216 protein-coding genes, 7 pseudogenes and 2 riboswitches (1 of these 225 cut by a window edge) are annotated in these 230686 nt (G+C 50.0%); of the genes and pseudogenes, 142 read left to right on the top strand and 81 right to left on the bottom strand.

Going from position 1 to position 230686, the window contains the following annotated elements:
* Positions 1–93: 93 nt before the first annotated feature.
* Positions 94–762, top strand: a complete 669-nt coding sequence (locus P4D80_RS24945; protein ID WP_421656745.1) for an SDR family oxidoreductase — start codon at positions 94–96, stop codon at positions 760–762.
* Here P4D80_RS24945 and P4D80_RS24940 read toward each other — a convergent pair.
* Complete coding sequence (locus P4D80_RS24940; protein ID WP_421656744.1) at positions 749–1198, bottom strand: hypothetical protein; 450 nt, start codon at positions 1196–1198, stop codon at positions 749–751. The genes P4D80_RS24945 and P4D80_RS24940 overlap by 14 nt on opposite strands.
* An 84-nt stretch (positions 1199–1282) precedes the next feature.
* Here P4D80_RS24940 and petN point away from each other — a divergent pair, with 84 nt between their 5' ends.
* From petN to P4D80_RS24870, 14 genes are all read left to right on the top strand, one after another.
* Positions 1283–1372 (top strand): cytochrome b6-f complex subunit PetN, encoded by a 90-nt coding sequence (petN, locus tag P4D80_RS24935; RefSeq protein WP_421656743.1) that lies wholly within the window; start codon positions 1283–1285, stop codon positions 1370–1372.
* Positions 1373–1374: 2 nt separating this feature from the next.
* A complete protein-coding gene (locus tag P4D80_RS24930) occupies positions 1375–1548 on the top strand; it encodes a hypothetical protein (protein WP_421656742.1) in 174 nt (57 codons plus the stop codon).
* A gap of 141 nt (positions 1549–1689) precedes the next feature.
* Positions 1690–2160, top strand: coding sequence for a hypothetical protein (locus tag P4D80_RS24925; protein WP_421656741.1), 471 nt, complete (start codon positions 1690–1692; stop codon positions 2158–2160).
* A gap of 159 nt (positions 2161–2319) precedes the next feature.
* Positions 2320–2805: a hypothetical protein gene (locus P4D80_RS24920; RefSeq protein ID WP_421656740.1), complete on the top strand. Its 486-nt coding sequence runs from the start codon at positions 2320–2322 to the stop codon at positions 2803–2805.
* A gap of 128 nt (positions 2806–2933) precedes the next feature.
* Positions 2934–3488, top strand: coding sequence for a hypothetical protein (locus P4D80_RS24915; protein ID WP_421656739.1), 555 nt, complete (start codon positions 2934–2936; stop codon positions 3486–3488).
* Between the two features lie 124 nt (positions 3489–3612).
* Complete coding sequence (locus P4D80_RS24910; protein ID WP_421656738.1) at positions 3613–5262, top strand: S8 family peptidase; 1650 nt, start codon at positions 3613–3615, stop codon at positions 5260–5262.
* A gap of 599 nt (positions 5263–5861) precedes the next feature.
* Complete coding sequence (locus P4D80_RS24905; RefSeq protein WP_421656737.1) at positions 5862–6323, top strand: hypothetical protein; 462 nt, start codon at positions 5862–5864, stop codon at positions 6321–6323.
* Positions 6324–6830: 507 nt separating this feature from the next.
* Positions 6831–7403, top strand: coding sequence for a Uma2 family endonuclease (locus P4D80_RS24900; protein ID WP_421656736.1), 573 nt, complete (start codon positions 6831–6833; stop codon positions 7401–7403).
* On the top strand, positions 7390–7665 hold the full coding sequence (locus tag P4D80_RS24895; RefSeq protein ID WP_421656735.1) for a hypothetical protein: 276 nt from the start codon (positions 7390–7392) through the stop codon (positions 7663–7665). Before P4D80_RS24900 ends, P4D80_RS24895 begins: the two co-directional genes overlap by 14 nt.
* A 243-nt stretch (positions 7666–7908) precedes the next feature.
* Positions 7909–8826 carry an ABC transporter permease gene (locus P4D80_RS24890; RefSeq protein WP_421656734.1) on the top strand — a complete coding sequence of 306 codons (918 nt, stop codon included), beginning with the start codon at positions 7909–7911 and terminating at the stop codon, positions 8824–8826.
* Positions 8827–9108: 282 nt separating this feature from the next.
* Positions 9109–10407: an ABC transporter ATP-binding protein gene (locus tag P4D80_RS24885; protein WP_421656733.1), complete on the top strand. Its 1299-nt coding sequence runs from the start codon at positions 9109–9111 to the stop codon at positions 10405–10407.
* A gap of 63 nt (positions 10408–10470) precedes the next feature.
* The gene (locus P4D80_RS24880; RefSeq protein ID WP_421656732.1) at positions 10471–11769 is read left to right on the top strand and encodes a polysaccharide pyruvyl transferase family protein; all 1299 of its coding nucleotides are present in this window, start codon (positions 10471–10473) and stop codon (positions 11767–11769) included.
* On the top strand, positions 11766–12440 hold the full coding sequence (locus P4D80_RS24875; RefSeq protein ID WP_421656731.1) for a cytidylyltransferase domain-containing protein: 675 nt from the start codon (positions 11766–11768) through the stop codon (positions 12438–12440). Before P4D80_RS24880 ends, P4D80_RS24875 begins: the two co-directional genes overlap by 4 nt.
* A gap of 5 nt (positions 12441–12445) precedes the next feature.
* A complete protein-coding gene (locus tag P4D80_RS24870; protein ID WP_421656730.1) occupies positions 12446–14692 on the top strand; it encodes an N-acetylneuraminate synthase family protein in 2247 nt (748 codons plus the stop codon).
* Here the strand turns inward: P4D80_RS24870 and P4D80_RS24865 are convergent.
* On the bottom strand, positions 14689–14790 hold the full coding sequence (locus P4D80_RS24865; RefSeq protein ID WP_421656729.1) for a DUF4351 domain-containing protein: 102 nt from the start codon (positions 14788–14790) through the stop codon (positions 14689–14691). The two genes, P4D80_RS24870 and P4D80_RS24865, sit on opposite strands and share 4 nt — an antisense overlap.
* A gap of 277 nt (positions 14791–15067) precedes the next feature.
* Here P4D80_RS24865 and P4D80_RS24860 point away from each other — a divergent pair, with 277 nt between their 5' ends.
* The 13 genes and pseudogenes from P4D80_RS24860 to P4D80_RS24800 all read left to right on the top strand — a co-directional run.
* Positions 15068–16204, top strand: a complete 1137-nt coding sequence (locus P4D80_RS24860) for an alpha-2,8-polysialyltransferase family protein (RefSeq protein WP_421656728.1) — start codon at positions 15068–15070, stop codon at positions 16202–16204.
* The gene (locus P4D80_RS24855) at positions 16204–17250 is read left to right on the top strand and encodes a glycosyltransferase family 2 protein (RefSeq protein ID WP_421656727.1); all 1047 of its coding nucleotides are present in this window, start codon (positions 16204–16206) and stop codon (positions 17248–17250) included. Before P4D80_RS24860 ends, P4D80_RS24855 begins: the two co-directional genes overlap by 1 nt.
* A 26-nt stretch (positions 17251–17276) precedes the next feature.
* On the top strand, positions 17277–18260 hold the full coding sequence (locus P4D80_RS24850) for a polysaccharide pyruvyl transferase family protein (protein WP_421656726.1): 984 nt from the start codon (positions 17277–17279) through the stop codon (positions 18258–18260).
* A 68-nt stretch (positions 18261–18328) separates the two neighbouring features.
* Positions 18329–19318, top strand: a complete 990-nt coding sequence (locus tag P4D80_RS24845) for a polysaccharide pyruvyl transferase family protein (RefSeq protein ID WP_421656725.1) — start codon at positions 18329–18331, stop codon at positions 19316–19318.
* Positions 19319–19330: 12 nt separating this feature from the next.
* Complete coding sequence (locus tag P4D80_RS24840; RefSeq protein WP_421656724.1) at positions 19331–20041, top strand: TylF/MycF/NovP-related O-methyltransferase; 711 nt, start codon at positions 19331–19333, stop codon at positions 20039–20041.
* A gap of 51 nt (positions 20042–20092) precedes the next feature.
* Positions 20093–21328, top strand: a complete 1236-nt coding sequence (locus P4D80_RS24835) for a glycosyltransferase family 4 protein (RefSeq protein ID WP_421656723.1) — start codon at positions 20093–20095, stop codon at positions 21326–21328.
* A 3-nt stretch (positions 21329–21331) separates the two neighbouring features.
* Complete coding sequence (locus P4D80_RS24830; protein ID WP_421656722.1) at positions 21332–22330, top strand: glycosyltransferase family 2 protein; 999 nt, start codon at positions 21332–21334, stop codon at positions 22328–22330.
* A 13-nt stretch (positions 22331–22343) separates the two neighbouring features.
* Positions 22344–23243 carry a hypothetical protein gene (locus tag P4D80_RS24825; protein WP_421656721.1) on the top strand — a complete coding sequence of 300 codons (900 nt, stop codon included), beginning with the start codon at positions 22344–22346 and terminating at the stop codon, positions 23241–23243.
* Complete coding sequence (locus tag P4D80_RS24820; protein ID WP_421656720.1) at positions 23243–24358, top strand: glycosyltransferase; 1116 nt, start codon at positions 23243–23245, stop codon at positions 24356–24358. Before P4D80_RS24825 ends, P4D80_RS24820 begins: the two co-directional genes overlap by 1 nt.
* On the top strand, positions 24355–25398 hold the full coding sequence (locus P4D80_RS24815; RefSeq protein WP_421656719.1) for an exostosin domain-containing protein: 1044 nt from the start codon (positions 24355–24357) through the stop codon (positions 25396–25398). The genes P4D80_RS24820 and P4D80_RS24815 overlap by 4 nt, the downstream gene beginning before the upstream one ends.
* The gene (locus P4D80_RS24810) at positions 25388–26374 is read left to right on the top strand and encodes a glycosyltransferase (protein ID WP_421656718.1); all 987 of its coding nucleotides are present in this window, start codon (positions 25388–25390) and stop codon (positions 26372–26374) included. Before P4D80_RS24815 ends, P4D80_RS24810 begins: the two co-directional genes overlap by 11 nt.
* Before the next feature lie 4 nt (positions 26375–26378).
* Entirely contained in the window at positions 26379–27329 is a 951-nt protein-coding gene (locus tag P4D80_RS24805) for a glycosyltransferase family 2 protein (RefSeq protein ID WP_421656717.1), read from the top strand.
* A gap of 194 nt (positions 27330–27523) precedes the next feature.
* Positions 27524–28022, top strand: a pseudogene (locus tag P4D80_RS24800) (IS1 family transposase); the annotation flags it as partial.
* Positions 28023–28079: 57 nt separating this feature from the next.
* Here the strand turns inward: P4D80_RS24800 and P4D80_RS24795 are convergent.
* From P4D80_RS24795 to P4D80_RS24780, 4 genes and pseudogenes are all read right to left on the bottom strand, one after another.
* Positions 28080–28208: pseudogene (locus P4D80_RS24795) on the bottom strand (IS1 family transposase); the annotation flags it as partial.
* Positions 28209–28393: 185 nt separating this feature from the next.
* Positions 28394–29656, bottom strand: coding sequence for a rod shape-determining protein RodA (gene rodA, locus P4D80_RS24790; protein WP_421656716.1), 1263 nt, complete (start codon positions 29654–29656; stop codon positions 28394–28396).
* A gap of 24 nt (positions 29657–29680) precedes the next feature.
* Positions 29681–30751 carry an Mrp/NBP35 family ATP-binding protein gene (locus P4D80_RS24785; protein ID WP_421656715.1) on the bottom strand — a complete coding sequence of 357 codons (1071 nt, stop codon included), beginning with the start codon at positions 30749–30751 and terminating at the stop codon, positions 29681–29683.
* An 80-nt stretch (positions 30752–30831) separates the two neighbouring features.
* Positions 30832–31344 (bottom strand): SRPBCC family protein, encoded by a 513-nt coding sequence (locus tag P4D80_RS24780; RefSeq protein ID WP_421656714.1) that lies wholly within the window; start codon positions 31342–31344, stop codon positions 30832–30834.
* Positions 31345–31738: 394 nt separating this feature from the next.
* Between P4D80_RS24780 and hemF the strand changes: the two genes are divergently transcribed.
* Positions 31739–32767, top strand: coding sequence for an oxygen-dependent coproporphyrinogen oxidase (gene hemF, locus P4D80_RS24775; protein WP_421656713.1), 1029 nt, complete (start codon positions 31739–31741; stop codon positions 32765–32767).
* Between the two features lie 563 nt (positions 32768–33330).
* Positions 33331–33711: an STAS domain-containing protein gene (locus P4D80_RS24770; RefSeq protein ID WP_421656712.1), complete on the top strand. Its 381-nt coding sequence runs from the start codon at positions 33331–33333 to the stop codon at positions 33709–33711.
* Positions 33712–33744: 33 nt separating this feature from the next.
* On the opposite strand, the gene P4D80_RS24765 is transcribed toward P4D80_RS24770, so the two are convergent.
* The 3 genes from P4D80_RS24765 to P4D80_RS24755 all read right to left on the bottom strand — a co-directional run bounded on the left by P4D80_RS24765 (position 33745) and on the right by P4D80_RS24755 (position 34987).
* The gene (locus tag P4D80_RS24765; RefSeq protein ID WP_421659601.1) at positions 33745–34116 is read right to left on the bottom strand and encodes a hypothetical protein; all 372 of its coding nucleotides are present in this window, start codon (positions 34114–34116) and stop codon (positions 33745–33747) included.
* A 77-nt stretch (positions 34117–34193) separates the two neighbouring features.
* On the bottom strand, positions 34194–34373 hold the full coding sequence (locus P4D80_RS24760) for a hypothetical protein (RefSeq protein WP_421656711.1): 180 nt from the start codon (positions 34371–34373) through the stop codon (positions 34194–34196).
* A 215-nt stretch (positions 34374–34588) separates the two neighbouring features.
* Positions 34589–34987: a hypothetical protein gene (locus P4D80_RS24755; protein WP_421656710.1), complete on the bottom strand. Its 399-nt coding sequence runs from the start codon at positions 34985–34987 to the stop codon at positions 34589–34591.
* A gap of 128 nt (positions 34988–35115) precedes the next feature.
* On the opposite strand from P4D80_RS24755, the gene P4D80_RS24750 reads away from it, so the two are divergent.
* Genes P4D80_RS24750 through P4D80_RS24735 form a run of 4 tightly spaced genes read left to right on the top strand, consistent with a single transcriptional unit; the run spans position 35116 to position 39855 of the window.
* Positions 35116–35778, top strand: coding sequence for a class I SAM-dependent methyltransferase (locus tag P4D80_RS24750; RefSeq protein WP_421656709.1), 663 nt, complete (start codon positions 35116–35118; stop codon positions 35776–35778).
* A gap of 19 nt (positions 35779–35797) precedes the next feature.
* Positions 35798–36724, top strand: a complete 927-nt coding sequence (locus P4D80_RS24745; RefSeq protein ID WP_421656708.1) for a hypothetical protein — start codon at positions 35798–35800, stop codon at positions 36722–36724.
* Entirely contained in the window at positions 36687–37007 is a 321-nt protein-coding gene (locus P4D80_RS24740) for a hypothetical protein (protein WP_421656707.1), read from the top strand. Before P4D80_RS24745 ends, P4D80_RS24740 begins: the two co-directional genes overlap by 38 nt.
* Positions 36931–39855, top strand: coding sequence for a hypothetical protein (locus P4D80_RS24735; RefSeq protein WP_421656706.1), 2925 nt, complete (start codon positions 36931–36933; stop codon positions 39853–39855). The genes P4D80_RS24740 and P4D80_RS24735 overlap by 77 nt, the downstream gene beginning before the upstream one ends.
* Positions 39856–40070: 215 nt before the next feature.
* Here the strand turns inward: P4D80_RS24735 and P4D80_RS24730 are convergent, their stop codons facing one another.
* Positions 40071–40439, bottom strand: coding sequence for a DUF1830 domain-containing protein (locus P4D80_RS24730; protein ID WP_421656705.1), 369 nt, complete (start codon positions 40437–40439; stop codon positions 40071–40073).
* Between the two features lie 207 nt (positions 40440–40646).
* Here P4D80_RS24730 and P4D80_RS24725 point away from each other — a divergent pair, with 207 nt between their 5' ends.
* The 6 genes from P4D80_RS24725 (at position 40647) to P4D80_RS24700 (ending at position 46728) form a co-directional block, all read left to right on the top strand.
* Entirely contained in the window at positions 40647–42221 is a 1575-nt protein-coding gene (locus tag P4D80_RS24725) for a photosystem II high light acclimation radical SAM protein (RefSeq protein ID WP_421656704.1), read from the top strand.
* 111 nt (positions 42222–42332) lie between these two features.
* The gene (locus P4D80_RS24720) at positions 42333–43118 is read left to right on the top strand and encodes an alpha/beta hydrolase (protein ID WP_421656703.1); all 786 of its coding nucleotides are present in this window, start codon (positions 42333–42335) and stop codon (positions 43116–43118) included.
* A gap of 102 nt (positions 43119–43220) precedes the next feature.
* Positions 43221–43454 (top strand): hypothetical protein, encoded by a 234-nt coding sequence (locus tag P4D80_RS24715; RefSeq protein WP_421656702.1) that lies wholly within the window; start codon positions 43221–43223, stop codon positions 43452–43454.
* A 294-nt stretch (positions 43455–43748) separates the two neighbouring features.
* Complete coding sequence (locus tag P4D80_RS24710; RefSeq protein WP_421656701.1) at positions 43749–45188, top strand: DICT sensory domain-containing protein; 1440 nt, start codon at positions 43749–43751, stop codon at positions 45186–45188.
* A gap of 122 nt (positions 45189–45310) precedes the next feature.
* A complete protein-coding gene (locus tag P4D80_RS24705; protein WP_421656700.1) occupies positions 45311–45946 on the top strand; it encodes a pentapeptide repeat-containing protein in 636 nt (211 codons plus the stop codon).
* A 32-nt stretch (positions 45947–45978) separates the two neighbouring features.
* The gene (locus P4D80_RS24700; protein WP_421656699.1) at positions 45979–46728 is read left to right on the top strand and encodes an ATP-binding cassette domain-containing protein; all 750 of its coding nucleotides are present in this window, start codon (positions 45979–45981) and stop codon (positions 46726–46728) included.
* 187 nt (positions 46729–46915) lie between these two features.
* Here P4D80_RS24700 and P4D80_RS24695 read toward each other — a convergent pair whose 3' ends face one another.
* The 9 genes from P4D80_RS24695 to P4D80_RS24655 form a co-directional block, all read right to left on the bottom strand.
* Positions 46916–48427: a hypothetical protein gene (locus tag P4D80_RS24695; RefSeq protein ID WP_421656698.1), complete on the bottom strand. Its 1512-nt coding sequence runs from the start codon at positions 48425–48427 to the stop codon at positions 46916–46918.
* 64 nt (positions 48428–48491) lie between these two features.
* Positions 48492–49004, bottom strand: a complete 513-nt coding sequence (locus P4D80_RS24690; protein WP_421656697.1) for a hypothetical protein — start codon at positions 49002–49004, stop codon at positions 48492–48494.
* Positions 49005–49169: 165 nt separating this feature from the next.
* A complete protein-coding gene (locus P4D80_RS24685; RefSeq protein ID WP_421656696.1) occupies positions 49170–49976 on the bottom strand; it encodes a DEAD/DEAH box helicase family protein in 807 nt (268 codons plus the stop codon).
* 112 nt (positions 49977–50088) lie between these two features.
* Entirely contained in the window at positions 50089–50670 is a 582-nt protein-coding gene (locus P4D80_RS24680) for a Uma2 family endonuclease (RefSeq protein WP_421656695.1), read from the bottom strand.
* A gap of 80 nt (positions 50671–50750) precedes the next feature.
* Complete coding sequence (locus P4D80_RS24675; protein WP_421656694.1) at positions 50751–50936, bottom strand: DUF2283 domain-containing protein; 186 nt, start codon at positions 50934–50936, stop codon at positions 50751–50753.
* Complete coding sequence (locus P4D80_RS24670; protein ID WP_421656693.1) at positions 50921–51232, bottom strand: hypothetical protein; 312 nt, start codon at positions 51230–51232, stop codon at positions 50921–50923. The genes P4D80_RS24675 and P4D80_RS24670 overlap by 16 nt, the downstream gene beginning before the upstream one ends.
* Positions 51233–51236: 4 nt before the next feature.
* Positions 51237–52607, bottom strand: coding sequence for a DNA methyltransferase (locus P4D80_RS24665; protein WP_421656692.1), 1371 nt, complete (start codon positions 52605–52607; stop codon positions 51237–51239).
* The gene (locus tag P4D80_RS24660) at positions 52604–53011 is read right to left on the bottom strand and encodes a DNA methyltransferase (protein WP_421656691.1); all 408 of its coding nucleotides are present in this window, start codon (positions 53009–53011) and stop codon (positions 52604–52606) included. Before P4D80_RS24660 ends, P4D80_RS24665 begins: the two co-directional genes overlap by 4 nt.
* Positions 53012–53163: 152 nt before the next feature.
* Positions 53164–54480 (bottom strand): HEAT repeat domain-containing protein, encoded by a 1317-nt coding sequence (locus tag P4D80_RS24655; RefSeq protein WP_421656690.1) that lies wholly within the window; start codon positions 54478–54480, stop codon positions 53164–53166.
* 447 nt (positions 54481–54927) lie between these two features.
* On the opposite strand from P4D80_RS24655, the gene P4D80_RS24650 reads away from it, so the two are divergent.
* The 9 genes and pseudogenes from P4D80_RS24650 (at position 54928) to P4D80_RS24610 (ending at position 65804) form a co-directional block, all read left to right on the top strand.
* Positions 54928–55062, top strand: coding sequence for a hypothetical protein (locus P4D80_RS24650; RefSeq protein ID WP_421656689.1), 135 nt, complete (start codon positions 54928–54930; stop codon positions 55060–55062).
* A 55-nt stretch (positions 55063–55117) separates the two neighbouring features.
* Positions 55118–55321, top strand: a complete 204-nt coding sequence (locus P4D80_RS24645) for a globin domain-containing protein (RefSeq protein ID WP_421656688.1) — start codon at positions 55118–55120, stop codon at positions 55319–55321.
* Between the two features lie 397 nt (positions 55322–55718).
* Positions 55719–57665 (top strand): ferredoxin--nitrite reductase, encoded by a 1947-nt coding sequence (locus tag P4D80_RS24640; protein WP_421656687.1) that lies wholly within the window; start codon positions 55719–55721, stop codon positions 57663–57665.
* A 182-nt stretch (positions 57666–57847) separates the two neighbouring features.
* Positions 57848–59164, top strand: coding sequence for a CmpA/NrtA family ABC transporter substrate-binding protein (locus P4D80_RS24635; RefSeq protein WP_421656686.1), 1317 nt, complete (start codon positions 57848–57850; stop codon positions 59162–59164).
* 102 nt (positions 59165–59266) lie between these two features.
* Positions 59267–60100 (top strand): nitrate ABC transporter permease, encoded by an 834-nt coding sequence (gene ntrB / locus P4D80_RS24630; RefSeq protein ID WP_421656685.1) that lies wholly within the window; start codon positions 59267–59269, stop codon positions 60098–60100.
* A 190-nt stretch (positions 60101–60290) separates the two neighbouring features.
* Positions 60291–62297, top strand: coding sequence for a nitrate ABC transporter ATP-binding protein (locus tag P4D80_RS24625; RefSeq protein ID WP_421656684.1), 2007 nt, complete (start codon positions 60291–60293; stop codon positions 62295–62297).
* A 119-nt stretch (positions 62298–62416) separates the two neighbouring features.
* Positions 62417–63244, top strand: coding sequence for a nitrate ABC transporter ATP-binding protein (locus P4D80_RS24620; RefSeq protein ID WP_421656683.1), 828 nt, complete (start codon positions 62417–62419; stop codon positions 63242–63244).
* A 14-nt stretch (positions 63245–63258) separates the two neighbouring features.
* Positions 63259–63444, top strand: a pseudogene (locus P4D80_RS24615) (DUF1830 domain-containing protein); the annotation flags it as partial.
* Positions 63445–63566: 122 nt separating this feature from the next.
* Positions 63567–65804, top strand: a complete 2238-nt coding sequence (locus P4D80_RS24610; RefSeq protein WP_421656682.1) for a molybdopterin oxidoreductase family protein — start codon at positions 63567–63569, stop codon at positions 65802–65804.
* Positions 65805–66066: 262 nt separating this feature from the next.
* Here the strand turns inward: P4D80_RS24610 and P4D80_RS24605 are convergent, their stop codons facing one another.
* Together P4D80_RS24605 and P4D80_RS24600 are read right to left on the bottom strand one after the other, a co-directional pair.
* On the bottom strand, positions 66067–68001 hold the full coding sequence (locus tag P4D80_RS24605) for a sensor histidine kinase (protein ID WP_421656681.1): 1935 nt from the start codon (positions 67999–68001) through the stop codon (positions 66067–66069).
* A gap of 237 nt (positions 68002–68238) precedes the next feature.
* A complete protein-coding gene (locus P4D80_RS24600; protein ID WP_421656680.1) occupies positions 68239–69120 on the bottom strand; it encodes a transporter substrate-binding domain-containing protein in 882 nt (293 codons plus the stop codon).
* A 756-nt stretch (positions 69121–69876) separates the two neighbouring features.
* Between P4D80_RS24600 and P4D80_RS24595 the strand changes: the two genes are divergently transcribed.
* Positions 69877–71136 carry a two-component system sensor histidine kinase NtrB gene (locus P4D80_RS24595; protein ID WP_421656679.1) on the top strand — a complete coding sequence of 420 codons (1260 nt, stop codon included), beginning with the start codon at positions 69877–69879 and terminating at the stop codon, positions 71134–71136.
* A gap of 141 nt (positions 71137–71277) precedes the next feature.
* Positions 71278–71517 carry a hypothetical protein gene (locus P4D80_RS24590; protein ID WP_421656678.1) on the top strand — a complete coding sequence of 80 codons (240 nt, stop codon included), beginning with the start codon at positions 71278–71280 and terminating at the stop codon, positions 71515–71517.
* Positions 71518–71555: 38 nt separating this feature from the next.
* Here P4D80_RS24590 and P4D80_RS24585 read toward each other — a convergent pair whose 3' ends face one another.
* Positions 71556–72512 (bottom strand): pentapeptide repeat-containing protein, encoded by a 957-nt coding sequence (locus P4D80_RS24585; protein WP_421656677.1) that lies wholly within the window; start codon positions 72510–72512, stop codon positions 71556–71558.
* A gap of 779 nt (positions 72513–73291) precedes the next feature.
* On the opposite strand from P4D80_RS24585, the gene P4D80_RS24580 reads away from it, so the two are divergent.
* From P4D80_RS24580 to P4D80_RS24560, 5 genes are all read left to right on the top strand, one after another.
* Positions 73292–73948 (top strand): vWA domain-containing protein, encoded by a 657-nt coding sequence (locus P4D80_RS24580; protein WP_421656676.1) that lies wholly within the window; start codon positions 73292–73294, stop codon positions 73946–73948.
* 9 nt (positions 73949–73957) lie between these two features.
* The gene (locus P4D80_RS24575) at positions 73958–74740 is read left to right on the top strand and encodes a PP2C family serine/threonine-protein phosphatase (protein WP_421656675.1); all 783 of its coding nucleotides are present in this window, start codon (positions 73958–73960) and stop codon (positions 74738–74740) included.
* 3 nt (positions 74741–74743) lie between these two features.
* Positions 74744–76393, top strand: coding sequence for an ABC transporter substrate-binding protein (locus tag P4D80_RS24570; RefSeq protein WP_421656674.1), 1650 nt, complete (start codon positions 74744–74746; stop codon positions 76391–76393).
* A 137-nt stretch (positions 76394–76530) separates the two neighbouring features.
* Positions 76531–77664, top strand: a complete 1134-nt coding sequence (locus P4D80_RS24565; RefSeq protein WP_421659600.1) for a DUF1565 domain-containing protein — start codon at positions 76531–76533, stop codon at positions 77662–77664.
* On the top strand, positions 77661–78161 hold the full coding sequence (locus P4D80_RS24560; protein WP_421656673.1) for a hypothetical protein: 501 nt from the start codon (positions 77661–77663) through the stop codon (positions 78159–78161). Before P4D80_RS24565 ends, P4D80_RS24560 begins: the two co-directional genes overlap by 4 nt.
* On the opposite strand, the gene P4D80_RS24555 is transcribed toward P4D80_RS24560, so the two are convergent.
* Positions 78132–78488 carry a hypothetical protein gene (locus P4D80_RS24555; protein WP_421656672.1) on the bottom strand — a complete coding sequence of 119 codons (357 nt, stop codon included), beginning with the start codon at positions 78486–78488 and terminating at the stop codon, positions 78132–78134. The genes P4D80_RS24560 and P4D80_RS24555 overlap by 30 nt on opposite strands.
* On the bottom strand, positions 78489–78746 hold the full coding sequence (locus tag P4D80_RS24550) for a hypothetical protein (RefSeq protein ID WP_421656671.1): 258 nt from the start codon (positions 78744–78746) through the stop codon (positions 78489–78491).
* On the opposite strand from P4D80_RS24550, the gene P4D80_RS24545 reads away from it, so the two are divergent.
* On the top strand, positions 78733–79044 hold the full coding sequence (locus P4D80_RS24545) for an SPOR domain-containing protein (protein ID WP_421656670.1): 312 nt from the start codon (positions 78733–78735) through the stop codon (positions 79042–79044). The two genes, P4D80_RS24550 and P4D80_RS24545, sit on opposite strands and share 14 nt — an antisense overlap.
* Before the next feature lie 59 nt (positions 79045–79103).
* Here the strand turns inward: P4D80_RS24545 and P4D80_RS24540 are convergent, their stop codons facing one another.
* The 8 genes from P4D80_RS24540 to P4D80_RS24505 form a co-directional block, all read right to left on the bottom strand.
* On the bottom strand, positions 79104–81653 hold the full coding sequence (locus P4D80_RS24540) for a CHAT domain-containing protein (protein WP_421656669.1): 2550 nt from the start codon (positions 81651–81653) through the stop codon (positions 79104–79106).
* Between the two features lie 189 nt (positions 81654–81842).
* Complete coding sequence (locus P4D80_RS24535) at positions 81843–84281, bottom strand: CHAT domain-containing protein (protein ID WP_421656668.1); 2439 nt, start codon at positions 84279–84281, stop codon at positions 81843–81845.
* A gap of 232 nt (positions 84282–84513) precedes the next feature.
* Positions 84514–85023 (bottom strand): hypothetical protein, encoded by a 510-nt coding sequence (locus P4D80_RS24530; RefSeq protein ID WP_421656667.1) that lies wholly within the window; start codon positions 85021–85023, stop codon positions 84514–84516.
* A 417-nt stretch (positions 85024–85440) separates the two neighbouring features.
* Complete coding sequence (locus P4D80_RS24525; protein ID WP_421656666.1) at positions 85441–86166, bottom strand: hypothetical protein; 726 nt, start codon at positions 86164–86166, stop codon at positions 85441–85443.
* Positions 86159–88597 carry a CHASE2 domain-containing protein gene (locus P4D80_RS24520; protein ID WP_421656665.1) on the bottom strand — a complete coding sequence of 813 codons (2439 nt, stop codon included), beginning with the start codon at positions 88595–88597 and terminating at the stop codon, positions 86159–86161. The genes P4D80_RS24525 and P4D80_RS24520 overlap by 8 nt, the downstream gene beginning before the upstream one ends.
* Before the next feature lie 147 nt (positions 88598–88744).
* Positions 88745–89917: a DUF1822 family protein gene (locus P4D80_RS24515; protein ID WP_421656664.1), complete on the bottom strand. Its 1173-nt coding sequence runs from the start codon at positions 89915–89917 to the stop codon at positions 88745–88747.
* 271 nt (positions 89918–90188) lie between these two features.
* On the bottom strand, positions 90189–91586 hold the full coding sequence (locus P4D80_RS24510; protein WP_421656663.1) for a hypothetical protein: 1398 nt from the start codon (positions 91584–91586) through the stop codon (positions 90189–90191).
* A gap of 73 nt (positions 91587–91659) precedes the next feature.
* Entirely contained in the window at positions 91660–92370 is a 711-nt protein-coding gene (locus tag P4D80_RS24505; RefSeq protein WP_421656662.1) for an HD-GYP domain-containing protein, read from the bottom strand.
* A 227-nt stretch (positions 92371–92597) separates the two neighbouring features.
* Between P4D80_RS24505 and P4D80_RS24500 the strand changes: the two are divergent.
* Positions 92598–92967 (top strand): annotated as a pseudogene (locus P4D80_RS24500) (transposase); the annotation flags it as partial.
* A 537-nt stretch (positions 92968–93504) separates the two neighbouring features.
* Positions 93505–94536, top strand: coding sequence for a DMT family transporter (locus P4D80_RS24495; protein ID WP_421656661.1), 1032 nt, complete (start codon positions 93505–93507; stop codon positions 94534–94536).
* An 849-nt stretch (positions 94537–95385) separates the two neighbouring features.
* Here the strand turns inward: P4D80_RS24495 and hppD are convergent.
* Positions 95386–96471: a 4-hydroxyphenylpyruvate dioxygenase gene (gene hppD, locus P4D80_RS24490; protein WP_421656660.1), complete on the bottom strand. Its 1086-nt coding sequence runs from the start codon at positions 96469–96471 to the stop codon at positions 95386–95388.
* Positions 96472–97535: 1064 nt separating this feature from the next.
* Positions 97536–99593, bottom strand: coding sequence for a magnesium chelatase ATPase subunit D (bchD, locus tag P4D80_RS24485; protein WP_421656659.1), 2058 nt, complete (start codon positions 99591–99593; stop codon positions 97536–97538).
* A gap of 169 nt (positions 99594–99762) precedes the next feature.
* A riboswitch (cyclic di-AMP (ydaO/yuaA leader) is annotated at positions 99763–99937 on the top strand.
* Between the two features lie 172 nt (positions 99938–100109).
* On the opposite strand from bchD, the gene P4D80_RS24480 reads away from it, so the two are divergent.
* The 14 genes from P4D80_RS24480 to P4D80_RS24415 all read left to right on the top strand — a co-directional run bounded on the left by P4D80_RS24480 (position 100110) and on the right by P4D80_RS24415 (position 114004).
* A complete protein-coding gene (locus P4D80_RS24480; protein WP_421656658.1) occupies positions 100110–100526 on the top strand; it encodes a hypothetical protein in 417 nt (138 codons plus the stop codon).
* Positions 100433–100870 carry an ABC transporter permease subunit gene (locus tag P4D80_RS24475; protein ID WP_421659599.1) on the top strand — a complete coding sequence of 146 codons (438 nt, stop codon included), beginning with the start codon at positions 100433–100435 and terminating at the stop codon, positions 100868–100870. The genes P4D80_RS24480 and P4D80_RS24475 overlap by 94 nt, the downstream gene beginning before the upstream one ends.
* A gap of 121 nt (positions 100871–100991) precedes the next feature.
* The gene (locus tag P4D80_RS24470; protein ID WP_421656657.1) at positions 100992–101828 is read left to right on the top strand and encodes an ABC transporter substrate-binding protein; all 837 of its coding nucleotides are present in this window, start codon (positions 100992–100994) and stop codon (positions 101826–101828) included.
* Positions 101828–102433, top strand: coding sequence for an ABC transporter substrate-binding protein (locus P4D80_RS24465; RefSeq protein ID WP_421656656.1), 606 nt, complete (start codon positions 101828–101830; stop codon positions 102431–102433). Before P4D80_RS24470 ends, P4D80_RS24465 begins: the two co-directional genes overlap by 1 nt.
* Before the next feature lie 87 nt (positions 102434–102520).
* Positions 102521–103363, top strand: a complete 843-nt coding sequence (locus tag P4D80_RS24460) for an ABC transporter ATP-binding protein (protein WP_421656655.1) — start codon at positions 102521–102523, stop codon at positions 103361–103363.
* Between the two features lie 184 nt (positions 103364–103547).
* On the top strand, positions 103548–104153 hold the full coding sequence (locus P4D80_RS24455) for an exopolysaccharide biosynthesis protein (RefSeq protein WP_421656654.1): 606 nt from the start codon (positions 103548–103550) through the stop codon (positions 104151–104153).
* A 174-nt stretch (positions 104154–104327) separates the two neighbouring features.
* Complete coding sequence (menD, locus tag P4D80_RS24450; protein WP_421656653.1) at positions 104328–106073, top strand: 2-succinyl-5-enolpyruvyl-6-hydroxy-3-cyclohexene-1-carboxylic-acid synthase; 1746 nt, start codon at positions 104328–104330, stop codon at positions 106071–106073.
* Between the two features lie 428 nt (positions 106074–106501).
* Complete coding sequence (gene menB / locus P4D80_RS24445; protein ID WP_421656652.1) at positions 106502–107335, top strand: 1,4-dihydroxy-2-naphthoyl-CoA synthase; 834 nt, start codon at positions 106502–106504, stop codon at positions 107333–107335.
* A gap of 868 nt (positions 107336–108203) precedes the next feature.
* Positions 108204–108971 (top strand): hypothetical protein, encoded by a 768-nt coding sequence (locus P4D80_RS24440; RefSeq protein ID WP_421656651.1) that lies wholly within the window; start codon positions 108204–108206, stop codon positions 108969–108971.
* Positions 108972–109075: 104 nt separating this feature from the next.
* Entirely contained in the window at positions 109076–109396 is a 321-nt protein-coding gene (locus P4D80_RS24435; protein ID WP_421656650.1) for a hypothetical protein, read from the top strand.
* A gap of 28 nt (positions 109397–109424) precedes the next feature.
* Entirely contained in the window at positions 109425–110621 is a 1197-nt protein-coding gene (locus tag P4D80_RS24430; RefSeq protein WP_421656649.1) for a murein transglycosylase A, read from the top strand.
* 157 nt (positions 110622–110778) lie between these two features.
* Positions 110779–110961 carry a hypothetical protein gene (locus tag P4D80_RS24425; protein WP_421656648.1) on the top strand — a complete coding sequence of 61 codons (183 nt, stop codon included), beginning with the start codon at positions 110779–110781 and terminating at the stop codon, positions 110959–110961.
* A 206-nt stretch (positions 110962–111167) separates the two neighbouring features.
* On the top strand, positions 111168–111395 hold the full coding sequence (locus P4D80_RS24420; RefSeq protein ID WP_421656647.1) for a tetratricopeptide repeat protein: 228 nt from the start codon (positions 111168–111170) through the stop codon (positions 111393–111395).
* Positions 111396–112081: 686 nt separating this feature from the next.
* Positions 112082–114004 (top strand): cation:proton antiporter, encoded by a 1923-nt coding sequence (locus P4D80_RS24415; RefSeq protein WP_421656646.1) that lies wholly within the window; start codon positions 112082–112084, stop codon positions 114002–114004.
* On the opposite strand, the gene P4D80_RS24410 is transcribed toward P4D80_RS24415, so the two are convergent.
* Positions 113964–114632, bottom strand: a complete 669-nt coding sequence (locus P4D80_RS24410; protein WP_421656645.1) for a cytochrome b N-terminal domain-containing protein — start codon at positions 114630–114632, stop codon at positions 113964–113966. The two genes, P4D80_RS24415 and P4D80_RS24410, sit on opposite strands and share 41 nt — an antisense overlap.
* 564 nt (positions 114633–115196) lie before the next feature.
* Between P4D80_RS24410 and P4D80_RS24405 the strand changes: the two genes are divergently transcribed.
* The 3 genes from P4D80_RS24405 to P4D80_RS24395 are packed head-to-tail and all read left to right on the top strand — an operon-like array spanning position 115197 to position 117207.
* Positions 115197–116171 (top strand): sodium-dependent bicarbonate transport family permease, encoded by a 975-nt coding sequence (locus P4D80_RS24405; RefSeq protein ID WP_421656644.1) that lies wholly within the window; start codon positions 115197–115199, stop codon positions 116169–116171.
* Positions 116172–116175: 4 nt separating this feature from the next.
* Complete coding sequence (locus P4D80_RS24400; protein ID WP_421656643.1) at positions 116176–116490, top strand: P-II family nitrogen regulator; 315 nt, start codon at positions 116176–116178, stop codon at positions 116488–116490.
* Between the two features lie 15 nt (positions 116491–116505).
* Entirely contained in the window at positions 116506–117207 is a 702-nt protein-coding gene (locus P4D80_RS24395; RefSeq protein WP_421656642.1) for a carbonic anhydrase, read from the top strand.
* 279 nt (positions 117208–117486) lie between these two features.
* Here the strand turns inward: P4D80_RS24395 and P4D80_RS24390 are convergent, their stop codons facing one another.
* Complete coding sequence (locus tag P4D80_RS24390) at positions 117487–118200, bottom strand: lipase family alpha/beta hydrolase (RefSeq protein WP_421656641.1); 714 nt, start codon at positions 118198–118200, stop codon at positions 117487–117489.
* Positions 118201–118543: 343 nt separating this feature from the next.
* On the opposite strand from P4D80_RS24390, the gene P4D80_RS24385 reads away from it, so the two are divergent.
* From P4D80_RS24385 to P4D80_RS24355, 7 genes are all read left to right on the top strand, one after another.
* Positions 118544–119263 (top strand): precorrin-2 C(20)-methyltransferase, encoded by a 720-nt coding sequence (locus tag P4D80_RS24385; RefSeq protein ID WP_421656640.1) that lies wholly within the window; start codon positions 118544–118546, stop codon positions 119261–119263.
* Positions 119264–120125: 862 nt separating this feature from the next.
* Positions 120126–121184: a metal ABC transporter solute-binding protein, Zn/Mn family gene (locus P4D80_RS24380; RefSeq protein ID WP_421656639.1), complete on the top strand. Its 1059-nt coding sequence runs from the start codon at positions 120126–120128 to the stop codon at positions 121182–121184.
* 1 nt (position 121185) lies between these two features.
* The gene (locus P4D80_RS24375; RefSeq protein WP_421656638.1) at positions 121186–122016 is read left to right on the top strand and encodes a metal ABC transporter ATP-binding protein; all 831 of its coding nucleotides are present in this window, start codon (positions 121186–121188) and stop codon (positions 122014–122016) included.
* Positions 122017–122185: 169 nt separating this feature from the next.
* On the top strand, positions 122186–123022 hold the full coding sequence (locus P4D80_RS24370; RefSeq protein WP_421656637.1) for a metal ABC transporter permease: 837 nt from the start codon (positions 122186–122188) through the stop codon (positions 123020–123022).
* A 321-nt stretch (positions 123023–123343) separates the two neighbouring features.
* Entirely contained in the window at positions 123344–124543 is a 1200-nt protein-coding gene (locus tag P4D80_RS24365) for a glycosyltransferase (protein ID WP_421656636.1), read from the top strand.
* A gap of 122 nt (positions 124544–124665) precedes the next feature.
* Positions 124666–125370 (top strand): sugar transferase, encoded by a 705-nt coding sequence (locus tag P4D80_RS24360; RefSeq protein ID WP_421656635.1) that lies wholly within the window; start codon positions 124666–124668, stop codon positions 125368–125370.
* Between the two features lie 128 nt (positions 125371–125498).
* Positions 125499–128159 (top strand): chloride channel protein, encoded by a 2661-nt coding sequence (locus P4D80_RS24355; RefSeq protein WP_421656634.1) that lies wholly within the window; start codon positions 125499–125501, stop codon positions 128157–128159.
* 143 nt (positions 128160–128302) lie between these two features.
* Here P4D80_RS24355 and P4D80_RS24350 read toward each other — a convergent pair whose 3' ends face one another.
* Positions 128303–128692: a nuclear transport factor 2 family protein gene (locus P4D80_RS24350; RefSeq protein ID WP_421656633.1), complete on the bottom strand. Its 390-nt coding sequence runs from the start codon at positions 128690–128692 to the stop codon at positions 128303–128305.
* Between the two features lie 372 nt (positions 128693–129064).
* Between P4D80_RS24350 and hemB the strand changes: the two genes are divergently transcribed.
* The gene (hemB, locus tag P4D80_RS24345) at positions 129065–130048 is read left to right on the top strand and encodes a porphobilinogen synthase (protein WP_421656632.1); all 984 of its coding nucleotides are present in this window, start codon (positions 129065–129067) and stop codon (positions 130046–130048) included.
* Positions 130049–130362: 314 nt separating this feature from the next.
* On the opposite strand, the gene P4D80_RS24340 is transcribed toward hemB, so the two are convergent.
* Positions 130363–131379 (bottom strand): sulfate/molybdate ABC transporter ATP-binding protein, encoded by a 1017-nt coding sequence (locus tag P4D80_RS24340; RefSeq protein WP_421656631.1) that lies wholly within the window; start codon positions 131377–131379, stop codon positions 130363–130365.
* A 154-nt stretch (positions 131380–131533) separates the two neighbouring features.
* On the opposite strand from P4D80_RS24340, the gene rpmF reads away from it, so the two are divergent.
* Entirely contained in the window at positions 131534–131704 is a 171-nt protein-coding gene (rpmF, locus tag P4D80_RS24335; protein ID WP_421659598.1) for a 50S ribosomal protein L32, read from the top strand.
* Positions 131705–131785: 81 nt separating this feature from the next.
* Positions 131786–132385: a sulfite oxidase-like oxidoreductase gene (locus tag P4D80_RS24330; protein ID WP_421656630.1), complete on the top strand. Its 600-nt coding sequence runs from the start codon at positions 131786–131788 to the stop codon at positions 132383–132385.
* 146 nt (positions 132386–132531) lie between these two features.
* On the opposite strand, the gene P4D80_RS24325 is transcribed toward P4D80_RS24330, so the two are convergent.
* Entirely contained in the window at positions 132532–133662 is a 1131-nt protein-coding gene (locus P4D80_RS24325) for a sensor histidine kinase (RefSeq protein ID WP_421656629.1), read from the bottom strand.
* Between the two features lie 462 nt (positions 133663–134124).
* Between P4D80_RS24325 and P4D80_RS24320 the strand changes: the two genes are divergently transcribed.
* From P4D80_RS24320 to P4D80_RS24310, 3 genes are all read left to right on the top strand, one after another.
* Positions 134125–134511 (top strand): Mini-ribonuclease 3, encoded by a 387-nt coding sequence (locus P4D80_RS24320; RefSeq protein ID WP_421656628.1) that lies wholly within the window; start codon positions 134125–134127, stop codon positions 134509–134511.
* 5 nt (positions 134512–134516) lie between these two features.
* Positions 134517–135500, top strand: coding sequence for a 23S rRNA (guanosine(2251)-2'-O)-methyltransferase RlmB (rlmB, locus tag P4D80_RS24315; RefSeq protein ID WP_421656627.1), 984 nt, complete (start codon positions 134517–134519; stop codon positions 135498–135500).
* A 186-nt stretch (positions 135501–135686) separates the two neighbouring features.
* Positions 135687–135971, top strand: a complete 285-nt coding sequence (locus P4D80_RS24310; protein WP_421656626.1) for a DUF1816 domain-containing protein — start codon at positions 135687–135689, stop codon at positions 135969–135971.
* A 5-nt stretch (positions 135972–135976) separates the two neighbouring features.
* Here P4D80_RS24310 and P4D80_RS24305 read toward each other — a convergent pair whose 3' ends face one another.
* The gene (locus P4D80_RS24305) at positions 135977–137785 is read right to left on the bottom strand and encodes an FAD-dependent oxidoreductase (RefSeq protein WP_421656625.1); all 1809 of its coding nucleotides are present in this window, start codon (positions 137783–137785) and stop codon (positions 135977–135979) included.
* A gap of 209 nt (positions 137786–137994) precedes the next feature.
* Between P4D80_RS24305 and P4D80_RS24300 the strand changes: the two genes are divergently transcribed.
* Both P4D80_RS24300 and P4D80_RS24295 read left to right on the top strand, forming a co-directional pair.
* Positions 137995–138429, top strand: a complete 435-nt coding sequence (locus P4D80_RS24300; protein WP_421656624.1) for a Spy/CpxP family protein refolding chaperone — start codon at positions 137995–137997, stop codon at positions 138427–138429.
* Positions 138430–139320: 891 nt separating this feature from the next.
* On the top strand, positions 139321–139716 hold the full coding sequence (locus P4D80_RS24295; RefSeq protein ID WP_421656623.1) for an AbrB family transcriptional regulator: 396 nt from the start codon (positions 139321–139323) through the stop codon (positions 139714–139716).
* Between the two features lie 34 nt (positions 139717–139750).
* On the opposite strand, the gene P4D80_RS24290 is transcribed toward P4D80_RS24295, so the two are convergent.
* Entirely contained in the window at positions 139751–141667 is a 1917-nt protein-coding gene (locus P4D80_RS24290) for a chloride channel protein (protein WP_421656622.1), read from the bottom strand.
* Positions 141668–142346: 679 nt separating this feature from the next.
* Here P4D80_RS24290 and P4D80_RS24285 point away from each other — a divergent pair.
* Positions 142347–142724, top strand: a complete 378-nt coding sequence (locus tag P4D80_RS24285) for a hypothetical protein (RefSeq protein ID WP_421656621.1) — start codon at positions 142347–142349, stop codon at positions 142722–142724.
* A 432-nt stretch (positions 142725–143156) separates the two neighbouring features.
* Here P4D80_RS24285 and P4D80_RS24280 read toward each other — a convergent pair whose 3' ends face one another.
* From P4D80_RS24280 to P4D80_RS24255, 6 genes are all read right to left on the bottom strand, one after another.
* On the bottom strand, positions 143157–144524 hold the full coding sequence (locus tag P4D80_RS24280) for an FAD-binding oxidoreductase (RefSeq protein WP_421656620.1): 1368 nt from the start codon (positions 144522–144524) through the stop codon (positions 143157–143159).
* Positions 144521–145867 (bottom strand): cytosine deaminase, encoded by a 1347-nt coding sequence (locus P4D80_RS24275; protein WP_421656619.1) that lies wholly within the window; start codon positions 145865–145867, stop codon positions 144521–144523. Before P4D80_RS24275 ends, P4D80_RS24280 begins: the two co-directional genes overlap by 4 nt.
* 233 nt (positions 145868–146100) lie before the next feature.
* Positions 146101–147066, bottom strand: a complete 966-nt coding sequence (locus P4D80_RS24270; protein ID WP_421656618.1) for an acetamidase/formamidase family protein — start codon at positions 147064–147066, stop codon at positions 146101–146103.
* Between the two features lie 221 nt (positions 147067–147287).
* The gene (cysE, locus tag P4D80_RS24265; RefSeq protein WP_421656617.1) at positions 147288–148094 is read right to left on the bottom strand and encodes a serine O-acetyltransferase; all 807 of its coding nucleotides are present in this window, start codon (positions 148092–148094) and stop codon (positions 147288–147290) included.
* Positions 148095–148386: 292 nt separating this feature from the next.
* Positions 148387–148656, bottom strand: coding sequence for a hypothetical protein (locus P4D80_RS24260; protein WP_421656616.1), 270 nt, complete (start codon positions 148654–148656; stop codon positions 148387–148389).
* The gene (locus P4D80_RS24255; RefSeq protein WP_421656615.1) at positions 148631–148888 is read right to left on the bottom strand and encodes a hypothetical protein; all 258 of its coding nucleotides are present in this window, start codon (positions 148886–148888) and stop codon (positions 148631–148633) included. The genes P4D80_RS24260 and P4D80_RS24255 overlap by 26 nt, the downstream gene beginning before the upstream one ends.
* A 342-nt stretch (positions 148889–149230) precedes the next feature.
* On the opposite strand from P4D80_RS24255, the gene P4D80_RS24250 reads away from it, so the two are divergent.
* The 3 genes from P4D80_RS24250 to P4D80_RS24240 all read left to right on the top strand — a co-directional run bounded on the left by P4D80_RS24250 (position 149231) and on the right by P4D80_RS24240 (position 153109).
* Positions 149231–149386, top strand: coding sequence for a hypothetical protein (locus tag P4D80_RS24250; RefSeq protein ID WP_421656614.1), 156 nt, complete (start codon positions 149231–149233; stop codon positions 149384–149386).
* 86 nt (positions 149387–149472) lie between these two features.
* Positions 149473–150810, top strand: coding sequence for a PAS domain S-box protein (locus tag P4D80_RS24245; RefSeq protein WP_421656613.1), 1338 nt, complete (start codon positions 149473–149475; stop codon positions 150808–150810).
* Between the two features lie 16 nt (positions 150811–150826).
* Positions 150827–153109 (top strand): response regulator, encoded by a 2283-nt coding sequence (locus P4D80_RS24240; protein WP_421656612.1) that lies wholly within the window; start codon positions 150827–150829, stop codon positions 153107–153109.
* Positions 153110–153580: 471 nt separating this feature from the next.
* Here the strand turns inward: P4D80_RS24240 and P4D80_RS24235 are convergent.
* From P4D80_RS24235 to P4D80_RS24220, 4 genes and pseudogenes are all read right to left on the bottom strand, one after another.
* Positions 153581–153760, bottom strand: a pseudogene (locus P4D80_RS24235) (transposase); the annotation flags it as partial.
* Between the two features lie 261 nt (positions 153761–154021).
* Complete coding sequence (locus P4D80_RS24230; protein WP_421656611.1) at positions 154022–156250, bottom strand: DEAD/DEAH box helicase; 2229 nt, start codon at positions 156248–156250, stop codon at positions 154022–154024.
* Positions 156240–156563, bottom strand: coding sequence for a hypothetical protein (locus P4D80_RS24225; protein ID WP_421656610.1), 324 nt, complete (start codon positions 156561–156563; stop codon positions 156240–156242). The genes P4D80_RS24230 and P4D80_RS24225 overlap by 11 nt, the downstream gene beginning before the upstream one ends.
* Positions 156544–157875 (bottom strand): ATP-binding protein, encoded by a 1332-nt coding sequence (locus P4D80_RS24220; RefSeq protein WP_421656609.1) that lies wholly within the window; start codon positions 157873–157875, stop codon positions 156544–156546. The genes P4D80_RS24225 and P4D80_RS24220 overlap by 20 nt, the downstream gene beginning before the upstream one ends.
* Positions 157876–158535: 660 nt before the next feature.
* Here P4D80_RS24220 and P4D80_RS24215 point away from each other — a divergent pair.
* Positions 158536–160659: an ATP-binding protein gene (locus P4D80_RS24215; RefSeq protein ID WP_421656608.1), complete on the top strand. Its 2124-nt coding sequence runs from the start codon at positions 158536–158538 to the stop codon at positions 160657–160659.
* On the opposite strand, the gene P4D80_RS24210 is transcribed toward P4D80_RS24215, so the two are convergent.
* From P4D80_RS24210 to P4D80_RS24195, 4 genes are all read right to left on the bottom strand, one after another.
* On the bottom strand, positions 160656–161204 hold the full coding sequence (locus tag P4D80_RS24210; RefSeq protein ID WP_421656607.1) for a DUF1802 family protein: 549 nt from the start codon (positions 161202–161204) through the stop codon (positions 160656–160658). The genes P4D80_RS24215 and P4D80_RS24210 overlap by 4 nt on opposite strands.
* 43 nt (positions 161205–161247) lie before the next feature.
* Positions 161248–161673 (bottom strand): hypothetical protein, encoded by a 426-nt coding sequence (locus P4D80_RS24205; protein WP_421656606.1) that lies wholly within the window; start codon positions 161671–161673, stop codon positions 161248–161250.
* Positions 161674–161749: 76 nt separating this feature from the next.
* Positions 161750–162166, bottom strand: coding sequence for a 2OG-Fe(II) oxygenase family protein (locus P4D80_RS24200; RefSeq protein WP_421656605.1), 417 nt, complete (start codon positions 162164–162166; stop codon positions 161750–161752).
* A complete protein-coding gene (locus tag P4D80_RS24195) occupies positions 162144–162338 on the bottom strand; it encodes a 2-oxoglutarate and iron-dependent oxygenase domain-containing protein (RefSeq protein WP_421656604.1) in 195 nt (64 codons plus the stop codon). Before P4D80_RS24195 ends, P4D80_RS24200 begins: the two co-directional genes overlap by 23 nt.
* Positions 162339–162988: 650 nt before the next feature.
* Here P4D80_RS24195 and P4D80_RS24190 point away from each other — a divergent pair.
* Entirely contained in the window at positions 162989–163234 is a 246-nt protein-coding gene (locus P4D80_RS24190; RefSeq protein WP_421656603.1) for a hypothetical protein, read from the top strand.
* Positions 163235–163237: 3 nt separating this feature from the next.
* Positions 163238–163570, top strand: coding sequence for a TMEM14 family protein (locus P4D80_RS24185; protein WP_421656602.1), 333 nt, complete (start codon positions 163238–163240; stop codon positions 163568–163570).
* Between the two features lie 138 nt (positions 163571–163708).
* On the opposite strand, the gene larE is transcribed toward P4D80_RS24185, so the two are convergent.
* Positions 163709–164536: an ATP-dependent sacrificial sulfur transferase LarE gene (gene larE, locus P4D80_RS24180; protein ID WP_421656601.1), complete on the bottom strand. Its 828-nt coding sequence runs from the start codon at positions 164534–164536 to the stop codon at positions 163709–163711.
* A 722-nt stretch (positions 164537–165258) separates the two neighbouring features.
* Between larE and P4D80_RS24175 the strand changes: the two genes are divergently transcribed.
* A complete protein-coding gene (locus P4D80_RS24175) occupies positions 165259–166725 on the top strand; it encodes an AMIN domain-containing protein (RefSeq protein ID WP_421656600.1) in 1467 nt (488 codons plus the stop codon).
* Between the two features lie 388 nt (positions 166726–167113).
* On the opposite strand, the gene P4D80_RS24170 is transcribed toward P4D80_RS24175, so the two are convergent.
* Together P4D80_RS24170 and P4D80_RS24165 are read right to left on the bottom strand one after the other, a co-directional pair.
* On the bottom strand, positions 167114–167695 hold the full coding sequence (locus tag P4D80_RS24170; RefSeq protein WP_421656599.1) for a DUF3172 domain-containing protein: 582 nt from the start codon (positions 167693–167695) through the stop codon (positions 167114–167116).
* Positions 167696–168209: 514 nt separating this feature from the next.
* Positions 168210–168947 (bottom strand): hypothetical protein, encoded by a 738-nt coding sequence (locus tag P4D80_RS24165; RefSeq protein ID WP_421656598.1) that lies wholly within the window; start codon positions 168945–168947, stop codon positions 168210–168212.
* A gap of 978 nt (positions 168948–169925) precedes the next feature.
* Between P4D80_RS24165 and P4D80_RS24160 the strand changes: the two genes are divergently transcribed.
* Complete coding sequence (locus tag P4D80_RS24160; protein WP_421656597.1) at positions 169926–170744, top strand: ABC transporter permease; 819 nt, start codon at positions 169926–169928, stop codon at positions 170742–170744.
* On the opposite strand, the gene P4D80_RS24155 is transcribed toward P4D80_RS24160, so the two are convergent.
* From P4D80_RS24155 to P4D80_RS24145, 3 genes are all read right to left on the bottom strand, one after another.
* On the bottom strand, positions 170741–171160 hold the full coding sequence (locus P4D80_RS24155; protein WP_421656596.1) for a GNAT family N-acetyltransferase: 420 nt from the start codon (positions 171158–171160) through the stop codon (positions 170741–170743). The genes P4D80_RS24160 and P4D80_RS24155 overlap by 4 nt on opposite strands.
* 250 nt (positions 171161–171410) lie before the next feature.
* Positions 171411–172502, bottom strand: a complete 1092-nt coding sequence (gene ychF, locus P4D80_RS24150) for a redox-regulated ATPase YchF (protein WP_421656595.1) — start codon at positions 172500–172502, stop codon at positions 171411–171413.
* Between the two features lie 588 nt (positions 172503–173090).
* The gene (locus P4D80_RS24145; RefSeq protein ID WP_421656594.1) at positions 173091–173465 is read right to left on the bottom strand and encodes a hypothetical protein; all 375 of its coding nucleotides are present in this window, start codon (positions 173463–173465) and stop codon (positions 173091–173093) included.
* A gap of 199 nt (positions 173466–173664) precedes the next feature.
* Between P4D80_RS24145 and P4D80_RS24140 the strand changes: the two genes are divergently transcribed.
* The 4 genes from P4D80_RS24140 to P4D80_RS24125 all read left to right on the top strand — a co-directional run bounded on the left by P4D80_RS24140 (position 173665) and on the right by P4D80_RS24125 (position 175592).
* Positions 173665–175056: an aminotransferase class I/II-fold pyridoxal phosphate-dependent enzyme gene (locus tag P4D80_RS24140; protein WP_421656593.1), complete on the top strand. Its 1392-nt coding sequence runs from the start codon at positions 173665–173667 to the stop codon at positions 175054–175056.
* Positions 174998–175150, top strand: coding sequence for a hypothetical protein (locus P4D80_RS24135; protein ID WP_421656592.1), 153 nt, complete (start codon positions 174998–175000; stop codon positions 175148–175150). The genes P4D80_RS24140 and P4D80_RS24135 overlap by 59 nt, the downstream gene beginning before the upstream one ends.
* A gap of 64 nt (positions 175151–175214) precedes the next feature.
* Positions 175215–175346: a hypothetical protein gene (locus P4D80_RS24130; RefSeq protein WP_421656591.1), complete on the top strand. Its 132-nt coding sequence runs from the start codon at positions 175215–175217 to the stop codon at positions 175344–175346.
* A gap of 45 nt (positions 175347–175391) precedes the next feature.
* Positions 175392–175592, top strand: a complete 201-nt coding sequence (locus P4D80_RS24125; protein WP_421659597.1) for a TPR end-of-group domain-containing protein — start codon at positions 175392–175394, stop codon at positions 175590–175592.
* A gap of 321 nt (positions 175593–175913) precedes the next feature.
* Here the strand turns inward: P4D80_RS24125 and P4D80_RS24120 are convergent, their stop codons facing one another.
* A complete protein-coding gene (locus P4D80_RS24120; protein WP_421656590.1) occupies positions 175914–177149 on the bottom strand; it encodes a DUF4912 domain-containing protein in 1236 nt (411 codons plus the stop codon).
* 413 nt (positions 177150–177562) lie between these two features.
* On the opposite strand from P4D80_RS24120, the gene P4D80_RS24115 reads away from it, so the two are divergent.
* Entirely contained in the window at positions 177563–178390 is an 828-nt protein-coding gene (locus P4D80_RS24115) for a DUF2993 domain-containing protein (RefSeq protein ID WP_421656589.1), read from the top strand.
* Between the two features lie 74 nt (positions 178391–178464).
* Here the strand turns inward: P4D80_RS24115 and P4D80_RS24110 are convergent, their stop codons facing one another.
* From P4D80_RS24110 to P4D80_RS24100, 3 genes are all read right to left on the bottom strand, one after another.
* Positions 178465–179334 carry a phosphatidate cytidylyltransferase gene (locus P4D80_RS24110; protein ID WP_421656588.1) on the bottom strand — a complete coding sequence of 290 codons (870 nt, stop codon included), beginning with the start codon at positions 179332–179334 and terminating at the stop codon, positions 178465–178467.
* A 510-nt stretch (positions 179335–179844) separates the two neighbouring features.
* Positions 179845–180447 (bottom strand): precorrin-6Y C5,15-methyltransferase subunit CbiT, encoded by a 603-nt coding sequence (gene cbiT, locus P4D80_RS24105; RefSeq protein WP_421656587.1) that lies wholly within the window; start codon positions 180445–180447, stop codon positions 179845–179847.
* A gap of 444 nt (positions 180448–180891) precedes the next feature.
* The gene (locus P4D80_RS24100; protein ID WP_421656586.1) at positions 180892–182097 is read right to left on the bottom strand and encodes a class I SAM-dependent methyltransferase; all 1206 of its coding nucleotides are present in this window, start codon (positions 182095–182097) and stop codon (positions 180892–180894) included.
* Positions 182098–182217: 120 nt separating this feature from the next.
* Here P4D80_RS24100 and P4D80_RS24095 point away from each other — a divergent pair, with 120 nt between their 5' ends.
* From P4D80_RS24095 to mfd, 3 genes are all read left to right on the top strand, one after another.
* Positions 182218–182607, top strand: a complete 390-nt coding sequence (locus P4D80_RS24095; RefSeq protein WP_421656585.1) for a DUF2358 domain-containing protein — start codon at positions 182218–182220, stop codon at positions 182605–182607.
* A 361-nt stretch (positions 182608–182968) separates the two neighbouring features.
* Positions 182969–184159, top strand: coding sequence for a TRC40/GET3/ArsA family transport-energizing ATPase (locus P4D80_RS24090; RefSeq protein ID WP_421656584.1), 1191 nt, complete (start codon positions 182969–182971; stop codon positions 184157–184159).
* Between the two features lie 236 nt (positions 184160–184395).
* Positions 184396–187941 (top strand): transcription-repair coupling factor, encoded by a 3546-nt coding sequence (mfd, locus tag P4D80_RS24085; RefSeq protein ID WP_421656583.1) that lies wholly within the window; start codon positions 184396–184398, stop codon positions 187939–187941.
* Between the two features lie 307 nt (positions 187942–188248).
* Here mfd and P4D80_RS24080 read toward each other — a convergent pair whose 3' ends face one another.
* Positions 188249–188329 carry a 4Fe-4S binding protein gene (locus P4D80_RS24080; RefSeq protein ID WP_421659596.1) on the bottom strand — a complete coding sequence of 27 codons (81 nt, stop codon included), beginning with the start codon at positions 188327–188329 and terminating at the stop codon, positions 188249–188251.
* Between the two features lie 262 nt (positions 188330–188591).
* Positions 188592–189125, bottom strand: a complete 534-nt coding sequence (gene petC / locus P4D80_RS24075; RefSeq protein ID WP_421656582.1) for a cytochrome b6-f complex iron-sulfur subunit — start codon at positions 189123–189125, stop codon at positions 188592–188594.
* 333 nt (positions 189126–189458) lie between these two features.
* On the opposite strand from petC, the gene P4D80_RS24070 reads away from it, so the two are divergent.
* The 8 genes from P4D80_RS24070 to P4D80_RS24035 all read left to right on the top strand — a co-directional run bounded on the left by P4D80_RS24070 (position 189459) and on the right by P4D80_RS24035 (position 192147).
* Positions 189459–189803: an ArsR/SmtB family transcription factor gene (locus tag P4D80_RS24070; protein WP_421656581.1), complete on the top strand. Its 345-nt coding sequence runs from the start codon at positions 189459–189461 to the stop codon at positions 189801–189803.
* Positions 189804–189826: 23 nt separating this feature from the next.
* Complete coding sequence (locus P4D80_RS24065) at positions 189827–190045, top strand: hypothetical protein (RefSeq protein ID WP_421656580.1); 219 nt, start codon at positions 189827–189829, stop codon at positions 190043–190045.
* Positions 190046–190057: 12 nt separating this feature from the next.
* Positions 190058–190390, top strand: coding sequence for a hypothetical protein (locus tag P4D80_RS24060; protein WP_421656579.1), 333 nt, complete (start codon positions 190058–190060; stop codon positions 190388–190390).
* Complete coding sequence (locus tag P4D80_RS24055) at positions 190354–190611, top strand: hypothetical protein (protein WP_421656578.1); 258 nt, start codon at positions 190354–190356, stop codon at positions 190609–190611. The genes P4D80_RS24060 and P4D80_RS24055 overlap by 37 nt, the downstream gene beginning before the upstream one ends.
* 26 nt (positions 190612–190637) lie before the next feature.
* The gene (locus P4D80_RS24050; protein ID WP_421656577.1) at positions 190638–190964 is read left to right on the top strand and encodes a hypothetical protein; all 327 of its coding nucleotides are present in this window, start codon (positions 190638–190640) and stop codon (positions 190962–190964) included.
* Positions 190965–190973: 9 nt separating this feature from the next.
* Entirely contained in the window at positions 190974–191129 is a 156-nt protein-coding gene (locus tag P4D80_RS24045; protein WP_421656576.1) for a hypothetical protein, read from the top strand.
* Between the two features lie 25 nt (positions 191130–191154).
* On the top strand, positions 191155–191397 hold the full coding sequence (locus tag P4D80_RS24040; protein ID WP_421656575.1) for a hypothetical protein: 243 nt from the start codon (positions 191155–191157) through the stop codon (positions 191395–191397).
* 123 nt (positions 191398–191520) lie between these two features.
* Positions 191521–192147, top strand: a complete 627-nt coding sequence (locus P4D80_RS24035; protein WP_421656574.1) for a 4Fe-4S single cluster domain-containing protein — start codon at positions 191521–191523, stop codon at positions 192145–192147.
* Positions 192148–192317: 170 nt separating this feature from the next.
* Here the strand turns inward: P4D80_RS24035 and P4D80_RS24030 are convergent, their stop codons facing one another.
* A complete protein-coding gene (locus P4D80_RS24030) occupies positions 192318–192782 on the bottom strand; it encodes a hypothetical protein (protein WP_421656573.1) in 465 nt (154 codons plus the stop codon).
* A 503-nt stretch (positions 192783–193285) separates the two neighbouring features.
* Complete coding sequence (locus P4D80_RS24025; RefSeq protein ID WP_421656572.1) at positions 193286–196054, bottom strand: valine--tRNA ligase; 2769 nt, start codon at positions 196052–196054, stop codon at positions 193286–193288.
* 243 nt (positions 196055–196297) lie between these two features.
* On the opposite strand from P4D80_RS24025, the gene P4D80_RS24020 reads away from it, so the two are divergent.
* From P4D80_RS24020 to P4D80_RS24010, 3 genes are all read left to right on the top strand, one after another.
* A complete protein-coding gene (locus P4D80_RS24020; protein ID WP_421656571.1) occupies positions 196298–196918 on the top strand; it encodes a DedA family protein in 621 nt (206 codons plus the stop codon).
* Between the two features lie 1038 nt (positions 196919–197956).
* On the top strand, positions 197957–199684 hold the full coding sequence (locus P4D80_RS24015) for an ABC transporter ATP-binding protein (protein ID WP_421656570.1): 1728 nt from the start codon (positions 197957–197959) through the stop codon (positions 199682–199684).
* Between the two features lie 455 nt (positions 199685–200139).
* Complete coding sequence (locus P4D80_RS24010; RefSeq protein WP_421656569.1) at positions 200140–200946, top strand: SPFH domain-containing protein; 807 nt, start codon at positions 200140–200142, stop codon at positions 200944–200946.
* A 341-nt stretch (positions 200947–201287) separates the two neighbouring features.
* On the opposite strand, the gene P4D80_RS24005 is transcribed toward P4D80_RS24010, so the two are convergent.
* Both P4D80_RS24005 and P4D80_RS24000 read right to left on the bottom strand, forming a co-directional pair.
* Positions 201288–202028, bottom strand: a complete 741-nt coding sequence (locus tag P4D80_RS24005; protein ID WP_421656568.1) for a DUF6816 family protein — start codon at positions 202026–202028, stop codon at positions 201288–201290.
* Between the two features lie 38 nt (positions 202029–202066).
* Positions 202067–202486, bottom strand: a complete 420-nt coding sequence (locus P4D80_RS24000) for a ChuX/HutX family heme-like substrate-binding protein (RefSeq protein WP_421656567.1) — start codon at positions 202484–202486, stop codon at positions 202067–202069.
* 251 nt (positions 202487–202737) lie between these two features.
* Between P4D80_RS24000 and P4D80_RS23995 the strand changes: the two genes are divergently transcribed.
* Both P4D80_RS23995 and P4D80_RS23990 read left to right on the top strand, forming a co-directional pair.
* Complete coding sequence (locus P4D80_RS23995) at positions 202738–204051, top strand: hypothetical protein (protein WP_421656566.1); 1314 nt, start codon at positions 202738–202740, stop codon at positions 204049–204051.
* Between the two features lie 623 nt (positions 204052–204674).
* Positions 204675–204962 carry an HU family DNA-binding protein gene (locus P4D80_RS23990; RefSeq protein WP_421656565.1) on the top strand — a complete coding sequence of 96 codons (288 nt, stop codon included), beginning with the start codon at positions 204675–204677 and terminating at the stop codon, positions 204960–204962.
* A 182-nt stretch (positions 204963–205144) separates the two neighbouring features.
* On the opposite strand, the gene P4D80_RS23985 is transcribed toward P4D80_RS23990, so the two are convergent.
* The 3 genes from P4D80_RS23985 to P4D80_RS23975 form a co-directional block, all read right to left on the bottom strand.
* Entirely contained in the window at positions 205145–206062 is a 918-nt protein-coding gene (locus P4D80_RS23985; protein WP_421656564.1) for a RodZ domain-containing protein, read from the bottom strand.
* Between the two features lie 272 nt (positions 206063–206334).
* Positions 206335–206973: a CPP1-like family protein gene (locus P4D80_RS23980; protein WP_421656563.1), complete on the bottom strand. Its 639-nt coding sequence runs from the start codon at positions 206971–206973 to the stop codon at positions 206335–206337.
* A gap of 153 nt (positions 206974–207126) precedes the next feature.
* Complete coding sequence (locus P4D80_RS23975; RefSeq protein ID WP_421656562.1) at positions 207127–207249, bottom strand: hypothetical protein; 123 nt, start codon at positions 207247–207249, stop codon at positions 207127–207129.
* Positions 207250–207325: 76 nt separating this feature from the next.
* On the opposite strand from P4D80_RS23975, the gene P4D80_RS23970 reads away from it, so the two are divergent.
* On the top strand, positions 207326–208066 hold the full coding sequence (locus P4D80_RS23970; protein WP_421656561.1) for a response regulator transcription factor: 741 nt from the start codon (positions 207326–207328) through the stop codon (positions 208064–208066).
* A 7-nt stretch (positions 208067–208073) separates the two neighbouring features.
* A complete protein-coding gene (locus tag P4D80_RS23965) occupies positions 208074–208793 on the top strand; it encodes a response regulator transcription factor (RefSeq protein ID WP_421656560.1) in 720 nt (239 codons plus the stop codon).
* Between the two features lie 242 nt (positions 208794–209035).
* Here the strand turns inward: P4D80_RS23965 and P4D80_RS23960 are convergent, their stop codons facing one another.
* From P4D80_RS23960 to P4D80_RS23950, 3 genes are all read right to left on the bottom strand, one after another.
* On the bottom strand, positions 209036–209275 hold the full coding sequence (locus P4D80_RS23960; RefSeq protein ID WP_421656559.1) for a 2Fe-2S iron-sulfur cluster-binding protein: 240 nt from the start codon (positions 209273–209275) through the stop codon (positions 209036–209038).
* A 254-nt stretch (positions 209276–209529) separates the two neighbouring features.
* Positions 209530–211005: a cobyric acid synthase CobQ gene (gene cobQ, locus P4D80_RS23955; protein WP_421656558.1), complete on the bottom strand. Its 1476-nt coding sequence runs from the start codon at positions 211003–211005 to the stop codon at positions 209530–209532.
* 55 nt (positions 211006–211060) lie between these two features.
* The gene (locus P4D80_RS23950) at positions 211061–211471 is read right to left on the bottom strand and encodes an Npun_F0494 family protein (protein WP_421656557.1); all 411 of its coding nucleotides are present in this window, start codon (positions 211469–211471) and stop codon (positions 211061–211063) included.
* A gap of 216 nt (positions 211472–211687) precedes the next feature.
* Positions 211688–211815: riboswitch (guanidine-I (ykkC/yxkD leader) on the top strand.
* A gap of 189 nt (positions 211816–212004) precedes the next feature.
* Here P4D80_RS23950 and P4D80_RS23945 point away from each other — a divergent pair.
* The 11 genes and pseudogenes from P4D80_RS23945 (at position 212005) to P4D80_RS23895 (ending at position 219082) form a co-directional block, all read left to right on the top strand.
* Positions 212005–213083, top strand: a pseudogene (locus P4D80_RS23945) (agmatinase family protein).
* Between the two features lie 210 nt (positions 213084–213293).
* Positions 213294–213674 carry a hydrogenase maturation nickel metallochaperone HypA gene (gene hypA / locus P4D80_RS23940; protein ID WP_421656556.1) on the top strand — a complete coding sequence of 127 codons (381 nt, stop codon included), beginning with the start codon at positions 213294–213296 and terminating at the stop codon, positions 213672–213674.
* A 91-nt stretch (positions 213675–213765) separates the two neighbouring features.
* Positions 213766–214215 (top strand): hydrogenase nickel incorporation protein HypB, encoded by a 450-nt coding sequence (hypB, locus tag P4D80_RS23935; protein ID WP_421656555.1) that lies wholly within the window; start codon positions 213766–213768, stop codon positions 214213–214215.
* On the top strand, positions 214185–214478 hold the full coding sequence (locus P4D80_RS23930; RefSeq protein WP_421656554.1) for a GTP-binding protein: 294 nt from the start codon (positions 214185–214187) through the stop codon (positions 214476–214478). Before hypB ends, P4D80_RS23930 begins: the two co-directional genes overlap by 31 nt.
* Positions 214479–214547: 69 nt before the next feature.
* Entirely contained in the window at positions 214548–215594 is a 1047-nt protein-coding gene (locus P4D80_RS23925; protein ID WP_421656553.1) for an ABC transporter substrate-binding protein, read from the top strand.
* 520 nt (positions 215595–216114) lie between these two features.
* Positions 216115–216615 carry an ABC transporter permease gene (locus tag P4D80_RS23920; protein ID WP_421656552.1) on the top strand — a complete coding sequence of 167 codons (501 nt, stop codon included), beginning with the start codon at positions 216115–216117 and terminating at the stop codon, positions 216613–216615.
* 43 nt (positions 216616–216658) lie between these two features.
* Positions 216659–216841, top strand: a complete 183-nt coding sequence (locus P4D80_RS23915; RefSeq protein WP_421656551.1) for a hypothetical protein — start codon at positions 216659–216661, stop codon at positions 216839–216841.
* A 148-nt stretch (positions 216842–216989) separates the two neighbouring features.
* Positions 216990–217772, top strand: coding sequence for an ABC transporter ATP-binding protein (locus P4D80_RS23910; protein WP_421656550.1), 783 nt, complete (start codon positions 216990–216992; stop codon positions 217770–217772).
* A gap of 206 nt (positions 217773–217978) precedes the next feature.
* The gene (locus P4D80_RS23905) at positions 217979–218422 is read left to right on the top strand and encodes a bis(5'-nucleosyl)-tetraphosphatase (RefSeq protein WP_421656549.1); all 444 of its coding nucleotides are present in this window, start codon (positions 217979–217981) and stop codon (positions 218420–218422) included.
* 89 nt (positions 218423–218511) lie between these two features.
* Entirely contained in the window at positions 218512–218643 is a 132-nt protein-coding gene (locus P4D80_RS23900; protein WP_421656548.1) for a hypothetical protein, read from the top strand.
* Between the two features lie 283 nt (positions 218644–218926).
* Entirely contained in the window at positions 218927–219082 is a 156-nt protein-coding gene (locus P4D80_RS23895; RefSeq protein ID WP_421655799.1) for a hypothetical protein, read from the top strand.
* 391 nt (positions 219083–219473) lie between these two features.
* On the opposite strand, the gene P4D80_RS23890 is transcribed toward P4D80_RS23895, so the two are convergent.
* Positions 219474–219713, bottom strand: a complete 240-nt coding sequence (locus P4D80_RS23890) for a hypothetical protein (RefSeq protein ID WP_421656547.1) — start codon at positions 219711–219713, stop codon at positions 219474–219476.
* Positions 219714–220097: 384 nt separating this feature from the next.
* Between P4D80_RS23890 and P4D80_RS23885 the strand changes: the two are divergent.
* Positions 220098–220670, top strand: a pseudogene (locus P4D80_RS23885) (cation:proton antiporter); the annotation flags it as partial.
* Positions 220671–220688: 18 nt separating this feature from the next.
* On the opposite strand, the gene P4D80_RS23880 reads toward P4D80_RS23885, so the two are convergent.
* Together P4D80_RS23880 and P4D80_RS23875 are read right to left on the bottom strand one after the other, a co-directional pair.
* The gene (locus P4D80_RS23880) at positions 220689–221516 is read right to left on the bottom strand and encodes an inositol monophosphatase family protein (protein ID WP_421656546.1); all 828 of its coding nucleotides are present in this window, start codon (positions 221514–221516) and stop codon (positions 220689–220691) included.
* A 367-nt stretch (positions 221517–221883) separates the two neighbouring features.
* Complete coding sequence (locus P4D80_RS23875; RefSeq protein WP_421656545.1) at positions 221884–223239, bottom strand: BCD family MFS transporter; 1356 nt, start codon at positions 223237–223239, stop codon at positions 221884–221886.
* A 235-nt stretch (positions 223240–223474) separates the two neighbouring features.
* On the opposite strand from P4D80_RS23875, the gene P4D80_RS23870 reads away from it, so the two are divergent.
* The 5 genes from P4D80_RS23870 (at position 223475) to P4D80_RS23850 (ending at position 227976) form a co-directional block, all read left to right on the top strand.
* A complete protein-coding gene (locus P4D80_RS23870) occupies positions 223475–224437 on the top strand; it encodes an aldo/keto reductase (protein ID WP_421656544.1) in 963 nt (320 codons plus the stop codon).
* A gap of 461 nt (positions 224438–224898) precedes the next feature.
* Positions 224899–225273, top strand: a complete 375-nt coding sequence (locus P4D80_RS23865; protein WP_421656543.1) for a response regulator — start codon at positions 224899–224901, stop codon at positions 225271–225273.
* A gap of 5 nt (positions 225274–225278) precedes the next feature.
* Complete coding sequence (locus P4D80_RS23860) at positions 225279–226916, top strand: FAD-binding domain-containing protein (RefSeq protein ID WP_421656542.1); 1638 nt, start codon at positions 225279–225281, stop codon at positions 226914–226916.
* 140 nt (positions 226917–227056) lie between these two features.
* The gene (locus P4D80_RS23855; RefSeq protein WP_421656541.1) at positions 227057–227332 is read left to right on the top strand and encodes an acylphosphatase; all 276 of its coding nucleotides are present in this window, start codon (positions 227057–227059) and stop codon (positions 227330–227332) included.
* A 254-nt stretch (positions 227333–227586) separates the two neighbouring features.
* Entirely contained in the window at positions 227587–227976 is a 390-nt protein-coding gene (locus P4D80_RS23850; protein WP_421656540.1) for a Mo-dependent nitrogenase C-terminal domain-containing protein, read from the top strand.
* Here the strand turns inward: P4D80_RS23850 and P4D80_RS23845 are convergent.
* On the bottom strand, positions 227952–228761 hold the full coding sequence (locus tag P4D80_RS23845; RefSeq protein ID WP_421656539.1) for a TIGR01548 family HAD-type hydrolase: 810 nt from the start codon (positions 228759–228761) through the stop codon (positions 227952–227954). The genes P4D80_RS23850 and P4D80_RS23845 overlap by 25 nt on opposite strands.
* Before the next feature lie 308 nt (positions 228762–229069).
* Between P4D80_RS23845 and P4D80_RS23840 the strand changes: the two genes are divergently transcribed.
* Together P4D80_RS23840 and glgB are read left to right on the top strand one after the other, a co-directional pair.
* Complete coding sequence (locus P4D80_RS23840; RefSeq protein WP_421659595.1) at positions 229070–229381, top strand: 30S ribosomal protein PSRP-3; 312 nt, start codon at positions 229070–229072, stop codon at positions 229379–229381.
* Between the two features lie 678 nt (positions 229382–230059).
* Positions 230060–230686, top strand: the start of a protein-coding gene (glgB, locus tag P4D80_RS23835) for a 1,4-alpha-glucan branching enzyme (protein WP_421656538.1). Its footprint extends 1677 nt past the window's final position; the window shows 627 of its 2304 coding nt (coding positions 1–627); its start codon is at positions 230060–230062; its stop codon lies off the right edge, out of view.

Genomic DNA, 230686 nt, shown 5'->3' with positions numbered 1-230686 from the left:
GTACCAGGATGATTGCGATCGCGTCATATCTGCTAGAACAGATAGAGATTACGGACTCCTGTAGAATTTAGCCAGTAGGAAAATCATAATCACATGACTGGTGCCATCTTTCTAGCTGGAGCAAGCCGTGGAGTTGGGCGGGAAATTGCCCGACTTTTAGCAGCTCAAAATCAGAAGGTCATCGCTCTTCTGCGTTCCGATGTGGCCCGTGAAGACCTGGAAGCAATCGGCATTTCCATCAGGATGGGAGATGCTTTGAATGCTGAGGCCGTAGAACAGGCGATGCTGAGCAAACCTGTTGAAACGGTAATCAGCACAATCGGGGGGAAACCAACCGATGGTGAACGCTCAGACTTCAAAGGGAATCGTAACTTGATTGATGCAGCGGTGAAAGCTGGAGTTAAGAAATTTATTTTGGTGACTTCCATCGGTACGGGTGATAGTGCGCCTGCGCTTCCTCTCCAGGCAATGGAAACGCTGGGTCCCGTTCTGGCAGAGAAGGAACAAGCCGAAAATCATCTACTTGAAAGCGGGCTGACCTACACCATCATTCGACCAGGGGGGCTGAGGTCTGAGCCCCCGAAAGGGGAAGGTATTTTGACTGAAAACCCGCTCATTGCAGGCACGATTCACCGGGCGGATGTGGCAGAACTGGTCTGTCGGTGTCTGACGGCTGAACAAACAAATAATAAGATTTTGTCAGCAGTGGGACGAACAACGATCTTCGGCAGTCCCCAGTTTGAGGAATTTAACTTGACTTGAAGGTTTGCAACCAACCTTTTGCCAGTGCCCAATCTAGAAAAAACCGGGCGATCACAAACAGCAGAATGCTTTCGACAGTCAACACTATAAACGGTAGCAGGGTTTTCCACAGATTCAAGCCTACCTCTACCTGGGCCAATCCTCGCACCAGCCCAAAGGCCAGAACTGCCCCTGATTTCAGGTGTGGATTGTTATCTTGACGAATAATGTAGCGGTAGGTAGCCCCAAACAGGAATCCAGAGAGAACGGCAATTCCGGTACTCAGGATGAGGTTGACAAGGATTGTAGACGATGGCAGGTCGGCGAACAAGACAAATGGCAGCGATCGCAGCCAACTTGTGGCCAGCATTAAGCCAGCAAATGCAAACCCGGTTGCCAGAGCTCCCAATAATCCCGCTTTCAGCGACTCTAATCGTTCAGTTAAGCTCGTTTCCACCTCACCCAATCCCTTCATTCTGTGCCAACTTTGAATTATGATTGATTTTGAACTAATGTTGTAACGATTGTTTTACATACGCTCATGGATATTTTGACACTCGGTTGGGTTGGGCTTCTGGTAGTGTTTACCTTCTCTATTGCACTGGTCGTTTGGGGTCGCAACGGTTTCTAACGGTGGAATCCACAGCATTAAGTGTTCTTGCTCTGATTGCGTTTGGCTTACTGGTAGCCGTGACTGGCGGGATTGTTTACCTGACACTGGCAGACTGGCGCGATCGCCGTCGTCGCGATCAGGCTACCCGTGGGGATCGCCCTACCCGCCGCAGCCACAGTAAGGCAAAACGGTAAAGCTTGTAAAAATCTACCCGGCCACTATTTCGTAAGGCACATGACCTGTGCTTAAATCTTCCTTAACATTCAGGGCATTATTATAGGCATCTCTAAATCGCCAGTCGTTCTAGCCGCCAGTTATGGTTAAGGAGAGATTTTATGCTAGAGGGAATTCAGGAGCCAATCTTTTTAAATGGGTTTGCGGTGGGGGAGCTGACCGGACGCCTCAAGCATCAGGCTCCAAAACAAATCAAAGAGTGGATTTCTCTGAGTAGGCTCAACGATTTTAAGGGAACTTTGAGAAAGTACAATTACACCATCACTGGAGTCACAGCTCATCCCTCCGATCCATCTCAGGTATTCATGGTTGCTGAGAAAACGGCAGAGGGGAAGAACCCGAATCTGGTTCAGGCATTTACCCAGAGCGATCGCTTCATGGATGGCTGGGAGGCTGGTTGTCTTCACAGCCAGTTGCACTACGAACAGCCTGCTCAGATTGAACAGTGGGTTAAGGTTAACAACCTTGATGCGATTCAGCAGGTACTGGATCAGCATGGATATACCATCATCTCCATGCGCATTCATCCCCAGGATAAGCGCTGGACCATGCTGAATGCTCGCAAGGGTTAATCCCCATGAGTATTGGATCGTAGTGAATTAGGAAGAGTACCCTTGCTGGGTACTGCCGCATTCTTGGTTAGTCAGTCACTATAGATTTGTTCGAGCAAGGCAAAACCCAAGTTTGAACAAATCAAAAAACAAAACATTGACTAACAGGAACGCAAAACTATGTCTGAATCTATTCTACCTCTGACAACCATCCGTCCCGACAAAGGACAGATTAAAGGAACTGCAGAGTCTGAGATGGAACTGTGCTGCCATCCGACCTATGTGAAGGTTAACTCCTTGACTATAGAGTCTGATGAATGCGGTGTTGACACCGTTTTCGACGCTAACAAGCCTTTCCGTGTGAACTCCGAAATCGAGTTCTACGGTTCGGGTGCATTGGCATTGATGGCGCTGAACGTACCCATTCAAGTTACCTACACCGCTGAATCTTATGGTCCTGGCACCGAGGCTGTTATCGCAGAGGTTAAGTTCAATACCTCCGCCGGTAAGCTGGTTTACACCGCAGCCGCTACTGTTCCTGCTGGCACACTGGATGGAGACAAACTCTATCGCATCAGCATGCTGTTCCGCATGGGTGCTGAAGGTCCTCGCCTCTCCATCGCTAACGGGTTCATCTCTGGCATCCTGGTTCAAGCTTACGAATAACTCGGTTTTTGACCCAAGGATTGGGAAGTCTGCCAACAACCTAGACCTCCCCCAGTAACCTGACCAGACTGGCGGGTGCCTCCTCCGGTGCCTGCCAGTTTTGACAAAAGCGAACCGAGGATATCCCCATGAATGACTCCCAAACTTTTTCGGCTGACTTGCAATGTACTCTTTCAAACCTGCAGGCACTCAGTATTCAAAATCCGACAACCACCCAACTGGAAAACTGTGAGCCGTTTCAACTGAGTGTCACCATCACCTTTAGCGACACAGCCAGTGGACATTTGATCAATCTACTTTTGCCCTTAGGACTGGCAATCCGGGTTAATTTCAGTGCTCGCTCCTTTAGTGGCCCCGGTCCTGAAATTGATCTGGGTTATGCAACGCTTACAACTGAGGCAGGAGTGCTGTCCTACACTCCAACATTGAAGATTGAGGGTGGACCAGAATCAGTCGGACTCGACTCCAATACGATTTACCAGATTAAGGCGATCGCCCGCGTGGGCCATGCCCCTTTCTCAATCCCTGCTTTGGGACGAGGCTTTATCAATGGTTTGGATCTACCTGTCGGTACACCTGAAGTTGTAACCGAACTTGCTGAAGAACCCAAAGCGGAGCCTGAAGCCACCAAAACTCCGACAACAAGTCGGACCAGGAAGTCAGGAGCCAGGAGCCAGAAGTGAGTAGGGAAGTGAGAGAGTGGATGGGTGGATGAATAGATGAGTTTGAGTTTTCACCTTACACCTCACTTAACTAACAACTAACAACCAACAACTAACTGTCCTCTCACAAAGGCAGGAATTCACCATGGCTGAGCAATCAACACCTCCTAAAGCGGAACATCCGGGCAACTACCTCTGGCGGAATGGGCAGCGAATTGAATTGGAGAAAGAGGGCGATCGCTTCACCCTGGTTATTCCTGACTCCAAACAGGTGGAGCAACTCCACAAAATGACTGGGATTCAGGAAATTAAATCAATTTCGCGTAAACAGTTACGGCTTAAAACAAGCCCTGAATTCCTTGAAGGCACAATGGCAGCATTGCGGTCTGAGCCTGCATTTTCTGGTGCGATCGCCCACCATGCCTACCATCCCAAGGATTCCGAAGGCACCATCTATTACATCACCGATAAAATCATCGTGCGGTTCAGGGAAGAAACAACTCCTGCAGAAATCGACGCAATTCTAAATACCTATCACCTGACTAAACTCAAACATTACGATTGGCTTTCCAATACTTACCTGGTGCAAGTCACCTCTGCCAGTGGCGAAAATCCAATTAAAATCGCTAATAGACTAATGCAGGAAGTAAAAATTGTCTCCGCTGAACCCAGCCTGATCAACCGCTTTCTACCCGCCAATCTGCCCGGCGATGAACTTTTTGGCAAACAGTGGAATCTGCAATCGGTCAAAGCGCCCAAAGCCTGGGAAATGACTCGCGGCGATCGCAGCATCGTTGTTGCCATCATTGACGATGGATTTGACTTGAGCCACCCGGACTTACAGGGTAATGGCAAGATAGTGTCTCCAATAGACTATGCTGATGAAGACGATTATCCCTTTCCCGAAGCAGGAAATTTTCACGGTACACCCTGTGCTGGCATTGCGATCGCAGAATGGAACGGAGTAGGCATTGTGGGAGCGGCTCCCGATTGCGCTTTTATGCCAGTACGATTCCAGTTCCCCAACCGGGGCGAAGACCATCGCCTGATTGAAATTTTCAAGGAAGTGGGCGATCGCAGTGATGTCATCTCTTGCAGTTGGGGTCCCCCTCCCGTTGACTGGCCCCTTTCAGAAGCCCTATCCGCAACGTTAGACCATGTGGCAACAGCAGGAGGGCGACGGGGTAAAGGCTGTGTTATCTGCTTTGCGGCTGGAAACTACAACGCACCCATCAATGCTTCCCAGGTTGAAAATTTTCGCTGGCTCCATCCGGAAGCAGGCGAACAGAGAACCACCGGGCGAATCTTGAATGGATTTGCCACCCATCCCCAGGTGATTTCAGCGGCAGCTTCCACCAGTTTTGACCAGCACGCTGCCTACAGCAATTGGGGAGCCGAAATCAGTGTCTGTGCCCCTAGCAATAATTCTCACCCAACTAAGCCCAATCGGCGACTCCCTGGCGAACCGATCTGGACCATCGATAACGAGCCATCTGGCAATGGCTTTTCTCCCAATAGCCGCTACACTAATCAGTTTGGAGGAACCTCCAGTGCGGCCCCTTTAGTGGCGGGAATTGCCGCTCTCGTTCTGTCTGCCAACCCGGAATTGAGGGCTGCCGATGTGAAGGAGATTTTGCAAACCACTGCCGATAAGATTACAGACATCAGTCCAGACATAGCCGGAATAAACCGGGGAGTCTATGGACTGAACGGTCGCTGTGATTGGTTTGGCTTTGGTAAAGTCAATGCCGCCAGAGCGGTAGCAGAGGCTCTGCGACGGAGAAACTCCCACTAATGGGAAGCTGCCTGCATGAGCACCCAAGCCAATATCACTTCCCTGACCTGCCAACTCACCCCTCTGGTTGCTCTTAGCATCCACTCTGTTCCGCTTCCACTGCTTGAGCGATGATCTAGCCAACGCCTTTACGAACCAGTTCAGTCAGAGCCTCGTTAAACGATGCGGATGATTCTGGAGGCTACCATGCAGGATGATTGTCGTTACTCATGGTGTATAGCGGTAGTCATTATGGTTAGGACGGGGTGCAGGGGTGGAACCCCTGGCTGGGGGCGAAGCCCCCACTCCCTCTCTAATTCCAATGTCCTAACGCACCTGCGTAGAGCTATATCCTCGGCTGGTCTTTGCTTATCCAGCAGGATACGCCCTTTTTTCTTCTCTGACCATACACCACTTCTGAGCATAGCTCTTGAGAGGTTTGAGTGATTCAAGTTGTTGACCAATGAGAATTCATTTATCCGGATATGCTTCTTAACAGACGGAAAAATGAAATGACTCACTGGTTTGATTTCTACCTATCCGTCTGGAGTTGGGCTTTGATGGTCGTTTGATCTCAGTCCCTCCACTGTAACCTTCTTCCGTCTAAAGCCATATTAAGAATGGGGGAGGCCGTATTGCAGAAGAGGTGTGCCCGAAATCGAAAGCGATCGCAGCGGCGATCGATTTTTTGTCCGATTCATGGTTGTTATCTCGACAGTGTGAGTCAGAAGTATCCCCTCTTTGCTGACCAGGCTGGACAACTACAACAGCGGGGCATGAACCGACGAAATGCATTGCTACTGGTGCGGTCAGAAACTGCTGTGCCACTGGTTGGCGAATGGCTGGAGGCATTCTGGTGTTCAGAGTGCCAGAAAACGAAGTGGTATCACATCCGTAAGCACGAAAGCACAGATTCTTCTAAAGCAGCGACCTATGATGTGGCAGTCGCGCCGACTGAACTCTGGCAACAGGCAACGGGGATGATTCACCCCAACGGCAATCCTTCAGTAGGAGAGTTTACCCGTCGCCATGCGCGGATGGTTGGGCATCGGGGTATTCAAGATTTTGTGTTTATAGGTTGATATAGCTGTCGCCAGATTGCTTAGGACATTGGCTTTATGCACCCTGTTCTAAGCCTGGTGGCTATAGCGATAGAGTGCAATCGAATATAGTGATTTTTGTTCGTGTGAAGACCCCCTCCGTTTTAATGGGCTATGGTGCATACATAAATGGATTGTTATTCAAAACTTGCTCAAACCGAACCCCCAACCCCTTTCCTCGTATAGCGGTTTTCATTTGAATGAGGTACGGGAGTGTGAGGTACAGTGGGGTGCAGGGCACTCTCACGGTACCTCACACCCTTGAAAAGAGCTATAGAGAAGAGGAGCTGGATTCAAAGCTCCTCTCCGACTCGGAGAGGGGTTTGGGGAGAGGTCAAAGGATTGTATGCACACGCCAGGTCTTAATGGGATATCCTTCACTTGAATGAGAATTGCTATACACTCAGGTTAAGCCGCAGTTACGGTTCAAAGCCCTGAGTTATGTACCAGACTAACCCCCCTCGTCCACTGCAAGAACCCCTCCCAACTATGTATGATCTTCCCAGCGAAGATCCGGAGGAACCTGGCTTGCCCGACGAGTTTCATCTGATTCAGCCTCGTTTGCTGGACGAAACCTGCCGCCCACCTAATTACGCACCGGATGCTATCTTTACGGCCAGTGATCTGAACCTTTACTATGACAGCCGCCATACGTTGTGGTACAAGCGCCCTGATTGGTTTTTAGTACTGGGAGTTGCGCGTGCTCAGCAGCAGGAGGAAATGCGCCTGAGCTATCTCATCTGGCAGGAAGGAGTTCCCCCCTTTCTGGTAATTGAGCTACTATCACCCGGTACAGAATCGGAGGATCTGGGAAAAAGCCTACGAGAAGTGAACCAGCCACCGACGAAATGGCAGGTATACGAGCAGATTTTGCGAGTTCCCTATTATGTGGTGTTCGATCGATATGTGAACCAATTGCAAGTATTTCAACTGGTTGCCACCCGCTACCAGGAAATTGCACTACCTGAGCAGCGGTTCTGGTTTGAGGAGATTGAATTAGGACTGGGGGGTATGGCAGGGGCGTTATCAGAATGCAGATGGGCTATGGTTGCGCTGGTATGATGCGGAGGGCAACTGGCTCCCTACAGCAGAGGAGCGATCGCAACAGGAACGACAACGGGCCGAACAGGAACAGCAACGGGCCGAACAGGAGCAGCAACGGGCTGAACAGGAACGGCAACGAGCCGAACAGGAACGGCAACGGGCCGAACAGGAACGGCAACGGGCCGAACAGGAACGACAACGGGCCGAACAGGAACGACAACGGGCAGAGATGTTAGCAGCTCGCTTGCGTGAGTTGGGCCTCGACCCAGAGCAACCGTAAGCAAATAGGACTGAACGCGAGTTTGGTTCTCCGGAATCCTAAAGACTCCGGAGAATTTAGGGTGGTGATTTAAACATCTTTCACCTCTGGCACCTGACCGCTGCTATACAAATCTTAAAGAATCTAAGAAGAAAGGGAATTTGTATTGGGATTCTCTCCTGATAGCCGATTTGGCAGACGTATAGGTTTAGAGGAATCACACCTCATGTATTTTCTAGAAACGTCACTGCTCAGGGGCAACTGATGAACGATCACAAACCGCAGCGAACGAATTCATCGGCGATCGCACATTCACCCATCTCTCCATCAGGTCGCCCCCATCAGGTTACTTATACCTCTGCAAGCTGGTTTCGGCAACCGGGACTCCCTATCTGGAAAAAGATGTGGAGAGACTTGCTGGCATCACGGGAACTGGCATGGCGATTGATGATTAAAGACCTGAGTGCACAATATCGTCAATCGGTATTTGGAATTGCCTGGGCATTTATTCCACCGATTATTCTGGCAGTGGGTTTTACGTTTGCTACTAATTCAAAAGTGATTAACATTGGCAAAACCGACATCCCCTATCCTGCCTATGTCATGCTTGGCACGATGTTGTGGCAGACATTTGTTGAAGCACTCAACGCTCCCATTCAAGCAGTCACGACTTCAAAGGGATTGCTGGCGAAGATTAATTTTCCCCGTGAGGCAATCATTCTAGCAAAGCTGGGGCAAGTCTTTTTCAACTTTGGCATCAAGATCATTCTGATTGCGGGTGTGTTTCTCTGGTTTCGGATTCCGGTGCCCTGGACGATCGTGATCGCACCAGTTGCTCTGCTTCATCTGATCTGGTTAGGGACTTTCATCGGGTTACTCCTAGCTCCCCTGGCAGGGTTATACAACGATGTGTCAAAGGCACTTCCATTGATTGTAGGTCCCTGGTTATTCTTGACACCAGTAGTGTTTCCAGTACCGAACGGTGGCACATTTGCCACGGTGGTAAGGCTCAACCCGGTGACTCCTTTGCTGGTGACAACACGGGAACTTGCCACAATAGGGGTTATTTCAGATCCTCAGGGATTCTGGATTGTCAGCGGGGTATCTATCGGCGGCCTGCTGGTTGCCTGGATTCTTTACCGGGTTGCAATGCCCTATGTCATTGAGCGAGTGAGTTCTTAAGCAAATATAGCTCTACGCAGGTGCGTTAGGACATTGGAATTAAAGAGGGAGTGGGGGCTTCGCCCCCAGCCAGGGATTCCACCCCTGCACCCCGTCCTAACCACAATGACTACCGCTATAAATTACAGCGTTTTTCATTTGAGTTTCTACACTTTGATAGGGATTAGGGACTGGAGGCCAGGAGCTAAAGTGTGGCTTAGACATTTGAAAATAGCTGTAAGTGGAACAAATTAGCACTGTCCTCGTTCCAAATAATGCAAGTGAGTTAGGGATCGATCCGTCATGGTTAAAACATTAAACCAGAATGACCAGGAGCAAATTTTGACAGCCGCTGATGACATCGTTTTGTCAGTGAATGGGGTGTCAAAAAAGTTTTGTCGAGATTTGAAGCGATCGCTGCTCTACGGTGTGCAGGATATTACCGCTGATCTGGTTGGGCTGCGAAAGGAAAGCGACCGTTTGCGCCCCAAGGAGTTTTGGGCGTTACAGAATGTCAGTTTTCAATTGCGCCGGGGAGAAGCCCTCGGTCTGGTGGGCAAAAATGGCAGCGGAAAGTCAACTCTACTGCGAGTAATTGCCGGTTTGATTAAGCCAGATACCGGATCAGTGGATGTGTATGGACGAATTGCACCACTGATCGCATTAAGTGCAGGGTTTAACCCAATTTTGACGGGGCGAGAAAACATTTATGCCAATATGTCAATTCTGGGCTTGTCTCAGCAAGAAATTGATGAGCGGTTTGATCAGGTTGTGGAGTTTGCTGAGATTGGGGACGCGATCGATGCTCCTGTACAGACTTACAGTTCTGGAATGACTGCCCGTCTTGGATTTGCCTGTGCAATCCATACTGAACCAGATATCTTGCTGATTGATGAAGTTCTGGCCGTTGGAGATGCAAAGTTTAGAAGCAAATGTACTCGTAAACTGGCTGAATTACGTGCAAAAGGTACCTCTTTTATATTTGTTAGCCATAACTCAATGGCAATTATGGCAGTATCTAATTCTGCAATATACTTGCAAAAAGGAGCATTAATTGCCTCTGGCTCACCTGAAAAGATTATTGAAATGTATGAGGAGGATTTATTCCTGAATAGTGTCAAGGTGATTCAAGGTGTAATGCATATTCCTGAAAAATCATCTACTAAAAGTTCTGGTATTGATATCACTTCTGTATATTTTCGAGATCAAAAAGGAAATATTCTCAACTCACTAAGAAGTGGTGAATCAGCAATTTTTTGCACCAGATTTAAAGCTCATCAAGGATTTAAGAATGTGAGTTTAAGAGTGGAAGTTCATGAGGTTAGTGGTGAGAATGAAACAGTTCTTTTCTTAAGCGGTTGGTTAGATCAGCAACTATTCGATGTTGTTCAAGGCACTCATGAGATTCAGATGCAGATGCCATATATTGGCTTCAAGCCAGGTGTTTATACTGCCAGTATCAATCTAAGAAAAGATTCCAACTATATTTTTGACACTATTGAGTCTTTTAACTTTGTGGTTAAAGGTGATTCGAGCATGAGTAAATGTAAATTTTATCAACCGAGGTCATGGGATTTGGTTTCAAACCTTGAAGAAGTATGATTATTATTAAATGCTTGAGATAAAGGCTCTGTTTACAACTCCTTACAAGGAATCCTAGTTGTGATGAAAGTTTTCTTTGTCAACGATACGTCAGATTCAAAAAACTGGGGTTGTAGGGCAACAACAGGTGCTCTACGGAGGATGGTAAATGAAACTGGAATAGTTGATATTACTCATACGCTATATCTCAAGCGGATGTCTCTTTCTGAAAGATACATCAGTTCAAACTTTAAAGAGATTGAGGATATTTTCACATCAATTTTTGAGCATCTCCCAACAGGGAAAAGCCTTACACGATATGTCCAGCAAAGGTGGATTGGACCTCGCTGGAATCGAATAGCTGGTGCAAGAGATGTGATACCAAATTTCTTTGAAGAATTTCCTATTTTTGCTCAGAAAATGCTTTCAGGTGAAATTCTTCAACTTGAGAGAAAAGCACTTGAAGAATGCGATTTGGTTTTCATCAATGGGGAAGGAAGTATTTACGATCGCCAACGAAAAGGGCGCATGATGTTATTTATTGCCTACCTGGCAAAAGTTCATTTTGGCAAACCGTGCGTATTAGCGAATCACACGGCTGATGTTCATGATCCAATCATGGCTGAAATGGTGGCGCAGGTTTATCCCCTACTGGATGATGTAATATTCCGCGAGCCATTGTCAGCAGAAGCCTGTCAAGCATTTGTAAGAGAAGATAATTCAGCATTAGCTGCTGATGCAGCATTTACCTATCAACCAGTTGAAAAAACATTGTTGGCTTCTTTAGGATCACGTGATGGCTATTTCAGCATTCATCCTGATTCGGCATCGGGGTTTAATCCATCTCAACCCTACATCTGTGTTGGTGGCAGTTCAATTTATCTCAGGCGCGATCGCCCAAGCTATGATCCAATTCCGGGTTTCAAAATTCTTTGTGAAAAGTTGCGACAATATGTTGCGCCTGTAGTGCTCACTGCACCTGACCCAGTCGATGAAAAAATCTTTCGTCCGATTGCACAAGAGTTGAATCTACCCCTAATTTCACTAACAACCCCTACCCAGCAGGCGGTAGACATTTTGGGAAATGCAGATGTTTATATCAGTGGTAGATGGCATCCAAGTATTCTGGCCTTAACAGGTGGAACGCCCATTGTCACATTCACTGCAAATACATATAAAACTCAAGCACTGGTTCAACAGATGGGGCTTGATGCTCCGACCTTCGATGCACTCAATTTGCACAAAGAAGCAGGAGATGTTGTCGATCTCGCCAAGTTCTATCTGGACCAGGGAGAAAGCCTGCGCAGCAAAATCCGTAGTCAGGCTGAAATGATGGCTCAACTGGCCCAGAAGAATGTTCGTTATTTGAAGAATCAACTGTGAGCATTATCGCCCTTATTCCTGCCCGTGGAGGATCCAAAGGTGTTCCTGGTAAGAACATCCGTATGTTAGCGGGTAAACCCCTGATTGCCCATTCCATTCTGGATTGCAAAGAATCTCAATTAATCGATCGCGTCTATGTCTCCACCGATGACCCCGAAATTGCTGAAGTCTCCTTAGCGTATGGAGCCAAGATCATCGACCGTCCAGCCGAACTGGCAAGCGATACAGCCTCTTCCGAATCTGCTCTCCTGCATGCACTGACCACCATTGAAACTACAGGGATTACTCCTGAACTGGTAGTGTTCTTGCAATGCACCTCTCCCTTGAGGAGTGGCACCGACATTGACCGGGCAATTACTCAACTGCGCCAGGAAAATGCCGACTCATTGCTGTCCGTATCCCCCAACCATCGCTTTCTGTGGGAACAAGTGGATGGTGTTGCCAGGTCAATCAACTATGACTATCGCAACCGTCTACGCCGCCAGGATATGAATCCTCAATTTATGGAAAATGGCTCGATCTATGTCTTTAAACCCTGGGTGCTGAAAGAGTTAGGAAACCGTCTCGGTGGCAAAATTTCCCTGTTTGAAATGACCGAAGAACAGAGTTGGGAAATTGACTCAATTGCTGACTTTGAGTACATCGAATTTCTACTGAACAGACAGCCTTAACCTGTATGATCATCGAAAAGAATCTTGCTAAATATATCGTCTTTGCTGAAGACAATATCATCAACGCACTCAAAAAAATTAGCGACAACAAAAGTCGGATCATCTTTTCCGTTACTGAGTCCGGTGAATTGGAAGGGATTGTAACCGATGGTGACTTTCGCCGCTGGTTAGTGCAGCAAGACACCATTAATCTGAATCAGCCCGTTTCCCGAATTAGTAACAAAAACTACAAGTTTGCCCACCATACAGATAACCCGGAAAAGATTCAATCCTACTTTTCTAATGAGATTGAGTTTATTCCACTACTCGATCACAATCGACACCTGGTTGCGATCGCCCGTCGCAGATCCGATGGAATTCGTATTGGCAACTTCACGATTGATGCCCACTCTCCAGCATTCATTATTGCTGAAATTGGTAATAACCACAATGGTAACCTCGATTTAGCCAGGCAATTGATTGATGCAGCGATCGCTGCTGGAGCAGACTGCGCCAAGTTTCAGATGCGGGATTTGAAATCACTCTATCGCAATGCAGGTAACGCCAACGATGCCAGCGAGGATCTGGGTTCCCAATATACCCTCGATTTACTGTCCCGGTTTCAACTCACACCAGAAGAAATGTTTACCGCGTTCGACTATTGCAAAGCGCAAAACATTCTGCCTCTGTGTACCCCCTGGGACTTAGAAAGCCTTGCCATGCTAGAAGACTATGGCATGGAGGCCTATAAAGTCGCCTCGGCTGACCTGACCAACCACGAATTGCTTACCGCTCTGGCAAAGACTGGCAAACCAATTCTTTGCTCAACTGGAATGTCCACCGAAGCAGAAATTGCTGAAACTGTTCGACTGTTACAGCGCCTGGGAGCTATGTACGTTTTGCTGCACTGTAACTCCACCTATCCCGCACCGTTTAAAGATGTCAATCTCAACTACCTGGATCGGTTGAAGGAAATTGGCGACTGTCCCGTGGGTTACTCTGGCCATGAGCGGGGCATTTATGTGGCGATCGCTGCTGTCGCTAGAGGTGCCAAAGTAATTGAAAAACACTTTACCCTCGACAAATCGATGGAGGGCAACGATCATAAAGTTAGCCTGCTGCCCGATGAATTTCGCTCGATGGTGGAAGGTATTCGTCAGGTTGAACAGTCCATGGGGACGGGGGCGGAACGGCGACTCAGCCAGGGCGAACTGATGAACCGGGAAACTCTGGCAAAAAGTTTAGTGATTAACTGCGATCTACAACTGGGACAGATCATCACAGCGGATATGATCGAGATTAAAAGTCCTGGACAGGGCTTACAACCCAATCGCAAACAGGAGTTGATTGGTAAACGGGCTCGTCGCACCTTCAAGGCGGGCGACTTCTTCTTCCCCAGTGACCTGGAAGAGTCAAAAGTAGAAGCCCGTCCCTACCGATTCAAACGTCCCTGGGGAGTGCCTGTCCGCTACCATGACTTCAAAGCACTACTGACAAAGACCAGCCCTGATTTGCTGGAATTTCACCTCAGTTACAAGGATTTAGAACAAGACATTCACCAATACTTTGATCAGTCCTACAATCTGGACTTTGTTATTCACAGCCCAGAACTGTTTGCAGGTGATCATCTTTTAGACCTGTGTTCACCCGATGAAGCCTACCGTCAACATTCGATCGCTGAACTACAACGAGTCATTAACCTGACCCGGCAGCTAATTCCTTTCTTCAAAAAAGCTGGCCGCCCCTGTATTGTCACTAACGTGGGTGGATTTACGGTCGATGCTCCGCTCCCTCTTTCCGAACGGGGCAGGCTCTACAATCTGCTGCTGGATAGCCTGTCACAACTGAATATGGATGGTGTAGAAATCATTCCTCAAACGATGCCACCCTTCCCCTGGCACTTTGGTGGACAACGCTACCACAATCTATTTGTCGATCCCCAAGACACGGCAAAATTCTGTCAAGAGAACGGATACCGCATTTGTCTCGATGTCTCCCACTCTAAACTGGCGTGTACCCACCACAAGTGGTCATTCAAACAATTTGTGGAACAGGTGGGTCCCTACGTCGCCCACCTGCACATTGCCGATGCCCAAGGAATTGATGGGGAGGGGCTACAAATTGGGGAAGGTGAAATCGATTTCCCGGCTCTGGCAGAAGATCTGGACAAAACCGCTCCCCAGGCGTCGTTTATTCCTGAAATTTGGCAGGGACACAAAAATGATGGAGAAGGGTTCTGGTTAGCTCTGGAACGGTTGGAAACCCTATTTTAAGGATGTGCCAGCAGCCATTCCTCCAAGTCAGCCAGACTGAAAAAATCGAGGAGAGCTTCGCCTACAGCTTTCAGTCGGGGGAAGAATAGCAGAAGCACACCATCCAGTCATCCTACCACTGTAATCTCCAGAAAAAATTTTTGGGAGAGTCAGTTGTTGCCGGGATTTGTAACCTTAAAGAACACATAATTCTTCACGGTTTGTCCTGAAAGAGTGAGACAAAGACAGAAGAGAAGGATAGGTTTTGCCCTTAAACCAAACTACCAGGCCATGTTAGTTAATATCCATTTTTCTTCTTTACAAAAGAGACAAGACTGGCAAGGAAACTAGGTTTACCGGGGTGTCCTTTACCATGTTCTACCATCTTCTGAAGTTATGAGGATCCGGTTTGCGTTTGTCAACGGCATCTGGCAGCTATGTATGGTAGTTGCAGCCTTTCAACAGGAACAGAAAAACAATCCTGGCATTGCTTACAGGGATTATTTAATTCTCTACAGTCGTAAAACGGCGAATTTAGAACTGATTCAATTCGTAGAAACTATTAGTGGTCTATCTTGGCATTGGCATGGCACTATTTGGGTCAATTGGACAAGTACCGATTGGAATCGAAACGTTGCTAAGGAACAGCATTCGTCTGTTCATCAGATACTGACTGCTTTCAACCTTACTCATACTTCTCAGGTTGATGAGATCTGGTTGTGCAAAATCCAATTTTTAGATGAGCGACTATGTGCTGACATATTTTCTAAAGCAACTATTTATCTATATGAAGATGGGCTACATACCTATGCGCCAACAAAGTATCTAGTTGAATTTCCCCCTGTTAACCTGTTGAATCTAAGAGCAACGCTAATCAACTACAAACACCTCCTTCAGAAATGGCTTTCAAATCAGCTTGACTGGCAGCATGAGGGTGTAAAACGCAGCCATATTCGGAGAATTAAAACATTTTACTCAGTCATAGGGAAACAACTTCCAATTCCTCTTGTTCTTCAAAATACTGACCTGAAAGTTGTAGAGCCTTCCCTATTACAAACCTTCTTTTCAGGTCTGTATTACCGGCTGCAATGCCAGTTTGCGCTAGAATCGGCTTCTGGAAAAAAGAATGCTCTTTTGCTGGGATCTAACCTCAGTCATCTCCACTCCTTTCCAAGACAGCATGAGGTTGCTGCCTTCGCAACCGTGATCCAAAAACTGACTGAGCAGGGATACATCATCTACTGGAAAGAACATCCTCGCAACCGAAAACCTCTCTTTGATGACCTCCAGGGAATGGTGTCTTCTGATAATCTGGTGTACCTGTCAGGAGAGCAGAAGATCCCTATCGAAGTTCTGGTTTCTGAAAATAAGGTTGACCTGTGTTGTTCTACACTTAGCAGTTCCCTGTTCTACTTGAAACAAATCTATGGCATTAAAACAGTGACCTGTGTAAGACCTTTACTGCCTTACCTCAAGGGCGACTTTCTCAAGCTATCGGAGCTAACTCTGGCAAATATTGAGGAGGCTGGCTAATGAATTGGAACCTTCGCGATCGCCCCCTCATCTCGGTCTTGCTTCCTTTCTATAACAGTGAAAAGTATTTGGAAACGGCGATAGAAAGTATTTTGAACCAGACCTGTCGCCAGTTTGAGCTATTGCTACTGGATGATGGCTCTACTGATTGCAGTTTCGTGATTGCCCAAAAATATGTTCTACGCGATCCGAGAGTTCAGTTTTATCATCATCCAAACATGGGTTTATGCAGGACGTTGCAGAAGGGGGTCGGTTTGGCAAAGGGTAAGTACATTGCCAGAATGGACGGGGATGATATTGCTGAACCCAAACGATTTGAATTACAGATAGAGTATCTGGAACAACACCCTGATTGTGTTGCTTTAGGGACTGCTCTAACAGTGATTGATCCAGATGGTGATGTACTGTGTACACCCCCTATCACTCAGGAGCATGATCGGATTGTTCGAGAACTCCTGGAATGGAAGGGAGCACGTATTTGCCACCCGACGGTGATGATGCGAACAGATGCGGTGAGAAAAGCAGGAGGTTATACACAGGAATATCATTTTGAGGATGTTGATCTATTTCTGAAGCTGGCAAAATATGGCAAGCTAGCAAATTTGCCAGAACGACTCCTCCAATATCGTTGGCACATTGGTAGCATTTCCCATACCCGCGATCAGTTAAGAATCCAGGAGATTAAGCAACAGATTTATCAGCGGGCGATCGCAAATCTTCAACTATCCTCTGACGATGATGTAGATGTAAAAGACTTCTCATCTCTGAATTCTAAAGAACCTGTACAACTCAATGCTTCTCCAGCCTGCGATCCGCAGTATGAAGCCTACTGCCGATGGTGTTTAACTGCCCGTAAATCTGGTTTCTACAACACCAGTTTCAAATATCTGTCAAAACTCTTAAAGAATTACCCGATGGCTCCCAAAACCTACTGGACTGCGCTGAATTTTGCTCTGGGAGAACAGCAGGGAGCTGTCATCTGGAACTCATTAATTTCAGCTAAACAAAAACTTCTATATGTCCGACAACTCATGTCCAGAGCTTAGTGTTTCTACCTGTTTCAGGCTTACAAATGAAAATTGCAGTTTTTGGCTACTATCATCAATTAAATTATGGGGATGACCGTTTGGGGCAAGCGCTTGTTCACGCCTTGTATCCTCACAAAGTTGTACTATTTCCTCACCATGAAGAACCCCCGTCAATGGACTGGTTTGATTTTATCTTAATTGGTGGTGGTGGTTTAGTCTGGGCAAGAACAGGAATCTGGTCAGATATAACCCGATGGTTAGGGAAGAGTAAGAAACCGTTTGGTGTTGTAGGTCTGGGAATCAATGAATTAAATGCTGACTTAAAGCCGGATCTTCTATGGATGGTTGAACACTCCAAACTATTTATTGTTCGGGATCAAAAGAGTCATCAACTATTGGACTATCACCCTAAAGTAAAAGTTCTGCCCGATTTGACCTGGATGATTCCTTATCCACCAAGGGCAGAAGTTCCTCAAAATGATGCGATCGCGGTCAGTCTAGCATCCAGGCATCCTCAAGGATATGACCCAACAGCCTGGGGGAAACTGATTCAAAATATGGGCGAGGTAGTCCCTTTTCCACTCAGATTTGCTCCCTATTGTGAGTCAGATATTTTTCAGAAACTTGGTTTTGAGAAGGTTCCTCAAGAGTTTTCAATTAAGCCCCTTTATGAGTGTCCATATTTGATTGGAACAAGATTCCATTCAGTGATATTTGCTCTACAGATTGGAACCCCTTTCATTGCTATTCTTTATGATGACAAAGTGAGAAGACTTTTGGATGACAATGATCTTCTAGATTTAGGTATAGGAATATTTGATTTTGATAAGTTGTCATTTAAGTTGGATTATCTCAAAGAAAATATTCACCATATTTCAGAACGTGTTGAAAAAGTCGGTAACCAGCTTAGAGATGATGGAACAAAGTTACGTGAAATATTGAATTCAACTATTCAGGAAGTTAGTCAATCAGTTTCCGTTCAAAAACAAGGTTTTCTACAAAGAATAAGAAGGTCATTACGAACATAGCTGTTATTTCTACTTGATTAGTGAATTGCATCAATAGATTTACTTGCTCTCGACCAGGAGGAGGATACATGAAGATTTGTTTGTTTGACCCAGGAATTGAAAGTCACGATGGTTCTTATAGTTCAAATCTTGGTGATCTAATTATCCAGGAGGCTGTCAATCGAGAGTTGAATGAGATTTTTAGAAATCAGGAAATTATTCGGTTTTCAACTCATTCCTTCCTGGAACCAGAACACCTTAAAACAATCCGTGCTTGTCCACTCATTATTGTAGGAGGTACAAACTTACTTTCATCTAACATGGATGCGTACAGGCAGTGGAGACTTTCCCTTCGACATGCATTTAGAATTCGGAGAGCTATTTTATTCGGTGTTGGCTGGTGGCAGTACCAGGAAGATCCTAACCTATACACAAGGTTTTTCCTAAAAACAGTTTTATCCGGAAAATTGAATCATTCTGTCAGGGATCGCTATACGCTGAAAAAGCTGCAAGCGATTGGAATCAACAATGTTATAAACACAGGTTGCCCTACTATGTGGCCTCTTGCGGGCATTCGTTCTGAAGAATTTCCGCGTGAAAAATCTAGTAATGTACTGGTAATGCTAACTGATTACAAGAAAAAGCCTGATTTAGATAGAAGGCTGTTAGAGTTGTTGCTTGCCAAATACACCAATGTATATGTCTGGCCCCAGGGTAGGGGAGATAAGCAATATATTTCAGATCTGAACGTTCCAGTCACTTTATTGGAACATTCTTTGTTATCTCTAGATCAGTTTATTCATTCTGGTATTGCATTTGATTACATTGGCACGCGACTTCATGGGGGGGTGCGCTGTCTTTGTGCCAGAAAGCGATCGCTAATTTTAGAGGTTGATAATCGAGCAAAAGAAATTGCTCAAGATACTGACCTGCCAACTGTTGAGAGAGATAATTTTGACTATATTAGTCAGTGGATTGATGGCAGTTCAACGCCTGAAATCAAGTTAAATATGGAAGCTATCCAACAATGGAAGAGTCAGTTCATCCAGGTAGTTGACAAAGCTAGAAGTGCAGCTTAAATTAGGAATTTTATGCTCAAAACTATTAAAGCGTCCATACGTCAGCTTATCAATAGGCGGGATCGAGAACTTCTTGATATTGCACAAAAAGTTACTGATAGTCGCCTTAGTTACTTAGGAATCAGTGCGCTTTATGATCTGGCAGAAGTTGCTAGAAAAAACGAGCGAAAAAATATCAAAGGTGCCATTGTTGAGACTGGATGCGCTCTTGGAGGTTCTTCAATTGTGCTTGCCTATTCAAAAGCACAACAAAGAGAGCTTTTTGTGTATGACATTTTTGGTATGATACCTCCTCCTTCAAATAAAGATGGTCAGGATGTTCATAACCGCTATGAGGTTATTTCCAGCGGAAAGTCGTCTGGAATTGATGGTGATCAGTATTATGGCTACATCGAAAATTTATATGAAAAAGTCATCAATAACTTCGCCTCCTATAATTTTGATTTGACCAGAGATAGAATTCATCTGGTTAAAGGTCTTTATGAAGAAACACTGAAAATCAGCTTTTCCATTTCTCTCGCCCATATTGATTGTGATTGGTTTGATTCTGTTCTACTATCATTGCAAAGAATCGAACCCAACTTAGTTTCGGGTAGAACATTAGTAATCGATGATTACTACACCTATTCTGGGTGTAGAGATGCTGTAGACAAATACTTTAAAGATAGGAAAGATCAGTTTATATTTACTCAAAAAAGCAGGTTACACATTGTTAAAAAGTAAATGCTATGAGCGAAAAATACCTTCCAGAAATATTTAATTTAAGCCCTTGCTATGAACGTTCTACAAATTAATCAATTTGATTTTTTGGGTGGAGCTGCGATCGCAGCTTATCGACTCCATCAGGGCTTAATTGCTAAAGGCTTTAGCTCAAAGCTACTGGTTGGCGCCGCTAAGACGGGAAGTCGTGCGGTAGCTGTCATTCCTCGAAAATACCGTCTGGAAAACCAACTGTCCCGACTGACATCCCCTTTGGGTCTCAACAATGTTAACCTCCTGGGCGCTTTTGATATCCCAAAGCATCCCTATTACCAGGAAGCGGATGTGCTCAATTTTCATAACTTACACAATGGTTACTTCAACTATTTAGCGCTTCCTTCCCTAACAAAAAACAAACCCGCTATTATCACCCTCCACGACATGTGGAGCTTTACAGGTCACTGTGCTTACAGCTTTGGCTGCGATCGCTGGAAAACGGGTTGTGGAAAATGTCCCCATCTTGATGCCTATCCATCCATTTCAAAAGATTGTTCTCACCTGGAGTGGAAGTTAAAAGACTGGGTCTACAGCCGTTCTCGTTTAACGGTTGTCACTCCAAGCAAATGGATGGCTGAACAGGCAAAACAAAGTATGTTGAAGCGCTTTCCAATTCATCACATTCCCAACGGAGTTGATACAGAAGCTTATCAACCTCTCGATCCAGAAGTATGTCGGGCAGCACTTGGGATTCCAGGTAACAAAAAAGTTCTCATCTTTGGTGCACAACGCTTGACCGATTCTCGTAAAGGCGGAAATTCTTTACTGGAAGCCCTGCAAAAACTGCCTGATTCCATCAAAGCTGAAATCGTTTTGCTCACCTTGGGAGATGGTAGTGAGGGAATTTCAACGATGATAGGAATGCCAATTTTCAACCTGGGCTACGTCAGTAGCGATCGCCTTAAAACGGTTGCATACTCCGCTGCCGATTTATTGGTTTTCCCAACCCGTGCTGATAACTTGCCCATCGTTTTGCAAGAGAGTATGGCCTGTGGCACTCCCGCAGTTTCTTGCAAAGTTGGTGGGGTCCCTGAATTAATTCGTCCTGGTGTGACCGGATATCTGGCGGAACCAGGCAATCCTGCTGATTTATGCAAGGGCATCCTGGAACTACTGGAAGATCATGCCCTTCGCGATCGCCTGGGTCAGCACTGTCGTGAGATTGCCGTTCAGGAGTATTCTTTAGAGCTTCAAGTGAAGCGCTACACAGACTTATACCAGCAAGCGATAGGACAGTTCTCCGGATGCTCTTGAGGAATGATGATGCAAATTGATCCAGCACTCCTACCAAAGAATGTGACCAATCCACTACTGAATGAAATTAGCCAAAGGTGGTTAGACTACAGCCAATCCCTGGTAGACAAACCAGCAGATGCTAGTAAATATCCTCGCATTAGCATCGTCACCCCTAGCTACAACCAGGGGCAATTTCTTGAACAAACGATTCTATCTGTGCTTTGGCAGGGTTATCCTAACCTTGAATACGTCATTATCGATGGAGGCAGTACTGATAATTCGGTCGAAATCATCAAGAAATACCAGAGCTACTTAACCTACTGGGTCAGTGAGCCAGATCGAGGGCAAAGCCAGGCGATTAACAAGGGCTTTGCTCGCTGTACCGGCGAGATTATGGCATGGCTGAATAGTGATGATTTATATCTCCCTGGCGCTCTGTATCATGTTGCTGCTCTATTCACGAGGAAAAAAGTAGACATTGTTACAGGAGCATGGATTTCTTATAAACACGAGACTGAGGAATTCTTAGGAACACGTGCCTGTGGAGTGGGGGTCCATCCAACAATGGCCGTGATGCTGGCTCATCAAGCTTACCTGGGTCAGCATTCAACATTCTGGTGTAGAAAAGTTTGGGAGACTGCAGGACCACTTGAAGAAGACTTACACTTTGCCATGGATCACGACTTCTTTTTGAAGTGTTGTGACCACCATTTCAACTTTAAACTCACCCCCTTCCAACTAGCAGCCTTTCGCCGATATGCCGACCAGAAAACAGGAGCGTGGCAAAAATATACCGCTGAAAGCGAAGCCAGGATTCAGTTGTACACGCAACGCCCGGAGTGGCAAAGCCTTACTGGAAAATTAAAGCTACAAATTGCAAAAAAGTTGGTTTCATGGGCACACCATCGTAATAAGCATCCTCGTTTGGGTCTGGTTCCCCAGTATGACAAGGAATTGATCGGGAAATGGCTGGCTGACCTGCGTAAGGTCTGTAAGAAGAACACAGTTGTTGAGCAATAAGGAACATCGATCTATGTCACTGGGTTCTCTGGTGCTCAAGCTTCGGCAGAAATATCAACACGGTCTACACACCGCCTACTATCGAGACACGGTAAGAAACCGTATTTTAAAGACAAAACCTATCACGAGTACCACAGATAAAACCTGTGAGATCCATGTTTTTACATGTTCTCAAGATTGGCTAAATCTAATCTGGGCACTCAAATCCTTTTATCATTACTCCCAGCGTCGCTATGCTCTCTGCATTCATGATGATGGCACGCTGACCTCAGGCGATCGCGCCATTCTGGAATACCATTTTCCTGATGCCCGCCTGATTGAGCGAGAGCAAGCCGATCGCCGCGTTCTGGCAACGCTACAAAACTATCCTCGTTGTCTGGAGTTCCGCAAAACCAATCATCTGTCACCCAAGGTATTTGACTTTCGCGAGTATCTGGAGAGCGATCGCATGTTGCTGCTTGACAGCGACGTTCTCTTCTTTGCAGAGCCAACAGTACTCCTGCACCGCATTGAAGATCCCAACTACCATTTCAATACCGTAAATGGCGATGTTGCCAGTGCTTACACCGTAGAACCCGAAGTAGTCAAAGCTCAATTGGGGTTTGAAGTCATTGACCGGTTTAATTCGGGTCTCGGTTTGATTCACAAACAATCCATGCAACTCGACTGGATCGAAGAATTCCTCAGTTTGCCCAACATCATTGGTCATTTCTGGCGAATTGAGCAGACCCTTTACGCACTTTTCAGTTCCAAATACGGCGTAGAACTATTGCCTCCTGAATACGACGTACATCTGGATGGCACCATCAACGGTTCACCCAGTCGCCACTATGTTGGTAAAATTCGGCACCTGATGTATCGCGAAGGTATCCAACATTTGGTTAAAACTGGCTTTTTTAGGGAGCTACAGTGATGGCTACTGCCTGTATTGGTGCTCCAACAATGCACATATTGATGATGCCCGACTATCGCATTGATAATCCCTATCAAACTCTGCTGGCAAAAGCACTGGAGGCAGAAGGCGTACATATTCAATTTCCAGTGGGTTATCGGCGTGTATTTCCCATTTTTCGAGCAGTAAAATCCAGTCCAGTTCCAATTGATGTCTTACACCTGCACTGGCTGAATCCTTATCTGAAAGGAAAGAATTGGCTGGTTCGCTTGATTTATACCCTCAAGTTTTTATTAGATGTCCTGATTACGAAATTGTCAGGTGTAAGAGTGGTATGGACTGTTCACAATGCTCGCTCTCACGAAGCTCTCTTTCCAGCACTGGAACTGTGGGCACAGCAAGCCCTTGCCAGACTGTCAGACAGGCTAATTGTTCATCACAATGCTGCCGTAGATGAAATTGTTCCCATGTATCGATTCTCGCCTGCTAAAGTGAGCGTCATCCCTCATGGCCACTACCGCAACAATTACGGTCCAGCCGTTGATCCACAATTTGCAAGAGAAATACTAGAGCTTCCCACAACTGGGCGAATTTATCTGAATTTAGGAATGCTTCGTCCTTATAAGGGCGTTGAAAATCTGCTAAACCTCTGGCAAACCCATGCAGACCTGGTGGCGGGACATACCCTGTTGATTGCAGGAAAACCGCTTGATGAAGCCTACAAACAACGTTTAACAGAACAGGCTAGCCAGACCCAGGGAGTATTACTCCGCGCTGTATTTGTTGAAGATAGCCAAATCCCGCTTTATTTTAGTGCCGCAGATGTTGTTGTGCTGCCATTCGAGCGAATTTTGACCTCTGGTAGTTTACTGTTGGCTATGTCCTATGGCAAACCCATTATTGCTCCTCGCACGAACGGCATTGCCGAAACTCTAGGAAAAGCAGATAAGCTACTTTACGAACCAACTGACGAACAGGGTCTTTTGCATGCGTTTAAACGAAGTATGCAGACAGACTTGAATGAATTAAGTGAACTGGTTAACAAAGAGTGCGATCGCCTGGACTGGACCGCGATCGCACATAAAACTCATCAACTGTACCAGGATATCCTGACGCCAGGAGGAGGAGCATCATGACTCAACAGGTGGGTATTTGGGCAGCCAGTGTCGAGTTTCAAACTTATACCATTGCGAGGGCAGCGGCATCTTGCGGTTGTCCAGTTTTTGTAATTACAGCCCCAAAAGATAACGTTGCCCATTTAGGTCATTCGTTGTACTACGACAAACTCGAAAAACTTCCACATGTCAAAGTTTTAAATAGTTGGGAGGGTCTCCATCTGGATTGGCTTTACATTCAGGTCAGTTCTGATTTACCAAAAAGTGAATTAGCAGAAGCCATTAAACATTCCCAACATATTGGATTGTTTTCTAGTTGTGGTAAAACTTCTTTAATTAAAACGCTACTGAGCCAGGTTAAAGAGATTATCAAATACTTTCCCATCACCCTTAAAGCAGAGCGAGTATTTCTGGCGGATGGCTTCTATCCGATCGATCTATATAGTATCTGGGCAAAACGCTATTTGATGGGAATCGATGTTCATTCCAATTTTTTGGATAATCCTGATTTATTACTCAAAATGTTTGCATTTGAGTGGAAACCTGAAACCACTCGAAAATATCAATTGAACTTTATTGGAAACCGAAAACCTCAATTTAGGACTGAGCTAATTAACAACATCAAATCCTATCTTATTAGTCAAAATCTATGGAATTCATCTGAGCATCTCTGGATTGAGTACGGTGACGATCCAGGCGAGAAGCGTGGCGTTCCTCCTGCTGAATTTATTCACTACCTGACAGAATCTGATTTCACATTGTGCCCTCCTGGTTATGCAAAATTAACCCATCGAGTGATAGAAGCTCTAGTTAGAGGCAGCATCCCCGTTCTTCATGCTGAAGAACTGGAACTATATGACAGTCACCTGCAGGACCAGATCAACTGCCTTGCGGTCCATCATGGCAATTGGGTAAAGGCAATTGACCAACTCATCCATATGCCTGAGTCCCAAATTGTTCAAATTCGTTCTAACATTCTGGCCATGAAGGAAGACATTCTTTCTAACGAAGCATTCTCCAGAAAACTAAGCACCAAGATGGGACTTGTCTATGAACCCTAAAGTCAGTATTCTTATTCCCTGTTACAACGCTGATCGCTGGATTGCTAAAGCGATTGAAAGTGCATTGAACCAGACATATCCCTACAAAGAAGTTATCGTTGTCGAAAATGGTTCAACCGATCGCAGCCTGGAGGTCATCCAGGGCTTTGGCGATACTATTCGCTGGGAAACCGGACCCAATAAAGGGGGAAATGCTGCCCGCAATCGTTTGCTAGAGCTGAGTACTGGTGAATGGTTGCAATACCTGGATGCTGACGATTATTTGCTTCCTGACAAAGTTGAGAATCAGGTTCGTTTTTTGTCCCAATTGCCCTATGCAGATGTTGTCTATAGCCCCAGTATTTTCGAGTATTGGACTGGTGACAGTGCACGACAAGAAATCCTGCCGATTCCTCAACCCCACGACCCGTGGATACTCCTGGCCCGCTGGTACTTACCCCAAACTGGCAGCCCTCTCTGGCGAAAGCAGGCAATTGTTGATGTGGGTGGATGGAACGTTGATCAACCCTGCTGTCAGGAGCATGAGTTATATCTTCGCTTGTTGAAAGCTCAAAAACAATTTGAATACTTCAGCAACCCTGGCTCTGTTTACCGTCAGTGGAGTGAATCAACCGTTTGCAAGCGGGATAAATCAGAAACTTATCGCCAGCGGTTAGCCATTCTTGATCGTGCAGAACAGCATTTGCAGGAGATTAACAAACTGACGCATCCCCGGCAGAATGCAATTAATCAGGCCCGGTTTGAGTGTGCTCGAATTATCTGGTTGTCGAATCCAACCTGGGCAGACCAGATTATTACCAAGATTCATGCAACCGAAAAGAATTTTGTTCCGGGTGGTCATGCAGCTCCAGCTAACTACCGTTTAACCTATCGACTATTTGGGTTTGGTGTGGCTGAAGCGATCGCCAAAGCCAAACGAGATTTTCAGAACGCGATCGCCCATCTCAAAACGAAACCTTTCCTAAAGCAGGCTTAAGCGAATGGTTCAACCCCTCCCCATCTCTGCCCTGGTCCCAACTCGTCACCGTCCTGCAGCCTTCGCCCGAACACTGCACAGCCTTGCTCAACAATCGGTTCAACCCGTTGAAATGATTGTTGTGGATGGTTCTGAGGATGACCAGACTAAAACGCTCTGCCATAGTCAGATTCCTGGATTACTCACCCAGATCCAATACTATCGAGCAACCGAAATTGGTGCTGCAACTCAGCGCAATCAGGCGATCGCTCGTGCGACTCAGGATGTTATCTGGCTGATGGATGACGATATTTTGCTGGAACCAGACTGCCTAAAACGTCTCTGGGAAGCCTTACAGAGCGATCCCCGAATGGGTGGGGTCAATGCCATGATCACCAATCAACGCTATCTGCCCCCTGGACGCATCAGTCGTGTTTTATTCCAATTTTTACATGGTCAATCCGAAGCCAGCTACGCCGGAAAGTGCATCGGCCCGGCCCTTAACCTTCTACCCGAAGACGACCCCAATTTGCCAGAAGTAGTGCTCGTGGAATGGCTAAACACAACCTGCACTCTCTATCGTCGGGAAGCACTGCCACAACCGTTGTTTTCGTCCCACTTTACGGGCTATTCCCTGATGGAAGACGTAACCTTATCCCTTATGGTCGGTAAGCAATGGAAACTGGCAAACGCCCGCACTGCCAAAATCTTTCATGACAGCCAGCCGGGAGATCATAAGAATAACTCCGGGGTTCTGGCAGCGATGAGCCTGGTTAATCGCCACTATGTTATGACTCAAATTTTGGAGAGGCGATCGCCCAGCGACTATATCAAACTCATTGTGCTGCAACTCTTTGAAGTGGCAGCATTGCTGCAATCTATACAAGGATGGCGATCTCTGCCCGCTGTTGTTGCCGGGAAAGCTCAGGCAGTCGCTCAGATTATGGCTTCAAAATCCCTCAGCAGTAACAATTAATCCGGCGTTGCATGATGAGAATATGAAGTCAGGGTGAGACCGATGTAATGTCCTGAATGTGGCTCAACCAGTATCAGTAAGAATGGCAAGTAAAGAGGTAAACAAAATTAGGTAGACCTCAAGAGGTAATGATGAGCGGCGCTGACCGCCATCATTTCAAACTGAAAAATCATTATGATTTGAGCACTACCCCAAATTACCTTTGTAAAGCCTGTCGTCGTCAATTTATTGAAACCTATGACCCACCTTCTCCGTATTCTGATGAATTCAAGCGTGAATGTCTCAAAATGCATGTCAATGGCATGGGATTTCGAGGCATTGAACGAGTGAAAGGCGTTCACCATACCACTGTCACTACTTGGGTTAAATTGGTGAATTGTTACCCGATGCGTATGATTTAGATGTTCCACCTGAAGTTGGTGAATTGGATGAACTGGAGACATTTGTTGGCTCCCCAAAAACAAAATCTGGTTCTGGACTGCTGTTGACCACTTCCGAAAAGGGATCTTAGGGTGGGTTCTAGGCGACCATAGGGCGGAGACATTTCGACCATTGTGGGCGATCGTTTCGACTTGGCAATACTATTTTTATGTCACTGATGGTTGGACTGTTTATCTGGCTTACATTCCAGACGGAGACCAACTTGTGAGCAAGACCTACATGACGCCAGTTGAGGGAGAAAACAGGCACTGGGCTTCTAATGAATGACTGAGGCAAGGCCTCTCTGGGTGAAGAGTTCTTGCACTGATAAAGGACGATTGCAAATAAAGGACGATTGCAAAACCCCATTGCGATTGCTGGAGTAGGGCCCTTGTCCAACCCCCAATGAGGGCGCACCCAGTTATGAAGCAATCACTGCACATCTAATACCCGTTGTATAGCTCTACACAGGTGCGTTAGAACATTGCCACGAAAACTGGGCAAGAGTTCCTCAAATGCTTTGAATTAAGGCCTGTTGTTGCCCACAAAAGGCGGTTATTCTGGAGAATGCCTTCTAAGTTCAGCATCGTTAGAGCATCTTGAAACTGCCAAACATGATCTCTTATTTCCCAATAGGTCTAATTCTAATCTCGAAAACTGAGACGCTGGCGGAAATTGGCAACTGATTGCACCAATCCGATCGCCAGAAAATTCATCAGCAGTGCAGAACGCCCGTAGCTCATCCAGGGCAAAGGAATCCCCGTCACTGGCGAAAGCCCAATCGTCATCCCAACATTCACCACCGTCTGGAACACCACCATCGACAAAACACCAATCGCAGTCAGAGACCCAAAATTATCCCTAGCATTTTGGGCAATAATCACTAACCGCAAACAAATCAGCCAAAACGCCAGCAACACTAGAAAACATCCTACAAACCCCAACTCTTCACCAACGGCGGCAAAGATAAAATCAGTATGCTGTTCGGGAATAAAATTCAATTGGGTTTGGGTTCCCTGGTGGAGCCCCCTGCCCCACAGCCCCCCCGCACCGATCGCAATGCGGGACTGAATCAGGTGATAGCCTCCCCCCAGCGGATCCTGATCCGGGTTCAAAAACATGGTCAAACGCTGCTTCTGGTAATCTTTCAGCAGTCCCCACAGAAAATGCCCCAGCGCTCCCGAAACCAGGTTAGTAACCACTGCGATAAACGTCCCCACCCGATACCAGGGCAGACTCCGCCAGGCAATAATCCCCACTACCACCACCCAGATAAACCAGGCAGGTAAAAAGATACTGAACAGGATGGCCGACAAAAAGGGGGACAGCATCAAGATTAACCAGCCCGGATTCGCATTTCCCCAGTAGAGCATCCCCATCGTGATCGCCCCAAACACAAGCGAGGTGCCTAGGTTGGGTTCTAGAAAGATCAGAATCCAGGGAACTGCCGTGACTCCCAGGGTTTTCAGGAAAACTGGAATGGTTGAAGCGGGGCGTTCGCTTAGCAGAGCGGCAATGGTAATGATGATGCCAAGCTTAGCAAACTCTGAGGGTTGCAGATTGAAGCCAAGTATTGGAATCCAGCGCTGGGCTCCCAGTTCTTCCCGGCCAAAAAACATCACCGCCAGCAAAGACAGGTTAGTAATGCCATAGATAATCCACCGCCAGCGCAGCAACTGATCATACCGCCAGCGAGCGATCGCCAGCGCCATCACCAGCCCAACGGCTCCCGTAATCCAATGCTGTCGCCAATCCGTCCAGCCCTGGTTTAGCTCCACACTGCGGATCATTACCCCGCCTAAAATAGTCAACCCAATCGGCAGCAAAAACAACCACCAGTCCACGTTTTGCCAGGGCTGGACGAAAGACTTCCAGCGAATTTGTTTGAAGGACTTTTGCAGCAACATGTGATAACAATTTCTGACGGATGACTAGGCCAACGCCGCCACTGAAACTTTAGCAGCAATCTGCTGGGCAATTTGAGTCAGGGCTCTGGCTGAGGCTGATTCAGGTTCAGCCAGGACAATGGGCAAACCGCGATCGCCCCCCTGTCGCAGAGAAATCTCCAAGGGCACACAACCCAGTAGAGGCACCTGTAACTCCTGCGCTGCCTTTTCTCCCCCATTGGAACCAAAGATGTCGTACTGCTTCTCTGGCATGTCAGGGGGAATGAAATAACTCATGTTCTCCACAATGCCCAGGACTGGAACGTCCAGTTGTTGAAACATCTTTAAACCCCGACGAGAATCGAGCAGGGCAACGGTCTGGGGTGTGGTAACAATAACGGCGCCCGCCATCGGTACGGCCTGGGTCATGGTTAGCTGAGCATCGCCGGTACCGGGCGGCATATCCACTACCAGATAATCGAGTTTGCCCCAGTTCACCTGGTAAAGAAACTGCCGGATAATTCCGTTTAGCATTGGTCCACGCCAGATCACAGGCTGATCAGGGTCAATCAGAAAGCCCATCGAAACCAGCTTGACGCCGTGATTAAAGGCTGGTTCCAGAATTTCCCCCTGGGGACCCTGCTGCACCGTTACCTTTACGTCTGCCAGTCCCAGCATGGTCGGCGCATTGGGACCATAAATATCCGCATCGAGTAAACCAACTCTAGCTCCAGCTTGAGCCAGCGCAACCGCCACATTCACAGCAACCGTGCTCTTGCCCACACCTCCCTTACCACTGGAGACGGCGATGATATTTTTGATGCCGGGTACTCCAGTACGATCCGGTACGGACTTCTGCTGTGGAGTCTCAGCCGTGACATCGACAACCACTTTTTCAACTCCCGGTAGGGTCTTCACCGCCCGCTCACAGTCCTCCACAATGAACTGTCGCAGGGGGCAGGCGGGTGTGGTCAACACCAGCGTAAAACTGACGCGATCACCATCCACTCGAACATTCCGAATCATGTTCAACTCCACCAGACTCTTGCGGAGTTCGGGGTCTTGAACAGGTTTCAAGACTTCAAGGACCGATGTGGTGTCAAGAACTTGGGGCATGGTTAACAACCCTGGCTATGGCTAGGGACTTTTAAGGGTTCTTTTGCAATCTTACCGCTAGCCTGAGTAGGATATCATACCTAGAAATCAAGACAACCTGGCTTTGTTGGTTTCAAATTTCCGGCAACTGCCTGTTCCGTCGCCTGCACCAGTTCCGAAGCGACCCGCGCCGCAAAAGGATGAATGATGGACCAAAGCAGCGGCGACAACCATCCCCTCAGGTTAACCGAGTAAGACACACAGGCCCCACAAACCGTGGACTTAATTTGATAAGTGACCTGTTCTTCCAACCCTGGAAAAACCAGAACTCTCACACTCAGCAACTCTCCCGGTCGCACCCGCTCCACAAAAATTTGAATTGGAATTGGGATCATGCGAGTCACCGCCTGGTAGATCAATCCCGGCTTAACCACCAGTCCTCTCGGAACGTTTGTACTCTCTAGAATAGGATGCCAGGACACATCCGCCAAATTGACTAGCGTTCTCCACAGGTCATCGACTGATGCAGAACTTAATGTCTGGTAAGTTCTAGCCAGAGAACGCTCAAACCAGCGGCGCTTGAGGCGAATGAATCGGGAGGAAAAGCCAAACACTTCCTTAACCTCTCACATTGAACCTGAACAGGGATCTCCTGATCGTACCCGGATTTCACTAGTTTGTTGACCCCCTTTTTGAAACATCTGGCTCAGCAGTTGTTAGTTACTAGAGAGGGGGTAGATAGGTGGATGAGTGATGAAGTGATGGAGTGGATGAGTGGATGGGTAGATGAGCTTTGAGTTCTAAGCTCTAAGTTTTGAGTTCTGAGCTATCCCAATACCAGATCCCTAGCCCCTTGCTCCCAGTCCCTAGTCTCTGCCTCCTGGCTTCTGGCTCCTGCCTCCTGATTTACATAAACAAAAGTTAACAAGAAGCGACTTGTGGTTGTGGCGGTTCCAATTCACGATAGGCTATGAAAGCGTTGAATCTGTTTAACCTGATACCACGACTATGACTGCGTTTTCTCCTTCTGAAGCGATCGCGTCCAACTCCCTCCCCCCAGTTGATTCCCGTCAGCGTGCCAGTCAGTTTCTTAAAAACCTGCAAGATGACATTTGTCAGGCGCTAGAGCAGGCAGATGGTGGAGCCCAGTTTCGGGAAGACTCCTGGGATCGACCAGAAGGCGGAGGTGGGCGATCGCGCGTCATCCGAGAAGGCAATGTTTTTGAACAGGGGGGCGTCAATTTTTCAGAAGTGTGGGGCGAAACTCTACCTCCTTCGATTCTGGTACAGCGCCCGGAAGCCGCAGGTCATGGTTTCTACGCAACGGGCACTTCAATGGTGCTGCACCCCCGCAACCCCTACATTCCTACCGTTCACCTCAACTATCGCTACTTCGAAGCTGGTCCCGTCTGGTGGTTTGGAGGCGGTATCGACCTTACCCCCTACTATCCCTTCGTCGAAGATGTAGTTCATTTCCACCGCACCCTGAAGCAAGCCTGTGATGCTCACCACGCAGAGTATTACCCCACCTTTAAACTCTGGTGCGATGAATATTTCTACCTCAAACACCGACAGGAAACTCGAGGAGTCGGAGGTATTTTCTTCGACTATCAGGATAGTCGTGGAGCGCTCTACCATGGTCCCGATACTACGGGTGCTGCCGCTCTCTATAGTAACCAGATCGGTAATATTGGCCCCCGCACCTGGGAGCAACTATTTGCCTTTGTTAAAGACTGCGGCAATGCATTTCTACCTGCCTATCTGCCTATCATTGAGCGGCGGCGATCGCTGGAATATGGCGATCGGGAACGCAACTTCCAGCTCTATCGCCGGGGTCGCTACGTCGAGTTCAATCTGGTCTATGACCGGGGTACCATCTTTGGTCTGCAAACTAACGGACGCACCGAATCAATCCTCATGTCTCTGCCCCCCCTGGTGCGCTGGGAATACGGTTATCAGCCGGAACCCAACACCCGTGAAGCTGAACTCTACGAAACCTTCCTCAAACCCCAGGATTGGGTGAACTGGTCTCTATAGAATTAGTGGTGCTGAATAGGAGGATGAGTTGAAAGGTTCAATTCATCCAACCTGGAATTTATAGCTGTCACCAGGTTGCTTAGGTCATTAAGTCTAACAAGGAGATGGGCCCCATTCAGGGTTTCCCTCCTCCCCCTCCTCAGTTTAGTGGCTAAGATTATGCTGTGGAATCAGCAACACCCCGTAGGGTAGACTACTCAGAAACAGATGGTTTTTGAGCAATGTTGAAATTTTTCAAATTCTGTCAAAACTAGATTGAGTTATAGCTGTCGCCAGGTTACTTAAGACATTGGTTTTAAGGGGGGTTGGGGGCTGCGCCCCCAACCCAGGATTCCACCCCCTGCACCCCGTCCTAAGCCTGGTAGCTATAGCTACAAGATCTGCGCTACCGGGCAGGGTCTACTCAGTCATGCTGGTTAGAGCCTTTGAGACCCAATCTGGATAACTGGGCGCTTTTGTAAAGAGTTGCCCAAATTAGCTGACATGATTGAGTCGCATTGCGAATCTATGTTTAGAATCACCCCAAGCATCCACAGTTTTTAGGAGAGGGTAAGGCAATCCCTATGGAGCAGAAATCAATTCACATGGAGCAAAGAACCTATACGACCCAGGATGGGAAGACAGTCATTGTGCTGACTCCCACTGGCCGTTTGGATATCACCACAGCCTGGCAGTTTCGACTGAAGCTCCAAGAGTGTATTTCCAAACTCAGTCACCACGTTGTTGTTAACCTGGGACAAGTCAACTTCATTGATAGTTCTGGCTTGACTTCCCTCGTGGCCGGAATGCGCGATGCCGACAAAGTTCGTGGCAGTTTCCGAATTTGCAATGTTCACCCCGAAGCGAGATTGGTGTTTGAAGTTACGATGATGGATTCCGTCTTCGAGATCTTTGAAACCGAAGAAGAGGCCCTGGAAGGGGTACCTCGTGGGATTGCCAGTTAAAACACTAAAGTTAAAACACTAAAAAGAAGCCGCCTAACGCCTGTTCTTGAAGTAGGGAATTCCCAGAGCAGTTGGGGCTTCTCTTCGTTTCGTTTGGCACAATAATACCAGCAACGTCAGTCCGTAAGGCAACATCGACAAAAACTCGTAAGGGATGTTTTCGGAACCGAGCGCCTGAATCCGATACTGAAAGGCATCGGCCACACCAAACAGCAACGCTCCCCACAAAGCACCTGCAGGATACCAGCGCGAGAAAAACACCAGTACCACCGCAATCCAGCCTCGTCCCGCCGTTACCCCCTCCTGAAACAGGTGAGGTTGAACAACCGTCAACACGGCTCCTCCCAACCCCGCCAGTGCAGCACCCACCAGAATGGCTCCATCGCAAGTGAGCGCTACATTAATGCCGGAGGCATCGGCAGCAGCAGGATTCTCCCCCCGCCCGAATTTGCAGTCCCTAGGTCATGCGAAACAGCAGGACACTAATGTAAACCATTACATTGTGTGAACAGTACCTTACCCAGCACCGGAATTTTAGAAACCAGTGGGATGGGGTCATCCGAAAGCCCAGTTACCCGTGCTGTCATGGATCCAAACTGCTGACAATAAAGGTAGGTCGTTAATCCCTGACCAAACAGTACAAGCGTTATAGCGGTAGTCATTATGGTTAGGGGTGCAGGGGTTCCACCCCTGCACCCTGTCCTAAGCCTGGTGACTATAGCTATAACAAGGAATGGTGGGCTGTGCAGTCGCCATTGCTAACAACTCAAAAATCATGACGATTTGGGCACTGCCGCAAGAACAATACAGGATACCTTATCAGTCTGCCCCAGCACTTTGTGTAACAAGCTACACCTCTAAATAACAAGCTACACTTCTAAAAAGTAATTCGCTGAGTGACCCAGATGGGTTCTCCCTCTTCTCCTGTTTGGGGCTTTGCCAGCCGCCAGGTTTTGCCCTCTTTCTGGCGCTGCAAATAGACCTCAAATGGATTTTGTTGCTGAGTCACCTTACGGCTGGGTAACTGAATCGTGTAGTCATAGGTGCCCCGAACCCGGTATACCCGTAAATCGTCAATCGTGAGCGGAGTTTTTTCGGTAATGACCACCCGATTGATCTGAATATTTTGGGGCTGGGATGGAAGTCGCAACTGTTGACTGAGTAACTGTTGGGTTTGACTGAGCTGAAGGGCGATCGCCCGCTCCACCCATTGCTGGCCTGGCCCTCCGCCAATCCCGCCACAGGCGGTCAGTACAAACATCAGCGCGATTGTCACCAGTACCTGTAGTATGGACTTCCCTATCTTCATAACATTTCAACCAGGCCATTTTTTGCTGGAGCCAGCATCCTTCCAGGGTTAGTATAAAGCTGAACGGGCTTCGATTCTGAAGCGGAAATGGAACCATGGGAAACAAAAACCTTAATCTGAGCGATCGCCTCTACGATTACTTGCTCTCAGTCTCGCTGCGGGAACCTGAAGTTCTGGCCGAGTTACGCCAGGAAACGGCTCAACTGCCCATGAGCATTATGCAGATTGCTCCAGAACAGGGACAGTTTATGGCTCTGCTGATCCAGTTAATAGGAGCAAAAAAAGCATTGGAGGTTGGCGTTTTTACGGGTTACAGTTCCCTCTGTGTTGCTCTAGCAATGCCACCAGAGGGCAAATTAGTGGCCTGCGACATCAGTGAGGAATATACGGCGATCGCAAAGCGCTACTGGCAAAAAGCAGGGGTTGCCAACAAGATTGACCTGCGGATTGCGCCTGCCCTCGAAACGCTGGATCACCTGCTGGCATCTGGACAGGCTAATACCTTTGACTTTGCTTTTATTGATGCCGATAAGAAAAATTATCCGAACTATTACGAACAAGCCCTGCAACTGGTTCGCCCCGGTGGGTTGATTGCAATTGATAATGTCCTCTGGTCAGGGAGAGTTGCCGATCCAGCCGACCAGGACAGTAGCACTACTGCGATTCGGGCTTTCAATCAGAAGTTGCATCAGGATGAGCGCGTCCGGATCAGCCTGTTACCAATTGCAGATGGGCTGACGCTGGCAATGAAAGTATGAAGCACCAAATGAACCCCTGATGGCTTCTTCTCCTGAGCGTCCAATTATTCTAGAACTGGTGGTGCGATCGGCCCATCCGTCTCTCCTGGAAGGTCTGGATGTCTGGTTGCAGTTAGGGCTGCTATCAGATGAGGTGGTTCGACAGATTTGCCAGGAGCAGTTGAGCTGCCCTTTGCGCCAATCGGTAGCTATCACTGTGGAGCCAGAGGAAGCATTCATCGATCCTTTCTCAGAACCCGCCTCTCCTCCCCTAGAAGAGCCAGCAGTAGTTCGGCCCAACAGTTGGCTAACCCAGATGATGCAGTCTTTCATGGCCGAGATCAGCGTTGTATGGCTGCTGTTCCTGGGCGTATTCATGGTGGTAGTGTCATCTGGAGTCCTGGCGGCTACCCAATGGCGCAATTTCTCTTCCATCGGGCAATATTTAATTTTGCTGAGCTATACGCTGGCCTTTTGGGTAGCCAGTATCCTGACCAGGCGGCGATCGGCTCTGCACCTGACCAGCCGCATGTTGCAGATTACAACCCTGCTGATTATTCCAGTGAACTTCTGGATGATGGATGGGTTCCGGTTATTGAGTAGCCCTCTGGGTTTGGTCGTGGCCGCGATCGCCGCCTTCAGCCTCACCGCCATTACCCTCCACCTGCTCACACCCACTTCCTCCGAATCCGGCAATACGTGGTTGACGGCGGGAACGGCGATCGCCCTGAGTTGGCTGCACTGGGGTTGGGGTTGGGCAAGTTTTCCCCCTGGTTGCAACCTACCTGGGGACCGTGGGAGCAGCGCTGGTGCTGGTGTATCAGGACTGGGAGAGAGTTGGGGGAGTTGGGAGGCAGGGGACAGAGGGCAGAAGTCAGGAATCGGGAGTCGGGAGTCAGGAATCGGGAGTCGGGAGTCAGGAGTCGGGGGTGAGGGGGCAGGAGGTAATTCAGAACTCAGAACTTAGAACTCAAAACTCTCCCGCCCCCTCACCCCCTCACCCCCTCACCTCCGGCTTCATTGCGGTTGCCTTTAGCGCACTACTGCTGATTGCTAGAGCGGTTTTCGTTGCCCAGGTACCCATTACACGGCTGGGTTTGGCGGTGGGAATTGGTGGTTGGGTGCTGGGCTGGTTGTCGCGAAAAAGAGGCGAGTCGGGCAGGCTGGGCAAGCGTGGGAACGGGACTGCTGGCTGTGGGATGGCTGGTTGCGGTGACGGTCACTCCTCCCTGGCAGGCGATCGCCATTAGCGGTTTGGGACTGTGGCTTCTGGCAGATTACCTGTGGTGTTCTGGCGAGGGGCAGTACCTGATAGCGGGTTTTCTGGTGGGACTACAAATGGTCTGGCTGTTGTGGCGTGTTGTTCCACCCGACTGGCAGCAGTGGATCATTAATGGCTGCATCCAACTGGCTGGATCAGAGGCCATGCCCATCTCTCTGTCTGGACTCTGGTTTTTCCCCTATCTGCTGCTAACTATTTTTCTGGCAGTTTATTTCCGGCACCGGCAACAACCCGATCTGGCAAAGCAGACAGAGGTACTGGCGCTCGGTCTTGGGTTGGTGCTGGCGGCAGTGAGTGGAGGCAATTCCCTGGTGCGCTTGCTCAACCTGACTCTGTCTACCGTCACCTTGGTGGCAGTTCTCCGCCAGCGCAGACAGCCAGAGGCACCTCTGGTGTACCTAACCCACGGAACCGGGTTAGCTGCGATCGCCGCAGGCATCTACTATCTCTTTCCCAACCTCAGCCTCAACAACTCGGCAGTCATTCTGATTGTTGGAATGTTACTGGAGTGGATATTTGCAGGATCAGGCGACAAAAGTACCTGGCACTTCGGTCTTGTTCTTGCCGCCATTAGCTACCTCTTTCTGCGTGAGATGGCCTGGCAGGAGGAGAGCAATGACTGGGGAATTGTCTGGTTAGTAACACCGCTGGCACTGACTGGTCTGGCTTTTCGGAGAACGTTTTCTCCAGCGAGTTTGGCAGCCTGGTTAAGTGTGCTAGCTCTTGTTATGGTTCAACCACTGACGTTTGGCTCCAGTGGGGAACGGTTGGCCGGTTTGGGAATCGCCACGGTACTGATGCTGCTGAATACTCAGAGGTTGCAGCACTTAATCGCCGCTTTATTGACCGTTGGTTTTGGGCTGGCGTTTGCAGCCGCGACCGTTTGGGAGGTGTTTGGCGAACATTTAAGGCTTGAATCGGCGGTGAATTTGCTGGCGATCGCCATCCTGCTTCTCTGGCTACTGCGAGGGGCATTATTACGCCGCAGAACGTTGCTGGCAGAGCAATATCGAAAGGCAACGGATGGTTGGGCGATCGCGCTTACCCTCTTCACCCTCTTTCTATTGACCTTGATCAATCTGGCCCTTTATGGAGAGTTTGATTCTGCGAAATGGCTGTATGTTTCAGCCGCTGCCCTCCTGGTTGCAGCGACTGGCATGCGACTTTGGCAGTCCATTTACAAAGGCGGTTTTTATCTCCTGGCCTGGAGCCTGGAACTATTTCTACTGGGAGCCGTTGCCCTCACTGGGCGATCGCTCGATACTCTGGCAACTCTCAACCTCGCTCTAGGTCTGGGGACTCAATTCCTGGGCGACTGGTGGATGGCAAAGGCTAGAATCAGAAACCCGCAAACCGCAGTTGAGGAAAACGCTGTCAACCCTCAAAACCCAGAACCGAACTCTCAAACCCCATCCGCTACCCTTTCTCCTTCCCACTCCCTCCTCCCCACTTCTTCCTCCCTCCACTTCATTCCCCTCCTCTACGCCGCTTTGGGCCTTTTCTTACAGCATCGCAGCTTTACAGCGTCTACCGGATTCTATACCCTCGCCGCTTCACTAGTTGGAATTGGTATCGGTCGTCGGCAAGTTGCCTTCAAACCACTGACCTACCTCTCACTTTTTGGAATTTCCTGGGGAGCCTACGAATTGTTGCTCTACCAGCTATCCCAGGCAAAGGGGGATCACCGTGGGGATGCCCTGGTATTGATGGCGGCATTAGCGGCATTCCTGGCGATCGCTCTCCGTTTCCTCCTGCCCTGGCTGATTCCCTATCTCCGCCTCACCCCACCAGAAATCCGAATCATTGCCCATCTCCACTGGGCGCTGGGTAGCCTTCTGTTGCTGGGCGCGATCGCCCTTTCCCTCAGTCCCCAGGGAGAGTGGTGGTGGGTTGGTGTGTCAGCCATTCTCACTGCCTACGCTCTGGCAACCGCCCATCACTCCCCCCTCCGCTCCCCTCCGCCCCTGACTCCTTCTGCTCCCCCCTCCTTCTGGACCTACGCCGGAATCATCCAGAGTCTCATCACCCTCGCTTACTTACTCCACCTGCTCCTGCCCAACGAGGTCCTGTTCGATTGGGCCGGGGCGATCGCCACCCTGATTGCTGGTCTCCTCTATTGGACACCCTGGCATCGCTGGGGCTGGCAGCGTCATCCCTGGCGCAGGTCGGCGATGGTTTTACCGGGTATCGTACTCCTGCTCTTTGGCGGCAGTGGAACGATTCAGAGTTTGCTGATTGGGGCAGCGTTCTATGCCTGGTTAGCAAAGGCAGAGCAACGGGTGCGCCTCAGCTACATCAGCATTCTGCTGGCAAATTGGACTGTGATGAGGTTATTTGACCAGTATGGAACCACAGAACTGCTGTGGTATGCGGCTTTACTGAGTGCTTCCCTGTTGTACGTCGCTCAAATTGACCCTGGGCTGCGATCGCCCAGCGAACGAGACAAACGCCATCTCCTCCGCTGTCTCGCAACGGCCCTGGTTTGTCTGACCGCCCTTTACCAGTCTGAAGTTGGAATCGCAGGAATCCTACCCATTTTGGTGAGCATGATCAGTATCGGGATTGCGATCGGTTTCGTGATGGCAGGCATTCTGTTACAAGTTCGAGCATTCCTCTACATCGGGACTCTGGCATTTATCATCCAGGTGCTGAGGCAATTGTGGCTGTTTATCAACGACTACTCTCTGCTGCTGTGGGCAATGGGTGTTGCGTTAGGGCTGGTCCTGATTTGGATTGCTGCAACCTTCGAAACCCGGCGCACTCAAATTTCGAATCTCGTACAGTACTGGACTTTTGAACTGAGCGAGTGGGAATAAGTAGCTAGGCACAATTAAATTAAGGATAATTTTCGGGGGTAGAGGGGGTGAAACCCTCTGCCTGGGGGCGCAGCCTCCACCCCCGCTTTACCAATTAATTATGACTACCTACTTAACTGCAAACAAAAGGGCAATCAAACGTCCAGATGAAAGCAAACCTTGTTATGAAAAATAGGGAACCACTTAAACCGTTATCTCAACTAAGCTAGCCGTTATTACTGGATGGTCACCACAGGTTCAACCAGAGCCTGATTTTCTAGGGTTTTTCTCTCGTTTTTTTCCTCCAGTTTCTGCTGCTCATTCGGGTCAAAAGTTGGTATGACTTCATCATGGATTTTCAAACGTGAACAGGGAATGGTATCAGACAGAATTGCACTTGCCATCATGCCACAGTGAATTTCCAACATCGCTTCAGCGACAGCCTCAAATACCAAACGCTGTCCTGGAAAGACCACCCGTTCGAAGTACCACCCAGGAATATTGGTAATCCGAGCAACCTGAATTCGGCTGGTGACGTTTACATAGCAGCAGATAATCTTTCTACTGGCACTATCTGAAGGTAGCGGGTCAAAAATCTGAGCCATAAGAGGAGCTTATCCCAATTCGATAAAAGACCCTATCAAGCTAACACCCTGCGATCCCATGCGCTGTAAATCCGATTACCAACCGACTGGCTAGAAGGATGAGGATGAAGGGTGAGGAGGAAGGGGGTTGATCTCGCAATCAGGAGACAGTGCTATCGTAAAGATATATGAAATTAATTTTCAGAATTTTCGGTGGGAGTAGGACCCGTGGCTAACCGAATTCTCTACGTTCGTCTCCCTTGCAACCCCATTTTTCCGATTGGTGTTGTTTATTTGGCAGACCATGTTCATAAGGTATTTCCCACTGTCGAGCAGCGCATTTTTGACCTGGGTACGGTGCCGCCTCTGGACTATGCATCTGCATTGGATGCCTGTATTGATGAGTTTCGCCCAACCTTGTTAATCTTCTCCTGGCGGGATATCCAAATCTACGCTCCGGTGGGTGGACGGGGAGGAAATCCACTTCAACATACATTTGAATTTTTCTACGCCCGTAATCCGCTGGTGAAATTGCGGGGTGCATTGGGGCTGCTGCGAGTCGCTAAGGGCTACTATGGGGAACTTTGGCGCAACCTTGGTTTGATTAAGCGAGGTATGAAGCGGGCGAAGCGATATAACCCCGATGTGTGTTCGGTTGTTGGCGGGGGAGCGGTTAGTGTCTTTTATGAGCAGTTGGGAAAGAGCCTGCCCGCAGGAACCATTATTTCGGTTGGAGAAGGGGAAGCGCTTTTAGAAAAGCTTTTGCAAGGGAAGAATTTTCTGGATGAGCGGTGCTATATCGTGGGACAAACGAAGCCGCGCGATCGCATGATCCACGAAACACCAACTCCCATTGAAAAAACAGCCTGCAACTACGATTACATCGAAGCCATCTGGCCAGAATTTGACTATTACCTGCAAGCCCAGGATTTCTACGTTGGGGTTCAAACCAAGCGCGGCTGTCCCCACAATTGTTGCTACTGCATCTACACCGTGATTGAGGGTAAACAGGTACGGGTTAATCCCGCGGATGAGGTGGTTGCCGAAATGCGCCAGCTTTACGATCGGGGCGTTCGTAACTTCTGGTTTACCGATGCTCAACTGATTCCGGCTCGTAAGTATATGGATGACGTGGTGGAGTTGCTGCAAAAGATCCTGGACGCTGGCATGGACGATATTCACTGGGCCGCCTACATCCGGGCAGACAATCTCACGCCAGAGATGTGTGACCTGATGGTCAGAACGGGTATGAATTACTTTGAAATCGGGATTACCAGTGGTTCCCAGGAGCTGGTTCGCAAGATGCGGATGGGGTATAACCTGCGTACCGTGCTGCAAAACTGCCAGGATCTCAAAGCGGCTGGCTTCAATGACCTGGTTTCTGTCAACTATTCCTTTAACGTTATTGACGAAACCTTCGATACCATTCGCCAAACCATCGCCTACCACCGGGAACTGGAACACATTTTTGGAGCTGATAAGGTTGAACCAGCCATATTCTTTATTGGTCTGCAACCCCACACCCATCTGGAAAAATACGCCTTTGACCAGAATATTCTCAAGCCAGGGTATGACCCGATGAACATTACCCCCTGGACTGTGAACAAACTTCTGTGGAACCCGGAACCGCTTGGGTCCTTCTTCGGTGAGGTCTGCCTGCAAGCCTGGAGACAGAACCCAAATGACTTTGGGCGCGAGGTGATGAATATTCTGGAGCAGCGGTTAGGACGGGCGGATTTGGAAGAGGCGCTGTCAGCTCCAATTGCGGAACCGAAAGCCAGAGAGTTAACGGCTGTTTCCTGAATGCAGTAGCAGGAAGTGAATCTATACTGGGGCGATCGCAACTAATCGCGATCGTCTTCGTGTTTCCTGAAACGCCCCCTTCACGAAAACACCTACTCAATCAGAGGCAATATGGGTCACATTCACATCCTGCGCGACTTCTACTCTCCCGTTGAGAGAACCAACCGCACGATTCGCATTTATACCCCCGACGCTTACGACCACAACCCCGACCAGCGGTTTCCAGTCCTGTACATGTTTGATGGACAGAATGTTTTTGCCCATCCCGAATCCGCCGTCTACGATACCTGGTGCGCCAACTGGGCGATGGATAAACTCGCCTCCGAAGGCCGCATTCCTCCCTGGATTATCGTAGCGATTGACCATACGAGCGATCGCTTCACCGAATACTCGCCCTGGATCGGTGGACGCGCTGAACACACGGCTAAATTCCTGGTAGACAGCCTCAAACCCTACATCGACAAAACCTACCGCACTCGCCCAGAACAGCCGTGGACGGGCGTGATGGGAGCCAGCATGGGCGGCCTGATTACCCTTTACATTGGCAAAACCTATCCTCACATTTTTGGGCGTATTGGTAGCCTCTCTGCAACCCTAATGTGGGGCAGAGGCTTGTTTGGTAGAGGGCAGATGTTTGGACTGTGGGACCGCAAGACAGACTACTGGTCAAAGATTTATATCTACGTGGGTGGCGGCGAACAGTACTCCTTCAATGGCATCTGGTTGGATTACCCCCCCATTAATCGCGACTTTTACGAACACCTGAAAAAGCTTGGCTACCGCGATCACGAACTACACTTTGAACTGGCGGAAGGTGAGCCCCACCACGAAACCGCATGGCAGCGGCAATTACCTGATATCATGCGCTGGCTGCTGGAAGATGCTCAGGGAGTTTAGTTGATAAGCTGAGGGCGATCGCTCTGGTCTGCAATCGCCCCTATAGCCATTGAAATACTTTAAACCAGTAGGAGAGGCCCAGTTTTATCCCATTCGACTCCCATGGTCAAAATTCCTTCTCAGCGTTGGCAGTTCCGCCCCTGGAAAATGGCGATCGCCTCAACCGTTAACGAGTTCGAGCGTCGTTACAACACGATGCTAAACCTGAAAAAAGCCGAACTGATCGAAGGAATTGTCTACATACCCACGGCCTTAAGATTCAAAAGTCACGGCGAACCACAGGGTTTGCAACCCTTCAAAATCTGCTTGGCAGACTACTCGTGTTGCAAACACTAAATTTTGCAACATGGGAGTTTGGGGGCTCCGCCCTCAAGCAGGGGTGGAACCCTGCACCCCCCAAAAAACTTTCGTTTTGCCGTACTAGGTAGCCATTGTGAACGACAACAGCACCACGAATGGAAAAAGGGAGTCAGGAGAATCGAGGGGTTTATTTTCCAAGTCAGTGGGATGCTATCTCTCCCATTGCAAATCTCCCACTTCCAGAAATTAGCTGGTAAACTTCTGTTAAGAAGATGAGGAGAGTAAACCGCTCATCCTCTAAGTGCAGCTTTAAACGCCAGATTTATTTCCATGTTAGAAGGCTCGATACTTTATCTGTTAAAAACGGCCCATCAACCCGGTCAGATTGGCAAGCGATCACTCAATTTTGGCGTTTATTACAAAAACACACTGGTTGCCCTTTGCCATGCGTTAGAGGATTGTATCCTGACGGCGGGCAGCAAGCCGCTGGTAGTTACAGCCTTTCAACGAGGCAAATGGTATTTGCAAGAAGCTGATCGCTATGCTGACCTGGCAGAGAAATCAGAACATGTGGTAATCATGGCGGCACCGGATGCGGGTTTTGCAGAGCATCCCACCAGCCAGCGAGCCAATGTCACTCTGGTCAACTTAGAACCCTCCGATCCGGTTGCGCAGGAATGGCACCTGATGATTCTGGCTCCCACCTATTCAGCCATGGTGCTGTGTCAGGAGCTTTCAGCGGAAGATTACGGCAAAAACGGATTGCCAGAGCATGATTTAGAACGGAAGTTTTACGGATTCTGGACCTTTGAAGCGAACTTGGTGCAGGAGACAGTGGAACTGGCGATCGCCCACGTTCGCCGCTACGACCCCTCTCTGGCAGAGGCGCTCACGGCTCAAGTGCAGGCAATTGTTTCCGCCCAAACCCATGAACGAGACGATTTGGGAGCCGTTGTTTCCCGTGTTGTGAGTTACCTTCAGGCAGGGCAGGCAGACCTGAACCATATAAATCAAAGCGATCGTCCTCTCGTACATCAAGACATTCTGGACAGCAACCTGCTATCAAACGAAGTACAGGCATTTCTGCGGATGGCACAATTGACTGATCAGGCAGATGAAGTCAATCCCAATGCTGCAGCAGAAGTGGCAGCCCTGGCAGAAGCCATGGGTCAACTGCTCGATCTCCCCTCCTGGCAATTGAATCGATTGAAACTGGCAGGTTTGTTGCACCGCCTGGCTCCTTTGCAGCGCACAGAAACCATTCTCGGCCCAGGCGGGTTTCGCTATTCCGAAGATGCCAGTATTGCCCCCAGTTGCCCCCTAATACCGGGAGCACAGGTAGTACGAACTATGCCACGCATGAGGGCGATCGCTACCATCATCACCCACCAAACGGAACACTGGGATGGCAGCGGACAACCCGCCGGACTTGCCGGAGATGATATTCCATTGGAATCCCGCATTTTAGGGTTGGTAACGGAATTTCAGAAACGAGTTGCGTTCCTGCAAACCGAAACTCGCAACCGGGGAGAATCGCTCACAACAGCGGAATGTATGGCAAAAGCACTGGCTGAGTGTCAGCAAGAACAGAGCAAACGTTGGGATCCAAAACTGGTGGATACACTGTCCCTTCTAGTTTGCGGCTTGCAGCAAGGGCTGAGCCTGTCTGTCAACATGCCCAAAATTTCAGCCGGACTCTGGTTGCTCGATTCTCACTGTGGAGATGATTTGTTTGGAAAAGATTTGGAGGAATTCGAAGCCAGGGGCTAAGAGGATTGTAGTTGTTAGTAGAAGGGTGAGTGAGTAGAGAGGTGATGGAGAATCCCCCTATTCCCCCCTACTCTATTGCCCGTCACCTTTGCTAGAACTCAAAACTCAAATTCAATCTGTCTATGAATCTCAAAACCACCGATTCCATTGCCGCTAAACTTCTTCCCGGTGCAGATTTGGAAGACGAAGACTTGTCAGGACAAAACCTCCAGGGGGTGAATCTGGCTGGTGCGAAGCTGACTGGGGCAAACCTGAGCCGGGCGGTACTGAGTGGGGCATCGCTGGAAGGGGCGAATTTGATTGGTTCACAACTGATGGGGGCCGATCTGCGAGCCAGTTTGATGGGGGCCAACCTAATGCAGGCTGATTTAACCGAAGCCGATCTGCGGGGAGGCAATTTGCGGGGTGCGAATTTGATGCGATCGCGCCTCAGCAAAGCCACTTTTGCCGGAGCATTTCTCAGCGGCGCAAATTTAATGGGAGTGAACTTGCAGGGGGTTGATTTGCGGGGTACTGACTTGCGCGGTGCCAACCTGAGCAATGCCAACCTGCACGGTGCCAATTTGCGGCAGGCAGACCTTCAGGGCGCATTGCTCAACGAAGCCAATCTGGAAGAAGCCGATTTGCAAGGAGCTAACTTAGCCGGAGCTAATCTGGCAGGAGCAAACTTGCTGTGTGCCGAGTTAGAGAATGTCAATTTTAACGGGGCAAACTTCACTGGAGCCTGTGTGGTAGGAACCGTTTTGGATAAAGGATAATGCATTCATAGTTTATAAATGGAAATTCTCAGGTGAGGAGTGGTGCGATCGCCGTTCAGTTCGATCAGGTTGGGTTTGCCATTCAAGGGCGAACCCTGCTTTCTGAACTGAACTTCACCATTCCCAAAGGAGAATTTTTAGTGCTTCTGGGACGCAGTGGCTCTGGCAAAACCACAACCATGAAGCTAATTAACCAGCTCATCCTACCAACGAGTGGTGAAGTTCAGGTTCAGGGAAAAGCAACCATAGATTGGGATCCCATTCAACTCAGACGACAAATCGGTTACGTCATTCAAGAGATTGGGTTATTTCCCCATTTCACCATCGAACGCAACGTAGGTTTGGTGCCTGCCCTGGAAGGATGGAAACCACTACAACTCAAGTCACGGGCCCAGGAATTGTTACATCTAGTGGGGTTAGATCCTGCCCAGTTTGCGAATCGCTATCCCCACCAGCTTTCTGGAGGGCAGCGGCAGCGAGTGGGGGTTGCCCGTGCTCTGGCCGCGGATCCGCCCATTCTGCTGATGGATGAACCATTTGGTGCCCTCGACCCCATTACCCGCCTGGATCTGCAACAGGAGTTCAAACGATTACAGCAGGAATTGGGCAAGACAGTGGTGTTCGTGACCCATGACATTCAGGAAGCATTTGTGCTGGCATCCCGCATCGGCCTGATGTGTGAGGGCAAACTGGTATTTCTGGGTACATCGGAGGAGTTTTTGAACTCCACCCATCCAGAAGCTCAAACTTTTCTAAAAACCCTGCAAACGAGGCTCTCCTGAGAGTTCAGTGATATAGCTCTATGCGGGTGCGTTAGGACGTTGGAATTAGAGAGGGAGTGGGGGCGAAGCCCCCAGCCAGGGGTGGAACCCCTGCACCCCGTCCTAACCATAATGACTACCGCTATAACCTTTTAGCGGTCGGCTCCATCGATTTGTTGTTTTGCTTGACAAGCACATTTTGTTTCGTTTACTTTCCAATCATGTGCAATGCCTCTATCCAAATCTTGAGTTCCTGCTTAGCCAGGTTTTTATCAGTCAACTCCTGTTCCTGGTGGGCAATATAGGTGTTTCGAAAGTCATTGATGCGAGTCACGGTTTCTAAAAGCTTGCGCCCGCCCTGAAATCGCAACTGAGTCTTTAAGGCTTGAAACACACCGCCGATTTTCGTGGTGTCATTGAGAGCATAGTCTAAACACGATCGCAGCAAGCCAATGAGCGACAAGCCATTATTGAATACCAACGTCCGTTTCAGATTTTGTGCCAATTTGCGGTAGTAGTCCTCTGATTTACGGTCAACGCCACCCAGACAAGGATCAAACCAGGCTTTTTGGTCATCTACGGTGGCAGGCATCTCTGATTGCAGTCGCCGTATTAACAAGCCTTTTGCAACTTCATCAATTGAACCGAGTAGCGCGGTGAAAACAGAAGCATAATTCATGCCCTCTTTGTTCTCGAAGAAACGATAGAGCATAACGGCTTGATCAGCGGCACGACGATAGCGAGAAGGCAGAGCATTGAGAATTGCTGGATCAATCAGGCTCTCGACAGCAGAGGTTTCTTCATCCATTTGCCCCAAATTTACAAACAGAGGCAAGTCTTGAAATTCCTCAGCTTGGAGCAGGTTTTGCAGGGCTGGGGCACAGGCGTGAGCCAATTCAGCAACGGTATCGCCTGCCATGCGCTCAAACACCCCTTGGGGAATGTAGAGATAGTGCCATTGAATGCCCTCCCCCCCAGCCTCTCGTCCCTCTTCTCTCGCTCTGGGAGAAGGGGTTAGGGAATGAGGGCTCGAAGCAGCTTCACACCAGGCGATCGCCGCTTTGGCTTTCAACGGCACATCCCGATCTTCTCGCCCCTTAGTTTCGATCAGGTAGTAGTGACCATCAATCGTGCGGACAAAGAAATCAGGCGTGTAAAAGGCAAGGCGATCGCCATGAGTCAGGTAATCAATGCGCAAACACTGCGGCCCAGCATTCTTAGCAAAGGCAGCGACATCAGGGGCGCGATCGCAAAACCTCGCCACTGCCACCTCTAATTCGCGATTACACGTCACCAGATTGAAGAGAGTCTTTGCCGCTTCTAAAGCAGGACAGCGTTCGCTGAGGGTGACTTGAAAGGGTTTCCAGTCCTTAAGGGATTTAGGTGGTTCAACCATTAACCGTTCTTCGGTAGTAATGGTGCGGCCGCGAATCAGGGGGACAAACACAGCCCGCAGGTGTTCGCCTACATCGGAGTCGGCTAACCGAGCCACTAAAGCCGGATCGAACAAGGTAGTTTTCTGTTCAAACAGTATCTCTTCCAGGAAGGTCTGAATTAGGGGGGCGAGGATGGGATGGAGTCCCCGCAGTTTACAAATCGTTTCCAATTGCTTGACGTAGTAGGAAACTGCGCCAATGCCTGACTCTAGCAGTGGCAAACTCAACTGCATTTTTTCGACGACTTCTCCCGTAAACAAGTGTCGTCCCTCATACTCAATCATGTGATTCCCCTCACCCCCAGCCCCTCTCTCATGTGGGGAGAGGGGAGCCGAACCGCTGTCTGGGTCATAGTCTGCTCCCTCTTCTCCCGCTCTGGGAGAGGGGGGGTGGGGGGATGAGGGCGGCAACGGCAAGGGTTTGTAAGGTTGGAACGCTTTTTTCACATCCTGAATCGTCAAGCCTTCCAGCTTGGGCACAATGCGAAATCCCGCAGACAGGGTGGGAATCTGGATGTTCAGGGCATTCACATTCATACCGCGCCGCCTTGCCCTGTCCGACTTTCTTCAACCTGCCCTTGAGGTTGGTGTGCAAGTTAATGGTTTTGCCGTTGAGTTGCTCAAACAGTGGGTCGGTATTGAGGCGTTGAGTAATTTGATCCGCTGCATCGGTGTCATGGCACATGATGAACAGCAGGGCCTTTTTGCCGCTCGCTGACCATTCATCCCGACTGGCTTTCCAGCGTTCGTAGCCCAACAGGAGATGCTGTTCCCAGCGATAGGCGGCGTTGTCATCGGCTTGTTCGACTAAATTGCGGCTGGCTTGTCCAATCAGGGGTGTTTTGACAATGCCTGCATCCACCGCTTCTCCCAGGGGCGTATCGCAGACGATGTGCTTGAACAGTAGTCCTCTGTTGTCCTTAGGTGTAGCGGAAAAATCCAGTTACGCCACTAGCTTGTAACCACTCCGAGCCAGAATCGTTTCATGGAGGGTGCGGATGGCTTCGTTCCAGGCAGAGCCGGAATCTCAGACGTGGTGGGCTTCGTCGTTGAGTACCATAACCCGACGGTGGGCGGTGATGCGATCGCGCAATGCCGCCCCAGTATCTAGGGCTTTGGATTTTGAGACAGCCGGCCCCATCCAGGCGTAGGTCTCTTCCTCGGCGTTCTTTTTGCGCTTGGCGGGATCGTAGAGGCGGTGAATATTGGTGAGGTAAAGCGTTCCGCCCGTAGCAGCACCGCTCGCCTCATCCTGTAGCACCACCGACAGATTCCAGTCACCGCGCCATTCGGGAGGAATCAGCGGGTCGTCATCAAACACGCGCCCATTGCCAAAGTCGTCTTTCAAGCGTTCGTAGACCGTCAGGTTAGGAGCAATGACGACAAAATGCCGCGCCATTTCGGAATCGGATTCCCGCAGAGCATGGAAGTAGCTCCAGACGATGCACAGGCTCATGACCTTCGTTTTGCCTGCCCCCGTTGCCAGTTTGAAAGCATAGCGGCTCCAGGCATCTTCGTCTTCAGTGATACCCAAGGCTTGCAATTCCGCATTCGCACCGCCAAACTCAGCAATGATTTGGGATAGGCACTCAATCCGCCGCACCTCCTTGAGGTAGATCAGAGTTTCGATCGCTTCTCGCTGGCAGAAGTAATAACGAAACTCAAATTCTTCACCATCGGGGGTGGTTTTGCGATGAGCGCGGTTGAACCAGTGGTTGAGGAGTTGAATGGTGGTGTCGCTGGCTCCAATGTAAAACGCTTCTCGCCACTCCCGCACCGCTACCCGTAGATTATTGACCACCTCGATTGGCGAGGCTCTGCGTCCCTGTTTCACCACAGCGGGGTCGCCGGATTTTTCTGCCTGGACGCGATGGGCGTTGGGTTCTTGCCAAGGGGCAAAAGGGGTTCGAGAAGGGTGGGATTGAGAGTGGAGGAGGTCATGAAAGTTAGAATGAGAGCTTTTGGAATAGATCAGCCACGGGGAACGTAAATCCGGGAATCACCTCTTCTCCATCCAGAGAATCAACAGATTTCAGCAGGCGGTCGGGTTCTTGGGCACAGCGGTAGACGAGGACATAGTGTTCGCTAGGGTGAATAATCCAGGCTAGACGAGTACCATTCTCGAAGTATTCCACCAATTTGTCGTGAATTTCCTCTACGGTATTACCGGGAGAGAGTACTTCAACCGCCAGATCGGGCGCACCCTCTAAAAATCCTGTGGGCAGTTCGGTCAATCCTTGCAAACGTTCTTTAGCAAAGAAAGAAATATTAGGGGAACGGCGATCGCCATTTTTCATCTTGAAGGCAGTGCTGGAGTCTAAAATAACCCCAAGCTTTTTAGGCAAGACATAGCTGGCTAAGGCTGCTGCTAGCAAGATACAGACATAGCCATGCAATGCTCCTAAATTTCCCATGTCAATCAATTCCCCGTTCACGATCTCATAGCGATGCCCATCGTTGGGCAATGCCATAAACTCTTCGTCTGTCCAAAGCTTTTTATCTGTTTTTAGCTCAATTGCTGTAGACACGAATTACCTCCTTAATACGAACTTGTCGCATGGTGTGATCTCCTAAGCCGCATTTCCTTTTCCTGAAAGCAACTCAGCCATCATGGTTTTGATTTGGCAAGCTGACTAACCGCCAGAATGGAGAAGCCGAGCAGGTTGCCTTCTAAATCCACTCGCTCCATAAGGGCATCGTTTTCGGTTTCCCGCATATAGCCCGGAGCATCCGAGAAAACCACCTCTAGAAAATCGGCTTCCGGGTCAAACCAAACCTTTACTCGCTCTGCCATAGGGTTTCTCCTCTTTTCGATTTATCAGTGAAATACGCGGTGACAACAAAGGCATCATCGGGGAGATATTTCACCACCACACAAAGCCATCTATACCCAATCGCCGTTTGGGTATAGAACTGATAAAGCAGTGCTACGCTTTCATCACTGCGAGACTGATGTACCAATTTTGGCTGCTTCAGGGTGTCAGCAGTTTGAGCTTCCATGCCGACCATCTCAGGGTGGTCGAGAATATGCGCTAACCATTCTTCGGTCAAACGCACTTCTCGGTTCTGATAGTCAAGCAGGATAGGCATTGAGCTACACCTCCACCTCTAGGGTAATTGAGGTATCGCAGCCGAAGGTATCAACGACTTTGACGCAGGCGGTGTATTTGCCCGGAGCGGGGTAGATGTAGCCGGCATCGCTGATGGTTTTGAGGGAGCGATCTTTGCGGGTGCGGTAGTCTTGCCAGTCGTGGGTGAAGGGTTTGCCCGGTTGCCAGTTGAAATCTACGGCCCAAAAGTCAATAAAGTCAAAGCCGCTTTTAATCGCCCGTTCTTTAATCGCTTCCAGTTCTTTGGTGGGCACTTCGGCGAGGAAGGGGAGGAATTTGGTGAGTTTGATGTCCACTGCCCGGAGTCCCTCACCCCCAGCCCCTCTCCCAGAAGGGGAGAGGGGAGAAACAGCCTCTTGTCCCCCTTCTCCCTGCTTGGGAGAAGGGGTTAGGGGATGAGGGCTACGATACACCACCTCCGCTTCCAACACTGCTACTTCCAAAAAGGGCGGCGGCGACTTGCGGTTTTTCTCCATGATTTCGCGGGGAATCTGCACCAGCTTCAGCTTCACGCCCAACTCCTGCACCAAGGCATTCACCAGCAGATGCAAATCCATCTCAAACTCCCAGGCGAGGCAATAGCACTCGCGCCCGCCCGCCTGTGCCGTCGCCCGCGCCACCAGTTTCGCTTCTTCGCGGGTAAATATAGAGTCGATGCCATCCACATGACAAAAGGCCCCCGCTTTGCGCCCATGCAACAGGGGCGAGGGCGGATTGGTCAGCACTTCGGCCTTGAAAAACTCCAGAATCACCCGCCGATGTTCCTCATCCGCCCCCTGCAACCGATCCTTTTGCCACCACTGCCGCTCATAGCGCCCCAGGTTATAGACATCAAAAGCGCGATAGGGCTTGCCCTCACGGTGCAGCTTGCGCTGAAGCTCAATCATCCGCTTGCGGGAGGTGTGGATGGCAAACCGCCCCAAGTCACACATAATCCACCTGCGCCCCAAGCGCTCCGCCACCGCCCCCGTTGTCCCCGATCCACAGAATGTATCCATGACTAAATCGCCTTCGTTGGAGGAGGCTTGGATAATGCGTTCTAAGAGTGCTTCGGGTTTTTGAGTAGCATACAAGGTATCTTCAATTGCTTGTGAGTTTACAGGGGCAATATCCGTCCAGATATTATCAATTACTACCCCTTTCCCCTCATGAAGATAGTTTTTTATTCTAGGCTTAGCATTGGGGTTATCAGGGAAACGAACTCTATCTTCAGCAATCAACTGATTTAACCGTTCCTGAGAATAGGTTCCAATATTATCCCAGTAATAAACTCCTCTTTCATCCTTTTGAGTAAATCGTTTTTTATACTCCTCTGAATAAGGTTGATATTGAGGCTCATACTTGCTCCCACTCATTCGATAAATACATCATCAACAAATAGCCACTTATTTGATTTTGCTTTTCGCCCGCTTTGCATTCTCTTCCAAACAATCTGACACATAAAACAATCACGCCCAAAAACGTCGTCTGCTAAAGATTTCAAGTAATGGAGCATTCTGGCATCACAATGAATGTATACGCTCCCTTCGGGATGAATCATCTCTTTGATAAGAACAAATCTTTCCGACATCATATGCAGATAAGAATCTGTTCCTTTACCCCACATATCTCGATAAGCAACCATTTCTAAAGTGGATTGATCTTTTCCAATTTCTTCTTTTTCATCTCCAATCTGAACCTGCATTGAAAAATCCGCACCCACATCAAAGGTTGGGTCAATATAAATCAGATCCACCTTGCCCTTAAACTCTTGCAACAACCCTCACCTCCGGCCCTTCTCCCAGAACGGGAGAGGGGAGAAGCAGCCTCTTGTTTCCCTAGCATGGTCACAGGTAAAGAAACACCCCGTTACCTATCACTCCTTCACCCCTTACTGAACTAACCACTAACCACTGCCTTTTACCTATCCACTCATCCACCCATTTCCCCTTTCCACTCCTGCAACGCGATCGCGACTCCCCGTTTCATTGCTTCGGATAAGTTGTTTTGCCGGGCAAGGGTTTTCAGGTGTTGCAGGGAGGTTTGAAAATCAAGGGATTTAAGGGCCGCGATCGCGTGTAGTTGAACTCCGATATCCTCGTCTGCCAGCAGTTGAGACAGGGGCTCAATTGCCACCAGTTGTCCTAAATGCCCAAGACTGAGGGCGATTGTTTGTTTAATTTTGGGATGAGTGGTGATGGGGTGGGTGGAATTCACCAGGTTGATCAGAATGGCCGCTGCATGAGGTTTAAGGTTCGGGTTTGACCAGCGACCCAGAATCGTCACCATCTCCTGAAACACTTCCACGGGGGTGTGTGATGGGTCTAAGGTGATTAGCGACTGTTGCAGGCATTCCAGAGCTTTTTCAGTTTCAGCCCAGCCCAGTGCCCGGATCGTCTCAATCTGGAGGGGAAGGGGCGTGTGGGGAGAAGTCAGCACCCGGAATAAGCGGTCAATGGCCGCGTCTGTGCCAATTCGTCCAAGGGCGATCGCCGTCTGCTGGCAAACGTCTAAGTTCAAATCCCATAAGCGATCAGACAGGGGGGAAACCAGATCCAGTTCGTTGATCAGATCCGAACGAACTCCTAGACTAGCAACGGCATTTCGCCGGACGATGGCGGCAGGATCGGTGAGCGCTTGTAACAGCAGCGGTGGAATGCGGGGATCATGAAAACTACCCAGGGCATCGATCGCCATTGCCCGAATCCCCGGTTGAGGGTCATTAACCACGCTTAACAGGGGCGCAATCGTTTCGGAGCGGCGAATTTGAGAAAGAGACTGGACTGCCAGAAAGCGAGTATCTTCGTTGGCCAGCAGAGAGGTGAGGGCGCAGATCGCCGAAGCACCTAAATTTGCCAAAGCTTCGGCTGCTATCATACTCAGTTCTTCGTCCTCCGCATTTTGCAAAATGGCAATCAATGCCTGGACGGTGTCAGGGTTATCAAACTCACCCAAAATTCGGGCAGCAAACCAGCGGCTTTCCAGATCCGCTTCGTCATCTTGCAACAAATCAATCAGGGGAGCGATCGCCGCTTCCCCCAATGCCGGAAATACTTTGGCAACATCCCATCGGGCTTGAAAATCGCCCGTTTCCAAAACCATAAGCGCCAGTGCCAGCCCTTGTCTGGTGTCCGCTTCCAACAACGGAACATTGGGTTCTGTCAATAACCACTGCTGCAAAAACTGGCTGAGTCGCAACCAGTCGCCCTGTTGTGCTGCTTTCTGAGCCTGCTCTAAAAAATTTGACATTGTGAATACAGACTCGATGACATTGTGAATACAGACTCAATTAGTTAACCTGCCTAACCTGACAAGAAACAGTCTTCGCCCAAATTTAGCAGAGGTAGGTGACAGGTGACAGGCAAAATTTCAAGCTTCAGTTATCTTCAATGTCTCTAAAGCACCCATTGCCAATCGTCTCGGTTGTCCTAGTTGTCCTAATTATTACTATCTGATACCGTCATTCCATTACTCCTTCTGGCTCCTGGCTTCTTACCCCTCACCTCTCTTTGAACAACGAACAACCCAACCACTCACAACTAACCCTCACCTCACCTCTCGCACCTTACCCCCTCACTTCCCTTGAACCCTGCCCTCTGCACTATCAGTTTTCCGATTCGACCAATTTATGGAGCAACTTAACGATGTCTCTCAATGTTGAACTTTTAGAACAAAGTTTCGAGCAAATCAAACCCGATGCAAACGAGTTTGTATCCACTTTCTACACTACTCTTTTTTGAAAATTATCCCGATGCTGCACTCCTATTTGCCAACACCGACATGGCAGGGCAAAAGAAAAAGTTGCTGAATGCCTTAGTGTTGGTGATTTAGAACCTGCGGAAGCCAGAGGTGCTGACCTCTGCTCTGAAGGGACTGGGAGCACAGCATGTTCAGTACGGAGCATTCCCGAACATTACCCGAACATTACCCACTGGTGGGTATCACCCTGATCAAAACATTTGAATTCTATCTGGGAAAGGACTGGACACCTGAAGTCCAACAAGCCTGGGCTGATGCCTACGATGCTATTGCCGCCCTGATGCTGGAAGGAGCCAGCTACTCAGAAGACACCGTCAAACTAACTCTGTAAAAGGACTAACTCTGTAAAAAGTTTAAAGCAATGGGGGAGCGACTGCTTATCCCATTGAACTCGCTGGCTATCGCACAAAAAACGCACAAAAATCCCTAAAAGGCTTGGAGTAGTGGAGTGGGCGACTGCAAATGCCAGCAGATTCAACGCAATCCCACTAAAAACTGATGCTATCAACAGCAACTTCATGCTTGAACCGCATCAGAATTATGCAAAAACTTCATATTTAGAAATAATTTGTAACGAGAGATACGAATTCAACCGCTCTATCCGCTTACCTTAACTTCAACGACTCACTGAGAGAACAGTTTCAACGGGAAGCGAAATATTTCTTAATCAGTTCGCAGAAACAAGGACCAATACTGACCCGCTCAGCTTTAGAGAAAAAGGGAAATCTATGACGAGCACAGTCCCAGCGGCAGCCAGTCAGAATAAGTTTGAAAAGTTTAAGGCAGAAAAAGATGGTTTAGTTGTTAAGGCAGAACTGGAGCACTTCGCCCAAATTGGTTGGGAAGCGATGGATGAAACCGATCGCGACCATCGCCTCAAATGGATGGGGCTTTTCTTCCGCCAGTCTACCCCTGGCAAGTTCATGCTCCGGATGCGTATTCCCAATGGGGTGCTGACCAGCGGGCAAATGCGAGTTCTGGCAGAAGTGGTGCAGCGATACGGCGAAGACGGCGTGGCAGATATCACTACCCGGCAAAACATTCAGCTACGGGGTGTGCGGATTGAGGATGTGCCGGATATTTTCCGTCGATTTGAAGGGGCCGGGTTGACCAGTATTCAATCTGGGATGGATAACGTCCGCAACATTACTGGCTCTCCCGTAGCAGGCATTGATGCGGATGAGTTGATTGACACCCGTGGTCTGTGCCGTAAAGTGCAGGACATGATTACCAATAACGGGGAGGGAAATCCCTCGTTTACCAACCTGCCGCGCAAATTCAACATTGCGATTGCCGGTTGCCGCGACAACTCTGTCCATGCTGAAATCAACGACATTGCCTTCATTCCCGCCTACAAAAACGGCAACCTGGGCTTCAATGTACTGGTGGGTGGGTTCTTTTCTGCCAAGCGGTGTGAAGCTGCCATTCCCCTCGATGCCTGGGTAAACCCCCGCGATGTGGTCGCTCTGTGCGAAGCAATTCTCATCGTTTACCGCAATCACGGCCTGCGAGCCAATCGTCAGAAAGCTCGTCTTATGTGGTTGATTGACGAGTGGGGCATTGAGAAGTTTCGGGCAGAGGTGGAAAAGCAACTGGGCTTTCCCCTGCAAACCGCCGCCGCCAAGGATGAGATTTTGTGGAATAAACGTGACCACATTGGTGTTCATGCCCAAAAGCAACCGAGTTTGAACTATGTAGGTTTGCACGTCCCCGTCGGTCGCCTCTATGCCCAGGACATGTTTGACCTGGCTAGACTGGCAGAGGTCTATGGCAGTGGTGAACTGCGACTGACGGTTGAGCAAAACGTGATTATTCCCGATGTGCCCGATTCTCGCATTGCCCCATTGCTGAAGGAACCGCTTTTAGAACGGTTCTCGGTTAACCCCAGCCCCCTGGAACGAGCATTAGTCTCCTGCACGGGCAATCAGTTTTGCAACTTCGCCCTGATTGAAACCAAAAATCGCGCCCTTGCCCTGATGCAAGAACTGGATGCGGAACTCTATTGTCCCAATTCTGTGCGGATTCACTGGACGGGTTGCCCCAACTCCTGTGGTCAACCCCAGGTCGCTGACATCGGTTTGATGGGAACCAAAGTCCGCAAGGACGGGCAAACCGTGGAAGGGGTTGATATTTATACGGGTGGCAAGGTCGGCAAACATGCCCAACTTGGCACCTGCACGATGAAAGGGATTCCCTGCGATGACCTGAAGCCCATTCTGCGCCAGATGCTGATCCAGGACTTTGGCGCGAAGGAGCGGGCAGAGATGCCACCAGAGTTGATGGTTCAGCGATCGCAGCTAATTGTTGAAACAACCGATCTCAAGAAGACAAACAGTTCGGCAACAGCTCAAGTCGCCGTGGCTACTCCACCCCCCGTAACTGCCGCCCCGCCACCTGCCGTCTCAGCCCCTCCAGCAACGGTTTGTTTCGCCAACTCTGGCAAGGAAGTTGCTTGCACAGAAGCAGACCTCATCCTGGAAGTAGCGGAGCAATCTGGAGTGGCCATTGAAAGCAGTTGCCGGTCAGGCACCTGTGGCACCTGCAAACACAAACTTCTGGAAGGCAACGTGAAATACGAGGGAGATCCCAATGCTCTCGATGACCAGGAGTGCGCCGAGGGATACATCCTCACCTGTATTGCTCACCCGGTTGGTCGAGTGCTGATTGATGCCTAGTGTTGCAAACACTAAATTTTGCAACATGGGGGTTTGGGGGCTTCGCCCCTAACCAGGGGTTCCACCCCTGCCCCCCAATCAAACTTTCGTTTTGCTGTACTGGTTCGCTGGCACCCGCTTCCACAACCGATGCTCAAGCAGAAATCAACATTTCCATTACTTGAAGATCAGGAAACTTAGTTATGTCACAACTATCGAGACGGAAGTTTATCATCACAGCCAGTGCAACCGCTGCTGGCACTTTGTTCGCCCATGGGTGCAGTTCTCCTCAATCTGCATCAAATGGTTCAAACTCACCTACTGCTGCTCCAGCCGCGAACGTGAGTTCAGCCGATGCACCGGAAGTGACCAGTGCAAAGCTAGGATTTATCGCTCTAACGGATGCGTCGCCCTTGATTATTGCGAAGGAAAAGGGCTTTTTTGCAAAGTATGGCATGAAGGATGTTGAGGTGCTGAAACAGGCTTCCTGGGGGGCCACACGAGATAATATCGTATTGGGTTCTGAGGGGGGTGGAATCGATGGCGCGCACATTCTGACCCCAATGCCCTATTTGATATCAACAGGCAAAGTAACAGATGGCAAAAAAGTGCCAATGTATATCCTGGCAAGATTGAATTTGAATGGTCAGGGAATTCAGCTTTCAAATACTTATCGGGATTTGAAAGTTGATACAGACAGTTCTCCCCTGGAGGATGCTTTTTCAAAAGCCAAAGCTAATAAAGAAGTCAAGGTTGCTATGACCTTTCCAGGAGGCACCCATGATTTGTGGATTCGCTACTGGTTAGCCGCGGGAGGCATTGATCCTGACAAGGATGTCTCAACAATTGTCGTTCCACCGCCACAAATGGTTGCCAATGTTAAAACAGGTACGATGGAAGCTTTCTGCGTTGGAGAGCCATGGCCTCTGCAAACGGTGAACCAGGATGTTGGCTACAACGCACTGACGACTGGAGAACTCTGGCAAAACCATCCTGAAAAAGCCTTTGCGATGCGAGCAGATTGGGTCGATAAGTATCCGAAGGCAGCAAAAGCACTACTGATGGCGGTACAGGAAGCCCAGATTTGGTGCGACAAGGATGAGAACAAAGAGGAAATGTGCAAAATCGTTTCTAAGCGTGAGTGGTTCAAGGTTCCCTTCAAAGACATTATTGACCGCTCCATGGGGAAGTACAACATGGGGGTTCGTCAGTTTGAAAGCAAGGAGTTGATGCAAAAATACTGGCGTGATAATGCCTCCTATCCCTACAAGAGTCACGATCTATGGTTCTTGACGGAAGACATTCGCTGGGGTTACCTGCCTCCTGACACCGATACGAAGAAACTGGTAGATGCGGTCAACCGGGAAGATCTCTGGAAGGAAGCAGCCAAAGTGATTGGTCAGGAGGCCATGATTCCAGCCAGTACTTCTCGTGGGGTTGAAACCTTCTTCGATGGGGTCAAGTTTGACCCGGAGAAGCCGGAAGAGTATTTGAAGGACCTCAAGATTAAGAAAGTTTAGCTATTGATGAAGCACGGGATCAGGAGTTCATGGTTTTCTCTTGTTCCCCAATTCTCTCCTTTGCCTTACATCTGTTCACCTAATCTATCTCAAAGGGCTTCTATGGCTGTCAGTTCCTCTAGGCTTCCTCGCCAATTTCTCGCAAATCTGTTACCAGGTCTGAAGAAGAATGTCAGAAAGGTCACGATTTCAGCGATCGCAATTCTGGTTTTGCTAGGAATCTGGCAGATTCTATGTTCAGGTCCCAATCCTCCGATTCCTGCGCCAATCACGGTTTTGCAAGATACGTGGGAATTGATTGTCGATCCTTTCTTTGATAATGGTGGCACTGACAAAGGTTTGTTCTGGCACCTTGCAGCCAGTTTGCAGCGGGTTGCAATTGGATTTACGCTAGCAGCGATTATGGGCGTCTTATTGGGAATTTTGATTGGCACGAATGCTCTGATTTATGATGCGCTGGATTTTGTGTTTCAAGTGCTGCGGACGGTGCCTCCCCTGGCCTGGTTACCCCTTTCCCTGGCCCTGTTTCGCGATAACCAGCCTTCTGCAATTTTTGTCATTTTTATTACTGCCATCTGGCCAGTCATTATTAATACAGCCGTTGGAGTACAGCAGGTGCCTCAGGATTATCGTAACGTCGCTCGCGTCTTGCGGCTTTCGCGGGTTGAATATTTCTTCAACATTCTGTTACCGGCAACCGTTCCCTATGTATTTACTGGTTTACGAATTGGAATCGGTCTTTCCTGGCTGGCAATTGTGGCCGCAGAAATGTTGATTGGTGGTGTTGGAATTGGTTTCTTTATCTGGGATGCATGGAATAGCTCACTGATTAGCGAAATTATTCTGGCATTGATTTATGTCGGTATTGTTGGTTTCATTCTGGACAAATTGATTGCATCAATTGCCAGGTTTGTCATGCCAGAAGAAAGCCGGTAATCGGTTTAACCTCAGAAATCAAGTGCGGAAAATGCATAGTCTGACTGGATAGACCTCAAGAGGTAATGATGAGCGGCACTAGCCGCCATCATTTCAAACTGAAAAATCATTATGATTTGGGCACTCCCGTCTGACTGACTGAATAGCAAATTAATTGAATTGCGTGCCAACCCATTCCTCCTCAGAACTTATGTCAGCTTTTGTAGATATTGACCACGTTGATAAGGTTTTTCCACTTTCCGGTGGAAGATATTACGTTGCCCTGAAAGGGATTGACCTGACGATTCAGCAGGGTGAGTTCGTTAGTTTGATTGGTCACTCCGGATGTGGCAAATCGACGTTGCTGAATATGATTGCAGGGCTTGAACGCCCATCGCAGGGTGGGGTCGTTCTGGAAGGGCGGGAAGTAAGCCGTCCGGGTCCTGATCGGATGGTGGTATTTCAGAACTACTCATTGCTGCCCTGGTTTACTGTTCATCAAAACATCTCGCTGGCGGTGAATCGAGTTTTTAAGCGGTTGCCAAAGGGCGAACGACGTGGAATTGTTGAGCATCACATTGATTTAGTCGGACTGCGCCATGCTGCTCACAAAAAACCCGCGGAACTGTCCGGTGGGATGAAACAGCGGGTAGCGATCGCCCGTGCCCTGGCCATTCGCCCCAAAGTGTTACTGCTGGATGAACCGTTTGGTGCACTGGATGCCCTCACCCGTGGCAATTTGCAGGAGCAGTTGATGACCATCTGTGAGGAAAGCCAGATGACCTGTGTCATGGTGACTCACGATGTGGATGAGGCATTGCTGCTTTCAGACCGAGTGGTGATGATGACCAATGGTCCGGAGGCCCACATTGGGCAAATTCTGGAAGTCCCCATTCCCCGCCCGCGGCACCGGATGGAAGTGGTGAACCACCCCAGCTACTATGCACTGCGAAGTGAAATTGTTTACTTCCTGAACCAGCAAAAGCGCGAGAAGAAGCGAAAGAGTGTCCAGAAGGTGGCGATCGCTCGTCACAGCCTGGAGAAAATCAACCTGGATATTGGCTTTGTCCCCCTTACCGACTGCGCTCCGCTGGTGGTTGCCAAGGAGAAGGGCTTCTTTGTCAGGCATGGACTGGAAGAGGTGAACCTTTGCCGCGAACCAAGTTGGAAAGCGATCGCTGAAGGAGTTGCAACCAGTCGCCTGGATGGAGCCATGATGGTGGCCGGAATGCCCCTGGCAATGACATTAGGCTTTGGCAACAATGTTCCCTTACCGATGACGACGGCGATCGTCCTCAGCCGGAACGGCAATGCCATTACCCTGGATGACCATCTGTATGAAGCAGGCGTGCGAAATCTGGATGACCTGAAGGCGGCGATCGATCACGCTCCTGATAAAGTCCATACCCTGGGAGTCGTGCATCCGACCTCCATGCACAACCTGATGCTGCGCTACTGGCTAGCAACCAGCAGCATCGACCCCGACCAGGACGTCAGTCTGGCAGTCATTCCCCCGGCTCAGATGGTTGCCAACCTGATTGCGGATAATATCGACGGCTACTGTGCCGGTGAACCCTGGAACTCCCGTGCCGTTCACGAAAACCTGGGCTTTGTAATTGCAACCGATCTGGATATCTGGCCAGGACACCCCGAAAAGGTGTTGGGTGTACGGGAAGAGTGGGCCAACGAATATCCTGAGACCCATCTCGCCCTCGTCAAGGCCCTCCTGGAAGCCTGTGAATACTGCGACGATCGCCGTAACCGCGAAGAGATCCTGGAACTGTTATGCCAGCCCCAGTACGTGGGTTCCGCACCCGAATATACCCGCCCTGGCTTTATCGACCCCTACACCTACGTCAACGGAGAAGAACCCAGAATGCTGCTCCGGTTCAACCAGTTCTACGTTGACCAAACCAACTGTCCGCGTCAGGCTGAAAGCCTCTGGATTTTGACCCAACTGGCCCGCTGGGGCATCACCCCCTTCCCTAGAAACTGGGTCGAAGTGCTGGAACGCACCCACCGACTCGACATTTATCGGGAAGCCACCCGCCAGCTTGGTTTACCCACCGCTGAACCTGATCGCACCCCCTTCCACCTCTTCGATGGCAAAATCTTCAAACCCGATGACCCCATCGGTTACCTCAACAGTTTCGAAATCCATCGACCGATCAAAATCGAAGAAATTATCCTCGATGTCAACGAAAAAGCCAACGTTTAATCCACTACAAAGTTCTGAGTTCTGAACCTTTAAACTGGGAATTCAAACTTAAATTGAGAACTCAAACCTCAAACCTCAAATCTGCCTCCTGACCATCTATCACTTCACACTGGAATTCTATGCAAACTCTCACCAGCCCCAAAACCACTTCCCAAACCCACCATGACTCTTTCCTGGTGATTGACAATGTCACCAAGTCTTACCCCACTCCAAACGGTTCCTATGTTGTTTTGGATGGAATTGATTTGACCGTTTCTGAAGGTGAATTCATTTGTGTCATTGGTCACTCTGGTTGTGGTAAAACCACGTTGTTAGACACGGTTTCGGGCTTCCGCAAACCCACCAGTGGCGAGGTTCGAGTACAGGGTCAGCGAGTCACCCGACCCGGCCCTGATCGCATGGTGGTGTTCCAGAACTACGCTCTGTTGCCCTGGAAAACCGCATTTGAGAATGTTTATATCGCTGTGAATGCAGTCTATCCCCAAAAATCCAGGAAAGAGAAAACTGAGATTGTACGGGAGCACCTGGCAATGGTGGGCTTAGAAGAGGCCATGCACAAAAAACCGGGGCAACTTTCGGGTGGAATGAAGCAGCGGGTTTCCATTGCCCGTGCCCTGTCCATCTATCCCCAGGTGCTGATTTTGGATGAACCGTTTGGTGCCCTGGATGCCATCACCAAAGAAGAACTTCAGGAAGAACTGCTGCAAATCTGGAGCAAGCATCGGGTAACGGTCATGATGATTACCCACGACATTGATGAAGCATTGTTCCTGGCGAATCGGATTGTGATGATGACCAACGGTCCCCACGCGAAAATTGGCGAGATCATGGAGATTCCCTTCCCCCGCCCCCGCAACCGCACCCAGATTATGGAAGACCCGCAATATTACACCCTCCGCAACCATGCGCTCGACTTTCTGTTTAGCCGCTACGCCCTGGCCCATTAAACCCAACAACTGCCATGGTTCAAAGCTTCACCTCGTTACCCAACGATTGGTCTGATCGCATTCTTTGCTATTACGAGAACGCAACCAGCCAGGTTCAGCTTGCCCGCATTGCCAATATTCCCAACTGGCTCTACGAGCGGGTCGTTTTTCCAGGACAGCGGCTTTTGTTTGAAGCGTTGCCGGACGCACTGCTGGAGGTTCATGTCTGTACGCCGAATATGACTTTGCTAGAGTGCATTCCCTGTCCTCAATTACGCGTCAGAGAAACGGTTCAACCATCCTCAGAAGCATCTAACCCTAGCGATTTAATGAATTAAGCGGAATGACAACATCCAGTTCCACCAAAACTCTTTGTCCTTACTGCGGTGTTGGCTGCGGGTTAGAAGTTACCCCTGCAGGCAAGGCATTGGGAGAAGAGGCCGGGGTGAGTCAGTGTCAGGTTCGGGGCGATCGCACCCATCCTTCCAGCCAGGGCATGGTCTGTGTCAAGGGTGCAACGGTGCTGGAATCGCTGGATAAGGACCGGCTCCTATACCCCATGCTGCGGGATTCGCTGGATCAACCCTTTCGGCGGTGCAGTTGGGAGGAGGCACTGGAGCGGGTGTGCGATCGCATCCAGAACGTGCGGGCTGAATATGGAGCCGATGCCCTTTGTATGTACGGTTCCGGGCAATTTCAAACGGAAGAGTACTACGTGGCTCAGAAGCTCATGAAAGGCTGCCTGGGCACAAACAATTTTGATGCCAACTCTCGTCTGTGCATGTCTTCAGCCGTTGCAGGTTATGTCCAGAGTCTTGGTTCCGACGGCCCTCCCTGCTGTTACGACGATCTGGATCTAACTGACTGTGCCTTTTTAATTGGTACTAATACAGCAGAATGTCATCCCATCATCTTTAACCGTCTGCGCAAGCACCACAAGAAAACCCCCAACGTTAAGCTGATTGTGGTCGATCCACGTCGCACAACAACAGCAGAAGCGGCAGACCTGCATCTCGCCATTCGCCCCGGTACCGATATTGACCTGCTAAATGGCATTGCTCACCTGCTGCTGCGTTGGGGGTTGATCGATCAGCCCTTCATTGATGTCCATACCAACGGATTTGAAGCATTTGTTGAAGTTGTTCGCCACTACCCGCCGGAAAGGGTGGCTGAGTGTTGCCAGATTTCAGCAGCAGAGGTGGAAACTGCTGCCCGTTATTGGGGCGAGTCCCAGCGGGTGCTTTCCCTGTGGTCGATGGGAATTAACCAGTCCTCCGAAGGAACCGCTAAGGTACGCAGTATCATCAACCTGCACCTGATGACAGGCATGATTGGTAAACCGGGTGCAGGTCCCTTTTCCCTCACCGGGCAACCCAACGCCATGGGCGGACGAGAAGCGGGGGGGCTTTCCTACCTGCTGCCGGGGTACCGCTCCGTTACTGACCCCCAACACCGAACTGAGGTGGAAAACCATTGGCAGCTTCCCACTGGAACCATTCAACCCACCCCCGGACGTACTGCCTGGGAAATGATTACCGGGCTGGAATCGGGAGATGTCCAGTTTCTCTGGATTGCAGCCACCAATCCCGTGGTTAGCCTGCCCGACCTGGAGCGCACCAAAGCAGCCCTGCGGCGATCGCCCTTTACTGTTTATCAGGACTGCTATTACCCTACAGAAACCTCTGCCTACGCCCATATACTGCTGCCAGCCTCCCAATGGGGCGAAGAAACCGGCACCATGACCAACTCTGAACGGCGAGTCACCCTCTGTCGCAAGTTTCGTAATCCGCCGGGTGAGTCCCGTTCCGATTGGGAAATTTTTGCTGAAGTGGGTCGCCGTCTTGGTTTTACGCAACAATTTGCCTTCCAAACTGCGGCTGACGTATTTGCTGAGTTTGTTCAACTCACCCGTGGACGCCCCTGCGACATGTCTGGCTTAAGCCACGAACGCTTAGTTGCCGAAGGCCCTTTACATTGGCCCTGCCCTATCTCAACCCTCGATTCTGAATCAGAAAACCCGACCATAGAAGAAGGGGAAAGGCAAAAAGGGAAAAACTCCTCCCGCCTCTACACTGATCTTCACTTTCCCACACCTGACGGTCGTGCCCGCTTTGCCGCCCACCACTCCCGTGGACTGGCAGAACCACCGAATGAGGCGTATCCCTTCATCCTGACAACGGGCAGGCTGTATGGGCACTGGCACACCCAGACCCGCACGGGACGGATTCAAAAAACCAGCGAAATGTATGACAGTCCGTTTATTGAAATTCACCCCTGTGATGCTAAGCAGTTGGGAATTCGAGAAGGTGACATGGTTGAGGTGCGATCGCGACGGGGAATGGCTCGCTTTCCGGCAACCGTGACAAAGGCGATCGCACCGGGCACTGTTTTTGTCCCCATGCACTGGGGGGCGATGTGGGCAGACTTTGCCGAAGCCAATGCCCTCACCCATCATCACGCCTGCCCCGACTCCGGCCAACCAGAACTGAAAGCCTGCGCTGTGCAGCTTGCCCCCGTCAAACCCAACGATTCTCAATCACTGCTGCAAACGAGCATGATGACATCTCCAATTTCTGTGTAACGGTGAATTTGTGCGGCAGCAGATCACCTTGAACACTCACAGATCACCTTGAACACTCACTAAATAATACAGCGGTAGTCATTATGGTTAGGACGGGGTGCAGGGGTGGAACCCCTGGCTGGGGGCGAAGCCTCCACTCCCTCTCTAATTCCAATGTCCTAACGCACCCGCGTAGAGCTATAAATGCTACAAAATTAAGGATTTGAGAAGCCAGAAGTCATAAGTAAGGTTTATTCTGACTCCTGGCTTTTGGCTTCCTTCATCAGGCATCGGGCGAAGCTCCCACACCCCCCTTAAACCCATGTCCTGAGCAACCTGGCAACTGCGATAATTCAATCGGAATCTCAATCCAGAAGGTAGTTCCCTCACCGGGCACCGACTCGCACCAGAGGGAGCCGTGATGTTTTTCGGTGATGATTTGATAACTGATGGACATTCCCATCCCAGTGCCCTTGCCGACAGGCTTGGTCGTAAAAAATGGGTCAAAAATTCGCTGCTGAACTTCCCTGGGCATTCCCAGGCCATTGTCGGCCATGCTGATTCTAATTCGGTCTTTACCATAGCGCTGGGTTGAGATCCGAATGGTAGCAGGGGCTTGATCGGACGCCAAATGACAACATTGGGCTTCTCGCTCATCCAAAGCATCCAGGGCATTGCTCAAAATATTCATGAATACCTGGTTGAGTTGCCCAGCATAGCACTCTACCAATGGCAGGTCGCCATAGTCCTTAATCACCTGCACACCAGGGCGATCAGTGGTCTGCTTGAGGCGATGTTGCAGGATTAGTAAGGTACTATCAATGCCTTCGTGGATGTCAACGGGCTTAATTTCTGCCTGATCAAGCCGCGAGAAATTTCGCAACGAAAGGACAATCTGGCGGATACGATCAGCACCCATACGTATAGAAGACAGGGTTTTTGGTAAATCCTCTGCTAAAAACTCAACATCGATCGCATCTGCGTATGCTTCAACCTCTCTATGGGGTTTGGGATAGTGTTTCTGATAAAGCTGAAGCAGGTTTAGCAAGTCTTCAGTATATTCGTTGGCATGGGCGATGTTGCCATAGATGAAATTGACTGGATTGTTAATTTCGTGGGCAACCCCAGCCACCAAACTCCCCAGGGCAGACATCTTCTCGCTTTGAATCAGCCGCAGTTGGGACTGTTGCAGTTGTTCCAGTGTTGTTGATAACTCAGCCGTGCGCTCTTTAATCCGCTGCTCCAGGAGTTCGTTCGATTTCTTGAGTTGTCTCTGCTCAAACGCCTGCACCCGCCAGAGGACAAGAATCATGGTGACTGCCAGTCCAGCAACCACAAATGCAATGATATCCAGTGCGCGCAGTTGAGACTCAATATTTTCACACGGAATGATGAGGGCAACGGACCAGTTCGCCTCCTTCAACGGAAGGTATGCCACATATTTTTGGGTGCCATCGATTGGAAATAATTCAATTCCTCGCTGCCGATTTACCATTCGCAGTGCGATCGCAGCCAGATTTTCATCCTTTGACTGCAACAGGCTGGGAGCTGGCTTGTTCGCCTTCAACAATAAATCTGGATTGGGGTAGGCGATCGCTTCCCCCTTTGAGCTCAGGGCAAACGCATAACTGTTGTCGCCATACTTCAGACTGTCCACAACCTGCGCAATCCGGTCTAACCGCACCAGAGTGTGAATCTCACCCTTTGGAGAACTGGTCGTGTCAAATGCTTTCCAAATGGGGGTTGCAACAACAATGGTTGGCACCTGAGTCGCATGACTAATAAGCGGATCGCTCACATTGGTTTTTCCGGCCATTGCCGCTTGAAAATAGACGTGATCGCTAATATTGGCAGGTGGACTACCCGTTATATTTCGCCAGCCATTTGGTTTTGCCATTGCCAGCGCATAGGCATCACTAAAGCGCAAAACTTCTGCTTTCAGGTAGGGCTCAGCCATGGCCCAATTGAGCGATCGCACAGTGTCTGTATTTGCCAGCGTTTCCAGATGGACTTTGAGACTGGCAAGCCAGCGATCAATGGCATCTCCTCCCTGCTGGACTTCTAAGAATGCATTTTTCTTCAAACTTTCCAGCATCACACTGCGGACAACCTGATAGCTGTGGTACGCTCCTAAACTGACGATCAGCGTTATACCACCAATCAGCAGCCGCATCAGGAAATTGCGTTGGGATTTGGATACCTCTTTAAATGATTTCATTACCTGACATAAATTAGAACAAGGGAACCCAGTCAAAAATATGGAATTTGCCAACCACTTGTGGTAGCAGCTAGCAGCGGTTCAGCACCTAAAGTTTCTTGAGTTTTGATATATAGCGGTAGTCATTATGGTTAGGATGGGGTGCAGGGGTGGAACCCCTGGCTGGGGGCGAAGCCCTTACTCTCTCTCTAATTCCAATGTCCTCATGCAACCGCGGAGAGCTATAAAAGAAAACTTTTACCGAATTGGGCGATCGCCCGGCAGCAGTGGCTGAGGGGAGAGATCGTCGAACGTAATCCTGAACCACTTCGCCTGTAGCTGTTTTAGCTCCCCACTTATACGCATATTGCTCAGAAACTGATTCAGCAGATTGAGTAGCTCCTGATTTCCCTTCTTCACCGCCCAGGCTGCATAGGATTTCCGACTGACCCGTTCCCCCAGTTCAAAAATGGCAGGCTTTTCGTTCACCAACACCGAAAGCGAAACAATGTTATGTAACACCGCATCCAGGCGTTGATTGATTAAATCCTGATAAGCTTCAGCAAAACCTCGATACTGCTTGACCGGGCCGAGAGTGCCCCCCTGCTTCTTAAGTTCGGCAGCAAGGTCAGGAACGGCGGCAAAGGAAACGCCTCCCTGCTGGGCACCCAACACCTTATCAGACAGATCGCGCAAGGATTGGATCGTGGCGTCGTCTTTTCGTTTGACGTAGGCAATGGTGGATTCTGCAATGGGCATAGTAAAGTCGAGGAATTGCGATCGCTCATCCGTAATTCCCACAGCCGTCAGTGCCACGTCATACTTCCCTTCTCTCACACCGGGAAGAATTCCCTGCCAAGGTACAATTTCCTGACGAATCTCAAAGGGAACCATCTTTCTCAAGCGCTCTAATAGCTCATGGTCAAACCCGGTAGGCTTGCCGTTAACCAGAAACTCAAAGGGAGGATAGTCATCTTCAGTCGCGACCAGTAAGTATCCCCGTTTTTTGATCTGGCTTAACAGGCTGTCGTTAATTTTGAACGTTGAGCTACTTTCGGGAGGTTTCGTACAACCGTGGGCGATCATAGCCAGGAGCGCTCCCGCTCCCGTTTGAAGAACAAAACGTCTACTGAGGGTCATCGCTTTAAGAATTAAGACTAAACAAAAGTTCTCTGGTTAAAGAATTCCCCAGTTACGTTTATCACACACATCATTTTTCTGGCTTCTAAGTAGCTATAGCGTTCACAAATAGTTTGTGAACAAGGGGGGTGGGAGCGCAGCCCCCACTCCCCCTTCTTACAGTTAATTATGGCTGTCTACTTATAGCGATCCTATCTGGATTGTGAAAAGGGATTCCTGCGGAATCCCTTTTCACAAAGCCCTTTCATTTCACGAATCATTTAGGACTGTCATAGTATAGCTCTACGCAGGTGCGTTAGGACATTGGAATTAGAGAGGGAGTGGGGGCTGCGCCCCCAGCCAGGGGTTCCACCCCTGCACCCCGTCCTAGCCATAATGACTACCGCTATACATTGTGGCAGAAAGCTGCCAGGCGACAGGATGGAAGATTGCCTATCGCCTGTGCTTTCGCCTTTTTCCCTTGTTAATTCTTGTAGAAAAGTTTCATGGAATGGTTTCTACTTCAGTCATTAATGGAATTCAGCCTCTGGACTTTCCAAACATCCTCTCATGTTGCTTTGGGATGCCAATTAATTGCACGCAGAATGTTACTCGCTGAGAGTTTTTGCTAGATTGACTGCCGCTTTTTACCCATTGCAGTGTCGTAGCTAGCGTAGGCTTCCTGATAACGACCCAGGCAGTGCAGTGCTGCGCCTCGAAATACCCAGGCTTCGTTGTGTTGGGGATAAATTTCCAGGGCTTTTTCACAGCTACGCAGTGCTTCAGCTGGTTGATCCAGATAGAGATGAAATTCTGGTTGAGTGGCAGGTAGAAAGTTACCTGGGGATTGCGCTACTGGACTCCACTGGAAGGATTTTGGGACACCTGGCAGTTCTGGATGATAAACCCATGGAGGATGAGCCCCGGAATCGGGCAGTGCTGGAAATTTTCGCAGCCCGCGCGGCGGCTGAAATGGAGCGACAACAGGCTGAGGCGGCCCTCCGCATGTCTGAAGAAAAATTTTCCAAAGCCTTCCGCTCTTCTCCCGATGCTATCACCATCAGCACCCTCGACAATGGTTGCTATGTGGAGATGAATGATAGCTGTTTGCGAATGCTGGGCTACCATCGGGAGGAAATGCTGGGTCATAGTGCCCTTGAATTGGGAATTTGGGCAAAACCAGAAGACCGTGATACGGTTGTGCGATCGCTTCAAGAGAAAGGATCGGTTTCAAAAATTGAGCTGCAATTTCGTAAGAAATCTGGAGAGATTTTCCCAGCGCTGTTTTCAGCCGAAATTATTCATCTGGAAAATGAACCCTGCCTGTTATCGGTTGCAACCGATATCACCGCACTGAAACAGGCTGAGAAAGCACTAGAACGATTGGCAGAAATTGGCGAACTGGCGGCCATGATTGTCCACGAAGTGCGCAATCCGTTGACAACGATTTCTATGAGCCTGGGTTCTTTCAAGCGGTTGGATCTGCCGGAGCGCTATCAGGAATATCTTGCCCTCGCTTCGGATGAATCGGATCGGTTACAACGCCTGTTAAACCAAATTCTGCTCTACGCCAAACCGCAAACCTTTCAGCCAGCAGAACTGGAACTGAATAGTTTCATCACCGATACGCTGGTAGCTCTCCAGCATATCCCCGTTGCCGCAGGAAAACAGGTGCAATTTAATGCCAGCCCTTTACCGCTAAAAATCCTGGCCGATAGGGATAAGTTGAAACAAGTATTAATCAATCTGGTTACAAATGCTTTTGAAGCCATCGAAGCAGGAGTCGTGGCGATCGCCACCACCAACCCAACTCCCAATCATGCCTGCATCCAGATTCATAACGACGGGCAGCCCATCCCTTCAGACATTCTGCCAAAGCTGACCAGACCTTTCTTCACCACCAAGTCTACGGGAACTGGTCTGGGGTTGGCGATCGTGAAACGCATCGTAGAAGCACACGGTGGCGAATTGAGCATTGAATCCCTGGCTTTCCAGGGAACCATTGCCAGCGTGAAATTACCGCTTGTGTCATCCTAACAGAGCAACCCACAATCCTCTAGATCTTGCAGGAGAAATCAAAAATTGTATCTAGTACTACAGAATGATGTGCTTAAGGATAAATAGTTCTTAAAATCGGTATCAAGAAATACAATTTGGGATTATTCCTGGGTTGCTGTGATGTTGGACACCGATGTGGATTGGGAAGAAGCGTTTATCTATCGCCCTGGGCTTCCGGTTGAGTTGAAAGCCCGACCCGGAACCTATGATGCGATCGCCCGCTATGAAGCGATGATGGTGCCTCCCATCTGGTTGGAGCATGATCCTCAACCCCGCTATCCCCATGAACTACGGGTTGTTTGTCCACTGCCTCAAACCGTACCTTCCCAGGTAATCTCACTTTATACGGAATCCGCTTGACAAACTATGACTGTCGCTAGATTGGTACGGATTTCATCTTATTCATGCACCGTTCCATCCGGCATAATGGCTTCTTTCAGGTAAACCCCTTGAAGGTTGGCTCCCTTTAAATTGGCATCCTTCAAATTTGCCCGGTGCAGGTTGGCCCCTTCCAGGTCGGCCATACTCAGGTTTGCTTTGCACAAGTTCGCTTCCCGCAAATTTGCCCTACCAAGATTGGTGTTAATCAGACTGGCTTCACTTAAATCAGCCATGCTCAGTGTTCCTTCCCGCAGGTCGGCTTCCCGCAAATTTGCTCTAACCAGGGAGGCCTTGTAAAGATTGGCACCAATCAGTGTCGCGTTCACCAGGTTCGCCCGGTGCAAGTTGGCATCAATCAAGTTGGTCATGCAAAGGTTGGCTACACTCAAGTTGGCTCTGCTCAGGTTGCTGCCGTATAGTGTTGCTCCAACCAGGTTGGCCATGCAGAGGTTGGCCATACTGAGGTTGGCCATACTGAGGTTGGCTTCCCGCAGGTTAGCCATGCTGAAGTCGACCTCGCGCAGGTCGGCTTTATAAAGGCTGGCTTCCCACAGGTTGGCTTTGTAAAGAATGGCAGTATAAAGAGTGGCCCTTTCTAGCACGGCTGTACACAAATTTGCCTCCCGCAGGTTCGCCATACTCAGGTCTACCTGACTCAAATCGGCTTCCCGCAGATCGGTTCGGTAGAGGTTGGCTTCCCGCAGATTAGCTTTGTAGAGAATGGCTGTATAGAGGGTCGCTTCATCCAGCATCGCAATTCCCAGGTTTGCCCCTTCCAGGTTCGCCATACTCAGGTCTACGCGGCTGAAGGTTGCTTCCCGCAGGTCGGCTTTAAAGAAGTTAACCTCCCTCAAGTTTGCTTCCTTGAATTTGACTCCTTCGAGGTTTGGTTTATTTTTGGGGTGATTTTGCCACCATTCGTTCCACGCAGTCACCCCTTGCTTAAGTAAGGCAAGGTGCTCCTCGTCAGCCATTTATTTGATACCTCTAGCCGCCAGCACAACCGATACCGACCTCGTAGCAATATGGAGAGCGCTAATCTCAGTATTCCCACGTTGGCTACGGTTTTACTCACTACCTGCTGGAACGAAGGTAACGAGCCCTGGTGTTGCAAACGCTAAATTTTGCACTATGGGGGGTTGAGGGCTTCCCCCAAGCAGGGGTGGAACAGCCCAAATCCCCAACAAAACTTTCGTTTTGCACCAGTGCAGCAGGTGCAAGGGTGAGAAGCGATTGATTGAAGCCCGTGTTGAGCGTGGTTGGAAAAAGAAAGCGTCTTTGGCATCACTGTTGAAATACTTGTGACTGCAAATTGCATCATGGTATTTGATGCTGAAACAATCATTCCAGGCAATAAAAGAGAACTGATTGTAGAAAGATTAGATATTATCGGAAATAAATCGCTCGATATGAGAATGGGCGGTAAAGCCATGAGAATTGACAGTTTTATGCAAAGAACTGATTTCCTTTCTTGTTTCCGATTAAGTCTATTTATCCCTCTACTAACCCGATGGTCAATTCCCAATCATCGTTTTTGCTCCAGTTTGCTCTAGATGCAGCCTTCCGTGCGATCGCCCATGAATTTGCTATTCGCCTGGCAAAAAACTGAGATTTTGAATGGAAGGCAGAGGTTGTCCGCTGTCATTGAACTTTATCGCAGCTTTATCGCAGATTTTAGTGCAAGTGTTCGACTTGCAAAGGTAAAAACAAACGATAAAATTGGGGAGATTTCGATCCCCGTGTGAGTCTTCCAATGCCTGTAGGATTGCCTGAATTTGTTGAAAACCCGGAAAACCGTTGCCCGGTAATACTTTTGCTGGATACTTCCACTTCAATGGCAGGTCAGCCGATCCAGGAGTTGAGTCGGGGGGTGGGCGTGTTCAAAGAGGATGTTCAGCGGGATACGAAAGCATCCTTAAGTGTGGAAGTGGCAATTGTGACCTTTGGCCCGGTGCAGTTGCTTCAAGACTTTGTGACGATTGATCAGTTTACTCCGCCAGTTCTGGAAGCCAATGGCTATACGCCAATGGGGGAGGCGATTGAGTACGCCATTGATTTGCTGGAGGGGCGGAAAGAGGTTTACAAAGCGAATGGCATTCAGTACTACCGTCCCTGGATTTTTATGATTACCGATGGAGCGCCGACCGATAGCTGGCATAACGCTGCGCAACGGGTGCGGTTGGGAGAAGCCGATCGCAAATTCTGCTTCTTTGCCGTTGGGGTGGAAGGGGCAGACATGGCCACCCTCAGCAAAATTGCCCCCCCGGAACGTCCACCTGCGAAGCTGAACGGGTTAGACTTCCAGACGTTATTTGTCTGGTTGAGTACGTCAATGAAGCGGGTTTCCAGTGGTAAGGTAGGTGAAGCAATCGCTCTGCCCCCGGTGGGATGGGCAGAAATTTCGAGTTAAGGAGCCTCTGTGGTCTGGAGAGCCATTGCCCGTTCTTCTACTGGAACCAGCCATCTAAAGCAACAACTTCCCTGTCAGGATTTCGGTGGCGATCGCATCCTGGGCGATGTGTTGATTGGCGCAGTTGCCGATGGAGCAGGTAGCGCTCGCTATGCCGATATAGGGGCAAAATTGGCAGTTACGACAGCGATCGACTATTTAGCAGCAACAGAGGCATGGCTGCAAAAGCGACATTACTCCTGGCGATCGCTTCCCCATCCTCCCAATGAAGCGATTATGCGCAAGATTTTTATCAAAACGATTCATAAAATCTGCGATCGCTTGCAGACTCGGGCAACCGCCAGTGGCTGTCTCGTGGATGACCTGGCCTGTACACTGCTAACTGTGCTGGCAACCCCAACCTGGATGGCCGCCATGCAAATTGGCGATGGCTTCATTGTGATGCGTTCTCCCCAGAGCGATTATCAACTACTGTTTCAACCGGATAAAGGCGAGTTTGCCAACCAAACCACCTTTGTCACTTCAGCTAATGTGTTGGATGACATGCAAATTCGCATTTTGCCAGAATGTCCTCTTTTCATTTGTGCCGCATCCGATGCCCTCGAACGGGTTGCTATTCGCCTGAGTGACTGGGCTCCCTTCCCTCCCTTCTTCAAACCGCTGGAGGAGTATCTGACCGAAACACCCAATCCCCAGCAAAATGATGAATACCTGATCAGCTTTCTAGAATCTGAACGACTCAATCAAAAAACAGATGATGATAAAACGTTGTTATTGTGTTTGCAGTGTTAAGGAATGAAATGTCGTAGTCTTTGGGCGATCGCATCTGTTCTGGTGATCGCGCTGACCAATTGTGCTGCGCCAAAAACGGAAGCGCCTCCAACTCCCAGTGAAACCGGTGCAACGTCTCCGGCACCAATTCCTAAAGGAGCTTTGATTTATGGGTCAGGTGGACAGCCGGTTAATTTAGAACCCGGCAACATCACCGATGGTAATTCCATCATTGTGCAAGATCAGATCTATAACCGGTTGATGGAATTCAAGCCTGGTACCACCGAACTGATGCCTGCCCTGGCAACCAACTGGGTCGTGTCCAAGGATGGCAAAATCTGGACGTTCAAACTCCGGCAGGGAGTTAAGTTTCACGATGGCACTCCGTTTGATGCGGCGGCGGTGAAATTTAATGTCGAGCGCTGGTGGGATCCGAAGCACCCTGATGGTTATCGCGATGCGGGTAGAACCTACGAAATTTGGGAGCAAATTTTTGGTGGCTTCAAAGGCGATCCTAATTCATTGCTACAAGAGGTTGTAGTGGTGGACAAAGCAACGATTCGGTTCGTGTTGAAGCAGCCATTTGCGGCCTTTCCAGACGCGATCGCCTCTGGTTTCTTTGGCATCGCCAGCCCTACGGCTATCAAGAAGGCAGGGCTCAACTATGGTGGGCCGGGTTCCTTAGCTATTGGAACTGGACCTTTTATTTTTAAGGAATGGCGCACAGGTGATCGCATCCTGCTGGAAAAAATTCCCTCTTACTGGCAGGCGGGGTTGCCGAAAACTAATCAACTTGTGATTCGTTTTGTCACAGACCCGGCGGCCCGGTTGGCGCAGCTTCGCGCCGGGCAAATTGATTTCACAGTGGAGCTAACGCCCGACCAGCGCAAGGAAATTGAAAGTGACCCCAATTTACAGGTGGTTACCCGTCCCTCCTATAACGTCGGTTATTTGGCATTAAATCCCAGCTACAAACCCCTTTCAGATGTTCGGGTAAGGCAAGCGATCGCCCATGCCATTAATCGTCCGGCGATCGTCCAGGCATTTTGGGGAGGCCTGGGTCAGCACGATCCGCACTTCATTCCCCCGCCGCTATCCTGGGCCCGGGCGAAGAATCTCAAAATCTATCCCTACGATCCGCAAAAAGCAAGACAACTCTTGGCTCAAGCAGGCTATGGTAAAGGATTTGACCTGGAACTCTGGTATATGCCAGTTTCCCGCCCCTACTTTCCGACCCCGAAACCCATTGCTGAAGCCTTTGCCGCTGACCTGAGTGCCGTCGGTATTCGCGTTAGTCTTAAAACCAAGGATTGGGCGGCCTACCTGGCCGATCGCCGTAAGCCGCCCGGTTATCAATCGTTTATGCTGGGCTGGACAGGTGACTTTGGCGACCCGGATAGCTTTTTGTATCCCCACTTTGGCCCGGGGGGCACCAGTGATCTGGGGAACTGGAAGAATGAGCAGGTTTTCCGACTTCTAAATCAGGGGCGGGCGGCAGGCGATCGTGCCACCCGTGCTAAGTTCTACACCCAGGTCGATCAAATTTTGCATCGGGAAGTTCTGCGCCTGCCCATTGTCCACTCTCAACCTCTGCTGGCAAAACGCAAAACGGTTGAAGGTTGGATTCCCAGCCCGCTTGGAAGCGAACCCTTTGAAGTCATCCGTAAGAAATAATTGCTCCATTTTTGAAAAGATCGGGTAAATTGTTCACTTAAATTGTCGGCAATTAGGTTGAGCTCAATAGTCACCAGGCTTTTGGGCGCTGGCTCTGTTGAATAAAAGCCGTGTAAGGAGATAGAGTCTTGAGTTTCGTGCCTTCACCCAACCGCCTCAATGGGGTAAGTCTATCGCGATCATCGAAGCAATCAATTAAAGAGCGTGTGTCAGTCTGGGCTCCTGGGGCGATCGCGCTCAGTTTGTTAACCGTAGTCTCCCTAGGGCTACCGATGGAGCCCTGTGCGGCCCAGGCTTCGCCCCCCACGTCGCCATGGGCAACCCAAAATGCCAGCGTGCTACTTGTCAATCCAGTTGGTGGTAATGATGACACCGCCAATGGGAGCGATCTCGCCCCGTTTAAGACGATTACGAGAGCGTTGCAGGTGGCCCGGTCTGGTACGGTTATTCAGTTGATGCCGGGCACTTACAGCGAAGAAACCGGGGAGCGCTTTCCGCTGCAATTGAAACCGGGTGTCGCCATTCAGGGGGATCCGCGAAATCGAGGGCTGGAGGTTGTAATTAAGGGGAGTGGTTTTTTCCTGAGTCCAACCTCTGCCCGTCAAAGTGTCACGGTTGTGGCGGCAAACCAGTCTTCCCTGGCTGGCGTCACCATCATTAATCCCTATGCTCAGGGCTATGGGCTCTGGATTGAGTCTACCAGCCCCACGGTGACTGATAATACTTTTCTCATGAGTGGGCACGATGGTATTTCCGTAGTTGGCAATAGTGCTCCCCTGATTCGGAACAATTTCTTTTTTCAAAATGGGGCGAGTGGCATCACTATTTATGGAACTTCACGACCGGAACTGCGGGAAAATATTTTTGAGCAAAACGGATTTGCCATTAATGTGAATGGAAATGCGATGCCCCTGATTATTGGCAACCGCATCACCCAAAACAAGGATGGAGTGGTTGTGCAATCAAAGGCCCGTCCGATTTTGCGCAATAATTCGATTGAGAGCAATAAACGGGATGGCGTGGTGGTGATCGCCCAGGCCCAGCCGGATTTGGGCAAGAAAGGAGAGCCTGGTGGTAATTTCATTCGGAATAATGGTCAATTTGATATCAATGCCACAACCAGCCAGCCAGTTCTTGCTTTTGGTAATGAGTTGATCAAAACAGCAGGATTAATCAATGCCAGCGGGGAAGAATTGGCTGTGATCCCTGTGGCAGGGGGGGGGATGGTACCCCAGTCGTCGAATCTCCTGCGGCAGGCTCCTTACCTGTGAATCCGGTAGCAGCGGCTGCCATCCCAACTGTTGCCGTGCGGCCAGCCACTTCTACCCCAATGGACTTTCCTAAACCACCCGTGGCATCAGCTCCAACGGCGATCGCCCCCATCCCATTTGGAGAAAAACTCTCCGAAACCAGTTCAAACATAGGGAATCAGGGGGCTGCGATCGCCCCCCCACCCGTTACTGCCCCTCCCTCCAACCCCACATCGGCTGAAGCATTTCCGATGCCAGGAAGCCAGCAACCACCCTCCCAGGCAATCGCCACGACTCCCGTTACTGAATCCGCCCCTCCTTTCCCAATCCCCGCTGCCCTTTCTGGCAAAGGAGAGAATTCTCAGCCTCGCCGCCCGATGCAAATTGTGCGGGTTGCAACTCCCGAAACTGGAATTGCACCTCCCGAAATCGGAAATTCACAGGCTGCGGGGGAATCCCGGTACTTCCGCAAACAACTTTCCGGTGCCTCACGTTGTCGCAGAACCCAAGTCGGCTGAGAGGCAACCCAGCAAGCCCGCTCCTCCAGCCTCTGACAGACCCATCTCCGCACAGCCGAATCCATCCCTATCTCCGGTACGAGCGACCCAACCTGTGGCAGCGCGAATCGGTAGGGCAACGTCTTCCCAAATTCCCTCTGCCCCGTTACCTTCCACTTCTGGCTCCCCCCCCTCCTTCCCCTCACCCGTCTCCCTGAAAAACTCTTCCCCTTCCCCGCCTCTCCGCCCCTCTGCTTCCTCCGCTCCCCCATCTTCCCCTCGTTCACTGACTTTCACAAAACCCTTACCTCCCTTTGGCAGCCCTCTGCGAGCTTCGCAACCAACCAATCAGCCTCCTCCACTGGCTACTTCTCCTGAGCCGGGTGCTGCTCCACCCGTTTCGCCAAACAGAAGCCCATCTCCCATTGCAGTAGCCCCGTCGCTCAGGGGAACTGCTCCGACCACCCCGGTTGGAATTTCCGTCCCAACGCCAGCGTCACGTCCAGTTGATTCGCCGGTTGCCAGGGCTTCGGCTCCACTCCAGACGACTTCAGAAGTGAAAACGAACTTGCTGCCCGTTCCTGGCCCGAATGTGCCGATTGGCAATGCAGGTAGCCGATCGGGCATCAAAATTTTTAGCCAGACCAATCAGGAAGATGGTTCTGTTCCACCCGTGCCTCCTAATCTGGCAGGATTATTAGGAATTCGCTATCGCGTCGTGGTGGAAGCCGATGACAGTCAGCGGGAGCAGATTCAGGCTGTCGTTCCTGATGCTTTTCCAACTTTTTTCAAAGGGCGGAGGGTGTTTCAGGTGGGAGCCTTTAGTGATCGTGCCAAAGCTGACCAGCTCGTGCAAACGCTCATCACTCAGGGGTTGAGGGCGACAGTGGAGGTAATAGAGTGAGGGGATGTGATGGGGAAATAGGTGGATGGGTAGATGAGTGGATGAGGTTTGAGTTGGGATCACTTTGCTTCTCCAATCAATGTAAAGGCTGCCCAATCGAGTGGTCTGGGGTAGGTTCGCATGGTGTCCAGCATGGCCTGTCGGAGGGCGATCGCTTTATCAGGATTCTTTTGCAAATTCTGGTAAAAAGCAGTCATCAATTGGGCGGTGGGAGCATCGGGAACGGCCCACAGGGAAACGACTACGCTGGGCACTCCGGCAGAAATGAAGGCGCGGGACAGGCCAATTACACCGTCGCCCGTAATCCTTCCCTGGCCAGTATTGCAGGCGCTGAGAACAACCAGCTCTGCGTTTAGATGGAAGTTCAGGATTTCGTCTGCGGTTAACAGACCGTTATCTTCGGGAGAAGGAGCCAGGGCGATCGCACCGGGCACGCCCAATCCCTGCAATGAGACGTAACTGTTCTGGTTGCCGTATTCCAGCAATCCGTGGGTTGCCAGATGAATTACGCGGGCGTCAGGTAATTGCTGGTTCACGGCAGCTTTGGTGGCCTGGTTTCCAATCAGGGCTTTTGTCTGTAACAATTCGGCAATTTTGAGAGCCTCCTGTTCTGCACCGGGCAGCGGGGCGAGCGGTTGAGGAGGTTTTCCTGCTTCCAGAGTTACGGAGGGCATGGTGGGATTACCGACGATGAGCGCTGAGGCTGGGGGCATTTTCCCACTCCTCTCTTCCCTCCCCTTTCTGGTTAGTTCCAGTACCTGAATGGAAGGGGCAGTGAGGATGGTGTGATTTTCAATCAGGTAGTTGCCGTTGGGGTTTTGCAGGGCGGCAAAGGGCACCAGAAACAGGGTTTCCTGGGGGATAAAGATGATGCGGGCGTTGGCATCCTGGGGCAGCAGATCGGCGATCGGGGCAATGAGAAGATCGTGCAGCTTTCGCAGCCCGGCTTGTTTACGGATGCGGGGTTTTTCAGGTGGGGCAGGGGCATTGTCCGTTTGAGAACTCTCTGGAGCGACAATGCCAATACCCCGAATCGCCTGGGCAACGGGGCCGCAGTCTTCGCCCGGAACCAGACAACGGGCGACCTGAACCACTTCGGTCAGGGTTGCATTTTTCTGCCACAGGGGTTTGAGGTCTACCCGGCGAAAATCAACCCTGCCATTGGGTTGAACCACCCAAATAAACAGTTCTGACTCTCTGCCACGCTGCTTGCCGCGAAATTTGAAATCATCGTCGGGGACGATCGCATACTCAACCAGGGTGGCATTTTGCTGTCGGGCGATTTGTTTGATCTGGGCGATGGTAAACGGTTTGACTTCAATGTCTGGATTGTCCTTTTGAGAGCGTCTTAGCAGTAGCCGTACAAATGCCCATGCCCTTCCCCGTTCAGCCGCTTCTAGAGCCGCTTCGGGTTTGTTGGCAGCAACTCGAATTTGCTGTAGCAGATTGTCTGTATGAATTCGAGTATCGAAGATAGAAACTTGATAGGTGTCGTTCAGGCCGCGCCCCAGGGTATCCAGAAGCTGGATGGCTGCCTCAACCGAACTTTCTGCCTCGGCCAGTCTGCCTGCACTAAACAGCGCATGCCCTAGGTTGTTAAGTGCGATCGCCTGGGCTTCAGGGCTGCCTGTGGTACGAGCGATCGCCAGACTTTTCTGAAAAAAATCAATGGCCTGGGGATACTGTTTCTGATCTTCGTAAATCAACCCCAGGCCACCCAGGGCTTCCCCTTCGCGCCGATGATCCTGGGCCATTTGCGCCACTTTGAGTGCCTGCTGGTAGTAGCTGAGCGCCTGGGTCTGGTTTCCCAGGGAATGGTAAGTGGAACCTAGATTAATCAGGGCGCTTGCCTCACTGGAAGGATTGGGAATGGCGCGGGCAAGCTTCAGGCTTTGTTCATGGGCGGCAATCGCTTCCTTTGTCTGACCTAGGTTGGCATAAACAGCTCCCAAATTTCCCAGAGCGATTCCCTCTCCAATACGATCGCCCATTTTACGGGCAATCTTCAGGCTTTGCTGATAAGCTGCCTTAGCATTGTCGTAGTCACCAACCGCTTCAAAGGTGTTTCCCAGGTTCAAAAGCACCTGCCCCAAACTGCGGCGATCGCCCAGGGCCAGCATCAGTTTACCTGCCTGCTTCTGAGTTGCGATCGCCGAACCGTAGTTACCCAAAGCTTCGTAGGCAATCCCCAAATTTCCCAGAGCCTGCGCCTCACCTTGTTTGTCATTAAGTGATTGGGCGATCGGAAGATAGCTTTCCAGAAGTGGAATAGCTTCTCGATAGCGCTCTAACCGGATATATACAGCTCCCAGGTTTGCCAGTACCATTCCCTCCCCTGCCTGATCTTGAGCCTGGCGAAACAGAACGAGTGCCTGCTGCCAGGATTTCACCGCTGTTTCCAACTGTCCGGTCTGGTATTGCTCTATCCCCTGTTGCAAGAGTTGATTGGCAGCAGTTTTGGGGGCTGGTTGGATGGAGTCCGTTAGAGGTTTTTCCGCGACAGTCTGAGCTTGAGCGGCGATCGCCGGAGCAGAAGAGGCAGGTAACAGCAGCAACCAATCCCCGCTTGAACAGATTGCCAGAAAAATGAGTCCTGCTCGGTAAAGCATTTGTTAGCCCTTAAGCTTTCGGTTGGGGCAGTGTACCCAGTTTATCTGTGTGTCTAAAACCAAGTTGCTGCAAGGTTAAGTAGCCAGGCGCAATTAGATTAAGGATAATTTCGGGGGGGGTGGAGGGGGTGAAACCCCCTGCCTGGGGCGCAGCCCCCACTCCCCCCTTTACCAATTAATGATGACTACCTACTTATGCTCGAAACTTCGTTTCGATTCATACTGCTTTTCAGCAACGCCCATAATCCAGATAGGATTGCTTATTACCTGCTCTATTCTGCTTCTCCAACCAGCATAAACGCTGCCCATTGAGAGGGGCGGGGATATTGCTTCTTTGTAATCAGCATCGCCTGACGGAGTGCCTGAGCTTTGTTCAGGTTTTGCTGAAGCTGGAGATAAAATTGCTTCATTAAAAAAGGCGGTAGGAGCATCGGGAATAGCCCACAGGGAAACGATGACACTGGGTACACCAGCAGAGATGAGCGATCGCGACAGTCCAATCACCCCATCACCCGTAATTCTACCGCGTCCGGTATCGCAGGCACTGAGAACCACTAAATCGGCATTTAGTTGAAGACTTAAAATTTCATCGGCTGTCAGCAAGCCGTTGTCCTGTCCAGCAGGGGCGAGGGCGATCGCTCCTGGTACACCCAACCCCTTAAAGTCATCCAACAATCCATGGGTCGCCAGGTGGATGAGGCGCGATCGCGGCATTTGCTTTACCACCGTTGCTTTTGTTGCCTGGTTCCCTGTTAAAAAGGTTGTATTCAGCAGATTTGCAATCTCTTCGGCTTCCTGCCTCGCTCCTGGCAGGCTCAGCAATTGTTCCAATCCTTCTCCGACCTGGGTGCGGACTTTAGGCATGGTTGGATTTCCGACAATCAATGCAGGCGACAGGCGATGGGCAACAGGCGACAGGGGTGAAGGAGTGGGAGGGTGGATGGGTGGATGGGTGGATGAATGGGGCAATGCCTGCCGTTTCTGACGGGTTAATTGCAAAACCTGGATGGAGGGGGATGTCAGGATTGTATGTCGCTCAATTAATGGTTTACCTGATACATCTTCAAGGGCTGGAAAAGGAACCAGAAACAGGGAACTGTGAGGAACGAAGACAACCAGCGCATCAGGATCGGTGGGTAACTGATCTGCAATGGGCTGAATTAGAAGCTGGTAAAGTTGTTGCAATTGGTTAGAGGACTCAGCGTCGTCAATGGGTTGCACTCCCAACCCACCTCCGCGACCAGTCACTCCAATCGATTCCCGACTCAGGGTAACAAGCTGATTCAACGGTAGCGGTTGAGTTTTGAGATTAACCGAACGAAACGCAATCTCTCCGGTGGGTTTCACAACCCAGATATAAAGCTGATGGTCGTATTCATTTTGAATGATGGAATACTCCACCAGAGTTGCACGATGTTCTCTGGCAATTTGTTTAATTTTCTGAATTGTGAGGATGGGAATGCGATCGCTACTCGCTCCACTCAGTTGACGTCTCAGCAGCAGTTCCACAAATGCTCTGGCACGCCCCCGTTCAGAAATTTCCAGAGCCATTTCAATTTTGTTTTGAGCCACCAGCGATCGTTGCAAATTCCTGTAAGCCCGTTGCTGGGTATCAATGAATGACACCTTATGCAGATCACTTAATCCAATCCGCTGGGACTCCCGGATCTGGATGGCCGCAAAAAAACGGGTTTCGGCTTCCGCTGGTTTGCCAGCCTGATGCAGGATGACTCCCAGATTGTTGAGAGCGGAGGCTTCTCCTTCGCGATCGCCCAACTGGCGAGCCAGTTCAATTGCCTGCTGAGCAGACTGAGTGGATTTGGGAATTTGCCCCTGAGCATGATAGGCATTGCTTAAATTGACCAGGGCAATCTGGACTCCATTCAGGTCATTGATTTGCCTTGCCAGGTTGAGTGCCTGCTCATAGAACCGGATAGCATCAGGAAAATTCCTTTGGGCCAGGGTAATGCTTCCCAACCCCTGCAAAGAGGCTACAACTCCCACCGGATCTTTAATTGTCTGCGATAATCGCAGTGCCTGATGATCGTAGTCCATTGCCTTTGTATACTGCTTCAGGGACGCATGGGCGATGCCTAAATTACCCAACGCAATGGCAATTCCCTGCTGATCATTACTCTTGCGGGCCACTGCTAATGCCTGCTCATAAAACGGAATTGCCTTCTGAGATAATCCCAGCGAATTATAAATACTGCCCAATCCACTCAGGGCATTGATCAAATTCTCAGGGTCATTAATTGCCTGGGCAAGTTCCTTTGCCTTTTGATGAAATTCAAGGGCCGCCTGATATTGTCCTCTACTGAAGTAGATGTTGCCCAGACCAACCAGTGCCTGAACTTGAGTTGGGCGATCGCCAATTTTCTCAGCAATGTTCAGTGTTTGTTGATAAAACTGCAACGCCTGCTGGTACCGCCCCAGATAGGCATGGGCACTGCCTAAATTAATCAATGTTCTTCCTTCAAGCTGGCGATTGTTCATTTTGCGGGCGATCGCCAGAGTTTGTTGCCAGGAGGCGATCGCCGCTTCAAATTGCCTTGCCCCCGCCTGCTGGAGTCCCTGCTGAAACAATCGCTCTGCTTCGGCTGAACTGGCATTTTGAACCTGAACCATAACTACCGGAGGAAAAAGGGCCGCTGGCCGAAGCAACCCCCCTCCGCTTGAAGAGGCCGTCAGAGAGACAAGCCCTAATTGGTAAAGCATGTGTTGAGGAAACATGACTATTTCATCCATATAACGTTCACAAATAGTTTGTGAACAAAGGGGGATAGGGGCTGCGCCCCCACGCCATCACCCCATCACTCCCCCACTCCCTCTCCTGTCTCCTGTCTCCTGCCTCTTGATATCATGAGCGCTCTACAAACAACTGGCAATCCTGCCAATATTTCTCCCAGGCTAAATGTACCGTTTTGGGCTGCACGCCTGCCAGTCTGGCAACCCACTCTGCTGGGATCTCGCTGGCTTCATGAATTCCAACCCAATCACATAACTGATTCAACATCAGGGATGCCCTGTGGAGAGAAGACGACACACTGGCTACCTGATAGAGCTTTTCAATACAATCCATGCGCTGCTGTAATGCTTCTTGCCGTTCTGCGTGGGTTTCAAGAACCTGAAATTGAATCTTGCCGATCGCATAAATCGCTGTGCAGTTGGCATCAAAATCACCCCCAACCACTGCACCGGGGCTGACAAAATCAGCATAAAAGGATTTTTGCAAAATCAGCCCTCCACTACAGTCTGGTGCCAGAGACAAAAACGGTTCGTTGCTTAGAAGGGAGGGGGGAAGCGTGAGTTGAGTGAAGCTGGCTGCATCAATCAGAGTGGACGGAGAAGCATCGAGGGTAGAAATCATACCTGACCTCCAAAAGGGGCAACTGGGACTTATCTGTATCGATGTATCTCCAGAGCGAGGGGAGGTTATGCAGAGGGGGGGAGGGGGGGAGTGATGGGGTAGAGAAACTGAAACGACCGAGGCTGTTCTGGAAATGGGGCTCTGACGCCTCGAAACCCTGATTCCCTCGACTCCCTTCTTTCCAGGATTGCCACAAAAATTGACAAACCCTGAAACGACCCCCTATCACCCCATTACCCTATCACTCCATCACCTCCTCACCCTCACACCTCACACCTCACTCATAGTTGTCGCCAGGTTGCTTAGAACATGGGTTTTAAGGAGTGTGGAGGCTGCGCCCCTAGCCAGGGGTTCCACCCCTGCATCCCGTCCTAAGCCTGGTGGCTATAGCTATAACTAACAACTAACAACTCCCCATCACCGACACAATTCTGATGGAGCCTGTTGAATGATTTCTTTGAGGGCATTGGAGGGATCTTTGACGGAATACATTTCCCGTAGGGCATCGGATAAGAGATTCTGGTTCACGAAATAGTTCACCCGTTGGAGGGCAATTTCTTCTGTTGTTGCGCCTTTGGTTTTGAGTTGAGTTTCCAATGCTCTTAAGTCAGCGGTAATGCGATCGCGGCTTTGAGACTCCATCATTTGAAATGGAAGAATATACTTTGGCGTTGATTGAAATCGGCTTGTGAATAGCTTCCAAAGATAGTTCTGGCCTGGTTGAAATGATTTGCCACCATAAATGATGCTTGCGGTCTCTTTAGAGATGGGCTGTTTCCACAAAGGTTTTCCATTTTTATCCGTTACCTCAATGCGTGCAAGGGAACCTTGCCAGAGGAAAAGGGGGCGATCGCTCCAAACCTGAGACACCTCATATCCCCCTGCAGGAGCTAATGGGCAAACCTCACCGCCGCGAGATCCGCCTCTAATCTTTCTTTGCCGCAATAGAGTCCAAACCTCATCCCATGACTCTGCTCTAGCTGGAACTGCCTGTGCAACTTCTACTCCCTTAAAGAATGTTGCAAGTGCAGAATTCGCATGGTTTCCTGAGGGAAGAACCATCCCGCAGGTTGCTAGCAGAAGTACTCCAAGTAACCGACTTAAAGGCGATCGCACAATTAAGGATGGTTCAAACTTAGTCATAAGATTTCCTCCCTAAAGCAGGTAGAGTATAAATCCAAAATGCAGCTGAAGGTAAAAGCCACGGTATCAACAATGCAAACGAGATATAAATTTGTAGTCCCACCAAACCATAGGTAGCCGTTGCAACTATCCCCGCAACAAACCACCACCGTTTCCTGCGAACAATCAGCAGTGAGAACCCCTTTCCCAACAGGGCAGCCACTCCAATCATCCACAGATCGGGTATGGGCACGACTAACCGCTGATTCAGTAAATTATGGAGGGCGTAGACATGGGATTGGGCACCCGTAAAGATTTGAGGTTGTCGGTTCCAGTAGCTAAATGCCATTGGTGGCGTTGCATAGTTATCATCTCCTGGCGTTATTGTTCCGGCCTGGTCATACCCGCCCGGTGCCAGCAAAATGATTGGCTGAGCGATCGCGGACGATGAGAACGATTTGGCAATATCTGAATCAGGAAAAGATGGACTCAGAACTTGCCAGGCAGGAATAGAACGATAGACGCGATCGGGTGGAATGGAAAAGTCAACAATCGGTCTCAACCAGTGCGCTAAACTTAACCAATCCGTCCAACCAGTAACGGGTAAAAGATGTTGCCGTTTCCATAGAAATTCAATTCTGGAGTCTTGTTTCTGGTTCTGTTGAGCATAGGCCAGTACCTGAGTTCGAAAATCGCGCTTACTTTGGGCTGGAGCAGGAAGCGTTCTGGAGTCAGGAAATGCCTGATTCAAGGCAGAAGCTAGCGACAATACATAAGCAAAGGGACAGGTAATGGAGCAGTCTTCATTGGCTGCAATGAGTTCAACGTAACCTTTGAAGTAGTCAATATAACCCTGTTGAACCGATTCAAAACTTGCAACGTGAGGGGTGACTCCAATTTCGCTGCCTGTTCCACTCTCAACAGCAGCGAACACCAGCCATGCATTTTGCTGAACTGCACGCTGTACGGATTTTGCCAATCGTTGATCGTCATCGGTTGGCTGGTCGAGCAAATAATCCACACCAACTACTTTAGGATTCAACATCAGAACTCGATTCAAAAGATGAGCCAGATAACTCCGGTCCATTGGATTGATCTTATTGGCACGAATGCTGCCACGCTGGAGCGAATCTTTATCAATTTGAACCAGCACAACCGGAGGTTCTGTTTTGGGAATCTGACGCGTTATATCCCGATAAAGTGCCTGTACCCAGAGGCGTGGCTCTAGAAAAAAGGATTGAATCGGAAGCAGACTGAGCAACAGCAGGGTGGAAAGCGCGATCGCCTCATGCCGCAAGGGTAACCAGCGTCTCAGCTGTTGTCGCCAGCCGGAAGGTTCCATGCGAAAGAGAACGGAATCAGGGTGACGGAACAGGGAGGGAATTAGATAGGCCGAGGGATAGGTCAGGTTGCGTTCCAGCTTTAGCGATTGGCAGGCCGCCAGCATGGCATCGTGGACATCTTTGAATTCCGCCAAATGCTGCAAAAACCGCACCAGAAATTCTTGCGCAACCCGGTTATGAATTGGTTCTCGCATGACGGTAACCTGACTCAGCCCCAGATCAATCAGCGTATTGGCAATGCTCAACCCATTGCAGGAGTTAAAGATGGCAAATTGCAGTCCCCGCTCCTTCGCCACGGTAAGTTGGGGGGCAATTTCCCGCACCAGAATTGACTCATTGGGGGCAATGACCAGCTCACCACCTGTGAGTGCCGTTTCATTGCTGTGCCCGGCAAAGAACAGGACATCCCAGCCCTGCTCATCAGCGATCGCCCGACAGATGCGCGTCTTCAGCTCAGCCACATCCTCTCCCGGCTGCCAGCCCACAAACTCCACCTCAGCACTCTGAGCCAGCGCTTTCACTGCTTCCCGGTCTGCCTGAAAATTTAATCCTGTATCATCGCCCAAGATCGCCAGAATTCTGACTCGCCCCTGTCGCTTCCGTCGCATAGCCTCCGCCCGAATCTTGGCTGGGGTGCGGGCAATGCGAATGGCTCGTGTCGCGGCAAACTCTGTCCCAATTTCCCACGCTTCCCAGGGAAACCGCGCCAGTTCCAGCGGTTCACAGGTTAAAAATACATCCACTGGTGCGGCATCACTATCGGTCTTGCCAGAAGCCGCTTTAGCAATCTCAGCGCGAATTTCCAACAGTTCTGCGCTACTAAGCCAGTAATGGAATTCAGACAGCAATTTGGCTTCTGCCTGCACCAGTTGAGTTCGCCAGTCAATCGGAGGTGAAGCCAGCGCTCCACTGTGGTCAACTCTGGCCCGCAAAGCGGACTTGTAAAAGTTCAGGTAAGCTTGCTGCCATGTCTGATAAAAAGTGGTGAGCGTTTCTGGATACGTCAACTCAGTTGTCAATTCCTGCCCCTTTCCCCAGGACAGCTCGAAGACGCAGGTTTGCTCAATGCGTCTAACTTTGAGTCGGTAGTGAGAGAAGAGAGGAGGCATTGGGGGAAGAAGAAGGAGGAAAGAGGAAAGAGGCAGGAGGCAGGAGGAAAGAGGAAAGAGGGGGATGGGAGAAAACTTAGAACTCAAAACTCAAAATTTGGAACTCATTTACCCTCCCACTCATCCACCTTCCCCCCTCTCTAACAACTAATTCGGCTGGAACGTAAACGGTGGCAGGGTCAGTCGTTCTCCATCAGGAAGGGTGATCCTGACGAGGAATTTTTCGTCCCAGGTGCCTGCAACCTGGGTAAATAGGTAGTCGGCATTAGTCTGAGTGTCGAGGGTTCGTTGGACTAAAACACCCGTCGGGTCACTGACTTCCAGGCTGATGCCTTGAGGTAAATTGGCCCCTGGTTGAGCACCCAGGACGAGGAGCAGAGACCATTCTGGTATTCCTTCTACAGGGGGAAGGTCCCCCACAACGGCATACAGTCGCAGGGGAATGTTTGCCATGATCCAGTCCCGGTAAGCACCTCGTGCCTGGGTAGGAAGGCGTAGCCCATTGCGTTCCAGTTGTTGCACAATCGCTTCGAATTCCTCTCCTGGCGATCGCTGGAATGAGTCTGTAATGGGCGATCTCAATGCAGAAGCCGCCGCTGGAGGGGGTAGTAGTATCCAGGCAAATTCCTGTGCTACTTCATCCCACTGCTCACGCAGCCACAGACTTGCGTTTACAGCGGGTTGGGTAATGAATTGGAGCCAGTGCGTCAAATCAGGAAGCTGATTACTGGCGACGGTTGGCAACGAAATAGCGGCAGGTTCCAGACACCGCAGGTATAGCAAGAGTGAATCAGGGTCTGCTTCAAACCAAGTGTATGGAATGACATAATTCTGTTCTGCGTCCGCCTGAATAGGTTGGGCCTGCTGGTAGCGCATCAGTTGGTCATACCGCAGAACTCCCTGGATTATCACCTGCTGCTGCTCTTCATGGACTTCCAGCACCACATAAAAATGCGCTACAAACTCAGGCAAATCAATTGCCGCAGCAGGAATCGTCACAGTCTCATCCCAATCGCCGACTGCCAGCAGACACAACTTGAACTGATTAACCTCCACATTGCAAACGGCTGGAATCGCCTCAGCATAGGAGGAATGCATCAGTGAGCAATTTTGGTAATTCAGGCTGAAAACTCCGGAGCGCCGTTTTAGCCACTGCTCAAAGCTAAATAAGGCTAGGGCATTCAAATAAACCTGCCACTGCCGTTCCGGGTTCACCTGGCTACTCAAATTCGCGGCCTGCATCAGGTGGTTGGGTTCTAGGGCGATCGCCTCTTCCGGCAATAGCTCCATCTCAGTGAGGAAGTCAAGAGAGTTCAGCATAGGGTCACTCATAGGTTTGGAAAAAAGGACGGGGGAAAGGGTTAAGAGGAAAAAGGAAAGAAGACAGGAGACAGGGATTGGGGCTGGGAGTTAGGGCGCAGGGATGGGAGTAATTCAGAACTCAGAGGGTTTGTCAATTTTTTGTGGCAATCCTGGAAAGGGGGTCGAGGGAATCAGGGTTTCGAGGAGTCAGAGCTCTGTTTTCAGAACAGCCTCGGTCGTTTTAATTTCTCCTCTACCCCATCACCCCATCACCCCTCCACCCCTCTCTCTAAGAACTAATATCCCCAACGATCTTCTCATCGAGATACTCACACAGTTTGCGAGCAAAGAAACTGTCGGAAATGTAATTCTTTGGGGTTTTTGCCTGTTTCTCATCGGAACCAATCACCTCTTCAATTTGTTGGTTTAGGGCTGCTTCGATTTGGGCATTGCGGGTTTGTAATTGGTTGGGGTCGAGGAAATCTTTGGCCAAGGCTGTAACCCGATCGCGCAGGTCGTTCAGCATCCAATGGCGAACATCGGCCCGAAATTCTTTGAGTTTAAGCAGACGGCTCACTTCAAACTGGGCTTTGAGCCCGATGTGGGTGGCAATTTCGGTCATAGACATTTTACGGCAGTGGAATAATTGTAGGGCGGTGATGAAGTGTTTGTTTTTGGGAGGTTTGATGGATTTCAGGCGATCGCCCACCACCTGTTCTAAAGCCCGATTCAAACAATCGGTAAAATGGTGGCGGTAACGCTGCAAAAATTGATCGGGGTCATCTTCACCATCCGTGGAGCCACAAGAATAAAGGGGTTCGGGAATTTCAGGGGTGCTTTTTTCAGGCGTTCCGCGGCGGGTTGCAATTCGGTGCTGGCGCAGTCGGTCGGCCATCGTTTGCAGCCGTGTGAGAACCGAGTCGGGGGAAAGAGTCAGGTTAGCCTTTTGCTTAAGCAATTGGCTGATGGCTTCCAGTTGAGACAGAGTTGGAGGTGGGCATTGCCTGCCGCCGTTGCCAGCCTGCCGCTGCTTCAACCGTTCCAGACGGTAAACGGTGTGATAACTTTCCAGTAGTGCGATCGCCTGCTTCACTTCTAAGGGGGTGCGTGGGTAAACTTCCGCAAATACCCGTTCCAATTTGCGGGTTGTGGTATCGTTCAAAATTGCCCAGTCACTTAGAAGGTAAACACCACACTCCAGCAGAAAGGCATTCAGTTCCCGGTGATGCTTGACCAGTCGAGTGGTCCAGGTTGAGAGGCTACTGCGTTCAGGGTCAAAACTTTGCAAAATGGCGATCGCAAACGAGCGCTGCCCTAATTTTCCATCGTCATCTAACACAAAAGGAAACAAATCGTGGCGGGTAAAGCCATGCTGCCGACCAAAGCGGGCTTCTAACTGGACACAAACCTGCTGAATTTGATGGGAAATAAAACAACGTAGACACAGTTCAGCCGGATGCGGTGGGTCAGAGGGACTTTCTGCGGTGGTAGGGTTTGTAGAATCGCTTTTTAGTAATCTCATCATTTGCATCAACTGGCGCTGAATAAAGGTATCGGCGACATCCCCATCGAGCGATTCTGCAAATTGCTGCCGAAAAAATGCCTTCGCTGGGGCAATTTCCTCCCTTCGAAGTTGCCCGGCACTGTTAATTTTGGCGAGTGTCCAGTAGCGTGATGCAATACCCATGACATTTACTTGCTATGGAGTGAAGATATAGCATGCCCCCAGGTTAGGACAAAGGATAGGTACCGCTGCCCCCCTACCACCGATCACCTGACACCTGACACCGCTCACCATTCATTCCCTCCATCAAGGATTCACGCTGAAACAGGGTTTCCAATCCATAGTCTCCTCTCTCAATCGCAATAAAAATGAAAAATTCCTGTACAAGTTCTGGTTGATACCAGCCTTTTGCCGTTTCTTCAGCAATGATTTCTAGTGCCCGCGAGTGGGTGTAGGTGGGCTTATAGCAGCGATCGTGGGTCAATGCATCATAAATGTCCAGAATTTGAATCACCCGTGCCAGGAAGGGAATCTGCTCACCGACCAGTCTATCGGGATAACCTGAACCATCCCAGTGCTCGTGGTGGTGCCGGATAAGTAGAAGCACCCGCTCCATTGGAAACAAGGAATGGCAAATCTGCTCTCCAAGCAAAACATGCTGCTTCATCACTTCCCACTCTTCGGAACTGAGTTGTCCCCGCTTAAACAAGACGTCAAATGGAACCCCAACTTTGCCAACATCGTGCAGATAGCCGCCCCACATCAGGGTGTGAATATCCAACTCGGAAAGGTTGAGATATTCGCCAAAGCTTTTGCTTCGAATAGCTAACCGTTGGCAGTGTTCACGAGTCTCCGGATCGAGGTTCGCGATGGTTCGCGTGATGGCAGAAAGGGCTTTTGCAGCTTCATCTAGATCGGCTTGCAGAAAGGTGGTGGAAGAAGGGGGAGTAATGCGGTTAATCAGCATAGTGAGACTTGATCAAAGGTGGGCTTGGCGTTATCGATTTTGCCGTCACCTCTACCTACCTCTTGCACGAGGGAGGTTATGCAATTGTTCTTGACCAAATTGATTAAGTAGGGCTTGCTGAGGAAGCCTAGAAGGTTTATGAGAATTGGAGTCCAACAGGATCAACCCTTGATAAAATGCCGGTAAAAGCACTGTAAACCGCTGAAAACCTTGCATCCCCCTCTCCGATGTCGCGTCGTTCTCCCCCCGGACACCTTGCATTTGAGAACTTCTACCTGCCGTTTGGTGGCAAACTGTCTGGGGAAGACCGCTGGGTCAAGCTAGCGGCGCAGATGCCGTGGGAGCCATTTGAAACGGAGTATGCAGGGCAACTAAGTGAGAGCATGGGTGCCCCCGCCAAATCATTTCGGATGGCCTTGGGAGCGTTGATCATCAAAGAACGTCTCGGTACCAGTGATGCAGAAACGGTCGAACAGATTCGCGAAAATCCGTACTTACAGTACTTTCTAGGCTTGTCGGAATACCGTGATAGGGCGCCGTTTGACAGTGCGATGCTAGTGCATTGTCGCAAACGGTTGACGTTAGAGTTGGTGGAGCGAATCAATGAAGCCATCGTCCTAGACACTGATGAGTCGTGCCAAGCTCAAGCTTAGATTGATGCGGATGAGCATGAGCAGGAGGAGGATGACGATGCAGATCCTCCTCCCAATCAAGGACGATTAATCATCGATGCAAGTTGTGCGCCTGCGGACATTTGACCTGCCCGCTCAGATTGAGCGGTTTCAGCAACGCTTTGGACACTATCCCAAGTCCGTTCATGCTGACCAAATCTATCGCTCTTGGCCCAATCGGACCTACTGTCGCGAGTGGGGCATTCGACTCAGTGGTATAGCGATAGTCATTATGGTTAGGATGAGGTACAGGGGTGGAACCCCCTCCACCCGCGAATCTATCTTCAATTTAATTTTGTCCAGTGACTTAGTTATTGATTAATCTTAGAGATGCTGGAAGTCGTGTTTCACATCTGTTGTTTTTATTTGTAGAGACAATCCATAGAAGGTCCCTACAGAATCCCATACAAGTTTAGAACATTACCATGTCGAAAACGTTTTAGAGTTTTAGATTTGAAAGCCCTTGTTTTACCGCATCCCAAAACAGCTTTATCTCTGGCTAGCAGTGCTCATCTTTGGTGCTGCAAGCTCAGTCACGCGCAAGCTGACGGAATTGGGCGCACAGAATTCTGTTGACGGGCACAACCCTATTTCCCTTTGCAATGTGTTGTTTGTAGGCAATCTGTGCGCTCTCATCGTTTTCATCACACTATTCTGGCAACAATGGAGTTGGAGTAACCTGAAGCAGCTATCTCGTAAAGAGTGGTTGGGGTTAGTTGCCGTGGCACTTTTTTCTGGGGCATTGGCTCCCAGCCTCATTTTTCAGGCTCTTGCCACAACCAACGTGAATGGAGTGGTGTTGGTGGGCAGGTTAGAGCCTCCTTTAACGTTGGCGCTATCGGTCTGGTTGTTGGGTGAATGGGTCAACCGATGGGAGGTGGCGGGGGCGATCGCATCGTTCATCGGTGTAGCTCTTACCATCCTCTTCCAACCTTCTACTGCACGAATGCTGAACATGGGTGGATTCATGATTGGTGTTGGAGAGCTTTTAACTGCCGCAGGAGCGGTTGCCCTTGCCGTGGCAACTATCCTTGGTAAACGCTACCTTGGTCGTGTGCCTCTGGGGATTTTCAGCATCTTTCGCACAGCTTTGGGAACCGTAATTTTCTTTTTCACCGCATTGTTGCTCTTCGGCAAAGACCACTTTATGGAGGCGTTTTCCCCTTTCCTCTGGAAGTGGATGCTGTTGTATGGAACCGTGATTGTTGTTATGGGGCAAACATTTTGGGTAACTGGTTTACGCGCCTCAACCATTTCAATGGCTTCGTTAGCTGCATCGTTTACGCCCATCGCAGGTATTGCAGCTGCCTACCTTCTTCTCGGTGAAACTCCTACTCACGCCCAATATATTGGCGGTAGCGTAATTTTGATGGGTATTTTCCTGAGCCACATTGGGATTCAACAGAAGATGCCTGTTACTGCTGCAGAAAGCCGTGTGCAGTCTACTTCCACAGAACGAGAAATCATTCGTGCTATCGGTTTTAAGGGAATTTGAAAAGCAAGTGATCGTGCAGTATTCACGTCCATCTACTGCCGCTGCGTTTTGCGGTCAGGCTGAGAACTATCTTCAACGTAGTTTTATTTTCAACTGACTCAAAAGATTGCGAGATCTGTTTAATTGATCTTGTTTAGTGGCACTAAGCTTTAGCTCTGATTCACGTACTGCTGCAACCACGATGCTGGCAATTTCAGCCCTCGGGCAATTCCGGCCAACGGAATCTTCTCCAAATAGTAAGCGGTCAATCATTGCGATGCTGTCCGGTTTGCGCCGTTGCCATTGGGGGTTCTCGACAAATTGAAGCTCATAATCGCGGCATTTTCCTAATCGCGGCATTTGTAGTTTTGTTTACCCCGTCGGGTGATTCCATTTTTCATGTCGCGTGGTTCTATTTTTCATGATGTCGTCTGAGCCGCAGTTGGAACATCGAAGGAACGAAGGGATACTTGATATATGAGATGAACATTCGCAGTGATTCTCTATTTTATCTACCCTTTACGAAAGGGCATTACCCCCAAAGCTTTTATATACGGTTCATTTTCATGAATCATTTAGGACTGCTATAACTCTATTCGGGTGCATTAGGACATTGGAACTAGAGAGGGAGTGGGGGCTTCGCCCCCAGCCAGGGGTTCCACCCCTGCACCCCGTCCTAACCATAATGACTAACGCTATACACTCTGGAACGCCTGTCTGGAGGAGTAGTGATCGATAACTGGATAATTGCTCCTGCATCGTAGAAGTTCCAGAGGCGGCGAGGATAGAGATCCGCTCGCTCAGGAGTTGAATCAGGGTCTGATCAATCTGTCACAGCTTTTCAGAGATGGTGATATGAGTTACGCAGCCTTACAGATTTCCCCGCAATGCCTGTTCTCGCTCCAGGGCAATGAAGAGAGATTTGAAATTTCCGGCTCCAAACCCGCGTGAACCATGACGTTCGATGATTTCAAAAAAGAGGGTGGGACGATCGCCAATGGGTTTGGTGAAAAGCTGCAACAGATAACCATCCTGATCGCGATCGACCAGAATTCCTAACTCTGCCAACTTCTCAACTGGGACATCAATCTCTCTAACCCAATCTTCCAACCCTTCGTAGTAGGTTTTGGGAATGGGAAGAAACTCTACCCCAGCCTGTCGGAGCTGCGTCACGGTATGGGCAATGTCATCCGTTGTTAGCCCAATGTGCTGAATCCCTGGCCCGTTATGAAATTCCAGATATTCATCAATTTGAGATTTGCGCCGACCTTTCGCTGGCTCATTAATATTGAAAATGGTTTTGTTACCATTCTGCAAAACCTTTGACATCAATGCAGAATATTCTGTAGAGATGGCATGTTCATCAAAGTGCATTCGCACATCAAACCCCATCGTCTTGACGAAAAACTCAACCCAACGGTTCATAGTGCCCAGTTCTACATTGCCAACCACGTGATCAACGCTTCTGATACCAATTGAAGAAGTAGTTGCTGAACAACGAGCGACAAAACCAGGTGCAAAGTTATTGGGATAGTGGGTGCGATCCACGAATTTAATCACTACATCTCCAAAAGCGCGAATTGCAGAGTACTTTAATACGCCATGTTCATCTTCATGTTCAGTGGGTGGAATGGCTCCAAGTGCACCTCGTTCAACTGCCTGTTTGTAAGCGTTGACTGCATCCGGAACTTCCAGAGCGACGATCGCGATCGTGTCTCCATGTTTCAAAACGCTTTGAGAGATCAGATGGTCTGCACTCATGGCCGAACTAATGACAAAACGAACATCTCCCTGTTCCAAAACATAGGAAGTAGTTTTACGTTCACCGGTTTCCAATCCACGATAAGCAGTATTTGTAAATCCAAAACATTTAGAATAAAACGAAGCGGCTTGTTTAGCATTACCAACATAAAATTCAAGATGATCCAATCCTTCAATTGGGCAGAATTCGTTCATTTGAGTTCTCCTAGCAGAAGTGCTGAATAATGAAGGGAATAGTTTAGGAAATAATCTATCCAGAATAATTTTTTGAAAAGCACTCAGGTGATAATGAGTTCTTAATGTATTCTCAGTTTTCGAAGATCTGCCAGTGTATCTACGTAGTCTTCATATAGAAGAAGTACATTATTAAGATTTAGCTTCGGTAAACCAGGAGCAGACAGCGCCAACTTGCAAAAAAGCTAGTGTTGCAAACACTAATTTTTTGTTTGCAATATGGGGTTTGGGGGCTTCGCCCCCAAACCAGGGTGGAACCCCTGCACCCCCAACAAAACTTTCATTTTGCTGTACCAGTAAGTAGTTAAGATGGAATTCAAAAAGGGTGACCCGGAGTCCCTGGAGACGGCAATTTGGTTGAATCCCAGTATTATTACGGTGATATCATAAAAAATTACACAAATGACACGAGGGATCCCTTTACTCTGCCAGACTCTTAATATTCAGCAGTCAAATTATGTTTTTCTAATAAACTCCCCGAATAAAAACTGGCTGTCCTGAGAGAATTTACGCTAATCTTTTAGCCTTGAGCAACACGATCAGTCGCTTCTACTCGTCATTCATCTGTAGTCTTTCGGAGAACTTCGTAGGTTTTTCTTTTGAAAAAGCTTTATTATTTGCTTCTACAATAGCTAACACCAGTTTGATTTGAAAACAGTGCAAATCCGACCCCTTCTGGCCTCGCCTTGGCAAGGGGGAGATAGGAGATGGTGGGGTAATGTGCAAGGTTCATCACTTAAATCGGTATAACAAATCGGTATAACTATAGCGATCCTTCTTGAAATTTGAACGGAGTGCAGGGGTTCCAATCCCCTCGTTCACAAATAGCTTATGAACGCTATCAGTAGGTAGTCATCATTAATTGGTAAAGGGGGTTCACCCCCGAAATTATCCTTAATTTAATCGCGCCTGGCTACTTAGCCTGTTTTCATTCGTGGCCTATTTGCAACATTCGTGGCCTATTTGCAATTTATCCTTGCCAGAAGGATCAAAACTATCGCCGCTAAACCAATCACCCTGCCCCATTAGCGTGACTTCATGTCCGAAATTGCGCTCTGTGCCAACCCGGCGATCGCCTGGTCCGTTGCTTTGGGTAGGTGGTAGTATTTTCCACCTGCTTTCTGTGCCAGTTCCCTGGCAAACCCGGTGGAAATAAATTTATTCTCCGTATCGATCACCAGCAACTGAATATTGAGGGCACGAATTTTAGCGGCAATATCCAGCAGTTCAGCTTTAATGTCTGGCTTTTCCCCTTCGGGAATGGGTTCACCCAGCGATCGCGCCAGGGGAACATTGCCGCGCCCATCGGTAATGGCCACAATCACCACCTGACCAATATCCCCCGATTGTTTGGCGTTCATGCCAACCCGCACCGCTTGAGTCAGCCCATGGGCCAGGGGAGAGCCGCCGCCGCAGGGAAGCCGATCCAATCGTCGTTTTGCCGCTTCAATCGAGCGGGTTGGCGGCAATAATACCTCCGCCTGTTCTCCCCGAAATGGAATCAGCGAAACCTGATCGCGATTCTGGTAGGCTTCGGTCAACAGCCGCAAAACTGCTCCCTTGGCTGACTGCATCCGGTTAAGCGCCATCGAACCGGATGCATCCACAACAAAGACGACTAATGCTCCGGCTTTCCGTGCCAGTCGTTTCGTCCGAATATCGCCTTCTTCGACGAAGACTCGTTTGCGAGTGGGAGTAGGGAAGCCGTTACTGCTCCCTGCCCGCTCTCGACGAGCCTTTTGGTAGGGGGCTGCTGCCCGCAGGGTTGCATCGACGGCAATCCGACGAACTTTTCCCCTGGGCAGCATGGGTTTGATGTAGCGCCCCCGGTCTTCCGAAAAGATCAGTGTGCGACTGCCTGACTTGCCCTGACGGGTCGCCATTTGAGCAAAGTAAAGGACTTCGGGGTCAAGCAGAACCCCTTCTGCATCAAAAACAAATTCCTCTGGAATGGCAGGTGGTTCCTGGGACTGGTCTTCCTCATCTTGCTTGTCTTCTTGGTCGTCCTGCTCCTGTTCAGATTGATCCTCTGGTGGTTCGGGTGGGGGCGGAGGCGGGGGTGGCTCCTGTTCTGGTGGGGGTGGAATGATGATGGAACGGGGGATGATGACCAGTTCCACCGCCCGCCGTAAATCCTCTGCATTAACTTCGGTGCGTCCTTCTAAAGCAGCATGGGCTTTGGCTACCCGGATGGCAAACAGCTCTGCTCGATGCCCCTGCACACTACCTCGCACCGCTTCGGTGACTAGATATTCGATCTGCTCTGGCTGAATTTGCACATCCTTGAGCCATTCCCGCGCCAACAGGATCTGGGTTTTGAGGGTATCGATGTCTTCGCTGTACTGGGCCAGAAATTCTTTGGGCGAGTCGGCATAGCGGGTAACTTGCTCAACGGCCTGAACGCGTTCATCAATCCCCAGTACCCGGTCGGCGGAGAGGGCGATCGCAATTCGGTCCAGCAAATGATTTCGCAAATCCCCTTCTTCCGGGTTGTAGGTTGCAATCAGCAGTGGCTTACAGGGATGTTGAAAGCTAATGCCTTCCCGCTCAATCTGGTTGCGGCCATCGGTCAAAACGGTTAGCAGTAGATTCGCAATCTGGTCATCCAGCAGATTGATCTCATCCACATACAAAACCCCCCGGTGCGCTTCTGCCAGCAAGCCCGGCTGAAAAACCGTATCTCCCTTCTTGATTGACTGGCTGACATCCACAGAGCCCAATAATCGATCTTCCGTCACCCCTAGGGGAATTTGCACAAACGGTGCTGGAATAATCTCAGTCGGCACGTCAGCCACAATATCACCTTCGGCATTGGTAAATCGTTGCAGCGTCTCGTCATCCCATTCTTCGGGCAAATTGGGATCGCAGTTGAGAGAGCCTTGCACAATTTCAATTGGCGGCAGAAGGGCGTGAAGGGCTCGCGCCATTACGGATTTTGCCGTTCCCCGCCGTCCAGCAATTACCACCCCACCCAATCCCGGATCCACTGCCGATAGGAGCAAAGCCAGCTTAATTGCCTCCTGCCCAATGACGGCAGTCAGAGGAAAGGCGAGGGGGGTAACGAGGGCGGCAACTGCTGACATGAGTCCGGTCTAAACTTGCTCCAAATCCCAGCATAGCAGGGGAAGGGTACGAGCATAGATTCGGCCTGAAGAATAACCTATCCCAGGAGTGATTGCCGCAATCTCCTATCAATGTGTTAAATTTCTGGGAAACAACCTGAGCCAGTCAGCTTAATTTGTCTCTTGCTAAGAACGTGTGAGGCTTGCGTAAGAGATGAAGCGGAGGACCCAAACTTTGGGGCGTACTCAGTTGATTTTGGATTCGCGGTTTCCAATTGCTTTGAAATCTCGAATTTAAAACTGCTGGGGGGGCATCTCTCAGCCCTAGCCCGTCAGCTAACTCCGTCAGCATTGAGGGAGGACTGAGGAGTCAACATTCCACATTGGTAATGCTTCGGCTCATCAGTGTCTCTTGCCGGGGACTGCTCAAATGACCTGCAACCGACACTGAGGAACTGAATAATGATTTTCTAAATGAATCTGGCTGCGGTCTTTGCCGCAGTGATTTAAACCAGTTGGAAAAATTCCAAAGCGTTATTGGCGCGAGATACCGTTATTCTGCCTGCCCTCGGCTTTTTAGGCATTATTTTGCTCTGGTGGGCGATCGCCCTGTTCCGGCGAGAGTTGATGCCCACACCGTTTGAAGCTTTGGTCAACAATCTGGACTTTATTCTGCATCCCTTTTACCAGCGGGGGCCAGGGGATTTAGGCATTGGCTGGCTCTTGATTGCCAGTTTGCGACGGGTGCTGATTAGTTTTTTACTGGGGGCACTGGTTGCCATTCCGGTTGGGTTTTTGATTGGGATGTCTCGCCCTATGATGCTGGCGTTGAATCCGCTGATTCAAATTCTCAGGCCGGTATCGCCCTTGCTATTTTCAATCTGGCCGATCCTTCTGCCATCTTCGTCATTTTCATCACGTCGCTATGGCCGACCATCATTAATACCGCCTTAGGGGTTTCTAGCGTTTCCCAAGACTTTATTGATGTCGCCCGCGTACTGGAAATGCCCCGCTGGCGCCAGATCTACAAAATTATTTTGCCTGCCAGTCTGCCTTACATTTTTACTGGCTTACGGATCAGTGTGGGAATTGCGTGGCTGGTGATTGTTGCTGTGGAAATGCTGACGGGGGGAATTGGGATTGGCTTCTTCGTCTGGGATGAATGGAGCCGTTTGAACCTCAGTTCGGTGTTTCTGGCGGTGTTGGTGATTGGTCTGACTGGTCTATTACTGGATTTTGCGATCGTCCAGATCCAGGCACTGGTCACCCACCGCCGCCCCGCAACTTCAAATTCTTAGGGATTAGCGATTGGCTGTTAGCTGGTGGCTACGGCGATTAGCATCCACTCTACCCTGATTGATTGCTACTCTACCCTGATTGATTGCTACTGCAACATCCAAGCATATCCAGTCATTAACGATGAGCCAACCGAATTGGACACGACGAAAATTCATGCTGGGGATGGGGGCAACAGCCGCTATTGGTGCATTTTCGTCCTGCCAGATTCGGGCTGATCGCTCCGCTCAGGGCTTGACCGAAGAAGCGAGAGCCATTCAGCCTGTGGTCAAACCAGGAGACGTGGATTATCCGGAAAAGCCGGATATCACTGTAGGCTATGTCCCCGTGAATGATTGTGCTCCGTTTGCGATCGCCTGGCAGAAAGGGTTCTTCCGTAAATATGGACTGAACGTGCGTTTGAGCCGGGAAGCCAGTTGGGCCACATCGCGTGATGGCATTATTTTTGGACGGTTGGATGCTGCACCCGTTGTCTCTGGTGCAGTCAACAACGCCCGGATTGGAGCCGAGGGAGCCCGCCATGCCCCCTTGTGTGCGGGAATGACCATCCACCGCCACGGCAACGCCATGACCATGAACAAAACCATGTGGGATTTTGGCCTGCGCCCCTGGTACGAATACAACGGCAACCTGGAAGCGTTCGGCCAGCAGTTTCGCGACTTTTTTGAAAGCCAGCCACTGGAAAACCGGGTCTGGGCCGTGGTCCTCAGTTCCTCAATTTATGAATATTTCATTCGCTACATTTCCGCCGCCGCTGGAGTAGAACCCGATAAGGAATTTCGCATTATCATCATTCCACCGCCGCAAATGGTGACCAATGTCCGTATTAGGGCCATGCAGGGTTACATGGTGGCCGAGCCCTGGAATACCCGCGCCATTACCGGCAACGCAGGGGTTGGATTTACCTTTGCCCAGGGTAAGGAAGTCTGGACTGGGCATCCCGATCGCTGTTGGGCGTGATGGAACCGTTTATCCAAAACTATCCCAAAACCTACCGTGCCCTGCTCAAAGCCATGATTGAAGCCTGCCAGTATTGCAGCAAGCCGGAAAACCAGGAAGAAGTGGCCCAACTCATCACCAATCGCTCCTTTACGGGCGCAAGACCCAAAACAGGACCGATTGATCAATTCACACGCCCAGCCATTTTAGGGGAATACAACTATGGTGGCTTTGATAGCAAAGACCGCACCGTGAAATCAGAAGACACGACCATCTTTTTCGACTTCCCCAGCAACCTTCCCAAACTGCCTGGAGAGCACTCCACTTTTCTGTGGCGATCGCACAGTATCTGGCTCATGACCCAGGCCGCCCGCTGGGGACAGATCAAAGAATTTCCCGCCAATGCCGAAGAACTGGCCACAACCGGATGGCGAACCGACCTCTATCGCGAAGTTGCCGCCGATACGGGAATCGAATGCCCCAAAGAAGATTACAAAGTTGAAACTCCCGAAGTGTTTATCGATCAAAAAGGCTTTGACCCCAGCGACCCAATCGGTTATCTCAACAGCTTTGAAATTCGGGCAAACCGCCCAACTAGGATTTATACCTATAGCCACCAGGCTTAGGACGGGGTGCAGGGGTGGAACCCTCTCCCCTCTCCAACTAACAACCCCTACCCTTACCCGTTACTCCCCGCACTCATAGGAGACATCATGGTGAAATCAACATTGCACTCCGCCAGCCTTTACTCTAAAAAAGCGACTGAATCTGAGTTTTTGAAGATTGAAAATCTAATGAAAGCCTATCCAACTCCCGATGGTGGAGCATTTGTTGTGTTGGATAATGTCAGCCTCGATGTACAGGAAGATGAATTCGTTTCATTAATTGGGCATTCCGGTTGCGGTAAGTCAACCTTGCTCAAGATTGTGGCGGGTTTGGAGCGGGCAACTTCTGGCCTGGTGACGCTGGAAGGTAAGGAAATTCGCAAACCGGGGTGCGATCGCATGATGGTTTTTCAACATTACTCTTTGCTGCCCTGGCTGACGGTGCGCGAGAATGTGCGGTTGGCGGTGGATGAAGTCCTCGAAGGGCTCTCCAGCAGCGAAAAAGCTCGCATCGTCAATGAACACCTGGCAATGGTGAATTTGACAGCGGCAGCGAACAAATATCCCGATGAAATTTCAGGTGGTATGAAACAGCGGGTTGGTATTGCCCGCGCCCTTGCTATTCGACCGAAGATGTTACTAATGGATGAACCGTTTGGTGCCCTTGATGCCCTGACACGCGGCAAATTACAAAAGCAGGTACTGGACATCTGGGAAAGCCATCGTCAGGCGGTCATGATGGTGACCCACGATGTCGATGAGGCGATTTATATGTCCGACCGAATCGTTATGATGACCAATGGACCATCCGCCCAGATTGGCGAAATTTTGGAGGTGCCCTTCAGCCGTCCCCGCGATCGCCAGCAGTTGCGAGAATCTCCCGAATACTACGACTTGCGTAATCATGCACTCAGCTTTTTAGATCACTATTTCAATAGTGATGAGGAATGAAGGAGAAACAACCAGATCTCGGCGTTGCTGAAAAGCAGTGTGAATCGAAACGAAGTTTCGAGCATACAGCACCTATTTCATACCCAAATTCAGCAACGCCCAGATCTCACCCCAATAGACTAATGACGATCGCAGACCTCCTGGATTAGAGTGTAATCGGTTGTTTCCGCGCTTGCCCCTGTTCATGCATCTGAGATTTTCGCAAGACCTCGCAGCCCTGTTAAAACTGCTGGCAGAAAAACCATTGACTCTGCGAGATATTACGGCGGAAACTTCAGAACGCGGGTTTAGCCTCATCATTGGTTTGCTGGCTCTCCCATTTTTGCTGCCCATGCCACCGGGGTTTGCTGGACCTCTGGGGTTTGGCTGTCTTATCCTGGCATTGCAAATGGCACTGGGGCGCAAATCTCCCTGGCTCCCAAAGCAAATTGCCCAACTCAAATTCCCCAACTGGCTGGTTCTCAACCTGCTCAACACCTTGCAACGACTAACCAGCTTCCTGGAAAAAATTGCCCGGCCCCGATTCCGTTGGCTGGCTGAGAGCCATCACATCTGGCAGCTCAACGGCATCTGTATTGCCTGGCTGGCTTTTCTATTGATGTTACCCATCCCCTTTACCAACCCAATTCCGACGGTTGGTATTTTGTTGCTGGCAGTTGCCACCTTAGAAGAAGATGGCCTGCTAATGTGTATTGCCTATGGCCTGACGATCGCCATTACTCTACTCGTCATTGGCATTGCCTATGCCCTCTGGATCTCACCCACTCTAATCCAAAACCTGTTTAGCTGATTACTCAAACAGCTCAAAGGGGTTCCCTGATCTTTAGGGTAGGAGAGAAAAGCATCGCTGCCTTTTCCTCTCGTAGAACCCAAAATTCTGCGATTTGGATACGACTAATTGGCGATAGGCTATAGGCTGGGAATCTTACCCAAACCGGATTTTCCCTCGCCTATTGTCCGATTCATGTCGATCGATTTCAGAAACACGAACCTCATCTGGACTTCTATCCTGGCAGAAACCCTACACTTGTTAGGGTTGACCACCGCTATCGTTTGCCCTGGGTCGCGCTCTGCACCGCTGGCAATTGCCTTTGCCAATCATCCTGAAATTGAAGCCATTCCAGTGCTGGATGAGCGCTCGGCTGCCTTCTTTGCTCTGGGGATAGCTCGCCAGAGCAAACTTCCAGTCGTGCTGGTTTGCACCTCAGGAACTGCTGGGGCAAACTTTTATCCGGCGGTGATTGAAGCCCGGGAGAGTGGGGTTCCTTTACTGGTACTCACAGCCGATCGCCCCCCAGAACTAAGGGATTGCAATGCAGGGCAGGCGATCGATCAGCAAAAGTTGTACGGCCATTACCCAAACTGGCAGGCAGAACTGGCTCTGCCGTCGCTGGAAGGATCGATGCTGGCCTACTTGCGACAAACTGTCATCCACGCCTGGGAGCGATCGCTCTATCCAGTTCCTGGTCCGGTTCATCTCAATCTCCCCTTCCGAGACCCGTTGGCTCCCCTGCCCCAACCGGAAGCCGAAGCACTTGCCAAAACCTTTGATCAGGAAAACTTTTTTGCTGCCGTAGTTTCCCTTCAACCAGCCCCCGTCACTCTTCCCCCTACCCCCTTACCGACCCTCCCCTCCTTTCCGCCCCACGGTCTGATCATTGCAGGCCCAGTTCAACCCCCATCGCCAGAACACTATTGTCGGGCGATCGCCCACCTTGCCCGTACCCTCGGCTATCCCGTCCTGGCAGAAGGGCTTTCCCCTCTGCGCAACTACGCGAATCTCAATCCCAACCTCATTTCCACCTACGATCTGATCCTGCGAAATCCCACCCTGGCAGAGAAATTGCAACCTGAGGTGGTGATTCGATTAGGTGAAATGCCTACCAGTAAACAATTACGCACCTGGCTGGCAACCATTCAGCCGCGTCAGTGGGTAGTGGATGCCAGTGGGCGTAACCTCGACCCCTTACACGGCAAAACAACCAACCTGCACCTGTCCATCGAAGCCTTTGCCAAACTCATTCCCAAATCTACCAAACCCTCCAGTTCCTATCTGGAACTCTGGCGAGTCGCTGAAGCCCAGGCTCGGCGGATACTAGACCAAACCATGGCAGAAACAGAATTTCTATTTGAGTGCAAAGTTGCCTGGCTCCTCTCAAAGGTTTTGCCCCCTGAAACGCCCCTGTTCATTAGCAGCAGTATGCCTGTACGAGACATTGAATTTTTCTGGGCACCCGGAAGTTCAAAAATTAAACCCTTCTTCAACCGAGGCGTCAACGGAATCGACGGCAGCCTTTCCACCGCGCTGGGAATTGCTCACCGCCAGCAGAGCAGCGTTATGCTAACTGGCGATCTAGCACTCCTGCATGACACCAATGGTTTTTTGCTCAGAAGTCGGTTCTCCGGCCACCTCACCATTGTGCTGATTGACAACAACGGAGGCGGCATTTTTGAGATGCTCCCCATTTCACAATTTGAACCCCCCTTCGAAACCTTCTTTGCTACTCCCCAATCGGTCAATTTTGCCCATCTCTGCACCACCTACGGCATCGAACACGAGCTGATTACTAGTTGGAACCAGCTAGAGAGACGACTCAAATCCCTGCCTTTAGACGGAATTCGAGTCCTGGAAATTCGTACAAGTCGAAAAGCAGATGCGCTTTGGCGTCAGAATAATTTAGAGGCATTTGCCGCAGGTTTGACTACTTAAACTGCGGAGGAGCCAGAAGTTAGGGGTCAGGAGTCAGGAGGGGAAAGGAGTGGATAGGTGGATGGGTGGATGAGTGGATAGGTGATGGAGTGATGGGTGATGAATGGAACAACCCTTTACCCTGGAGTTTGTCAATTGTTTTGTGGCAATCCTGGAAAGGGGGACAAGGGAATCAGGGTTTCAAGGAGTCAGAGCCCCGTTTCTAGAACACCCCCATTTCTAAAACACTCTTAAGTTTTCCCCAACCCCTCATCCCTGGCCCCTTAGTTCCCAGTCCCTGGTTCCTGCCTCCTGCTCCTCATTTCCCTATCCTCTTCGAGCTCCTGCCTCCTGGCTCTGACTTCTTTCCTCTTTCTTCTTTCCTCTCTCCTCACTTCACTAATAACTTTCACTAATAACTTAATAACTAACAACAATCCGTAACTCCCATGCATATTGATTGGCAGGTTGCTAAGACTTACGAAGACATCCTTTACCACAAGGCGGACGGAATCGCCAAAATTACCATTAACCGTCCCCATAAGCGCAATGCGTTTCGCCCTAAGACCGTGTTTGAGCTGTACGACGCTTTTTCCAATGCCAGAGAGGACACTCGCATTGGGGTGGTGCTGTTTACTGGGGCAGGACCCCACACAGATGGAAAGTATGCTTTCTGCGCGGGGGGGGATCAGAGTGTCAGAGGATACGGGGGGTATGTGGATGAAGAGGGGATGCCCCGTTTGAATGTGCTGGATTTGCAACGCCTGATTCGTTCTATGCCGAAGGTGGTGATTGCGCTGGTAGCGGGATACGCAATTGGAGGGGGGCATGTTCTGCATATTCTTTGTGACCTGACGATCGCCGCCGATAATGCCATCTTTGGGCAGTCCGGCCCCAAGGTGGGTAGCTTTGATGGTGGGTTTGGGGCCAGCTACCTGGCACGCATTGTGGGACAGAAGAAAGCCAGGGAAATCTGGTATCTCTGTCGCCAGTACAATGCCAAACAAGCACTGGAGATGGGTTTAGTGAATTGCGTGGTACCAGTCGAGCAGCTTGAAGCTGAAGGAATTCAGTGGGCCAGGGAAATTTTGGAAAAAAGCCCGATCGCCATCCGTTGCCTCAAAGCCGCCTTTAACGCTGACTGTGACGGCCAGGTTGGACTACAGGAACTCGCCGGAAACGCAACCCTGCTCTACTACATGACCGAAGAAGGAGCCGAAGGCAAACAAGCCTTTCTGGAGAAGCGATCGCCGGACTTTCGCCAGTATCCCTGGCTTCCGTAAGGGTAGAAGTTGTTAGTTGTTAGTTGAGTGAGGGGTGATGGAGTGATAGGGTGAAGGTTCCTCACTCCATCTCCCATCCCCCCATCCCCTTCACCTCCCACACCAAACCGCCTCCTCTGTCATGGAAATCTCAATTTACGAGCTTATATATCGGTTCTTACGATAAGTAAAAACTTTTCAATCTAATTACTAAGCACTTTACGGATATTCCTGGATTTTGTGCTTTTTCAAAAGTAATTCCCTGCTCAAAATATTGATAGAGAATTTTCTGTTGATAGCTTACTCAAAGGACCGTTTTTGTCCACGAGTAGGGCTATTTGTCTAACTTCTAACCCTCTTAACGCTGTATATAGGGTTGATTTTTAGAATAGTTCCTTATAAAGGAGGGAATTGTCTTCAGTTCAAAGGTGATTAGCTAGCATACTAAACACTTGGATAAAGAGGAGCTACCTGAGATAAAAATCCTGATAGAGTTACTTTTCAAAGGCTTTGAAACAGTAATTGATTGCCTGATCCCTAAAAAGTAAATTTTGTTTTCATGGTCTTGATTCTAATTCGGAGTTTGCTATTGTTGTAATTGAAGCTAACAAGCTTCCCTGGCAGATGAACAGCCAAGTCCACGTTAGTTAAAGAGGTAAAAAGAGCTGTTTCACTTAATATCTGTCTCGTCGAACCACAACAGCATCCAAGTCGAAACTTGATATTTCTCCAGCTAGTAGAATGGGAGCTCTGAAGCTGATTGGTTTGTGTTTTCATAGAGTGTGCAATCAGTTCATCTCTATATACAATAGGTGAAGGAGGGGAAATCACTCAAGGAGTAGGAAGTTGGGTGCTGTTGTAGTTTTAAACCCACGAGGCAGAGTGTGTAATGGCTATTATTGCCCTGAAAGCCTGGTATCTCCAGGAGTATGAGCCGATCAAGGAGTTAGAAAAACGCCCCCATGACCTACGCTTGAGTAAGAATAGTTTGTTGAAATCAGGACTTAGGGCTGATTTTTTGAATGATAGTGAAGAAGTAAAGCAGTCAGTCTGGTTTCAACGCTATTTAGAGGGGGAGCCTGTTGAATTTTATATTGAAGGAAGCGGTGGTTATATCATCGCCAATATTGATTTGTGTAGCCACGAGATTTACTTTTCAAAACAGGATGGAATGGCTCATTTAGAGCCAATTATCTTTCTCTGTTATCAAAACGAATTTGCTGAGTCCAGTGAGATTTTGCGCGAAGAATTGCAGAGTTCGATTGATAAGTTGAATTCGCGATCGCGTCTTCCTCTCACCCTCAAAGAATCCCATCGCCCCACGGATGGTCCCACCCGTCTTAATAGCTCCCTGATGCGATTGATTCGTCAAAGCCTTCTGTTTATTGCAGATGGGACAGCGATCGCTCAAAACAGTGGCTCTCCCCCCCAATTGATTCCCAGTCCCAGAGTGTGTGTTGAGGTTGGTTACGCGCTTCAGTGCAAGCACAAAGAGCAAATTCTACTGATGCAGATGGAGCGGCCAGACATGCCTGGCTTTTTCCCGTTCGACCTGCCCAGTCAAAATCGATTGGTGTTTAAGGATCGGGCGCAGCTACGCAAATCCCTATCTTCCCTGGTGCAAACCCATCTCCAACGATTTAGTTTATTCTCGTAAATCAACTAATAACGATATTTTCAAACCTTTCCTGGGAAAAGTGAGTTCATTGAACGAGACTGCGTAGATAATTGTGAAGGTCATACAGGCAAGGGAAACGCGCTATGACAGGAAACATCAATCCAGCCCAGGGAAACAGTGCGGCGACCAGTGGCGAGCAAAAAAGAAGCAAATATGCCCGGACACCGACCGAGTATGCTGTTCACATCTTAATTCAGGGAGGGCACCGGGAAGAAGTCCGTTTCTCCACGATTCAGGATTTCCAGAAGTGGTACAGTGGCGAGTTGATGCCCAAAGCCACTTCCCATGACTTTATTACGGTGCCGATCAAAAACATTCAGGGAGAGTACATGGTGCTACGCCCTTCCAGTGTGTTGGGGATTCGGGTAGAGCCGGTGTACAGCTCAAGCGTGGAGCGGTATTGAGCATCTGTGACCTGGTTGGAATGAACGGATGGGGATTGTGAAGTGGAATGGGTTTTGGGGGCTGACCGCAGCGGTTCTGCTGGGAACTGCATTACCAACCGTCTCCCAAATTAAGCCTGAGGTTCAATCCCAGCCTTTAACGGCTTCTAAACCACTGGTTAGGGTTCAGTTGAGCGATCGCCCTGGCGTAGATGAGCAAATCTGGGGCTGGGGAAAGAGATCGGGCGATCGTCAGGCTTTGCTGGCGGCGGTTGATCACAGTTTGCGCTACTTGCAGACCGCTCGTGCGGCTGAAGATTACCGTCGGTATTTGATGGCAGGCATCACTCGTCAACGCGTTGAACGAAGTTTGCGGCGGTTCCGGCAGTTGCTGCTCTACACGCGATCGCCTGCTGAGTTTCAATCAGCGATTGAACGGGAGTTTACCTTTTACCAGTCCACTGGTAAAGATGGTCAGGGGACGGTTTCCTTCACAGGTTACTTTGAACCTGTTCACCTGGCCAGTCGCAGACCGGATCGCCAGTTCCGCTACCCCATCTATCGCCAGCCCCCCGACCTGTCAGGGTGGAAACGACCTCACCCTACGCGATCGCAGCTGGAAGGAGTAGATGGGTTACAGTTCTCTCAGGGCAAGCTACGCGGGTTGGAACTGGTCTGGTTGCGCGATCGCCTGGAAGCTTACCTGATTCAGGTGCAGGGGTCTGCCCGCCTGCGCTTGACCGATGGCACCACAATGACTGTTGGCTATGCAGGGCACACCAATTACCCCTACACCAGTCTGGGTAAGGAACTGGTGAAAGCAGGCAAGATCCGGCAAGAAGAATTATCCTTGCCTGCCGTGATCCAGTACTTCCAGAAAAATCCAGCCGACCTGGATGTTTACCTGCCGCGCAATCAAAGGTTTGTGTTTTTTAAGGAAACGGGTGGAATGCCTGCAACGGGAAGCCTGGGAGTTCCGGTCACACCCGAACGCTCCATTGCAACCGACAAGACCCTCTTTCCTCCCGGTGCGCTGGCGTTAATTCAGACCCAAATTCCCTATCTCAATGAGACTGGACAGTTAGAACAACATCCCGTTACCCGCTATGTACTGGATCAGGACACGGGTGGCGCAATTCAGGGGCCAGGACGGGTTGATATTTTCATGGGAACGGGGAAAACGGCGGGCGATCGCGCCGGTCTGATCAATTCCCCTGGCAAACTTTATTACCTGTTGCTGAAGTAACTTCAGAACTTTCCATCAAAGTGAGAGCAGTTATCAATTGGCAGCGAACTCAGTGATTGACTAGGATTAGAGAAAATTTGGCATCGCTTGAGCTACCAATCGCTTGAGCATTTAAGTCTGGTCAGGAATTGATCGGCGATCACGACAGTCTGCCCCTATGCCCAACCAAACCAGCCCACCACCACTCAGTGTTTTCATCTCCTACTCCCACAAAGATGAAGACCTGCGAGAAAAACTGGGTGATCATCTGGCGAACCTGAAGCGCCAGGGAAAGATTCAAGTATGGCACGATCGCGCGATCAAAGCGGGAACCGAACGGGACGCGCAGATCAAACACTAGCTTTGAAGCTGCCGAGGTAATTCTGCTACTGGCTATGATCTGGAAATGCAGCGAGCTATTCAGCGCCACGATCAAGGTACAGCGCGAGTTATAGCAGTAGTCATTATGGTTAGGACAGGGTACAGGGGTTCCACCCCTGGCTGGGGGCGCAGCCCCCACTCCCTCTCTAATTCCAATGTCCTAACGCACCTGCGTAGAGCTATAACATGGGAGCCGCACAGTTAAAACTGGAACAGTATTCAGACTCCTTGACCAACAACCAAACCGCATTAGAAATTTTTCGAGAGATTGGTGGTAAAGCTGATGAAGCCAAAGCTCTCATAAATTTGGCAGAACTCCATCAACAATTAGGCGAGAGTGCAGTGGCGTTAGAGTATTGTCAGCAGGCGTTGGTACTCTCCACCCAGCTTGGCATTCCCCTCCAGAGAGTGTGAACCCCTTATAGCACAATTGAACCATTCAGCAGAAGAGGGTAAGAGCGAATAAATTGGAAGATTGAAACAGCACAGCAGTATTTTCTCGAAATTGTCAGTGCAGCTAAACAGAATCCACAGCTAATTTATGAACACAACCATCCGGTTGCGGGTTTGTCAAATTTTTTGTGGCAATCCTGGAAGGGGGAGGGAGGGAATTAGGGTTTCAAGGAGTCAGAGCACCGTTTCTAGAACACCCCCCGGGTTGCTGCTGTAATTCCCGCTGAACTGTTTCAAACGTTTCTTACATGGTAAGCAGAACAACAAGACCATTCATTAGCTCATGCCTTTACTGAACTCCGTCAACTCTGTGTCGAAGAAGACTACAGCCTTGAGATGCCCATTCGTTGCGATCGCCCTAACCCCTTTACCGGAATGTCCGCATGATCTACCTCTGTGGCAGATTGAGGCGAGGAATATTTCACGTTCAGACCAAACACTTACCAGGACTGATTGAAGACGAAATTATCGCCTTGCCTGATGACTCAGACAACGATATAAGTAATTGGACAAAATTAAATTGAAGATAGATTCGGGGGTGGAGGGGGTAGAACCCCTGCACCTCGTTCAAATTTCAAAAAGGACGCTATAGAAGAAATCTTTCAGAGCTCGCCTTCTACCCTCTGCCTTCTGCCTTTGATGCCTCTATGGAAGCACCGTTAGACATAACCTTGCAGATGATCCTGACGGTAGTTGCAGGGATTGGCGCACAGGTGCTAGCAGAGTTTCTCAAGCTTCCCGGCATTGTGCTTTTGCTGCTGTTTGGGGTGCTGTTGGGTCCCAGTGTGTCGGGTTTACTGAACCCCGATCGCCTAGGAGTGGGTTTAGAAGTCATTGTCTCCCTGCTGGTGGCTGTGATCTTATTTGAAGGCGGCTTTAATCTACAATTGCGTGATTTGGGCAGGGTTTCTGGCAGCTTGCGCAACCTGGTGACGGTTGGGACACTGATCACGCTGCTGGGTGGGGGAATGGCTGCCCACTGGTTGAGTGAGTTTCCCTGGGCGATCGCCTTTCTTTACGCTTCCCTGGTGGTGGTGACTGGTCCCACTGTGATCAATCCCCTGCTACGCCAGGTTAAGGTTGACCGGGAAGTCGCCACCCTACTGGAAGGGGAAGGAGTTTTGATCGATCCAGTAGGGGCAATTCTGGCCGTGGTGGTTCTCAACGTTCTGCTCAATGGAGATGCTGACCCCTTAAATGTTACAAGCGGGTTGATCCTGCGCCTTGGTATCGGTGGAGGGATTGGCGTAGCTGGGGGGTGGATGATGGGATTTATCCTTAAACGGGCAGCATTCCTTTCCGACGACTTGAAAACACTAGTAGTTTTAGCCGGTCTGTGGGGCTTCTATGGACTGGCGCAGATAATTCGCAGCGAATCTGGGCTGATGGCTGTGGTGGCAGCCGGGATTGTTTTGAGGGCTCTGGCCGTTCCGGGAGAACGCTTGCTCCGCCGATTCAAAGGACAGCTTACGATTCTGGCTGTCTCGGTTCTGTTTATTCTTCTGGCAGCAGATTTATCAATTCCGGGGGTGATTGCCCTCGGTTGGGGTGGATTATTCACTGTACTTGCCCTCATGTTTGTCGTGCGCCCAATTAATGTTTGGGTTTGTACCTGGAACAGCAACTTGAACTGGCGGCAAAAGCTGTTTTTATGTTGGATTTCGCCCAGAGGCATCGTTTCTGCATCGGTGGCTTCGTTGTTTGCCATCCTACTGACCCAGCGGGGTATCAGCGGCGGCGAGTCGATTAAAGCCCTGGTGTTTTTGACCATCATCACAACCGTTGTTTCTCAGGCGTTGACGGCTCAGAGCATCGCCAATCTGCTCCAGGTGAATCTCAAATCGGCAACAGGGGCGGTGATTGTGGGTTGTAACCCGCTTAGTCTAGTCGTGGCTCGCTTGTTTGCTGAACGGGGAGAGCCGGTGGCATTGATTGATACGGATCCAGAAGTTTTGCAACAGGCTGAGCAAGAAAATATTCGGGTGTTTATCAATAGCGCTCTAGATGTAGAAGTGTTGGAAGAAGCAGGGGTGGCAACTATGGGGACATTCCTGTCCATGACCAATAATGGAGAGGTTAACCTGGTGATTGCCCAACAGGCGGCTGAAGAATTTCGTCCTCCCCATGTGCTGGCGGTGTTTCCTGGTGATCCACAAAATGTCACTGTGAATCCTAAGCTCACGATTGGGCGGGCCTTTGCACCCCAAGTCTCGGTCAAAACCTGGAGTCAGTACATCAGTAATGGCTCGGTGAAGCTGGGAGAAACGGTTCTGCGCGAAGAGGACTTTGCGCAGCAGCAAGCCTATCTGCAAAAATTAATTGCAGAGGGGGTAATGGTGCCTTTGTTAATGGAGCGAAATGGTTGTCTCCAGGTAGTTTTGGCCGACGAGGTATGGCAGGAGGGCGATCGCCTCATTTACTTGAAACACGACTCCAAGCCCAAATTGCTGAAGTTGCTGTCCGGCTCTAGCCAAACGGAATTGAAGCCCGAAAAAATCCCTGAGGTGGAGAATGTCCTTCCACCCCAGGTTAGTTCTGAAACTGCTTTAGAGGAGGCCCGAACCGATTAGCCACCGCATTAGTATTGGGGTCACAATCAGAAGTGGTGGCAGGCTCCTGCTGGATTTCCCGTTCTTGCAACAGAAGTCCAGCCAGGTGAACGATCGCCAACCCCACTGCCGCCATCGCCAGGACATAGCTATGCAACGTGTACATATGGGCGACGGTTAGCGTACCCACAGCACCGCCTCCAGTCAGAATCTGTCGGAGGGACGAACCAATCAACGGAATCGCTTCAATTGTGCCCAGCTCTACCTTGAACCGCCAGAAGCCTATCTGAGACCAGTCCAGGATAATGGCAGTCCAGCTCAGAGCGATCGCCACCAGGGTAAACAAAATGCCACTGATCCACGCTGTCAGCCAGCTTGGGCGCAACCGCTCACCCAGAAACATGACCACAATCTGAATCAATGCCACCACAATTACTCCATTTCCGGCGATGTCGTGTAGAGTCCGGACGAGCCAGCCGTTTGTCACCTGGTCAGTTATCAGTTTTAAGGACTGGTAGGCTCCACCAGCCGCAGGCTCGTAATAAAACGCAAGCAGAATACCCGTAATGGCAGCGATGAGAGTGAGGGTAAGAAGCACCACTGCCAGAATCGTCGAAAGCCGTCGGAGAACAAAGGCCAGGTCTTTCATAGGCTGTATCCGCTGTTCAGATTATGTATTTTTGTAACTTAATCCCAACGAAATCTTAAGACTAAATCCAGATGGGCTATATAGCTCTACGCGGGTGCGTTAGGACGTTGGAATTAGAGAGGGAGTGGGGGCTGCGCCCCCAGCCAGGGGTGGAACCCCTGCACCCCGTCCTAACCATAATGACTACCGCTATATCAATTCCCGCCTCAATTGATTGATCGTAGGAACGTATGACCTTGCACCCGTACAGCTAATCGTTGTAGCCTGCTTTGGGGAGTTGGCGATCGGTTAGTTGAGCTTAAGCTGGGGCGTTTGAACTTGGGGTTAAAGATAGAGTGGTCGGCCCTGGCAACGGTGGGGTCTGATAGGAGGACTAGTCTCAACCTTTGGGTTCTTTTGTCAGACTTCTTAACTATCTCCAGGACAAAAAACTACAAAAGTTTTCCCTTCTTGCCATACAGTGTTCCTACGTGTGCATTTTCGTGACGCAAGCCGCACGTACTAGTTCTGGCATGGTTAAAAAACCAACTTTGAATCCTAATTGTTTCCGGTGGGAGGCCAGGTATGGATGTTAGTTTGATTCTTTCCAACATCCTGACTCCACCAGTCTTGTTTTTCTTTCTGGGGATGACTGCCATTTTTGTTAAATCAGATTTAGAAATTCCGCCCCCCATTCCTAAATTGTTCTCTCTCTACCTGCTGTTCGCGATCGGATTTAAGGGAGGGGTTGAACTTGTCAAAAGTGGGGTGACGCAAGAGGTCTTTTTGACCATGTTGGCTGCCATGCTGATGGCTTGTGCCGTACCAGTCTATACATTTTTTATCCTGCGCCTGAGGCTTGATCCCTACAATGCTGCGGCGATCGCAGCCACCTATGGGTCCATTAGCGCCGTCACTTTCATTACGGCCAGTTCGTTTTTACAGCAGCTCAATGTCAATTTCGACGGCTATATGGTGGCGGCGCTTGCCTTGATGGAGTCTCCGGCGATCATTGTGGGACTGATTCTGGTCAATCTGTTTACGGCTGATCGAAATAGCGATCGCGAATTCTCCTGGGGGGAGGTGTTGCGAGAAGCCTTTTTGAATGGGTCAGTGTTTTTGCTGGTTGGCAGCCTTGTCATTGGCGTACTGACTGGCGAACATGGCTGGCAGGTATTGTCGCCCTTTACCCAGGATATGTTTTATGGTGTTCTCACCTTTTTCTTGCTGGATATGGGACTAGTGGCGGCCAAAAGAATAAAAGATCTGGAAAAAACAGGCCCTTTTCTGATTTCCTTTGCCATTCTGATTCCAATCCTTAACGCCAGTATTGGGTTACTGATCGCCAGACTGATCAACATGCCCCAGGGCGATGCCCTACTGTTTTCGGTGCTGTGCGCAAGTGCGTCCTATATTGCTGTTCCAGCCGCCATGCGGTTAACCGTCCCTGAAGCGAACCCCAGCCTATATATTTCGACGGCCCTGGCTGTAACCTTTCCCTTCAATATCATTGTAGGTATACCGCTGTATCTATACGGCATTCATTTGCTGTGGAGCTAAAATCATGCATCCAGTCAAACGTATCGAAATCATTTCCGACTCTGTGGAGATGGGAAAAATTGTGGAAGCCTTAAAAAAGGCAGGAGTGACAAGCTACACCGTGATCCACAATGTCGAGAGCAAAGGCATCAAGGGCACTGTGTTCGATGATTCCTCCGTCACCATGCTGGACAATGCCTACGTTATTGCTTTTTGCCCACCCGAAAAGGCAAAGTCGGTTGTGGAAGTTGTGCGCCCAATTCTAAACAAGTTTGGTGGGTCCTGCTGGATCTCTGAGGTCATGGAGATTCGCTCGGTGAGATGTATCGCGTCAATGTAAGGGTTTGAGATTGTTATGAGTCAGGTTTATGGATTGATCGGTCGTCGGAATTTTTTGCGGCTCATGGGGGTAATGGGAAGTGGGATGATGGGAGCGATCGCGGGACTAACCTGGCACACCCATCCTGCCCACGCCGATGCAGGACTGAACCCAAATAGTGCCCTGCAACAGCTTTTAGCAGGCAACCAGCGCTTTGTCCGTCACAAGCCAGAATATCCCCATCAGTCGGCAAATCGCCTGCAAGAAGTGGCTTCTGCCCAACACCCCTTTGCCACGATTTTAAGCTGTGCCGATTCGCGAGTTCCCGTTGAGCTCATTTTCGATGCCGGGGTCGGCGATTTGTTCGATATTCGAGTGGCAGGAAATATCATAACGCCAGAAGTGTTGGGCAGTCTGGAGTACGCAGCAGCCTTACTCGGTACTCCCCTGATTATGGTACTGGGCCACGAACGTTGTGGAGCTGTCACCGCTGCTGTGCAAAATGAACTCCTTCCTGGCAGTATTGGCTCTCTGGTAAAGGCCATCAAACCTGCAGTTGGCAGAGTCAAAGAGACTGCGGACGACCGGATTGAATTAGCTGTGGTCGAAAATGTGCGCTACCAGATCGAACGAATGCAGCAGAAGTCACCTGTCCTGACTCAACTAATTGCAGCAGGCAAACTCAAAGTGGTTGGCGGACGCTATGACCTAGACACGGGGGAAGTGGCACTGGTTTGAGGATAGCAGGGGAATAGGAAGAAAAAAGAGGAAAGAAAAAAGAGGAAAAAGGCTAGAAGACGAAAGATGTGAAGGAATGATAGAGCAATAAAGCTTTACCTCTTCTCTTCTTCACTTCATCATTTCTTTCCCTCATTTTTCCGTATTAGCTTTTCGGTTATAACTATAGCTACTAGGTTTAGGACAGGGTACAGGGGTTCCCCCCTGGCTGGGGACTGCGCTCCACACCCCATACCCCCTTAAAACCAATGCCCTGAGCAACCTAGCGATGGCTATACTTTATTTCAGATAACCGACCCAGCGTTCAACCATTTCAGGCGAACCGTACCACAGTCCTGACTTAGGCGAGTGTCGGGCGTTTTCCAGAACCAGGTTCTCGGCTCGTTCCAGATGGGCAGCAGCGATTGGGGTGATGCCATCTCCCCAGCAATTGCCTTGCCCACAGGTTAGTTTGTAGCTGCTATAAGCGAGCCAGGTTTTGAAGCGATCGCCATACACCGCTTTTCCCGCTACGCAGACGTAGCGCACCTCTGGGTAAAACGCCCCTGGGTAGCTGAGGTTAACAAAATCCAGGTTTTTGCGAGTCCACCGTTCCAGACTAGTGTGGGGAGTGCCGAGGGTAATCAGCGTCGCAACAGACGAGCGGGCATTCCAGACACAGTCCTCAGTGTCCCCCGGATGAATACAGTAGGGCTTTTCTCCCAGGTAAATGCGGGACAGCCACCCTCCTGCTGAATGTCCAACCAGATTGACTTTGGTAGCTCCATACTGTTGGAGAACCTGTTTTACCGTGGCATCGAGCGATCGCAAAATTGGCGTCACCGACCGCCCCCCCAACGTCTGCAACCAGTCATGCCAGCGGATTGGTACCACGAACGCAACAATCCCCTTCGCTTTTAAAGTCTGTTCCAGTGCGCCATATTCCGCTGCCCCGGCCAGGTAACCCGGCAAAATAACCGTTGGAAATGCCATACCTGTTGGTTGAAGTAACAAATTATTAAATCCACCCTCTTAATCTACAGCAAGACGGGGAAGGGGTTGTTGGTTGTTATAGCTTATAGCCACCAGGTTTAGGACAGGTTGCAGGGGTGGAATCCCTGGCTGGGGACGCAGCCCCCAACCCCCTTAAAACCAAGGTCCTATGCAAGTTGGCGACAGCTATAGTTGTTAGTGAGGTATGAGGATCGAGGGGTCAGGGGTGAGGGAGTGATCGGGTAATGGGGCGATCGGGTGAGGTTTCTTTACTCCATCATTCCACTACTCCATTACTTCCCATCCCTCCACCCCTCTCCCCCTGCGATAAAATCAAAGGTCTGAAACCTCAAATCTTTCTATCGTGCCAGTTGGGACTCTTTACGGCATTAGCGTCGGTCCAGGTGATCCAGAACTGCTAACTCTCAAAGGGTTGCGTCTACTTAAGCAATCTCCTGTTGTGGCATTTCCTGCCGGAGTGAGAGGCCAACCGGGGATTGCTCAACAAATCATTACTAAATGGTTACGGCAAGAGCAAGTTCTGCTACCCCTCACCTTTCCCTACATACAGGATGACCATTTGCTGATGCAAGCCTGGAAAGCCGCTGCTGGGCAGGTATGGCATTACCTGAGCCAGGGAGCAGATGTTGCCTTTGCCTGCGAGGGGGATGTGGGCTTCTACAGCACCTTCACTTACCTGGCGCAAACCCTTCAGCACCTGTATCCCCCTGCGGAAATCCAGATTGTTCCCGGTGTCAGTTCTCCCCTGGCAGCCGCAGCTGTACTGGGATTACCACTTACTCTACGGCATCAACGGTTAGTGATTTTGCCCGCCCTTTACACGGCAACAGACCTGAAGAATGTCCTGCGGTGGGCAGAGGTCGTCGTACTGTTAAAAGTCAGTTCTGTTTATCGACAGGTTTGGGACGTTTTACACGAACTTGAGCTATTGGAACACAGCTATGTAGTGGAACGGGCAACCCAACCTGGGCAGGTAATTCATCACGATTTAGTAAATAAACCCAATCTGGCTCTGCCCTATTTTTCTCTGTTAGTCGTACAGGCAGAAAGTCCTGACCGGTAATTCCCAATTTATATTAAAAAGAATTAAAAAGATTTATGTCATGATGCTGTGAAGATTCATGACGAAAAGTTTGTGTATCTTGTTACAATACTTTCTGATGGGGGATTACTCTGATTAGTAGCCCGCTGCAAGTTTGGGAACGCGCAGTTGGGGTTCCTCCAATATGAGAGAACAACGTATTGACTTCAATCAGGCCAGCTTTTGAGCTGGTCTTTATTTTTGATTTTTCTCCGCGCTTTTATAGCTGTCGCCAGGTTGCTTAGGAATGAGAGCTAAATAACTCCGAAAACCTCACCCCGCCTTTGGCACCCTGCTCCAAGTCGGAGTGGGGAAGGGGGAGAGGTCAGTTCACTTAAAGAATGCAGTGTTATTGAATCCATGATCCTTAGGACATTGGCGTTAAGGGGGGTTGGGGGCTGTGCCGCCAGTCAGGAGTTTCACCTCTGCCCCTGGTCCTATAGCGGTAGTCATTATGGTTAGGACGGGGTGCAGGGGTAGAACCCTTGGCTGGGGGCAAAGCCCCTACTCCCTCTCTAATTCCAATGTCCTAACGCACCCGCGTAGAGCTATAAGCCTGGTGGCTATCTATAAATCCTGGCTCCGTTAAAAGAGTTAATGGAGGCAACAGACGACAGGCAGCAGGCAAAAGGGTGGATGCGTAGATGAGTTCTGAGTTGTACCTGATCCCTAGCCCCGGTCCCCGGTCCCCAACTCCCGACTCCTGACTTCTTCTTTCTTCTTCTTCCTGGCCTCTTTCCTTAAGTGAGGACTAGAATGAGATCCGTTCTTAATATAGAATGATAATCGTTCTCGTAAGAATCGTTCTCGTAAAATTTTGTCCTCCACTTTTGGAAGAAAAAGTATGGTGCGCCTTGACCTGCGACGATTTGTGATTGCTTCGCTGCTGCTGCCGTTAATAGCAGCTAATGGATGCAGTTTTACGAAGACGGCTGCAACTTCGGATTCGCCATTGGCTACCCAAACGGATGCTTCATTGGGAAAGCAAATCAAGGTGATAGCAACCTTTCTGCCGGTTTATCTTTTTACTAAGGCAGTCGCGGGGGATGCGGCAGACGTGGATATTTTGATCAAGCCGGGAACAGAGGTGCATGAATACCAGTCTACTCCGGCAGATGTGCAGGCGATTGCCCAGGCGGATGTGGTGGTCAAAAATGGATTGGGCATCGAAGAATTTTTGGAGGACACGATCAAGAGTACTGAAAATCCAAAGCTGAAAGTTATCGATGCCAGTGCAGGGATTGAGCCAATTGAGGAAATTTCGCCAACCGTTGCAGCGGGGGGCGAGAAAGGCAGCAATCATGATCATGACCATGATCACGCTGATGAGAAAGGGCAGGGGCACGATGCGACCAAAGAGAAGGACAACGAAAAAGCAAATGCCCATGTCCATACCGGGGGAAATCCTCATGTCTGGCTTGACCCGATATTAGCCAAAAAACAGGTTGAAAATATTCGAGATGGCCTGGTTGCAGCGGATCCAGCTAATGAGCCAGCTTACAAGGCTAATGCTGCCGCCTACATCCAAAAGCTTTCCGATCTCAATAACCAGTTTGAACAGACCTTGAAACCTTATCGCAACCGGACCTTCATTACGTTCCATGATGCCTTTCCCTACCTGGCAAAACGTTACCAGCTCAAACAAGAGGCGGTCGTAGCAATTCCTGAAGATCAACTTTCTCCCAATGATGTGCAGGAAACGATTTCGACTGTAAAGCAGTTCAATGTCAAAGCTCTTTTTAGCGAGCCAGGTGTTGACAACAAGCTATTAACAGGGATCTCTAAGGATCTGGGGTTAAAGGTATATCTGCTCGACTCCTTAGAGTCTGGGCAATTGGACCCTAATTACTATTTCACGACGATGCAGTCGAACTTAAAGACTTTAGAAATGGCGTTCAAGTAGTATGAGCGCATATTCAATCAATGTGGATCAAGAAAAAACTCCCGTGGTGAAGGTGCAGAATTTAACTGTGCGGCGGGGACAGTATGTGGCTGTGCAGAATGTTTCGTTTGAGTTGTATCCCGGAACTTCAACGGCGATCGTAGGTCCTAATGGTTCCGGCAAAAGTACTCTGGTTCAGGCGATGCTGGATTTGATTCCCCGTGCAGCAGGGACGGTTGAAATTTTTGGTCGCCCGATCGCCCGCCTTGGAAATCTGCGCCAGCAAATCGGCTATATGCCACAAAATTTCATCTTTGACCGGGGATTTCCCATCTCGGTGAGCGAACTGGTGGGATTGGGTTGGACGAGTCAGAGGTCAGGGCACAAGCGACAATTCTTCCTATCCCCTTCGGACTCATTAGCGCTTGCCTTCCCCTGGCGACCGGATTCAGAAAAAGCAGAGGCTGTTAACCAGGCTCTGCAACGGGTCAATGCTTACCATCTGCGGCGGCAGGCGATTGGTACTTTGAGCGGTGGAGAACTGAAACGAGTGCTGTTGGCCTATTGCCTTGTTGTGCCCCGTCGGTTGCTGGTGCTGGATGAGGCATTCGCTGAGGTGGATATGCAGGGCGAAGCAGAGTTTTACAACCTGTTGCGGTCGCTCATGCTAGAAGAAGGCTGGACGTTACTGCAAGTCTCCCACGACCTCGACATGGTTAGCCGCACCTGTGATCAGGTTCTCTGCCTGAACCGCTCTCTCATTTGCTCCGGTCGCCCCAAATTTGCCCTTTCTCCCCAAAACCTTTTAATAACCTACGGTCCAGCCTTCGGGCGGTATTATCATCAGCATTAAAGAAAAGTTTTGAGTTTTGATGGAGGTCACAGATAACAGGCAAAGGGGTGGAGGGGTGGATGAGTAGGTGAGTTTTGAGTTCTGAGTAGCTCCCGATAACTGCGGAACCCCCTGCCTCCTGCCTCCTAACTCCTACCTCCTGCCTCCTACCTCCTTGCTCCTTCTTCCCATGCAAACAACCGATCTATTTTCCCTCCTCCAATTTCCTTTTATGCAACGGGCGATCGCAGCGGGTGTTCTGATGGGGTTGCTTTGTGGGTTGCTGGGGAGTTTTGTGACGCTTAGACAACTGTCGTTTTTTAGTCATGCGGTAGGGCATGCGGCACTGGTTGGAATTGCAATGGGAGTGCTGCTCAACCTGGAACCTACCTGGATGCTGTTGCCATTTACCCTGCTATTTGGATTGGCGGTCCTGTACTTGATTGATCATACGGATCTGTGGAGTGACAGTATTCTCAACATCGTGCTATCAGGGGCGCTGGCGATCGGTGTTATCCTGGCAAGTTTTATCCAGAGCTATCGGGGAAACCTGATGGGAGTGCTGTTTGGTGATATTCTGGCCGTCAATTGGACAGATCTGGTGTTGACATCCCTGCTACTGTTGATAAGCGGAATCATTCTCTTTTCAACCCTTCGGCAGCAAATTCTGCTCACCCTGAATCAGGCTGTCGCAAAGGTGCAGGGCGTTTCGGTCGAGTTTCACCGCTACTTGTTTGTGGTGTTGCTGTCCTTGACTGTGGCCGTTTCAATTAAGGCAGTGGGAATTTTGCTGGTCAACGCCTTTCTGGTGATTCCAGCTGCAACCGCAAAATTACTTAGCCAGCAGTTTTCCCCCTATCTGGCCATTTCCATGTTGCTGGGTGCGTTCAGCAGTATTGTTGGAATGGGAGTGTCTGGGGTGTTTAATTTTCCCTCTGGTCCCAGTATTGTTGTGGTACAGTTTGTTCTATTTTTGCTGGTTGTGGTTTGGGTAAAAATCAAGCCATCTTCCTGGTTGCTATCCTGATGCATCCCTGATAGGCCTGATCACATAATTAGCAAAGTCAGGGGCTCTTTTGTCGGTGAATGTTCCTAGCTCTGTAACAGTTTTTAGCGGTTGTTGGAAAAGTGCATGATATAGCTGTCGCTAAGTTGCTTAGGGCATTGGTTTTAAGGAGGGTTGGGGGTTGCGCCCCCCAGCCAGGGTTTCCCCCCCTTGCACCCTGCTCTAAACCTGGTAACCATAGCTGCAGTGAAAACTGCGACGACTTTTCCTATCTTTTCCTATCTAAATAGGTTTGCTATATACTGCTGTCGGTTGGTTCATCTAAACCAATGGGTGTGAGATGTGACTTGGAGTGGACGATCGCGGAGTATCTCTATCGAGGGCTCACCGCTTGCTGATTTAAAAATTGCGCTGGTTCATGAGTGGCTAACGCCAAAGGCGACAGGCGGCTCAGAGCTGGTAGTGCAGGAAATTCTCAAATGGGTTGATGCCGATCTCTACGCTTTGATTGATTTTGAATCGACCAATCCAGAGAGTTACCTGTTTAAGCGCAAAATTGGCACTACTTTTTTGCAGCACTTTCCGTGGGCGCAGAACGGAGTCCAGAAGTATTTGCCGTTTCTGCCGCTGGCGATCGAGCAGCTCAATCTGAGGGGCTATGACATTATTCTCTCTTCATCTCATGCAGTTGCTAAGGGAGTTTTAACAGGTCCCCAGCAACTACACATCTGCTATTGCCATGCTCCCATGCGCTATGCCTGGGATCTCACCTTCGACTACCTGCAAAGCAGCCACATGGGGCGGGGAATTGTAGGGCTGTTGACGCGCTACCTTTTGCACCGCCTGCGCCAGTGGGATGTTCTTTCTGCTAACCGGGTCGATTACTTCATTGCCAATTCTAAGAGTACGGCCCGTCGCATCTGGCGGTGTTACCGTCGCCCGGCTGAGGTAATTTATCCACCCGTAGACACCGATCGTTTTTCGTTTCAAGCCCAGAAGCAAGATTTTTACCTCACCGTATCGCGGTTGGTTAGTTATAAAAAGATTTCTCTGATTGTCCAGGCATTCAATCAGTTAGGACGCCCATTAGTTGTGATTGGGGAGGGTCCTGAATTGAAACAAATTCGCCAACTGGCTCGACCTAATATTCAAATCTTGGGGTGGCAGCCTGATGATGTGGTGGAACAGTATATGGCTCAGGCAAAGGGATTTGTTTATGCTGCTTTTGAAGATTTTGGAATTGCTCCAGTGGAGGCTCAGGCATGCGGCACACCCGTGATTGCCTATGGTGCTGGGGGCACCTTAGAAACGGTTCTGGATGTGCGAGAATACGGCGAAAAAGGAACTGGGGTACTGTTCAGTCAACAGACAGAAATTGCGCTAATTGAGGCGATAAAAACTTTTGAACAGTATCAGAAAGTACTGAATCTGGAGTGGGTGCGATTGCATGCCCTCTCCTTTCGTCCCGCAATTTTTCAAGAACGTTATCTTTCATTCCTGAACCGTTGCTATCAGGAGTTCCGGCAAACAAATTCAGGCTAGGAATTCCTGGGCGTTTGACCCCTTCCCAATGAAAATTTTGTCCAAATTGGAATCAAATTCTGCGTAGAAGGGGTCAGTGGCTTTATGATGAGGACTGTGTGGTGTGGATGTGAAGGAGTAAGATGACTGCCGAAAGCCAACTCATCTCCGGCAAAACCCTTCGTGCATTTATCAGACGCGGACTGATTTCCTCTCTTATAAATGTTTTGGACGGAGAATTTTTCAAGCGGCTGTTTGATGTTTTGTTTTCCTTGACTGTTCTAATCGTCTTTTCTCCCGTTTATCTGCTGCTAATGCTGCTGATTGCTTTAAGTTCTCCTGGTCCCGTTTTTTATGTTCAGGAACGGGTAGGAAGGGATTTCAAACCCTTTGGCTGCATTAAATTCAGAACAATGGTTCAGAACGCGGATGAGGTTTTATCCGAAATTATGGAAACTTCACCTCGTCTCCGTCGCGAGTTTCAGACGAATTTCAAGTTAAGGCGTGATCCGCGCGTAACGTGGATAGGTCGTTTTTTGCGCATTACCAGCCTGGACGAATTTCCCCAGTTCCTGAATGTACTGAAGGGAGATATGAGCGTGGTAGGTCCCCGGCCCGTGGTTCTGGAAGAGCTGGAACGGTATGGCAAGCATGCTGACCGGGTATTCAGCATTCGACCGGGGATTACAGGACTCTGGCAGGTGTCTGGGCGGAATGATATTCCCTATCCCAGGCGGGTTCAAATTGATGTTTATTACGTCAATTTCCGCAGTTTTGTGATGGATCTTTGGATTATCTTCAAAACGATTGGGGTTGTTATCTTCCCGAAGGATAACGGCGCTTATTGAGTCTGTTGGAGGCTGTGCGTATCGCTTTTCTGTTCTACGCTGTCCATTAACCTCTGTTCAATCAACCTCTGGATAGTACCCCCCTTACGCTCTCAAAGGTGGCGTCGGCCAAGGGAGTAATTGCTCTTATGAGGACTCCTGCGAGCCTTGTTCAATCCTTTCATCAACTGTTGAGCCCCAAACGGCTCGCAATTCTTGAAGCAGCACTGATTGGTCTAGTGGCTGCGATCGCCGCCGTCACGCTAAAGCAGGGCGTGTACTGGCTGGGGGAGTGGCGGCTACGAGAAACGTTTATCGTACCTGTCTGGTTGCTGTTGCCAGGGGTGGGTCTGGCTGGGGGGAGCCTGGCGGGTTTTCTGGTTGAGCATACAGCTCCAGAAGCGTCTGGTAGTGGCGTTCCCCAAGTAAAAGCAGCCCTCGCCCATGTACCCATTGCCCTCAACCTGCGAGTGGCCCTGGTTAAGATGGTTAGCACCCTGCTCACTCTGAGCAGCGGTTTTGTCCTGGGGCGACAGGGACCCACAGTGCAGATTGGGGCGGCTCTGGCAGCTCAGCTCAGCCGTTGGGTACCTGCTTCCCCAGACCACCAGCGGCAATTGCTGGCAGCGGGCGCAGCAGCGGGCTTAGCGGCTGGTTTTGATGCCCCCATTGCCGGGGTCATGTTTGTGATTGAAGAGCTACTCCAGGATGTCTCCAGCCTGACCCTGGGTACCGCCATTCTGGCGTCGTTTACGGGCGGAGTCATTTCCCGCGTTTTGGGTGGACCAAGCTTAAAGCTGGGTTTCAACCCCCTGGCCCATCAGACAGTGTTCTCTCCCCAGCAAATTCCCTTCCTGCTCCTACTAGGCATTCTGGCTGGGGTCTTTGCAGCTCTGTTTAATCGGGGAATTCTCGCCACCCTGCGCTTCAGTCGGCAGCGAGTGCGCCTCGGTTTGCCGATGAAAATTGGTCTGGCCGGGCTCATTTCGGGCTTAACCGCCGCCTTGCTGCCAGCGGTATTCCGGGACACTACTAACCTGCAAGTCTTCCTGACCATGGGCACTGCAAGCTGGCAAATGACGGTGGGTACTTTTGTGTTTCAGTTCATTCTCACCCTGGTCGCTTGCAGTGCCGAAACACCCGGAGGGTTGTTTATCCCCAGCCTGATTTTGGGAGCGGCGTTGGGACATCTGGTTGGGATGGCAGAGAATACGCTGCTGGCAGGTCAGGGGCAGCCGGTGCTATATGCCTTAACCGGTATGGGGGCGTTTTTTGGTGCGGTGGGTAAGGTTCCGGTGACGGCGATCGTCATCGTGTTTGAAATGACCACCAACTTCAACCTGGTGCTGCCCTTAATGATTGGCTCGGTGACGGCTTATCTGGTGGCGGAGCGATTTGCTCCCGGTTCCCTCTATACCCATCTGTTAGAGCTGAAGGGGATTCACCTGGAACTGGAAGCGATGGGAGATGGGTTGTGGGCCAGGTTAACAGCGGCGGAGGTGATGGAGAAAAACGTCGAAACGTTGACCAGCCAAATGACACTGGATGAGGTGTTCCAGGCGTTTTCGCGATCGCATCATCGAGGCTTTCCTGTGGTGGATGAGGGGCGGCTGGTAGGCATTGTCACTCAATCCGATTTAGACAAGGTGGCCCAGCAAAAGCTTTCTGGGAATGCCCTGCTGAAAGAAATCATGACGCCACGCCCGATTACCGTCAATCCAGGGGATACCTTGAGTCAGGTACTCTACCTGCTGTCGCGCTATAAGCTGTCACGGTTGCCTGTCGTGGATCGTCGCAAGCTGGTGGGGATCATTACCCGTAGCGACATCCTACGAGTAGAGTCAGACAAGCTGCGGGGTGGACCTGACCGGGTGAAACCGCGAGCAGAACCGTCCTATGTGGTTTACCAGACGCGATCGCCCGCCACCGGGCGGGGAAAACTGCTGCTGCCACTCAGCAATCCTCAAACGGCGCAGGGGTTGTTAAAGCTGGCTCTGGCAATTGCCCGTGAGCGTAACTACGAAGTGGAATGTTTACAGGTGATTCCGGTGCCACGCCATGGTTCTCCGGCTGAGGCCACTGTAAATACGACAACCAGCCGTCGCCTTTTAGCCCAGGCTGCCAAGCAGGCAAAGGTCTGGAAGATTCCCGTTCATACCCAAATTCGGACCACCCACAGTATTTCCCAGGCCATTTTGGAAGCCATTCAGGATTGCCATGCGGATTTACTGCTAATGGGCTGGAAAGGCCGTACATCTACGCCTGGTCGTATCTTTGGTGATGTGGTCGATACCATCATTCGAGAAGCCAGGTGCGATGTGATTCTGGTCAAAATGGGGAAGGGGTTTGCAGCAATGCAGGAAAATAACAGCACTCCAGGTCAGGCTTCAATCCACGCCCTGTTACACCTGATGCAGCTCAAACGTTGGCTGATACCCGTTGCAGGGGGACCCAATTCTCGATACGCGATTACTCTGTTACCAGCTCTGGTTTCCCTCACCCAAAATCCGGATATTTGTTTGTGTCAGGTTTTCCACCCTTCCGATCAAACCCACGACACCCGCATTCTAGAACAGGACGCCGCCTTTTTGCGCCAACGCCTTCAAAAACCAGTCACGACGGTTCCAGTCTGTGCCGATTCCGTTTCAGAAGCGGTCATCGATATGGCGCAGAAAGACCAGTGTGATGTTATTGTGCTGGGAGCCAGTCGGGAAGGCATGCTGCAACAGGCGATTCACGGAAATTTGCCCGAAGCGATTGCCCGCCACTCTAAATGCACCGTCATCCTAGTACGGAAAGCAGTTTCCTGACAAGCAACATGGACGCTTAGTTATAGCTTTCGCCAGGTTGCTTAAGACACAGGTTGCTTAAGACATTGGTTTTAAGGGGGTGTGGGGGCTGCGCCCCAGCCATGGGTGCCACCCCACTTTCAGCCTGGTGGCGATCGCGATAATCAGTTCATGATTGGACTGCCGTGGTGATGCACCAGGTACCACTTCTGCGCCATGCACTCAAATACATTCGTGGCAATTGAAAGGGCTTTTACTCGCCTGCCACCGCTCCCAACCTGAAGCACATTTTCGATCAGAACCACGTAGGCGAGATCCCCATTAACCTGAGTGCTAATGATTTCTACATCAATTTCTAGATAGTTGGTGTTGCGAAAAATCTTTTCCCAGGAGGAGCGAATTGCATCCCATCCGCGAACGGCATTTCTTCCAGGATGGATACACAAACTACCGATCCCGTGGGACCAAACCGCAGCCATCGCTTCAATGTCCCTTTTCTCAAATGCTTGATAAAATGCTTCGTTCGCAGTAACTACAGCTTGTTCAGGAGTCATTTGGGATCTAACCATTTTCAAATACACAAACCACACTTTAACTCCTTCTGGTTTTTAAACTGTTTAACTCCTTCTGGTCTTTAAACTGCTGAAGGCTACAGACAAAAGGGTAGATGGGTAGATGGGTAAAGGAATTACTCCTCCCCTCATCCCCCCATCCCTTCCCAGATCGCAACAGAACGTAATGAAATCGGCGAGTAGTCAGGTAACAGAACGTTTTAGACTTTTAAGAAGCGATGAAGCGATGCTCTGAAACAGGTTAAGCCGCAGGGCATGGCAATCCTGTTAGTGGGCGATTTAGCCATTTTGTGAACCGATCGCTGCTATCCGAATCCTTAACACCTTTACAATTTTTAGCCCTTTAGCAACACTATGTTTCCAACTCACCGTCCCCGTCGTCTCCGCAACCATCCGCAGCTTCGCCGGATGGTGCGCGAAACTATTTTGACGACCAGTGATCTGATCTACCCGTTGTTTGCTGTTCCAGGTCAGGGGATTGCGAATGAAGTGCGATCAATGCCGGGTGTGTTTCAACTTTCGGTGGACAAAATCGTTGAGGAAGCCAGGGAAGTTTATGACCTGGGTATCCCGGCCATTATTCTGTTTGGCATCCCGGAAGATAAAGATACGGATGCAACAGGCGCTTGGCACGATTGTGGTATTGTACAAAAGGCAGCCACAGCCGTGAAGGAATCCGTTCCAGACCTGGTTATTATTACGGATACCTGCCTCTGTGAATATACCTCCCACGGTCACTGTGGCTATCTGGAGGTGGGCGATTTGACCGGGCGTGTGTTGAATGACCCCACGCTAGAATTGCTGAAGAAGACAGCGGTTTCCCAGGCAAAAGCGGGAGCTGATATTATTGCACCATCGGGCATGATGGATGGATTTGTGCAAGCTATTCGGGAAGGGTTAGATGCCGCCGGGTTCCAGGACACCCCGATTCTGTCCTACGCGGCGAAGTATGCCTCATCTTACTATGGTCCATTCCGAGATGCGGCAGAATCTGCGCCCCAGTTTGGCGATCGCCGCACCTATCAAATGGATCCCGGAAACAGCCGCGAAGCGATTAAGGAAATTGAACTGGATCTTGCTGAAGGGGCCGACATGCTAATGGTAAAACCTGCTTTGGCCTACATGGACATCATCTGGCAGGTGAAGCAAGCGTCCAATGTGCCCGTTGCTGCCTATAACGTCTCTGGCGAGTACTCGATGATCAAAGCCGCTGCCCTCAACGGTTGGGTTGACGAAGAACGGATCGTCATAGAAACCCTGACCAGCTTCAAGCGGGCAGGTGCAGACCTGATCCTGACCTATCACGCTAAGGATGCTGCTCGCTGGCTCGGCGCATAAGTTTTTCGTCAGGATGCTCTACAAAAAACAAAGGGGGCGATGCCTCCTTTGTTTTTTGTAGATGGGTGGAGGGGTAGATGGGTAGAGGGGTGGATGAGGGATAGGGTGATTGTTCTTTATCGCTGTCGCTAGGTTGCTTAAGACATTGGCTTTAAAGGGGTGTGGGGGCTTCCAGCCAGGGGTTCTACCCCTGCACCCTGTCCTCAGCCTGGTGGCTATAGCTATACATTCAGTATTCCATCACTCCATCACTTCGTGACTCCATCACTCTCCTACCCTCCCACTCATCCACTCCCCTCTGCCCCCTGGCTCCTTTAGATGGAATAGTAAAGCGGGAAAGCCTTCGCCTCCTTTGGTTTCACGAAAACTCGCTGTTGGGGTTTCAAATTCAGTTCATCGAAGCGATCACGAGTAAGGTGAGCAGTCACGACCTGGCCATCGTCCAGCGTCAGTTCTGCCTGAATTTCCCAACCCAGGTGAATGATGCGGCTAACGCGGGCAGGTACCGACGAACTATTGGGTGCAGTCTCAACCAGAATGTCCTGAGGTCGTAAAAACACTTCTGGATGGGCTGATTCAAATCCATTGGCTTCAAAAATGCGCGAGGTGCTGGGTAACACATTCACTGGACCAATGAAACTCATGACAAACGCACTGGCGGGATGGTCATAAATTTCAGCCGGAGTTCCAATTTGTTCCACCCTGCCCCTGTTCATCACTACGATTTCATCCGCCACTTCCATGGCTTCTTCCTGGTCATGGGTGACAAACACTGTCGTCACATGCACTTCATCATGCAGACGGCGCAACCAGGCCCGCAGATCTTTTCGAACTTTGGCATCCAGCGCTCCAAAGGGTTCATCCAGCAGTAACACCTTGGGTTCCACCGCCAGTGCCCGCGCCAGGGCTACCCGCTGCCGCTGCCCCCCAGAAAGTTGTGAAGGGTAGCGATCGCCCAACCCCCCCAGTTGCACTAACTCCAGCAGTTCCTCTACCCGCGCTTTTACCTTCGCCCGCGGCACTTTACGAATTTCCAGCGCAAAGGCAATGTTCTTACGTACTGTCATGTGCTTGAACAGAGCATAGTGCTGAAACACAAACCCAATACCCCGGTTTTGAACACTGCGATGGGTAGCATCTTCCCCGGTCAGCAAGATTCTGCCTTCATCGGGAGTTTCTAACCCTGCGATTAACCGCAATAGCGTTGATTTCCCCGACCCCGATGGTCCTAGCAACGCTACCAGGGAGCCGCTCTCAATTTCAAGGCTAACGCTGTCAACCGCCTTAAAGCTGCCAAACTGCTTGGATACATTCTCAACGACGATGCCCATCCCAAACCCCAGTTTTCTGATGGATTTACTGTAGTTTATATCATGAGCCGGAGGCTTATCGGTTTGGAAAACTTGCTTTTTCTCAGCAGGAATGTCTGAGATTCCCGAAAAGAATGCTTTAGAATGGAAAAGTTGTCAAAAATTATTCACTCCAATGGCAGTTCCCAAGAAGAAAACATCCAAATCTAAGCGTGACAAGCGCAAAGCAACCTGGAAGCGGAAAGCAACTCTCCAGGCTCAAAAGGCACTTTCCATTGGCAAGTCAATTCTGACCGGACGGGCGGAAGGTTTTGTTTATCCACAAAACGAAGACGAAGAAGAGTAAAGCAATGGGGTAAGGCAGCCATGCTCCTGAGCCCTTTACTTAGGTCTCTCCGAATATTCCTAGAGCAGCGAGGGCATAGCGATGCTTGGTAAGTTCTTTCAAAAACCGGGGGAAGATTTAGCCGAGCGGGTTCCCCCTGGCCAGCATTTAGCAAAAGGCTTTCCCGTCCTGACCTATGGCGATACTCCCCAGGTAAGTCAGAGCTCCTGGCGGTTTCGGGTTTGGGGTTTGGTCAAAGAAGACAAAGCCTTTACCTGGAACGACTTTATGGCAATGCCCCAGACGAATTTTGCTACCGATTTTCACTGTGTTACTACCTGGTCAAAGCTGGATGTGCAATGGACAGGAGTCCGTGTGGTTGATTTTATGCGCCACCTTGAAGTCGATCCTAGAGCCGTACACGTGATGGAACACTGCTACGGCGGCTATACAACTAATCTTTCAATGGATGACTTCTTGCGGGAAGAGAATTTTTTTGCTCACACTCTGTTTGGTGAACCACTACCACCAGAACACGGGGGGCCAATGCGGTTAGTGGTGCCTCATCTATATGCCTGGAAAAGTGCCAAGTGGATCAACGGTCTGGAGTTTCTAGACCACATGGAGCTTGGTTTTTGGGAACGGAATGGGTATCACCACCGGGGCGAACCCTGGGCAGAAGAGCGCTACAGCGTCATGTAGAAGTCAGTAAATGCAAGATGGGTAAAGCAGCGCGTGCTATCAGGAGAAACAGGGAAAGGCACGAGCGATTTTTTACATACTCTGTGCTCGTTTTATAAGCTATCTGGAAGATTTTGATTACTTCTGATCTCCCATGAAAGCTTATGTCAACTGCCAGGTAGCTGAGTCGGCAATCTGATGATAAATGTACTGCCATGTCCGACTTCTGATTTCACTTCGATTGCCCCATTGTGCGCTTCTACAATTCGACGAGAAAGATGGAGCCCCAATCCACTACCTCCCCGGCGGTGGCTCCCCTGAACAAAGCTTTCAAACAGCATTGGTTGATCCTCTGCCGGAATCCCTGGTCCAGAGTCTTCCACTTCCAGGATGACCCTATCTGAAGATGCGGGATCGGACATCAGCCGGACTTTGACATAGCCGGAGTCGGTGAACTTAATCCCATTGCCGATTAAGTTAGTAATCACCCGCCGCAATTCCAGGCGATCGCCCATCACCGTGTTGATGGGTTTTTCATCTCGCTGTTCAGTCTCCTCAAAGGTAAGTGTCAATCCCTTTTCGGCGGCCAGAGGTGTGAGCTCTCCCACCACCTCCTGAATTAACTCGGACAGGTTGACTGGCGAAAAAGTTAGCCGCTTGCGCCCTGCTTCGTAGCGATAAACCTCCAACAGGGTATTGACCATAGTGAGCAAGTTTTGATTACTGCGCAGCATGGTGCCAATGGCTTCCTGTATCGCCGGGTTCAGCTCTCCAAGCGCCCCCTGTTGCATCAAATTCAACATCCGGTCAGCCGCTACCAGGGGAGTCCGAAGATCATGGGTCAAACGGGAGACAAAATCTTCCCGCTGGCGGGCAATCTGATCTCGCTCATCCACACTGTGCTTGAGTCGCAGGAGCGATCGCACCCTTGCCACTAATTCATCAAACTCGACGGGTTTGCGAATAAATTCATCTGCACCCGTATCCAGCCCCCTTACCACACTCGGTTGATCATAGGCCGTGATCAGTAAAATCGGCAGGAAAGGCAGGTTAGGATTTTGGCGAATCCGACGGGTGACCTCAAACCCATCCATTTCCGGCATCATGACATCCAGCAACAGCAGATCCGGGGGCGATTTTTCAATATATGCCAGGGCTTCCCGCCCGCTATTCGCAACATCAATGTAATAGCCCTCTTCCTGCAATAGGGTCTGAATCAAAAAACAATTATCTGGCAAATCATCAACGACTAAGATGCGATCAGGTCTAGCCTGCTGTAACAGAGAAGACTGAGTCATGTTAGTAACATGGAGATCTAAAGATGGGTTCATTTGAATCCAGCTATATACAAAACGATTTAGCTATTAAATATAAAAATATTTACAGAACTATAGACTCCTAGACTTCTTTCTTTCGGGGGATCTTGTTTGTGAGAATTGCTGAAATCCCTTTCCAGCTTCAAATTCTTACCTTTTTACAGGAAGATGACCGGATTGATACTTCGAGTTATCCATGTCGCCAGTGTTACCAGTCTAAGAAGGTTTTGGAAAAAATATGGCCTGTGGTCAGGAATGTGCCCCGGTTCCCGCTTCATGATTTGCCAAAGTGATTGCTGGGGAATGTCGCTACAATATTTTAGGGACGATATTTCAGGGAATGTTTGAGAGGATGCCTGCGAATACGGATGAACACCCGGATAGGCAAATGATTTGGAAATGGAGTTGAATGAATGCCCTGTTGATTGGCCTACGGAGCAAGCGTTGTCGAAGGGACAGGTTCAACAGCTTTCTCCGGCAGCTCTGGCCTATTTAGGAGATGCCGTCTACGAACTCTACGTCCGTCGTCAAAAACTGTTTCCTCCCAAGCGAATTCAAACCTATCATCAGCACGTGGTTGCCCGGGTTCGGGCAGAAAGCCAGGCGAGTGATTTGCGATCGCTCCTCCCCCATCTCTCCTCTACTGAGCTGGAAATGGTTCGTCGAGGGCGAAATGCGGCTACCGGACGCCCTAAACGAATCGATTTAGAAACCTATCAGCAGGCCACCAGTCTCGAAACCTTAATTGGCTACCTCTACCTCACCGATCCCCAGCGTCTCACGCAACTCCTGTCTCAATTAGAGGCTATTCTGCCGGATACCCATCGCTAATCCCAATGACTCCCAAAAGAACCCACTCCAATTCTCCCCAGCGATCTCGGAAAGGCTCTCCAGTCAAGCCTGCAAGAAAACCGATCCCTGCTCCTAAGCGCTCTGCCCGTGCCGCTCAAACTGCACCCATTTTGAAGAAAAAGGAAGTGCATCAAGAAGCGGTGGCTCCACCGTCAGTGGAAACCTCGGAAGACTCGGATCTGATTTACGGTCGCCATTCTGTCCTTGCGGCTCTGGAAAGCCAGCGCCACCTCAACCGAATCTGGATAACCCCTCGCTTACGGTACGATCCCCGCTTCCATTCTCTCCTTGTTCAGGCAAAAGCCAATGGGGCGGTCATCGATGAAGTCGACTCCCAGCGTCTTGATCGCATCACCCAACGAGCCAATCACCAGGGAGTAGCGGCTCAGGTTGCGCCCTACGAATACCTGGAACTTGCAGAGCTTATTGATCGGGCCAAGGCCGCTTCAGAACAGCCAGTTTTGGTGGTTGCCGATGGCATTACCGATCCCCAAAACCTGGGTTCCATTATTCGAACGGCGGAAGCGCTGGGGGCACAGGGATTGGTAATTCCGCAACGGCGGGCCGCGGGAATTACCTCTACTGTCATTAAGGTTGCCGCAGGTGCACTAGAAACGTTGCCAGTGGCCAGAGTGATTAATCTCAGTCGTGCGCTAGAAGAATTGAAGGAAGCCAATTTCTGGATCTATGGTACGGCAGCCAGTGCGGCTGAACCGCTGCATATGGTTCAGTTTTCAGGTGCGATCGCCCTGGTCATTGGCTCTGAAGGAGAAGGGCTGAGTTTACTGATCCAGCGCTCCTGTGATCACCTGGTATCGATTCCTCTGCACGGTCACACCCCCAGCTTGAATGCCTCCGTTGCAGCGGGAATGGCGCTCTATGAAATCTTTCGTCAACGTTGGTCTAATACCTGGCATCTAGATTCATTAGAAAAGGCAATAACCTTGAAAAAAAGTAGCGGATTATAACAAAATTTGAAGAGGTAACACCGATAATTTAAATGCAACGCTGTTTGCCCCCTAGTGGTTGTCAAATTTAACTTGACAGGTGGCTCAGACTTGATGGCTTATTTTGATTGAATTTTGAGGGTCTTTGACTCATCAAGATTTTCTAGACGGAACACTAGTAAACCTTTTGGTAATCGGCAGGGAACGATGCAAGAACTTTTCACAAGCTTGTTAAACTTGATTGGGTTAGCCTGGTGGGTTGAAGTAAAGACAGAGACCCCTCGCTGCACCTATTACTTCGGCCCCTTTTTAGGAGCAAAGGCGGCTGAAGCTGCTAAAGCAGGATACGTTAGTGATCTAGAGCAGGAGGGTGCTCAGGGAATTGTGGTTTCAGTGAAACGTTGCAAGCCTACTAAGCTGACCGTTTCTGAGGATTTAGGGGAAAAGCCCAGTCAGGGGGGGATTGCTCGCGCCTTTAGCAGCCAGTTTTAGGCATTTCAGTCAATAATTTCATTGACCAGAAGCCATTGGCCTGCTTGATTGTACTTTCCCAGAACGGTAATGGGTTGTTTGGGGCTGAGTCTTTTCATTCTTTCGTTCATCTCAGGATCGAGAGTAACGAGTTGAACTTTGTGTTTCCCAATCAGGCTCGGCTCCTCGACTAGTAGTGTGTAGTTCTGCTCGTCAGGCGTTTCAACACAGCCCGCAATTCGTGTCAGTGATTTTTCAGTAGAACTGCGCACTATTACCTGCACCGATCCTACTGGACAATTCCCATTAGCAGGGTATTCCTCTGGATGCTCCAGATAATACCGCTGCCAGTTCAACCAGTTGGGATGTTCAGGTGGCAGGGTAAGTAGGGGGATAACTGCAGCCGGTGCCGTTGTATCGGTTAACATCGCTTCCTGGAGCGATCGCACCCCCAGTTCCTGTGGTTGGCATTGCTGTTCAACACACAGGGCTGCTGCCATTCCCGCTGCCTGACCGATCCCCAGAACCACAGGTTGTAATCTGGTAGCCCCATTGGCGATGTGGGAAACCGAAATATTTTTTTCACACACCAAAAAGCCTTCCACAGTTTCCGGCACCAGACATCGATAGGGGATCGTAAATGGGGTTCCTGTCCAACGTCCCCCCCAGCGCATTGATTTCGGCTTCAGGTCGATGTCGCCACTGGGGTAATGGTGATCATTGGGATAGTTGCCGATCGCGATCGCATCGCAGATGTTGTCGGCCACTGTACAACCCTGCCCCAGTACTGTCATAGGCAAAGAGGCGACGCAACCTCCGGCGATGGGTAAAATGTCCTGCTCTCTCAGGATTTGCTGTCCTTTTAGCCGACGGCTCTCCCGGTAATAGGGATGCAGGGCATAGGCACCCCCACCAGAACAGTTGGGCAAGAGTGGAAAGATATCCTCCGCCAGTCCGTAGCGGCGATCAATCTGGGTTTGAATAAAGTGGGCAAAACCCTGGGAATGCCAGCGGGCTTCCTGAAGAAATTGCTCGCGGGCAGTTCTGGATTCAATCAAGCGCTGAACACCTTCTCCGTAATCGTTTCCTCGGATGGGCCAGTTGATCATCAATCGGTTTCCTGGCAAGCGACCATAATTGAGAAATGCTTCCACACCATGGCGTTCCCAGGCTCCTGCAAACCGCTCTTCATCATAGTTGGGCGGAGTCGCAATTTCTGGAGCGATCGCCCCTGTTCCGTAGTCCTGCATAATCACAACCCAGGTGGGTACCTGAACCGGGTATCGCTGCATCAATGGCGTGGGAGCCACTGGCGCACTCGGTTCTCCAAATTCTGACTGTAACTCCCAGCCCCAACGATAGGGAATTTCTCCCAGCGACAATAAATCTCCCAGTTCCGTTCCATCTAACGTGATGTGGGCACGGACTGCAAATTCTGTGAAACGAACGCCGGTAATGCGATCGCCCTGCTTTAAAACCTCTAGTGGCACCTGCCCATGGATCCATTTGAGATTGGGCAGAGCTGCCACCCAATCGGCAAAGATTTGAGCACCCACCCGGGGATCGTAGGTGAAAAAGCTGACCCATCCGTGATCAAGTCCCTCTGGCTGGCGTTGTTGCAACTCCCGCAGGAAAGCTCCCCAGATGCCCGTTTGAAAAGCAAGCAGTTCATTGCCGTCCGGTGCCGCTACGCCAGCACTGGTGAGCATTCCCCCCAACCAGGGAAATTCGCTAATCAGGATGGTGTTCGCTCCTCGACGGGCAGCTTGCAATGCCGCCGCCGTGCCACCTGTTCCCCCACCAACCACCAGCACATCTGCCTGAAATTCATGCATGGCCCCCCCCATCATAGTGAACTGCGCCAATATAGCAGGTAGCTGGTGATAGGAAATAGGGAATGAAATAGGGGAAGGGAATTCGTTCTAATTCATTCTGTTATCCAGCAACACCTTTGAACCGAATCCATTTCAAGTCGGTCTAATCATGCACGACTGAATCAATTTGAGTCGTTCACTGATTGACTACGATTTCATGGGATGAACCGATGACTAAGAAACTTTTTCTGCTGCCTGGAGCGATCGCCCTTATCCTCGCCGCAACTCCGGGATTGCCTGTTTTTTCTCAAGCAGTACCACCTGCCCCCGCTACCCGCATGGAAAAATGGGGTGAAAAACTCAACCTGACCGAAGAGCAAAAAACTCAACTCAAACAAATCAGAGCGTCAACCCGTGCCCAAATTGAAGCTGTGTTAACGGAGGAACAGAAGACCCAACTGCAAACTGCTCGCCAGCAGAGACAAAAGCTGGGCAAGAATTTTTCTTCCCTTAACCTTACAGACGAACAAAAATCTAAAATTCGGGCAATTCGGCAAGAAGCCAGAAAGCAAATGAATGCTGTCCTTACCGCGGAGCAACACCAACAACTCCAGCGGCAGCGTGAACAGAAGCGCCAGCAACGCTCTACTCAAACCAGCATTTAATGTTGCTGCCACCAGTTCACTTCCTTACAAAAGAAGAATAAACATTCTATAGCAGTCCTAAATCAGTTGTGAGATGGAGAGGCTTTGTAAAAAGGAGTTTTTACGGAACTCCTTCTCACAATCCAAATAGGATCGCTGTATTTTCTTCAATACCTTAAGAAGGGGCATCGATGATTATGCCCCTTTTTGTTTTGTTCCATGAAATTCAATTAAATAATGGCTGTATGGAAAGGAATGGAAAGGATAAGCATAGCCAAAAGTTCCTCATAGGCAAGAATAGATGAACTACAAAACCATCTCCTGCCGATCAATAACCCATTAACCAGATTTCATACCAAACCCTATGCTTAGAGCTAAAGCTGATAGTAGCTTTGCGGAAGGGTCCACTTTAGTTACAACCGTTCACTGTCAGTTCAGGAGTCATCACTATTAAATCTTTTACTGCTGGGTTAAAGGCGCAACCATAACGTGTCCATCCCCAAACCGCCTATAGCGTTCACAAATCGTTTGTGAACAAGAGGGGTGGAGGCTTGCCTCTAAGCAGAGCTTCCACCCCTGTACCCCGTTCAAATTTCAAGAAGGATCTCTATAGATTTCATTCTGCTAACCATCCTCTGGTATAGCGATCCTACCTGGATTATGAAAAGGGATTCCGCAGGAATCTCTTTTCACGAAGCCCTTTCACTCCATAAATCATTATAGGACTGCTATAGTTCGTTCTAATTAATGAACTCAATTCATTCAATTTTCAATCATCACTTAATGGGGCATGAAAAATAGAGGGTTGTCGTTGTAGTATGATCTGATCAGCTAACAACAAACTTGAGATTGTATCTCCTGCCAACCGTTAGTAAACCTATAACCCACTCCCAACGATTTCGAGTTAAGTTGATGACGAAAAAGAAAAAGATTGAGCCGTTAACTGGCGAGGCTCTGTTGAAGAAGGTTAAGGAACTGGAGCATCTTAGCAAAGAGCAAAAGGCAAGAGAGTGTGGCTACTACACCGTTACCAAAAACGGTGTGGAGCGAGTTAACATGATGAAGTTTCTCAATGCTTTGATTGATGCGGAGGGCATTGAGCTAGATGGCAAGCAAGGCACAAATGGTCGTGGAGGGCGCAGTGCTAGCTATCGGATTAGTGTGCAATCGAATGGCAACCTGCTGATTGGTTCGGCATACACCAAGCAAATGGACCTAAAGCCAGGGGATGAATTTGAGATTTCCCTGGGGCGCAAACATATTCATCTCAAACAACTCGATCGCCTGGAAGACGACGAAGAAGAATAGAGCAATCCTCAACCCTCAAGCAATCTAACCACTATTAAGCTGCTGACTGCTCGGACACTGGGAGGCTAAGTGTTTCAGCCAGTACAACCTTTTCTGTGTAGCTGTTCAATAATTGCTCTGTCATCACCAACCCACAGGTTAAAGAAACCTTCTCCTGCTCTAGCAATCCTAAAATTCGGGTAGGTTCGTCTTTGTCAACCACAGGAAGCTGGCGCAGTCCTCGCGCTGCCATGCGAGAAAGAGCTTCCGAGACAGGTTCATCCTCATAGGCGTAGAGCAAATCTTTGGTGCAGATGTCTCCCAACTTTTGAACCCCAGGTCCAAATTCCTGCCCACTGTAGTTATCACACTTCTCCCACCGAGCAACTGCCCGTCGAATATCCTGAAGTGTGACAATCCCTATCAAACGGTCAAACTCATCGATTACCAAAGCACTGTGAGACTGGGCCCGAACTAACATGGTACCTGCCTGCAACACAGTTATAGAGACTGGCAACGTCAGGAAGTTTTGGTGCATTGCCTGAAATACCAGCAGATGATTTAGAAATTCCAAATTTGGGTCTGGCTGTACGTTCAATCCGGTTGATTGCAGCGTGGTGGCATTACGGGCAATCGGCTTCAGCCGTTCAATCAGCCAGGCGCTTAAACCCACCGCTGCCATCAACGGCAGAATAATTCGGTAGTCACGCGTCAGCTCAAATAACAACAGAATAGCTGTCAACGGAGCACGGGCACTGGCTGCTAAAACCGCTGCCATTCCTACCATGGCATAGGCAGGAGGAGCGGCTATGTTACCAGGGGCGATCGGCAGGACCAGTGGTAACAGTTTGCCGTAGGCAGCTCCGAGGGAGGCTCCCAGGAACATGGCAGGGGCAAATAATCCGCCGACTAATCCACTTCCCAAACTAACGGCAGTCATTGTCAGCTTTACCAGCAGTAAGCTGAGTAATAGCGGTAAGGAGAACTCCGCATCCCGCAGCATTGCCTCTACCGTTTCGTAACCAATACCCAGAATTTGAGGAAATTGGAGCGCAACTACCCCAACACATATACCCCCGATCGCCGGTCGCAGCAATGGAGGCACGCGATTCATCCAGTCGAACCCGGATAGCTCTCCCTGAAAAAAGCGCTGCGCCAGTTGAATCCCCTGGGTGTAAGTCACGGAAATCAGACAGGCAAAAAGCCCCAGCCCTAAATATAGCGGTAATTCCAGCGGGTTGCGAACTTCGTAAACAGGCAGTGTGAATGCGGGTTGCCCTCCCTGCCCGATCTGGGCAATCAAAGCTGAAACCACTGCAGATAACAGCACAACACTCACCGCCGAGGTGGCAAAGGTCGTTCCCAGAACCACTTCCAGGGCAAAGAAAACTCCGGCGATCGGAGCATTAAATCCGGCTGCCAGGCCCGCCGCCGCGCCTGCCCCCAGTAGCAGCCGTTGGCGTTCTTGAGATACCTGGAGTGCTTGCCCCAAAATCGCTCCAATATTGGCTCCAATTTCCACACTGGGACCTTCGGGTCCCAGAGATGCACCAGTCCCCAAAGAAACAGAAGCGGCGATCGCTTTGGCAGATGCCTGACTGGGTGAAACACTTCCCGCCCCCTGAGCAGTAGACAGTAAAGTAGCAATACCGGGGCCAAAGTCTTGCCACTTCCAGCGCATCAGCCCAACCACAAATCCCCCAACCACCGGAATGCAGGCAAGGGTCCAGGGCCCCAGAGGCGCAATCACCCCCATAAAGTCTTCCAACATGAGAGTGTGAATCTTCTCAATTAAGTAGTGAAAGAGCACCACCGCGAATCCTGTTCCGCTGCCGATCGCCACCGCCAGCATCAATACAACAGTCTCTGGCGAAGGCTGTAATCGATTCAATACCTGGGCGACCCAGGAAGAAGGTGGGCTAAACACCGGCTGTTTAGAGGTGAGGGCATTGGGAGAGGGGCTGGCATTCATTGAAGGGCACAGGACAAACTGAGACGAATCTTAAAGTTATGTTGCCTGGTTTTTATTTTGATCCATTGATCTTCGGCCAGACAAGCCACGATCACGCTTTCTCAGCTATTCCAATCCTGAGAAAACCATCAAACTGAGAAAATCATCAAAAATTAAGCGAACAGGCTCTAACAGGCGTCGTTCAATAGAGTCTTGCAATGGGCACAGAGGTTCCCTACGAGGAACTAGCCCTGAATTATGCTTCTGGTCGTTCAGCTCTGGTCGCTTGTCATAATTAATTTTAGGTATGCCTAAAATTAATAAAGCCCAACCTTCAAGGGTTTTGGGGATTTGCAACCCACAAAAACAGCCCTGATAGATCACAAAAAGGCTGAGCGGCGACAACCAGAAATAAAAACTCAGAAAATAATTTTAAGAATAATTCTGATCGCTCGATTTTAATTTTACACTCCAATACTGCTGCTATGCTTGTTTTCAGAACATCAATTGATTAAAAATTTTATTTTAAGAAACCCCGCAATCTGGGAAAAAGAGGATTTGAAAATGTAAGAATTTATCTGGATCCTTGGATTTTTCTCTTATGGGGGTTCTTTAATATTCTGCCGACTAATCAGGTCATCTTGTGGTGCAATCAATTTGCTGCGGTTAGCTAAAGTTGCTGTTGTCGTAAGCTATTGTGATGAACGCTCATACATTTGACCCTCCGTCTCCGACTTGCCCAGTTTGTCACCGTACCGACGCAATTAAACCCCACAAACTCCTACGAGGACTCTTAATCTGCCAGTATTGCAGAGAACGTCTGGTTGTCAGTTGGAGTGGTCACTATGTCCGTGACCCTTTTACCTTTAAGCACTTAATGACCGGGCAATGGCTGCGTCAGCAAAGCCATCCTCTTGCCCGCATTCGACGGGATTTCAAAACTGCAAGCAACCCAATTTTGCTGGTTGTTTTAAGCAGCGTCGTTTTTCTGGGGACGGCGCTGGTTTTGTTGCAGAGTTCTCCTTTCGAGGAGTCTCGCCCAAATCAGTCGCCGTCTTCAATGGTGGAGATTAAGTAGACTGAAAATGAGGGGGTAGCTGGAGACACGAGGCAACGGCGACAGGCTTTTTTTACCAGTCGGATGTTTATAGCAATACTCCTATAGATCAGCCTATAGATCAGGACGGGGGGCAGGGGTGAAACCTGTGACTGGGGGCGCAAACGTCACTCCCTCTATAATTTCAATGTCCTGGCGCACTCGCGTAAAGCTATATAGGCGTTGCTAAATTTGGGTATGAAATAGATTCTGTATGCTTGAAACTTCGTTTCGATTCATACTGCTTTTCAGCAACGCCGCTATATAAAGTGTTCCATTGTCACAAGCGGAGTAAACCAGGCCAACCATTCTTACTGATCAGAAGGTTCAACTGAGTTGTCAGAAAACGGGCGTGCTAAATACTCTGTCTGCCCAGTCACCCAGACAGCGAAATCTGCCAGAGAATCAAAGACATTACAGGTATTGCGATCGCTCCTGCCAGGCCTTCATCTTTCCGGGATTTAATAGCCCGTAGGGATCGACCATTTGCTTAAATTTGAGTTGGGCAACGTCTACTATCTTTCTGCCACCCTCTTCCAAAATGCAGGTGTGGGGATTGAAAATCATGGCTCCCTGTTCTTCGTGGTAATCCATAATTGACTGAAGCCGTTCTGGTGTAGTGTAACGAACAATTTGGAGGGCGGCTGGGATGGCTTCCCCGTTTACCCGCAGGTATTCCAGGTGCATCATTACTTCATCGCCGAAGTGGTTGTACATGTGTTCCACCAGTTTTAAGCTCTTATCCGCCGGAAACAGGGTTTGCAAATAGGTGAGAGTTGGATCAACGCTGCGGGCGTGCAGGGTCGTGTGGTTCCAGGAGTACTCTACCAGGGTGGCTCCTTTGCTGGCTTCCTGAGCACTTTTTTGATAAGTGATAGTGCCGCCGTACTCCTTCACCAGTTCGCTAAAGGGTTCTAAGCAGCATTCGGCAACCAGAATCAGGGCACAATGACTTCCTGCTGGAATATAGTTTTTGAATGCCGCAAAGTAAGCAGGAATGGGGGAAGCCAGAATGCAGACCAATTTTTTGATCATGCCATCGCTATCGCTGAGGGCCTGTCCAAAACGGGCAGCGGGCATAAATTCGGGAAAGGTGACGATTGCCTCGGCCCAGGCATAGGCAGGACCCAGCGGAATTTCCAGTTCGGTCATGATGCCATTGGTGCCCCAGGCATGGGCAACTTTGTAAACATCATCGCCGCGCAATTGAATCACACGCGGCTCATCTTCCATTGTGACCACGCGCAGCGCCAGAAGATTGCCGCGATCGCGCAGTTGCCCGTAAGTGACCGATCCAATACCGCCACTGCCACCGCCAACGAAACCACCAATCGTCGCTTTGCGGTAGGTCGAAGGAGCCATCCGCAGTTCCCAACCGCTTTCCCGCGCCTGTTTATCGAGGGCGGCCAGTTTCACACCCGGTTCAACACAGGCCATTCCGGGCTTGATCCACTTAATTTGCTGCATGTTAGACAGATCCAGAATCAGCCCACCCTGGAGGGGAACGCACTGGCCGTAGTTGCCTGTTCCGGCTCCCCGTACTGTCAAAGGAATTTTATGCTGAACGCAGACCCTGGCAATGTGCAGCACCTCGACTTCTGTCGTCGGGCGAACCACCAGATCCCCTTGCTTGTCCCCCAAGATTCCTTGCAGAATGGGGCTGTAGGTGTAGTAGTCCTTGGAGAGTTTGTACACCTGGGTGGGGTCGGTGATGAGTTCGATCCCCGCCAGTTCGGTAATCAGGACATTGAAGTCAACAGGGTGAGTAGTTGTCAAGGTCATCCAGCAGTCTCCATCAGTAAATCGTCCAGTTCAGCGTAGTCTGGCAATGTAGTATCAATCTCCTTACCCTCGCGCAAGACGATGCGATCGCGCTGTGAGCGGGATAACAATTCACTATAACTGCGGGCGCGAAATAAAACCAGGTCGGCAGGTAGCCCTACCCCAATTCGCCCAACTGTCGGCAAACCCATCAGATCAGCAGGGGTCATTGTAATGCTGCGGCACCAGTTACCGTAAGGTCTGTCCAAATGGCCGATTTTGACTGACAGGGAAAAGACCTCCAGGGCATCGTGATCACCAAAACTGTGGAACGGGTCACGGCAGTTATCGCTGGCGATCGCAACTGGAACTCCAGCCTGGTGAAGCTCGTGCAAAAGCGTAATACCGCGCCAGTGTGGCGTCAATCCCGGCTTTCGATCCTGTAAATAGAGGTTGCACATCGGTAAACTGATTACCCCAATCCCAGCTTTTTTAACCAGAGCAATCGTCCTTTTTGCTTCTTGCGGTTCCTGGATGGCCAAACTGCAACAGTGCCCACAGAGAACTTTTCCCTGATAGTGATGCCGGATAGCGGCTTCCGCAATGTAACGTAGGGTAATGGAACTGGGATCGCCGTTTTCATCGGCATGAAAATCGAGACTGAGCTTGCGTTCCTTGGCCAGAGTGAAGACGCGATCGACCTGGGCTGCAATATCCGAGTTCATGTAGGCAACTCCACCTAAAATCCCTCCTAATTCAGCCATTTGGTCTGCCAGCACCTCACCCTGGGAAGTTAAAAAGTAGTCCAGGGGAACCAGGCAAGCGGGTTGCAAAATCAGCCGCCCCTGCCACTCTTGCTGCAAGACTCGAAACACTTCCAAACTGATCTCTGCCAGCTCAGCAGCAGCATCGAGATGGGTACGAAGGGCTTTGGTTCCGTGAGCATAGCTGCACTTCAGCCCAAATTCCATGCGGCGATAAATATCATCTGAATTCCAATAGGTTTCAGCGTCTTTTTTAACCCTATCAATTGCACTGGTAAAGGTTCCATCAGGATTAGAAGTCCGTTCCCAGATCTGTCCTTTGTCTAAATGGGTGTGAATGTCTACAAAACAGGGAAACACAATTCCATCTCGCAAATTGACGGATGGAGCATTGTAGTGAGTTAGTGTTCCAGCCGTTGCAATACTGGCAATCAACCCATCGACAATTTCAAGATCAACTGAAAGAAAATCGTCAGGAGTTGGCAGTCGAGAATCGGGAGCAACCAGCCAATTCCTGCTTCTGCCTTGGCTGCTACGCACCATCAGGGGAGTGGGAACACGGGCATTGGCCAACCAGTAGTGATTCGACTGAGGAATCATCACAAGAGCCCCATTGTTTTCCAGGACTTATAACTCTACGGGGGTGCGTTAGGACATTGGAAATTAGAGAGTGGGGACGAAGCCCGCAGCCAGGGGTTCCCCCTCTGCACTCCGTCCTAAGTCGTAGTGACTACCGTTGTACCATTTTGCCAAAACCTTGGAGGTTCAAGCACTGAGGGGATCATGAAGTGCAGTTCTAGGTTAAAACCTCCGATGTTTGTATAAACCTTATTCTATAAAGCAATGGGTTCAGGTAAATTTGTTTTTGAAAACAACCCATGTACCCCTTTTTGGGGATTGTTAACTACTTGTGTGATGTGAAAGTTTGCGGTCAGACTGCACAGAACATAAGCCTCTTCGGCTGAAATGCTGGTAAAGCGTTCCAGAAACTCAATCATATGCTGAAGGGCGATTTCAAAAGCTTCGTCTAGGGTTTGACCGAAGCCCATGGTGATGTAGTCGGTGGGAGTTTCAGCGAAAGGAGCCGTCAGTTTTAAATCTTTTCGCAAGATCAGTTGAATCGTACCATTCATAGAGGTTTCGATCGCCGTCACATTGACCTCTCCATCCCCCTGGGCAGCGTGCCCATCCCCAATTGAAAATAGCGCACCAGGCAGAAAAACAGGCAGAAACAAACGGGAGCCTGCCTGTAGTTGGCGGTTATCAATGTTACCGCCATACGTACCTGGGGGAATTGATGAGCGGGCAATTTCATCGGTTGCAACGCCCAGAATGCCAAAAAAGGGATGGAGCGGAAATTTGATACCGCTACCGGGGGGGAATTCGGCAATCCGGTTAGTCAAATCTAGGGGAATAAAGTGCAGAGCTGGTTCAGTAAAGACCTCTGGCAGTGCTCCCCAACTGGAACGAATGGCATTAAAGCCAATAGGCAGCGCAGGCGTGATTTCTTCTAAGCGCACTTCCAACACATCTCCTGGTTCAGCACCCTTGATGTAGATGGGTCCCGTTAGCAGGTGAGGGCCAGGTCCGACCCGGCGATCGCCCGGCAGGTGCTCACAAATTTCTCGAAACGCAGGCGGCACAAATTCCGGTGGCGCTTTCTGATACACATTCATGCCCGAAAAGGTTTCGACATGAATGCGATCGCCCGACTCTACTACCAGAGCAGGTTTCAGCGCTGATGAAAACCCACCCAGATGAACGGTTTTACAGGTGGCTTTGAGCGTGTATTCAGTCATCAGAAACCAGGGGAGGAGAGGAGGGAGGAGCCAGGAGTCAAAAACCAGAAGTCAGAAAGGGAAAAGATTAGATAAATGGAAGGGTATAGAAGTAAGGGAAACAGCAACTGTCCCATCACCCCTCTCTAACAACTAACAACCAACAACGATTAACCTTCACCAACAATTAACCTTCACCAACCTACCCCTTCCCCTTGTAGCCTGTTGCCTCATAATCGTTACTAAATCCCCGATCCATCTAAGAATTCTTCGATCACCCTGTCCTGAATCCGGCAGCTAACGGAGTAGGCAGCCGATGGTTGAGTTGTGGTTGGGCGATCGCCCACAGGCTGAGCATCCGCGCTAGCCGATTTGGCGGTTGCAGGAACAAGTGCAAATGACTGATCGAGGGACTGTTTGGCTTGCAGAATTTGCAACTGCTGCTCAAGACTCTCAATGCGATCAACTAAAGCCCGGATTACCTGAGCTTCAGAGTCGGGGAGGCGCCCATGCTCCAGAGGATCAACCCGTTCACCAGAACGGTACACAATTCGCCCAGGTACACCGACCACTGTACAGTCGGCTGGCACATCCCGTAACACGACAGAACCAGCCCCAATCCGGACATTATCACCGATGTTAATATTGCCAAGAACCTTCGCTCCAGCACCAACCACAACATTATCGCCCAGGGTGGGATGGCGCTTACCGCTTTCCTTACCCGTTCCCCCCAGGGTGACGCCCTGATAAATTAAAACGTAATCTCCAATGATAGTGGTTTCCCCAATCACCACTCCCATCCCATGATCGATGAAAACTCCATGCCCAATTTTTGCTCCTGGGTGAATTTCAATTCCTGTCAAAAAACGAGCAATATGGGAGATCAACCGGGGAATGAAGGGAATGTGCAGAGTATACAGCCAGTGCGAAAATCGATGAAACAGAAGCGCCTGCAAACCAGGGTAGCAAAACAAAACTTCCAGCCAGTTGCGGGCAGCCGGGTCGCGCTCAAAGATAATACGGAAATCTGCAATGAGAGTAGAAAGCACGAGGATTCCCTAGAAGAGTACATCTCTATCTATCTTAACGTCTGGATGTAATCCCAGATTGGAAAGAGGCTTGGAAGGGGAAAGGATTGGAGGTGATGGAGTGGATGAGTAGATAATAAAGATCACTCCATCACCCTATCACTTATCTAACCCTCCACCCCCTCTAATCCGTCTTGGCATTGTTAAATTTGGGTATGAAACAGGTGACGTATGCTCGAAACTTCGCTTCAATTCATACTGCTTTTCAGCAACGCCCCCTTCTCTCCCCCCCAACAACTAACCCTCGTGCCTTCTACAATTGCCTCACAGTCAATGTATAGTTCCGTTTGACTCCAGGAGTACTGGTGCCAACCCACACTTTGTAACTGCCTGCACTCCATTCAGTGTCTGTAATACTGGCATCCTTCTTGGAACCAGTGTCATCGCCGCAGCGGATAACTCCATCAGGACCCTGGACAACGAGTGTGGTATCAGAGCCGCCGCTGTTGACCCGGAGGGATAATTTGGGGAAGAATTGTTGTAAGACCAGAATGTGGTCAGGGAGTGGGATCGCCAAATCCAAGGCAACTGTTATTGTGGCGATCGCTATTGCTCACAATGGCTGGTAAGGAGGTAGACCCGCCTGTTGTACCGCTCACTACCCCTACGGCTTTTTCTGGGCTTAAGGTTAACGTCCCGAAGTTAGCGGATTGCGCTAAAGCAGGCGCAGCAACCAGAACCACCAGTCCAGTCAGCGAACTAAATCTTAATTGAATTTTCTTTATAGCCAGACCTATTTTTATCATCCAATCCATTACGGTTCTCCTACATTTCAAGCGATCCACCCTGTGCAGCCATTCTCAACTTTCTGTCATTATCGAGATTGAAACAAGGGTGCCATACCAAACTCAACTACCCTCTAAGGATCTTCCCCTTAAGGATCTTCAACCCATCCCCAGGTTCCTGCTCCGGATAATGGATCCTCAACTTGACTTGGAAAATCGGGAGTGGGATGTAGTGGTCTGTCAAGACTGCTTACCAAACTTTCAAGAGCGCCCATCAGCCTTCCTTGAGCCACTGAAATCTGAATCTTGTGGGGCTATAGTTGCATTGACTGGCACCAAACCATCAGGGTTCCTGAACAAAGGGAAGAAGCTATGCCACTTACAATCCTGGTTATTTTAATGGTCACCAGCCTCCTGGTTGCCAAACTTCTGTTACAACCTCTGGCCTGGTTTGGCTCTGTCAGTTTACCGGGTTGGATAGGATCGGCGATTGCTCTGGTGCTGGTGTCCTGGTGCTTGGGTGAATGAGTTAGTGCTTTAATGCTTCAATAAATTGGTTCGTCAATCGAATTTGGTATAGAAAAACCGTAGGGGGGCACACTTTAGAACAATGCATGGCCAGTCAAACCAGTACCAGTGTTCCCTACGGCTTGCTGACTTCAAATTTTCAGGAACCCATTATGACGTCGCTACTGCCAAATAACGAAGCTAAACGATGGGACACAATAGCTCCGTATGAAACCTTAGAGGCAGTGACTGCGCCCACAGAGGATTGCCAACCCGATCCCGCGCTCAAAACGAAAGAAGAAATATTCCACAACTTGATCCAGAATCTTCAAGTGGGTGTGCTGCTGCAAGGACCAGACAGCAAAATTCTGATGAGCAACCGGGCGGCCCTGGAACTGCTGGGGTTAGAAGAAGACCAGTTGTTGGGCAAAACTTCCTTTGACCCCAACTGGAAAGTGATTCATGAAGATGGTTCCCCTTTTCTCGGCGAAACTCACCCGGTCCCGATAGCGATCGCAACCCGGAAACCTGTCCATGGTGTTGTAATGGGAGTCTATCGCCCCAAATATGGTGATTTGATCTGGCTATTGGTGAATGCCGATCCTCAGTTTACTCCAGAAGGTACTGTTCGGCAGGTTATTTGCACCTTCAGTGATATCACCGAGCGCAAGCGCATTGAAGAAGCCCTTAGCAAAAGTGAGTTTAGGCATCGTGCCCTGCTCAATGCCATTCCTGATTTGATGCTACGGGTGAATCGGGATGGCGAGTATCTGGATGTGAAACCTGCCAGAGATTTCAGTACCCTCCTGGATCCGGCAGAAATGATTGGCAAACGGGAAGAGGATATTCTGCCCACCGAGGTTGCCGTGCGTCGTAAGGAGTGTCTGAAGCGGGCGTTGCAGACTGGGGAGATCCAATTCTTTGAGTATGAAATTCCTCTCGATGATGGCATTCACTACGAGGAAGCCCGAATTATTGCCAGTGGAGAGGATGAGGCGCTGATTATTGTACGAGATGTGACTCAGCGCAAGCAGGCAGAAGAAGAACTGCGAAGTCAGAATCACCGGGCCTATCTACTAACTGCGATCGCCCTCCGCATCCGTCAGTCCCTCAATCTGGATGAAATTCTCACAACTACCGTTGCCGAAGTGCGCCAATTTCTTCAAGCAGACCGGGTGATGATTTATCGCTTCGAGCCCACCTGGGATGGCACCGTGGTTGTAGAGTCTGTTGCATCCAACTGGACTCCTGCCCTGGGAACCACCATTCAGGACACCTGCTTTAAAGAAGGACGCTGGCAGAAATATTACCGTGGCAAAATTCAAACCATTGATGATATCGACCAGGAAACACTCACATCCTGTCATCGAGAGCTACTGGCTCAGTTCCAGGTGAGAGCCAGTATTGTAGTGCCGATTATTCAGGGGCGGGGGAGCCGCCGGTAAACCTCAACTCTGGGGCTTGCTCATTGCTCACCAATGCTCCGGCCCCAGACAGTGGCGCTCCTTTGAAATTGACTTTTTGACCCAACTGGCGGATCAGGTCGGAATTGCGATCGCCCAGGCTCATCTGTTAGAGCGAGAAACCCGGCAACGGGAACAGCTCGCCCAGCACAATATTGCTTTAGAAGAAGCTCGCAGCGAAGCCGAACGCGCCTCTCAGATGAAAAGCATCTTCCTGGCAACCATGAGTCACGAAATCCGTACCCCAATGAACGCCGTCCTAGGGATGACCAGCTTACTCATGGATACTGACCTCAACCCCGAACAACGAGACTTTGTTGAAACAATTCAGGCCAGCGGAGAAACCCTTTTAACCCTGATTAACCAGATTCTTGACTTCTCTAAGCTAGAAGCAGGCGAGATGGATCTGGAAGTTCTCGACTTTAACCTCAATACCTGCATTGAAGAAGTTGCCGATCTGCTGGCACCCGCCGCCCACGCCAAAGGGCTGGAACTGGCAACGCTGGTCTATAAAAACCTGCCCCTTCAGTTGAAGGGAGACATGAGTCGTCTACGGCAGATCTTGACTAACCTGGTCAGCAACGCTATTAAATTTACAAGTGTTGGAGAAGTGGTGATCCAGGCAGCACTCAAATCAGAGACTCCCACCAGCGCTACCATTCTCTTCTCCGTTACAGATACCGGGATTGGCATTGCCCCAGAAGCTAAGGAAAAACTATTCAAACCCTTCTCCCAGGTAGATGCTTCCACCACCCGACGCTACGGTGGAACAGGATTAGGATTGGTCATTTCTAAACAACTTATCGAACTGATGGGAGGCGACATTGGGGTTGAAAGCGTTGAGGGACAGGGTTCGCGCTTCTGGTTTTCTCTAACTTTCGAGAAGCAAGCACCTGAAAAAAGCTCTGATTCAGCCTTTGCCGCTATAGCGGATAACCTGAATCAGTTGAAACTGCTGGTAGTAGATGACAACGCAACCAACCGCAAAATTCTACGCTATCAGGTGTCTTCCTGGGGCATGCAGGTCGATGAGGCCGATAGTGCCATAACCGCGCTCAATATGCTGCGACAGCATGCAATCACGGGAGATCCCTACGACCTGGTTATTCTAGATATGCAAATGCCAAATGTCGATGGCGAAATGTTGGGGATGCAAATCAAAACAGACCCTATCATTTCGGATACCCAACTGATTATGATGACATCTCTCAACAATCGGGGAAGTGCTGGGCGCGTAATGCAGTTAGGATTTTCTGCTTACCTGGTTAAACCAGTTAAGCAGTCTCGTCTATTGGACTGCATCATGGAAACTCTGGCAAAATCTAAGCCCGATCTGCAACAGCCAACTCAAAGCCCGCGCAAACTCTTTCAAAGTAGCCACAATGAACTGCGTACAGTGTCACGAATGAAAAAAGGGGGTCAAGGGAATCAAGGGTTCTATTTTCAAGTCAGTCCACTCACAGGTGGTTCCACTGGTTTACTGGAACCTTCCCCTATTCCTGTAAAACTAAAAATTTTACTGGTTGAAGATAATGTGGTGAACCAGAAAGTCACCTTGAAACAGCTAGAAAATATAGGGTATACCGCAGACGTTGCTGCCAATGGGCAAGAGGCACTGCAAATGATGGCGCAGATCTCCTACGACCTGGTGTTAATGGATTGCCAGATGCCTGTTTTAGATGGTTACAGCGCAACTCGTGAAATTCGGCGTTTGGAAGGAGATTTTCGCCGTACTATAATCATTGCCTTAACCGCAAATGCCATGAAAGAGGATCGGCAGCGGTGTCTGGATGCTGGAATGGATGATTATCTGAGCAAGCCCATTCTGAAAGAAAAGCTAGCGGCTAAGTTAGCCAAATGGGGAGAGGCAATCCGGTTGGCACACCTAAAATCTTCTAACCCCCAAAACGATATGCAGTCTAATCCACAAGATTTCCACACTTTACCCCTGATTGATTTAGAGATTGATTGGAACCACCTGCATCAAATTTCAGATGGCTGCCGTGATTTTGAACTGGAGTTGTTGCAGGTGTTTGCGGAAGATACCGAAATACATATAGCAGGCGTTGAGGCAGCGATCGCCACTCACAACTTTGACATGATTGAACAAATAGCCCATCACATTAAAGGTGCCAGCGCCAATGTTGGGCTGACCAAGATGGCAACAACTGCTGAACAACTAGAACAGCAGGCTAGCCAGCAGCATTTAGAAGGTGCCTCAAATCTACTCAGCCAACTACATCAAGCCCTTAGTCAGCTCCAAACATTTCTGCAAACCTGAATTCCAGACGTAAGGAATCAGGTTTCAAGAGGGGCCAGGAATGAAGAAGGAAGAGATAAAGAAAAAAAGAAGAAGAAAGCCGGGAGCCAGAATCAGTGAGGGGCGAGGGGGATGTGTCAGGAGCTAGAAATAGGGAATGGGAAGTGGAAAGGGGCAGTTAGGAGAGTGGGTGGTGCTGAAAAGCAGTGTAAATCGAAACGCAATTTCGAGCATACAGCACCTATTTCATATCCAAATTCAGCAACGTCGGAAGGTGGAGTAAAAGGATGGGCGAGTAGATGGGTATAGGGGTAATGGAGTAGAAAGGTGGATGAGTTTTGAGTTTTCATCTGGATATGTAAATAGGGCTTGCTGAACAAGTCGGAACCGAAAAAGTTGGAGTGAGGTAGACGGCCTTCTGCTGATCCTGGAGTGCTCGCCCATTGCCATTGATGAAAGTGCTGCCTGGTTCGAGAGAGTGCAAAGGCATGCTTAAACCAGAATCCAACCGCCCAAAAGACAAAAAAGGAGCAGTTGGAGCAGCCGCTCCCAATTCATCACCCGGAAGGTGATTGCAATCGTACATTCAGCGGTTGGAGCCAGCTTCGCCATGACCCGACCGAGGCTAAGGCGACGCTTGCCGCCCCCAAATTTGTCCTCAATCTGATTGCGTACTGATTGCGCAGCGTCGCATCTGCAAGAACCGGGTCACGATTTTCCGCCTCATTTTGTGCTTTCGGCCTGCCGAGTGGTTTATAGCTCTACGCGGGTGCATTAGGACATTGGAATTAGAGAGGGAGTGGGGGCTTCGCCTCCGCCAGGGGTTCCACCCCTGCACCCCATCCTAACCACAATGACTACCGCTATATCAAGGGTTGATCCTGTTGGACGCCAATCCTCTTAAGCCTTCTAGGCTTCCTCAGCAAGCCCTACTTATTGCTGTTGCCAGGTGCTAACGATTTTGCTTAATTCACTAACATTGAGATAGTCTGCGGCAAAGGCTTTTCGTAGCAGATCAGGAGGGATAAATTCGTCATATTTTTCCAGCTTGGGCGCTTCGTCTTCTGCCAGCAAGCTTTCTGGATTGAGGGGACGATCGCCCAGCGATTTAATTTCGTGATACAGGTTTTCTAACTTGCATTTGCCCAGGTTGACCATCAGAAAATAGGGCGATCGCCCTGTAATCCCCTTAATTTTGAGTGCTTCCCGGCAGTGAAAGCGGAGAAACCGTTCTAACGTACGATAGACGATCGTGCCAGCCCAGGGGAGGATGCAAGCATAATTTTCATCTAAGGGAAACAGGTAACGACTGCTCAGCTTTTCTTTCTTTGCTAACTTGCGAGCTTCTGCCAGACGTTTTTGTGCTCCTTCCTGCAAGTAAGGATAAGCGGTTTCCTCCAACAAAACCTGTTGCATCCGTTGCAGAATGCGGGTATGAATTTCGCCGCTGCTGCCATGCCAGGAAACGGAGGCTTCTCCTACGGCTGGAGTGACCAAAACAGTTTTGCTGTGGTTGTTGACTTCTGTCACCTGCCAGGTGCGGCCTGCAAGGGAAATTTTGTCCCCTACAGCGGGGGGTTGCACAATGCTGCCAATCTCCATCGCCTCATGCCACACAGCGTAATCTTCGGTGTCCGGGAAGATGGCGTAAAACTTGAAGTTGCGCACGATCTTCTCGGCTGTCAACCCGACAATCAGTCCGTTTTCTTTCGTCCTTTGAATATGGTCAATTTCAATCAAATAGCGCAACAGCAGGCGAAAATCATCCTGAGAAAGGTGACGAAAGGGCGGCAGAGTCAGCACGTTTTGAGCCAGTGAGGCTGGAGACAATTCGCCCAGAGCCAGCAAAGTGCTCATGGTTTGTTGATAAAGCAGGCTGAGGGGGTAGCGGGCTGGGGCGATCGGTTCAATCCACTTCTCTTCCAGGTAAAGCTGAATGATGGCAATACACTGTAATAGTTGCCAGGGAATTTTTTCCTGCAAGGGGGTGTTACTGTAAGCGTTGCGATCGATTTTGTCTTCCACACAAACAAAACGCATATCGGCTGGACTGCCGCGCCTGCCCGATCGCCCTAGTCGTTGCAAAAAACTTGCGACCGAATTGGGTGCTTCCAACTGAATCACCCGGTCTAGCTTCCCTAGGTCAATTCCCATTTCAAAGGTGACGGTTGCAGCGGTGACGGTCGGACCACTCGTATCGCGCATAGCCGTTTCCGCCGCCTCTCGCAACTGGGCTGAAATACTGCCGTGGTGAACGTGATAGACATCAGGAACTCCGTTTGCTGCGGCCATCTCGCGCAGGGAAGCAATGACGGACTCTGTCTCCGTCCGCCCGTTGGCAAAGATCAGGCATTTACGTGATTGGCTCTGGTCAAACAGATAGTGGAGATGGGGTTTGAACCGTTTTTCACCCTTTGCCCGCACCACCAGCCCAGGGTCAAAAAAGTGTGCAACGCTGAGTCGGATAGTACGCTTTTCTCCTGGCAGTTGCGGCGTTACCACTTCTCGCCGGGTGCCCGCCCGGAGCCATGCTTCTGCCTGAGAATAGTCTCCCAGGGTGGCGGAAAGACCAATCCGACGCGGCTGATTTTGGGTCAATCGGGATAGGCGGGCCAGTTGACAAAGAATCTGGCTACCCCGCTCTGAACCAATGAATGCATGAATTTCATCAATAATGACAAAACGTAAATCTCCAAATAATCCGGTGAGTTCTGGGTTCTTATTGACCAGCAGACTTTCCAGAGATTCGGGTGTGATTTGTAAAATACCCCTGGGATCTTTGAGTAGATTCTTCTTACGGCTTTGCACCACATCCCCGTGCCAGGCCCAAACAGGAATATCGGCGTATTTGAGCAAATCGGTGAGGCGATCGAACTGATCATTAATCAGGGCTTTAATCGGTCCGATATACATTACACCGACTGTTTTGGGTGGATCTTCATAAAGCCGCGTCAGAACTGGTAGAAAGGCGGCTTCTGTCTTTCCCGATGCGGTTCCTGCAGCAATCAACAAATGGGCATCGCTGTCAAACACCACTCGACAGGCTTCTATCTGAATCGGACGCAGTTCTGTCCATCCCTGAGCGTAGATGTATTCTTTGATAAAGGGAGCGAGTCGATTGTAAGGAGATGTCATGGGGGAGAGGGGCGGACTAATTGCCATTTTCCCGATCTCTACGCAATTCTTCCAGTGTTCGATCAATTCGATCCAGGGCGGCGTTGGTTGTGCGTCGGAACTCTTGCCTGGCTTCCCGCTCTTCAACCAGAATTTGGGTCAGAATGGCCTGTCCCTCTCGCAAGTTAGAAACCAAGCCTTGTAAATCTGAGATCGCCTGACTGTTGGCTGCAATTGTCTCTGTGTTCGTTCTTGCCAGGACTGTTGTTTCTCTGAACGTTGATGCCAATTGATCCAGCATCTCATCTGTCCATCGTTCCACTGCCATCTGCCGCCCTTCTTTACACTGTAAATTCAGCATACTCGCTATCTTCATCTGCCTGAGTATCGGTCACCTTCGTCGTTTGGAAGTTGTTGCCCTGCATGAGTTGGCTCAGGGTTATCTTGGGGTTCTGCTGCAAAATACTCAGCACGCTCATAAAGTCGCGCACAATTTCGCCAGGAGTGAGTAAGGCTTCCGCTCCTAGACGGTTGGCGATCGCCTGCAAAAATTCCTGCAACTCTTCTTTCGTCAAAGATTTCTTGAGATTGTAGTGGGTGGTATGCACTTCCACCAACCGCTCCAGCAACGTCAAAATTTCCTCACGGGTCAAGGGTTCCAGTCGAATTACCGGGCCAACCGCGTCCTGAATCCCTGCCTGGCTGGCAAACCGACTTTGGCAGGTGCGGCGTTGCCATGCTGGGTCGCTATAAAGCCCCCGACGAGGGTCTTCTAAAAACTGAGGGGTTCCCCCAATCAAAATACCCAGATAGGTGACCCTGCCTTGCATAGCATCATTAAACATTGCCAGCAGCTTGTCGTAGTTGTTCTGGCGTGAAACAGAAGTGCTGATCTTGTAAAGGTGAATCACCTCATCCAGCACAACCAACAAACCCTTATAGCCGATATCCCAGACGAAGCGGGCGAATAGCTTGACGTAGTCATACCAGTTCTCGTCGTCAATGATCACCCGCACCCCCAGAGCTGCTTTTGCCTCTGTTTTAGTGGCAAATTCACCCCTCAGCCAGCGCAAAGCCGCTTCTTTCTTAGTGTCATCGTCCGTGCGGTAGCCGTTCCAATAGGCAATGATGACATTGGCAAACTCAAACCCATTCACTAGGTCGGCTACATCCTTCGTCACTTCGCGGATTTTGTCTTCCACCAGATCATCAAAGCCCTCATCAGAGGGTTTCTTCCCCGACTCCTGGGCAACCTGGGTTTGAATTCCAGCGATCCAGCGTTCCAGAATAGTTGCCAACGCGCCCCCATCGGGACGGGCTTTCGTGGAAAGGTTCTTCATCAACTCGCGGTAGGTGGCAACGCTGGCCCCCCCTCCACCAGCCAGTCGCCGCTCTGGGGTGATATCCGCATCGGCAACCACAAACCCTTTCTCCATGGCATGGTTGCGAATCAATTGCAGGGTAAAGCTCTTACCTGCTCCATAACGGCCAATCACAAATCGAAAGGCGGCCCCCCCCCCTGCAATGTTGTCCAGGTCTTGCAAAAGAGTCCGGATTTCTTGCTCTCGTCCAACAGCGATATGATCCAATCCCACCCTGGGTACAACGCCAGCACTGAGGGCATTGATAAGAGCCGTCGAAACTCGCTTCGGAAGTTTGGAGGAGGTTGCCATTGTGGTTACTCGGTTCTAATGGTTGTGCTCAGGTAGCCACCGACCAGGAATGAACTTGGGGTGGGCTGGATAAGCTTATCAACTCCAAATCCTATTCCTTGCTTAACTACCTGGGTCATTTGTACCAGGGCAATCGTCTATTCCATATTAAGGAGTCGTATCAACTACGTACAGTAGGAAAGCGAAAATGCCAGCCTTCAGGATACTGCGACATCAGTCAGGACGGATATGCCTACCTGAAGAAATGACGAGAGGGATTGCCCCTTGCCTGTCCCAGAGTTTTCATTACGCAATTTCCGCCAATTGTCTGTTTGAGTCGGCTATCTAGCGGAATCTACACAGTAATTTCATCTATGCAATGAATTGTTCTTCACACGAAAATTGTTAGTATTCAGTCAGGATATAGATAAACAAGCTCTTTAAACGTCTGGGTATCAAATTAAGTTTCAGCTTTTTAAGTTTCAGCTTTGGTCGTGGGTTCCCAACGCTTACTTGCCGTCCTGTTGATCGCCCCACCTGAATATTGGGGTTAAGCGCGTAGGAGTTTTCAGAAACGCCAGCCGTCTATAGTCGTTAGATTAAGTCTATAGTCGTTAGATTAAAGTGTTGACCGTTTTCCCATCCGGTTACTACAGCGGATGCTTCTTTATAGTTATGGTTATGCACCATTCCTATTTGTCTGAACGAAAGTACCTGGAGACTGCTTCTGCCGATGGAATGACCTGTGCAATTACCCCCGCCGCAGAAGTAACTAGTAGCCTACTGCTGAAGACCCAATTGGAGTATGAACAGTTTATCAATCGTTTGGGGCAGCGGTTGAGTGGACTGGTGACTGAGTATTTGAAGGAAACGACTACCCTTCAGGATGGGGAGATGCCAGCGATTGATTCCGAAATTCTTCAAGTGGTCACTCAAGAACTGAGCCAGATTCTGGTGACCGAAACCATTGCCGTTCTTCAAAGGAGGGAGGGCGATCGCCACCAGGAGGAAGCCAGTTCGTTCTCAAAAGAGCTGACCCACTCTACCCAGGCAGATTCGTCAGTTTGCAATGAATCTCCTCCCACAAACGGCCCCTCCGACGAGGCATTTACCATCCAGCATCTCGTCCTCAGAACCCCGCTCAAAAGCAAGCGAAAATGCTCCTGGACTCTTGCTACAGGCAAATCTCTGCGGTTTGCTGTGGGAGAAACGTTGAACTGGAAAGAACTGCAAGACCTGAAGCTGAAAGCACCCATGAGTGTCTGGCAAATTGGTGATGCTCAAACGGTTTGGGGGTGGTTATTAATTCACCCAGGAGATGCACCATCGGAAGCAGACGGGCAAAGCCCGGAAGATCGCCTCAAAACTTATCTGATTGAACAGAGCATTCATCAATGCGTGATGGCTTTGCAGCAAGTGAAACTGATTCAAGTGCATTATCAACAGCGGCAGAAGTTGCTTGCTCGAAATCAGGAATTGGTGCAAACCAATCGGCTTAAAAGTGAGTTTCTGGCAAACACTAGCCATGAAATTCGGACTCCCCTCAGTTCGATTCTGGGTTTTACCCATCTCCTCCAGGCACAGGGCTTTAGCCCAACGAATCTGCGACATCAGGAGTATCTCAACATCATTCTCACCAGTGGGCAGCATTTACTCTCACTACTTAACGACATTCTGGACTTATCCAAAATTGAAGCAAACCAGCTTGACCTCCAGTGGGAAACAGTGGAGGTGCGTAGCCTCTGCCAGATGGCAATGACGTTGGTAAAGGAGAAGGTCGCTGACAGGGGTCTGGAAATGCGTTTGAAGATTGCGCCTGAGGTGACGAGTCTTACTGCCGATGGGCTGCGGTTGAAGCAAATGCTGTTTAATTTGCTGTCGAATGCCATTAAATTTACGCTTCGGGGCAGCATTGGGATTGAAGTTAGCTCAGCCAATGGTTTTCTTCGTTTCACCGTTTGGGATACTGGAACGGGAATCTCTCAGGAGCAGCAGCGCCTTTTGTTTCGCCCTTACTCCCAGCTTGCGAATGCAGCGACTGGACGGGGGGAAGGAACGGGGTTGGGATTGGCCCTGACTCAAAAACTTGCTGAGCTTCATGGAGGCTGGGTTGAGGTTTGGTCTAAGATTGATCACGGCTCGCGCTTTACAATTGTTCTTCCTCTTACTCCCCCCTCTCTTCCCCGAAAACCTGTAGACCTATCTGGCGTTCTAACGTCCTCAGTGGAAGAAGTTCCTTCACCCCAACCCCGATTTACCAGTTGGGCTCCAGTGGCAGCAAGATCGCGAACCAAATTGACTCACCAGGGTAATTCCCCAGACGATTTTCGCTCAACCAACCGCTCCAAGAAAAAGTCCTACCGACCCGCAGTGAATACAGCCAGTGGGGCAAAGTTATCCGATGAAGCGGAACCGCCTGTGGTTTTGATTCCTCGTCCGAATCATCTGATGCTGGTAGAAGATAATGTCCACAATGCGAAGTTGATGCTCACATTTTTAAGTAAGTCGGGTTATGAGGTGACCTGGGTACAGGATGGACGAGAGATGTGGCAGGCACTGGAACGCTCCTTACCCGCATTGATTCTGATGGACATTCATCTGCCCGAAGTGGATGGGCTGACTCTGACTCACCAACTGAAGTGCGACGATCGCTACCAGTCCATCCCTGTCATTGCCCAAACCGCAATGGCGATGAAGGGCGATCGCGACCTCTGCCTAGAAGCCGGAGCCGTTGACTATATTTCCAAACCTATTGATCTGGACGTGTTAGGCCAAATGGTGAAACGGTATATTACCAACAGTTAAAAGCTACCCGTTACTGTAGTGTGGATTGCGGCTGTCACCCGATGATACTCCGGTTCGCTCAATACAGGGGTACCCTCCAGGGCGATCGCATCCACCAAATCAATCCAGGATTTGCAACCACCGTAGGTGGAGTAATAGGGAATCCACTGAGGCGAGTCAAGTTTGTAAACCTTGAGCAACAGAATGTAGAGGGGCTGGTTGGGTTTCCACTTCAGGCGGTCTTGAATAAAGGTCTCATTCCAGATATGGAATGGCATCAGATCCGCAACACGATCGCCATTACTGACTTGAATCGTGTCCGTCACGTCAGCCCATGACCCGATTCGAATTGAGTCCGGATGCCAACCGGAGGTTACGGGTCCCACCCGGCTTGCATATTCAGCTTTCAACAAATGGGGCTGCTGATGTTCGTAAGTCGGGTAAAGCAGGACGCGATCATGAACAACTGAAAACCGCCCACTCGCCTCCCGGATTCCACCCTTGCGCAGCAGCATCACAGTTTCTCCCTTTTCCAGGGCATCAACCGCAACCTGCCATTCCTTCAAAGCGTGAGTGGTTCGCAGAGTTACCTTCTCCCTCAGAAATCGCCTAATTTGTCGAAAGCTTAGCGAAGAACTCGCCGGTTGCCATAATAAAGGGGAACAGAACCCCCGCTAACCCAATCCATCCAGCAAATTGACCAAAGATGGACAGAAGAGATTTGCTTCCACTGGAGGCACGTTCATTGGTGATGGCCATGAAGCGGGAACTTGCTCCCAGCAAGAAGGAACCTCCAATGCCAAACAGAAGGCTGAGAGAAAACCAGGTTCCCATTCGGTCTCCCGGTTGAATGGCTCCAATACCAGGTAGCAGAACGAAACTAACCAGCATCAGCACAACCCACAGAATTAACCCAGTTAAAAAATCTCTCCGCCCCAGTTCGTCAAACGAAGAGAAAGCGTGCATCCGCTGAATGGAACGCCCTGACGATTTCCTCCTGGGTGCAACCAGTTCTGGCCTTGTCTGTCTGTTCACGCCATTAACCCCTGCTGCGACGATTTATTTTCTTAATCTCCCTATAGTAACCTTGAAAACTGGGAAACTATGTACCCTAAATTGCCAGCCCAATTTCTCGCAACCGTTGCTGGAGATAGGCACCTGCCGTAATGTTGGGAAACTTCTGTCCTCCAGTTTTTGCGATACAACCGGGTAATGGGGTCAGGTCTACTTCGGCACGGGGATGAACGAAGAATGGCATTGGAAACCGTCGCTCCCGTCGGTTTGCTGGATTCACAACCCGGTGAGTGGTGCTTTTCAAGCGCTCATTTGTCAGTTGCTGGAGCATGTCGCTACTGTCTACAATGATTTGCCCTGGTAATGACCGGATTGGAAGCCAGGTTCCATCCTGCCGCAATAGTTCTAATCCATCTGCTGTGGCCTCGCACAGGAGCGTGATCAGGTTAATGTCTTCGTGGGGGGCAGAGCGCAGACTGGCGGCATGGACATCAGTTGGAGAATACCTGTGCAACCTGATAAGTAGCCTGCACCAGGTCGGAGTCAACACTGTGATTCACCAGGGCGAAGAACCCAATCTCCTCCAGAGCTTTTCCCAATTGATTGACGAAGCCCTGGCGGCTTTTGCGATCGCCCCCACAAAAATCTTGTAAATCCAGCACGGGAATGGTTTGTTCGATTGTCATCGCTTCACAGGAAAAGGTATCGCTTTGGCTTCTCTCCACAACCCCAGAAGGAAATCATGCAATTATCCATTCCCCCTTAGTTGAGTGATTGCAATTTATCGATGCGAACCTGCTTACAACCTCTAAGGATCATGGATTTAATAACACCGTATTTTTTGAGTGAACTGACCTCTCCCCCTTCCCTTCTCCGAGTCGGAGAAGGGTACCAAAGGTGGGGTGAGGTTTTCGGAGTTATTTAACTCTCATTCCTAAGCAGGTAGCTAAGTAGGTAGCCATCATTAATTGTAAAGGGGGGAGTGGGGGTGCGCCTCCAGGCAGAGGGTTTCACCCCCTCCCCTTCGAAATTATCCTTAATTGAATTGCGCCTAGCGGTTCACCAAAGGAACTTTGCCTGGTTATCCAAACCCGGAAAAACCAATTTAGTGGGTTTTGAAGGGCTGCAAACCCTTCAGAATCTGCCTGGCAGACTACTAGTACAGCAAAACGAAAGTTTTGTTGGGCGTTGGGGTTTCCACCCCTGCTTGGGGACTCGTCGAGAAATAACATCCCACTTTCATCCACCCATCCACCCCGTTCAACTTGAGATTCTATTTGTACGCTGATCCCTTATATACCTCTTTGGAACTTTAAGATTTTTTTAGTGAATCGTTATGAAGGGAACTTTTGCTGGATGGTTATTGATAGCGGGCTTAGCAACTGCAATCACGGGTTGCGGTTTGATTGGAGATCTGAGGGAACGCGGCGACATGGAAGACCAGCCAGAAAACCGCGAGACTAAGTACAGGCAGGAAAAAAAGGATAGGGAAGATAAGGACGACGACGAAAAAGAATCCAGAGGTAGGGATTCTAAGGAAGACGACGAGAAAGAAGATAAAGACGACGATGACCAGGAGTGAACATTGATATCCCTTATTTGGTTGATTCTGCTCTATGCACTGCTGGTTTTGGCTGGCGGCATCGTGGGTTACGTCAAAGCTCAGAGCAAAGCATCGCTGATTTCTGGAGTGGGTAGCGGAGTGGCACTAGCGATCGCCTGGTACATTGCTCTGCAGAACCTGACGTTCGGACTTTTCCTGGCAGCCCTAATTGCGCTGGGGCTGCTGATTACCTTCATTGACCGATTTCGTAAAACCGGTAAGTTCATGCCCGCAGGTTTGATGGCAATCCTCAGTCTACTTGCCAGTATTGCTTTCCTTGCAGGATGGTTTCTGGCAAGAGGAGCAAATGCTTAGGAACTTCTCGTGGTAAGGCAGTGTGGGGAGGCAGGAGGCAGGCAATCGGGGCTGGGGGCCAGAAGCCAGGAATCAGGTATTGGGGACAACTCAAAACTCCTCACCCCTCTCTAACAACCAACAACTTCCCACTTGCTATCAGCCCGTCTGGTTAACGGAAGCAAATTGAAGGACTCGATTTAGCTTTCCACTGCTGAATCCTTCTAAATCGAGGGTGACGTAGAGAAAGCCGAAGGATTGAAAAGCGCTGACAAGTGTTGGCAAATCGGTGGTCAGCACAAATTCTTTGATTTGCTCTGGCGGTAGCTCAATGCGGGCGGTATCGCCTTCTGAGCGAACTCGATAGGTCCTCAAACCCATTCGGCGCAAATAGGCTTCGGCTCTTCCCACCCGCTGCAGCTTGGCAACAGTAATTTCTTCGCCATAGGGAAAGCGCGAACTGAGGCAGGGTTGGGCCGGTTTGTCCCAGCAGGAAAGCCCCAGGTGGCGGGCAATTTCCCGTACTTCAGCTTTGCTAATCCCTACTTCTGCCAGAGGCGATCGCGCACCCCGTTCCTTCGCTGCCTGAATGCCGGGTCGGTAATCCTTCAAATCATCGGCATTGATACCATCGACCACGTAGGGATAGCCCCGCTCTAATGCCAGAGGCCTTAGCCTATCGTGCAACTCACTCTTGCAGAAGTAGCAGCGATTGACTGGATTCGCCGCATAGTTCGGGTTTTCCAATTCATGGGTTTCAACTAGTTCATGGGCGATACCCATTTCCGCTGCCTGAATGCAGGCTTCCTCCAGATCTTCTGGCAATAGGGAAGGAGAAACAGCGGTAATGGCTAAGGCGCGATCGCCCAGCACATCGAAGGCAACCTTCGCCACCAGCGTACTATCAATGCCACCCGAATAGGCAATCAACGCCCGTTCCATCTCAATAAACAGGGCTTTCAATCGTTTAAGCTTCTCTTGCCACATCGCTTCTATCATTTCCAGTAGCCATGAACCTGGAGATAAACCAGACCACCTGTCCAATTTAGCGTTTTTGGGGAGTTTCAGTTAGGAGGGAGTAGAGGGGGGATGGGGGATGGAGTGGGAGAGTGGAGGGTGGATGAGTTTTGAGTTCTGAATGGGTTTGTCAATTTTTTTATGGCAATCCTGGAAAGGGGGTCGAAGGAATCAGGGTTTCGAGGAGTCAGAGCCCCGTTTCTAGAATCCCCTCTTCTGAATTGCTCCAACCTGAGCCCTGGCCCCCAGTCCCCAATGCCTGACCCCTAACTCCTGCCTCCTGGCTTCTTTCTTCTTTCCCCTCTCTAAACAACAACAACCAACAACCAATCAACTGAACCTCTCCTCTCTCCTCCTTGGCGTTGCTGAATTTGGGTATGAAATAGGTGCTGCATGCTCGAAACTTCGTTGCGATTCATACTGCTTTTCAGCAACACCCTCCTCCTTTGGCTCCTGCATTCATAGCTAAAATCAGAATTTTTCTGTATTTTTCGTTCAAACTCTATATCTAGTGACATTATTGATGAGGTTTGGGATATTATCCCCAGATAATGAGTTCATATCCGGGTGTACTTGACAAGTGATGACGAAGCGTTCAACACAGAGCCATGCAAAGCCAAAAATTTGAATCAACATCCCAGTCTGCACCTTTCTTAGCCTACCTGGGCCAAATGTCTGGCAGGGGGGTAGTTATGGCTGGATTCGGTGGAACGGTGATGGCTGGCCTGGTTTTGGGGGCGATCGCTTTTGCTCAAGCGGCTTCCCTGACTCAGTGGAGGTATGACCCAACGGCCAACCAGCTAGAACTCACGGTCAAGGACGGTACCACACCCCGCTACTTCCTGATGGCGCAACCCGCCCGCATTGTGGTTGATCTGCCCGATACTTCTGTTGGCGAAGTCATGACACAGGAAACCTATTCCGGCGCGGTTCGCAGCATTCGAGTCTCTCAGTTCAAACCGGGTTTGGCGCGGATTGTCATTGAACTTTCACCGGATGTATCTCTCGCTCCTGGACAGGTAAAGCTTGAAAAAGTGTCGGGAAATTCCCGCTGGATTTTGCAACCGTTGATTGCTGGAGCTACTTCTAAACCTCCACTGGCTCGTAATAGTCCGGTTCCTCCCGCCAAAAACACCTCCGCCGTCACATCTCCAAAACCCAGCCCATCGACTTATTCTGCAAAACCCACCCCTTCTCCTGTCTCCCCAACCACAGCCCACAGCCCACACCCAACTTCAACCTCAGCCACCCCATCTCCGGCGGCATCCACCGTTGTTCCAGCCATTCCGCTCACGAACTCAACCTCGACTGTCCTGTTTCCACCACCCTCGGTGAACACTAACAATGCAGCGATTCGTCGTCCATCTTCAGTTGTGAAAACTTCGGGAAGTCAGACCCACCCACAAGCCAGCCAGAAACCATCCCCCGATTCTAAACCTTCTGCGAATCATCAGGCTCCTACCAATGAGAGCGAAGATGGTTTTACAGCCAATGCCGCAGGGATAGCGATCGCCGTTCCTCCTCCCAATTCCACCCCCTCTCCTCTCACCGCTAACTCTGCTGCCCCGCCAGCCACAAACGCTTCTGCACCGCTGGATATTTCCACAACATTGGATATTCCCACAACAATTGTCTCGGTGCCGCCAGATACTGCTCCCACCATCACTGTTCCTCCTCTGCCTCCTCTAGAGACTGCTCCTGCTGAACAAACCCCATTTCCGCCTTCCGCTGCACCTCAAATTCTGCCCCAGCCAGCTCAGAGCGCACCTTCCATTCCACTGGATGCACCATCTTTTACGCCAGATGTTCCTTCTCGACCAGCGATCGTGGCACCTTCTGCGGCGAATGATTTACCGTCTTCGGTCGTCCCCTTAACTCCTCCAACAGTGAGTGTTCCTCAACTGTCGCCGAGTTTGCCTCCGACCATTAGCAGTCCTTTACCTACAGGGGCTTACCCTCCAGCATTTAACGTGCCTCCCCTTTCAACCCCTTCATCTGCCGCAATCAATTTTCCTGGTCCACAGCCTGGCATGCCTTCTTCCTCTGTTTTTAGACAAAATCCCGATAACGCGCCCTCTCCAAACTCTTCGGGGATTGCCAATCCGCCCCAAATCATTGAGTTTGGTCAACCGTTACCTACTGGATTGACCAACCCCTGAGGCAGCTATTTGTTGAGGCAGTGTTTGTTGTGAACGGTGAAGTTGTTGAGTAAGGTTGAATTTTGCGGATCTTCGGCCCGTCAAATTTTGGCCATTATAGCTCTACGCGGGTGCATTAGGACATTGGAATTAGAAGAGGGAGTGGGGGCTTCACCCCCAGCCAGGGGTTCCACCTCTGCACCCCGTCCTAACCACAATGACTACCGCTATATCTCATGGCCAGACTCCCGCCTGGCTATGTCAGTTAGAAGTTCCTGCTTCCTGTGTTGGTTCAGAGAAGCCAGATCTTCGATAGCAGGGTTACAAAGCCGGAGCTTCGTAACCGAGAGCTTCGTAACCGGAGCTTCATAACCAGAGTAGACTCTCTCAATGGCGAGATGCACCCGTATTAAAACCTCTCATTTTCTGGCTTGGCAACCGTTCCGGCTCCTGAATCTTTCAGGAATAGGTTTTTCGCGGCATCGTTCTGATAAACACAGTCAATCTGAGGTGAACTTTCGAGGGTGCCGGTGAAGCCAAAGGTGTTCATTCGCTGACGGCAGGACCGCACTTGCTCTGAATTCACCAGTCCCCGCTGCTCTAAAACAGCAAAGTTGTTGTGGCGTAAAACGCATCCAGGACGTGTGGTTGGCTGAGAAACGAAAACGTTGAGCGGGTTTAAGGTAACGAATACGCGGGTATCCATTGCGATCGCACTTGCCCCAAATTGAACACAAAGTTCAGCATTGGGAGCTTGCGCATCCAGCGCACCCTGGGTCACAATCTTGCCAGTTCCGCCCGTCGTGGCAACCGAGCTAAAGCCCATCCCAACACCGATTCCCAGGATAAAAACCCCTGCCAGGATTGCCAGCGATGTCGCAGTTAACAGAGAGGGTTTCGACGATTTCCGTTTGGAGGCGGTGTCCTGAGAATCGTAATGATCAAAGTCTTTGTCGTAGTTATAACTGGAAGACCGGGATTTGCGTTTCATAGTTGCCTGTCTGACGTTTCGGGAAATAGGGGATGTTTGCGATCGCCCAAATGCTAGTTTTCAACTGTTATAGCGGTTTTCATTTGAATGAGGTACGGGAGTGTAAGGTACAGTGGGGTGCAGAGCACCCTCACCATGCCTCGCTCCCTTGAAAAGGGCTATAACACAGGAGGCTAACCTGCTCCTTCTCCCAGTATGCCGCTAAATTTTGAGAGCAGCCTGACAGAGACGGAGCCCTGCTTAAATTACCATCATGCCCAATTCCATCGCAATTCGGCAAAGTGAAGGATGGCTAAAGGACAGCTGTCGCCAGGTTGCTTAGGACATTGGCTTTAAGGGGGTGTGGGGGCGAAGCCTGGTGGCTACAGCTAGAACAGGTCCCAGGTGACCCGTTGCCACCTGGGACTTGCTCAGGAACAAGAATTAAATAACCTGGAAGAGCCTCTGAGAACCGAAGTTATTCAATCCACAACCCTTAGCACCAGTATTCTGAACCAGAAATCAGAATCAGAAATCAGATCTTTTGTTTCTGGGCAATTTGGCGGCGGTGATTGAAATAAGCGATCGCCCCAACCAGCATCAGCCCACCCATCACAGAAGGAGTGGGGACTGGTCTGGCCGGTGCCAATGTGGCAGATGCAAAGACATAAAAATCATTGAAGTCAAAGTCTTCAGGCTCGGTTCGGTAAGCTCCATCCTCAAAGGCGAGGGCAACAATTCCTGCAAACGGATTGGCCGAGGTAAAGTTTCCAGGGTCAGGAAAGGGGACTCCCTCCCCGGCTGAACCCAGTGAGCCAAACAGAACTCGTTGCGTTCCCCCATTCAGAGCGCTGGTCGAAAACATGCTGGGAACACGAGGTCCGTTGACTGGCTCCTCAAGGGCAACACTGAAGAGTTCTAGAGTATAAAGAACCCCCGCCCGGAAGGTGAACTGACTCGAACAGTTCGCGACCGCACCACCAGCACCGCAGGTGGCTAGCCAGTTGGGAGGCGTAGTTTCATTATTCGACCGCCGGGTTTCCTCAAAAAGTGTAGCGACACGAGTGGTAGACGCCCCCTGCTGCTCGGCGACGTATAGGGTTGAACGAAATTGGTTATTAGAAAATGCAAAGCCAAAGTCAACAATAGTGTCCGCATCAAATTGAATGCCAGAAGTGCCAAAAATATTTGCCGCCTGAGCTGGCATAGAAGTCATTCCTTGAAGCGCAGCCGTTGCTGCCGCTGCCGTAAGAAGGCACCGTGCAAGTTTCATGTGTTTTTCTCCTGAAGCGTGATAGCGCATGCAGCCTACAAAACCGCAGGGGTTTCCAGGCCAGAAGGGACTAACAGACCCGAGCCTGTAGCGTCAGACAGGATTCAGCATGAAAGGCTTCTATCTCTAGCTGTCGCCAGGTTGCTTAGGACATGTTTAAGGATGTGGGGGGACTTTGCCCCCAGCCAGGGGTTCCCCCCTGCACCCCGTCCTCAGCCTGGTGGCTATCGCTATAAAATCCCGAAGGCGGGCAAGATAGAACTCCATATTGATCCAGGATTAGTTGTGTCTCACTGCTAAGCGTTCTTACTCCGACTTTCTCTTGCCAGGAGAAAGCTACAGCGGGTCACTTTCTGCAAAGCCGCTTGTTGATGTGGGGCACCCTCTGAGCTCGGCTTATACATCTAACACTCGCTGTAGAAGGAGGCACTGTACCAGATTGGTAACAGTGCGGAGCATCGTTTTCTTAGTTACCTTCCGACTGGTTACACCGTTGATTTTTTGGGGCTCTGAGTGTTTTTTCTGGAAAGAGAAGTCATGACAGGAAAGTCTTGCGAAAGATCTTTAAAACTTTACAAAGATCGGAACTTACGGGTGTTTTTTGATACTGAGTATTCTCACGTTGCATCGGTCAGGCTTCTAACTCTGTGGAATTTTCTGAACTTCTTGCTCAAATTTGGCGGATAGATAGAAATAGCTCAGTGTTTTCCACAGCTTTTTCCACAGCTCTGCTGAGATGGGTACTCTATATCCAGAAGCAGGGATCGAAAAAGCACTGGTTGATCACGTTTCAGAAAAGTTTTCTCTGCCTGTAGGGAAGTTTCATTGAACGTTTATGGGGATGGCGATCGCCATCTACTCCCTACTCTCACTTCCGTTCCATAAAACGGATCTACAGGAAATGGCGATCGCTATCCCCCTTGTTATTCAAGACTACCTCAACCAGAATAGGGGAAACAGTTAAAGTTATGTTGCACCGTGAGCACCTATTCTTCCTTAAATCGCTATCAACCATCGATGCTCCAGACTCTCTGGGGTGACTGTCTCACCGTCTTTTGGGGCGACTGGCTGGATCTGCGAGTCCGCATTACCCAGGTGGTCGCATCGGGATTGGTTTCACCTCTGATTTACATAGTCGGGTTTGGGCTGGGGTTGGGGAGTGCCCTGGATCAGGCGGTGAAACCCTCTGCTGGAGATAGCTATTTACAGTTCATTCTGCCAGGAATGGTGGCGCTATCGTCGATGGTGATCAGCTTTGGCGGAACGACCTTTTCCATCTGTGGCGATCGCCTGTTCACCAAAACCTTTGAAGAACTGATGCTGGTTCCGGTTCATCCCCTGGCGCTGCACCTGGGCAAAATGATGGCAGGGATTGTGCGGGGATTGCTTACCTCTGGATCGGTGATTCTGGTCGCCATCCTGTTTACGGGTCGGATTGGCAGCTTTTTGAATCCGCTGTTTCTGCTGATGCTGGTATTGAACTGTGCTGTTTTTGCTGGCCTAGGTGTGATTGTGGGGCTGAACGTCAAGTCGCTGGAAAGTGTAGGCATTTACAACAACTTTGTGATTGTGCCCATGTCTTTTCTGGGCGCAACATTCTTTGACCCGGCAACCTTGCCACTGCCGCTGAAGGTAATTGTTTACCTGTTGCCCCTCACCTACACGAGCATTGGACTGCGGGCGGCGGCTTACCTGTCTCTGTCCCAGTTTCCCTGGTACTCGATTCCAATTTTGCTGGCGATCGCAGTCCTGCTGTCTGCGATCGGGGCTTACCAGTTTTCTCACCAGCAGGATTAGGGGCTGGCATGGGCTCGAAACAGAAGCCGGATTCCATCCGCACTCTCGCTAAAGCCCCAGCGGTTGTAGAACGGAATCATTTCCGGTAAGCAACAGAGGCCAAGATATTCAACCGCCTGTAATTTGGGATGATTGACCACCGTATCGATTAACAGAGTTCCTAACCCCTGGCCCCGATGGCTGGGTTTGACAATCACATCAAAAATCAACGCCCGATAGACAAAGTCTGTCAGAATACGGGTGAAACCAATCAGGTGATCCTGCTCATCCACAATGCCAACTATCAGATTGGTTGCATTCAACATCCGCAGGACATCTTCAAGCTGCCGTTGCTGACTCCAAAATTCATTGTGATAAAGCTCGACTAACTCTGCAACTTGCGCATCCGTCAGTTCTGAAACGATTTGATAGGGCATCTCATTCCTAAGTAGGTAGTCATCATTAATTTGTAGAGGGGGGGAAGTGGGGGCTGCGCCTTCAGGCAGGGGTTTCACCCCCTCCACTCCCGAAATTACCCTTATTAATTGCGCCTAGTAGTCCGTATTAATTGCGCCTAGTAGTCCGTCAGGATAGATTTAAGGGATAACTCAAACCTACAAAACCTAATTCTCAGGTGTTTTGAGGGTTTTCAATCCATCAAAACAGTCTTGACAGACTACTAGCTACCTACACGTTAAATCGAAACAGCATCACGTCGCCTTCCTGGACCAAGTATTCCTTTCCTTCACTGCGAACCAGCCCCTTTTCCTTAGCAGCGTTCATTGACCCAGCGGCAACCAGATCTTTGTAGGCAACGGTTTCAGCCCGAATGAAACCCCGCTCAAAGTCGGAGTGAATCACGCCTGCTGCCTGGGGAGCCAGCATACCTGCCTTAATTGTCCAGGCGCGAGTTTCTTTGGGTCCAGTGGTGAAGTAGGTACGCAGCCCTAAAAGAGCATAGGTGGCTTGAATCAGTGATTTCAGCCCACCCTCTTTGACGCCCAGGGATTCCAGAAATTCTGCCCGCTCTTCTTCTGGCAAGTCAATCAATTCCGACTCGACCTGGGCAGAAATTACTACCACCTGGGCATTTTCCTGGGCGGCAATTTCGCGTACCTGCTCAACCCAGGCGTTGCCGCTGGCCAGGTCCTCTTCAGACACGTTGGCGGCATAGATAATCGGTTTGCGGGTGAGTAGCCCCAGGGGTTTCACAGCCAACTCTTCCTCTTCGTTCAGCGTTACCAGGCGGGCGGGTTTTCCTTCGTTCAGTACGGGCAGTAATTTCTCCAGGGCGTCCACTTCCACCTGAAGTTCCTTGTTGCCACGGGCCTGTTTGCGGGCGCGATCAATCCGTTTTTCGATCTGTCCCAGGTCTGCCAGGGCCAGTTCCAGATTAATGACTTCAATATCTCGCACCGGGTCAACAGAACCAGCGACGTGAATGATATCGTCATTTTCAAAGCAGCGAACGACATGGACGATCGCATCCACTTCTCGAATATTCGCCAAAAATTGATTGCCCAACCCTTCGCCCTTACTGGCTCCCTTCACTAACCCGGCAATATCGACAAACTCCATCCGCGCTGGGATGATTTCTGCCGAATCGGAGATCTTTGCCAGCACTTGCAATCGCTCATCAGGAACGGCAACCACACCCACGTTGGGTTCAATTGTGCAAAAGGGAAAGTTAGCCGCCTGGGCCTTAGCATTGGCTACGACCGCATTGAATAGCGTTGATTTTCCCACGTTGGGCAGCCCAACAATCCCAGCTCTCAGCATTTTAGATTTCGGTTTTAGATGGAACAGGAGTGCGCTGTCTAGGAGATCCTCAACATCTTTATCTGTCTTAGCGATAGCGTTCACAAATAGTTTGTGAATAAGGGGGGCGGCCCCACGCAGGGATGAAACCCCTGCACTCTGTTCAAATTTCAAAAAGGATCGCTATAGGATTAGGCTTTGACAAAGAAGTCGGGGATCTGGATTGCGCCTTTCGATGCTTTCGATCAGTAAAGCCTGACCGAACTCTATTGTAAAGTTTCACGATGTCGGACAGATCCCTTAAAGAGAACCCCGACTTCTTCATTGGTTTTAGCCAGAGTGCTGGGCTTTAACTTAGAAGTCGGGGTTCTCGAATTACTGGCAGGGTTGTCAAATCCCTATGGCACCGTTTGTGGAATGGGTGCCGGAACCAGCTGAGGAAAGGATCAGGAACGGGCTCCAGTGGGGGAAGGGAATGGGTTCTGGTTCTGGTCCAGGAACAGGTTGGGGAATGAGTGTGGGAACGGGCTCCGGAGTGGGAGCTCGATCGGGAGAAGGAGTGGGAATTGGGGGGGCGGGGATTTCAACAGGTTTTTCAGGAGCGATCGCTCACGTTCTGTATGGCAAGATTCCTGTTTCAGGGGCAATCGCTTCTGTTTCAAGTCTCAAGCTTTCTGCTTTAAACAGCAACTTTCTCGCTTTAAGAGCGATCGCTCCTGTTTTAAGTTGCAAGCTTTCCACTTTAAACAACCCATTTCTTGTTTTAAGTGGCAATGTTCTTAATTTGAACTCCAACGTTAAACCTTTCAACAACCCATTCCTTGCTTTTAGTTGGAACGTTCTCGTTTCAACCAGGGACGTTCCAGTTTCAAACCTCAGTATTCCTGGGTTGAATGGCACCTTTTCTGTTTGGAAAAGGAATAGAGCCGTTTTTGAGTGGCAATGTTGCGAGCTATTGCTCACACTGTCCGTTTTTCTTGTCACTGGATGAGTATCAAGCTAGAACAGAGGAAAAATATCGGACACGATGATGACAGATCCAGTAACCGCTGTAACGGTAGCAACGATCGCACAACTTGCTTTTTTCAAGAGTTCATCAAATCCACTGCAGGAGAAGCCGAAAAAAACTGACATCGCCCACTAGCTGAGAACTTCGACCAGACAGAATCATCACAGTAACACAGTGAACCGGCGATCGCTCGACCAGACCCAAACCCCCCTACTCTCCACCCTCCAGGCTTGTGCCCATCGAAGTAATTATGCCGCCTTTCACACACCAGGGCACAAGCGGGGAAGGGGAGCTCCCGAATCATTGCAGACTCTGCTGGGCTACCAGACTCTTCAAGCAGACCTGCCAGAATTACCAGAACTGGATAACTTGTTTGCGCCTCAAGGAGTAATCCAGGCTGCCCAGGAGCTTGCAGCCGAAGCCTTTGGGGCAGAACAAACCTGGTTCTTAGCAAACGGGTCTACCAGTGGTGTAATTGCAGCCATCCTGGCAACGTGCCATCCTGGAGAAAAAATCATTCTGCCCCGAAATGTCCATCAGTCAGCGATTTCAGGACTGATTTTGGCGGGAGCAATTCCTGTATTTGTTCAGCCAGAGTATGACCCGGTACTGGGTATTGCCCATAGTATTACGCCCGCAGCCGTGGCCGAAGCATTAGCCGAGCATCCCGATGCCAAAGCAGTAATGATGGTCTATCCCACCTATTACGGTATTGGTGGAGATGTGGCGGCGATCGCTCATCTCTGTCACCAACACGCTATTCCTCTTCTGGTGGATGAAGCCCACGGAGCCCACTTTGCCTTCCATCCCCAATTGCCAACACCCGCCCTCGCCGCCGGAGCCGATCTCAGTGTGCAGTCGATTCACAAAACACTGTCTGCTCTGACTCAGGCGGCTATGTTGCACGTACAGGGAAACCGGGTTGACCGCGATCGCCTCACAAAATCCCTGGCGCTGGTGCAATCTACCAGCCCAAACTATCTGCTGCTGGCTTCTCTGGATGGGGCGCGGCATCAGATGGCAACCCAGGGAAGAGAATTGCTGGAACAAACTCTGGCGCTTGCAGACGACGCACAATGTGAAATTAACCAGATTCCCGGACTCTCCACTCTTAACCCAGCCCAGGCAACAACTCCGGGATGGGTGACGAGCGATCGCACCCGCCTGACCGTCACCGTCTCTGGGTTGGGCATCAACGGCTTCACCGCAGACGAAATCCTGCACCAGCAGTTCGGTGTCACCTGTGAACTTCCCTCCCTTCAACACCTGACCTTCATCTTCAGTCCTGGGAATAGAGAAGAAGATGTTGAACAGTTAATTTCAGCCTTCAAAAGGCTGGCATCGGAAATCAAAAAATCAAGATATAGAGAATCAAGATTTAGAGAGCGAAAAGATATCCCACTCCCTCCTCTCTCCTCCCTCCTCTCCCCTGACCCCTCGCGCCGCCTTCTTTGCCCCTACCAAAACCCTTCCCCTGGCTCAAGCTCTGAACCACATCAGTGCCGAGGTGGTCTGTCCCTATCCTCCGGGAATTCCGCTACTGCTGCCGGGAGAGGTCGTTACTGAAGGGGGCGATCGCCTATCTAAAACAAATCCTAACAGCAGGTGGAATCATCAGTGGATGTGCAGATCCTCAACTGGAAACGCTGCAAGTGGTTGATTGTCTATAAAGATTCACGGGTAATGTCTCCGTAAACAGAAACAACTTATCTGGAATACCACCGATGGATGGATTTCTTAAAGAAAAGCAAAATCTATCTACAGATCGCGCCCTTCAACTCAGGCCCAACTACTACAACGCTCTGTTTCAGCAAGGCACTCACCAGGCACAGCTTAATCAGAGAAATGTCCTGTAAAATCTAAACCTGTACGAAGAAGCGATCGCTGCCTAGAATCAGGCCATCCAGCTCCACCCAGACCATGCCGATACCTGGTACAACCAGGCTTGCTGTTACGTCCTGCAAACCCGAAACGACCAGGCAGTCCAACTCCTGCAAACTGCATTCTGCCTTAAACCCGAACTCCGAGAATACGCCAGAAAAGACTCCTTTCTAGATGCACTGCGCCAGGATTCTCGATTTCGGGAACTGGCCGAAGGGTGAGGGGTAAGGTGAAGGGGTGGATAGGTTTTAGGACGGGGTGCAGGGGTGGAACCCCTGACTGGGGGTACCGCCCCAACCCCCCTTTAAAGCCAATGTCCTAAGCAACCTGGCGACAGCGACAGGATCGCTATAGTTCTGGGCTTTTATAGTTCTGGGCTTTGAGTTCGGAATTCAAGGGGAAAGGGAGGAGGAGGGGAGGAATACCCATCTACCCATCCACTCATCTACCTCTTCCCCCTCCCCACTCCAAAAATAATCCCTCAACAAATGTTAAGGGATTTCAGGGGGTTGTCAAAGGGAAACCTTGAATTGGTTACAGCCTTATGCCAACCACTCTTCAACCGCTTCCTCCCTAGTGTTGGTTCGCCGTTCAGGGGTTTCGCGGGTGAAGGTCATGTGAATTGCACGGTTCTGTTCGCCATCGGCTGCTACTGCCAGAATAGGGAAGTCAATCATTCCATCCTGGAAAGACATCTGGAAGCGGAAAGTACCATCAGAATTGAGCTTGATGGGCCGTCCTCCAATCGTGACAGTTGCGTCGGGCTCTGTTGCTCCGTAAACAATCAGTTCAGCATCGGCAATAAGCCAGAACTTGCGCGGGCGCATGGTTGGTACCGATGCCGAGAATCCAACCCCAGACATGGTGAGTCCCGACATAGTGGGGACTGCCCACATGCCAACGCCAGAGGGGAAGACGTAAGAACTGAGTGCCTGCTCCGAAACCATCTGCATTGAGCCAAAGACAGAACCAGGGACGTGCTGCATTGAACCAAACATCGAACCAGCGACACGCTGAGCCTCCGCAGACTGGGCCATGCCAAAAATCTGGTCGTAAATAGCGTTGCTGGTGGCTGCCATCCGCTTACTGGGCGGAACCAGAGTGGCAAAGGTCTTGCCGCGCAGATCCTCTTCCCAATTAATTGTCAGGAAGTAGTCCTCAATCCAATCCGAGGGATAGACAGGAGGAATGCGGACTGGGGCAGAGCGAGCGAGCAGGAGCCAGCGTCCATCATAGGCACGGTAGCCAATATCAATCACGTAGTCGCGATCGCTCACTGGGATTGGCAGATACCACTCCCGCGCCAACTCATCACAGGGGTATTCCTGAATACTATGGGGACTTTGACAGGACAGGTCAACATCCGTTACATCGTATAGACGCAGAGCCAGTTGGATTCCACCCTGCCGACGCAAATTCTCCTTACTATCACCAGGAATATCCCAGTAAGCGTAAGCCCACTGAGGATCGCGGGGCATCAACACAATTCGGCTTTCACCATAACCGTCAGGTAAATCAGGCAACCCCTCATCTACCTTAGCCAGCAACCCTCCACTAGAGTCTTCCTGCCCTACATCAAATTTGGCAGCTTCTATTTTTTCCTGGGCTTCAAGACTACGAGAAGAGGTTGGAACACCCTGGCTCCGCTGAATTTCTTGAATTGCTGCCAGAAGCTGATCCTTGCGCATCCGGCTATAGCGCGATACCCCATACTCGCTGGCAACTCTACGGAGTTGCCGCAGGGTCATCTCATCTAGGGGGGGACGTTCTTTTGACATGTCACTTACTCTCCGAACTTCGTCTAATTCACTCGCAGTAATCAATCTGGGGTCTCAACTGTTCATTTCAATATGTCTTTGGGATCACCTGGCGGTCCGTTAAGAACGTCTGGGATCACCTTGGTTAAGTTCATGGTGCCGGAAACAAGGAGGTTGGTCAAGGGCTGAAACGTACAATTTTAGGCATATATACATATTTCCAGGCTTGTTAGGGATCGAAATATCAAGATTTCATGACATTTGACAGATAAGGGATCACTAAATGTTAGGGGTTATCAACCATTGATCCCAAATTTCCATTTTGGGAACTGAAAGGCATGGGAAAGGGGTCTTCCTTCGATATACTCGGTGTACCGATGCATTGCTCTAAGACAGGCTACCCAGTCTTCCCTCTTTCCTCTTGGTGCCCCTAAATGCGTTCAGAAATGGATTCGGGGGAATCGGTCTCCCCCTCAGATGACGGTAAAGAGCTGGCTACTGACCCAGGCTTAGAAACTTCTGGTCTTAAGCAAAGCCGAATTATCAGTACTGTTCTGTCGCCTGCGGTACGGTTATTCCTGCGAACCTTGCTGGAGCGGGCAGAAGACTTGCAATTTTCAATCGAGGCGGGCGATCGCCAGCTTCTCTCTGGCTGTATCAAGCAGGTCACCGTTTCCGCTCGCAAAGCCGTGTATAAAGGGCTTTGCCTGAGTCAGGTCCGCATTGTGGGTCAGGGGATTCGCACCAATCTGGGGCAGGTGATCCGGCGGCGACAACCGCTACGGCTCATGGAACCGTTTCCAATTGTAGGTCAGGTGCTGTGGCTTCAAGCAGATCTGAATGCTTCGCTCCAGTCGCCCTTGCTGGCAAATGGTATGGCGGAATTTTTGCTCATTCTGCTCAAGTTGGGATTGGATGAAAGCAATGCATGGGCACAGCGATTGCCCAGAGAAGTCAGTCTTCAGGTTCCCCGCATTGTACTTGAACCCGATCGACTGACGATTTCAGCGACGCTGGCAGCCGCCAATGCCCGTCCAGTCAATATAATGCTTCGTACTGGATTCAATGTGGTAAATGGCAACCAGCTCCAACTCTGCTATCCCGAACGCCTCCCTCACCTGGGAGCTGACAAAGGAGTTTCACTTGATCGTCTAGAGGGAGTCACCTTTGATCTGGGTTCTACCGTTTACCTGGAAGAATTGATCCTGGAAGCCGGGCAAATTCGCTGCCGCGGACAGATTATGGTGACACCAGAGGAGTAGAGGAGTAGGGATCAGGTGTGAGGGAGTAGGGAGTGGGAAGTGGCAACTCAAAACTCCTCCCCCCTATCACTCCATCACCCTCTACTAATCAACGGCAGCAGCAGTGTCACAAAGTAATATACGAGCGGGGCTGTAAAGACGTAACTATCTGCCCGGTCAAGAATGCCGCCATGGCCGGGGATAAGTTGCCCAGAATCTTTGACTCCGGCGTCGCGTTTCATCATCGATTCAGTTAAATCACCCAGAAGGCTGGCAATCCCGATCAGCAAACCGAGGGCAGCTCCAGTAACGGGGAACCCTGCCCAGCCTAAGAACCATGAACCTGCGATCGCAACAGCAATGCTGGCGGTGACTCCAAAAACGGCTCCTTCCACGGTTTTCTTGGGGCTAATATTGGAGAGGCGAGTACGCCCAAAGGACTTGCCGAAGACGTAGGCTCCAATATCTGCGGCCCAAATGCAGCTAAAGGCAAGCAAGGTATGAGTTAACCCGGTGGGCAGGCTGCTCAGGTCAAACGATTGGGGAAAAAAGCCATTCAGGGGAATGTTGCTGACATCTGCCTGCCCCAGCGATCGCAACCGCACCCAGTAGCTTGGTAAATACCCCCCATAGAACAGGCCCATGATAGAGGCAGAAATATCGGCAATAGTGGCAAACTTGGGCTGAAACAGGAGATAGAAGCAGATAAATGTTCCGGCAACTGGAAAGATAGCATCCGCTAGGGTGGGAGAGAGGTTAGAGACCACCAACAGCGCCTGGCTTACGGCCAGAGTTGTTTTTGCAGCAGGCGCAATTCCTTTGGCTCTAGTGAGTTGAAAATACTCTAGCTGACCCAGGTAAATGATGACGCCAAACCCAACGGTGAAGTACCATCCCCCCAAGACAATCATCGCTAGGGCAAGGGCGATCGCAATGACTCCACTAATGACACGAGACCAGGGCATAGGACTGTTTTTCTTAACAATTGTCCCAAACTATTCCAACGTTGTGTTTAGAAGATTCATGATTGAATCCTCGTTACTGCTGTTGCTTTAGACATACCCTGCTTAATCAATTGCCTCATCTCAGCGCTATGACTACGGTCTCAGAGTGACATCACCAAAGACTGACCTCTTGTTGGTAGTTCTCCTGGCTTGCCGGTGGAAAGCCGCTGATGCTACCCTTTCACCCTAAACAAAACCTCTGGATATTGACTTTGATTTAGTGATAAGCGCAGCCTATCATCAAATTTCCGGGAGAGCCTTCTTGTCAACTAAGTAGCTAGGCGCAATTAAATTAAGGATAGTTTTGGGGATGAAGGGAGTTTCACCCCCTGCTTAGGGATCGCGCCCCCACTCCCCACTTTTACCAATTAATTTATGACTACCTACTCACCAGGTTAGCTAAAGATTAAGAAGGTTAAGAATCCTTTGGATCACTTTAACCGAATCTGTAGCTCTATTATTAAAATGGGATTAGTCTAGCTTTTCTCCGCTGAGAACAAAGATTGGATCGATCGCCGCAAACGTCTGATTCGTCCCCCGTTTCTCCAATCGGTTCACCGCAGACTGTACCACTTCAATATTACGAACCTGAAGTTCGGCAAAACTTTCTGAAACCTGGTAGAGACCTTCTAAACTGGCTGCCGTTGCGACAATGCGTCCTTTCGGCTCCAGGTGACGCCAAACTTCTTTCAAAATCGCTTTAATCGATCGCCCACCTTCAATACAAACCCGCTGGGGAGGATGGCTCAGATTAGCCAGACACTCCGGTGCGCTGCCTTCAATAATTTCCACATTTGTGACGCCGAAGCGATCGCAATTTCGCCGAATCAGACTAGCAACCTCCTCATCTCGCTCAATCGCAACAATACGCCCCTGAGGACAGAGTAAACCCGCTTCCACTGGAATGGTTCCGGTTCCCGCTCCAATATCCCAAAGAACGGAATCCACCTTCAGCCGCAGGGCAGAAATCAACAAAAGCCTCACTTCTCGCGGGCTCATAGGAATTCCAGGCAATCGTTCAAACAGGTCATCAGGAATACCGGGTGTAACATAAGACCAGAGAGGAGAAGGCATGGGAGGAAGAAGCGTGGGGTAAAAGAGAAGAGTACAAATTCGTCTACCGGTAACTGGTAAGAGTGAACCGCCGTTTGGTCTTCCAGGGCTGAAAGCAGGATATAAGCCAGGGGACTCGGTAAAGAGATGAATGCATTCATACTATGGCAATCATTTAATTCTCTGGTTAAACGTTGGCTTCTTGGAATTCATAGTTATAGCTGTCGCTAGGTTGCAGCGTTGCTAAGGGCATTGGTTTTAAAGGGGGGTGGGGCTGCACCCCAGTTAGGGGTTCTCCCTCTGCACCCCGTCCTCAGCCTGGTGGCTATCGTTATAGCATTCCAATCGCTGGGAAAATTTTACAGAAACACCCCGATTGCCCCACTCTTCCAATCCCTGTCCCATCGATGGCGAAGCAGAGGTGTAGCAAGAATTGGTGGCGGAGGTAAAACAGGTTGGGTATTTTTACCAGCAGTGCTCACCGGCTGCCAAAGCTTCCCAGGAAATCACGGGGATACCCGGTTGGCTGGCGATGGCGATCGCAGCCTCATCTTCACAATCAAGCGATAATCGGCACCAGCTCCGTTCAGACCATCGGCTATCTAATTCACTGATTAAGGAAACCTCCAGCCCATCTGGCACTTCGATTTCATCTTGCATCAAACTCTGCATCACCGCACTGGATAGTAAAAGCTCCGCCTCTTCCAGCACTACAGGAGATAGCCTCCCGGCATAGAAAGACAACGCAATTCGGGCATTGCCTGCCCGTTGCAGTACCGCCTTAAACGTATTTTCCAGGATCGGGAGAAGAATCGCTTCTGGCTGAGCCCAATCTGGGAAAGCGACCAACAGGATCGGTTGGCTGCCGTTGCAGCCTCTGTTGGAAGAACTTATCTGCTCCTGACGTTGCAGCAGGGCATCGACGATCTTGTAGTAGTCTGACTCCAACAATGAAGCTTTCCGCTGATCCAGCCGCTGGACGGAAACCAACTGATCAAACACAGCCGGATCAATTTCCTTTACCGTTAGCAGATGGACTGTGAAACCATTAGAATACAGGCGAAGTTGAAATCGATTCGCAATCACCCGAAGCGCCTGCATAGTGTAAATCACTATATGCTGCCCTTCATGCAATGCGTAATAGCTCCAATCTTCCAGTTTTGGGCTCTCTGGTGGCAACAGCGTTGTACTAAACAGAATGTTTTGAGAAGACTTTAGAATAGAGCCGATTTCATCGATTGGGTTCACCAGGTGTTCAAACACTTCAAAGGCAGTCACCAATTCATAGCTGGGGTGAGAAATTGAATCGGCTTCAAAACCTTTGGCAAAGAGATTTTTGCAATATTTGTCATGCCAGTAAAAGTCGTATCCCAGATCCCGCATGAGTCGAACAAATAGTCCGCAACCGCCGCCATAATCTAAAAGGTTTTTTTCATGATCGAACAAATTAAAAATTACGTTGCTGGCGATCGCCGAAGATAACTGATTCCTGAAGACTAAGCCCACATCGCTGGGAGCGATCGCCTCCAAATAGGCTTCCTCCAGCCAATACGGTTCCTCCGTTTGTACTAATCCACACTCAGAACACTGAAAATAATCCACACTGTACCGTCCAAGAACCCTGGCACAGCCAAACTTAGACGAATCCGCTTGACAAATTTTACATTTCATAGGGGCAGGTAGTCATCATTAATTTGTAAAAGGTGGAGGGAATGCCCCCCCCTCCACCCCCGAAATTATCCTGAATGTAATTGCGCCTAGCTACTTACAAGTCACTACCTAATCTGAATAATGGATATTCTGCAAATTCTAAAAGACGACTATCAGCGATTTCCTGACCAACAGACTTATCACATCTACGCTGAAGATGTTTACTTCAAAGACCCGATGAACGAATTTCGGGGCATCCGCCGTTACCAAAAAATGATTCGCTTCATCCAAACCTTCTTCCTCAACTGTAAGATGGATCTCCACCAGATTCAGCAGAATGGCAACGTCGTCCGCACTGACTGGACCTTACGCTGGAACACTCCCCTTCCCTGGAAACCACCGATCTCCATCAGCGGTTGGAGTGAACTCACCCTCAATCCCGAAGGCAAAATTATTTCTCACATCGATTACTGGCACTGCTCCCGCCTGGATGTCCTTAAACAACACTTCACCACCAGCCAAAGGAGTTAGGGCCTAACCCCTACCTCCAACATAGAGAAGACAACCGGCAACAGCCTACAGGGGTGGAAAAGGGGCTAGGAGCTAGAGATTGGGGGCTAGCAGAGTTTTGAGTTTTAAGTTCTGAGTTGTCCCAATATTCAGATCCCTGGCCCCCAGCCCCCAGTCCCTGGTGGACAATGGCATAAGTCCAGTAACCATTGGGTTGGGAGTGGGGAGTCGGAGGGAGCCAGAATGGTATCCGTATTCCCGCCGTGCTGTACTAGTCTCTGCCTCCTGGCTCCTACCTCCTGGCGTCTCCCTTCCCCTCTCGTTCATAAGCCTAAAAAACTTATAAAGTAAAAGAATGTAACTAAGTCTCAGGAAGGGATTCATGCGCGTTATTTTGATGACGGGAAAGGGAGGCGTTGGTAAAACCTCTGTTGCTGCCGCCACCGGACTGCGTTGTGCTGAACTTGGCTACAAAACCCTCGTCCTGAGCACAGATCCTGCCCACTCTCTGGCAGATAGCTTTGATATGGAACTGGGGCACAATCCCCAACCTGTTCGCCCAAACCTGTGGGGAGCAGAACTGGACGCCCTCATGGAACTAGAAGGTAACTGGGGTGCGGTCAAACGTTACATCACTCAAGTTTTGCAAGCACGCGGCTTAGAAGGCGTCCAGGCAGAAGAGCTGGCCATCCTCCCTGGCATGGATGAAATTTTTGGCCTGGTACGAATGAAGCGCCACTACGATGAAGGTGAGTACGATGTTCTCATCATCGACTCTGCCCCTACCGGAACGGCTCTCCGCCTGCTCAGCATTCCTGAAGTTGGTGGCTGGTACATGCGCCGCTTCTACAAACCATTTCAGGGGATTTCCGTCGCCCTGCGTCCTCTGGTAGAACCCATCTTCAAGCCGATCGCCGGTTTCTCCCTGCCCGATAAAGAAGTGATGGACGCGCCCTACGAGTTCTACGAGCAAATTGAAGCACTGGAAAAAGTCCTCACTGACCCAACCCAAACCTCTGTGCGCCTCGTCATGAACCCGGAAAAAATGGTGATCAAAGAATCCCTTCGGGCTCATGCTTACCTCAGCCTTTACAATGTGGGAACCGACCTGGTTATTGCCAATCGCATCATTCCCGATACTGTCACCGACCCCTTCTTCCAGCGTTGGAAGGAATTGCAAAAGCAGCACAAGCAAGAGATTTACAATAACTTCTCACCGCTGCCGATCAAAGAAGTACCCCTCTATTCTGAGGAGATGTGCGGTCTGGACGCGTTAGATCGGCTGAAAGAAACCCTTTACACCGATGGTGAAGACCCTTCCCAGGTGTACTACAAAGAAACAACGCTGCGGGTAGTGCAAGAGCAGCAGCACTACAGCCTGGAGCTTTACCTGCCAGGAGTTGCCAAAAATCAGATTGAACTTAGCAAAACTGGTGATGAATTGAATATTCGCATTGGCAACCATCGCCGCAATCTGGTGCTACCGCAAGCACTGGCTGCCCTGCAACCCACTGGAGCCAAGATGGAAGAAGACTATCTCAAGATTCGCTTTGCCAATGGAGCAATAGGATAAGCCTATGACGGTTTCTATTCCCATTAGAAAAGCTCCTCCGGCAGAAGGGTTTGAAGTGCATTAGTAATGACTTGCTTGCTCCCATCGCCCTCGAAAAAACAGTCAACCTGTCGTACCGCTTACCTTCAGGTCGGTGGCCTGGATTAACCACAAATTTGCTAACCCTCATTTTTGTTAGCCTATGTGAAGATAGGTAAACGTATGAGTTTCTCTCTGTCTTCACCATCTCGGCATCTATGGCGCTTTCTTCGATTACCCGGGCTCTGGGGCGATCGCCGCTAACCTCGGAATTGTTGACCAATCTGCAACGGCACCAGTACCTGAGATTGACTGGTTTAGCCCGTCTGCCTAAGGGGTTGGTCAGTTCTGCGCTGGCTCAGACCCAGTCCCAGAATTTGCTGGTGATCACGGCCACCCTGGAAGAAGCTGGACGCTGGACCGCTCAACTGGAAACTATGGGCTGGCAGACCGTTCACTTCTATCCCACCTCCGAGGCATCTCCCTACGAACCGTTCGACCCTGAATCGGAGATGACCTGGGGGCAATTGCAGGTGCTAGCCGATCTGGTCAGACAACCTACTATCAGCCCTGATACAACGCCAACGATAACCCCTTCAACAAACAAATCTTCTGTTCCCATCGCTCTGGTGGCAACTGAGCGTGCCCTGCAACCCCATCTGCCTCCCGTTGAAGCCTTCAAGCCCTACTGTTTAACTTTGAAACGGGGAACTGAGCTAAACCTGGAAACGCTGTCCAAGGAACTGGCACGACTGGGGTATGAGCGGGTGCCGCTGGTGGAAGTAGAAGGGCAGTGGAGCCGCCGGGGAGACATTGTCGATCTGTTTCCAGTGGCATCGGAGTTACCGATTCGACTGGAGCTGTTTGGGGATGAACTGGATCAAATTCGGGAGTTTGATCCAGCGACTCAGCGATCGCTCGACCGGATTGAGCAAATCCTTCTCACCCCCACCAGCTATGCCCCGATTATCAGAGCTTCCCTCACCGCAGAAAAAGCTGCCCAGGTCAAAGCCTATCTGACCGATGAAGAGAAGGAGAAATTCGATCAGGGGCAAATGACAGAAGGCTCCCGGCGCTTTTTGGGGGTCGCATTTGAAAAACCCGCTTCCTTACTAGACTATTTGCCCGCCAATACCCTGATCGCCATTGACGAACCCGACCAGTGTGAAGCCCACGGCAACCTCTGGTACGAGAACGTAGTGGAGCATTACGGTGAAGTTGCCTCCGGCTTGCCCCCCATTCACCGCCGCCTGCAAGACTCTGACTCTGAGTTAGAAGCCTTTCAGCGGCTCTATCTTTACGAGCTGGCTGAAGAATCTGTTGCGCGATCGGCGAAGGATAAAGGTCCATCCCCCATTAACCTATCCAGCCGTCCCGTTCCAGCGATTCCCCACCAGTTTGCCCGGTTAGCGGAAACCCTGCGCCAGGAACGCGATCGCAACTTCTCTATCTGGCTCGTTTCGGCCCAGCCTTCGCGATCGGTTGCGCTCTTACAGGAGCATGATTGTCCAGCTCAATTTATTCCCAACCCGCACGACTATCTGGCGATCGACAAACTCCAGGTTCAACATATTCCCGTTGCTATCAAATACTCTGGTCTGGCCGAACTGGAAGGCTTTATCCTGCCCACCTTTCGCCTGGTTGTTGTTACCGACCGGGAGTTTTTTGGGCAGCATACCCTCGCCACTCCCAGCTACGTCCGCAAACGTCGCCGTGCCGCGTCCAAACAGGTTGATCCCAATAAGCTGCAACCAGGTGATTACGTCGTTCACCGCAACCACGGCATTGGTCGTTTCCTGAAGCTGGAAAGGCTCACACTCAATCAAGAAACCCGTGAATACCTGGTAATTCAATATGCTGACGGATTGCTGCGCGTCGCTGCCGATCAGCTCAATGCGCTGTCTCGCTTTCGGGGGGCAGGAGATACGGCTCCTGAACTCAATAAAATGTCCAGCAAAGCCTGGGAGCGTACAAAGAGCAAAGTCCGCAAGGCGATCAAAAAAGTGGCGGTCGATTTGCTGCAACTCTATGCGCAACGGGCCAGCCAGGAAGGATTTACCTATCCTCTCGACATGCCTTGGCAACAGGAGATGGAAGATTCCTTCCCATACCAGCCCACTCCTGACCAACTCAAGGCCGTCCAGGACGTTAAACAGGATATGCAGAGCAATCGCCCAATGGATCGCCTGATCTGTGGAGATGTCGGCTTTGGCAAAACCGAAGTTGCCATTCGGGCCATCTTCAAAGCCGTGACTGCTGGTAAGCAGGTGGCACTTCTGGCTCCCACCACCATCCTCACCCAGCAGCACTACCACACCCTCAAAGAGCGCTTCGCTCCCTACCCAATCCAGGTTGGCTTACTCAACCGCTTCCGCACCGCCGAAGAACGGCGCAACATTCTACAGCGGCTTGCCACCGGAGAACTGGATGTGGTGGTGGGTACCCATCAACTGTTGGGCAAGGGGGTTCAATTCAAAGACCTGGGGCTGCTGGTGGTAGATGAGGAGCAGCGGTTTGGCGTGAACCAGAAAGAGAAAATCAAATCCCTCAAAACCCAGGTAGATGTCCTTACCCTCAGCGCCACTCCCATTCCCCGCACCCTATACATGGCCCTCTCCGGTGTGCGCGAAATGAGCCTGATTACGACGCCTCCCCCCTCCCGTCGTCCGATCAAAACCCATCTGGCTCCCTACGATCCCGAAATGGTCCGCAGTGCCATCCGTCAGGAACTGGACCGGGGTGGGCAGGTTTTCTACGTCGTGCCCAGAGTAGAGGGCATTGAAGAAACCACTGCGCGGATTCGCGAAATGGTGCCGGGTGCAAGATTGGCGATCGCCCACGGTCAGATGCCCGAAGGCGAACTGGAATCCACCATGCTTACCTTCAGCGAAGGCGAAGCGGATATCCTTGTTTGCACCACCATTATTGAGTCGGGACTGGATATCCCGCGGGTAAACACTATTTTGATCGAAGACGCCCACCGCTTCGGCCTATCCCAGCTTTACCAACTTCGAGGCCGGGTTGGGCGGGCTGGAATCCAGGCCCATGCCTGGTTGTTCTACCCTAGACAAAGCCAACTAACTGATACAGCGCGCCAACGTTTGCGGGCGATTCAGGAATTCACCCAGTTAGGTTCTGGCTACCAGCTTGCTATGCGGGATATGGAGATTCGCGGCGTCGGCAACCTGCTGGGAGCAGAGCAGTCGGGTCAGATGGATGCGATCGGCTTTGATCTGTATGTTGAGATGCTGGAAGAAGCCATTCGGGAAATTCGTGGCCAGGAAATTCCCCAGGTCGAAGATGCCCAGGTAGACCTGAACCTTACGGCTTTCATTCCCGCCGATTACATTCCTGACCTGGATCAGAAGATGAGTGCTTATCGCGCAGTTGCCTCGGCTACCACCCGGCAGGAATTAACCCAGATTGCGGCTGACTGGAGCGATCGCTACGGCCCCATTCCCGTCGCCGCGCTTCAGTTAATTCGAGTTGTGGAACTGAAGCAGATTGCCAAAAAACTGGGCTTCTCCCGCATCAGACCGGAAGGAACTCAGCATGTCGTCCTGGAAACCCCCATGGAAGAACCTGCCTGGAACTTATTGAAAGCCAACCTGCCAGAGCATCTTCACTCTCGTTTTGTATACACTCCCGGCAAAGTCACCGTTCGGGGGTTAGGTATTCTGAGTGCCGACCAGCAGTTGGAGAATCTGATCAACTGGCTCCAAAGAATGCAGGGAGCCATCCCCGAACCGGCCACTGCATCGTAGAAGGCTGACACCAGTAAGAGGTGAGCAACCGTTCGTCGTGCTTTTGCGTGGCGCTGTCCCAACTTGCTCAGACTCTCTTGCAAGGTTCCCCATTGGGCAGAAGGCACATCAGGCTCTAGGGCGAATCGCTATCCCTAAGGGAATGGCAATGAAGCTGGTAATGAGACACATACTGACGAATACCCCGCCTGTGGCAATCATGCGAGAGATAAATACACTCATGAACAGGCCACCCCCCAGCGGAACCATTTGTGGGTCGATAAACGCGGATAGGGGTGCTCGCGCGTAAGATGAGGCATGACGATATCTAATCTAAAAATGCGCCTCTCGGACAGAGATTGCTACACCAATACCTCGCTTTGAAGTAGGAACGCCTTGAAGTAGGAATAAATGATGAAAAATTAGCATAGCTCTACGCAAGTGCGTTAGGACATTGGAATTAGAAAGGGAGTGAGGGCTTCGCCCTCAGCCAGGGGTTCCACCCCTGCACCCCGTCCTAACCATAATGATTACCGCTATATCATCACCAGCATTAAATACCCTAAGAGCGGGTAAAATAAGCTACCGATCGCAATCAGTGGATAAAGCCAAATCATGATCCACTGAGAACAGCTGCCTTTAGACTTCTTAGCCATTTGCTGGGATGTCTCTTAACTCCACCAGGGTTGCTGCCCGGTTCGAGGATCGAGTTCAGTCCAGGGAGAAATCCAGATGGCTTCTCCTTCAACCCGAACATGAACCAGCTTAAGGGGGCGATCAGCTGGTCCGCGCACGACAGAACCGTCAGCGGCAAAGCGAGAACCATGACACGGGCATTGAAACTGCTGGTCGATATTGTTCCAGGGAAAGGTGCATCCCAGATGTGTGCAGTTGTCTACAATGCCGATCTCATCTAATGTATTGGCTTCCGTAACGGTTAGGTAGGTGGGCTCACCTGCTAACCCAGCAATCAATGCACGACTTCCAGGTGGGTTTGCCAGCAGCTGAGAGGCAGGAATGGGGTTGCCTAGACGATCCCTAGCAAGGATTGCGCCACTATTACCTGTTTCATCGCTTGGGATGAAAAACTTGATCATGGGATAAAGGGTTAATCCAGCTGTGGCAGCAAAAGCGGTACCCGCTAGAAAATTGAGAAATTGCCGTCGATTCAGCACAGAATTGTCTATAGGGAAATTGGTATCCATTGCTGTTATCCTCCTTCAAATTGTTCAAGGACAAATTGTTCAAGGATGGGGACAGGTTTAAAGTTTTCGGTGCGACGATGCTTATAGCGGTAGTCATTGTGGTTAGAACGGGGTGCAGGGGTTCCACTCCTGGCTGGGGGCTTCGCCCCCAGTCCCTTTCTAATTCCAATGTCCTAACGCACCTGCGTAGAGCTATATAGGTACTTGTGTCGGGATCAAAGAGTTGTCGAAACAACACGAGCCTTCTTCATAATTTATTTATTATAATACTATTTAGTAATATAATTATACAAACTAAAATTGAATTGGTTTATTTTCAAGCAACGGAGTCTCATGTCTCAACTTTTTACCGCTGCGCTTGCCCAGGTCGCGGAGCATTTCAAGGTACTGTCAGAGCTCAGTCGTCTCCAGGCGTTGTGTGCCCTTAAATCGGGTTCCAAAAATGTCTCTGAAATTATGGAGATCACGGGCTTAGGGCAGGCCAATGTCTCGAAACATCTGAAAATTCTGGCTCAGGCGGGTATTGTCATGCGCCAACCCAGAGGAGTCAGTGTGTACTACGACATTGCCGACCCATTAATCTTTGAATTGTGCGAACTGGTGTGCGACAGACTGGAAGCCCGTTTACAAGAACAGGCTCAACAACTTCAGCAATTAGAAGGCTTGCGCCAGTCATAATCCATTCTTTATGAGGCTTCGTTATGGCTGACATCGTCGTGATCGGGGCTGGGTTAGGCGGTTTACCTACTGCTTATGAACTCCGTCACCTCCTTCCCCAACCACATCAGGTGACAGTCATCTCCGACGCATCCACCTTTACCTTTATCCCGTCATTACCCTGGGTGGCTCTGGGGTTAACAGCTCTGGAGTCGATTCAGATTCCCCTGGAGCCACAACTGACATCACGCAAGATTGGATGAATTCACGGTAAAGTGGACAAACTCGACCCTAACAGGCAAACGGTTTGGGTTGGAGAAAGGAGCATTGCCTACGATTACCTGGTTGTGGCAACTGTGGCAGAACTCGCTTTGGATGCCGTGCCAGGATTAGGACTAAGCCGGGGCTATACACAATCGGTCTGCAACCTTCATCATACGCTGATCGCTCAAGAGGCATGGCATCAATTCTTGAAGCAACCGGGCTCACTGGTTGTGGGTGCTGTACCTGGAGCCAGTTGTTTCGTTCCTGCTTATGAGTTTGCACTGTTGGCAGATTACCACCTGCGGAAGTGGGACTCCGCGATCGCATCCCCATTACCTTTGTGACCCCAGAACCCTACGCCGGACATCTGGGCATTGGCGGTATGGCAAATTCCGCCCAACTTGTCACAGCACTCATGGCAAAACGCAAAATTGAGGGATTGAGAACGGGGCGATCGCCGCTATTGAACTCCATCAAATGCACCTATTGGATGGGCACACCCTACCCTTTGCTTACTCAATCTTGCTGCCGTCCTTTCGTGGCCCCCGCTGCCTCCGGGAAGTAACAGAATTAACAGATCAACATGGATTGATGCCAATCTTGCCCACTTACCAACATCCCAACTACCCAACTATTTACTCGGTCGGCGTGATTGTGCAACTCCTCATCCCCGAACAAACACCACTGCCCGTCGGCGTTCCTAAAACCGGACAAATGACTGAAGCTATGGGAATGGCAGTGGCACACAACATTGCGATCGCTTTAGGTGTGCTTTCTGCACAGCCCGTCACCCCAACCCTGGAAGCGATTTGCTTTGCCGATTTCGGAGACACCGGAATTCTCTTCTTAGCCAATCCGGTACTACCCAATCCAACAACCGGCAAACGCCACCAATCAATTGCCATGCAAGGAACCTGAGTCGGTTGGATGAAAACTGCCTTTGAAAAATATTTCCTGATGAAAATGCGCCTCGGTGCAGCCGTTCCCTGGTTTGACCGGCTGGCATTGCGAGGTGTTGGACTATCCCTGGTTGAACCGATCGCAGCTGAACCAGATTACAACCTGAAACAGCCACTTCCCTAAAGCCTCACAAGTTCCTCACACTGTTTTGCTTCAATACTGGCACGATTCGATCGCTAAACGACTCCTGAAAGTGCGATACAGCGATTGTTTGGGGAGTAAGGTATTTCGTTCGCAATCGAATGACGCCATCGAAGTCAGAGGCTCACGGATCACATTTGACGGACAACCAATTCTGATTGCTGCTGAAGTGAAGAAAGGAGATCAAGTATTGACCTGGCGCGATGACGCTGGAATACCCGTTTGGGCAGGTTGGAGAAGACAACGTTAATCAAGGCAACAACGATTGAGCGATCGCATGCAAAGCGCGATCAGCCTTTCAAACTGTTACCTCTGGCAGTGACTCACCATGAATCATGAATCGCGAAAATTAATCATGTAAGGAGCAACAATCATGCCAAACCGCAAAGCCAACTCTTATCTAACGCTGATGGAAATTCCACCAGGTTATCTCAACATCATGGGGTATGTAGACGAATCCGAGGTCAACGGTCCGGGGTGTCGTGCTGTGATTTGGGTACAGGGTTGCTTGCGAGAATGCCCAGGATGTTTCAATCCTGCTTCCTGGTCTTTTGAAATAAATCAATTGGTTGCTGTTGAGGGTTTAGTGAAAAAGATCTTGAGCAATCCACGGAATGAAGGCGTGACCTTTTCTGGGGGAGAACCCTTCTGGCAGGCTTCTGCGTTAGCCCAACTAGCCCATCAGGCTAAGGCATATGGACTGAACGTGATGTCCTTCACTGGATTTACGCTAGAAGAACTGCAAGGGGCATATGCGCCTGCGGGTGCTCAAGCATTACTGAATGAGTTGGATATTTTAGTGGATGGTCCCTACATTGAATCCCTTGCCGTTCATACTCCAGACTTTCTGGTTTCTTCCCGCAATCAACGAGTGCATGTGTTTAACCCAGAGCTCCGCGATCGCCTGAACTGGGCAAGCGATCAAATGGAAATCCATATCCTCAAGGATGGTAGCCGTATTATTACTGGCTATCGCGGGCAAATGAGTTTAACTGAATAAGGTTTGTTTTTGTCAAAAGAATGATTGGAGAATACGTACCATGAAGCGAATCTGATTGTGATAGCGTTTTCAATGGCTCTTCAGTCTGAGTTTAATGATTTTGAGTTTGATTTGGTATCCAGCGATCGCCCAGGCTATGTTATCTATACTGCTTTAGCAGTTCATTGTCACTAATTCGATGGGTTAGGCTTCGTCTTAAGCTGGGCGGCCATTGTTTCCAAAGTTTTTTTTTCGCGCTTGAGCTTTTCCTCTAGCTCCTGTACTTGCTCTCGGCGAGCTTCCAGTTCCAGGGCGCGACGACCAAGTTCCTGGCTTTGCAAGGTTAACGACTGCCGCCACTGCTCTGCGCGTTCGGTTTCCTGTTGCAAAAAGGCAGGGGTGATTCCCGTAACCAGAAACTTTTGAATAATATCCAGGATCCAATCCTTCGCGTCTTTGATGGACAGAACCTGGCGGCTATTTGAAAGCTCCACCAGAACCAGCACTCCTTCACCAAAACTGCCAGCTTCTGTAGAAAGAACAATTTCTTCCTCGGTCATAACAGCCCAGGCATTTTCAGATTTCTGGCGGGCAAGCAGAAGCAGCCCTGCTTTGCCCAAGAAGCCCTTTTTTTGTACCTGCGCCAGATACAGCATCACCCTATCTCTCTACCCAACTGGTCATTGTATAGCTCTACGCGGGTGCGTTAGGACATTGGAATTAAAACGAGAGTAGGGGCTGCGCCCCAGCTAGGGGTTCTACCCCTGCATCCCGTCCTAACCATAATGACACCGCTATAAAACTCATTGTAAAAACAACCATAATAGCCCTCTTGTTGTATCTTCAAGGGGAGTTTTACGGACTTGCCAATAACTTCACTAGCCACAATACCGTCTTTATTCTACCGCTACCGGACCAGATGGCTCTCTTAGCCTAGCTGGTAAAGTGTAGAAAATCTTCTTTCATACTACTAGTAGTCGTCAGGATAGATTTGAGGGGTAGCTCAAATCTATAAATTCCATTTCCACTAGGTGTTGAGGAGTTGCAATCCCTGAAAACCTCCTAAATTGTTTTTTTCGGGTTTAGATAACCAGGCAGAATTCCTTTAGTTCAAGGATGGGTGCAGGCTATGACTCTTGAGAGTTAATTCTCAAGAGTGTTAACTCTTAAGTCTGGCAAGCCGGGTTTGCAGAATTTCTGCCTGCTTTTCCAGTTCTTTTAAGGATGCTCGGGCTCCTTCTACAACGTCAGTTGGCGCTTTGTTGACAAAATTTGGGTTGGTTAACCGGCTACTCAAGGACTGAATCTCAGTCTCGATCTTCTTTAGGTCTTTTTCAAGCTTGGCGCAGAGGGCATCGATATCTACCACTCCAGCTAAGGGCATCAAAACCTGGACAGTGCCAACCACCCCTGCGAACATTTTGCTGGTCTCTACTGGAGGAGTGGAGGTAATGGACAACGTTGCAACCTTTGCCAGGTCTTGGATATAAGTCTTCCCCTGAGTCAAAATCTGGCGTTCGCGATCGCTTTCGCTCTGGAGAATGATTTCCACCTTGACTCCGGGTTTCACTTCGGCCTCTGCTCGCAGGTTACGGATGGTGCGGATGGTGTTAATCAGTAGCTCAAACTGTTGCTCTAGGTCGGGATCGATGAGGGTGCGATCGGGTTCCGGGTAAGCTTGCAGCGCCAGGTACTGATCATCATCAGTCTGGGTCAGAGTGTGCCAGATCTCTTCTGTAATGTGGGGCATGAAGGGGTGGAGCAGCTTGAGGGTCCCTTCCAGGACATACACCAGAACTTGCTGTACTTTACGCCGAGATTCCCTGTCTTCTCCTTGCAGACGGGATTTGACCAGCTCGATATACCAGTCACAAAAGTCTCCCCAGATAAATTCATACAGACCTTTCGCCGCTTCACCTAGACCGAACTTATCAATGTAATCGCGGGTCTGCTGGGTTACCTGATGAAACCGCGATAGAATCCACCGATCTGCTAGCTGTAAGGGATTTTGGGTTTTGAGTTTTGAGTTTTGCAGGGTTTGCTCCCACTCAGAACTTAAGTTTGAGAACTCGTAATCCTCTCCCAAATTCATCAAGACAAACCGGGAGGCATTCCATAGCTTGTTAGTAAAGTTGCGGGACGCCTCAACGGAAGCGGATTCATCTGTCTTTCGGTTGTACTCTAGCCGGATGTCCTGTCCAGCCCCAGCAACTTCCTTGACCAGGGTATAGCGCAGGGCATCGGTGCCATATTTGTTAATCAGCAACAGCGGGTCGATGCCATTGTTCGCAGATTTGGACATCTTTTTATTGTTTTCATCCCGCACCAGCCCGTGGATGTAAACCGTTTTGAAAGGCATCTGTCCAGTAAAGTGACCAGCCATCATTGTCATACGGGCAACCCAAAAGAAGATGATGTCAAAGCCCGTTACCAGGGTGGTGGTGGGATAGTAGCGCTCCAGATCGATCGTCTGGTTGGGCCAGCCGAGGGTGGAGAAGGGCCATAACCCAGCGGAAAACCAGGTATCAAGCACGTCCGGGTCTTGTTCTAGCTGCACATTGGCCCCAAACTGGGCGATCGCCTTCTGCCGTGCTTCGGCTTCATTCCGCGCCACAACAAAGGGGGTCGTGTCGGTAATTTCGCCGCCCGTTTCGCTGATAGCATACCAGGCTGGGATCTGGTGCCCCCACCAGAGTTGGCGCGAAATGCACCAGTCCCGCAGGCTGACCAGCCAGTCCCGGTAGACCTTCATCCAGCGTTCGGGAACAAAGACGGGAGAATTTTTCTGGTCGAGAAAATTTAGTGCCCGTGTAGCGAGGGGTTCGATTTTAACAAACCATTGGGTTGAGAGCAGGGGTTCAACCGGAACTTTGCCGCGATCGCTATAGGGAACAGTGTGCCTGTAATCCTCTATTTTGACTAAAAAGCCCTCTTCCTCTAACTTTGCCACCACATTCTTACGAGCCACAAACCGATCCTGCCCCTGGAAGGGACCCGCATTCTCGTTGAGAGAACCGTCCTTGTTCAGGATGTTGATGAGGGGAAGATTGTGACGTTTGCCTATCTCAAAATCATTGGGGTCGTGGGCTGGAGTAACCTTGACACAACCTGTTCCAAAAGTAGCATCAACAAACTCATCAGCAATGATTGGAATTGGTCGGTTCATGATGGGCAGGGTCACCGTTTTGCCAATCAGGTGCTGGTAGCGATTATCATTGGGGTTTACCGCCACGGCTGTATCACCCAGCATCGTTTCTGGACGGGTCGTTGCCACTTCCACATAACCCGAACCGTCTGTCAGCGGATAGCGGAAATGCCAGAGGTGCCCATTCACTTCCTGGTTTTCGACTTCCAGGTCTGAAACCGCCGACTGGCTGGCAGGGCACCAGTTAACCAAGTAGTTTCCCCGGTAAATCAAGCCCTCTTCATACAACTGATTGAAGGCTTCCAGCACCGCATTCGAGAGTCCCTCATCCATCGTGAAGCGCTCCCGGCTCCAATCTACGGAAAGCCCCAGCCGCCGCAACTGTCCCACAATGGTGCCGCCCGATTCTTCCTTCCACTGCCACGCCCGTTCCAGATAGGCTTCCCGTCCGATATCCTGGCGCGTCTTTCCCTGGGCCTGAAGTTCCCGATCCAGAATGGTGCTGACCGCAATACTGGCGTGGTCAGTCCCCGGCAACCAGAGGGTATTGCGCCCAATCATCCGGTGGTAGCGGATCAGAACATCGATCAAAGAGTGTTCAAAGGCATGCCCCATGTGCAAACTCCCCGTCACGTTAGGCGGAGGAATCACAATGCAATAAGGTTCACCCGGATGATGAGGGTCTGCTTTGAAGACCTGATTGGCCTCCCAGGACTTCTGCCACTTGGCTTCGGTAGTAGTGGGGTCGTACTGGCTCGGCAGGTTCAGGGTGGTTGCAGTCATGGGAAATGGACTCAGTGAAAACTCTATCAAAACTTAATGGTACTTAAGATTCTGCCATGCCAGACTCTCAGACGGCCAAGGTGGGCACATCTAAGGGGCGCAAATTTGGGATAAAGATTTGGTTTATTTCATTTCACTCTAATTGGAAAGGGCACCTTGTTTTGTCAGAATGTTCTTTGACAAAACTTAATTAATTTCAGTAAAAGCCTGCTGCCGCGATCGCCTCTGTTAGGAGACACCCAAATGGTCGAGTGGATTACGAATACGATGAATTCTATGGGTTACGTGGGGATTGGGTTATTGATGTTTCTGGAGAACTTATTTCCCCCGATTCCCTCAGAATTGATCATGCCCCTGGCGGGATTCACCGCAGCTCAGGGCAAGATGGATTTTGGCATGGCGGTACTGGCCGGAGTGGTGGGTACTATGGCAGGGGCACTACCCTGGTATTACGCAGGCAAAATTTTGGGTGAGGTTCGACTCAGGCATTGGGCCGATCGCTACGGCAAGTGGCTAACACTTTCGGGTCGAGATATTGATAAAGCCAACTACTGGTTTCAGAAGCAGGGGGCTAAGGCTGTACTTCTTTGCCGTCTGGTACCAGGAGTCCGTACCGTGATTTCCTTACCCGCAGGAATTAGTGAAATGTCCATTGTTCCCTTCCTGCTTTATTCGACACTGGGAACGACACTTTGGATTGTCTTTCTCACTGCGCTAGGGTATTTTCTGGGCAGTAATTACTATCTGGTGGACGAGTACCTGGGACCTGTCTCTAAACTTGTATTCATTGGACTTATTGCCTGGCTGGGAGTATGGGTCTTTAGACGCAAGAGAAAGCTCCGGGCTAAAAGGCGGAATCTTTAAGTTACCTAGTATTGAGTGAATATCTCAACTCCCTTACATAGCTGGGGGATTTAACTCTCAAATTTCGAGAAAATCCCTTCCTTACACGGGTAGGCAGCCCGTTCTGCTTAATCGGTCAAGCTTCCTCTGCACAGAAATGGTGTAAGCAGCCAAGATGGACTGGGTACAGCGCCGCGAATAAAAATGGGCAATTAGCTACTGGCTGCTAGCTATTAACCCTTTTCAAGTCAGCTAGACTTAACTATTTGCAGGATAGCTATTTGCAGGATAGATTAACGTAGCGTAACTCACACGGACGTTGGGTTTCATACTTCAACCCAACCTTGTAAGAGGATTTTGCCCCTCCACCCCTAAAGTCATCCTCAATTTAATTGCGTCTGGTGGTCTGTCAAGACTGTTTTGAAGTTTTTCAACCCCTCAAAACACCCTGGAAATGAATTTTATAGATTTGGGCTCCCCTCAAATCTATCCTAACGGACTACATAGCTCCTTACCTGCAATTGAACGGGGGCCACTGACTTACAGTAGTTTCAAATCATTTGTGAACGAAGGAAGTCGTGAAAGTCTTTCTTTTTGGGAAAATCCTTTCACAATCCAGATAGGATTACCATATCTGTGCAGTTGTAGGGGATAATGTTGACTATGTCACTGGTCACAAATTGGCCCCTGCCTGATCAAATGGGAAGATTCTGTTTTTTACACAGAAAATCTCTAAATGACAGCCCAGATTTTACTACAGCCCAGGAATTTTATGAGAAATGGGAAAAGAATTTATTGTCCTGGCTGACTTTACGCCATATGTCGCCCCTTTGCTCCAACTTTGGCTGACATTGGCAATACTAAGATGCCAACCGTTCGCCTCCTGTTAACACCGTTGGTGATTCTTTCCAGAGGTTTGGTGTCATATTACTGAGCCATTTTTAGGAAAAATTATTCCTGATGTTGGCCAGTCTTTGGTACCAATGATGTTGGTAATTGTGGTTGTGTCGTTATGTCATCCACAGTTCGCCTTGACCAAGCACGCAAATTGAACAAACGTTGAAATCTCGCGATCGCTACTGGCAGCTTTTTGCATACGTTCGACCCCAGGGTCGGATTATTGTTCAGGCACTGCTATGTACGTTGATTTTCATGGCGATCTGGCCGATCCTGGCAGGTCTGGCAGGTGAGATCGCCGTATCGATTGCCAGGGGCGATGTCCTGACAATCGCTCGTCTGGCGGGGATTAGCACTGTTGTCTTTCTGATTCAAAAAATTGCTCAGTATGGGCAGGATTCGCTGATTGCGAAGGCGTCACTGGCGATCGCCTTTGATCTGCGCAAACAGGTCTACGCCCATCTTCAGCGACTTAGCCTCAGCTACTTTGAGACCACTCAAAGCGGTGACCTGGCTTACCGATTAACGGAAGACGTGGATCGGATTGGGGAAGTGGTGAACAAGGTCTTTCATCAGTTTGTACCCAGCCTGCTGCAACTGATTGTGGTGTTGGGCTACATGATTTACCTCAACTGGCAGTTAACCCTTGCCGCATTGATTATTGCACCGTTGATGGCACTGCTCATCACTTTCTTCGGAGAACAGCTCCGTAAACTCTCTTTCCGTAGCCAGAGCCGCATATCAAACCTGTCTGCAATGCTGGTTGAGGTGTTCAGCGGCATGCGTCTGCTACAAGCCTTTGCAGCAGAAGACTACATGCTCGATCGCTTCAGCCGGGAAGCAGAACGCAACCGTCGGGCCCGCTATCGAACTGAACAGTTAAAAGCAATTCAGCTGCCAGTTGTTGGCTTTCTGGAGTCGCTCAGTTTACTTCTGCTGCTGTTGCTGGGGGGCTGGCAGGTCTCTGAGCAAAACTTAACGGGTGGGCAGTTTGTCAGTTACCTGACTGCCGTGCTGATGCTGATTGACCCAATTTCTCTGGTTACCAGCAATTACAACGAGTTCAAACAGGGAGAAGCATCGATTGAACGGATCTTTGAACTACTGGATATTCAACCAACGGTAGTGGATCGGCCCGGCGCATTTGCACTACCCCCTGTGACGGGGAAAGTGGAATATCGCAATGTCAGTTTTGCCTATCAGCCCAATCAGCCCGTTTTGCGGAATCTCAATTTACTGGCAATGCCGGGGGAAGCGATCGCCCTGGTTGGTTCTTCCGGTGCTGGAAAATCAACCCTGGCCAATTTGCTGCCTCGTTTCTATGATCCCCAGGAAGGGCAGATTGTAATTGACGGTATTGACATTCGCGACGTGACTTTGCCCAGCTTGAGGCGGCAAATTGGCATTGTGCCCCAGGAAACCATTCTCTTCTCTGGCACGATCGCTCAAAACATTGCCTTTGGTCAGGCCGAGTTCGACCTGGAAGCCGTTCAAAAGGCAGCGATGATTGCCAATGCCCATCAATTTATTGATGAATTTCCGCAGGGCTACCAGACCTGGGTGGGAGAACGCGGCGTTAACCTGTCGGGTGGGCAACGACAACGACTGGCGATCGCCCGCGCCGTGCTACTCAATCCCCGCATTCTGATCCTGGATGAAGCAACCTCTGCCCTCGACTCAGAATCAGAAGCCTTAGTTCAGGAAGCCCTGGAACGCTTGATGCAAAACCGCACAGTCTTCATCATCGCCCACCGCCTCGCCACCGTTCGCCGCGCTGACCGCATCCTAGTGCTGGAACAGGGGCGGCTGGTTGAAGCCGGAACCCATGCCGAACTGCTAGACCAGGGGGGGCGGTATGCAAGGTTCTATGCCCAGCAGTTTCAGGAGTAGAAGGTAAATAAGTAAATGAGTGAATGGGTGGAGGGTAGATAAGTTCTAAATTTTGAGTTCTGAGAGGACATCTAACTCTAGTCCCTAGTCCCTTCTCCTTAGCCCCTAGTCCCTAACTCCTGACTCCTTTCTTCTTTTTTCTTTCCTCTCAGCTCAGCTCCTTCTGACTTCTAACTCCTGGTTCCTGCCTTCTAACTTTCGCTCTAAACTCAAATACAATCTATGCTGTAGCAGTCCTAAATCAGTCGTGAGATTGAGAGGCTTTATGAGAAAGGATTCCTACGGAATCCTTTCTCACAATTCAAACAATTCAAATAAGATCGCTATAGTACAGCAAGACGATGTTGGAAGGCAGGGGTAGCCCCCCTTCTTTGGGGCTTCGCCCTCACACCCAGTGTCGCAAAATTTAGTGTTTGCAATACTAGACTCTTCTGCACGCTCTCAGGAGCCTATTCATGGACCCTCTTTTAGCTGCTCTAACTTTGGCGATTGTTGGATATATTTTGGGGTCAGTAAAAATTATTTATCAGGGTAATGAAGCTCTGGTTGAGCGCTTTGGGCAGTATCGCCGAACGTTAAAGCCAGGACTTAATTTTGTTATTCCCGTCATTGATACAGTAATTGAAGAGTCAACTCGTGAACAACTACTAGACATCGCTCCACAATCAGCAATTACGCGAGATAACGTAACGCTTCAGGTAGATGCAGTGATGTACTGGAAAATCCTGGATGTGCAGAAGGCTTATTATGCGATCGAAGATTTAGAAAAGGCACTCGAAAATTTAGTGATCACCACCCTTCGATCTGAAATTGGACGGATGGATTTGCGAGAGACGGTTTCCTCCCGTAACAAAATTAACCAGGCACTGCTACACGAATTGGATGAAGCGACGGAAAGCTGGGGAGTGAAGGTGATCCGGGTTGAGGTGCAGGATATTAAACTCTCCGACACGTTGAGAGAAGCACTGGAGGCAGAGCGGGCGGCAGAAAGTAAACGAAAGGCCGCAATCTCAGAAACGGAAGGGATGGTGGAATCGATTCAACGGATTCAACGGGCTATTCAGTCGCAGCCAAACCCTGAAACCGTGCTGCGTTACCTGATTGCCCAAAAGTATATCGATGGAAATGTGAAACTGAGCGAAAGTAAAAATACCAAAGTGATCTTTATGGACCCCGGTACCCTGACAGAGGCGGTGTCTGATTTGCTTTACCCGGATAGTCCTGGCTCAGAGAGAACATCCAACAATGGCAGCAGTTCTTAACTCAGTAGCAGCAATGCAATACTTTTAGGGAGTCAGGAATCAAGAGCCAGAAGGGAAAGGAGTGAATGAGCTGCTATAGCGGTAATCCTTATGGTTAGGACAGCGTGCAGGGGTGGAACCCCTGACTGGGGGCTGCGCCCCAACCCCCTCTATGATTCCAATGTCTTAACACACTCGTGTAAAGCTATAAGTAGCTAGACACAATTAAGACACAATTATACAATTAAGACACAATTATTAGGATAATTTCGGGTGTGGAGAGGTGGAACTCTCTTGTCTTAGGGGCGTAGCCTCCTCTCTTTACCCAATGTCCCAAGCAACCTGGCGACAGCTATACCTGCTTACTTGCTCTTGACAGGTAAAAACTCCAGCCGATAGCGATAAAGAGCGACAGGTTTATCTGTCGCTTTGAAATATTGGGGATCCTGGGGAGAGAGGTAGATGGCGGTCACTTGGTCTGCCACGATCGCCCCCTCCCTGGAAGGTAACAGATGGTAGTCAGTCGTTGTTTCCACCTGATTCATGTAGGGCTGAGGAGTTCCCCGGAAGATCTGCTGAAACAGTTCGGTAGTAATAAAGCGATTGCTTCCCACTTTCTCTATGGCCCGACCCGTGACGACAGAAACTAATTGGCGTCCTGCCCGAAAAGTGGTGATCTGGCGGTTGGGAGTGGCGGGATCTACTTCAACAGAAACGACAGCGCGATCGCCCAGGTAAGCCCGTGCCAGATTAAAGCCATTAAAGGCGCGATCAGCTACAATCGGGTCTTGATTCAATGCCTTCAATGGCAAGTTTAAGGGAAATGTAGAAAATTCATTGGGTAGAGAACTGGCTTTTACAAAGCGGATCTGACAGGTGATGGGTTGGTTAAGGTACTGTCGGTTACTGTCAAATCCAGGCGTCACAAAATCAGGAGCCAGGGGAGCTACCAGATTAACCAGGGTACTGGTCATAGTCCAGGTACCTGCAAACCAGATGGGATAAGTCAGATCACCCTCTGCTGGTTGCACGAACGGTTTAATCTCCCATTGGGGAAATGCCGCCATCCGCTCCAGCAATGGCCCGGCCTGTGATGGGTTCATCCAAAGAAGCCAGAAAAGCAAACAGCAGAAAACGGCTCTCATTCACTTATCTCCCCATCATCCAGGGGAACTGGTTCCCAAACTTCCCCATATTTCTCTCTCAAATTCATCCAGGCTTCTATCTGCCCCGGTTCATACTCGCCCGGTTTGCCCCACTGCAAAAACAGGCTAAGCGCAGGTTCATTCTTTTCATCCAGAAAGCGGATAGCATAGGTGGTAAAGTTGCCGCGTTTAGCCTCGCCGGTTTCAAATTTCACCTGTTTGATGGCATCCATATTGAGGTGAAACTCAAACCCTTCCGTATGCATGTTGGCATATCGCCCCTTAGGCAAGGTGGCATAGAAGAGCTTCTCCAACCGCCCCCTTGCCTCCAATACAGCCGCACTGCTAGTGACAATTAAACGCAAGGTTTTGAGAGTATGACAGGATTCGAGAAATTCTTTGAGCGTTATAGCCATCTGGACAGTTGTTAGTTTTAGTTAGGTGCAGGAAAAGGTGTGTTTGGTAAGGGCTGCGCCCGTGTGCCTATCCCAAACGATGGGATGAGGGATTAATGACAACCTAGAATTAGCATACGGGCAGATGTGTGAGTTTTGTTAAGAAGGCTTTAGGGGTCTGGACTACCACGTCATGATTTCGCTGCCCATCCGAAATAGATTTTGGAATACATATACTGGAAATAGCCGTCTCAACATTTTGGGAGAAAGGCATGACTCTGAACCCTAACATTATGCAAGCCGTTGAGCGGCTGAATTATCGGGTCACCGTTGGCGACGTTGCGGCCGAAGCGGGTCTGGATGTTAATCTGGCGCAGCAGGGATTGCTGGCACTTGCCTCAGATGCTGAGGGCAACCTGCAAGTCGCAGAGTCGGGCGAGATTGTATACTGTTTCCCCAAAAACTTTCGGGCGATCTTACGGAGCAAATATCTGCGGCTACGGTTAAAAGAGTGGTGGGATGCCGTTTGGAAGGTACTGTTCTACCTGATCCGCATCTCCTTCGGGATTATCCTCATTGTCTCCATCTTTCTGATCATTACAGCCATCACCATCATTCTGATTGCGCTAAACTCTGCTAACCAGAATAGCGATAGCAGTCGCGACTCTGATGGTGGAATGGTTTTCATTCCCAACTTTTGGTTTAGCCCTGATATTTTCTATATCTTCTACCCAGACTATTACAGCCGCCGGTATCAACGGCAGCAACCTTCTCACTTCGATGAAAAACCGTCAATGAACTTTTTAGAGGCGGTGTTTTCGTTTCTGTTTGGAGATGGCAACCCGAATGCAGACCTGGAAGAACGGCGGTGGAAAGCCATTGGTACTGTCATTCGTAATAATCGTGGGGCGGTTGTCGCTGAGCAAATTGCCCCCTATCTGGATGACGTGAGCACGGGGTATGACCGTGAGTACGAAAGCTACATGCTACCCGTATTAGCCCGGTTTAATGGACAACCCGAAGTCAGTCCAAAGGGCGAAATCATTTACCATTTTCCCGAACTGCAAACCTCGGCCAGCGATCGCGGCTATCAATCCATCGCTGCTTACTTAAAAGAATTTCCCTGGCGATTCAGCCGGGCCAGTGCGGGGCAAATTATTCTGGCGATCGCGTTAGGTGCAGTTAACCTGGTAGGGGCCCTGGCCTTGGGCAGCCTGCTGGCAGATGGAACTGTCGCCGCTCAAATTGGCGGACTGGTTGCCTTTGTCCAATCGATCTATTGGGTATTGTTGGGATACGGTACGGCATTTCTGGCAGTACCGCTAATTCGCTACTTCTGGATACAGTGGCGCAACCGGGCGATCGCCACCCGTAATGAGCAGCGCCAGGAGAGGGCCATCAGATTGAACGAGGCGGATGAACACCTCCAGGAGAAAATAGGCTTTGCCAAACAATACGCTCTGGAAACCATCATTCACGAGAAGGATCTGGCATACACCACAGAGCGCGACCTGATTGAGCAAGAACTGGAACAAACCAATAGGATTGATGCCGAGTGGCAACGACGCCTGAGCCAGGAGCATTAGCCCCGGAATCATCAAACTCAATTCATCGTTTTGGTGTAATTCTTTACAAAAGCGATCGCAAGATGAACCGGTATCAAGTGATACTAAGAATATCTTTATAGACCCTGAGTATTAGTTTACTGGTTTAACAAAAACGTTCGACATGAAAATCTGCCTGGGAGATGTTCTAATTGCGGAAAATGGCAATTTTTATCGCGTAGTTGAATGCACTGAAGGAATTGTAACTTTAACGCGGATCAATGGCTACACACTGTTTTCGTGTAGTATTTGTTTCGCAGAGACAACATTTCAGACAGTGACGCCATCCATGGTTTAAGTCTGGCAGCGGTTTAAGTCTGGCAGCAAAGAGACAATCTGAAACAATTTCCAGCTTTGCCCAGCTCAACCTGGAATAGAAAAATCTCCTTAATCTGCAACCACATTCTTTGATGTTCAAAATCTGAGACCCTTGCTAGCAGCCTGTTCTGGCATCTCAGCAGCAGATATAGGATGCCTGGCTCTGGTCAGTATCCATCCCTGCTTATCTATAATGAACCGACTTTGTTTTTCATTAAGTAATCAATATGTTGCACTTTCAAAAGCCTCAAGTATAATCACAGCAATCATTGTGAGGCTCTTGAAAGATGAATAAAGGCGAACTCGTTGATCAAATCGCTGCCAAAGCAAACGTCACCAAAAAGGACGCCGACCTTGTGCTGACAGCGATGTTAGAAGTCATTCTAGATACTGTTGCCAAAGGAGAAAAGGTAACTCTGGTTGGTTTCGGTACGTTTGAAGCAAGAGACCGTCAGGCTCGTGAAGGGCGCAACCCTTCTACCGGCAAGCCCATCAAAATTCCTGCAACCAGGGTTCCTGCCTTCAGTGCAGGGAAGCAATTCAGGGAAAAAGTACTGGAAACAATGAAAAAGTAACCTGTCAACCAGGCTCTGGTGGGTTATCCAGGTTTTGACAGATTCGTCAAGGAGTTTCGGTAGTTGAAAGCCTATCGAAGTTTTTTTGTGGCTGGCGCTTTTGCAGAATCGCAGAGGCGCAAATTTTTGCGATGATTGGCACCGGGCTGAAGATACTCCGTTCTCTGTCGCCGAGAAAAAATCTAATTAGTCTGGCTTAAAGCTTCCGATTTTGGAGGAAATGTGACTTCTTTTACTTCGCCCAGATTGCCCAGTTTTTTCTCCTCACCCTGGTTGTACGTAACATAAACCGCTCCAGCATTTCCAGAAATCAGCAAAATGTTTTTTTCGGCTGTCCAGGTTCTCTGGGTGCCTTTTTTGAGGGTGCCTTCAAATTCGGTTTTGCCATCCACAACAACTTCCATCCAGGAGTCTCCATCCCTCAAGTCGATCGCGACCTCGACCGGCCCGTCGATTGGCAATTCCTGAGCAGAAGGTTCTGGTGCAAGCGTTGGACTGGCTTCGGAAGGAGCCGTTAGGGATGGCTGGGATTGCGCATCGGATGGCGTCGGTTCAATACTGGTTTGGGGATTGGGTGTGGTGGAAGGGGCGATCGTCCCCTCCTGGGAAGTAACAGAGTTACCTGCGGTTTGAGGCCGATTAAACAGGCTGAAGGCTCCCGCCGCCAGCAACACAACAGCGACTGAACCTGACACTACATAAGGTAGGGGTACTCTGGTACGAGAGGTTGGGGAATGAGGGGGGCTAACAACAGAAGCAACGATCTCCCCTGACAGTTTCTCTATAGCAGATTCAGCTTTGAGAGATTCCGGCTCTGGTGAATGGGGAGCGGCTGGTGGCGGTTCCACCGGAAAAGTTTTGGCAAGGGCCATCCCGTCTAGACCAAGAGCATCGGCATAGCGACGAATAAACCCCTGCACAAATACGGGTTCTGGAAGCCGCTCTACCTGGCCCTGTTCCAGGGCCTGTAGCAGGCGTAACGGAATAAAGGTCTTGACAGCGACTTCCTCTAACGAGATTGCCTGGCGCTCCCGTTCATTATGCAGGTAGTCTGATATCTGCTTCAGTTTCTCAATTTGGATTGAACTTTCTGCTTTCATAGGTCTTCCTGCTGTTTCCAAGGGTTCTATTTCAATCCCAGTGAAATAAAAATAGCGCCACTGAATCCATCAACTGCGACGATACTGATTTTGGCATCGTCATATCATAGGGAAAGGCATGAAGAAATGTAAAGCAGGCGCAAAATAAAGTAATCCTTAACCACCAGGCTTGGGATGGGGTGTGGGGTGGAACCCTGGCTGGGGGCAAAGCCCCCACATCCCCTTAACCAGCGTCCTGAGCAGCCTGGTGCCAGCTATAAAGCCTCCCAGAGCTAACGCAGAAAGCTGCTAATCAGCCACAGGATAAAAAAGGTGACTACCGTTGCAAAGATATCTGGTCTGATACCAATGCTCAACAACTGAGCCTGAAGAGCAGTGCCCAGTAAATACCCTAATATCAATCCCCCAATTAACCCGACTAAACTCAGCAGAACCGATCGCCCCAGTTTCCGCTCCTTACGAAATAGGAAATAAAAACTTGACCCCCCACCTACCACCAGGGATGCCTGAAGAACCTGCTGCAGCCCTGCCGGAGAAGAGGGATTGTAGAAAATGATCAGTGCTGACAAAATTGCTAAAATGACCGCTGGCAGCAAAATATCAATCCGGGAAGGAGTATCCACCAGGCTTTGTAACCAATTGGGGCTGTTAGGAGCCTGAGTCGGTGTCGGGCTGGGGGGCGATTGGATCATTTTTTCGGGAAACCGAATTCGGTCAGGAACCTTAATCTTGCCCTCCTGCCGTAACCGCAGACGATCCATTAAAACGGCATCGTAAGCCGCCTCTATTAGCTCAAGCTGTTTGTGATCGCCCTGATGCTGTGCAAACAAGCGATTACGCGCGTCCTGAATTTCCTCGAAGCTAGAAGCCTCCGTGACCCCAAGCTGTTCGTATGGATTTTGACCACTCATTGCTGGTTACTCTACCCTCCTACAAACCTAACTCAGTCTGACATCTGTTCACAAGCCATTTTAGGGAAACCAAACAATTGTTGAGATAGGCTGGGGCATACTATTTTTGATGGAGGGTGTATGTTCTGTATAACAAAAATAGAAAAGATTCTATTAGCAGGGTACACAAACGTCAGATTCACGACTACGGGTCATGCCTTCCATGAGGCGACTGGCTGACAATGCGTCTAGAATATTGGATACTTCACCGACTTGAACACTGGATTGGTAAAGCATACTTCCTTACTCAAGGGCGGGTGTGCTATTTCAAGTCAACGACTTATTCGCTCCTCCTCTCTTTAAACACAAGGTTATGGCTATGGCTCCTGCCAAGATTCTTGTAGTTGACGACGATCCTGCGATTCGAAATTTGATTCATCGATTCCTGACCAAGCAGAATTATCAAATGGAATCTGCCGAAGATGGGAAAACGGCTATGACAATTTTTGAGCAGTTCAATCCTGATCTGGTCATTCTGGACGTGAATTTACCTGATGCCAATGGCTATAACCTCTGCAAAGAAATGCAGGAGCGTACAGGGGTCTTTGTTTTAATGTTGACCAGCCGCACCGATGAGGCAGACAAGATCAAAGGGTTTTCTCAGGGAGCAGACGATTACATTACCAAACCTTTTAGTTTAGGAGAACTGGGGGTTCGGGTGGGGGCAATCTTAAAGCGGCAGAGAATTGTGACAACGGTTGAACAGCAGTGTCTTCAGTTTGACAAACTGGTAATTGATCCGGTTCGACGGGAAGTGAAGTTAAACGAGGATATTGTGCCACTAACCGCTTTAGAATTTGATTTGCTGCACTTTCTGGCAAGCCACCCTGGACGTGTCTGGCGGCGGGCTGAACTGATTCAGGAAGTGTGGGATTACGAGTATGTGGGCGATCAGCGGGTTGTGGATGTTCATATTGGTCAGATTCGTAAGAAGATTGAGGTGGACACCAGCCAACCAACGCTCATTCAAACAGTTCGAGGTGTGGGGTACAAGTTTGAAGCTCCCAGTAGCTTGAAGCAAGAGTCCGCTTCATCGGGCAGATTAATAGAATAGGATGGCTATGGACCCTAGCAAAAAGATTCTTGTTGTTGAAGATGATCCGGCAATCCGCAATCTGATTTGCCGGTTTTTGGGCAATAAGCAGAATTACCAGATTCAGGCGGCTGAAGACGGCAAAAGTGCGATGGCACTGTTCAAGCAGTTTGATCCTGACCTGGTCATCCTCGATATCAATTTGCCAGATGTTAACGGTTCTCAGCTTTGCCGGGACATGCAGGATAGCACCAATGTCTGTGTTTTGATGTTAACCAGTCAAACCGACCAGACGATTCGGTTACGAACGCTTTCCCAGGGGGCAGATGACTATATGACCAAGCCCTTCGACCTGGAAGAACTGGCGGTTCGAGTTGAGGTAATTTTGCGGCGGATTCGCGATCGCAAGTCTCTGGAACAAAAGTCCCTTACATTCGGCAATCTGGTGATTGATCCGATCCGCTACGAAGCGAAGCTAAATGATGAAATTGTTGATCTGACGGCTCTGGAATTTAAGCTACTTTACTTTCTGGCCAGCCATCCGGGTCGAGTCTGGACGCGGGCAGAGTTGATTCAAGAAGTCTGGGAACATGAGTTTATTGGGGATCCGCGAGTGGTAGATGTACACATCGGCCAGATCCGCAAAAAAATTGAAGTTGATACTAGCCAACCAACACTAATTCACACGGTGCGAGGAGTTGGGTATAAGTTTGAAGCGAATACGGGTCAGCAGGGGGAAAGCGCGTGAGTGACCTCTCCCCAAACCTTCTCCGAAGCTCTGCAAGGAAAGGGGTCAGGTTTGAGAAGCTTCAACCCCAAATAAGTACTTATGTCTACTGGTCTGTCAATACGGTTTTGAGGGGTTTTCAACCCCTCAAAACACTCTGGAAATGGATTTTTCTGGAAATGGATTTTATAGATTTGAGCTATCCCTCAAATCTATCCTGGCGGACTACTATAGCCCTTTTCAAGGGTGTGAGTTACAGTGGGCTACCAGGTGGGGTCGCAGTAAAGATTAATGGTGAGGTGCGATCGCCCTGGAGGCACCGCACTAATGCAACTGCATACTGACTCTTCGCCATCGATTTCCACTTCACAGGCGTGGCAGGAACCCATCAGGCATCCCGTTGGGATCGTGACACCCGCACGCGCAGCCACCTGAAGCAAAGGCTCTCCAGGCTCTGCTTTAATCTGGATGTCATCTGGCAGAAAGTGAATGCAAACACTCATAATAGGATTCTAAAGAATATCTAAACGGAAAGAGCTTTTTGGATACTTAGCCCTTACTGTATGGATCAAGGACAAACGGGTACGTTGCACCGAAAGGGTTAGGGATATTAAGCGCGCCAGAGCTTTCGGGTGCGCTTATTTTGTACTGAATCCCCCATTTTGAATATCCCATCCGCTCCTTTCGCCTTGGCCAGGCATTCAGGCACTGCCCTCATCCATCTGTTCCTTACTCCACAAACCACCTAACACCTATATCAAGAGGGCAATAGAAGTGTCAAATCCAGGTGGGGTTCGATCTTATCTGCCAGCATATTCAAAACCATCTCACGCTGTTCCCGGTAGTTCGAAACTCCAGTTGGAAGCGCTTTTAATCCCCGCTGCTGCCGCAGGCGATTTAACCAGGCCCGGCGCCAGGGGCCGTTGTCAAAGATTCCATGCAAGTATGTCCCCCAGACCGACTGGCTGGGGTCTACCACACCCAGGTTGGGGTCATCAAACAGCGGTTCAGTATCGTTGGCCTCCGCTTCAATGGGGCGAGTTCTGCCCTGATGAATCTCGTAACCAGCAACCGGCAGTCCTTCCTGGGGGAAGTTAGAGGTGACCTGGCGTTGGCGGGCAATTTTTTGTCCAGCAATGACTGTTTTCAGAGGCAACAGATCCAGCCCCTTATATCGTCCTTCCTGGCCTTCAATACCTTCTGGGTCGGCCAAAATTTTGCCCAACATCTGGTATCCGCCGCAGATACCCAGAACCGTTCCACCTGCGGCTACATAGTTCTTGATCTCCTCTGCCATTCCTGTTTTATGTAAAACGATCAGGTCAGCGATCGTGGTTTTAGAGCCGGGGATGATGAGAGCGTCTGGGTGCCCAATAGGCTGTCTGGGACTAATGTATTTCACCGAAACTGTGGGCTCAGCTTCAAGGGGGTCGAAATCTGTGAAGTTGGAGATCCGCGGCAGGCGGATGACTGAGATATTAATATCTCCAGTTGGGTTGGCGGGACGATTGTCAAACAGGCTGAGGGAATCTTCAGCGGGAAAGGATTGCTCGATCCAGGGAATAACACCAATGACAGGAATGCCAGTACGCTCCTGAAGCCAATCAATGCCTGATTGGAGGAGCGATCGCTGCCCCCGAAATTTGTTGATCACAATCCCTTTAACCAGTTCGCGCTCATCCGGTTCCAGGAGTTCTAGCGTACCAACCACATGGGCAAAGGCTCCCCCCCGGTCGATGTCTACCACCAGAAGCGTGGGGGCATTGAGATACTTAGCCACTCGCATATTGGTCAAGTCGCGGTGCTTGATATTGATTTCAGCCGGGCTGCCTGCCCCTTCACAGACGATCAAATCAAATTCTTCGCCCAGCCGACGCAGGGACTCTTCAATCGCCTGCCAACCCATCTCAAAAAACTGCTCATAATAGTCGGCTGCGCCAACCTTACCCACGGCTCTCCCTTTGATGATGACCTGGGAAGTCATGTCACCCTGGGGTTTCAACAAAATAGGATTCATTTCCACCGCGGGCATGATTCCTGCTGCCCATGCCTGCACAGCCTGAGCATGCCCAATTTCGCCGCCACTGGGTGTGACGTAGGCATTGAGTGCCATGTTTTGTCCCTTAAAGGGCGCAACTCGCCAACCCCGTCGGTTCAGGATACGGCAAATGGCAGTAGTCAATAGCGATTTTCCGGCGTGGGAGGTTGTTCCCACAATCATGATGGCTTTCATTAAATCCCCTCGTGAGAGTGCTAAGGGATGGTGGCGACTTTCATCTCATCTGTTCTCAAATAGGCAGTCGTAGCCAGCGGTCCAGAGCATTATAAAAGCGATCGCGGAAAGTCGGTCGAGAGCAAGCAGGGTCCTGGCTCTCCTGCCACTTCTGCACCAGTTGACGCCCCAGTGGTGTAAGCCGAAAGCTATCCGTTAAACCCTGACCGTCTACTTCACGCCGCAGTAACCCAACCTGAATGAGCCATAGTAGTTCATTTTCTGCGGCCATTTCAGACAGGGGTTTATGGGTGTACTGGTTGTGTAGACCGGCCTGGCCTGCGATCGCTATTAGGGAAACACTCTGATTAACCATTGTGACCAGTAACTTTAGCTGAAGGGGAGTACACCGCATTGCCCGCTCTGCCCGTTCAATTGTTTGGCTGGGATAAAGAATCGATGGACGAGGCTTAGAGGCAGAAGTCATTTGGAAAAGCAATGAACTGGTGTGAACAAAAACTGGTGTGAACAAAAACTTTAATAAATGAATGCTAACAATCCTATATTTTATGCGTTTTCCCTATGCAAAAGGTATTTCTCATCATCAAGGTTACTCTACACAAAATCCTGGCATTATGTTGCTCCTGATACAAAGTTGGGATCACTTTCTTGCTAAACCTAGTCACAATATAACTTTATAAAAATCAAATGCCTCTAGGGTTCCAGCTCTGACTTATTTTCCGAGTGTTTGGTCCGAGAGAGGCAGGCTGTGGTGAAGGCTTGCAATGGCCAATGATCATAGCTACACGGCGGGAGAAAAGCCCGGGAGGGATGGCAGCTTGACAAAATAGTTGCTTCTCTGCCGGGTTTTCTGTTGAAGTTGTTCTGTTCTGATTGATGTGATTATGACCGACAATCCTTTGTTCCGCAGCCCAGATTCTTCCCCTCAACCTCCTTCAGAAGCGAGCCGTGCCGTGGAGCGAGAGAGCCAACTCCCCCTTGACTGGCTAGCAGCAGGAAGTGACAAAAGGTTTAGAGTACGGGTTAGAAGCAGCTGCCAGTATTCGCGATCGCTCCATTCCTACCTTCTCTCGCGGCGAGCTTCCCCACTTTGCTGGCATTAACACCTTCCTGAAAGCTCCCTACCTGGAAGATGTGCGTCGGGTTGGGGAATACGATGTGGCGATCGTCGGAGTTCCCCATGACTCTGGTACCACCTACCGTCCAGGTACCCGTTTTGGACCCCAGGGCATCCGCCGCATCTCTGCCCTCTATACTCCTTACAACTTTGAACTGGGCGTAGACCTGCGAGAACAGATCACCCTCTGTGACGTCGGCGATATCTTTACCATTCCTGCGAACAACGAGAAGTCCTTCGATCAAATTTCCAAAGGCATTGCCCACATCTTTGCCGCTGGGGCGTTTCCTATCATTCTGGGGGTGATCACTCCATTGGATTTCCCACGGTAAGAGGCATCTGTCGCCATTTAGGGGACAAAAAAGTGGGCATCATTCACTTTGATCGCCACGCCGATACACAAGAAACCGATCTGGACGAGCGGATGCACACCTGCCCCTGGTTCCACGCCACCAACATGGCCAACGCCCCCGCCAAAAACCTGGTGCAGTTAGGCATTGGCGGTTGGCAAGTGCCCCGTCAAGGGGTAAAGGTCTGCCGGGAGCGGATGACCAATATCCTCACCGTGACCGACATTGTGGAACGGGGGATTGATGCAGCCGCTGACTTTGCCTTGGAACGGGCGCTTGATGGCACCGACTGTGTCTGGATCAGCTTTGATATTGACTGCATTGACGCTGGGTTCGTGCCTGGTACTGGCTGGCCTGAACCAGGTGGCTTGCTTCCCCGCGAAGCCCTGTCTCTGCTGGGCAAAATTGTTCAAAAAGCCCCTGTTTGCGGCATTGAAGTTGTGGAAGTTTCTCCCCCCTACGATGTCAGCGATATGACGGCTCTAATGGCAACCCGCGTCATTTGCGACACGATGGCGCATCTGGTTGTCTCTGGGCAACTCCCACGCCAGTCAAAACCTGCCTACATTCATGCAGAAGCCAATATGAGCGTGGATCAGGCATGGACTTGAAGAGTTGTTTTGAGTTTTATAGCTATAGCCACCAGGCTTAGGACGGGGTACAGAGGTTTCACCCCTGGCTGGGGGCGAAGCCCCCACACCCCCTTTAAAGCCAAGGTCCTAAGCAATCGGGCGACAGCTATAAGTTCTGAATTTAGATTTGTACCTTAGAACTCCAAACTCATCATTCATAACTCCCTATCCCTACTCCCCACTCTCACCATGCACGAAGTTGACATGACCAGGGCTCTAATTGTCACCCTAAGCGATTGGCTGACATCTCAATCCGAAACCCTACAAATCTCTAAAGTTCATCTGGTAGTGGGCGAATTTACCTGTGTCGAGCCTGTGAGTTTGCAATTTGCATTTGAGGTACAAACTCGTGGCACCTTTCTGGAAGGAGCAACCCTGGAGATTCAGGAAATCCCGCTGATAGCTTTTTGTCACCGATGTCAACAAGAATATCGCCCTGAAATTGGGATTCAATATGCCTGCCCTGATTGCCGATCGCCCATGGAAGACATCCGTTCGGGACGGGAACTGAAGATCGATCGCGTGGAATATGCCGGAAAGGTAAAGGAGCCAGGAGGGGGCTGGGATTAGGGGCTGGGATAAGAAAGAAGGAAGAAGGAAGAAGGAAGGCTGGTTGTCTGTTGACTGTAGTCTTCAAAACTCGAAACTGAAAACTTTTCTTATGTACCAAACCATTGACACTGCCCTCGGTATTAACTTGCTCCATGCTAACCAGGAAGGAGCTGACCATAACCGCACCCACTTCGATGCCTGGGGGATTACCTGTCTTAACCTGATGAGCAGTCCAGGGGCAGGAAAGACGGCTCTCTTAGAAAAAACTCTGGAAGCTCTTTCCCCCTCGCTCAAGATTGCAGTAATTGAGGGAGACATGACGACGGAACTGGATGCCGATCGCCTGCGCCACTATGGAGTTCCTGTAATTGCCATCAACACAGGGCGTTCCTGCCATCTGGACTCGAAGATGGTAGCGGGTGGTATCCATCGTTTAGAGCATGAGCATGACCCATCAACCTTTGATCTGGTTTTGATCTGGTGCTGGTGGAAAACGTTGGTAACCTGGTTTGTCCGGCGGAATTTGAGGTGGGTGAGCATGCCAAAGTTGCCCTCCTGAGCATTACCGAGGGAGAAGACAAACCCCTCAAGTATCCCATTATGTTTCGGGAAGCCGACTGTTTACTGATCACCAAAACAGACCTGGCTCCCTATCTGGATGTTGACCTACAACAACTGGAGGCTAACATCCGCCAGATTAATCCATACGTCACCATCATTCCGGTTTCTGCCAAGACTGGCACAGGGTTAGAAGACTGGTTTGCCTGGGTGCAGGCTACCGTAGCGGCCTCGCCAGCAGCCCTTACCCCAGTTGCAGAGTAAAAATGACTGGGGTAGTCCTTTGATTGTTCTTCTGTTGATTGTTCTTCTGTTCTTTTGTGAGTAGTTGCTATGAAATTGCGATCGCGCCTGTCCTGTGTTGCCCTGTTTTTAATCAGTCTGGTTCTGACTGTAAGTTGCACCAATCCTGCCAGTCAGGTATCCACTCAAACTGGAAGCTCACCTGCACCAGCGGAAGAAACAACGGTGCGGTTGGGGTTTAGTGCCTGCCCCGGCTGGTTTCCCTGGCAGGTTGCCCAGGATGAAAAGATTTTTGAGGCCAATAAAGTTGCTGTGGATTTGAAATGGTTTGATGGCTATCTGGAATCAATTAGCACTCTAGCTGCTGAACAAATTGACGCCAACTCCCAGACTTTAAACGATACCATCAGCTCTGTCGCGGGTGGGGCGGATCAGGTCGTTGTTCTGGTCAACGACAACTCTACAGGAAACGACAAGATCATCGTCCGGGAGGGGATTAATGCGATCGCAGATTTAAAGGGCAAAAAGGTTGCTGCTGAAGAAGGCACTGTGGATCATTTCTTGCTGTTGCTGGGTTTAGAAAAAGAAGGGTTAGGCCCAAAAGACATTACCTTCGTTCCGCTTGAAACAGGAAAGGCAGCGGCGGCCTTTGTCGCCGGGCAGGTTGATGCCGTTGGTGTATTTGCTCCGTTTACCACCCAGGCGCTCAAGCGTCCTGGCAGTAAAGAACTCTTCAGCTCCAAAGATTTCCCAGGGGCCATCCCCGATCACCTGGTTTTTACCCGCAAGTTTGTGAACGAACATCCTAGCCAGGTGCAGGCCATGGTTGATTCCTGGTTTGCCACCCTGGATTACATGGAGAAAAATCCAGACCGCTCCATTGAAATTATGGCAAAACGGGCTGGAGTATATGTGGACGAATACAAAGACTATGCTACCGGAACACAAATCTTCACCATCGAAGACAACCTGAAAGCCTTTCAGCCGGGCAACAGTATGACTTCACTGCAATTTGCAGCGGAGCAGATGTCAAGTTTTCTAATGGAAGTTGGGCTGGCAAAAACAAAACCTGACCTCAGTAATCTATTTGACAATCGTTTCATCAAAGCTTACGCAGAGAAAACTAAGAAGTCCTGATGGAAGGTAGAATTCAGAAACTAGGAGCCAAAATCTTTTTTCCTCTGGCTTCTGACTCTCTTATTCCATTACTCTGCCGTACATATAGGTAGCTGCACCCAATTAATTGTAAGAAGAGGGAATGGGGGCGCAGCTCCTAGGCAGGGGTGGCCCCCCATGCTAACAAAACTTTCGTTTTGCTGTAATAGTTTGCTGCGGCTGATCAGGTAGTTGTGTTAGGGAACGACAACTCCACAGGCAATAGCAATCGGCGATCGCTTCATCAAATCATCAACGCCTACGCCAAAAAAGCCAACGAAGTCCTTGACCCACCAGCATCCACAGTCGTTAGTCACTATTCAGTACACCTGAAAACTCAAAACTCTCCCTTTCTCCTTCAACTCAGAACGCATCCACCCATCTACCCATCTACCCATCTACCCACTTACCCATTTACCCCTCCCCTCCCCAGTCAAAATCCGGTTTCGATGTTTTCTGGCGGCTTGCCGAAGATATTCCCAAACCCCTGCAAACGACTTTGATGGTCACATCTATCGGGCTACTCCTGCTTCTATGGTGGTTAGTCACCACCTTTGGGAATGTTGATCCTAAGTTCTTGCCGTCGCCCGCCGATGTGGCAAGGGCATTTGGGCGGTTGTGGAGTACCCGCGAACTGTTAAAAGATACGATCGCAAGTTTGTGGCGAGTGGGTGTTGGTTTCCTGCTAGCGGCTATCTGCTCGATTCCGGTAGGAGTGTTGATGGGCAGTTTTCCTAGCATTCGGGCTCTGCTGGAACCTCTGTTTGGGCTCATGCGCTACATGCCTGCTCCAGCCTTTATTCCCCTGCTGATTCTGTATCTGGGCATTGGCGAAGAACCCAAGATCATGCTGATCTTCATTGGTGTCTTCTTCTTCAACTCCCTGATAGTCATGGACACCGTAAAATTTGTTCCCAAAGATTTAATCGAAGCGACCTACACTCTGGGAGGTAATCGCTTACAGACCCTACTCCAGGTCATCTTTCCCTACGTTCTCCATTGACGCCTGCCGCATTAACCTTGCAGCCGCCTGGCAATTGGTCATTGTGTCTGAGCTGATTGCCGCTACCGAAGGTCTGGGCCGCCGCATTAGTGTTGCCGAGCGGTTTCTCAAGACAGATGAAATTTTTGTCGGCTTCATTGTTATCGGCGTCATTGGTTTGGCATTTGACATGCTATTCCAGTACTTACTCAAAGTGTCTTGCAGTTGGGCATCCCAAAAGCGGTAGCACTCATTTAGGCTGTTAGCCCTTGGCTGTTGCTTTAGCCCCTATTCCCTGGCCGCTGATACCGATTCCCCAGATCTCTGATTTTTAAGTCAGTAGCTCTTTTACACAACTCCATCTCAATAAACTCCATTCTCCAGAGGATTAACCCATGTTTTTGGAAATCAACAGTCTGCACAAACACTTTAGTACCAGGGGGGGAACGCTGGTTGTCTTAAAGGACATCAATATGGGCATCCAACGGGGTGAATTTATTTGTGCAGTGGGGGCGTCAGGGTCAGGCAAGTCTACCCTACTGCGGCAAATTGCTGGACTGGACATGCCGACTAACGGAGAGGTGAAAGTTGATGGTAAGCGTGTGACCGGACCAGGGCCAGATCGCGGCATGGTTTTTCAACACTACACCCTCTATCCCTGGATGAATGTGCAGGACAACACGGAATTTGGGCTGAAATTGCAAGGTATTGCAAAGAAAGAACGGCGTGAAAAAGCGAGTTACTATCTCAACGTGGTGGGTCTATCGAGGTTTGCCCAATCCCTGCCGAAGGAGTTGTCGGGTGGGATGAAAAAACGGGTCGCGATCGCCCGCGCCCTTGCCTCAGAACCTAAAGTACTCCTGATGGATGAGCCCTTTGGCGCTCTGGATGTTCACACCAAAGAAGCCATGCACGAGTTTATGCTTGACCTCTGGGCCCGTACCAATCTGACGGTTTTCATGATTACCCATGATGTTGAAGAAGCCGTCTTTCTTTCTAACCGGATCTATGCGCTTGGTGCCCGCCCCGGAACTGTGCGGCGTGAAATCCAAATTACCCTACCTGAACGGACGCACCATGTTAAACGCCACTCCACCTTTCATGATTACCGGGATGAACTGATGGATTTGTTGCGGGGTCACGGCAAGGAAGCCAGCGAAGCCGCTATTGTAGCATAAGAATCAAGGGGTTTTCCAAGCAAATCTCATTTCCTTGCACTGCCCGTGGCACCTGCGGCTATAACGGTAGGGTGACAGCACGTATAGATCTCGCAAACGCGTTAGGACATTGGGCTTAAAGGGGATGTGGGGGCAGTGCCCCCAGCCAGGGGTTCCTCCCTGCACCCCGTCCTAACCACAATCACTACCGCATATATAGATCGACTATGACGGGTTCGAAATTTGCCCAGGATGAGGCATTTGGAATCGTTCCAATTCTCCGTGGGAATCATGGCTACCAGTTCTTGTTAGTTCAGCACCATGCAGGACATTGGGGATTTCCAAAGGGGCATGCCGATCCGGGTGAATCTGCTTTACAGGCAGCCTGCCGGGAATTTGTCGAAGAGACGGGAATTGAAGACTATATTGTGCTGGATGGGGTGTCGTTTTCAGAGCAGTACTTCTTCACCCGGCGCGGAGAACGCTTCCGCAAAACCGTGATTTACTTTCCAGCGTTGGTGCAATCGGCAACAGTGAAGTACCAGAGGGAAGAAATTCGAGCTTATACCTGGCTGGACTTTGAGGGAGCGATCGCCCTTCTCACTTTTGCCGGTGGTAAACAGGTACTGGTAGACACGCACCGATACCTGGTAAATCATTCTTTTGTCTGAAACACCTCTAATCCAACGCCTCAACATCACCCTGATACCGCACTATTTCACCGTGATCAGCACCCGGGCAATCCACCGATCAACTAACATTGACGAAGCAGAAGTGCGCCATCCGAGCTAAAGGAGTTTGGGCGTTGCTGCAAACTGACCCGGACTGCACCTCACGAACCACGTTAGCGCTTAAGCCTCCAGAGTTTTGGCAAAATGCGTCAGCCCTGTAAACAACAATACTTTTTGTTAATGGTGAATAACTATGGAATTGTCTCTTTTAAGGGACGTTGCTGATTGACTGACAAAACTTAAAAAGGAGGGAGGCTAAGCCCTTAGTAAAAGGGCACTCGCGGATTAGTATGAAAGTTACCACACAAACACAACTGAACCATGCGAACCTCCCCAGCTATGGGACCTTCTGGGTCAATCCACTCAATGGGCTGATCAACGGCATCTGCAACCCCTGATTTGGATGGTGAACTGATTTGTGGATGGTGAACTGATTTGTAGTGAATGCATCAGCCAGACCCAATGGGGTGTTTACGTGCAGAGTCGAGCAAAATTCGCCCAAAGCCATCCACGCCGTTCAGTCGCTGGTTGCCCAATAGCCGCATCCATGTCCAACGAGCCTACTACAGTCCGCTGCTTGCAGCCGCATTAGCCCAGTGAGGCGTTTCTGAAATTACCTTAATTGAAGACACGACGATGTTATGGGACGAGTTCTGCCCGATTCGCAGATCGATTCAGTACCGGGGATGTGCCATTCCCTTGATTGGGCGGGTACTACGCCACGGCAGTAGTAGTGTTCGCTTGGAGGTCTACCAACTATTTTCGCATTCGGGTCAAAAGTTGAGTCTGGATCTGCCTTCCCCCACCAAGGCTGGAAGCAACTCAAGTAATATAGCTCTACGCGGGTGTGTTCGGACATTGGAATTAGAGAGGGAGTGGGGGGAATTAGAGAGGGAGTGGGGGCTTCGCCCCCACTCCCTCTCACTCCAGAACCTGGTTGACTGACAAATTGCAGGCAACGAATTGGTAAGACTGGACAGTAAATTCTCGTTTAGGTTGCCGTTGAGCTTGCTTTTTGGATGCAATTGCGGGAGCAGGATCGCGTCTCCCCCTGCAACTCAATAGAGGGAAACAATGCCCAGTCTTTGTGTAAGCAACCCCTGAGCCAATTCCAGCCAATGCGAACATAGCTGTTGCCCCGCTTCCAATGCACATCGACCCACCGCCGTTTCCCGGACATGACGACATGCTGCCCCTGCACACTTAACAGCAGCATGGTCACAGCAAGCACCAGACAGAGACGGGAAAGAGCAGGAACAGAGCGAATCTCAGAACGTTCCAGGTAAAATCTATTCGATTTTTCATCAAGCAGTTCCTCTTCGATTTGAAACTGTTCGCTGTATGCTCAAAACGTTTGCAGTGAGACAGGTTCATCACTGACCAGCAGCCAGAGTTGAGGCGAAACAGGGTCACGCCCCAGTGCCAAGTATAAGTGGGGAAGGGGGCGTGTTTTCGTCAAAGTGACCCCTTGCAGCAAAACGCGCCCTCCTGCCGCCAGATGATATAGCGGTAGTCATTATGGTTAGGAGGGGGTGCAGGGGTGGAACCCCTGGCTGGGGGCGAAGCCCCAACTCCCTCTCTAATTCCAATGTCCGAACGCACCTGCGTAGAGCTATATTTAGCTGAAATGGTTCATTTGGAGACAATTCTGGGTTCATTTGCAGCAGGTCTGGTTTTAGCCGAAACCGAAAAACGAGAGGAATTGCAACAACAGGTGGCTCCTGTTGCTGATACCATCATGCCTGTTTTCTTTGTAGTTGTGGGTGCCCGCATGGATATTAGCGTCTTGAATCCGTTGGTGCCAGAGAACTGGGAAGGGTTAATCATGGCATCGTTTTCGATGGTGGTGGCCATTGCCGGCAAGGTGGTGACAGGGCTGGGTATGTTTGGTCAACCGGAAATTAATCGACTGGTGATCCGGGTTGGGATGGTTCCTAGAAGTGAGGTGGGTCTGGTATTTGCGGCGATTGGGGCTTCCACTGGAGTCCTGAGTGATGCGTTGAATGCGGCCATTATTGTGATGGTGATTTTGACCACGTTCTTAGCTCCACCCCTTCTACGCTGGGCCTTTTCTATCGGGGAAGGGGCCGGTGCAGATGCTTCTGTTGCCAGTTTGAATGGCAGTAGTTTAGAGTCTGTGGTTGTCGAGCCAGAGATCTTGCAACCGGAACTGGCCGAGTCGGAGTAGGGAGCCAGGTTTTAGAGGTCATGCGTAAGGTTTAGGTAAGCTCGTTCCCACTGCTTCAACTAGGGGTAGGAAAGTAGAAACTAACTCAGGCTTGCTAACCACCAGGGTAGGGTAAGCTCGGTGACTGTAGTTCTGACCAGGGTTGAGGGGGAAGATGGGGTTGGGTTCGAGGGGAGTCCAGATGGCACCAGCGGCCTGGACGATCGCCCACACTGCTGAAATATCCCAAATCTTGGGTGTGGCTTCAACGCCACCTAAAGACCAGCCAGCAGCGACGGTTAGTAAGTTGTAGGTTGCTACACCCAGCATTCGGATCTTGGCCGGAAAAGGATTTTTCAGAACAAAGGTGCTACGGGCGCAGAGGTTGAAGAAATGGTTGGGAGAAACGTCATCAGGACTGGTATGAATCGGACGATGGTTGAGAAAAGCTCCCGTCGGTCCTTCCAATCCAGAGTTGCCGTACCAGTAGCCATAAAAGGATTGATTTAAGGGTGGCAGATGGACATAGCCGAAGACTGGAGTGCCTCGATAGAGCAATCCCAGGGAAATGCCCCACAGGGGTAAGCCTCTGGCAAAGTTAGTGGTGCCATCCAGGGGATCAATAATCCAACACCATTTGGTATCGGGGAAGATATGCTCGACTTCTTCACTAAGAGCCCCATGGTTGGGGAAGGTTTGGGCGATCGCCCGCCTCAATTCTTCATCAGACCATTTATCTGCCTGGGTCACTAAACTTCCATCCGCCTTTTCCGCGGCCTGCACCTGCCCAAAATCATTCAGCAACCGCTCTCCTACCCGATGGGTGGTAGTTTCGGTAAAATCAAGTATTTGAGTCCAGAAGTCCATTTGAGGGGGATAAACGCTAGGTGGGTGTCAGATACCGAGGGGGCCAGGCCCATTGTTTAGTTATTGGCTGTTATAGCGTTCACAAATAGTTTGTCAACAAGGGGGGTTGGGGGCTTCGCACCCATGTAGGGGTGAAACCCTTTCACCCCATTTAATTTTTAAGAAAGATCGCAATAGTTGTTAGAGAGGTGTAGGAGGAAAACCCCAAATTCAGAAATCAAATCTTTTCTAGCCCCTAATCTCTCATCCCTTATACCCTGGTTGTCCTGAATCAGTTAGGGGCTGCTTCATCTGTAAAAAGTGGAGATGGATGACAAGGCTTTCCATACCGGCAGTTTCCATACATAGTTAATCCCGATCGACATAGTTAATCCCGATCGCTCCCAATTACAGCAACGATCGCTTCCTTCGCATTCATCTGGAACTCCTGCACACTCACCCGTCTCAACAAGCTAATCGCCACAATCATAAAGAGGGCTTGCAGGGCAAACACAAAACCGTAGGCCAGCACCACGTTCGTTGCCATCTTTCTGCCGATGTCGAGGGTTGCACCGCCAATGACCGTTGCCAGACCACGGGCAAGGGCTTGAGCCAGCCCCCAGGCTCCAATGAAGGTACCAGCCGTTTCGGCAGCCGTCAAGTCAAGCATGAGGGTTACAGAACCCGTAGTGGTAATGCCAGAGGCCAACCCAAATATCAGCAGTACCAGTTGCAAGAACCTAGGATTACCAGAGAAACCAGCCAGAACTACCAGAACCAGGGATAGCACGACACTCTGACAGCCGATTTGGGCGGTTAGGCGTTTGCCAAAGCGGGGAGCCAACCAGAAACCCGCACCGAGAATGCCAATCAGGGTACCTATGCCCCAAAAGGCGTTCAGAGTAGCAGTTGCCCCGGCGGGCATTTTGAAAATTTCACCCCCATAAGGTTCCAGTATCGCGTCTTGCAGGAACAGCCCCATCGTCATCACGATCAGGAAGGAGAAGAAAAAACGGGTCTGGCGGTTAGCGGTCAGGATGCGCCAAGCCCGGTTGAGGGTAATTTCCTGGGTGGGATCGGCAATATGAGATCGCAACGAATAGCGCGAATACTTCTTTTCAATGCCCCAGGTGGCTGCCAACGCCAACCCCACTACCACCAGCGGCACCACCACAAACAACCGATTAATGCTGCTTTGTAACTGAGCCAGGGAGGGATCGGTTCCTAGCTGTCTCAGCATCACGCCAATGGTGATGCCCCCAACAATGGTGCCAGCGATGAGCATTGACCAATCAACCCCAACAATTTTGGAGCGATCTTCCTCATCCGTAACATCCACCAGCAGGGTTGCAAATGGGGTAGAACAGGCACCGACAGCAATGCCATACAATCCAAACAGTACCGCTAATACTACTGTCCAGGCATAGGTCATTCCACTCCAGCCAAAAGCTTCCAGACTGGTTCCTACCTGCCACATTGCCTGCACCGCGACAAACGCAATTACGGCAAAGCTCACGGCTCCTAACAGCACATAACCTGTGCGGTGCAAACCGAACAGGGGTCTGGTATCTGAAAGTTGCCCAAACCAGATGCGAGCGGGTGCCACAAACAGAGTGATGGCCAGAACCACACTGGCGATCGTGGCTGGAACGCCCAGTTCCTTAATCAACACCCGGTTTAACAACCCAAACAGCAAGACGGACATCATGCCCAGTCCAAGCTGAAGCAGACCAAGCCGCAACATAGTAAAAAGGTTGACTCGCGGCATCGATGCTACAGATGCGGTGGGGGAGTCTGAAAAATTGCTGGATTCCATAATAGTGTGGGAGTTTTTCTAAATCTGAGTTACCAGAGTTGTTTCAGTAGGTGCATTCCTGCATCTACCAGAATAAGGCTCCATGCCTCAAATCACGGCGTTAGACTTAGATATATTAAAAATCGTAAAGGAAACCCTTTTCAATTTGTAACAGGAGAGTTGGATGGTGGATGCGATCGCGCTAAGACCTGATGGACCTAAAGTAAAACCCCTTGGTATTGGTGCCTGGTCGTGGGGAGATAAGCTGTTCTGGGCTTATGGCAAAGATTACGACGAAAAGCAGGTGCAGGAAGCTTTCTACGCTGCTTTAGAGGCCGGAATTGACTTCTTTGATACGGCTGAAGTTTACGGTTTCGGTGAGTCAGAGCGCTTGATTGGGAAGTTTATGCAGGCGGAGCCACGCTTTCGTGATCGCCCCGTCCATATTGCAACCAAATACTTTCCATTTCCCTGGCGGTTCAATGCCCAGGCCGTAGTCGATGCCCTCACGGCCAGCTTAAAGCGGCTCCAGGTCGATAAGGTTGCCCTCTATCAGGTTCACGCGCCCCTTGATTTCTTAATGGGACAGCGCACCTTAATGAACGCCCTGGCAGACGAAGTAGAAAAGGGCAGAATTGAGGCGATCGGCATCAGCAACTATTCGGCTGAAAAAATGCGGCAGGCCCATAAATTTCTGACTGCCAGAGGAATTCCCCTCGCCGTCAACCAGGTTCGCTATTCTTTGCTATCCCGTCAAATTGAAACGAATGGCATTCTAGAAACCGCCCGTGAATTGGGGGTAACCATTCTGGCCTACAGTCCGCTGGCACAGGGCTTATTGACCGGTAAGTATGTTGGAGATGCCAGACGATCTCTTCGAGGGGGGCGCCGCATCGATCCCCGCTTCAGCCCCGAAGGCCTAGAAAAAATCGCCCCTGTTATCCATACCCTTCAAAAAATTGGCGAAAATCATCAGCGCACCCCTGCCCAGGTTGCTCTTAACTGGCTCATCGCCCAGGGCGGAGTTATCCCCATTCCTGGAGCTAAGAATGCCGAACAGGCCAAACAAAATGCTGGCGCTTTAGGATGGAGCCTGGCCCCGGATGAAATTGAGGAGATTAATCAGGTCAGTCGCCCCTGGCGATAGGGAAGCCGGGTGAAAGGAGTAAGTAGCTAGGCGCAATTAAATGAAGGAAAATTTCGAGGGTGGAGGGGGTGCCCCCCCTGCCTGGGGGCGTAGCCCCCTACTCTCCCCTCTACTAATTAAGGATGACTATCTACTTAGAGGAGTGGATAAGTTTTGAGTTTTAAGTTTTGTTTTTCTACCTTCCCATTTTCCATTCTCCGTTCTCCTTTCTTTTCTCTTTCTTCTTTCAAGAAAGATCGCTGTAACAACTTCTAGCATGTTAAGCAGTGCTAAATGGTACGATGCCTCAGGGGGATGGAATGGGAATTCTATCTCAGCAAATGAGCTTTGAGAAAATAGATGAGACGACAGTGTAGTCTCTTTAGAGAAAGGGGCTTCCTGGTTAATCGTTCCCCTAACTGAGATTGCCAACACACTAGACTAACCCTTTACCTTCCTCCAACCATCGAACTGATAGGAGTATGAGCACTGTTCTGATTGTTGACGATAGCCACACTGTACGAGAGATGCTCTCAGAACAGCTGAAAAGGGGTGGCTTCAACGTCATTGAAGCAGTCGATGGCGAAGAGGCGATGGAAAAAATTAAGTTCCACTCTCCCGATCTGGTAATCACCGACATTGTAATGCCCCGCAAGAACGGTTACGAGCTGACCCGCTGGATCAAAAATGACCCGAAAACCCGGCATACTCCCGTTGTGATGTGTACCAGCAAGAGCGAAGAGTTTGATGTGTACTGGGGCATGAAACAAGGAGCCGATGCTTACATTACCAAGCCTTACCATCCTCCGGACCTACTGGATGCAGTAAAGAAGCTCCTGAATCAGACAAAAGATTAATCCTAATGAACCGCACTATCGTATGGTTTCGGCGAGATTTGCGCATTGCGGATCATGCTCCCCTGCACCGGGCGGCGCTACGGGGGGAAGTGATTCCCGTATTTGTGTTGGATCGGGCGCTTTTGCATCATCCTGAAACGGCAGTGGCACGGGTCGCGTTTATGCTGGACTGTTTGCGATCGCTCGATCAGGATTTGCGCGATCGCGGCGGACGGTTGATTCTGCGTCATGGCGACCCGGTTGAAGTATTACCCCAATTAATCCATGAAACTGGAGCAGAAGGCATTTATGCCCATATCGACTTTGAGCGCATTTACGGTCGGGTACGGGATGCCCGTCTAAACCGGGAACTTTCCCGCCTGAGCCTCAAAATTCGCTGGTTTGAGCCATCTGGCACCACACCTGACCTGATTCCCTACCCCCACTACCGGGATCTGTGGTACGCAGAAATGAAGGCTGAAATGGTGCCAACGCCCAGTCGAGTGGTAGTGCCATCGGATGTGTTCAGCGAACCTCTCCCCACCTTGCAAGACTTAGGATTGGTTCCTGACCACAAGCCCATTCCACCAGGAGGTACGCAAGCCGCCCGTGATTTGCTGGCAGAGTTTCTGGCTGAGAAGAGCGATCGCTACTACTGGCAACTCTCCTACCCGGCAGCCACTGCAACCACTGGCCTCAGCCCCTACATTAAATTTGGCGTCATCTCTGCCCGTGAATGTTTCCAGGCGGCGCAAAAACTGGAGTCCTCTCCAGACCTGCGCGTGCAACGGAGCTGTAAGCAACTCATCTCTCGCATTCGCTGGGGCAATGGCTTTGCACAGCGGTTTCGCTACATGCCTCAGTTAGAGTTGCGATCGCTTTACCAGGTGTTTGATGAGAACGGTTGGTTTTTCGATGAGACCCTTTACCAGGCATGGCAGGAAGGCCAGACCGGGTTTCCAATTGTGGATGCCGCTGCCCGCTGCCTCAAAGCAACCGGCGGCTGGAAAGAACTCAATTTCCGTAGTCGCGCCCTCTATGCCAGCTTTCTCAGTAACCTGTTGGGTATGGACTGGCGCTTTGGAGCACTCCACTTCATGCGGCACCTGATTGATGGCGACTGCCCGATTGACCATTACCAGTGGGCTATGCAATGCGGCGTTACCCACTGCGTCGACAAAACCTGGACTCGCATCTACAATCCTCAACAAGTCGCCGTAGACCGCTGCGATCCCGATGGAACGTTTATCAAACGTTGGGTACCCGAACTGGAGCATCTACCCGTCAGTTGCCTGGGTACCCCGCCCTCCGTTCAAGGTTATCCCGCTCCCATCCTGGACTATAAACAGGCACGCCAGCGCCGGGTTGAGCAATTGGAACGTCAGCGCAAGGTCTTTCTGAATCAGGAAAATGTGGTGCCCTTTCTGGCCCGCTTCCCCGCAGATATCATGCCTTTTGGTGCCGATCGCTTCCCCAGCGAAGTCCGTTGGGCGGCAGTTCCCCAGCCCGAACTCTTCCCTCCTCCCCTCAACCTGGAATCGCTGGATCTGGAACAGGCAAAAGCTCTGCGCACCTGGTTTGTTGCCCATGTCGAGATCGTTCCCCGTAAGTTGCCTCGAAGGAAACCAAAGGTGGCCGAAGATGAACAATTGAGTTTGCTGTAAAAAGAAGGAGTCTATAGCGATCCGATTTAGATTGTGAAAGAACTTTTCCGTCAGACTTTCACGACCCTTTTTTGTTCACGATCAATTTATAGCGATAGCCACCAGGCTGAGGATAGGAAAGAAAAAAAGGACGGGAACTCATGGAACTCATTCGCGCCCACGCTTTTATCTCTGGCATTGTTCAGGGAGTTGGCTATCGGTTTACGACCCAGAATGTTGCGCTCCAGCTTGGGGTGAGGGGTTGGGTGCGAAATTTACCCGATGGACGAGTGGAAGCAGTTTTTGAGGGACCCAGAGAATCGGTTAAGGAAATGATTCGCTGGTGTCATCAGGGGCCGCGTGGGGCAATCGTGGATGAGGTTGGCGTGGAATATGAAGCACCGGAAGGTCTGAAGCGCTTCGAAATCCGGCGGTAACAAAGGCGCAGTTCGTGAACTTTCTGAGGACTGTAACGAAATTGTCAGAATTTCAGTGTTTTTGCCTATTAATCTTTCTTGGGCGATGGGCAACATCTTGGCAAACACCCAGGGATAGGACACTCTACCTGGTTGGTTCCACCATCCAGATGGCATTTGCAACGGTTCGCCTTAGAACTCATGGTTACTCAATCCAATTGTTGCAGTTGCTAGGTGGCACCGTTGCACACGCTTCAGACGGTTAGGAAGGAAGCATGGATAGTTCGCGCTACGAAATCTCTACCACCCGACTCGAATCCTTTATCTGGATTTCTAAAGAGGTCAATGTTGATGTCGAGGCAGTTTCCCGTCATTCTTTTTTCAGAATGCGGTTCACTCCATTACTCCCCCTTCGTCGATGGTTGAATGGCATTAGAATTCACAACGCCAGGACAGCCAGGATGATTTGCCGAGTGATCCCGGATCGTTGCCCGTTTGAACGTACAGTGACGGCCTTCGGACGCCCAATTTTCAGGATTCCTCCTCTCTGCAAGCTGAATCCCTTATATGAGGAACTTGTCGATCTGCGTTTCCGGGCTCTGTGCTACCTGGCCGATGAATGTGGTGAAGATGTGAGTGTTTACTTTTCCTGCCCCAAATGGTAAATCACTGCTGGAGTTAACTCCTCAACGCTTTTGAGAACGATGACTGCCCCGGCTTTGTGGAGATTCGCCGCATAGGTTTCGCGCTGCTCCTCCTTTGCCTGGACATGGGGCGGCAAAACTCCGACTCCAATCCAGCGGCGATCGCCCTGAATCTGTCGAGCATTTTCAACCACATACATATCGGCAACCGTATCACCCACATAGATTACCGGAACGAGAGAATCCACACCGTTCAGTAACGCCACGGCTTTAAAAAGTCCTGTAGGATCCGGTTTACCGGGGGCATCTTCCATGGCAACCAGTACGGGAGACTGTAGCCCAATCCGCTTTTCCAAAATATAACGGGCTGAGCCGGTCGTTGCCCCACTAAAGAAACCCCAGCGAATCCCCGCTTTCGTCAGAGATTCCAGGTAAGTTGCCTGAATTAGAAGCGGTTCCTGGCAGATATAACCTGTCCAGTGGGTGGGGTCAGGTCCTCGATAACGAGACTGAAAAAAAGCCACCAGCTCTTCGTAATTCAGATTCACCTCTTCTCGGCCTAACACCGTTGATGGGGCGATCGCTTTCCCATTACTCACCAATTTCCCTTCAAAGTATCGATACACCAGTTCCTGGGATGCTTCCCAATCGTTGTTCCAGATGCCTTCTGATTTCAATGCATCAATATCTGCCTGGGAAGGACGATAGGCCCCAGCCGTAAAATGCTCAACAGTGTCCGCCAGCGCTCGACGGTAAGAGCCACTGACATCTCGGATAACCCCATCAATATCAAACACAACAAACATGATTTTCTCAAAGACCACTGGGAACTCTAAAGCAAGTTCTAATTGGGTTAAGTTAAGTAGTCATTCTTAATTGGTAAAGGGGGGGAATGGGGACTGCGCTCCTAGGCAGAGGGTTTCACCCCCTCCAACCCCCAAAATTATCTTTAATTTAATTTGATTGCACCTAGCTAATTACTGACTCCATACACAATGAAGTTCAGGACTCATAATTTTTGTTGAAAGCATACCTTCTTAAGGATACGTGGTTATTCCCACTACCCTACGTTAAAATAATAGATTGGTAAAGTTATCAAAAATCTGGGAACGTGCTGGAGGTAGGGTTGTCAAAATTTATTTTGAAGGTTCTCTGGTTAGAAGAGAACGTCGCACTTGCAGTAGACCAGGTGGTGGGAAAGGGGACAAGCCCCCTGACGTCCTACTTCTTTTGGCCTCGAAATGATGCCTGGGAACAACTCAAAAATGAATTGGAATCCAAGCATTGGATTTCCGAGGTGGATCGGGTTGAATTGCTGAATAAGGCTACTGAGGTGATTAACTACTGGCAGGAGGAAGGAAAGCGGCGCCCGATGGCTGAGGCGCAGGCAAAATTCCCGGAGGTCACTTTTACAGGAAGTGCCTAGTAGGCTATCAAGACTGTTTTGAGGGTTGAAAACCCTCAAAACACCCTGAAAATGGATTTTATAGATTTGAGCTACTAGATTTGAGCTACCCCACAAATCTATCCTGACGGACTAATTAGGTAGCCATCCTTAATTGGAAGGGGAGAATGGAGGCTGCGCCCCCAGGCAGGGGTGAAACCCCTGCACCCCCAACAAACCTTTCGTTTTGCTGCACTAGACGAGACAACACATTCTGCAACGTCCGTAGTAATAACTTCAGTCGAATAGGCTAAAGCCTAAGCTACCAACATTGTGAAACTTTTAGTAAACCCTTTTCATCCGCGACGTTAGACGCTGTTATGGCGACTGCCTTGGGAAAAAGGGAACAGCCAAAAGCTAACACCTAATTACAATTAATTACTTTTACCTATCAACCCGCTCTAACTTAGAGTGGTAAAGTTAAAGCGGGTTTTGTGTTGAACCTGCATTTGTCTATCATCCTCTTTCAAGAAATCAGGAAGAGGCGGTAGAGTAGCTGAAAATGGCGCAGGTGAAATTTCTTACCCAGAACTACCTGGGACTTATACCCAAAGATATTTGAGTCTTGAGCCATCATTTGATACGGTTTATTACAGTACGTTGCCGTATCTTTACATTTCTTGTGTTCAAAAACGTCTTTATAGGTAAGTAGGTAGCTTCATGACGATGACCATTACCCCCGATCAGGTAGAACGGATTGTTTGGAATCAGCACCATGATCCGTTTGAAGTGCTGGGCCCCCATCAAATTGAGAAGGATGGCAAGACAGCCTGGGTAGTGAGAGCTTACCAACCAACGGCAGATGCGGTTTGGGTTGTCTGCCCAGACCTGCGGATGGAGTACTTGATGCAGACTGTTCATCATCCTCACTTTTTTGAATGCACGGTTGAGATCCCCGAACTGGCAAATTATCAGCTACGCATCAAGGAAGGGGAGCATGAGCGGGTGATTTATGATCCCTACGCGTTTCGCTCTCCTTACCTGACCGATTTTGATATCCATCTGTTTGCAGAAGGGAATCACCACCGCATTTATGAGAAGCTGGGGGCCCACGTCACGGAGATGAATGGGGTTAAGGGCGTTTATTTTGCTGTATGGGCTCCTAACGCTCGGAATGTCTCGGTGATTGGAGATTTCAATCATTGGGATGGGCGCAAGTACCAGATGCGCAAGATTGGAAATGGGATCTGGGATCTGTTTGTGCCTGAATTGGGTGTAGGCGATCACTACAAGTACGAGATTAAGAACCCCGAAGGGCACATCTACGAAAAATCTGATCCCTATGGG

It is taken from the genome of Leptothermofonsia sp. ETS-13 (assembly GCF_049200465.1).
Classification (GTDB): domain Bacteria; phylum Cyanobacteriota; class Cyanobacteriia; order Leptolyngbyales; family Leptolyngbyaceae; genus Leptothermofonsia.
This window is presented reverse-complemented; position numbering and strand designations above follow the sequence as displayed.

What these genes read in the sequence shown, in the direction of transcription:
- cbiT (WP_421656587.1), bottom strand. Translation starts at nt 180,447, where the DNA reads ATGCCTTCTCCTCTCTGGTCTTATGTTACACCCGGTATTCCTGATGAC.
- P4D80_RS24030 (WP_421656573.1), bottom strand. Translation starts at nt 192,782, where the DNA reads ATGCTGTATCTGGCGCAGGTACAAAAAAAGGGCTTCTTGGGCAAAGCA.
- P4D80_RS24850 (WP_421656726.1), top strand. Translation starts at nt 17,277, where the DNA reads ATGAAAATTGCAGTTTTTGGCTACTATCATCAATTAAATTATGGGGAT.
- P4D80_RS24350 (WP_421656633.1), bottom strand. Translation starts at nt 128,692, where the DNA reads ATGACTCCTGAACAAGCTGTAGTTACTGCGAACGAAGCATTTTATCAA.
- P4D80_RS23970 (WP_421656561.1), top strand. Translation starts at nt 207,326, where the DNA reads ATGGCTATGGCTCCTGCCAAGATTCTTGTAGTTGACGACGATCCTGCG.
- P4D80_RS24340 (WP_421656631.1), bottom strand. Translation starts at nt 131,379, where the DNA reads ATGGGCATCGTCGTTGAGAATGTATCCAAGCAGTTTGGCAGCTTTAAG.
- P4D80_RS24050 (WP_421656577.1), top strand. Translation starts at nt 190,638, where the DNA reads ATGCCAATCTTGCCCACTTACCAACATCCCAACTACCCAACTATTTAC.
- P4D80_RS24915 (WP_421656739.1), top strand. Translation starts at nt 2,934, where the DNA reads ATGAATGACTCCCAAACTTTTTCGGCTGACTTGCAATGTACTCTTTCA.
- P4D80_RS24590 (WP_421656678.1), top strand. Translation starts at nt 71,278, where the DNA reads ATGTTGGACACCGATGTGGATTGGGAAGAAGCGTTTATCTATCGCCCT.
- P4D80_RS24910 (WP_421656738.1), top strand. Translation starts at nt 3,613, where the DNA reads ATGGCTGAGCAATCAACACCTCCTAAAGCGGAACATCCGGGCAACTAC.
- P4D80_RS24400 (WP_421656643.1), top strand. Translation starts at nt 116,176, where the DNA reads ATGCATCCAGTCAAACGTATCGAAATCATTTCCGACTCTGTGGAGATG.
- P4D80_RS24675 (WP_421656694.1), bottom strand. Translation starts at nt 50,936, where the DNA reads ATGGCAGAGCGAGTAAAGGTTTGGTTTGACCCGGAAGCCGATTTTCTA.
- P4D80_RS24505 (WP_421656662.1), bottom strand. Translation starts at nt 92,370, where the DNA reads ATGCTGATTAACCGCATTACTCCCCCTTCTTCCACCACCTTTCTGCAA.
- P4D80_RS24510 (WP_421656663.1), bottom strand. Translation starts at nt 91,586, where the DNA reads ATGGGTATTGCATCACGCTACTGGACACTCGCCAAAATTAACAGTGCC.
- P4D80_RS24130 (WP_421656591.1), top strand. Translation starts at nt 175,215, where the DNA reads ATGGATGGATTTCTTAAAGAAAAGCAAAATCTATCTACAGATCGCGCC.
- P4D80_RS23860 (WP_421656542.1), top strand. Translation starts at nt 225,279, where the DNA reads ATGAACCGCACTATCGTATGGTTTCGGCGAGATTTGCGCATTGCGGAT.
- rpmF (WP_421659598.1), top strand. Translation starts at nt 131,534, where the DNA reads ATGGCAGTTCCCAAGAAGAAAACATCCAAATCTAAGCGTGACAAGCGC.
- P4D80_RS24890 (WP_421656734.1), top strand. Translation starts at nt 7,909, where the DNA reads ATGAACGATCACAAACCGCAGCGAACGAATTCATCGGCGATCGCACAT.
- P4D80_RS24375 (WP_421656638.1), top strand. Translation starts at nt 121,186, where the DNA reads ATGAGCGCATATTCAATCAATGTGGATCAAGAAAAAACTCCCGTGGTG.
- P4D80_RS24810 (WP_421656718.1), top strand. Translation starts at nt 25,388, where the DNA reads ATGAACCCTAAAGTCAGTATTCTTATTCCCTGTTACAACGCTGATCGC.
- P4D80_RS23855 (WP_421656541.1), top strand. Translation starts at nt 227,057, where the DNA reads ATGGAACTCATTCGCGCCCACGCTTTTATCTCTGGCATTGTTCAGGGA.
- P4D80_RS24610 (WP_421656682.1), top strand. Translation starts at nt 63,567, where the DNA reads ATGACAACATCCAGTTCCACCAAAACTCTTTGTCCTTACTGCGGTGTT.
- P4D80_RS24290 (WP_421656622.1), bottom strand. Translation starts at nt 141,667, where the DNA reads ATGAATGCCAGCCCCTCTCCCAATGCCCTCACCTCTAAACAGCCGGTG.
- P4D80_RS24090 (WP_421656584.1), top strand. Translation starts at nt 182,969, where the DNA reads ATGCGCGTTATTTTGATGACGGGAAAGGGAGGCGTTGGTAAAACCTCT.
- P4D80_RS24415 (WP_421656646.1), top strand. Translation starts at nt 112,082, where the DNA reads ATGGAAGCACCGTTAGACATAACCTTGCAGATGATCCTGACGGTAGTT.
- P4D80_RS23850 (WP_421656540.1), top strand. Translation starts at nt 227,587, where the DNA reads ATGGATAGTTCGCGCTACGAAATCTCTACCACCCGACTCGAATCCTTT.
- P4D80_RS24945 (WP_421656745.1), top strand. Translation starts at nt 94, where the DNA reads ATGACTGGTGCCATCTTTCTAGCTGGAGCAAGCCGTGGAGTTGGGCGG.
- P4D80_RS24815 (WP_421656719.1), top strand. Translation starts at nt 24,355, where the DNA reads ATGACTCAACAGGTGGGTATTTGGGCAGCCAGTGTCGAGTTTCAAACT.
- P4D80_RS24295 (WP_421656623.1), top strand. Translation starts at nt 139,321, where the DNA reads ATGACGAAAAAGAAAAAGATTGAGCCGTTAACTGGCGAGGCTCTGTTG.
- P4D80_RS24835 (WP_421656723.1), top strand. Translation starts at nt 20,093, where the DNA reads ATGAACGTTCTACAAATTAATCAATTTGATTTTTTGGGTGGAGCTGCG.
- P4D80_RS24535 (WP_421656668.1), bottom strand. Translation starts at nt 84,281, where the DNA reads ATGGTTCAGGTTCAAAATGCCAGTTCAGCCGAAGCAGAGCGATTGTTT.
- P4D80_RS24005 (WP_421656568.1), bottom strand. Translation starts at nt 202,028, where the DNA reads ATGAACCCATCACAGGCCGGGCCATTGCTGGAGCGGATGGCGGCATTT.
- P4D80_RS24670 (WP_421656693.1), bottom strand. Translation starts at nt 51,232, where the DNA reads ATGCCTATCCTGCTTGACTATCAGAACCGAGAAGTGCGTTTGACCGAA.
- P4D80_RS24570 (WP_421656674.1), top strand. Translation starts at nt 74,744, where the DNA reads ATGAAATGTCGTAGTCTTTGGGCGATCGCATCTGTTCTGGTGATCGCG.
- hppD (WP_421656660.1), bottom strand. Translation starts at nt 96,471, where the DNA reads ATGAACGAATTCTGCCCAATTGAAGGATTGGATCATCTTGAATTTTAT.
- P4D80_RS24255 (WP_421656615.1), bottom strand. Translation starts at nt 148,888, where the DNA reads ATGGATTGGATGATAAAAATAGGTCTGGCTATAAAGAAAATTCAATTA.
- P4D80_RS24515 (WP_421656664.1), bottom strand. Translation starts at nt 89,917, where the DNA reads ATGCTGAACTCTCTTGACTTCCTCACTGAGATGGAGCTATTGCCGGAA.
- P4D80_RS24330 (WP_421656630.1), top strand. Translation starts at nt 131,786, where the DNA reads ATGCTTGGTAAGTTCTTTCAAAAACCGGGGGAAGATTTAGCCGAGCGG.
- P4D80_RS23965 (WP_421656560.1), top strand. Translation starts at nt 208,074, where the DNA reads ATGGACCCTAGCAAAAAGATTCTTGTTGTTGAAGATGATCCGGCAATC.
- P4D80_RS24275 (WP_421656619.1), bottom strand. Translation starts at nt 145,867, where the DNA reads ATGATTCCTCAGTCGAATCACTACTGGTTGGCCAATGCCCGTGTTCCC.
- P4D80_RS24000 (WP_421656567.1), bottom strand. Translation starts at nt 202,486, where the DNA reads ATGGCTATAACGCTCAAAGAATTTCTCGAATCCTGTCATACTCTCAAA.
- bchD (WP_421656659.1), bottom strand. Translation starts at nt 99,593, where the DNA reads ATGTCAGCAGTTGCCGCCCTCGTTACCCCCCTCGCCTTTCCTCTGACT.
- P4D80_RS24820 (WP_421656720.1), top strand. Translation starts at nt 23,243, where the DNA reads ATGGCTACTGCCTGTATTGGTGCTCCAACAATGCACATATTGATGATG.
- P4D80_RS24870 (WP_421656730.1), top strand. Translation starts at nt 12,446, where the DNA reads ATGATCATCGAAAAGAATCTTGCTAAATATATCGTCTTTGCTGAAGAC.
- P4D80_RS23895 (WP_421655799.1), top strand. Translation starts at nt 218,927, where the DNA reads ATGCATCAGCCAGACCCAATGGGGTGTTTACGTGCAGAGTCGAGCAAA.
- P4D80_RS24405 (WP_421656644.1), top strand. Translation starts at nt 115,197, where the DNA reads ATGGATGTTAGTTTGATTCTTTCCAACATCCTGACTCCACCAGTCTTG.
- P4D80_RS24650 (WP_421656689.1), top strand. Translation starts at nt 54,928, where the DNA reads ATGCAAACGAGTTTGTATCCACTTTCTACACTACTCTTTTTTGAAAAT.
- P4D80_RS24635 (WP_421656686.1), top strand. Translation starts at nt 57,848, where the DNA reads ATGTCACAACTATCGAGACGGAAGTTTATCATCACAGCCAGTGCAACC.
- P4D80_RS23875 (WP_421656545.1), bottom strand. Translation starts at nt 223,239, where the DNA reads ATGTTGCGGCTTGGTCTGCTTCAGCTTGGACTGGGCATGATGTCCGTC.
- P4D80_RS23950 (WP_421656557.1), bottom strand. Translation starts at nt 211,471, where the DNA reads ATGACTTCTGCCTCTAAGCCTCGTCCATCGATTCTTTATCCCAGCCAA.
- rlmB (WP_421656627.1), top strand. Translation starts at nt 134,517, where the DNA reads ATGACTCCCAAAAGAACCCACTCCAATTCTCCCCAGCGATCTCGGAAA.
- P4D80_RS24225 (WP_421656610.1), bottom strand. Translation starts at nt 156,563, where the DNA reads ATGCTGAATTTACAGTGTAAAGAAGGGCGGCAGATGGCAGTGGAACGA.
- P4D80_RS24115 (WP_421656589.1), top strand. Translation starts at nt 177,563, where the DNA reads ATGCGTTCAGAAATGGATTCGGGGGAATCGGTCTCCCCCTCAGATGAC.
- P4D80_RS23980 (WP_421656563.1), bottom strand. Translation starts at nt 206,973, where the DNA reads ATGAGTGGTCAAAATCCATACGAACAGCTTGGGGTCACGGAGGCTTCT.
- P4D80_RS24470 (WP_421656657.1), top strand. Translation starts at nt 100,992, where the DNA reads ATGAGCCAACCGAATTGGACACGACGAAAATTCATGCTGGGGATGGGG.
- P4D80_RS23990 (WP_421656565.1), top strand. Translation starts at nt 204,675, where the DNA reads ATGAATAAAGGCGAACTCGTTGATCAAATCGCTGCCAAAGCAAACGTC.
- P4D80_RS24165 (WP_421656598.1), bottom strand. Translation starts at nt 168,947, where the DNA reads ATGAAACTTGCACGGTGCCTTCTTACGGCAGCGGCAGCAACGGCTGCG.
- P4D80_RS24035 (WP_421656574.1), top strand. Translation starts at nt 191,521, where the DNA reads ATGCCAAACCGCAAAGCCAACTCTTATCTAACGCTGATGGAAATTCCA.
- P4D80_RS24530 (WP_421656667.1), bottom strand. Translation starts at nt 85,023, where the DNA reads ATGATTTCTACCCTCGATGCTTCTCCGTCCACTCTGATTGATGCAGCC.
- P4D80_RS24410 (WP_421656645.1), bottom strand. Translation starts at nt 114,632, where the DNA reads ATGAAAGACCTGGCCTTTGTTCTCCGACGGCTTTCGACGATTCTGGCA.
- P4D80_RS23975 (WP_421656562.1), bottom strand. Translation starts at nt 207,249, where the DNA reads ATGCTTTACCAATCCAGTGTTCAAGTCGGTGAAGTATCCAATATTCTA.
- P4D80_RS24665 (WP_421656692.1), bottom strand. Translation starts at nt 52,607, where the DNA reads ATGAGTGGGAGCAAGTATGAGCCTCAATATCAACCTTATTCAGAGGAG.
- P4D80_RS24270 (WP_421656618.1), bottom strand. Translation starts at nt 147,066, where the DNA reads ATGACTGAATACACGCTCAAAGCCACCTGTAAAACCGTTCATCTGGGT.
- P4D80_RS24020 (WP_421656571.1), top strand. Translation starts at nt 196,298, where the DNA reads ATGGTCGAGTGGATTACGAATACGATGAATTCTATGGGTTACGTGGGG.
- hemF (WP_421656713.1), top strand. Translation starts at nt 31,739, where the DNA reads ATGACTGCGTTTTCTCCTTCTGAAGCGATCGCGTCCAACTCCCTCCCC.
- P4D80_RS24285 (WP_421656621.1), top strand. Translation starts at nt 142,347, where the DNA reads ATGAACGCTCATACATTTGACCCTCCGTCTCCGACTTGCCCAGTTTGT.
- P4D80_RS24195 (WP_421656604.1), bottom strand. Translation starts at nt 162,338, where the DNA reads ATGACAATCGAACAAACCATTCCCGTGCTGGATTTACAAGATTTTTGT.
- P4D80_RS24120 (WP_421656590.1), bottom strand. Translation starts at nt 177,149, where the DNA reads ATGTCAAAAGAACGTCCCCCCCTAGATGAGATGACCCTGCGGCAACTC.
- P4D80_RS24420 (WP_421656647.1), top strand. Translation starts at nt 111,168, where the DNA reads ATGGGAGCCGCACAGTTAAAACTGGAACAGTATTCAGACTCCTTGACC.
- P4D80_RS24760 (WP_421656711.1), bottom strand. Translation starts at nt 34,373, where the DNA reads ATGACTACCGCTATAACGCTTGTACTGTTTGGTCAGGGATTAACGACC.
- P4D80_RS24710 (WP_421656701.1), top strand. Translation starts at nt 43,749, where the DNA reads ATGTTAGAAGGCTCGATACTTTATCTGTTAAAAACGGCCCATCAACCC.
- P4D80_RS24540 (WP_421656669.1), bottom strand. Translation starts at nt 81,653, where the DNA reads ATGCTTTACCGAGCAGGACTCATTTTTCTGGCAATCTGTTCAAGCGGG.
- P4D80_RS24600 (WP_421656680.1), bottom strand. Translation starts at nt 69,120, where the DNA reads ATGACCCTCAGTAGACGTTTTGTTCTTCAAACGGGAGCGGGAGCGCTC.
- P4D80_RS24920 (WP_421656740.1), top strand. Translation starts at nt 2,320, where the DNA reads ATGTCTGAATCTATTCTACCTCTGACAACCATCCGTCCCGACAAAGGA.
- P4D80_RS24380 (WP_421656639.1), top strand. Translation starts at nt 120,126, where the DNA reads ATGGTGCGCCTTGACCTGCGACGATTTGTGATTGCTTCGCTGCTGCTG.
- rodA (WP_421656716.1), bottom strand. Translation starts at nt 29,656, where the DNA reads ATGTTGCTGCAAAAGTCCTTCAAACAAATTCGCTGGAAGTCTTTCGTC.
- P4D80_RS24785 (WP_421656715.1), bottom strand. Translation starts at nt 30,751, where the DNA reads ATGCCCCAAGTTCTTGACACCACATCGGTCCTTGAAGTCTTGAAACCT.
- P4D80_RS24070 (WP_421656581.1), top strand. Translation starts at nt 189,459, where the DNA reads ATGTCTCAACTTTTTACCGCTGCGCTTGCCCAGGTCGCGGAGCATTTC.
- P4D80_RS24805 (WP_421656717.1), top strand. Translation starts at nt 26,379, where the DNA reads ATGGTTCAACCCCTCCCCATCTCTGCCCTGGTCCCAACTCGTCACCGT.
- hypB (WP_421656555.1), top strand. Translation starts at nt 213,766, where the DNA reads ATGTACCAAACCATTGACACTGCCCTCGGTATTAACTTGCTCCATGCT.
- P4D80_RS24100 (WP_421656586.1), bottom strand. Translation starts at nt 182,097, where the DNA reads ATGAAATGTAAAATTTGTCAAGCGGATTCGTCTAAGTTTGGCTGTGCC.
- P4D80_RS24170 (WP_421656599.1), bottom strand. Translation starts at nt 167,695, where the DNA reads ATGAAACGCAAATCCCGGTCTTCCAGTTATAACTACGACAAAGACTTT.
- petN (WP_421656743.1), top strand. Translation starts at nt 1,283, where the DNA reads ATGGATATTTTGACACTCGGTTGGGTTGGGCTTCTGGTAGTGTTTACC.
- mfd (WP_421656583.1), top strand. Translation starts at nt 184,396, where the DNA reads ATGGCGCTTTCTTCGATTACCCGGGCTCTGGGGCGATCGCCGCTAACC.
- P4D80_RS24300 (WP_421656624.1), top strand. Translation starts at nt 137,995, where the DNA reads ATGACTAAGAAACTTTTTCTGCTGCCTGGAGCGATCGCCCTTATCCTC.
- P4D80_RS23925 (WP_421656553.1), top strand. Translation starts at nt 214,548, where the DNA reads ATGAAATTGCGATCGCGCCTGTCCTGTGTTGCCCTGTTTTTAATCAGT.
- P4D80_RS24250 (WP_421656614.1), top strand. Translation starts at nt 149,231, where the DNA reads ATGCCACTTACAATCCTGGTTATTTTAATGGTCACCAGCCTCCTGGTT.
- P4D80_RS24045 (WP_421656576.1), top strand. Translation starts at nt 190,974, where the DNA reads ATGAAAACTGCCTTTGAAAAATATTTCCTGATGAAAATGCGCCTCGGT.
- P4D80_RS24720 (WP_421656703.1), top strand. Translation starts at nt 42,333, where the DNA reads ATGGGTCACATTCACATCCTGCGCGACTTCTACTCTCCCGTTGAGAGA.
- P4D80_RS24885 (WP_421656733.1), top strand. Translation starts at nt 9,109, where the DNA reads ATGGTTAAAACATTAAACCAGAATGACCAGGAGCAAATTTTGACAGCC.
- P4D80_RS24325 (WP_421656629.1), bottom strand. Translation starts at nt 133,662, where the DNA reads ATGACTCAGTCTTCTCTGTTACAGCAGGCTAGACCTGATCGCATCTTA.
- P4D80_RS23905 (WP_421656549.1), top strand. Translation starts at nt 217,979, where the DNA reads ATGACGGGTTCGAAATTTGCCCAGGATGAGGCATTTGGAATCGTTCCA.
- P4D80_RS24645 (WP_421656688.1), top strand. Translation starts at nt 55,118, where the DNA reads ATGTTCAGTACGGAGCATTCCCGAACATTACCCGAACATTACCCACTG.
- P4D80_RS24280 (WP_421656620.1), bottom strand. Translation starts at nt 144,524, where the DNA reads ATGACCTTGACAACTACTCACCCTGTTGACTTCAATGTCCTGATTACC.
- P4D80_RS24010 (WP_421656569.1), top strand. Translation starts at nt 200,140, where the DNA reads ATGGACCCTCTTTTAGCTGCTCTAACTTTGGCGATTGTTGGATATATT.
- P4D80_RS23995 (WP_421656566.1), top strand. Translation starts at nt 202,738, where the DNA reads ATGACTCTGAACCCTAACATTATGCAAGCCGTTGAGCGGCTGAATTAT.
- P4D80_RS23845 (WP_421656539.1), bottom strand. Translation starts at nt 228,761, where the DNA reads ATGTTTGTTGTGTTTGATATTGATGGGGTTATCCGAGATGTCAGTGGC.
- P4D80_RS24025 (WP_421656572.1), bottom strand. Translation starts at nt 196,054, where the DNA reads ATGACTGCAACCACCCTGAACCTGCCGAGCCAGTACGACCCCACTACT.
- P4D80_RS24460 (WP_421656655.1), top strand. Translation starts at nt 102,521, where the DNA reads ATGGTGAAATCAACATTGCACTCCGCCAGCCTTTACTCTAAAAAAGCG.
- P4D80_RS24830 (WP_421656722.1), top strand. Translation starts at nt 21,332, where the DNA reads ATGATGATGCAAATTGATCCAGCACTCCTACCAAAGAATGTGACCAAT.
- P4D80_RS24245 (WP_421656613.1), top strand. Translation starts at nt 149,473, where the DNA reads ATGGCCAGTCAAACCAGTACCAGTGTTCCCTACGGCTTGCTGACTTCA.
- P4D80_RS24770 (WP_421656712.1), top strand. Translation starts at nt 33,331, where the DNA reads ATGGAGCAGAAATCAATTCACATGGAGCAAAGAACCTATACGACCCAG.
- P4D80_RS24215 (WP_421656608.1), top strand. Translation starts at nt 158,536, where the DNA reads ATGCACCATTCCTATTTGTCTGAACGAAAGTACCTGGAGACTGCTTCT.
- P4D80_RS24230 (WP_421656611.1), bottom strand. Translation starts at nt 156,250, where the DNA reads ATGGCAATTAGTCCGCCCCTCTCCCCCATGACATCTCCTTACAATCGA.
- P4D80_RS24655 (WP_421656690.1), bottom strand. Translation starts at nt 54,480, where the DNA reads ATGTCAAATTTTTTAGAGCAGGCTCAGAAAGCAGCACAACAGGGCGAC.
- P4D80_RS24695 (WP_421656698.1), bottom strand. Translation starts at nt 48,427, where the DNA reads ATGATTGAGTATGAGGGACGACACTTGTTTACGGGAGAAGTCGTCGAA.
- hypA (WP_421656556.1), top strand. Translation starts at nt 213,294, where the DNA reads ATGCACGAAGTTGACATGACCAGGGCTCTAATTGTCACCCTAAGCGAT.
- P4D80_RS24925 (WP_421656741.1), top strand. Translation starts at nt 1,690, where the DNA reads ATGCTAGAGGGAATTCAGGAGCCAATCTTTTTAAATGGGTTTGCGGTG.
- P4D80_RS24175 (WP_421656600.1), top strand. Translation starts at nt 165,259, where the DNA reads ATGGCTGGATTCGGTGGAACGGTGATGGCTGGCCTGGTTTTGGGGGCG.
- P4D80_RS24640 (WP_421656687.1), top strand. Translation starts at nt 55,719, where the DNA reads ATGACGAGCACAGTCCCAGCGGCAGCCAGTCAGAATAAGTTTGAAAAG.
- menD (WP_421656653.1), top strand. Translation starts at nt 104,328, where the DNA reads ATGTCGATCGATTTCAGAAACACGAACCTCATCTGGACTTCTATCCTG.
- P4D80_RS24435 (WP_421656650.1), top strand. Translation starts at nt 109,076, where the DNA reads ATGACAGGAAACATCAATCCAGCCCAGGGAAACAGTGCGGCGACCAGT.
- P4D80_RS24845 (WP_421656725.1), top strand. Translation starts at nt 18,329, where the DNA reads ATGAAGATTTGTTTGTTTGACCCAGGAATTGAAAGTCACGATGGTTCT.
- P4D80_RS24360 (WP_421656635.1), top strand. Translation starts at nt 124,666, where the DNA reads ATGACTGCCGAAAGCCAACTCATCTCCGGCAAAACCCTTCGTGCATTT.
- P4D80_RS24155 (WP_421656596.1), bottom strand. Translation starts at nt 171,160, where the DNA reads ATGCCCTATCAAATCGTTTCAGAACTGACGGATGCGCAAGTTGCAGAG.
- P4D80_RS24305 (WP_421656625.1), bottom strand. Translation starts at nt 137,785, where the DNA reads ATGCATGAATTTCAGGCAGATGTGCTGGTGGTTGGTGGGGGAACAGGT.
- P4D80_RS24440 (WP_421656651.1), top strand. Translation starts at nt 108,204, where the DNA reads ATGGCTATTATTGCCCTGAAAGCCTGGTATCTCCAGGAGTATGAGCCG.
- P4D80_RS24625 (WP_421656684.1), top strand. Translation starts at nt 60,291, where the DNA reads ATGTCAGCTTTTGTAGATATTGACCACGTTGATAAGGTTTTTCCACTT.
- cobQ (WP_421656558.1), bottom strand. Translation starts at nt 211,005, where the DNA reads ATGAAAGCCATCATGATTGTGGGAACAACCTCCCACGCCGGAAAATCG.
- P4D80_RS24310 (WP_421656626.1), top strand. Translation starts at nt 135,687, where the DNA reads ATGCAAGAACTTTTCACAAGCTTGTTAAACTTGATTGGGTTAGCCTGG.
- menB (WP_421656652.1), top strand. Translation starts at nt 106,502, where the DNA reads ATGCATATTGATTGGCAGGTTGCTAAGACTTACGAAGACATCCTTTAC.
- P4D80_RS24880 (WP_421656732.1), top strand. Translation starts at nt 10,471, where the DNA reads ATGAAAGTTTTCTTTGTCAACGATACGTCAGATTCAAAAAACTGGGGT.
- larE (WP_421656601.1), bottom strand. Translation starts at nt 164,536, where the DNA reads ATGTGGCAAGAGAAGCTTAAACGATTGAAAGCCCTGTTTATTGAGATG.
- ntrB (WP_421656685.1), top strand. Translation starts at nt 59,267, where the DNA reads ATGGCTGTCAGTTCCTCTAGGCTTCCTCGCCAATTTCTCGCAAATCTG.
- P4D80_RS24745 (WP_421656708.1), top strand. Translation starts at nt 35,798, where the DNA reads ATGGCTTCTTCTCCTGAGCGTCCAATTATTCTAGAACTGGTGGTGCGA.
- P4D80_RS24855 (WP_421656727.1), top strand. Translation starts at nt 16,204, where the DNA reads ATGAATTGGAACCTTCGCGATCGCCCCCTCATCTCGGTCTTGCTTCCT.
- P4D80_RS24585 (WP_421656677.1), bottom strand. Translation starts at nt 72,512, where the DNA reads ATGGCTGACGAGGAGCACCTTGCCTTACTTAAGCAAGGGGTGACTGCG.
- P4D80_RS24190 (WP_421656603.1), top strand. Translation starts at nt 162,989, where the DNA reads ATGAAGGGAACTTTTGCTGGATGGTTATTGATAGCGGGCTTAGCAACT.
- P4D80_RS24430 (WP_421656649.1), top strand. Translation starts at nt 109,425, where the DNA reads ATGGGGATTGTGAAGTGGAATGGGTTTTGGGGGCTGACCGCAGCGGTT.
- P4D80_RS24355 (WP_421656634.1), top strand. Translation starts at nt 125,499, where the DNA reads ATGAGGACTCCTGCGAGCCTTGTTCAATCCTTTCATCAACTGTTGAGC.
- petC (WP_421656582.1), bottom strand. Translation starts at nt 189,125, where the DNA reads ATGGATACCAATTTCCCTATAGACAATTCTGTGCTGAATCGACGGCAA.
- P4D80_RS24370 (WP_421656637.1), top strand. Translation starts at nt 122,186, where the DNA reads ATGCAAACAACCGATCTATTTTCCCTCCTCCAATTTCCTTTTATGCAA.
- P4D80_RS24705 (WP_421656700.1), top strand. Translation starts at nt 45,311, where the DNA reads ATGAATCTCAAAACCACCGATTCCATTGCCGCTAAACTTCTTCCCGGT.
- P4D80_RS23880 (WP_421656546.1), bottom strand. Translation starts at nt 221,516, where the DNA reads ATGGACTTCTGGACTCAAATACTTGATTTTACCGAAACTACCACCCAT.
- P4D80_RS24860 (WP_421656728.1), top strand. Translation starts at nt 15,068, where the DNA reads ATGAGGATCCGGTTTGCGTTTGTCAACGGCATCTGGCAGCTATGTATG.
- P4D80_RS24425 (WP_421656648.1), top strand. Translation starts at nt 110,779, where the DNA reads ATGCCCAACCAAACCAGCCCACCACCACTCAGTGTTTTCATCTCCTAC.
- P4D80_RS24395 (WP_421656642.1), top strand. Translation starts at nt 116,506, where the DNA reads ATGAGTCAGGTTTATGGATTGATCGGTCGTCGGAATTTTTTGCGGCTC.
- ychF (WP_421656595.1), bottom strand. Translation starts at nt 172,502, where the DNA reads ATGCTGAGAGCTGGGATTGTTGGGCTGCCCAACGTGGGAAAATCAACG.
- P4D80_RS23960 (WP_421656559.1), bottom strand. Translation starts at nt 209,275, where the DNA reads ATGAGTGTTTGCATTCACTTTCTGCCAGATGACATCCAGATTAAAGCA.
- P4D80_RS24620 (WP_421656683.1), top strand. Translation starts at nt 62,417, where the DNA reads ATGCAAACTCTCACCAGCCCCAAAACCACTTCCCAAACCCACCATGAC.
- P4D80_RS24750 (WP_421656709.1), top strand. Translation starts at nt 35,116, where the DNA reads ATGGGAAACAAAAACCTTAATCTGAGCGATCGCCTCTACGATTACTTG.
- P4D80_RS23985 (WP_421656564.1), bottom strand. Translation starts at nt 206,062, where the DNA reads ATGAAAGCAGAAAGTTCAATCCAAATTGAGAAACTGAAGCAGATATCA.
- P4D80_RS24110 (WP_421656588.1), bottom strand. Translation starts at nt 179,334, where the DNA reads ATGCCCTGGTCTCGTGTCATTAGTGGAGTCATTGCGATCGCCCTTGCC.
- P4D80_RS24065 (WP_421656580.1), top strand. Translation starts at nt 189,827, where the DNA reads ATGGCTGACATCGTCGTGATCGGGGCTGGGTTAGGCGGTTTACCTACT.
- P4D80_RS23870 (WP_421656544.1), top strand. Translation starts at nt 223,475, where the DNA reads ATGGTGGATGCGATCGCGCTAAGACCTGATGGACCTAAAGTAAAACCC.
- P4D80_RS24220 (WP_421656609.1), bottom strand. Translation starts at nt 157,875, where the DNA reads ATGGCAACCTCCTCCAAACTTCCGAAGCGAGTTTCGACGGCTCTTATC.
- P4D80_RS24580 (WP_421656676.1), top strand. Translation starts at nt 73,292, where the DNA reads ATGCCTGTAGGATTGCCTGAATTTGTTGAAAACCCGGAAAACCGTTGC.
- P4D80_RS24715 (WP_421656702.1), top strand. Translation starts at nt 43,221, where the DNA reads ATGGTCAAAATTCCTTCTCAGCGTTGGCAGTTCCGCCCCTGGAAAATG.
- P4D80_RS23910 (WP_421656550.1), top strand. Translation starts at nt 216,990, where the DNA reads ATGTTTTTGGAAATCAACAGTCTGCACAAACACTTTAGTACCAGGGGG.
- P4D80_RS23865 (WP_421656543.1), top strand. Translation starts at nt 224,899, where the DNA reads ATGAGCACTGTTCTGATTGTTGACGATAGCCACACTGTACGAGAGATG.
- P4D80_RS24455 (WP_421656654.1), top strand. Translation starts at nt 103,548, where the DNA reads ATGCATCTGAGATTTTCGCAAGACCTCGCAGCCCTGTTAAAACTGCTG.
- P4D80_RS24840 (WP_421656724.1), top strand. Translation starts at nt 19,331, where the DNA reads ATGCTCAAAACTATTAAAGCGTCCATACGTCAGCTTATCAATAGGCGG.
- P4D80_RS24905 (WP_421656737.1), top strand. Translation starts at nt 5,862, where the DNA reads ATGGGGGAGGCCGTATTGCAGAAGAGGTGTGCCCGAAATCGAAAGCGA.
- P4D80_RS24730 (WP_421656705.1), bottom strand. Translation starts at nt 40,439, where the DNA reads ATGGCTCAGATTTTTGACCCGCTACCTTCAGATAGTGCCAGTAGAAAG.
- P4D80_RS24520 (WP_421656665.1), bottom strand. Translation starts at nt 88,597, where the DNA reads ATGCCTCCTCTCTTCTCTCACTACCGACTCAAAGTTAGACGCATTGAG.
- hemB (WP_421656632.1), top strand. Translation starts at nt 129,065, where the DNA reads ATGTTTCCAACTCACCGTCCCCGTCGTCTCCGCAACCATCCGCAGCTT.
- P4D80_RS24825 (WP_421656721.1), top strand. Translation starts at nt 22,344, where the DNA reads ATGTCACTGGGTTCTCTGGTGCTCAAGCTTCGGCAGAAATATCAACAC.
- P4D80_RS24095 (WP_421656585.1), top strand. Translation starts at nt 182,218, where the DNA reads ATGGATATTCTGCAAATTCTAAAAGACGACTATCAGCGATTTCCTGAC.
- P4D80_RS24900 (WP_421656736.1), top strand. Translation starts at nt 6,831, where the DNA reads ATGTATGATCTTCCCAGCGAAGATCCGGAGGAACCTGGCTTGCCCGAC.
- P4D80_RS23920 (WP_421656552.1), top strand. Translation starts at nt 216,115, where the DNA reads ATGGTCACATCTATCGGGCTACTCCTGCTTCTATGGTGGTTAGTCACC.
- P4D80_RS24605 (WP_421656681.1), bottom strand. Translation starts at nt 68,001, where the DNA reads ATGAAATCATTTAAAGAGGTATCCAAATCCCAACGCAATTTCCTGATG.
- P4D80_RS24525 (WP_421656666.1), bottom strand. Translation starts at nt 86,166, where the DNA reads ATGACTAAGTTTGAACCATCCTTAATTGTGCGATCGCCTTTAAGTCGG.
- P4D80_RS24465 (WP_421656656.1), top strand. Translation starts at nt 101,828, where the DNA reads ATGGAACCGTTTATCCAAAACTATCCCAAAACCTACCGTGCCCTGCTC.